183 protein-coding genes and 1 tRNA gene (1 of these 184 only partly in view) are annotated in these 194,868 nt (G+C 46.4%); 88 read left to right on the top strand and 96 right to left on the bottom strand.

The window, feature by feature from the left end:
• Positions 1-284 precede the first annotated feature (284 nt).
• From IRJ16_RS13430 to IRJ16_RS13385, 10 genes are all read right to left on the bottom strand, one after another.
• Positions 285-2,807, bottom strand: coding sequence for a zinc-dependent metalloprotease (locus IRJ16_RS13430; RefSeq protein ID WP_228080108.1), 2,523 nt, complete (start codon positions 2,805-2,807; stop codon positions 285-287).
• Positions 2,808-2,952: 145 nt separating this feature from the next.
• Positions 2,953-3,513: a DUF1345 domain-containing protein gene (locus tag IRJ16_RS13425; RefSeq protein WP_262893664.1), complete on the bottom strand. Its 561-nt coding sequence runs from the start codon at positions 3,511-3,513 to the stop codon at positions 2,953-2,955.
• Positions 3,514-3,737: 224 nt separating this feature from the next.
• On the bottom strand, positions 3,738-3,944 hold the full coding sequence (locus IRJ16_RS13420; RefSeq protein ID WP_194112108.1) for a YwbE family protein: 207 nt from the start codon (positions 3,942-3,944) through the stop codon (positions 3,738-3,740).
• Between the two features lie 13 nt (positions 3,945-3,957).
• Positions 3,958-4,509: a TlpA family protein disulfide reductase gene (locus IRJ16_RS13415; RefSeq protein ID WP_194112107.1), complete on the bottom strand. Its 552-nt coding sequence runs from the start codon at positions 4,507-4,509 to the stop codon at positions 3,958-3,960.
• Complete coding sequence (locus IRJ16_RS13410) at positions 4,509-5,636, bottom strand: TlpA disulfide reductase family protein (RefSeq protein ID WP_194112106.1); 1,128 nt, start codon at positions 5,634-5,636, stop codon at positions 4,509-4,511. The genes IRJ16_RS13415 and IRJ16_RS13410 overlap by 1 nt, the downstream gene beginning before the upstream one ends.
• A 38-nt stretch (positions 5,637-5,674) precedes the next feature.
• The gene (locus IRJ16_RS13405) at positions 5,675-6,799 is read right to left on the bottom strand and encodes a TlpA disulfide reductase family protein (protein ID WP_194112105.1); all 1,125 of its coding nucleotides are present in this window, start codon (positions 6,797-6,799) and stop codon (positions 5,675-5,677) included.
• Between the two features lie 59 nt (positions 6,800-6,858).
• A complete protein-coding gene (argH, locus tag IRJ16_RS13400; RefSeq protein ID WP_194112104.1) occupies positions 6,859-8,193 on the bottom strand; it encodes an argininosuccinate lyase in 1,335 nt (444 codons plus the stop codon).
• Between the two features lie 55 nt (positions 8,194-8,248).
• Positions 8,249-8,677 carry a hypothetical protein gene (locus tag IRJ16_RS13395; RefSeq protein WP_194112103.1) on the bottom strand — a complete coding sequence of 143 codons (429 nt, stop codon included), beginning with the start codon at positions 8,675-8,677 and terminating at the stop codon, positions 8,249-8,251.
• Between the two features lie 116 nt (positions 8,678-8,793).
• The gene (locus tag IRJ16_RS13390) at positions 8,794-10,713 is read right to left on the bottom strand and encodes an ABC-F family ATP-binding cassette domain-containing protein (RefSeq protein WP_194112102.1); all 1,920 of its coding nucleotides are present in this window, start codon (positions 10,711-10,713) and stop codon (positions 8,794-8,796) included.
• Between the two features lie 180 nt (positions 10,714-10,893).
• The gene (locus IRJ16_RS13385) at positions 10,894-11,307 is read right to left on the bottom strand and encodes a hypothetical protein (RefSeq protein WP_194112101.1); all 414 of its coding nucleotides are present in this window, start codon (positions 11,305-11,307) and stop codon (positions 10,894-10,896) included.
• A gap of 223 nt (positions 11,308-11,530) precedes the next feature.
• Between IRJ16_RS13385 and IRJ16_RS13380 the strand changes: the two genes are divergently transcribed.
• The 4 genes from IRJ16_RS13380 to IRJ16_RS13365 all read left to right on the top strand — a co-directional run bounded on the left by IRJ16_RS13380 (position 11,531) and on the right by IRJ16_RS13365 (position 14,769).
• On the top strand, positions 11,531-12,571 hold the full coding sequence (locus IRJ16_RS13380) for a quinone-dependent dihydroorotate dehydrogenase (RefSeq protein ID WP_194112100.1): 1,041 nt from the start codon (positions 11,531-11,533) through the stop codon (positions 12,569-12,571).
• A gap of 320 nt (positions 12,572-12,891) precedes the next feature.
• On the top strand, positions 12,892-13,050 hold the full coding sequence (locus tag IRJ16_RS13375) for a hypothetical protein (protein ID WP_194112099.1): 159 nt from the start codon (positions 12,892-12,894) through the stop codon (positions 13,048-13,050).
• An 87-nt stretch (positions 13,051-13,137) separates the two neighbouring features.
• The gene (locus IRJ16_RS13370) at positions 13,138-13,296 is read left to right on the top strand and encodes a hypothetical protein (protein ID WP_194112098.1); all 159 of its coding nucleotides are present in this window, start codon (positions 13,138-13,140) and stop codon (positions 13,294-13,296) included.
• A 141-nt stretch (positions 13,297-13,437) separates the two neighbouring features.
• Positions 13,438-14,769, top strand: coding sequence for a sigma-54-dependent transcriptional regulator (locus tag IRJ16_RS13365; RefSeq protein ID WP_194112097.1), 1,332 nt, complete (start codon positions 13,438-13,440; stop codon positions 14,767-14,769).
• Here IRJ16_RS13365 and IRJ16_RS13360 read toward each other — a convergent pair.
• A complete protein-coding gene (locus IRJ16_RS13360) occupies positions 14,766-17,270 on the bottom strand; it encodes a hybrid sensor histidine kinase/response regulator (RefSeq protein ID WP_194112096.1) in 2,505 nt (834 codons plus the stop codon). The two genes, IRJ16_RS13365 and IRJ16_RS13360, sit on opposite strands and share 4 nt — an antisense overlap.
• 591 nt (positions 17,271-17,861) lie before the next feature.
• Between IRJ16_RS13360 and IRJ16_RS13355 the strand changes: the two genes are divergently transcribed.
• Positions 17,862-21,470: an ABC transporter permease gene (locus IRJ16_RS13355; RefSeq protein WP_194112095.1), complete on the top strand. Its 3,609-nt coding sequence runs from the start codon at positions 17,862-17,864 to the stop codon at positions 21,468-21,470.
• A gap of 272 nt (positions 21,471-21,742) precedes the next feature.
• Here the strand turns inward: IRJ16_RS13355 and IRJ16_RS13350 are convergent, their stop codons facing one another.
• From IRJ16_RS13350 to IRJ16_RS13335, 4 genes are all read right to left on the bottom strand, one after another.
• On the bottom strand, positions 21,743-22,387 hold the full coding sequence (locus tag IRJ16_RS13350) for a hypothetical protein (RefSeq protein ID WP_194112094.1): 645 nt from the start codon (positions 22,385-22,387) through the stop codon (positions 21,743-21,745).
• A gap of 220 nt (positions 22,388-22,607) precedes the next feature.
• Entirely contained in the window at positions 22,608-22,781 is a 174-nt protein-coding gene (locus IRJ16_RS13345; RefSeq protein ID WP_194112093.1) for a spore protein, read from the bottom strand.
• A gap of 29 nt (positions 22,782-22,810) precedes the next feature.
• Positions 22,811-22,881 (bottom strand) — tRNA-Cys (locus IRJ16_RS13340).
• Positions 22,882-22,932: 51 nt separating this feature from the next.
• Positions 22,933-23,679 (bottom strand): TrmH family RNA methyltransferase, encoded by a 747-nt coding sequence (locus IRJ16_RS13335; protein ID WP_194112092.1) that lies wholly within the window; start codon positions 23,677-23,679, stop codon positions 22,933-22,935.
• On the opposite strand from IRJ16_RS13335, the gene tamL reads away from it, so the two are divergent.
• The 3 genes from tamL to IRJ16_RS13320 all read left to right on the top strand — a co-directional run bounded on the left by tamL (position 23,670) and on the right by IRJ16_RS13320 (position 28,156).
• Positions 23,670-26,009, top strand: coding sequence for a translocation and assembly module lipoprotein TamL (gene tamL / locus IRJ16_RS13330; RefSeq protein WP_194112091.1), 2,340 nt, complete (start codon positions 23,670-23,672; stop codon positions 26,007-26,009). The two genes, IRJ16_RS13335 and tamL, sit on opposite strands and share 10 nt — an antisense overlap.
• A gap of 71 nt (positions 26,010-26,080) precedes the next feature.
• Positions 26,081-27,052 carry a peptidoglycan DD-metalloendopeptidase family protein gene (locus IRJ16_RS13325; protein WP_194112090.1) on the top strand — a complete coding sequence of 324 codons (972 nt, stop codon included), beginning with the start codon at positions 26,081-26,083 and terminating at the stop codon, positions 27,050-27,052.
• Positions 27,053-27,184: 132 nt separating this feature from the next.
• Positions 27,185-28,156 carry a peptidoglycan DD-metalloendopeptidase family protein gene (locus IRJ16_RS13320; RefSeq protein ID WP_194112089.1) on the top strand — a complete coding sequence of 324 codons (972 nt, stop codon included), beginning with the start codon at positions 27,185-27,187 and terminating at the stop codon, positions 28,154-28,156.
• A gap of 116 nt (positions 28,157-28,272) precedes the next feature.
• Here the strand turns inward: IRJ16_RS13320 and IRJ16_RS13315 are convergent, their stop codons facing one another.
• The gene (locus IRJ16_RS13315) at positions 28,273-28,689 is read right to left on the bottom strand and encodes a response regulator (RefSeq protein WP_194112088.1); all 417 of its coding nucleotides are present in this window, start codon (positions 28,687-28,689) and stop codon (positions 28,273-28,275) included.
• A 369-nt stretch (positions 28,690-29,058) separates the two neighbouring features.
• On the opposite strand from IRJ16_RS13315, the gene IRJ16_RS13310 reads away from it, so the two are divergent.
• From IRJ16_RS13310 to IRJ16_RS13220, 19 genes are all read left to right on the top strand, one after another.
• Positions 29,059-30,093 (top strand): AAA family ATPase, encoded by a 1,035-nt coding sequence (locus IRJ16_RS13310; RefSeq protein WP_194112087.1) that lies wholly within the window; start codon positions 29,059-29,061, stop codon positions 30,091-30,093.
• Positions 30,094-30,243: 150 nt separating this feature from the next.
• Positions 30,244-31,125, top strand: coding sequence for a DUF58 domain-containing protein (locus tag IRJ16_RS13305; RefSeq protein WP_194112086.1), 882 nt, complete (start codon positions 30,244-30,246; stop codon positions 31,123-31,125).
• Positions 31,125-32,105, top strand: a complete 981-nt coding sequence (locus tag IRJ16_RS13300) for a BatD family protein (RefSeq protein ID WP_194112085.1) — start codon at positions 31,125-31,127, stop codon at positions 32,103-32,105. Before IRJ16_RS13305 ends, IRJ16_RS13300 begins: the two co-directional genes overlap by 1 nt.
• Entirely contained in the window at positions 32,098-33,096 is a 999-nt protein-coding gene (locus IRJ16_RS13295) for a vWA domain-containing protein (RefSeq protein ID WP_228080106.1), read from the top strand. Before IRJ16_RS13300 ends, IRJ16_RS13295 begins: the two co-directional genes overlap by 8 nt.
• A 9-nt stretch (positions 33,097-33,105) precedes the next feature.
• Positions 33,106-34,143: a VWA domain-containing protein gene (locus tag IRJ16_RS13290; RefSeq protein WP_194112084.1), complete on the top strand. Its 1,038-nt coding sequence runs from the start codon at positions 33,106-33,108 to the stop codon at positions 34,141-34,143.
• Positions 34,140-34,910, top strand: a complete 771-nt coding sequence (locus IRJ16_RS13285) for a tetratricopeptide repeat protein (protein WP_194112083.1) — start codon at positions 34,140-34,142, stop codon at positions 34,908-34,910. Before IRJ16_RS13290 ends, IRJ16_RS13285 begins: the two co-directional genes overlap by 4 nt.
• A gap of 71 nt (positions 34,911-34,981) precedes the next feature.
• On the top strand, positions 34,982-36,793 hold the full coding sequence (locus IRJ16_RS13280; protein ID WP_194112082.1) for a BatD family protein: 1,812 nt from the start codon (positions 34,982-34,984) through the stop codon (positions 36,791-36,793).
• Positions 36,783-37,532, top strand: coding sequence for a tetratricopeptide repeat protein (locus tag IRJ16_RS13275; RefSeq protein WP_194112081.1), 750 nt, complete (start codon positions 36,783-36,785; stop codon positions 37,530-37,532). Before IRJ16_RS13280 ends, IRJ16_RS13275 begins: the two co-directional genes overlap by 11 nt.
• Positions 37,533-37,702: 170 nt before the next feature.
• Positions 37,703-37,864 (top strand): hypothetical protein, encoded by a 162-nt coding sequence (locus IRJ16_RS13270; protein ID WP_194112080.1) that lies wholly within the window; start codon positions 37,703-37,705, stop codon positions 37,862-37,864.
• 163 nt (positions 37,865-38,027) lie between these two features.
• Positions 38,028-38,681 carry a DNA alkylation repair protein gene (locus tag IRJ16_RS13265; RefSeq protein WP_194112079.1) on the top strand — a complete coding sequence of 218 codons (654 nt, stop codon included), beginning with the start codon at positions 38,028-38,030 and terminating at the stop codon, positions 38,679-38,681.
• A gap of 232 nt (positions 38,682-38,913) precedes the next feature.
• The gene (locus IRJ16_RS13260; protein WP_194112078.1) at positions 38,914-39,387 is read left to right on the top strand and encodes a YciI family protein; all 474 of its coding nucleotides are present in this window, start codon (positions 38,914-38,916) and stop codon (positions 39,385-39,387) included.
• An 11-nt stretch (positions 39,388-39,398) separates the two neighbouring features.
• Positions 39,399-40,010, top strand: coding sequence for a YdeI/OmpD-associated family protein (locus tag IRJ16_RS13255; RefSeq protein WP_228080104.1), 612 nt, complete (start codon positions 39,399-39,401; stop codon positions 40,008-40,010).
• Between the two features lie 254 nt (positions 40,011-40,264).
• Positions 40,265-41,155 (top strand): hydroxypyruvate isomerase family protein, encoded by an 891-nt coding sequence (locus tag IRJ16_RS13250; protein WP_194112077.1) that lies wholly within the window; start codon positions 40,265-40,267, stop codon positions 41,153-41,155.
• 26 nt (positions 41,156-41,181) lie between these two features.
• The gene (locus IRJ16_RS13245) at positions 41,182-42,063 is read left to right on the top strand and encodes a sugar phosphate isomerase/epimerase family protein (protein ID WP_194112076.1); all 882 of its coding nucleotides are present in this window, start codon (positions 41,182-41,184) and stop codon (positions 42,061-42,063) included.
• Between the two features lie 17 nt (positions 42,064-42,080).
• Positions 42,081-42,878: a 3-keto-disaccharide hydrolase gene (locus IRJ16_RS13240; RefSeq protein WP_194112075.1), complete on the top strand. Its 798-nt coding sequence runs from the start codon at positions 42,081-42,083 to the stop codon at positions 42,876-42,878.
• A 150-nt stretch (positions 42,879-43,028) separates the two neighbouring features.
• Entirely contained in the window at positions 43,029-44,186 is a 1,158-nt protein-coding gene (locus tag IRJ16_RS13235; protein ID WP_228080102.1) for a Gfo/Idh/MocA family protein, read from the top strand.
• Between the two features lie 13 nt (positions 44,187-44,199).
• A complete protein-coding gene (locus IRJ16_RS13230) occupies positions 44,200-45,252 on the top strand; it encodes a sugar phosphate isomerase/epimerase family protein (RefSeq protein ID WP_194112074.1) in 1,053 nt (350 codons plus the stop codon).
• A 39-nt stretch (positions 45,253-45,291) separates the two neighbouring features.
• Positions 45,292-46,521: a nucleoside permease gene (locus tag IRJ16_RS13225; RefSeq protein WP_194112073.1), complete on the top strand. Its 1,230-nt coding sequence runs from the start codon at positions 45,292-45,294 to the stop codon at positions 46,519-46,521.
• Positions 46,522-46,822: 301 nt separating this feature from the next.
• Entirely contained in the window at positions 46,823-48,031 is a 1,209-nt protein-coding gene (locus IRJ16_RS13220; RefSeq protein ID WP_194112072.1) for an MFS transporter, read from the top strand.
• A gap of 79 nt (positions 48,032-48,110) precedes the next feature.
• On the opposite strand, the gene IRJ16_RS13215 is transcribed toward IRJ16_RS13220, so the two are convergent.
• The 6 genes from IRJ16_RS13215 to IRJ16_RS13190 form a co-directional block, all read right to left on the bottom strand.
• Positions 48,111-48,569: a hypothetical protein gene (locus tag IRJ16_RS13215; protein WP_194112071.1), complete on the bottom strand. Its 459-nt coding sequence runs from the start codon at positions 48,567-48,569 to the stop codon at positions 48,111-48,113.
• 39 nt (positions 48,570-48,608) lie between these two features.
• The gene (locus tag IRJ16_RS13210) at positions 48,609-50,135 is read right to left on the bottom strand and encodes a SusD/RagB family nutrient-binding outer membrane lipoprotein (RefSeq protein WP_194112070.1); all 1,527 of its coding nucleotides are present in this window, start codon (positions 50,133-50,135) and stop codon (positions 48,609-48,611) included.
• An 11-nt stretch (positions 50,136-50,146) separates the two neighbouring features.
• Positions 50,147-53,221 carry a SusC/RagA family TonB-linked outer membrane protein gene (locus IRJ16_RS13205; RefSeq protein ID WP_194112069.1) on the bottom strand — a complete coding sequence of 1,025 codons (3,075 nt, stop codon included), beginning with the start codon at positions 53,219-53,221 and terminating at the stop codon, positions 50,147-50,149.
• Positions 53,222-53,556: 335 nt separating this feature from the next.
• Complete coding sequence (locus IRJ16_RS13200) at positions 53,557-53,889, bottom strand: hypothetical protein (RefSeq protein ID WP_194112068.1); 333 nt, start codon at positions 53,887-53,889, stop codon at positions 53,557-53,559.
• A gap of 55 nt (positions 53,890-53,944) precedes the next feature.
• Positions 53,945-54,259: a hypothetical protein gene (locus tag IRJ16_RS13195; RefSeq protein ID WP_194112067.1), complete on the bottom strand. Its 315-nt coding sequence runs from the start codon at positions 54,257-54,259 to the stop codon at positions 53,945-53,947.
• Positions 54,260-54,281: 22 nt separating this feature from the next.
• Positions 54,282-55,067, bottom strand: a complete 786-nt coding sequence (locus IRJ16_RS13190; RefSeq protein ID WP_194112066.1) for a prolipoprotein diacylglyceryl transferase — start codon at positions 55,065-55,067, stop codon at positions 54,282-54,284.
• Between the two features lie 137 nt (positions 55,068-55,204).
• Between IRJ16_RS13190 and IRJ16_RS13185 the strand changes: the two genes are divergently transcribed.
• From IRJ16_RS13185 to IRJ16_RS13155, 7 genes are all read left to right on the top strand, one after another.
• Positions 55,205-56,053, top strand: coding sequence for an SDR family oxidoreductase (locus IRJ16_RS13185; protein ID WP_194112065.1), 849 nt, complete (start codon positions 55,205-55,207; stop codon positions 56,051-56,053).
• A 2-nt stretch (positions 56,054-56,055) separates the two neighbouring features.
• Positions 56,056-56,775 carry a DUF481 domain-containing protein gene (locus IRJ16_RS13180; RefSeq protein WP_194112064.1) on the top strand — a complete coding sequence of 240 codons (720 nt, stop codon included), beginning with the start codon at positions 56,056-56,058 and terminating at the stop codon, positions 56,773-56,775.
• Positions 56,776-56,816: 41 nt separating this feature from the next.
• The gene (locus IRJ16_RS13175; protein WP_194112063.1) at positions 56,817-57,605 is read left to right on the top strand and encodes a M90 family metallopeptidase; all 789 of its coding nucleotides are present in this window, start codon (positions 56,817-56,819) and stop codon (positions 57,603-57,605) included.
• A gap of 174 nt (positions 57,606-57,779) precedes the next feature.
• On the top strand, positions 57,780-58,163 hold the full coding sequence (locus tag IRJ16_RS13170; RefSeq protein ID WP_194112062.1) for a BlaI/MecI/CopY family transcriptional regulator: 384 nt from the start codon (positions 57,780-57,782) through the stop codon (positions 58,161-58,163).
• Between the two features lie 75 nt (positions 58,164-58,238).
• Positions 58,239-58,937 carry a hypothetical protein gene (locus IRJ16_RS13165; RefSeq protein WP_194112061.1) on the top strand — a complete coding sequence of 233 codons (699 nt, stop codon included), beginning with the start codon at positions 58,239-58,241 and terminating at the stop codon, positions 58,935-58,937.
• 62 nt (positions 58,938-58,999) lie between these two features.
• Positions 59,000-61,093, top strand: a complete 2,094-nt coding sequence (locus IRJ16_RS13160) for a M56 family metallopeptidase (RefSeq protein WP_194112060.1) — start codon at positions 59,000-59,002, stop codon at positions 61,091-61,093.
• Positions 61,094-61,138: 45 nt separating this feature from the next.
• Positions 61,139-61,825 (top strand): hypothetical protein, encoded by a 687-nt coding sequence (locus tag IRJ16_RS13155; protein WP_194112059.1) that lies wholly within the window; start codon positions 61,139-61,141, stop codon positions 61,823-61,825.
• Positions 61,826-61,925: 100 nt separating this feature from the next.
• On the opposite strand, the gene IRJ16_RS13150 is transcribed toward IRJ16_RS13155, so the two are convergent.
• Positions 61,926-62,795: a pirin family protein gene (locus IRJ16_RS13150; RefSeq protein ID WP_194112058.1), complete on the bottom strand. Its 870-nt coding sequence runs from the start codon at positions 62,793-62,795 to the stop codon at positions 61,926-61,928.
• Between the two features lie 303 nt (positions 62,796-63,098).
• Between IRJ16_RS13150 and IRJ16_RS13145 the strand changes: the two genes are divergently transcribed.
• The 3 genes from IRJ16_RS13145 to IRJ16_RS13135 all read left to right on the top strand — a co-directional run bounded on the left by IRJ16_RS13145 (position 63,099) and on the right by IRJ16_RS13135 (position 66,063).
• The gene (locus tag IRJ16_RS13145; protein ID WP_194112057.1) at positions 63,099-63,836 is read left to right on the top strand and encodes a (Fe-S)-binding protein; all 738 of its coding nucleotides are present in this window, start codon (positions 63,099-63,101) and stop codon (positions 63,834-63,836) included.
• A gap of 72 nt (positions 63,837-63,908) precedes the next feature.
• Positions 63,909-65,279: a lactate utilization protein B gene (locus IRJ16_RS13140; RefSeq protein WP_194112056.1), complete on the top strand. Its 1,371-nt coding sequence runs from the start codon at positions 63,909-63,911 to the stop codon at positions 65,277-65,279.
• A 199-nt stretch (positions 65,280-65,478) separates the two neighbouring features.
• Positions 65,479-66,063, top strand: coding sequence for a LutC/YkgG family protein (locus IRJ16_RS13135; RefSeq protein WP_194112055.1), 585 nt, complete (start codon positions 65,479-65,481; stop codon positions 66,061-66,063).
• A gap of 235 nt (positions 66,064-66,298) precedes the next feature.
• Here the strand turns inward: IRJ16_RS13135 and IRJ16_RS13130 are convergent, their stop codons facing one another.
• Positions 66,299-68,422, bottom strand: a complete 2,124-nt coding sequence (locus IRJ16_RS13130) for a xanthine dehydrogenase family protein molybdopterin-binding subunit (protein ID WP_194112054.1) — start codon at positions 68,420-68,422, stop codon at positions 66,299-66,301.
• 18 nt (positions 68,423-68,440) lie between these two features.
• Positions 68,441-68,887: a (2Fe-2S)-binding protein gene (locus tag IRJ16_RS13125; protein WP_194112053.1), complete on the bottom strand. Its 447-nt coding sequence runs from the start codon at positions 68,885-68,887 to the stop codon at positions 68,441-68,443.
• Positions 68,888-69,072: 185 nt separating this feature from the next.
• Between IRJ16_RS13125 and IRJ16_RS13120 the strand changes: the two genes are divergently transcribed.
• From IRJ16_RS13120 to IRJ16_RS13105, 4 genes are read left to right on the top strand one after another with little or no spacing between them, the layout of a single operon-like run.
• Complete coding sequence (locus IRJ16_RS13120) at positions 69,073-69,447, top strand: BlaI/MecI/CopY family transcriptional regulator (RefSeq protein ID WP_194112052.1); 375 nt, start codon at positions 69,073-69,075, stop codon at positions 69,445-69,447.
• Positions 69,444-70,883 (top strand): M56 family metallopeptidase, encoded by a 1,440-nt coding sequence (locus IRJ16_RS13115; RefSeq protein ID WP_194112051.1) that lies wholly within the window; start codon positions 69,444-69,446, stop codon positions 70,881-70,883. Before IRJ16_RS13120 ends, IRJ16_RS13115 begins: the two co-directional genes overlap by 4 nt.
• A gap of 20 nt (positions 70,884-70,903) precedes the next feature.
• Positions 70,904-72,400: a M56 family metallopeptidase gene (locus IRJ16_RS13110; protein WP_194112050.1), complete on the top strand. Its 1,497-nt coding sequence runs from the start codon at positions 70,904-70,906 to the stop codon at positions 72,398-72,400.
• Positions 72,401-72,422: 22 nt separating this feature from the next.
• Positions 72,423-73,937: a M56 family metallopeptidase gene (locus IRJ16_RS13105; protein WP_194112049.1), complete on the top strand. Its 1,515-nt coding sequence runs from the start codon at positions 72,423-72,425 to the stop codon at positions 73,935-73,937.
• 58 nt (positions 73,938-73,995) lie between these two features.
• Here IRJ16_RS13105 and IRJ16_RS13100 read toward each other — a convergent pair whose 3' ends face one another.
• Positions 73,996-74,232 carry a hypothetical protein gene (locus IRJ16_RS13100; RefSeq protein ID WP_194112048.1) on the bottom strand — a complete coding sequence of 79 codons (237 nt, stop codon included), beginning with the start codon at positions 74,230-74,232 and terminating at the stop codon, positions 73,996-73,998.
• Between the two features lie 200 nt (positions 74,233-74,432).
• Between IRJ16_RS13100 and IRJ16_RS13095 the strand changes: the two genes are divergently transcribed.
• The 3 genes from IRJ16_RS13095 to IRJ16_RS13085 all read left to right on the top strand — a co-directional run bounded on the left by IRJ16_RS13095 (position 74,433) and on the right by IRJ16_RS13085 (position 76,578).
• Positions 74,433-75,170, top strand: coding sequence for a dioxygenase family protein (locus IRJ16_RS13095; protein WP_194112047.1), 738 nt, complete (start codon positions 74,433-74,435; stop codon positions 75,168-75,170).
• Between the two features lie 80 nt (positions 75,171-75,250).
• Positions 75,251-75,757, top strand: a complete 507-nt coding sequence (locus IRJ16_RS13090) for a hypothetical protein (protein WP_194112046.1) — start codon at positions 75,251-75,253, stop codon at positions 75,755-75,757.
• Positions 75,758-75,897: 140 nt separating this feature from the next.
• Positions 75,898-76,578 carry a pirin family protein gene (locus IRJ16_RS13085; protein ID WP_194112045.1) on the top strand — a complete coding sequence of 227 codons (681 nt, stop codon included), beginning with the start codon at positions 75,898-75,900 and terminating at the stop codon, positions 76,576-76,578.
• Here IRJ16_RS13085 and IRJ16_RS13080 read toward each other — a convergent pair whose 3' ends face one another.
• A complete protein-coding gene (locus IRJ16_RS13080) occupies positions 76,579-77,049 on the bottom strand; it encodes a DUF6265 family protein (protein ID WP_194112044.1) in 471 nt (156 codons plus the stop codon).
• A 111-nt stretch (positions 77,050-77,160) separates the two neighbouring features.
• Between IRJ16_RS13080 and IRJ16_RS13075 the strand changes: the two genes are divergently transcribed.
• The 3 genes from IRJ16_RS13075 to IRJ16_RS13065 all read left to right on the top strand — a co-directional run bounded on the left by IRJ16_RS13075 (position 77,161) and on the right by IRJ16_RS13065 (position 81,837).
• On the top strand, positions 77,161-80,151 hold the full coding sequence (locus IRJ16_RS13075; protein ID WP_194112043.1) for a sensor histidine kinase: 2,991 nt from the start codon (positions 77,161-77,163) through the stop codon (positions 80,149-80,151).
• A gap of 6 nt (positions 80,152-80,157) precedes the next feature.
• On the top strand, positions 80,158-80,784 hold the full coding sequence (locus IRJ16_RS13070; RefSeq protein ID WP_194112042.1) for a response regulator transcription factor: 627 nt from the start codon (positions 80,158-80,160) through the stop codon (positions 80,782-80,784).
• Between the two features lie 219 nt (positions 80,785-81,003).
• Positions 81,004-81,837 carry a helix-turn-helix domain-containing protein gene (locus IRJ16_RS13065; RefSeq protein WP_194112041.1) on the top strand — a complete coding sequence of 278 codons (834 nt, stop codon included), beginning with the start codon at positions 81,004-81,006 and terminating at the stop codon, positions 81,835-81,837.
• Here the strand turns inward: IRJ16_RS13065 and IRJ16_RS13060 are convergent.
• The gene (locus IRJ16_RS13060; RefSeq protein WP_194112040.1) at positions 81,834-82,250 is read right to left on the bottom strand and encodes a VOC family protein; all 417 of its coding nucleotides are present in this window, start codon (positions 82,248-82,250) and stop codon (positions 81,834-81,836) included. The genes IRJ16_RS13065 and IRJ16_RS13060 overlap by 4 nt on opposite strands.
• A gap of 210 nt (positions 82,251-82,460) precedes the next feature.
• Here IRJ16_RS13060 and IRJ16_RS13055 point away from each other — a divergent pair, with 210 nt between their 5' ends.
• Complete coding sequence (locus IRJ16_RS13055; protein WP_194112039.1) at positions 82,461-84,353, top strand: gliding motility-associated C-terminal domain-containing protein; 1,893 nt, start codon at positions 82,461-82,463, stop codon at positions 84,351-84,353.
• Here IRJ16_RS13055 and IRJ16_RS13050 read toward each other — a convergent pair.
• The 10 genes from IRJ16_RS13050 to IRJ16_RS13005 form a co-directional block, all read right to left on the bottom strand.
• Positions 84,346-84,987, bottom strand: a complete 642-nt coding sequence (locus IRJ16_RS13050; RefSeq protein WP_194112038.1) for an HAD family hydrolase — start codon at positions 84,985-84,987, stop codon at positions 84,346-84,348. The genes IRJ16_RS13055 and IRJ16_RS13050 overlap by 8 nt on opposite strands.
• Before the next feature lie 60 nt (positions 84,988-85,047).
• Entirely contained in the window at positions 85,048-85,299 is a 252-nt protein-coding gene (locus tag IRJ16_RS13045; RefSeq protein WP_194112037.1) for a hypothetical protein, read from the bottom strand.
• Positions 85,300-85,570: 271 nt separating this feature from the next.
• Entirely contained in the window at positions 85,571-86,320 is a 750-nt protein-coding gene (locus tag IRJ16_RS13040) for an ABC transporter ATP-binding protein (RefSeq protein ID WP_194112036.1), read from the bottom strand.
• On the bottom strand, positions 86,317-87,183 hold the full coding sequence (locus IRJ16_RS13035) for an ABC transporter permease (RefSeq protein ID WP_194112035.1): 867 nt from the start codon (positions 87,181-87,183) through the stop codon (positions 86,317-86,319). Before IRJ16_RS13035 ends, IRJ16_RS13040 begins: the two co-directional genes overlap by 4 nt.
• On the bottom strand, positions 87,184-88,152 hold the full coding sequence (locus IRJ16_RS13030; protein WP_194112034.1) for an ABC transporter substrate-binding protein: 969 nt from the start codon (positions 88,150-88,152) through the stop codon (positions 87,184-87,186).
• Positions 88,153-88,224: 72 nt separating this feature from the next.
• Positions 88,225-88,635 (bottom strand): hypothetical protein, encoded by a 411-nt coding sequence (locus IRJ16_RS13025; protein ID WP_194112033.1) that lies wholly within the window; start codon positions 88,633-88,635, stop codon positions 88,225-88,227.
• A gap of 31 nt (positions 88,636-88,666) precedes the next feature.
• On the bottom strand, positions 88,667-89,251 hold the full coding sequence (locus IRJ16_RS13020) for a biliverdin-producing heme oxygenase (protein ID WP_194112032.1): 585 nt from the start codon (positions 89,249-89,251) through the stop codon (positions 88,667-88,669).
• 20 nt (positions 89,252-89,271) lie between these two features.
• Positions 89,272-89,628, bottom strand: coding sequence for a response regulator (locus tag IRJ16_RS13015; RefSeq protein WP_194112031.1), 357 nt, complete (start codon positions 89,626-89,628; stop codon positions 89,272-89,274).
• Between the two features lie 7 nt (positions 89,629-89,635).
• Positions 89,636-90,055, bottom strand: coding sequence for a response regulator (locus tag IRJ16_RS13010; protein WP_194112030.1), 420 nt, complete (start codon positions 90,053-90,055; stop codon positions 89,636-89,638).
• Positions 90,056-90,059: 4 nt separating this feature from the next.
• Positions 90,060-92,297 carry an ATP-binding protein gene (locus IRJ16_RS13005; protein ID WP_194112029.1) on the bottom strand — a complete coding sequence of 746 codons (2,238 nt, stop codon included), beginning with the start codon at positions 92,295-92,297 and terminating at the stop codon, positions 90,060-90,062.
• Between the two features lie 216 nt (positions 92,298-92,513).
• Here IRJ16_RS13005 and IRJ16_RS13000 point away from each other — a divergent pair, with 216 nt between their 5' ends.
• The 4 genes from IRJ16_RS13000 to IRJ16_RS12985 all read left to right on the top strand — a co-directional run bounded on the left by IRJ16_RS13000 (position 92,514) and on the right by IRJ16_RS12985 (position 98,146).
• Complete coding sequence (locus tag IRJ16_RS13000; RefSeq protein ID WP_194112028.1) at positions 92,514-93,344, top strand: hypothetical protein; 831 nt, start codon at positions 92,514-92,516, stop codon at positions 93,342-93,344.
• A gap of 51 nt (positions 93,345-93,395) precedes the next feature.
• The gene (locus tag IRJ16_RS12995) at positions 93,396-94,541 is read left to right on the top strand and encodes a methionine aminotransferase (RefSeq protein WP_194112027.1); all 1,146 of its coding nucleotides are present in this window, start codon (positions 93,396-93,398) and stop codon (positions 94,539-94,541) included.
• Between the two features lie 56 nt (positions 94,542-94,597).
• Positions 94,598-95,377: an amidohydrolase gene (locus IRJ16_RS12990; RefSeq protein WP_194112026.1), complete on the top strand. Its 780-nt coding sequence runs from the start codon at positions 94,598-94,600 to the stop codon at positions 95,375-95,377.
• 582 nt (positions 95,378-95,959) lie between these two features.
• Positions 95,960-98,146: a penicillin acylase family protein gene (locus tag IRJ16_RS12985; protein WP_194112025.1), complete on the top strand. Its 2,187-nt coding sequence runs from the start codon at positions 95,960-95,962 to the stop codon at positions 98,144-98,146.
• A 7-nt stretch (positions 98,147-98,153) separates the two neighbouring features.
• Here IRJ16_RS12985 and IRJ16_RS12980 read toward each other — a convergent pair whose 3' ends face one another.
• The 3 genes from IRJ16_RS12980 to IRJ16_RS12970 all read right to left on the bottom strand — a co-directional run bounded on the left by IRJ16_RS12980 (position 98,154) and on the right by IRJ16_RS12970 (position 101,059).
• The gene (locus IRJ16_RS12980; RefSeq protein WP_194112024.1) at positions 98,154-99,605 is read right to left on the bottom strand and encodes a DUF4419 domain-containing protein; all 1,452 of its coding nucleotides are present in this window, start codon (positions 99,603-99,605) and stop codon (positions 98,154-98,156) included.
• 105 nt (positions 99,606-99,710) lie between these two features.
• Positions 99,711-100,217, bottom strand: a complete 507-nt coding sequence (locus IRJ16_RS12975; protein WP_194112023.1) for a hypothetical protein — start codon at positions 100,215-100,217, stop codon at positions 99,711-99,713.
• A gap of 62 nt (positions 100,218-100,279) precedes the next feature.
• Entirely contained in the window at positions 100,280-101,059 is a 780-nt protein-coding gene (locus IRJ16_RS12970; RefSeq protein ID WP_194112022.1) for a helix-turn-helix domain-containing protein, read from the bottom strand.
• 90 nt (positions 101,060-101,149) lie between these two features.
• Between IRJ16_RS12970 and IRJ16_RS12965 the strand changes: the two genes are divergently transcribed.
• Positions 101,150-101,647: a hypothetical protein gene (locus tag IRJ16_RS12965; RefSeq protein WP_194112021.1), complete on the top strand. Its 498-nt coding sequence runs from the start codon at positions 101,150-101,152 to the stop codon at positions 101,645-101,647.
• Positions 101,648-101,660: 13 nt separating this feature from the next.
• Here IRJ16_RS12965 and IRJ16_RS12960 read toward each other — a convergent pair whose 3' ends face one another.
• The 9 genes from IRJ16_RS12960 to IRJ16_RS12920 all read right to left on the bottom strand — a co-directional run bounded on the left by IRJ16_RS12960 (position 101,661) and on the right by IRJ16_RS12920 (position 111,263).
• Positions 101,661-103,724 (bottom strand): TonB-dependent receptor, encoded by a 2,064-nt coding sequence (locus IRJ16_RS12960; RefSeq protein ID WP_194112020.1) that lies wholly within the window; start codon positions 103,722-103,724, stop codon positions 101,661-101,663.
• Positions 103,725-103,793: 69 nt separating this feature from the next.
• Positions 103,794-105,113: a PQQ-dependent sugar dehydrogenase gene (locus IRJ16_RS12955; protein WP_194112019.1), complete on the bottom strand. Its 1,320-nt coding sequence runs from the start codon at positions 105,111-105,113 to the stop codon at positions 103,794-103,796.
• Between the two features lie 360 nt (positions 105,114-105,473).
• The gene (gene bshC / locus IRJ16_RS12950; protein ID WP_194112018.1) at positions 105,474-107,084 is read right to left on the bottom strand and encodes a bacillithiol biosynthesis cysteine-adding enzyme BshC; all 1,611 of its coding nucleotides are present in this window, start codon (positions 107,082-107,084) and stop codon (positions 105,474-105,476) included.
• 241 nt (positions 107,085-107,325) lie between these two features.
• A complete protein-coding gene (gene rimO / locus IRJ16_RS12945; protein ID WP_194112017.1) occupies positions 107,326-108,663 on the bottom strand; it encodes a 30S ribosomal protein S12 methylthiotransferase RimO in 1,338 nt (445 codons plus the stop codon).
• Between the two features lie 133 nt (positions 108,664-108,796).
• Complete coding sequence (ftsY, locus tag IRJ16_RS12940) at positions 108,797-109,759, bottom strand: signal recognition particle-docking protein FtsY (RefSeq protein ID WP_194112016.1); 963 nt, start codon at positions 109,757-109,759, stop codon at positions 108,797-108,799.
• 167 nt (positions 109,760-109,926) lie between these two features.
• A complete protein-coding gene (locus IRJ16_RS12935; RefSeq protein ID WP_194112015.1) occupies positions 109,927-110,082 on the bottom strand; it encodes a DUF4295 family protein in 156 nt (51 codons plus the stop codon).
• Positions 110,083-110,165: 83 nt separating this feature from the next.
• Positions 110,166-110,348 carry a 50S ribosomal protein L33 gene (gene rpmG / locus IRJ16_RS12930; RefSeq protein WP_194112014.1) on the bottom strand — a complete coding sequence of 61 codons (183 nt, stop codon included), beginning with the start codon at positions 110,346-110,348 and terminating at the stop codon, positions 110,166-110,168.
• An 89-nt stretch (positions 110,349-110,437) separates the two neighbouring features.
• Positions 110,438-110,671: a 50S ribosomal protein L28 gene (gene rpmB, locus IRJ16_RS12925; RefSeq protein ID WP_194112013.1), complete on the bottom strand. Its 234-nt coding sequence runs from the start codon at positions 110,669-110,671 to the stop codon at positions 110,438-110,440.
• Between the two features lie 175 nt (positions 110,672-110,846).
• Entirely contained in the window at positions 110,847-111,263 is a 417-nt protein-coding gene (locus IRJ16_RS12920) for a hypothetical protein (protein WP_194112012.1), read from the bottom strand.
• A 139-nt stretch (positions 111,264-111,402) separates the two neighbouring features.
• Here IRJ16_RS12920 and acs point away from each other — a divergent pair, with 139 nt between their 5' ends.
• The 4 genes from acs to surE all read left to right on the top strand — a co-directional run bounded on the left by acs (position 111,403) and on the right by surE (position 114,931).
• Positions 111,403-113,304, top strand: a complete 1,902-nt coding sequence (acs, locus tag IRJ16_RS12915; protein WP_194112011.1) for an acetate--CoA ligase — start codon at positions 111,403-111,405, stop codon at positions 113,302-113,304.
• 3 nt (positions 113,305-113,307) lie between these two features.
• Complete coding sequence (locus IRJ16_RS12910) at positions 113,308-113,850, top strand: hypothetical protein (protein ID WP_194112010.1); 543 nt, start codon at positions 113,308-113,310, stop codon at positions 113,848-113,850.
• Between the two features lie 64 nt (positions 113,851-113,914).
• Positions 113,915-114,100 carry a CsbD family protein gene (locus IRJ16_RS12905; RefSeq protein ID WP_194112009.1) on the top strand — a complete coding sequence of 62 codons (186 nt, stop codon included), beginning with the start codon at positions 113,915-113,917 and terminating at the stop codon, positions 114,098-114,100.
• Positions 114,101-114,154: 54 nt separating this feature from the next.
• Positions 114,155-114,931 (top strand): 5'/3'-nucleotidase SurE, encoded by a 777-nt coding sequence (surE, locus tag IRJ16_RS12900; RefSeq protein ID WP_194112008.1) that lies wholly within the window; start codon positions 114,155-114,157, stop codon positions 114,929-114,931.
• A gap of 20 nt (positions 114,932-114,951) precedes the next feature.
• Here the strand turns inward: surE and IRJ16_RS12895 are convergent, their stop codons facing one another.
• Positions 114,952-115,506 (bottom strand): hypothetical protein, encoded by a 555-nt coding sequence (locus IRJ16_RS12895; RefSeq protein WP_194112007.1) that lies wholly within the window; start codon positions 115,504-115,506, stop codon positions 114,952-114,954.
• A 150-nt stretch (positions 115,507-115,656) separates the two neighbouring features.
• Between IRJ16_RS12895 and IRJ16_RS12890 the strand changes: the two genes are divergently transcribed.
• From IRJ16_RS12890 to IRJ16_RS12880, 3 genes are read left to right on the top strand one after another with little or no spacing between them, the layout of a single operon-like run.
• Entirely contained in the window at positions 115,657-116,070 is a 414-nt protein-coding gene (locus IRJ16_RS12890; RefSeq protein ID WP_194112006.1) for a hypothetical protein, read from the top strand.
• Positions 116,071-116,121: 51 nt separating this feature from the next.
• On the top strand, positions 116,122-117,171 hold the full coding sequence (locus IRJ16_RS12885; RefSeq protein WP_194112005.1) for a carboxypeptidase-like regulatory domain-containing protein: 1,050 nt from the start codon (positions 116,122-116,124) through the stop codon (positions 117,169-117,171).
• Positions 117,172-117,222: 51 nt separating this feature from the next.
• A complete protein-coding gene (locus IRJ16_RS12880; RefSeq protein ID WP_194112004.1) occupies positions 117,223-117,435 on the top strand; it encodes a hypervirulence associated TUDOR domain-containing protein in 213 nt (70 codons plus the stop codon).
• Positions 117,436-117,438: 3 nt separating this feature from the next.
• On the opposite strand, the gene IRJ16_RS12875 is transcribed toward IRJ16_RS12880, so the two are convergent.
• Complete coding sequence (locus IRJ16_RS12875) at positions 117,439-117,912, bottom strand: GyrI-like domain-containing protein (protein WP_194112003.1); 474 nt, start codon at positions 117,910-117,912, stop codon at positions 117,439-117,441.
• Positions 117,913-117,972: 60 nt separating this feature from the next.
• On the bottom strand, positions 117,973-119,619 hold the full coding sequence (gene pgi / locus IRJ16_RS12870; RefSeq protein ID WP_194112002.1) for a glucose-6-phosphate isomerase: 1,647 nt from the start codon (positions 119,617-119,619) through the stop codon (positions 117,973-117,975).
• Positions 119,620-119,943: 324 nt separating this feature from the next.
• Between pgi and IRJ16_RS12865 the strand changes: the two genes are divergently transcribed.
• Positions 119,944-120,375, top strand: a complete 432-nt coding sequence (locus tag IRJ16_RS12865; RefSeq protein ID WP_194112001.1) for a hypothetical protein — start codon at positions 119,944-119,946, stop codon at positions 120,373-120,375.
• Between the two features lie 256 nt (positions 120,376-120,631).
• Here the strand turns inward: IRJ16_RS12865 and IRJ16_RS12860 are convergent, their stop codons facing one another.
• Positions 120,632-120,778, bottom strand: coding sequence for a hypothetical protein (locus tag IRJ16_RS12860; RefSeq protein ID WP_194112000.1), 147 nt, complete (start codon positions 120,776-120,778; stop codon positions 120,632-120,634).
• Positions 120,779-120,841: 63 nt separating this feature from the next.
• Between IRJ16_RS12860 and prfB the strand changes: the two genes are divergently transcribed.
• The 5 genes from prfB (at position 120,842) to IRJ16_RS12835 (ending at position 126,324) form a co-directional block, all read left to right on the top strand.
• Positions 120,842-121,931 (top strand): peptide chain release factor 2 gene (gene prfB / locus IRJ16_RS12855; protein ID WP_228080099.1). Its coding sequence is split into 2 segments (ribosomal slippage): positions 120,842-120,901 and positions 120,903-121,931, totalling 1,089 coding nucleotides; the frame shifts between segments, so codons are not numbered across the junction.
• A 606-nt stretch (positions 121,932-122,537) separates the two neighbouring features.
• Entirely contained in the window at positions 122,538-123,200 is a 663-nt protein-coding gene (locus IRJ16_RS12850) for a sensor histidine kinase (RefSeq protein WP_194111999.1), read from the top strand.
• The gene (locus tag IRJ16_RS12845; RefSeq protein WP_194111998.1) at positions 123,197-123,880 is read left to right on the top strand and encodes a LytR/AlgR family response regulator transcription factor; all 684 of its coding nucleotides are present in this window, start codon (positions 123,197-123,199) and stop codon (positions 123,878-123,880) included. Before IRJ16_RS12850 ends, IRJ16_RS12845 begins: the two co-directional genes overlap by 4 nt.
• Before the next feature lie 410 nt (positions 123,881-124,290).
• Positions 124,291-125,187, top strand: a complete 897-nt coding sequence (locus IRJ16_RS12840) for an alpha/beta hydrolase (RefSeq protein ID WP_194111997.1) — start codon at positions 124,291-124,293, stop codon at positions 125,185-125,187.
• Between the two features lie 42 nt (positions 125,188-125,229).
• Complete coding sequence (locus IRJ16_RS12835) at positions 125,230-126,324, top strand: YbjQ family protein (RefSeq protein ID WP_194111996.1); 1,095 nt, start codon at positions 125,230-125,232, stop codon at positions 126,322-126,324.
• A 40-nt stretch (positions 126,325-126,364) separates the two neighbouring features.
• On the opposite strand, the gene IRJ16_RS12830 is transcribed toward IRJ16_RS12835, so the two are convergent.
• The gene (locus IRJ16_RS12830) at positions 126,365-126,751 is read right to left on the bottom strand and encodes a hypothetical protein (protein WP_194111995.1); all 387 of its coding nucleotides are present in this window, start codon (positions 126,749-126,751) and stop codon (positions 126,365-126,367) included.
• A gap of 112 nt (positions 126,752-126,863) precedes the next feature.
• On the opposite strand from IRJ16_RS12830, the gene IRJ16_RS12825 reads away from it, so the two are divergent.
• Positions 126,864-127,649 carry an NIPSNAP family protein gene (locus IRJ16_RS12825; RefSeq protein WP_194111994.1) on the top strand — a complete coding sequence of 262 codons (786 nt, stop codon included), beginning with the start codon at positions 126,864-126,866 and terminating at the stop codon, positions 127,647-127,649.
• A gap of 72 nt (positions 127,650-127,721) precedes the next feature.
• Here IRJ16_RS12825 and IRJ16_RS12820 read toward each other — a convergent pair whose 3' ends face one another.
• Positions 127,722-128,600: a hypothetical protein gene (locus IRJ16_RS12820; RefSeq protein ID WP_194111993.1), complete on the bottom strand. Its 879-nt coding sequence runs from the start codon at positions 128,598-128,600 to the stop codon at positions 127,722-127,724.
• A gap of 111 nt (positions 128,601-128,711) precedes the next feature.
• Positions 128,712-129,497 (bottom strand): O-methyltransferase, encoded by a 786-nt coding sequence (locus tag IRJ16_RS12815; RefSeq protein WP_194111992.1) that lies wholly within the window; start codon positions 129,495-129,497, stop codon positions 128,712-128,714.
• A gap of 47 nt (positions 129,498-129,544) precedes the next feature.
• On the opposite strand from IRJ16_RS12815, the gene IRJ16_RS12810 reads away from it, so the two are divergent.
• Positions 129,545-130,408, top strand: coding sequence for a transglutaminase-like domain-containing protein (locus IRJ16_RS12810; RefSeq protein WP_194111991.1), 864 nt, complete (start codon positions 129,545-129,547; stop codon positions 130,406-130,408).
• A gap of 97 nt (positions 130,409-130,505) precedes the next feature.
• On the opposite strand, the gene IRJ16_RS12805 is transcribed toward IRJ16_RS12810, so the two are convergent.
• The 6 genes from IRJ16_RS12805 to IRJ16_RS12780 all read right to left on the bottom strand — a co-directional run bounded on the left by IRJ16_RS12805 (position 130,506) and on the right by IRJ16_RS12780 (position 136,921).
• On the bottom strand, positions 130,506-131,366 hold the full coding sequence (locus IRJ16_RS12805) for a YitT family protein (RefSeq protein ID WP_194111990.1): 861 nt from the start codon (positions 131,364-131,366) through the stop codon (positions 130,506-130,508).
• Between the two features lie 94 nt (positions 131,367-131,460).
• Positions 131,461-133,374, bottom strand: coding sequence for an AMP-dependent synthetase/ligase (locus IRJ16_RS12800; RefSeq protein ID WP_194111989.1), 1,914 nt, complete (start codon positions 133,372-133,374; stop codon positions 131,461-131,463).
• Between the two features lie 211 nt (positions 133,375-133,585).
• A complete protein-coding gene (locus IRJ16_RS12795) occupies positions 133,586-134,839 on the bottom strand; it encodes an aspartate kinase (RefSeq protein ID WP_194111988.1) in 1,254 nt (417 codons plus the stop codon).
• Complete coding sequence (locus IRJ16_RS12790; protein ID WP_194111987.1) at positions 134,840-135,640, bottom strand: DUF3298 and DUF4163 domain-containing protein; 801 nt, start codon at positions 135,638-135,640, stop codon at positions 134,840-134,842. It abuts the gene before it with no gap.
• A gap of 51 nt (positions 135,641-135,691) precedes the next feature.
• Positions 135,692-136,162: a GNAT family N-acetyltransferase gene (locus tag IRJ16_RS12785; protein ID WP_194111986.1), complete on the bottom strand. Its 471-nt coding sequence runs from the start codon at positions 136,160-136,162 to the stop codon at positions 135,692-135,694.
• A gap of 66 nt (positions 136,163-136,228) precedes the next feature.
• Positions 136,229-136,921 (bottom strand): YggS family pyridoxal phosphate-dependent enzyme, encoded by a 693-nt coding sequence (locus IRJ16_RS12780; protein WP_194111985.1) that lies wholly within the window; start codon positions 136,919-136,921, stop codon positions 136,229-136,231.
• Positions 136,922-136,963: 42 nt separating this feature from the next.
• On the opposite strand from IRJ16_RS12780, the gene IRJ16_RS12775 reads away from it, so the two are divergent.
• From IRJ16_RS12775 to IRJ16_RS12760, 4 genes are all read left to right on the top strand, one after another.
• The gene (locus tag IRJ16_RS12775) at positions 136,964-137,374 is read left to right on the top strand and encodes a DUF4296 domain-containing protein (protein ID WP_194111984.1); all 411 of its coding nucleotides are present in this window, start codon (positions 136,964-136,966) and stop codon (positions 137,372-137,374) included.
• A complete protein-coding gene (locus tag IRJ16_RS12770; RefSeq protein ID WP_194111983.1) occupies positions 137,355-139,715 on the top strand; it encodes an endonuclease MutS2 in 2,361 nt (786 codons plus the stop codon). Before IRJ16_RS12775 ends, IRJ16_RS12770 begins: the two co-directional genes overlap by 20 nt.
• A gap of 150 nt (positions 139,716-139,865) precedes the next feature.
• Positions 139,866-140,180 (top strand): ArsR/SmtB family transcription factor, encoded by a 315-nt coding sequence (locus IRJ16_RS12765; protein WP_194111982.1) that lies wholly within the window; start codon positions 139,866-139,868, stop codon positions 140,178-140,180.
• A gap of 14 nt (positions 140,181-140,194) precedes the next feature.
• Entirely contained in the window at positions 140,195-140,689 is a 495-nt protein-coding gene (locus tag IRJ16_RS12760; RefSeq protein WP_194111981.1) for an SRPBCC family protein, read from the top strand.
• An 89-nt stretch (positions 140,690-140,778) separates the two neighbouring features.
• Here the strand turns inward: IRJ16_RS12760 and IRJ16_RS12755 are convergent, their stop codons facing one another.
• Complete coding sequence (locus IRJ16_RS12755; RefSeq protein ID WP_228080097.1) at positions 140,779-141,156, bottom strand: winged helix-turn-helix transcriptional regulator; 378 nt, start codon at positions 141,154-141,156, stop codon at positions 140,779-140,781.
• Between the two features lie 114 nt (positions 141,157-141,270).
• Here IRJ16_RS12755 and IRJ16_RS12750 point away from each other — a divergent pair, with 114 nt between their 5' ends.
• Together IRJ16_RS12750 and IRJ16_RS12745 are read left to right on the top strand one after the other, a co-directional pair.
• Positions 141,271-141,873 (top strand): FMN-dependent NADH-azoreductase, encoded by a 603-nt coding sequence (locus IRJ16_RS12750; RefSeq protein WP_194111980.1) that lies wholly within the window; start codon positions 141,271-141,273, stop codon positions 141,871-141,873.
• 590 nt (positions 141,874-142,463) lie between these two features.
• Entirely contained in the window at positions 142,464-143,531 is a 1,068-nt protein-coding gene (locus tag IRJ16_RS12745; RefSeq protein ID WP_194111979.1) for an SGNH/GDSL hydrolase family protein, read from the top strand.
• Between the two features lie 340 nt (positions 143,532-143,871).
• Here IRJ16_RS12745 and IRJ16_RS12740 read toward each other — a convergent pair whose 3' ends face one another.
• The 9 genes from IRJ16_RS12740 to IRJ16_RS12700 all read right to left on the bottom strand — a co-directional run bounded on the left by IRJ16_RS12740 (position 143,872) and on the right by IRJ16_RS12700 (position 153,909).
• On the bottom strand, positions 143,872-144,480 hold the full coding sequence (locus IRJ16_RS12740) for a PAS domain-containing protein (RefSeq protein ID WP_194111978.1): 609 nt from the start codon (positions 144,478-144,480) through the stop codon (positions 143,872-143,874).
• A 107-nt stretch (positions 144,481-144,587) separates the two neighbouring features.
• Complete coding sequence (locus IRJ16_RS12735) at positions 144,588-145,109, bottom strand: hypothetical protein (protein ID WP_194111977.1); 522 nt, start codon at positions 145,107-145,109, stop codon at positions 144,588-144,590.
• Between the two features lie 498 nt (positions 145,110-145,607).
• A complete protein-coding gene (gene ligA / locus IRJ16_RS12730; protein ID WP_194111976.1) occupies positions 145,608-147,620 on the bottom strand; it encodes an NAD-dependent DNA ligase LigA in 2,013 nt (670 codons plus the stop codon).
• 263 nt (positions 147,621-147,883) lie between these two features.
• A complete protein-coding gene (locus tag IRJ16_RS12725) occupies positions 147,884-149,398 on the bottom strand; it encodes a TlpA family protein disulfide reductase (RefSeq protein WP_194111975.1) in 1,515 nt (504 codons plus the stop codon).
• Between the two features lie 312 nt (positions 149,399-149,710).
• Positions 149,711-150,877, bottom strand: a complete 1,167-nt coding sequence (gene dnaJ, locus IRJ16_RS12720) for a molecular chaperone DnaJ (protein WP_194111974.1) — start codon at positions 150,875-150,877, stop codon at positions 149,711-149,713.
• A gap of 119 nt (positions 150,878-150,996) precedes the next feature.
• Positions 150,997-151,599: a nucleotide exchange factor GrpE gene (locus tag IRJ16_RS12715; RefSeq protein WP_228080095.1), complete on the bottom strand. Its 603-nt coding sequence runs from the start codon at positions 151,597-151,599 to the stop codon at positions 150,997-150,999.
• A gap of 237 nt (positions 151,600-151,836) precedes the next feature.
• On the bottom strand, positions 151,837-152,520 hold the full coding sequence (locus tag IRJ16_RS12710) for a cell division ATP-binding protein FtsE (protein ID WP_194111973.1): 684 nt from the start codon (positions 152,518-152,520) through the stop codon (positions 151,837-151,839).
• A 4-nt stretch (positions 152,521-152,524) separates the two neighbouring features.
• Positions 152,525-152,728 carry a fructose-6-phosphate aldolase gene (locus tag IRJ16_RS12705; protein WP_194111972.1) on the bottom strand — a complete coding sequence of 68 codons (204 nt, stop codon included), beginning with the start codon at positions 152,726-152,728 and terminating at the stop codon, positions 152,525-152,527.
• A gap of 155 nt (positions 152,729-152,883) precedes the next feature.
• Entirely contained in the window at positions 152,884-153,909 is a 1,026-nt protein-coding gene (locus IRJ16_RS12700; RefSeq protein ID WP_194111971.1) for an acyl-CoA reductase, read from the bottom strand.
• 125 nt (positions 153,910-154,034) lie between these two features.
• On the opposite strand from IRJ16_RS12700, the gene IRJ16_RS12695 reads away from it, so the two are divergent.
• A complete protein-coding gene (locus IRJ16_RS12695) occupies positions 154,035-154,385 on the top strand; it encodes a 4Fe-4S dicluster domain-containing protein (RefSeq protein ID WP_194111970.1) in 351 nt (116 codons plus the stop codon).
• 115 nt (positions 154,386-154,500) lie between these two features.
• Positions 154,501-155,262 (top strand): C40 family peptidase, encoded by a 762-nt coding sequence (locus IRJ16_RS12690; RefSeq protein WP_194111969.1) that lies wholly within the window; start codon positions 154,501-154,503, stop codon positions 155,260-155,262.
• A gap of 152 nt (positions 155,263-155,414) precedes the next feature.
• On the opposite strand, the gene IRJ16_RS12685 is transcribed toward IRJ16_RS12690, so the two are convergent.
• A complete protein-coding gene (locus IRJ16_RS12685) occupies positions 155,415-155,888 on the bottom strand; it encodes a DinB family protein (protein WP_194111968.1) in 474 nt (157 codons plus the stop codon).
• A gap of 26 nt (positions 155,889-155,914) precedes the next feature.
• Here IRJ16_RS12685 and IRJ16_RS12680 point away from each other — a divergent pair, with 26 nt between their 5' ends.
• The gene (locus tag IRJ16_RS12680) at positions 155,915-157,732 is read left to right on the top strand and encodes a DUF885 domain-containing protein (RefSeq protein WP_194111967.1); all 1,818 of its coding nucleotides are present in this window, start codon (positions 155,915-155,917) and stop codon (positions 157,730-157,732) included.
• A gap of 94 nt (positions 157,733-157,826) precedes the next feature.
• The gene (locus IRJ16_RS12675; protein ID WP_194111966.1) at positions 157,827-158,675 is read left to right on the top strand and encodes an endonuclease/exonuclease/phosphatase family protein; all 849 of its coding nucleotides are present in this window, start codon (positions 157,827-157,829) and stop codon (positions 158,673-158,675) included.
• Between the two features lie 138 nt (positions 158,676-158,813).
• Here IRJ16_RS12675 and IRJ16_RS12670 read toward each other — a convergent pair whose 3' ends face one another.
• From IRJ16_RS12670 to IRJ16_RS12600, 15 genes are all read right to left on the bottom strand, one after another.
• Entirely contained in the window at positions 158,814-159,665 is an 852-nt protein-coding gene (locus tag IRJ16_RS12670) for a phosphatase PAP2 family protein (protein WP_194111965.1), read from the bottom strand.
• Between the two features lie 163 nt (positions 159,666-159,828).
• Positions 159,829-160,734 (bottom strand): WD40 repeat domain-containing protein, encoded by a 906-nt coding sequence (locus tag IRJ16_RS12665; protein ID WP_194111964.1) that lies wholly within the window; start codon positions 160,732-160,734, stop codon positions 159,829-159,831.
• 78 nt (positions 160,735-160,812) lie between these two features.
• Positions 160,813-161,400 (bottom strand): bifunctional phosphoribosyl-AMP cyclohydrolase/phosphoribosyl-ATP diphosphatase HisIE, encoded by a 588-nt coding sequence (hisIE, locus tag IRJ16_RS12660; RefSeq protein WP_194111963.1) that lies wholly within the window; start codon positions 161,398-161,400, stop codon positions 160,813-160,815.
• A 161-nt stretch (positions 161,401-161,561) separates the two neighbouring features.
• The gene (gene hisF / locus IRJ16_RS12655) at positions 161,562-162,317 is read right to left on the bottom strand and encodes an imidazole glycerol phosphate synthase subunit HisF (protein WP_194111962.1); all 756 of its coding nucleotides are present in this window, start codon (positions 162,315-162,317) and stop codon (positions 161,562-161,564) included.
• A 133-nt stretch (positions 162,318-162,450) separates the two neighbouring features.
• Positions 162,451-163,200, bottom strand: coding sequence for a 1-(5-phosphoribosyl)-5-[(5-phosphoribosylamino)methylideneamino]imidazole-4-carboxamide isomerase (locus IRJ16_RS12650; RefSeq protein WP_194111960.1), 750 nt, complete (start codon positions 163,198-163,200; stop codon positions 162,451-162,453).
• 7 nt (positions 163,201-163,207) lie between these two features.
• Positions 163,208-163,798: an imidazole glycerol phosphate synthase subunit HisH gene (gene hisH, locus IRJ16_RS12645; RefSeq protein ID WP_194111958.1), complete on the bottom strand. Its 591-nt coding sequence runs from the start codon at positions 163,796-163,798 to the stop codon at positions 163,208-163,210.
• A 220-nt stretch (positions 163,799-164,018) separates the two neighbouring features.
• Positions 164,019-165,173, bottom strand: a complete 1,155-nt coding sequence (gene hisB, locus IRJ16_RS12640; RefSeq protein WP_194111957.1) for a bifunctional histidinol-phosphatase/imidazoleglycerol-phosphate dehydratase HisB — start codon at positions 165,171-165,173, stop codon at positions 164,019-164,021.
• A complete protein-coding gene (locus IRJ16_RS12635; protein ID WP_194111956.1) occupies positions 165,166-166,461 on the bottom strand; it encodes a hypothetical protein in 1,296 nt (431 codons plus the stop codon). Before IRJ16_RS12635 ends, hisB begins: the two co-directional genes overlap by 8 nt.
• Positions 166,461-167,510 carry a histidinol-phosphate transaminase gene (hisC, locus tag IRJ16_RS12630; protein WP_194111954.1) on the bottom strand — a complete coding sequence of 350 codons (1,050 nt, stop codon included), beginning with the start codon at positions 167,508-167,510 and terminating at the stop codon, positions 166,461-166,463. The genes IRJ16_RS12635 and hisC overlap by 1 nt, the downstream gene beginning before the upstream one ends.
• A 2-nt stretch (positions 167,511-167,512) precedes the next feature.
• Positions 167,513-168,259: a hypothetical protein gene (locus IRJ16_RS12625; protein ID WP_194111952.1), complete on the bottom strand. Its 747-nt coding sequence runs from the start codon at positions 168,257-168,259 to the stop codon at positions 167,513-167,515.
• Positions 168,260-168,391: 132 nt separating this feature from the next.
• The gene (gene hisD, locus IRJ16_RS12620) at positions 168,392-169,681 is read right to left on the bottom strand and encodes a histidinol dehydrogenase (RefSeq protein ID WP_194111951.1); all 1,290 of its coding nucleotides are present in this window, start codon (positions 169,679-169,681) and stop codon (positions 168,392-168,394) included.
• 86 nt (positions 169,682-169,767) lie between these two features.
• Positions 169,768-170,619, bottom strand: coding sequence for an ATP phosphoribosyltransferase (gene hisG / locus IRJ16_RS12615; protein WP_194111949.1), 852 nt, complete (start codon positions 170,617-170,619; stop codon positions 169,768-169,770).
• 523 nt (positions 170,620-171,142) lie between these two features.
• Entirely contained in the window at positions 171,143-172,843 is a 1,701-nt protein-coding gene (locus tag IRJ16_RS12610; RefSeq protein ID WP_194111948.1) for a hypothetical protein, read from the bottom strand.
• Between the two features lie 70 nt (positions 172,844-172,913).
• Positions 172,914-174,389 (bottom strand): hypothetical protein, encoded by a 1,476-nt coding sequence (locus IRJ16_RS12605; RefSeq protein WP_194111947.1) that lies wholly within the window; start codon positions 174,387-174,389, stop codon positions 172,914-172,916.
• 111 nt (positions 174,390-174,500) lie between these two features.
• Complete coding sequence (locus IRJ16_RS12600; protein ID WP_194111945.1) at positions 174,501-174,992, bottom strand: D-glycero-alpha-D-manno-heptose-1,7-bisphosphate 7-phosphatase; 492 nt, start codon at positions 174,990-174,992, stop codon at positions 174,501-174,503.
• A gap of 374 nt (positions 174,993-175,366) precedes the next feature.
• Here IRJ16_RS12600 and gltB point away from each other — a divergent pair, with 374 nt between their 5' ends.
• From gltB to IRJ16_RS12580, 4 genes are all read left to right on the top strand, one after another.
• On the top strand, positions 175,367-179,890 hold the full coding sequence (gene gltB / locus IRJ16_RS12595) for a glutamate synthase large subunit (protein WP_194111943.1): 4,524 nt from the start codon (positions 175,367-175,369) through the stop codon (positions 179,888-179,890).
• A gap of 3 nt (positions 179,891-179,893) precedes the next feature.
• Positions 179,894-181,375: a glutamate synthase subunit beta gene (locus IRJ16_RS12590; protein WP_194111942.1), complete on the top strand. Its 1,482-nt coding sequence runs from the start codon at positions 179,894-179,896 to the stop codon at positions 181,373-181,375.
• Between the two features lie 206 nt (positions 181,376-181,581).
• Complete coding sequence (locus IRJ16_RS12585) at positions 181,582-182,778, top strand: AAA family ATPase (RefSeq protein ID WP_194111941.1); 1,197 nt, start codon at positions 181,582-181,584, stop codon at positions 182,776-182,778.
• Positions 182,775-183,338, top strand: a complete 564-nt coding sequence (locus tag IRJ16_RS12580) for a DUF4276 family protein (RefSeq protein WP_194111939.1) — start codon at positions 182,775-182,777, stop codon at positions 183,336-183,338. The genes IRJ16_RS12585 and IRJ16_RS12580 overlap by 4 nt, the downstream gene beginning before the upstream one ends.
• An 84-nt stretch (positions 183,339-183,422) precedes the next feature.
• On the opposite strand, the gene IRJ16_RS12575 is transcribed toward IRJ16_RS12580, so the two are convergent.
• The 4 genes from IRJ16_RS12575 to IRJ16_RS12560 all read right to left on the bottom strand — a co-directional run bounded on the left by IRJ16_RS12575 (position 183,423) and on the right by IRJ16_RS12560 (position 186,320).
• On the bottom strand, positions 183,423-183,833 hold the full coding sequence (locus IRJ16_RS12575) for a hypothetical protein (protein ID WP_194111938.1): 411 nt from the start codon (positions 183,831-183,833) through the stop codon (positions 183,423-183,425).
• A gap of 115 nt (positions 183,834-183,948) precedes the next feature.
• Positions 183,949-184,614, bottom strand: coding sequence for a YdeI/OmpD-associated family protein (locus tag IRJ16_RS12570; RefSeq protein ID WP_194111936.1), 666 nt, complete (start codon positions 184,612-184,614; stop codon positions 183,949-183,951).
• 10 nt (positions 184,615-184,624) lie between these two features.
• Positions 184,625-185,155: an RNA methyltransferase gene (locus tag IRJ16_RS12565; protein ID WP_194111934.1), complete on the bottom strand. Its 531-nt coding sequence runs from the start codon at positions 185,153-185,155 to the stop codon at positions 184,625-184,627.
• Positions 185,148-186,320, bottom strand: a complete 1,173-nt coding sequence (locus IRJ16_RS12560) for a galactokinase (protein WP_194111933.1) — start codon at positions 186,318-186,320, stop codon at positions 185,148-185,150. The genes IRJ16_RS12565 and IRJ16_RS12560 overlap by 8 nt, the downstream gene beginning before the upstream one ends.
• Before the next feature lie 127 nt (positions 186,321-186,447).
• On the opposite strand from IRJ16_RS12560, the gene IRJ16_RS12555 reads away from it, so the two are divergent.
• Positions 186,448-186,738 (top strand): YciI family protein, encoded by a 291-nt coding sequence (locus IRJ16_RS12555; protein ID WP_194111931.1) that lies wholly within the window; start codon positions 186,448-186,450, stop codon positions 186,736-186,738.
• 133 nt (positions 186,739-186,871) lie between these two features.
• Here IRJ16_RS12555 and IRJ16_RS12550 read toward each other — a convergent pair whose 3' ends face one another.
• The 3 genes from IRJ16_RS12550 to IRJ16_RS12540 all read right to left on the bottom strand — a co-directional run bounded on the left by IRJ16_RS12550 (position 186,872) and on the right by IRJ16_RS12540 (position 189,480).
• Positions 186,872-187,609, bottom strand: coding sequence for a hypothetical protein (locus IRJ16_RS12550; RefSeq protein WP_194111930.1), 738 nt, complete (start codon positions 187,607-187,609; stop codon positions 186,872-186,874).
• Between the two features lie 69 nt (positions 187,610-187,678).
• Entirely contained in the window at positions 187,679-188,434 is a 756-nt protein-coding gene (locus IRJ16_RS12545; RefSeq protein WP_194111929.1) for a hypothetical protein, read from the bottom strand.
• A gap of 185 nt (positions 188,435-188,619) precedes the next feature.
• Complete coding sequence (locus IRJ16_RS12540; protein ID WP_194111927.1) at positions 188,620-189,480, bottom strand: aldo/keto reductase; 861 nt, start codon at positions 189,478-189,480, stop codon at positions 188,620-188,622.
• 238 nt (positions 189,481-189,718) lie between these two features.
• Between IRJ16_RS12540 and IRJ16_RS12535 the strand changes: the two genes are divergently transcribed.
• The 5 genes from IRJ16_RS12535 to clpX form a co-directional block, all read left to right on the top strand.
• Entirely contained in the window at positions 189,719-190,696 is a 978-nt protein-coding gene (locus IRJ16_RS12535; RefSeq protein ID WP_194111926.1) for a c-type cytochrome, read from the top strand.
• A 72-nt stretch (positions 190,697-190,768) separates the two neighbouring features.
• Positions 190,769-191,470 (top strand): hypothetical protein, encoded by a 702-nt coding sequence (locus IRJ16_RS12530; RefSeq protein ID WP_194111923.1) that lies wholly within the window; start codon positions 190,769-190,771, stop codon positions 191,468-191,470.
• A gap of 158 nt (positions 191,471-191,628) precedes the next feature.
• Positions 191,629-192,975: a trigger factor gene (gene tig / locus IRJ16_RS12525; RefSeq protein ID WP_194111921.1), complete on the top strand. Its 1,347-nt coding sequence runs from the start codon at positions 191,629-191,631 to the stop codon at positions 192,973-192,975.
• Between the two features lie 215 nt (positions 192,976-193,190).
• Positions 193,191-193,916 carry an ATP-dependent Clp endopeptidase proteolytic subunit ClpP gene (gene clpP, locus IRJ16_RS12520; protein WP_194111920.1) on the top strand — a complete coding sequence of 242 codons (726 nt, stop codon included), beginning with the start codon at positions 193,191-193,193 and terminating at the stop codon, positions 193,914-193,916.
• A 111-nt stretch (positions 193,917-194,027) separates the two neighbouring features.
• Positions 194,028-194,868, top strand: partial view of an ATP-dependent Clp protease ATP-binding subunit ClpX gene (gene clpX, locus IRJ16_RS12515; protein WP_194111918.1) — the 5' portion only. Its footprint extends 398 nt past the window's final position; the window shows 841 of its 1,239 coding nt (coding positions 1-841); it begins with the start codon at positions 194,028-194,030; the stop codon falls past the right edge of the window.

Here is a 194,868-nt window from a genome sequence, read left to right as displayed (position 1 = left end):
ATATCTCGTTTACTATAATTGGGAGAGGCCACATCAAGGTATCAATGGTAAAAAACCTATCGACATGGCAGCCCTAAACAACAAATAAACACACCTGATTCTATTGCTGAATTACCTAACCCTTACAATTGCGAGGAACGAAGCGATCGCACACCCTAAGAGCGGCTTTGCTTATTTGCGATCGCTTCGTACCTCGCAATGGCAAATTGGAGACCTTATCCGCCACAAAAAAGCCCCGTCGGCTTTCACCAACGGGGCTAAAATTTTCACAATTTATTGTTCAATTAACCTTTAGGATCCAGAGCGGCAGTTATCCTGTCGTTAAGATCTTGCAGGTGGTATTTGCTCATTGCGTCGGTGGTACCGGCTTCTGCAGAGGTCACTAATGCTTTGATGGCTTTTAATTGTGCTTTGGTAACCGACACTACGTCGCTTGAACCACCTGCACGGCGGCCACCAACAGCGGCGATAGCTGCTGCTGCGGCAGGATCAGGTGATGGGGCAACAATGTCGATCAGTTTACCTACGTATGATTTTTGCAGGTTACGACGGTAAATATCTATCGGCGCGTTGGTTCTCAACTCGCGGAAGATGATACCTTGCAGGTCGCCGTAAAAATCGGTGATCTTGTAGTTAGCTGCGCTTTTAGCTTCAGCTGTTAAAAGTTTACCTAATATACGGTCGTTAACCAAACGGGTCAATACAGCGTCTTGCGAGCGGCCGATCACCGTGATACCGTTGCTGCCGATCTGATCAAGGATGTTATCCTGAACTAACCAAGTAGGGGTGGTGAACAACTGACGGTCTAAGAACTCCATGGCCTCTTTTTGAGTAGCGGCCGGGGTGATCTCGTAAACAACACCTGCTTCTTCAACAGTTTTAGGGTTTTCGTAAATACCGCCAATGTTTTTAGACACGTGACCCATGTAACGGTTGAACTGGGTAGTTAGCTGACCGTACATGTTTGCCAGGTTACCAAAATCCTCGTTAGGTACTTTGGTCCACTCAGGTAACTGAACGATGATGCGTTTCAGGTTTTTGATACCGTAATCGCTGGCTTTCATGGCGTTGTCGCCCAGATCCTCATTCTGTGAGTGCGGGTCATCAGGATTGATCTCGGTACCGAACCAGTTGCGGCGGTTCTTTAGCGCCTCAATGGTCATTTTGTTTAAAGTAGTCTCTTCGGCTGCCGCTGTTTTAGCATCCGGCAAGTAAGAATAACCCCATTTAATAGCCCAGTTATCGTACTCGCCAATGCGTGGGTATAAGCCGGCTTTGGTGATCTTATCCTCGGGCTGAGCTACGTAGTTAAAGCGGGCATAGTCCATGATAGATGGCGTGTGGCCGTTATCTTCAACCCAGGCTTTATCGCGTAATTTTTCTACCGGGGTAGTTGAGCTTGAACCGTAGTTGTGACGCAGACCTAAAGTATGGCCAACCTCGTGCGATGATACAAAGCGGATCAGGTCGCCCATCAGTTCATCACTGAATTGCATTTTACGGGCACGTGGATCAACTGCCGCGGTTTGGATAAAGTACCAATCGTGCACCAGTTTCATTACGTTGTGGAACCAGTTGATGTGGGTCTCCAGGATCTCGCCACTGCGTGGGTCGGATACGTGCGGGCCGCTGGCATTCTCAGTTTCGGATGGTTTGTAAACGATCACCGAGTGGCTGGCATCATCCAGGCTCCAGGTAGAGTCTTGCTTAGCAGTAGGGGCGATCTTAGCTACGATGGCATTTTTGAAACCGGCCGACTCGAAAGCTTTAGCCCAGTCGTTAACACCGGCGATCAGGTATGGCTGCCATTTTTTAGGCGTAGCAGGGTCGATGTAATAAACGATCTGTTTTTTAGGCTCAACCAATTCGCCGCGTTTGTATTTGGCCATGTCCTCAGCTTTAGGCTCTAACCTCCAGCGGGCGATCATTTGTACGCTTTTTACACCTTGTGGGTTGGCATCAAAGTCGGTATAACCACTGGTGAAGTAACCAACACGCTGATCATAATAACGGGCTTGCATTGGCACTTTAGGCAGGATCAGTAAAGAGGTATTTAGTTCTACTGTGACCGAACCGCTTGCGCCACCCGGTGCAGCCGGAGCGGCAGGTACGCCTGCACGACCGAAAGCCGGAGCCGCACCTAACGAGTAGGTTTTAACGGTAGTGATCTCGATATTAGTTTTGAACGGACGGATAGCCTCGATATAGCTGCGATCCGAAATTTGGCTACCCAAACGCAAACGGGTCTTCATGGCAGGCGAGCTGAAGTAGAAGATCTCGTTATCGCTATTGATATAATCGGTCAGGTCTACAACGCTGCCTTTTGAATCTTCAGAGAAAGCCGCGATGTTGAAAGCCGCCGCTATAGCCTGTACGTTAGAGCGCTGAACAGCCTGGTACATAGCCTTAGTGCTATCAGCACTGTAAGCGCGGAACGATATTTTACGCATGAATATGCGGTTGTTAGGGCCTTTTTCAAAGCGGATCACATTCTCGCCGATCTGGTCGCCTGCGTAACCGTCAACTGCGCGTGTCTCGGCACCTGCTTTAGAGATACGGTTAACCACCAAAATGTCGCGGTTAAGGATACTATCACCGATCTCGAAAAAGAATTTATCATCAACCTTGTGCACGTTGAACAGACCTTTACGGCTGATAGCCTTGTCTGTGATCACTTGTTTAAAAGGTTTTGGGGCTGGTTTTGCGTTAGCAGCGCCACCGGCAGCCGGCGGGCCGCCAGGCAAACCACCTGCGCGACGGGGAGCAGCTACGGTATCTCTTTGCTGGGCAAAAGAAACGGTAGCCATAGCCGTTAATAAAATTGGAAGGACAATTTTTTTCATATATAAGTTAAAAACAATTTGAGAACTTAAATGTAGCAAGTCTCCGTCCCATAACACGGGTTGTAACTTACATGTTACGATTGCGTTAAAAAGATATGAGCTGGGCGGGCTATTTAGCGATAAGTCCCGACACTACATTGATGCTCAGCGCCAGAATAGCGGTATTAAAGGCAAAGGCGATCAACCCGTGGACCAATGCGATGCGACGGATACGGCGAGATGATATCTCCACGTCCGACACCTGAAAGGTAGTGCCTAACACGAAGGAGAAATAAACAAAATCCAGATAGTCCGGCTCTTTTTCATCAGCGGGGAACTCCAGGCCACACAATGGTTTTTTGCCTGCGCCATCCGGATCGGTGCTATAATATAAGTGAGCGTACCTGAGCGTGAACAAAGTATGCACCAACCACCAGGAAAGGATCACCGACCCCATAGCTAAAATCACATGCCCGGTAACTTCGGTATCCGAAAGGTTTTTGGATGCCTTAAGCAGGAATAATATCGCCACTAAGCTGGCTAACGAAGCACCGACAACGATTATGAAGAGCAGTGTACGACTGGAATCTTCCAGACTGGCTACCTTGCGTATCTCGCGTGGATGGGCCGTAAGGATGATGATCCAATCCCAAATGATCACCGTTAGTGCGAAGGCAGACCACGTAGCCAATGACGCTGCGGGTATAGAGAAACCTCTAAAGCAGGTAAAAAAAGCCGCTATCCCGACCGCTAGCGATACATATAACCGATAGTGGGAATCGATCCGTAGGAATGAACTATGTGGAATGGGTTTGATCTTAACTTGCGACATCAGCAACTAAAGTACAAGAAAATCGCCAATGACATCGCAGCGAATGACCCAATGATGCCGTAGGCATAATAATAGGGAAGCGATCAGAAATCTTCCTCGTCAATAATATGCGCCACACGCCCTACCTGCCCATCCTCTAACTGAACTTTGATGCCGCGCGAATGGTAGGCCGCACTGGTCAGTAAGCGTTTTACAAAGCCGCGGGTAAGTTCGCCGCTGCGCTGATCTTTTTTAAGGATGATATCGACCTCAAGGCCGGGGTAAATGTCTTTGCGGTTCTGTCCGTTCATCGGCGCAAATATATTATTTCTCTACCATGCTTTTTACCAGGGCGGTCAGGCCAACTTTATTGTCGTAATGGAAACCGGTGTAACTTTCTAAGATATTCCCTTTCTTATCCAGAAAATAGATCTGCGGGATACCCCTAAAGCCGAACTGTTTTTTGATGCTGACCAAATTATCACCTTCGGCCAGTACCTGCCCCCAAGGCATGTTCTCTTCCTTCATGGCTTTGATCCATGCGGCCTTGTCCTTATCCACACTGATGCTAATAAGACGGAGTTTGGTTGTGTCGGCCTTGCCATAGATCTCTTTCAGGTTGGGTATCTCCATACGGCAGGGGCTGCACCAGCTTGCCCAAAACACCACCATGTTCACTTTTTTAGTTGTGTCTATCAGTTGATGTGGTTTGCCACCTTCGTCGGTAAATGACAGGTTGGTGATAGCGGCTTTTTTGGCTACAGAATCGGTATGTAAGATGCCGGGGGTGTTAGATGTATAGCCCGCTAATTCTTTTGTGAATGATGATAGGAGCGACACGGCGACAACGCCAATAGGAATGATAAGGTGTTTCATTAGTTTTTGTTTAAATATTCGGTGATCATTTTGGTCAAATTAGTTTCGCCTTCGGGGTCATTCCCAATGATATGGTTTATCAGATGACGTTTATTATCTATCAGATAGATCTGTGGTACGGCACTCAGATTATATTGTGCGGTCAATTTATCCCTAACGTTATCGGTAAGGCAAAGTTGTTGCCATGGCATCTTTTCTGCACCGACCGCTTTTAACCAGGCGGCTTTGTCTTTGTCAATAGATACGCTGACCATCCTAAAGCGCTTGTCAGTAATTTTGGCAGCGACTTTCTTTAGTGCCGGGATCTCCTCGCGGCAAGGGCCGCACCAACTGGCCCAAAATATCAGCATGTTCAGCTGTTTGGTAGTATCTATCATCGTAGCCGACTTATTGCCGTCGTCAATAAGCACACTGTTCGCTTTCATCCCCCTGGCCTCTAAACGGTAATTTAAAAACTCTGTTAGTTTCCGACCGCTGTATGTTTGCTGCCTTTCTTTGTCGAAAGTATTTATTAAGCGTTCAATTTCCAGGTCGGTCAAGTTATATTTAAGGTTGTGCATAGCGAACATCGCCCAATAAGCGTTGGGCATAGTGCGGATCGTGTTCACCAATTTATTTACTTGTTCAGCACGTTTGGTAGTGTCATCGCTCATTCGCATGTAAGGCATATCTTTATGCTGAAAGTAGAAATCGTTTTGCGGCCCTGCTTTTATTTTCAGCACTTTCTCTTGCGTTAGATCGCCGGTAAGTTCTATTGATCCAGGCTCCATTAGTAACTCGCGATACATCATTGGCTTTTTTTGCGGATCGGCATGCGGGTCTTTAACTAACAAATATTCGGTCTTTCCGGCTTTATCAATGTATCTGATATTGACCAGACGTGGTTCAAAGACGGTGTCGGGATTAAACTTGAATTGAAATATCCCGTTAGTGACCCTTGCCGAATCTAAAGGCGGTTTCTTGCCGATAGGATAAAGATCGTACAGATAGACCCATTTAGCATTAAGGCCCTTGATGTTGCCCCGGATATCAATGATGTCGCCTTGTTTATAACCAAAAGCCGCGATAATCGCAAACAGGCCTGCGGTCAGCAGCAATTTTACCCCTTTATATGGATGAATATTCATAACTACTTTCGTTGATATTGGTCGAGTTATTTTAATGTTCAGCTTTTGCTTAAATACTCATTGATCTGCTTTACCAGTTTCGGTTCGTTCTCTTGTTCAAAACCGTCAAACTTGGTGATCAGTTTGCGATTGCTGCCATCGATCAAAAATATCTGGGGGATGAAGTTCAAGTTGTATTGGGTGAGCATGCGGGTCATCATGGGTTTGTCTACACACAATTGCTGCCAGGTCATTTTTTCCTGCGCCATGGCTTTTTTCCACCATTCGTCCACATCATCTAAACTTACGCTCACCATCCTGAAACGATCGTCTTTGATCTGGGCAGCAACGCGTTTAAGCGTGGGTATCTCGGCACGGCATGGACCGCACCAACTGGCCCAAAAGATCACCATGTTCAGTTTTTTGGTGGTGTCGATCATGGCTATGTGCGTACCCTCGGGAGTGACGAGTAAGTTATTCGGGCGAGGGTCATTTTCGCCGGGGCGAAGGGCTAAAAACTCCTGTATCTTTTTGCCGCTATAGCTTTGGCGTGTCGGCTCGTCGAAGGTGTTCAATACCGTCTTTAATTCATCGTTATTGATCTGGAACTTGAGGTTGCTTAGCGCGTTTAGTGCCCACCAGGCATCAGGCGTTTCTTTTACTTTAGAGACCAACCGATCGACCTGTTTTTTATGTTTTGCAAGATCGCTGCTCATGCGGCTAAAAGGCAGATCCCTGTTCTTCCAATAAAAATCGGTTTGGTGGCCGGCCTTGATCGTAATGCCTTGGGCTTGGCTTAAGTTACCTGTAAGTTCGGTAACACCCGGTTCCATTAAGAAGTCGCCAAAAAGGTCGGGCTTAGCTTTGTCTTTACTAAGCGGGTTAATAATGCTTAGGCCTGCCGGCCGCCTGTTCTTATTGAGTTTATCTTTGTACGATATGTTGACCAAACGCGGTTCAAAAACAGTATCGGGATGGAATTTGAAAACAAAGGTGCCATTGGTGACCTCGACGGAATCGAGCGGTGGCTTTTTACCGATAGGGTAGGTGTTATTTAGATAAACCCACTCAGCATCCAGTCCCTGGATGTTGCCTTTGATCTCGATATCGTTGTTTTTACTGCACGATGTTAACGCGGCTAATAGCACAGCCAGCGATAACTTTAAAAATTTAGGTTGATACATATTAGTATGATATATAAAAGCAAGTTAGCGTTTATATATCATACCTAAAAAATTAGTTTTTATTTTACTAATTTTTCTATTGCTACTTCCACATGCTCGAATTTGAACTGCTCCAACACCGCGTCCATCGCCTCTGCGATCTGTGTATTATGCAGATTACCGATGCTACCTTCGTGGGTGTGGTTCACTGTTTTCTCAGGGTTAAAGTTGCCTTGTTCTATATCCAACCCAACTTGCTTGTAAGCATCGCGGAATGGCGTGCCGGCCAGCACCATGTTGTTCACCACCTCTACGCTGAACAGGTAAGCGTATTTGGGGTCGGTCAGGATATCGGTCTTAACGGTGATATGCTGCAACATAAAGTTGGCCATGTGCAGGCATTGTTTCAGATCGGCAAACGCCGGGAATAGCAGCTCTTTCAGCAATTGCATCTCGCGGTGATAACCCGATGGCAGATTGGTGGTCATCATAGCCACATCGTTAGGCAGGGCTTGCAAGCGATTACATTTACCACGCATGATCTCCCAAACATCGGGGTTCTTTTTGTGCGGCATAATGCTGCTGCCGGTGGTCAGGTTCTCGGGGTAGCTTACAAAGGCAAAATTCTGACTCAGGTATAAGCACTGGTCCATCGCCATGCGGCCTAACGTTGCGGCAACTGACGATAATGCCTGCGCGATAATGCGCTCGGTTTTACCGCGACCCATTTGCGCGTAAACTACGTTGTGGTTTAAAGCACCAAAGCCTAATAACTCGGTGGTCATGGTACGGTTCAATGGGAAAGATGAACCGTAACCCGCTGCGGAACCTAATGGGTTTTTGTTGGTGATCTTGTATGCGGCCAAGATCAATTCCAGGTCATCAGCCAAACTCTCTGCATAAGCGCCGAACCATAGACCGAATGATGACGGCATGGCCACCTGCAAGTGCGTATAGCCCGGAAGCAATACGTCTTTATGTTGCTCGCTCAGGCTTAGCAACAGGTCGAACAAGCTTTTAATCTCGGCAACTACCAATTGCAACTCATTACGGAAGAACAATTTCAGGTCCACCAAAACCTGATCGTTACGTGAACGACCGCTATGTATCTTTTTACCCGCCTCGCCAATGCGGCGTGTCAACAATAATTCTATTTGAGAGTGTACATCCTCTACGCCGTCTTCAATAATAAAGCCGTTCTGCTGTATATCGGCATAGATGCTTTTCAACTCAGCTTGAACAACGGTCAGGTCATCGGCGCTCATCAAACCGATGCTCTCCAACATACGGGTATGCGCCAGCGAGCCAAGCACATCAAAGGCAGCCATTTGCTGGTCAAATTCGCGGTCGCGGCCAACGGTAAAATTCTCTACCAGTGCGTTAACGTCAGTTGTTTTTTGCCAGATCTTGCTCATGGGTATGGATGTTTTTATCTGGCGCAAAAGTAAGGTATTGCAGTTAGCTGTGCAATTATTCGGCAGATGGTTCTTTGTAGCTCAATATCGTTTTGACGAACAGTATCATAGAGCAGACCAGGAATGGTGTGCCTGTCCAAAAGCTAAATGCAGCGATGTTATCCCCTCTAAAAAAAGAATGCACTATATAGATAAATCCGACCCAAAGTGAAACTATACCGGTCACTCTGTACAACTTCGGTACATTAAATAATGAAATAAATAAGGTTACAGTACCGATGAAAGAAAAAAGGCAAGCAGCTGTAATGGTGCTATTATAACTACCCGTCATCGAAAATTTTAATTCATTCAAGCTGCCATATCCCCCAGTCAAAAATATAATTTCCAATACGAGCAAAGGCCCAACGCCATGCCCGGCCCCGATCAGAATCAGTCCGTTTGCGGCGATGGTGCCGATGGTGAGTTTGTTGCCGGTGTTAGCCAAGGTTTGGGTTGTTTATTTTTGTTTTGTCATTGCGAGGAACGAAGCAATCGCGAACTTTGCAAGACCGCTCTGTTATCCGCGGTTGCTTCGTTCCTCACAATGACAAGTAGGAGAATTTATCCCTCCATCTCCATGATCTGCTCTGCCAATGTCTCCCATTTAGCTTGCAACGACTTTAGTTCACCTTGCTTGGCCTGATAGGCCGCTTTGGTTTCCTTCATCTTGTTGGCATCGCTGTAAACGGCACTGTCAGCCATTTTTTCTTCTAAAACTTTCACGTCTTTTTCCAATACCGATATCTGGTCTTCCATTTTGCCCAGATCCTGGTTCAGCTTTTTTAGTTGCTGCTTGGTGTCGTTAGTTTGAGGCTGTTTAACCGGCTCGGGCTTTTTCTCTTCCTTTTTAGGTTGAGGGGCGGTGGCGGCTTTAGGCTCTAACTTACGTTTGGCTTGCCATTCGTCGTACTCGGCATAATTGCCCGGGTAAGCTTTTATTTTTTTGTCTTCGATGAACCAGATCTTGTTGGCCACATTATCAAGGAAGTACCTATCGTGCGATACTACGATGACCGTACCCTCGTACTGCTGGATAGCCTGGATCAGGATGTTTACCGATGCCATGTCCAGGTGGTTGGTAGGCTCATCCAGTACCAAAAAGTTGGCATCAGCAGTAAGTGCTTTGGCTAAAGCCACGCGCGATTTCTCGCCACCCGACAGTACCTTGATCTTTTTGAAAACATCATCGCCGGTGAACAGGAACGATCCTAAGATCGACCGCAATTCAGTTTCGGTATGTTTGGGCGCAAAAGCCTGGAGCTCTTGTAATATTTGACTCTCTAAATGCAGCGACTCTAATTGGTGCTGCGCAAAAAAGGTTTGGCTTACGTTATGGCCTTCGATCTTGGTACCGGTGAAATCTTTGTCGGCACCGGCCACGATACGTAACACGGTAGATTTACCTTTACCGTTAGCACCGATCAGCGCGATCTTGTCACCTTTTTCGATCACCGCTTCGGCATCCTCCAATATATCTATAGTCGGATATTTTTTTGTGATATGCTCTAACTGAACCAAATGACGGCCGGATGGCTTGCTGAATCTAAAGCTGAAGTTAACCTCAGGGTTATCATCATCCACGTCATCTATACGTTCCATTTTATCCAGCATCTTGATGCGGGATTGCGCCATTTTGGCTTTAGATGCCTTGGCACGGAAACGCTCGATCAGTTTCTCTTCCTGCTTGATCTTAGATTGCTGGTTCTTGAACTCGCCACGTTGTATCTCGGCACGCAGGGCTTTTTCTTCCAAATAGAAAGAATAATTGCCCGCGTAAACGTTCAGCTTACCTTTGCGCGACTCGACCGTGCGGTTGATCACCTTATCCAAAAACCACCTATCGTGCGATACGATGATGATCGCGCCGGTAAAGGCTTTCAAATAATCCTCTAACCATTGGATAGAAGGTAAGTCCAGGTGGTTGGTAGGCTCATCCAGTAACAGGATGTCGGGTGCTTGTAGCAGGATCTTAGCAAGCATCACGCGCATACGCCATCCACCCGAAAAGGTGCTTAGCTTACGGTGACGGTCGGCCTCGCTAAAACCAAGACCGGCCAATATCTCTAACGCTTTGTACTCGATGTTATAACCATCAAGCGCCTCAAATTCGTGTTGTTTATCGCTGAGTTTGTTCAGCAGTTCCTCGCTATAATCTGTTTCCAGTTTATGCAGCAATACTTCTATCTCGTCGTGCAGTTGATTTTGGCGCTCAAAGGCCTCCATCGCCACGTGAACGATGCTTTTATCTGACGAGTACGACAGCAGATCCTGGTTAAGGTAACCCATGGTCAGATCCTTAGCCATAGATATGGTGCCCGATGTTGGCTTGTAATCGCCTACAATTATTTTCAGGAGGGTAGTCTTACCGGTACCGTTGGCCCCGATCAAACCGATCTTTTCACCGGGTTTAATATGCCAGTTAGCCTCATCATACAAAGCGCGTGCACCTATCTCGAACGTCAGATTATTTATAGCGATCATTTGGCCGCAAAGGTACGCTTTTTAAGGTGAAAGGATAAAGGTCAAAGGCGAAAGGTCATCTCTTGGTTTTAAAGCTCAAAAATGAAGGATCTTTGCAGTGATCAGCGCTAACTATTCACCTTTCACCTTTCACCTTTCACCTTTCACCTTTCACCTTTCACCTTTCACCTTTCACCTTCCTCACTTCTTCCTCACCATGGTCAATACCATCGGCGTTTTAGCGATCTGGAAAAAGATCTGGCCCGATCTTTCGGTAGCGGTGATCAGCAGTATTTGTGGTTTGCCTTCTTTATTCGGTGCGCCGGTCACGGTGATCAATCCTTTGCTGGCATCATATTCCCATTTGCCGCCTTTAGGTACATTGGGCATATCAGCAGTGATGTTTACCGAATGATCGGCTTTGAACTCCAACGTCGCGGTAGCGAACATTGCCATGGCCATCATCAGCATCATATCTTTTTGTTGCTGGGGCATGTTTTTGGCAGCGTCGCCAAGCTGTACATCTTCAGCACCCCATTTGCCCACAATGCTTTTAGGGTATTTATCAGCCCAAAAGCCTGTCCAAAGTGTAAATATTAAAAGTAGTTTATGCATAGCTTGATTTCACTGATCTTTATCGATCACACCGATAAGACGAACGGACAACTGATTTATTACACTGGTTCAATTTTGATGTGTGATAAAAATAGTTAAAATATCCGGTTGACGAATTTGCTCAGCGATGTTTTTAGTAAGCATGTAGTAACGTTGTACGATTTTCTTTGTCTTATAGCCTGTCAGGTGGTTATTAAAAACAAATAAAATTAACTTTGCAGGCATGTACTCCCTTCTTAAGCCCATACTATTTAAATTCGACCCTGAAAAAGTACACCACGCTGTGACCGATGGTTTGCGCCTGTTGAACAATATCCCCGGTGGAGCAGGTATCAGCAAGGCCGTTTGGCTGATCGAAGATGTCCGTTTAGAGCGCGAGGTTTTTGGACTGAAATTCAAGAACCCCGTAGGACTTGCCGCCGGTTTTGACAAGAACGGTTTGATGGTCAAAGAGATGGCTAACCTTGGCTTCGGCTTTGTGGAGACAGGTACCGTTACGCCATTACCACAGGGCGGAAACCCCACACCAAGGATGTTCCGCCTGCCTAAGGACGAAGCGCTGATCAACCGCATGGGTTTTAATAACGATGGGGTAGATGTAGTAGCCGAGCGTATCAAAGCCTATCGTGCAAGTGCGGATCATGCCAAACAACGCGTGATCATTGGAGGCAACATCGGCAAAAATAAGGTAACCCCTAATGAGGATGCCGTAAGTGATTACGTAAAATGCTTCGACAAACTATTTGATGTGGTAGATTACTTTGTGGTGAACGTAAGCTCGCCCAACACACCGGGTCTGCGTGCTTTGCAAGAGAAAGAACCCTTGCTAAATATCCTTAATACCTTACAGCAACGTAATATTAAGAACGGCGTATCGCGCCCTATCCTATTAAAGATAGCTCCTGATCTTACCGATGAGCAATTGGATGATATTGTAGAGATCGTGCAGGAGAGCCATATCGCCGGTGTGATCGCTACTAATACTACCATTAGTCGTACAGGTCTGCAAACTCTTGGTGATGCTAAAGAGGAAGTTGGCGGGCTAAGCGGTAAACCATTAACGCAACGTTCTACCGAGGTGATCGCTTATTTACACCAAAAGTCTAAAGGTTCGTTCCCGATCATCGGGGTAGGGGGAATCCATTCTGAGCAGGACGCCTTGGATAAGATCACTGCAGGGGCGTCTTTGGTGCAGCTTTACACCGGTTTTATTTATGAAGGTCCGGGATTGATCGGTAGGATCAATAAGGCGTTGTTGAAGTAATTTAGGCATCATTTTCCAATTTCCTCCTTGGGAAGGGGTGAGACGGGAATGCGCGCAAATGCAGGGAGAGGTTAGCCGATATGCTAAGTGGTGAACCTGTCCCTGCCACCACACACCGACCAATCATACCCTTCCCTGAATGAGGGATAAAACCGTTTTATCTCCTCATCCTGCCCAGCCTCCCCACAACCTGTGGACATCATCCCCAATGCCAAAATCGGCTATAAATTATAACCTCCTGATAATCATGTGTTTTATCAATAGTGTGCCAATTGGCATCGTTATTCGATATATCCAATCATACTTAACAGAAAAACAATATGAAAAAGTTAATAGCAATGTTCGCTTTAGCAGCGATCTCTTTCGGAAGTGTTTATGCGCAAACTCAGGACACAACTAAGAAAAAGCAAGATACCACTAAGAAAGAAAAACAAGACACCAGCAAGAAAACCCCTCCAACTTTTAAATTCAAAAAATAAGGGCTTGGAGCCGACGGCCGGATCTAAATGTAGAGCCGGCCAATATTTCAACTGAATACATTTATCAAAAATAAACAGAATAGCAATATGAAAAAGTTAATGGCAATGATCGCTTTAGCAGCGATATCTTTCGGCAGTGTTTACGCTCAAACTCAGGACACCACTAAGAAACAAAAGCAAGACACTACCAAGAAAACTAAGACCGATACCACTAAGAAAACCCCACCTACCCTAAGGAACAAATAATTGGTGAGCTTGGGCAACAGTGACCAACTTTAAGTTAAAATGATGGTCGCTGTGTCAAAAAAATTAAATTAAGCGATACAAAAGCCGGGACTATCATCCCGGCTTTTGTATTTTTGCTATATCTGCTCCTTGAAGAACACTATGGCGAGAATACTGCTTGTTGAAGACGATACCACCTTTGCCCAATTGCTGGAGGGCTTCCTGACCAAAAAAGGCCACGCCGCAACGGCGGTAAATAACGTTAAGAATGGCATCAGGATGCTCGAGACCGAGCAATTCGACCTGTTGCTGCTGGACCACCGCTTACCCGACGGTGTAGGCCTGGATGTGTTAAGCAAAGCCCGCGAGAATGGCTCTAAGATCCCTGCGATAGTTATGACCAGCTTTACCGATGTGCGCACCGCTGTACGGAGTATGCGTGCGGGAGCATTTGATCATATCACCAAGCCTGTTAACCCCGATGAGTTGATGATGATCATTGGCAGCGCGTTAGAGCAAACTGACGATACGGCAGCGGATAAGCCGGCAGGCATCCCCGCGTTTATCAAAGGCGAAAGTGAGCTGGCAACCAAACTTTATAACTTTATAGATATTGTTGCGCCGACCGATATGTCGGTCATTATCCAGGGCGAGACCGGTACGGGTAAAGAGAATACTGCCCGCACGATCCATCAATTAAGCAAGCGCGAGGGCAAGACCTTTATTGCCGTAGATTGCGGGGCGCTATCTAAAGAATTGGCCGCAAGCGAACTGTTCGGTCACATCAAAGGATCATTCACAGGAGCGATCACGGATAAGAAGGGTGTTTTTGAAGTAGCCGATGGTGGTACGCTGTTTTTAGATGAGGTTGGCAACCTGAGTTACGAAGTGCAGGTGAAGTTATTACGCGCTTTACAGGAGAAGACCGTTCAGCCCGTAGGCAGCACCAAAACCATCCCGGTGAACGTGCGCATCATATCGGCTACTAATGATGACCTGGCCGAAAGCGTAGCCAATGGCGATTTTCGTCAAGATCTTTATCACCGTTTGAACGAATTTAAGATACAAATACCAGCCCTACGCGAGCGCGAGGATGACCTGGACCTGTTTATTGACCACTTCATCGCCCTGTCCAACAAAGAACTTGGCCGTAACGTGAAGAACATCCTGCCATCGGCCAAAAAGATATTAAAGCAATACGATTGGCCCGGTAACTTGCGCGAATTGAAAAATGTCATCAAGCGGATGGTGTTATTGACCACATCTACCATTGCCGACGAAACCTCGCTGCCCGAAGAAATGACCGCGACGGTATCCGCCACATTCAGCGATCCCGGCACCGATCTTAAAATGGTGAACGAGGTGAACGAGAAGGAACTGATCCAAAAAACGTTGGTCAAGGTAAAATTCAATAAATCTAAAGCGGCAAAATTGCTTAATATCGACCGTAAGACGCTTTACGCCAAGATAGAGCGGTATGGGATAGATAGTTAGGCTTCCGTCTTATCAAGGTATTCCGTGCGTATCTGTTTTACCAAGTTATTAGAGCGGATGATAAGCTTATCCAGCCTGCCGTTCACCCGTTTATAGCTTTGCCTCTTATCGGTCAGGTCTTTTTCCAACATCCTTAACTCTGCCGCTAACTCGTTGGCGCCAATTTGCGCGGTGCGGCCTGCCAGGCGGTGTACGATCAGGGAGCCGGTATCCGTGTCGTCCTGCTTTACGCATTGTTGTAGCTCGGCAGTGTCGGCTGTACAATCCTGGGCAAATCTCTCTAAGATCATCTTTAGTTGGTCAGCGTCGCCAAAGGTCATCTTTTCTACTTTGCTTAGGTCTATCTTTTCGGCGGGCATGGCTTTCACGGGGTGCTTGCTAAATATCTCTAATAACTCTTGCTGCCTAAATGGTTTCATGATCAGGCCATCAAAACCTTCGTTCAGGATGCTCTCTCGTTCGTCGGGCAATACCTGGGCGGTCAGTGCATAGATGGTCACATCGGGCGCCACGCGTTTGCGCAGGCGTTTACACAACTCCGGACCGGTAAGGCCGGGCATGCGCATATCCAGCAGGATGTATTTTACGTCAGGGTCTATGCGCGTATCCAACACCTCCATCGGGAAATTGAAACAGCGGTGTTTGATACCATTGTTTTTCAGGATGGCGCTGCACAGGTCAAGGATCACTCGGTCGTCATCCACTACCCAAACTTTAAAGTCGGCTGTGTTGTTGGCTTTGGCGGATGGTTTTACAGAGGCGATCTGCGCTTGCTCTTCTGCTGTTTTAAAGCCAAGTTTAAAGGTGAACGTACTGCCCACGCCCAATACACTCTTTAGGCCGATATTCCCGCCTTGCTCTTCTATCAGGGCCTTACTAATGGTCAGCCCTAAACCTGTGCCTTTTAAATGGGCCGCATCCTGACCGTCGGCTTGCTCAAACTCGTTAAAGATCTTAGCGGCATCATCATCGGACAGGCCCACGCCGGTATCGCTGATGGTAAAAATATAGTTCAGCTTTTGGACGGCGTTATGCGTGACCTGTAGTTTCACCTCACCATCATCGGTAAATTTGATGGCATTGCCGATGATGTTATACAGCACCTGTTTCAGGCGGAAGGTGTCGCCTTCCACATAGTCATCAGGCAGGTCGTCATAATTGGTCAATAGTTCGATGCCTTTTGCCGTTGCCTGTGGTTGCAGTACAGCTATCACCTCGTCCAGCAATTCCTTCATATCAAAGGGCTGGTTATTGAATGTCAGCTTACCCGATACGATGCGGTTATGGTCCAGTACCTCGTTAACGATATGCAGCAAATGTTCAGACGAGCGGTGGATCACCTCTATGTCCTTTTTATTAGGTTTAGCCTGATGCATCACCTGCTCGGTATAGCCAATGATAGACTGCAGAGGCGTACGCAACTCATGGCTCATATTGCTTAGGAAACGGTGCTTGGCCAATCCAAAGTTCTCGGCCTGGTCGCGGGCTTCTTCTATTTCTTCGCGGTGTTGGTTGCTTCGCGATATATCCCTTAGGATAAAGTAGAGCAGGATCACCGTCAGCAGAATGAACGCCACTACAATGTACCGCACCTTATCCACGCTCGAACTTACAATAGCCTTGGCTGCATTGTTGTTGATGGCTGCTTGAGCTACAGCCTCATTCTCCACTTGGGTCAGGATGCTGATGATCCGTTTCACCAACCTATCATTAGCACGGTTAAGGGTAGCCTCCTTGGTCACGAACTGGCGACTGCGGCGTTGCTGGTTCTCTTCTAACCGGCGCATGGTCTCGCCCATGCCTTTCAGTATCTCCAGTTGTTTGGCCGTGGTGACGGTGTCCAGGTCGATATGCAACTCTTCATCCACTACCTTGTAAGCCGCCTTTTTAGCCTGTTGCTGCTTTTTGCCGAACAGTCGCGCAAAGAAGCCGCGGTTATCCTCTACGGTATCGGTCACCTCGGTGGGGGTGATGGTGGTAGATGTCTTTTTTTGGGTGGTGGTGAAAGTACTGTCGGTCTCGCGGGCGCTGCTATCTACCAGCTTATTAAGCAGTTTTACCTGATCTGAGAAGGTCTGGTTCATCACAAGTCCTTCGCGTACTTTCAGGTAATCGATATACAGGTTATCACGATCTTTCAGGAACTTCTTGAGCGACTTTACCCGGGCGGTCTGTACCGTGTCGCCGGCGTAGGCGGTTTGCAGGGTGTCTATCAGGGCTATGAGTTTCTTGGTCTCCGTAAAAAACGAGTAGTATTCGTTCGGGTCGCTCAGCATCTCCGAACTTTTGAACTGGTCCAGCCGGGCTATGCGGCGGCTCAATTCATTCACCAGTCGTAGTTTGGTATTAGGGGCCGAGATATTGTCGACAGCCACCAGCGTCTCGCGGAAAGCGCCGCGCAAAGTCACCCACGCTAAGAACAGCGCCACGCACGCTGCCAATGTAGTAAAAATGATCTTCCCTTTAACCGAGTATCTGAAAACTGTATCCTTAGCGGCCATTCCTTCCACTTAAAAGGCAAAATAGGGGTAAATGTTTGCGCCGAGTGTCGGTTCAGTATCATAAAAAAGCCCTCTGAGCGCTCGCCGCCAGAGGGTCTTCAACCTAAACCTTATCACAAAATCGGATGGTAAGGGTACCATCCTCTGTTATGATGTAAATGTAGGTAAGTGAATTATTGGGTGGAATTTGTATCGATGAATGGGGTGGATGTGTCGATGAGTCGAGACCACCACACCCTTATCGTTCACGCGTGAACAAGTGCTATGTGAAGTGCGTAACCATTTGATAATCAGTATGGATTTTTTATGCCGTGAACAAGGCTTTGTGAACGATGTTGGTAACTTGTTGATAATCAAAGATAATTTTTGTTTTTCGAAAATTTTGGCCGTGAACGATCATGAACGGTATAATTACGATTGCTTGGGGTGTTTTGCGACTAGGTTTTCGAAGCGTGCAAGTCGTGATCACCAAGTGTTTCACTTTAGAAAGGGGACTCAACTTAACCGTTTGCAGAATATGCAGCGTAAAGATGATTTTCGGTGGACGAATGCCTATCTTGTTGATCCGTTCATCCAGACCCTTGTAATAGTTTGACCGCATACACTTTACATATCACCTTTTACCATGCGCTTTGCATTGGGATGTGTTTTGTCGGGCTGACCTTCGTGTTTTTACTATGGTTAAGGAAAGGGCAAAACCGTATCGCGGAAAGGTTTTTGGCTGCTTTAGTAGCGGTTTCGGTACTGCTAATGGCTGATGTTTTATTAAAAGATATTGGCTTAGACTGCCGGCTACCGTTATCGATCTCTTTGGCTATCGGTCCTTTGCTGTTTTTTTACGTTCTGCATGTTACCGGGCCGGGCTATAGATCGCAGCTAAGGGATCTGTTTCATTTGGTTACTGTTGTTCTTCAATTACCATTACAGATAATAGCGCTTGACCGTTCAACCTATACCAACGATGTTTTCAACTTATTAACGCTTATTTCTGTCAGCGCTTATCTTTTTAAATGCCACTTGCTGATCGCCGGTTTCTATCGTCGCCAAAAATTTAATGACGGCGACCGGTACCGACATGGCATGCGCTGGTTGCAAGGTTTATTAACGGCGCTGACCGTGTTGTGGTCATTACTGATCGTTGTCGTAGTAGCTGATCATATTTATTACCACGGTCAGTTAGTTGCGCGGGTTTACCTTACTGTTTACTTGTTACTAATGTCGGTAATGATCTGGCTGGCGGCGCGTACTTGCTTAAGCTCGTCAACATTATTAGCGGATATCCCGCAGGTGCCTACAAAACTATTATCGAGCGATCTTAGGCAAAAAGCATCTTGGTTAAAGAACGAGATAAAGCTTCATGGTTATTACCAAGACCCCGACCTTGATCTTGGTTCCCTTGCCCAAAAGCTGGACATGCATACGCATGAACTATCCCGCATCATTAATACCGTGCTGAAGAAAAGTTTTACCGATCTGATCAGCGGATACCGTGTGCGGGCAGCCATCAACAAAATGCGCGACCCGGCTTATGATCACCTCACCCTGCTGGGGATAGCATACGAGTGCGGTTTCAACTCGCAAAGCAGCTTTAACCGTATTTTTAAACAGGTGACAGGTAAAAGTCCGCAGGAATATAAAAATGAACACAAAAAAGAGCAGTCATCTTATAATTTGGGCAAGTTGACCGACCATGAGCAGTTAAGTTTGGACCGATCGACCGCACCTAAATGGTCGTCGCCAAAACTTAAACGCAATTTTATGTTCAAGAATTATTTTAAGATCGCGCGCCGCAACCTGTCGCGTAATAAAGGTTACGCGGCTATCAACATTGCCGGGCTGGCAGTAGGCATTGCCGTTTGTATGCTGATATTTATAGTGATACAGCACCACACCAGTTTTGATGATTTCCATACTAAAAAAGACCGTGTTTATCGCCTGCTGACCGAACACCACATGGAGACGGGCGCTGCCTATACCGGCCACGATCTGCCCTTTGCCCTGCCCGAAAGACTTAAGGCCGCCTTCCCCGATATAGAGGAGATAGCCCCCATTTTTAGCAGTCATAACGATCAGCTATTTGTGCTGGATGATAAGGGCGATACCAAGAAGGCTTTCAACGAGCAACAAGGCCTGTTCTATACCACGCCATCGTTCTTTAAAATGTTCGATCTGCCTTTACTGGCAGGATCATACAATACGTTAAAAGATCCCGACCATGTGCTGTTGACCAAGGCTATTGCCGAAAAGTATTTTGGCGATTGGAAGAGCGCGATGGGCAAGACCATTAAACTGCAAATGGGCGGCTATATGTTTGAGCATGGTAACGATATACTGAAGGTATCGGGCATTCTGGAGAACCCGCCTGCCAATACCGATCTTCAGGTAAAGATCGTAGTATCTTACGGTACCGGGTTTACAGGAGAATTTTTATCCCGATCTACCGACCTTAACGAGACCGTGATCGGTTATGGTTGCTATATGCTGTTATCGGCCGGTACACCTGCCGATCGTTTTCAGCAGCAGTTAAAGGCCTACTCGCACAAGGTAAAAAGGGCTGATAACAAAGATATCCATATCGCGCAGCCCCTGGGTTCGGTCCATTTTGACGCGGCTACGGGCAACTACAGTAACAAGGCGATAGGCCATAGTCTGATCAACGTGTTATGGCTGATAGGTGCTTTTATCCTGCTGATCGCTTGTGTTAATTTTGTGAACCTGTCTACAGCGCAAGCTGTTAACCGGGCTAAGGAGGTTGGCGTGCGTAAAGTGTTGGGCAGCAACAGATCACAGTTGCGCTGGCAATTTATGGTCGAAACATTCCTGATCGTGGCCTTGGCCATGCTGGTTGCCGTAGGCGTTGCGGGCATTGCTTTGCCATCCCTTGGCCAATTGCTGCAACTATCCCTTTCCCCTAATTTGCTTATCGGTGGCCGGGTGCTGTCGTTCCTGTTGGTGGTATCCATGGTAGTGACGCTACTTGCCGGACTTTATCCCTCGGCAGTATTATCTGGCGCCAACCCGGTGAATGCGTTGAAAAGTAAAGCCCTTGCCCGGGCGCCGGGGGGCGTATCGTTAAGGCGGGGCTTGGTGGTATTTCAATTTGTGATAGCACAGGCCCTCATCATTGCCACACTGGTCATTATAAAGCAGATGGACCATTTTATGGGGCAGCCCCTTGGCTTTGATAAGGACGCGATCGTAAACGTGCCATTCCGTATCGATAGTCTCACGGCGAGCAGGCTAAGCTATCTGCGTAACGGTGTTTTAGCCGTGAATGGGGTGCAAGCGGTAAGCTACAGTTCTAACACGCCCATAGAGAACGCCAATGATAAGTGGAGCAACGTAAAGCTAAGCGGGAACAGTAACATGGGCGATATTAAAGCGATCACTAAATTTGCCGACGAAAAATATATCAGCACCTATAAACTGCAATTAGTAGCCGGGCGAAATTTGAAGGCATCCGGTCTTACCAAGGAGTTTTTGGTGAACGAGTCGCTGGTGAAAAGTTTAGGTTTTAAGCGGCCCGAGGATATCCTGGGTAAGGAGATAAGCATTTGGGATGGCGTGATCAAATGCCCCGTAATTGGTGTAGTAAAAGATTTTAACGACCGCTCTTTAAAGCATGGCCTAGCGCCGTTGCTGATGGCCACCAACATCACCATGTACACCCAGGCGAGTATCAAGCTTAAAACAAGCAACATAGCATCAACCCTTAATAGCGTTAAACAAGTATTTGAGCAAGCCCTGCCCGATCTGGTGTACGAGTACCGTTTTTTGGATGATAAGATAGCTGGGTTTTATCAGCAGGAAGATCAGCTGGCCGGTCTGTACAAGATCTTTGCCGGCATCGCTATATTTTTAAGCTGCCTGGGCCTGTATGGTCTGGCATCTTTTATGGCCGTGCAGCGGGTAAAAGAGGTCGGTATCCGCAAGGTGCTTGGCGCGGGTACCGGTAGCATCGTTATTCTTTTCTCCAAAGAGTTTGTGATACTGGTAGGCATCGCCTTCGTGATAGCCGCGCCCATAGCCTGGTATTACATGCATCAATGGTTACAAGCCTACGCTTACCGCATTAGTATAAGTTGGTGGCTATTTGCCGCGGGCGGATTGGCCTCGGTGCTGATCGCCTTGCTTACCATTAGTTCCAGGGCACTAATGGCCGCCATGGTAAACCCGGTAAAAAGTTTGAAGAACGAGTAGGGGGGAGAGAATAGGGGACGCTTTTGGCTTTACTACATAATCGGGTAGTTGGGGGGATCCTTTTGCTGTAAAGGAACTTGTCATTGCGAGGAACGAAGCAATCGCACACCCAAAGAGCGGCTCTGCTTATTCGCGATTGCTTCGTTCCTCGCAATGACAAGTTCTTATAACTTTTTTTTAGCCTTTGCTCTCGGTCAGGTCACGGGTACCCCCAACGCTTTTGTCTTTTACGGCATGATCATGCCAGTTAGAGGGCTTGTTTTATTATCGGATCAATCAGAAGCTCCTAAATGTAAATATAACAGATGGTTCGATCCGATCTGAAAAGCAAAATTGCTTTCGCCATGAGCAAAATATGGTCCATCACTATATCTTTCAGGCCCCCAATCAATTTCAATTTTGTAAGCTGATCTCAATTTGAAGGATGAAAGTAGATCTTCAATTATTTTTATAAAGTATTTTAATTGAGCAGCAGGATCATATTTTTCGATAGGGTGATAATTTTTCTCCATGTCTAAATAATGCTTCGAAGAGCCATGTGTTTCACTCAATATATTTGAAAAAAAGAAAATGCATTCATCTTCGATCACTTTCTGCCAGTCCGAAATTTCAACAGATCGAAATGTCCAAGTCGGAGCATTTATGCCTTTTTTTATTGTATGAACGATGTTGTCTTCGATCAAGCCAAGATCAACTATCCAATGCTCCATCCCGTTATTGGCAGTGGTGTTAATATTAGCAATACTATTTAGATAGCCGTTGATGAAAGCCAGCTTCTCGTTTAAAGATGAAAAACTATTGATCTCTTTTTCCATTCCTAAAAATGCAAAACGGTTTATCATTTTGCAATCCAAAACATCTGCACCGTTAGGCGCAAAAGCTTTGTAGAAAAATAACGGCCGATCAACGTGCGCCATAGGTGCACAACTTAAGTTCAGTACCTACGGCACTGTTTCCCGGCTATATTAAGATGCTACAAAGCTTGAGCCTGCCTGAGGTTCGTGTAACTTCATGACCGAGGGCGCGACACGCGCAAGAAATATCTGTCACACGCCACAGGCGTGCGTCGGCTTGTGATGGGATACAAAAAAAGCCCCGCCGGGTAACCGGCAGGGCTTAAACTCTTGGTAATAACAATTACTTGCCAGCTGCGATAGCTAAAGCTGCATTGTTTTTTACGATCTGGCTGTGTTTCGACTCAGCAGAACGGCTACCGATCTCGATGTTGGTAGCTAATTTTAAGAACTGTACCTCTAAGCGTGAGGTAGTTTTGTTCCTTCTGTCTTTTCTTTTTAAACGTGTAACGCCCATGATAATTTCTTATATAAATATTAACCTCGAGGTCGAGAGCGGATTCGAACCGCTGTACAAGGTTTTGCAGACCTCTGCCTAGCCACTCGGCCACCCGACCATTTTTCAGGAATGCAAAGGTAATAATAAATTGCAACCTGTCAATCTTTATTTAAGATCTGTCCCTAAATATTTCTGAGCAGAAGATCGCCGTAGCTATTGCCACGTTCAAAGATTCGGTGTTACCCGCCCCGGGGATGGTTACCGGTGTTTTGATAAGCCGCTCGATATTAGGGCGTATGCCATTTCCCTCGTTGCCCATCACCACCAGTCCTTCGGTCTTGAAAGGTGTCTGATAAATATCTTGTCCGTTAAATAAAGCGCCGTAAACAGGGACACTCAATTGCGGGATAATGGCTTCCAGATCAGTATAGTACACATTCATCCGCGCCAGCGAACCCATGGTGGCCTGCACCACCTTGGGGTTATACACGTCGACAGAATCTTCTGAACAGATGATATGTTTGATACCGAACCAATCTGCCGTACGGATGATCGTACCCATATTGCCGGGGTCCTGTATGCCATCAAGCGCCAAGGCGAATTTATTTTTAAGCAGCCCGGCATTCAGCGTAGGCCATTGCGGCGTTTTTATCAGCGCGATAACCTCTTGCGGAGTAGTTAAATTGCTTATCTTGGCAATGTCGTCCAAAGAAACTTCCTGAAAATTTATTTTTGCGGATAATTTCAGCAATTTTGGGGCGACATTGGCCGTATGATAGATGGTTTGGACGGTGTATCCCGAAGTGATAAATTCGGCTACCGATTTTAGTCCCTCGGCAATGAACAGGCCATGAACATTGCGAAACTTTTTATGTTGTAAGGATTTAATTAAACTGATCTGAGACTTTGAAGGCATATACCGATCTAAAACATAAAAGCTTTACAATATTAACTATTCTGCTGGTCTTCCTAATCGCAGGCTGCAGCGTTACCCGCCGCCTGAAACCTAACGAAGCCATTGTGCGCAAAGTTACTATAAATGGCGTAGATAAAGAGTTTGCCGACGCCGTCCCCGCTTATGTTGATAAACAACAGCAGCCCAACAACTGGCTTAACCTGCAATTGTACTACACTTTTAGCAAGAACGGTAAGAACGACGTGGGCGAACCACCTGCCATACTGGATAGCTCGCTGGTAGAATATTCGCGCCTGCAGATAGAGAAGTTTTTAAAGAACAAGGGGTATCTTAAAGCCAAGGTGACCGATTCCATCAGCGTTAAGAATAAAAAAGCCCACCTTACATTTACCGCTACCGAGGGGCCGATGTTCCGCATACGTAAGTTTCAGGATAGCATCGTGAGCAATAACATGCGCAATATCTACCGCGACAGGCGCAAGGAGTTCTCGCACATCCAGCCCGGCGCCCGTTTCGATTCGGATAGTTTGACCTATGATCGTGATGTGATCTACATGCTGATGAAAGAGCACGGTTATTATGATTTTTACCGCCAGTACATCAATTATAATGTGGATACTACTTTCAGTAATTCGGTGGTAGATATTAAGATGATCATTGGTGCACCGTCAAACGGTAAGCACAACCTGTACCGCATCAATAACACGCTGATCACAATTGCCAATAGCAACCCGCGCGATACCATCAAGGCCGATACCTTGCAGGTAGACTCGCAGTTCCGTTTTGTGGATCACTCGCGCAAATTCGACCCAAGAGCGGTAACGAACTATATCTTTCAAAAGAAGGGCGATATATACGATATTAAACAACAGTCGCTTACTACTACGCGCCTGTCCGAGTTGAACGTGTTCCGTAACGTGCCTAACCCCGTTTACGAGAAACTGGCTGACAGTAGCTTACGGTTGAATACCCGCATCGATATTGTCCCGCTAAAGAAAATGAGCGACCGTGTTGAGGGCGAGTTCATTTTTGCGGGTGGCAAGTACGGCTATAACCTGGGTAACACCTTTACAGATCGTAACCTTTTCCGCCGGGCCGAGATCTTGCAGATCAAGTTTAACTGGAGCGTGTTATTTGATAACGGGGGGCAGGGTAAGGCCATCCTTAACCAGGATTTTAAGATCGGTGTCAACCTGGCCATTCCGAGGCTGGTGGTGCCATTTAAGATCCCTGTTTTGGGCAAGTACGGGGTACCTCATACCATATTCTCTACCAACTATTCGCACTTCTATCAAAAAGACCTGGTCACCCGGCAAAGTTTTGTCAACTCGTTAAGTTACCAGTTCTTCGAGACATCGCATAAGGTACACACGGTAACGCCGATCAATGTTGAGTTTTCGTCCGGCTCTATCGACCCTACGGCAAGAGAGGCTTTGTTATCGCGCAACCTGTACTCGTACGTGTACCTTATCGGGCGTACCATATTTACCACGGGTAGCCAATACACTTATCAGGTAAATGCCGATATCCTTAACTCGGTGGGCAGTTTCCATTACTTTAGAGGGGCTGTGGATGTAGGCGGTAACAGCATGAGCCTGGCTACCAAAGTATTAAACACCCAGCGTGATACTTTGGGGCAGCGTAAGGCATTCGGCCATACCTTTGCCCAGTACACCAAAGCCGAGGTTGACTATCGCCTGTACCGTAATGTGGGTGGCGAGCGCCAGTTTGTGTTCCGTGCTAACGTGGGGATGGGTGTGCCTTACGGCAACAGCGATCTGCTTATCTTCGAGAAGAACTTTTATGCTGGCGGCGCTAACGACATCCGCGGATGGTTGCCGCGTACGCTTGGTCCGGGTAATTTTAACCGTGCCTACTATGCCGATACCAATACCCGTGCCCGTTTAAAATATCTGGACCAATTTGGCGAGGTGAAATTTACAGGCAACGTGGAGTACCGATCTAAACTGGCCGACAACTTTTTTGGCACCAAACTAAAAGGCGCGCTCTTTGCCGACTTTGGTAACGTATGGCGCTTAAAGGATCAGGTCGAAAGTCCGGGTGGCACATTCAGTTTTGCTAACTTCTTTAACTCTACCGCGTTAAGCGCCGGTGCGGGTCTGCGTTTCGACCTGACCTTCTTCGTGTTCCGTTTGGATGCGGCCTTTAAGGTGAAAGATCCGCAGTTCAGCGGATCCGAGCAGTGGGTACTATTCCGCCACGGTAACGAGTTGTTCAGGAACGGTGATTTTAAAAAGCGCTACCAAGTTACCAACGGAGACTCGTACAACTTTATGCAGTTGAACTTCGGTATCGGCCTGCCGTTCTAAGCAGATGGTCTTCTATTCCTTTTGGTTGTGATGCGCTAAATGCTTTACTTAGCGCAAATATCCAAACGCTTATGAAAAACATCCTGTGTCTCGTTCTGTTCCTGACCGGTTTTACTACCGCCTACGCGCAGACCGAAAAGCCCGCTAACAAGACGGTCGGCGATAACTTTGAGAAATTTTTTAATGCCGACGATGTGCAGGGCATCTTTGATATGTATTCGCCGGCCACGGCTGTAGCCTTACCCCTGCCAAAAACTACCGAATTTATAAAAGGGTTACGCGCCCAGATGGGTAAGATCAGCAAGCGCGAATTTGTGGGATATACCAATAGCTACGCTACGTACAAAACCACGTTCGAGAAAGGCATACTGGCCTTGCGCCTTTCTGTGGATAACGAGGGCAAAGTGAACGGTATGTTCGCCGGGCCGTATGTAGATAACTCCGGCCCTAAACTGGAGCGCAACACTACCAAGCTGAGCCTGCCCTTTAAAGGCGAATGGTTCGTGGTGTGGGGTGGCGACACCAAAGAGCAGAACTACCACGTAGAAAGCCGCGCCCAAAAGAACGCCTTCGACCTGCTGATCAAAGGGCAAACAGGCAAGTCATTTAAAACCGATGGTAAAACTAACGAGGATTTTTACGCTTTCGGTCAGCCAATATTGGCGCCATCCGCCGGAGAAGTTGTTTTGGTTGTTGACGGCGTGAAGGATAACAAGCCCGGCAAAATGAACCCGATCTATGTTCCTGGTAACACCGTGGTCATCAAGACCGCCGCTAACGAGTACCTGTTCTTTGCTCACTTTAAACAGAACACCATCAAGGTAAAACAAGGCGACGTGGTAAAGACAGGCACCACCCTTGGCCTGTGTGGTAACAGCGGTAACTCATCCGAACCGCACCTGCATTTCCACATCCAGAATTTGGAGGATATGACCGAGGCCACGGGCGTGAAAAGCTATTTCGACAACATCGTAGTGAGCGGGCAGCCTAAAACCGACTACTCGCCGGTGCAGAATGAGTTGATCAGGAATAAGGAAAAGTAAAACTAAATTTGTTAGTAAGGTTTTTATTTTGTATATTTGATATCATCAGCGACCGCTGAAACAAACCGATCTCAAAAACACAATTCATCGATACTGCTTGCTTTCTGCGTCAGGCCGTCGATACCTTATCCAATGAAAAAACTGATCATCCTGATAGCTTTTGCCGGCATCGCCTTCAGTGCGCGGGCGCAATATTATGAGACCTCGGCTTTGAAAAAGGTGACCGAAGCTTTTACCAACTACTACAACGGCGGGGCTTATCGGGCGGTCTACAACCTTTTTACCCCGGCCATGAAAGATGGTTTCCCGTTCGATAAGGCTACCGATTACTTTACCGACTTTAACAAACGGGCGGGTAAGATCAACTCGCGCGAGTTCGTCCGTTTAGAAGGGTTGTATGCCATTTACAAAGCCCAATGCGAGCGCGGTACCTGGACCATCAGGCTGGCGGTGGATGAAGAGCGCGAGCAGATATTTGGGCTATATGTTTTCCCGTATAAGGATAGTGATCTGCCCGTCATCAAACGCAACGCCACCAAACTGATGCTCCCTTTTAAAGGCGAATGGGATGTGTTTTGGGGCGGCGATACCAAAGAGCAGAACTACCACATCATCTATCCTGATCTAAAGAACGCCTTCGATGTGTTCATTAAAGGCTCATCCGGCAAAACCTTCAAAAATGGCGGCCGGACCAATCCCGACTATTATGCCTTCGGCAAAGAACTGTTAGCGCCCTGCGATGGCGAAATAGTGTTAGCTGTAGACGGCATTAAAGACAATAAACCCGGTATGTTGAACCTGGCTTACGGTCCGGGTAATTCGGTAGTGATCAGAACCGTGAATAACGAGTATCTGGTGCTGATGCATTTTAAGCAGTTCAGTATAGCGGTGAAACAAGGGCAGCAAGTAAAGCAAGGCGACCTGCTGGGCCTCTGCGGCAACAGCGGCAACTCATCCGAACCGCACCTGCATTTCCACATACAGAATGTAGAGGAGCAGACCATCGCCACGGGCGTTAAATGTTATTTCGACGGGATCTACGTGGATGGTGCTTTGAAGAAAGATCATTCGATATTGAAAGGAGAGAAGGTGAGGAACAAATAAGGGTAAAAAAAACTCCACCGATCCCAGCAGGATTACGTGTTAATAGCTCCGCTGCCATAAAACACAAAAGGCTCCATCGGAGCCACGTAGATCGTAAAACTATATCAGGACAAATATCAGCTCGCGATCTTTCCACCCGAGCACTCATACAATTGATGCAAAGCTAATAAAGCATGGCGGCTTACCGGTTTTAAGAACTGATCTTTGATAAAAGCCATTTTGCTAATGCGTAGCTGGTCGGCACCGCTGATGGAAGATGATACGATGTAAACGTCGACCTTTTTGTGGATGGTAGCCATCAAGCGCTCGAACTCATCCAAAAAATTCCATCCGCACGATTCGGTCATGTCCAGGTCCAGCAGCATTACGTCGGGCCAGCTCACTGGGTTTTGTTGGCATTGTTTCAAAAAATTCAGGCTGTCGCAACTGCCAAGGCTTTGATGGTTGCCGGTAAACAGCTGATAACAGTCGATCACGTGTTGATACATCAAACGTTCTTTAGGGCTGTCTTCAACTATCAGGAGTTTATGCATGGGGTTATATGGTTATCTGATCATACTTAGTCAAACTTGGTACCAACTTGCCTAAAACGCAATTACAACGCTTGGTTGTGGGCTGTTTTGAATTATTAGGAAAATTTGCGGGGATGCAATTCCTCAACCTGTGGTTGTAAGACTGGTGTATTTGCAACACTTTTCCCCGTTTTGTATACACAAGACGCAGCCCGGCGACCGAAGGTTGCTTAACGGCGGTAGCGTTGCGCTATTGCTTTGTAACAGGATATTTATTTACCAAAAACACCTTAAGTTTTAACAATTTTTAACATTTTAGCGGGGCAATTGAATTGGCAGATGACCACCCTGTGTTTACTTTTGCCTAACCTTAAAAATTAAGTTTATTTAATGGAAGAGTCAGTTAACAAAGCCGAGACCGGCAGTACCTCATATTCTACAGACATCAGGGCGCTTAACGAGCGTATTGAGAAAGAAAGCGCATTTATAGACCTGCTCCGTATGGAGATGGATAAGGTGATCGTTGGCCAAAAATACATGGTCGATCGATTGCTTATTGGTTTACTGGCCGACGGGCACATCCTGTTAGAAGGTGTTCCGGGTCTGGCCAAGACCTTGGCGATCAACACCCTGTCAAAATGTGTTCAGGCCGATTTTAGCCGTATCCAGTTCACGCCCGATCTGTTACCTGCCGACTTGTTAGGTACCATGATCTACAACCAGCAAAAAGCTGAGTTTGTAGTGCGTAAAGGTCCCTTATTCAGCAACTTTATCCTTGCGGATGAGATCAACCGTGCACCTGCCAAGGTGCAGAGCGCGCTGTTAGAGGCCATGCAGGAGAAACAGGTGACCATTGGCGATACCACGTACCCGTTGCCGACCCCATTCCTGGTATTAGCTACCCAAAACCCGCTGGAGCAGGAAGGTACTTATCCATTACCAGAAGCACAGCTTGACCGCTTTATGCTGAAGGTAGTTATTGGTTACCCGAACAAAGAGGATGAGAAACGCATCGTTCGTTCTAACATATCGCCGAGCGGTATGCTAAAACCAAGCCCTATCATTAAGCCCGAAGATATCCTGAAAGCACGCAAAGTAGTGCGCGAGGTGTACATGGACGAGAAGATAGAGCAATACATCATCGATATCGTATTCGCTACCCGTTACCCTGATCAATACAAACTGGCCGAGTATAAGCACCTGATCACTTACGGTGGTTCGCCGCGTGCAAGTATCAACCTGGCGCTGGCCGCTAAAGCTTACGCGTTCATCAAACGCCGCGGCTATGTGATCCCTGAGGATGTTCGCGCTGTAGCACATGATGTAATGCGTCACCGTATCGGCATCAGCTACGAAGCCGAAGCCGAGAACATGACCACCGAAGAGATCATTACAGGGATTTTGAACGTGGTTGAGGTACCGTAGGGAGAGAATCAAGAGTAAAGAATCAAGAACCAAGATTTAGGATTATAGAGTAGAATCAAGAATAAAGAATCAAGAACCAAGATAGAAAGAGTGGGAGCGTAATAGTTCCTGTCTTGCATCTTGACTCTTGATTCTTGAATCTAATTCCCCATGGCGCGAGATACCAAAGACCTGCTAAAAAAAGTACGGAAGATAGAGATAAAGACCCGCGGGTTGAGCAACCACTTGTTCAGCGGCGAGTACCACTCTGCCTTTAAGGGTAGGGGTATGGCCTTTAACGAGGTGCGCGAATACCAGTTGGGCGACGAGATACGCACCATTGACTGGAACGTGACCGCCCGTTTTGATCACCCTTACGTAAAGGTGTTTGACGAGGAGCGCGAGCTGACCGTGATGATCTTGATGGATGTGAGCGGATCTAAGAACTTTGGTACGCTGGGCCAGCAAAAGCAAGAGCAGGCTACCGAGATCTGCGCAGTACTGGCATTTTCGGCCATACAAAATAACGATAAGGTAGGCGTGATCTTTTTTAGCGATAAGATAGAGAAATTCATCCCGCCTAAAAAAGGCCGCAGCCATATCCTGATGATCATTCGCGAACTGATCGATTTTACGCCCGAGAGTAAAGGCACTAACGTAGGCGCGGCTTTAAAATATTTTACCAGCGTGATCAAAAAAAGGTGTACAGCCTTCCTGATATCGGATTTTATCACCCCGGCTTTTGAGCACGAACTGAAGATCGCCAATAAGAAGCACGACATCATTGCGTTAAGATTATTTGATAAGCACGATGAGGAATTCCCCGATCTGGGCCTGATCCCGATCAAGGACGAAGAGACCGGTCAGATCGCATGGGTAAACACGGGCGACAAACAAGTGCGTGCATCATACAAAGCCGAGGCTTTGAAACGTAACGCGCAAACGCTGGACACCTTTAAACGTTCGGGCGTGGAGTCGACGGCCATCGGTACGCACGAATCGTACGTGAAACCATTAATGACCTTATTTAAAAAACGGGAAAGCCGCAAGTGATGAAGAGACCGTATTATTTCCTTGTTTTATTATTGATACTGGCGGGCTTTACCCGCACGGCCAGCGCGCAGGTGCAGGCCACGGCTAAGCTGGATTCTACCGTGATCAGGATCGGCTCGCAAACGCAGCTGCATTTGATGGTGCGCCAGCCAAAAGATCAAAAAGTGAATTTCCCGCAACTGGCCGATACCATCAGCTCAAAAATACTGATCGTTAACGCCGGCAAGCTGGATACTGCTGCCGATAGCAAAGATCCCGGTAATATCACCGTTCACCGTGCTTACACGATTACCGCTTTTGATGAAGGTAAGTATGAGATACCTGCTTACGAATTTGGCGCGGCAAGTGGTAAGGTGGCTACATCGCCATTATCGTTAGATGTGCGCACAATTAAGGTAGATACCACCAAAGCTATTTTCGACATTAAACAACCCATGGCGGTCGATTACAGCCTTTGGGATTGGATCCGCGATAATTTGCTATTGGTGTGCAGCATCCTTACCGCGTTGATCATCATTGGTGGTGTGATCTGGTATCTGAGAACCCGTCCGAAGAAAGAAGTTGTAGTGGTAGAACCGCCAAAACCGATCATTCCGTTACATGTGACCATTCTTGGTCAGTTAGCGGAATTGCGTGAGAAGAAACTATGGCAGCAAGGTAACGAGAAGTTGTACCATGTAGAATTAAGTAACATCGTCCGCGATTACCTGGAAAGGCGCTACGTGATCAAGACACATGAAAAGACCACAGCCGAGATCTTTGCCAGTTTAAAATATCTGGATATTGAGGATGCCGACCGTAATATGCTGCGCCTGATCTTATTACTGGCCGATATGGTAAAATTCGCGAAAGAAAAACCATTGCCTGCCGAAAATGAGCAAAGCATGGATAACGCCATAGCTTTTGTGAACAATACCAAGCAAGAGGCCGCGCCTGCTGCCCCAAGCCAACCTGCAGAAGGAGGAGCAACTGATGTTTAAGGGAATGCAATTTGCCCAACCGGGTTTCTTTTGGCTTTTTCTGCTCATCCCGGTAATGGTGGCCTGGTACATTTGGCGCCAACGCCGTTTGTATGGCGATATGGGCGTATCTACCGTAAAAGGCTTCGCGCTGCCGGCAAAAACTTTCCTGCCAATGTTCCGCCATACGGATATCGTGTTGCGCTCGTTAGGTCTGGCCGCACTGATCGTGGCTATGGCCCGTCCGCAATCGTCGATGAGCTGGCAGAACAGCACTACTGAGGGTATCGATATTATCATCGCCTCGGATATATCGGGCAGTATGCTGGCCGAAGATTTTAAACCTAACCGTTTAGAGGCCGGTAAAGCGATCGCTATAGATTTTATTAAAAACCGCCCCGATGACCGCATCGGTCTGGTGATCTTTAGCGGCGAGAGCTTTACACAATGTCCGCTCACGATAGATCATGATGTATTGATCAACCTTTATAGCGACATTAAGAACGGTATGATCGATGATGGTACTGCCATTGGTATGGGTCTGGCTACCGCAGTTAATCGCCTAAAAGAAAGTACATCAAAAAGTAAGGTGGTGATCTTGCTGACCGACGGATCAAACAACATGGGATCCATCCCGCCGTTGACAGCTGCCGAAATAGCCAAGCAATTTGGTGTGCGGGTGTACACCGTAGGTATCGGTACTAAGGGCATGGCCCCTTATCCGTTCACTACGCCAAATGGTATCGTTTATCAGAACGTGCCGGTAGATATTGACGAGGGCACGCTGACCAAAATAGCCGAGACCACGGGCGGTAAATACTTCCGTGCTACCAATAACGCGGCGCTGAAGAACATCTACGATAAGATAGATAAACTGGAAAAGGCCAAAATAGACGTGACCGAATACCGCAAAAAGAACGAGCTGTTCTTGCCATTCGCGTTGATCGCTTTGGCATTGCTGGCGCTCGAATTTGTTTTACGAAACACCCTGTTTAAAGGGGCCACTACATAACAGAAATTAATGCTTCGATTTGCACATATCAATTTTTTGTGGGGACTACTGGCCATCCCGGTGTTCGTGCTGTTCTTTATGCAGGTAAGCATCTGGAAAAAGAAAGCCATCAAACGCCTGGGCGATAGGGCAGTGGTACTGCGCATGATGCCCGACGTATCATTCTCGCGCCCATGGTTAAAATTTATCTTGTTCGCCGTGGCCTATGCTATGGTGATCATCGGTGCGGCCGACCCACAGTTAGGTTCTAAAATAGAAGAAGTGAAACGCAAAGGCGCGGATCTGATGATCCTGTTAGATGTTTCTAACTCGATGCTGGCGCAAGATCTGGCCCCTAACCGTTTGGATAACGCCAAACGTGCCATATCGCAACTGATAGATAATTTAGAGGGCGACCGCATCGGACTGATCGTATTTGCGGGGCAGGCTTATGTGCAGTTGCCGATCACTACCGATTATTCGGCTGCCAAATTGTTCCTGAATACAGTGAACACCAACATGGTGCCTACGCAAGGTACGGCCATTGGTGCTGCTATAGAGATGGGTATGAAATCGTTCGACTTTAAGAACGGAACGGGTAAAGCCATGATCGTGATCACCGATGGCGAAAACCACGAGGACGATGCCGTAGCAGCCGCCAAAAGCGCTGCCGGGCAGGATGTATCTATACATGTGATCGGTGTAGGTTCGGTTGACGGCGCGCCGATCCCGCAATATCAGGATGGCAAACAGGTGGGCTTTATAATGGACGAAAGCAACAAGCAAGTACTCACCAAACTGAACGAGGAAATGTGTAAGGAGATAGCCGCCGCAGGCGAGGGCTCATACGTGCGGGCTACCAATGCCAACAGTGGGATGAATATTGTGATGGATCAGATAGGCAAGATCCAGCGCAAAGAGGTTGACAGCAAAAGCTTTAGAGATTACGAGGATAGATTCCAGATTTTCATCGGCATTGCCTTGGTGTTGTTGCTGGTAGAGTTCTTTATATCCAACCGTAAAAGTCAGCGTTTAAGTAATTTGAAATTATTTGAGGTAAAGAAATGAGGCAGGCAGCAATAATTTTCATCTTATTTTTAATGACCGGCATGGGCGCATACGCCCAGCAGGAGAAAAGCCTGATCCATAAAGGTAATAAGCTTTATCAGGAGAAAAAGTATAAAGAGGCCGAGGCTTTGTATAAGCAGTCGCTTGATAAAAAAGCGCAGAACCTGGAGGGCAGCTTCAACATGAGCGATGCCATGTTCCGCCAAAAGAAGTTTGCCGAGGCCGGCGAGCAATTCGGCAAAATAGCTGAGGGGACTACTAATAAAGTTGCTGCCGCTGCCGCTTACCACAACATGGGTAACTCGTTAATGGAGACCAAGAAATTAGAGGAAGCGGTAGAGGCTTACAAAAAGTCGTTGATCCAAAACCCGAAGGACGAGCAGACCCGCTACAACCTGGCTTACGCGCAAGAAAAACTGAAGCAACAACAGCAGCAGGATAAAAAGGATAAGAATAAGGACAAAAACAAGGATAAGAACAAAGACAAGGACAAGAAGGATCAGGATAAAGATAAGAAGGACGACAAGGGAGATAAGGATAAGGACAAAAAAGATCAGGATAAGAAAGATCAGGACAACCAGGATAAAAAGGACCAGGACAAGAAAGATCAGGATAAAAAAGATCAGCAAGGGCAAAAACCCCAGGTATCCAAAGAGGATGCTCAGCGTATGCTGGACGCCCTGAATAATAACGAGAAACAAACTCAGGATAAACTGAAGAACAAGAAACTGAAAGGCGCGAGGGTGCCGATCAGTAAGAATTGGTAGGTCGGTGAACAGTGATCGTTCGATCAGTGTTCAGTATCCTGTTTTAAGATGATCGCCCCAAGAATTTAAACGTGACAAAGAGATATTACATATTAACGATACTATTTACGCTGTGGACGGCGGCCCTGTTTGCACAGGGGACCACCTTTATGGCATCGGTAGATAAGAACCAGGTTGCCGTTGGCGAGCAGTTCGAGGTGGCTTTTACCTTGAACGGTAACGGCGACCGCTTTCAACCGCCTACACTTTCGGGTTTGCAGGTGCTGGCAGGGCCTAATGTGTCTACCAGTATGAGTTCTATTAATGGTGCTACTTCTATGAGCATCGGCTACAGCTATATTTTGGCCGCCACTAAAGAGGGAACAGCCACCATCGGTTCGGCCAGTATTGCCGTCAATGGAAAAGTGCTGAGCACTAAACCCATTAGGGTCACGGTGACCAAAGGTCAGTTGGGTAATAGCAACGCACGTCAACAGCAGCAGCAACAGCAAAATGTTATTGTCGACGATAACCGCCCGATGGGGGATGTATCCAAGTCGATATTTTTAAGGGCGGCGGTTGATAAGACCCGGGCTTATCCCGGCCAGCAATTGACCGTGAGCTACGAGCTTTATACCCGTGTAGGTATCTTGGAAAGTCAGCTGGATAAATTACCTGATCTGAACGGTTTTTGGAGCCAGGACATGAATGATCCCAAGCAACCACAGAATGTGGTTTGGCGTACCAAGATCGTTAATGGCTTAAAATATAACGTGGCCGACGTGAAGCAGACCATCCTGTTCCCGCAAAAGACAGGTAACCTGACGATAGATCCATTGGGGATGACCTTCATCATCCGCCAGCAAGCGCCGCCTCGCGATGCGATGGAACAGTTTTTTGGTGGGGCATTTAAGGATGTTAAGGTAAAGCTGAAAAGTCAGCCGGTTACCATCGCCGTTAAGCCTTTACCTGAAGCCGGTAAACCGATCGACTTTACGGGAGCAGTAGGCGTGTTTGATATGAAAGCGACCGTAGATCGCACCGCATTAAAGACCAGCGAACCGCTGAATTACAACGTCCGCATATCTGGCACGGGCAACATCATGCTGATCAATAATCTGGCGCCAAATTTCCCGTCGGATTTTGAAAAGTACGATCCCAAGACCACCGATACCATCAGCAAGGCAGGCGGCCGTATATCTGGCAGCCGTTTCTATAACTTTTTGCTGATCCCGCGTCATGAGGGGAAATACACCTTACAGCCATTAAAGTTCAGTTATTTTAACCCGGCTACCGAGAAATATGTAACCCTGACTTCAAAAGCATTCGACCTGGATATTGCCAAAGGCAAAGCTGAAAGTAATGTGAGTACACTGGCCTCATCGGACAGGGTGGTGGAGAAAGACATTCGCGGTATCAAGAAAACAGAGAGCGTTAGCAAAGACGAAGGGCAGTTCTTCGGCTCCACGGCTTATAACCTGTTGCTGTTATTAGGTCCGCTTGCATTTATCGGCGCGTTAGTTTTCCGCAAAGTAAATACTAAGCGTAACAGTGATGTGGTGAAAGTACGCAGCCGCAAGGCCAGTAAAATAGCAGCCAAGCATTTAAAAACAGCTAAAAAGGCACTGGCAGCAAAGGACTCTAAAGTGTTTTACGAGGCTGTGTTCAAAGGTATCTACGGTTATTTGGCCGATAAGTTAAATATCCCATACGCCAATTTGGACAAAGACGTGATATCCGAAGAGCTAAAAAAACGCTCTGTAAAAGTCGAAACGATAGCCTATTTAGAAGAGACCCTCGACCTGTGCGACATGGCCCGCTTTGCCCCGGTGACCGGCACAACAGAAGAAGACATGTTCGAGCGGGCAAAGAATATTATAGATGACATTGAAGATGAAGTTTAAGCGCATTTTATACTTGTTTTTATGCCTTGCCTTGCCATTGTTATCTTTTGGCAGCAGCACCGCTGATGGAGACGCTCTGTACGCTAAGGCAAAATATACCGAAGCTAAGACAGCCTATCAAAAGCTGATCAATGACGGATACGCATCCGCATCATTATATTACAATATGGGCAACGCCAGCTTTAAGACCGGCGATATCCCGACCGCTATCTGGTACTATGAGAAAGCCCATAAACTTTCCCCGGCCGATGAGGACATCGCATTCAACATCCGCTTTGCTAACCAGCGCACTGCCGATAGGATAGAGGCCCGACCGGAGTTATTCCTGTACCGTTGGTGGCGAGGGTTTGTCCTGTCGATATCTTTAAGTGCACTCTCGATACTGAGCGTAGCCAGCATTTTATTGGCCAGCGCATCATTGATATATTACCTGTTCACCAATTCGGTGACGTTAAAAAAAACCTCGTTTTACAGCGCTATCGGTCTGTTCGTTATTGGCTTGGTATTCATTTTTATGGGTAACCGCCAATCGGCTTATTTCGACGCGCACAAGCAAGCCATCATTTTCAGTGCGACCTCCACAGTAAAAAGTACACCGTCCGAGTTAAGCAAAACACTCTTCCTATTGCACGCCGGCACCAAAGTGAACCTGCTCGATGCAAAAGGCAAAAAGATCAAGGTGGGTTTGGCTAACGGTACTACCGGGTGGATAGCAGCGGGGGATGTGAAGGAGATATAGGAGAAAGGAATGCGAAAGGCGGAATGCCAAATGCGAAGTGACGCTCGATATTTTAAAGTTCGTATATTTACATTAACCAGAATGTATTTGTCATTAGGATCAGGGAAGACTTTCACCAGCTAATAGACAGTATCGAAGACGAGACAGTTTTAAAGCAATATTACGACCTTTTGCAGAATTTGAATGATGAGCAGAATGGTGAAGCATGGCATAAACTGACCGATGAGCAGAAACAAGATCTGATCATATCGTACGAAGAAAGTTTTGATCCGGCCAATATGGTCTCACATGCGCAAGTTAAAGCAAGCCACAAGGAATGGCTCGAGATGTAATTTGGAGCAAGCGAGCTGAGCATAAATAGTTTATCATATCATAGACCTTATAGAATTGAACCCCGATATCGGTAAACCGGCATTTCGCGGGCATAAGGTTCGATCATTTGTGATTTCTAAACATAATACCCTGTTCTACCGGTAGTAAGTTTTGATATAGCCCATGCCCACCTCCGAAGACATCATCGACACGCTAAAAGACCTCTCCTCCCTGCAGTACCTTGCCGGGATGGCCCGGTTTGGTATCGATAACACTAAAGCCCTTGGCGTAAAGATCCCCGAAGTGCGCAAGCTGGCCAAGATCATCAAGAAAGACCATCAACTGGCGCTGGAACTTTGGGATACCGATATCCATGAGGCCCGCATTTTGGCGACGCTGATCGCCGATCATGTTCAACTTACACCCACCCAAATGGATCATTGGACGCACCAGTTCGTATCGTGGGACGTTTGTGATCAGGCTTGTGGTAACTTGTTCTGGAAAACACCGTTCGCGATGGATAAGGTATTGGAGTACACCAAGTCCGAACATGAATTTGTTAAACGCGCCGGTTTTGTGCTGATGGCAGAGTTTGCCGTGCATCAAAAGAAAGCGGCTGATGAGACGTTCTATCCGTTCTTCCCCATCATCAAACGAGAAGCCTGGGATGGGCGCAACTTTGTGAAGAAGGCGGTCAACTGGGCGTTACGGCAGATCGGTAAGCGGAATGAGGTTTTGCGGGAAGCGGCTATCGAGTGTGCGGAGCGGGTGTTGAAGCAGGGGAGTAAGTCGGCTAAATGGATAGCGAAGGATGCGTTGAAAGAATTGAGCAGATAATTCATAAATAAGTTTTGTCATTGCGAGGAGCGAAGGGGAGGGAAGTGCGTTGGGGCGACGTGGCAGTCTCAGAGGACAAACAACGAGGACCTGCCTATGGGATTGCCGCGTCGCTCTCTATCCCTCTGCCCCACCTCTTCGCTCCTCGCAATGACAAATATTTAAAGCACCTGCACATTTGCATATCCCCACATCCACGCATTATATTTGACTCAAACCAATCTCCCCGATCATGAAAAAACTACTGACCCTTGCTTTGCTTGCCGTGGCTTTTAACAGCTACGCGCAAAAGACCGAACCAAAATCCAACCCGCAATACGATGCCGCCCTTGCCAAAAAATTAGGGGCCGACGAATATGGCATGCGCAAATATGTAATTGCTTTCCTGAAGACCGGTCCGACCAAGATCGATGATAAAGCCAAAATGGCCGAGATACAAAAAGCGCATTTAAAGAATATCACAAAACTGGCCGACGAAGGTAAACTGGTGGTCGCAGGTCCGTTCATGGATCCGGGCGAGGTGGAAGGTATCTTTATTTTCGATGTGCCGACCATTGCTGAAGCCAAGACGCTGACCGAGACCGACCCTGCCATTAAAGCCGGTGTGCTGATCATGGAGTTGCGCCCGTTCTATTGTTCAGCAGCTTTGATGGAGGTAGCCAAGACCCACAAAAAGTTGGAAAAAAAGAGCGTTGTAGATATGTAAGTTTGGTTGTGATGAGCATAGATAAATTTGAACCCCGTGTAGACGAATACATTGCCAAGTCGGCAGAGTTTGCGCAGCCTATTTTGGAGCATGTCCGCGAATTGATACATCAGGCCGACCCCGGCATTGTAGAAGTGATCAAATGGGGCTGCCCGCATTTTGATGCTTACGGTGGTCCGGTGGCGGGTATGGCTGCGTTCAAACAACACATCGGTCTTAACTTTTGGAAGACCAAACTAATGGACGACCCCAACGGGTTGTTTAGAGAAGAAGAAGGCTATGGTGGTTTGGGCAAGATCACCAGTTTGGAAGATCTACCTGCTGACGACATACTGATCAGGTATTTCCGCAATGCTATCGAACTGAATAAAGCAGGCAAAAGGGTATCGACCAAAAAGACTTGGCCCACTGAGGAACTTGCCGTTCCGGATGATCTGATCGAAGCTTTTAAGGATAATGTGGAGGCGATGCAGAACTTCCAAAAGTTCAGTCCGTCGGCCAAAAAAGATTACCTGGTATGGCTGGCCGAGGCCAAGACCGAGTCAACCCGTCTTAAGCGGTTAGAGACGATGCTGGAATGGGTATCCGAAGGGAAAAAACGCCACTGGAAGTACGAGAAATAGCCTTGTTAAGCCCTCAATAATTTTTTGTATCCATTTTGTTACCGAGCGCCCTCAACGGAAAAAAGCAATATATTTACAAACCCCAATTATATAAAGCCTGCTTGGTAAACCTTACAAAAGCGGGGCAGTCATAAGGTAAACAAGCGTAAACCGCATGGGTACTTAGTGATGGTCCGCCCAAGGTCGCGATAAGCGTTTGATGTACAGTAGGCAAGCTTATGTGCGCCGGTATAAAGGCAATATTTAATAACAATATGGAGCGTAAACAGAACCGCCGGTCGGCTATTAAGAACATCATTACAGGTACAGTCGCGGCCGGCGCGGCTGGTGCGTTGTCATCCTTCACAACGGCCGGTCAACCCTCACAATCATCTATGGCGCTTAAGGGCAACATCAATCACTCGGTAGCACGCTGGTGCTTTAACGACTTTACTTTAGACGAACTTTGCGGCGCTGCCAAAGATATGGGCATGACCGGTATCGACCTGATCGGCCCCGGCGAATGGCATATCCTGAAAAAGCACGGGCTGACATCGGCCATGTGTAATGGTGCCGAGATAAACCTGGACGACGGATTTGGCGAGAAGAAATTCCACGCCCAATTGCATAAGAACTATACTGAGATGATCCCTAAAGTGGCTGATGCAGGTTACAAGAACCTGATCTGCTTTAGCGGCCGCCGCCGTGGTATGGATAACGAGACCGTCTGGAGCAATTGCGTTGAAGGTCTGAAGCCGATGGTGGAGCTGGCTGCCAGGCACAACGTTACCCTGGTAATGGAGTTGCTGAACAGCAAGATAAACCATAAAGATTACTTTGCCGACCGTACCGCCAATGGTGTAGAGATCTGTAAACGTTTGGGATCCGAAAATTTTAAACTGCTGTATGACATTTACCACATGCAGGTAGATGAAGGTGATGTGATCCATAACATCCGCGAGAATCATCAGTACATTGCCCATTACCACACCGCCGGTGTGCCGGGCCGTAACGAGATAGATGATACTCAGGAATTGTACTACCCGGCTATTATGAAAGCTATTGTAGCCACCGGCTTTAAAGGGTTTGTGGCCCAGGAGTTTTTACCAAAACAAAAAGATAAACTGGCATCGCTAAAAAAATCGGTGCAGATATGTGATGTATAAATTTTGATCAACATAACATTTTTAATATGACCAACAGGAGAGACTTCCTTAAACAGACAGGCTTATTGTCTGCAGGCTTAATGACATTGTCGCCAAGCGCTTTATTCGCCGCCAAATCAAACCTGAAAGTAGGTTTGCAATTATACACCCTACGCGATTACATTGGTAAAGACGTGAAAGGCGTTATCGAAAAGATAGCCAAAGCGGGTTACACCGAGCTGGAGACCTACGGTTACGATTGGAGCAAGAAAACATATTTCGGCATGCCATCTAAAGATTTTGGCGCATTGCTGAAAGACAATGGTATCAAGTCGCCAAGCGGCCACTACGGTCAGGATCGTTTTATGTACGATGGTAAGGATGACGAATTGTCTTCTTGCATCGAGGCTGCTAACGCTTTAGGTCAGGATACTATCGTGATCCCGGCCACCGGCGATAAATTCCGCAAAAAACCAGAGGATTATAAATACCTGGCTGAGGCTTTGAACAAGACCGCTAAATTCACCAAACCATCCGGCGTGAAGATCGGTTACCACAACCACGATTTTGAATTTAAGCAGATCGATGGTTCGGCCGTTTACGATACCATGCTGAAAGAGACCGACCCTAAATTGGTGACCTTCGAGATGGATATCTACTGGGTAGTTCGTGCTGGCCGCGATCCTATCAAAATGATCGAGGAGAACCCGGGCCGTTTTAGCATGTGGCATGTAAAAGACATGGACAAAAACAAACGCGAGTTGAACACTGAGGTTGGTACCGGTAGCATCGACTTTAAAAAAATCTTCGAATTTCAAAAGAAATCGGGCGTTAAGCACATCTTTATGGAACAAGAGAACTTCTCTATGGACGGTTTCGAGAGCATCACTCAGAGCGCTAACTACATCAAAGACACTTTACTTAAATAATTACAGACCTAATTAAGATGAAGAAGCAATTATTATTAGCTGTAGCAGGTTCGCTTTGCGTATTGTCTGCTGTTGCACAGAACAGGCCGAAGCCTGCTGATACCGAGTTTTACACCCCTGTTCCTCCGGTTATTACGCCGGGCCCGGGTTTGGGCACAGCCCCTTCGGACGCTTTGGTTTTGTTCGATGGTAAGAACCTGGACGAGTGGGTAACTACAGATAATCATTCGCCTGTTACCTGGACTGTAGAGAACGGTACCATGAAGGTGAACAAAACAGGTGGTAACATCGAGACCAAAAAGTCTTTCGGTAACTATCAACTGCACTTGGAATTTAAGATCCCTGAAAGCATCACCGGCGAAGGCCAGGCACGTGGTAACAGTGGTCTGTTCCTGGCATCTATTGGTAAAGGCGATGCCGGTTACGAAGTGCAGATCATGGATGCTTACAACAACAAAACTTACACTAACGGTCAGGCTGGTGCGGTTTACAAACAATCGCCGCCAATGGTTAACCCTAACCGCAAACCGGGCGAGTGGCAAACTTATGATGTGATCTGGACAGCGCCTGTTTTTAACGCCGACGGTACCGTTAAAAGCCCTGCTTACGTGACCTTATTGTTCAATGGCGTATTGGTTCAGAACCATTTTGAACTGACCGGCCCAACGCAGTACATCGGTAAAGCTACTTACAACAAGCCACATGGCCCTGCACCTATCAAATTGCAAGCCCATGGCGATGCGAGCGAGCCGATCAGCTTCCGCAATATCTGGATCAGAGAGTACACTACTTTGGTGCAGCCGGCGGCTAAGTAAGTTTGAAGTCTTGAGTCGAAGGTCTTAAGTCAAAGATCAAAACTCAAAAAAGGGGTGTCACCCTGAGCCTGTCGAAGGGTGGAGCGCAGAAGCCCTGCCCGCCATGCTTCGACAAGCTCAGCATGACACCCTCTATAAATTATATCTACTATGAAACTACGATTAGGAATGATCGGCGGGGGCAGTGGCGCTTTTATTGGCGCGGTGCACCGCATTGCTGCCCGGATCGATGATAAATACGAACTGGTCTGCGGCGCTTTTAGCAGTAATGCCGAAAGGTCGAAAGCCAGCGGAGTATTATTGAACGTGGACGAAAGCCGTGCTTATGGTTCTTATCAGGAACTGATCGAGAAAGAATTACAACTACCCGAGGATGTGCGCGTGCAGGTGATCAGCATTGTAACGCCTAACCATGTACACTTTGCGCCGACGAAATTGGCCTTGGAGAGCGGCTTCCACGTGGTGTTGGATAAACCGATGACCTTCTCTTTAGCCGAGGCTTTGGATTTGGAAAAAGTAGTAGCATCAAGTGGAAAACTGTTTTGCCTGACGCATACTTATACCGGTTACCCGATGGTGAAGCAGGCTAAACAGTTCATCGCCGAAGGTAAATTAGGTAAGATCCGCAAGGCTTATGTGGAGTATCCGCAAGGCTGGTTGAGCGAGTTTAGCGAATCGACAGGAAATAAACAGGCGGCCTGGCGTACCGACCCAACGCAAAGCGGCATTGCCGGTGCTATGGGCGATATCGGCACACACGCTTTCAATTTGTTAGAGTATGTTACCGGCCAAAAAGTGACGAAATTATGCGCCGACATTAACGTGGTTATTGATGGTCGCTTATTGGACGACGACGGCGCGATACTCTTAAAATTAGAGAACGGCGCAAGCGGTACGCTGATGGCTACCCAAATAGCTGCCGGAGAAGAGAATAACCTTAGGATACGTATCTACGGCGAAGAAGGAGGCATGGAATGGCAGCAAGCCGATAACAACACCTTACAGATCAAATGGCTGCACCAGCCGACCGAGATCTATCGCACCGGTGCAGAGTACAACGGTACATTCGCGCAACACAATTTTCGTGTACCGCCAGGCCACCCTGAAGGGTATCTGGAGGCTTTTGCCAATCTATATCGCAACTTTGCGGAGTGCGTAGAAGCAAGTATCGAAGGTAAAGAAGCATCGGTTGAGTCGAAAGATTATCCGGGCATTGAAGAAGGTGTACGCGGTATGGCGTTTATTGAGACGGTGATCGCGTCGGGCAAGTCAGATCAAAAATGGATAGAACTTAAAACCACTGTATAAACCATCACCAATTATGACAACAGTAAAAGGACCTGCTATATTTTTAGCGCAATTTATTGGCGATACAGCGCCTTATAATAGTTTAGAAAGCATTTGCCAATGGGCCGCTGGCCTTGGCTTTAAAGGCGTACAGTTGCCTACCGGCGATCCTCGCTTTATCGATCTGCAAAAGGCTGCCGAAAGTAAGACCTATGCAGACGAGATCAAAGGCATCGTTAACGCTGCTGGTTTAGAGATTACCGAATTATCAACTCATTTGCAAGGTCAGCTGGTAGCGGTAAACCCGGTTTATGACGACCTGTTCGACGGTTTTGCACCTGAGCAGTTCCGCAAGAATCCAAAAGCTCGTCAGGAGTGGGCCGTTCAGCAATTGAAGTATGCTGCTAAGGCCTCGCAGAATTTAGGCCTGAACGCAAGCGTCACTTTTAGTGGCGCTTTACTTTGGCCAATGTTATACCCATGGCCGCAACGCCCTGCCGGTATCGTGGAGACCGCTTTTACCGAATTAGGCAAACGCTGGACCCCGATCCTGGATGTATACGAGGAGCATGGCATCGACCTTTGCTACGAGATACACGCCGGTGAGGACCTGCATGATGGTATCACCTTTGAGATGTTCCTTGATAAAGTTAACGGCCACAAACGTGCTAACCTGCTTTATGATCCATCGCACTTTGTATTGCAATGCCTGGATTATATCGAATATATCGACCTGTACCACGAGCGTATCAAGATGTTCCACGTTAAAGATGCTGAGTTTAACCCGACCGGTCGCCAGGGCGTGTATGGTGGTTACCAGAACTGGATAGACCGCGCCGGACGTTTCCGTTCTTTAGGTGACGGACAAGTGGATTTTAAAACTATCTTTAGCAAACTTGCACAGTATGACTTTAAAGGTTGGGCCGTGTTAGAATGGGAGTGCGCTTTGAAACACCCCGAGGACGGCGCAAGAGAAGGTGCACAATTTATCAAAGATCATATTATCCGTGTAACAGAGCGTGCATTTGACGATTTTGCTGCTTCGGGTGCTGACGATGTACTGAACAGGAAGACGTTGGGAATTTAATTGTGAGACGAAAAACCAAGTATAAACTTTAAACACAAAATGAATAGTTCTATTAGAATCAAATTATCGGTAATGATGTTCCTGGAGTTCTTTATCTGGGGCGGATGGTTCGTTACCTTAGGCCCATTCCTGGGTTCAACCTTAAAGGCTTCCGGCGCAGAGACCGGCGCGGTATTTTCAACTCAATCATGGGGTGCGATCATTGCGCCTTTTATTGTGGGTCTCATCGCCGATAAATACTTTAATGCCGAGCGCATCCTGGGTGTACTGCACATCGTTGGCGCTATCCTGATGTACCAAATGTACCAGGCGGCAGACATTTCGGTATTTTACCCTTATGCCTTAGGTTATATGATCGTTTACATGCCAACTTTGGCTTTGGTGAACTCGGTATCCTTTAACCAAATGAGCGACCCTGAAAAGCAATTCTCGGGCATCCGTATCTGGGGTACTATCGGTTGGATCGTTGCTGGTCTGATCATCAGCTTCTTATTCCATTGGGACTCTGAAGCAGGTATCGGTGCAGGTCTGTTAAGGAACACTTTCCTGATGTCGGGCATCGCGTCATTGGTATTAGGCTTATACAGCTTTATTTTACCTGCTACGCCGCCAAAGATCGCCAAAGGCGAAAAGGTAAGTATCGGTCAGGTATTGGGTCTGGACGCTTTGAAACTGTTAAAAGACAAAAACTTTTTAGTGTTCTTTTTGGCGTCTATCCTGATCTGTATCCCATTGGCGTTCTACTACCAAAATGCGAACAGCTTTTTAGCTGACATCAAAGTTGATAACCCTACCGGTAAAATGACCATCGGTCAGATATCTGAGGTATTGTTTCTGTTAGCCTTACCTCTCTTCTTTAAACGCTTTGGCGTTAAATACACCATTTTAGTAGGTATGCTGGCCTGGGCTTTACGTTACGCCATGTTCGCTTACGGTAACGCGGGCGAGTTAAGCTTTTTGCTGATCATCGGTATCGCCTTACACGGCGTATGCTACGACTTTTTCTTTGTAACAGGTCAGATCTACACCGACTCTAAAGCCGGACCGCAAGCAAAAAGCGCTGCACAAGGTATGATCGCTTTAGCTACTTATGGTATAGGTATGCTGATCGGCTTCTACATCGCAGGTAAAATATCCGACGCTTACACCGTAGCCGGTGCACACGATTGGAAAATGATCTGGCTGATCCCGGCCGGTATCGCCGCGGCAGTTATGGTGCTGTTCCTATTGTTCTTTAAGGACGACAAGAGAGTGAAGATCGAAGCATAGTTTTGATCTTAATAATATTGATGAAAGGCCTCGCGTTAGCGAGGCCTTTTGTGTTTATTCTAAATCCCTCCTCGGGGAGGGGCGGGCAAGTATGAGCGGTAGAAGGAAGGGGTTTGGCACAATGCATTACCGCCGCACCCCTCCCTGAGGAGGGAATTGGAAATGACAGAGGAAGTATCGCATTTTGGCAATCGATTGTATTATTATAACAACTTACTCATTAAGCTATTGCAATTTTAATTATAATCAGTATTTTGGCTGTCAATACCAATTAAACCCATTAAAAAACCTTCTTGTAATTATGAGTACAATTCAACGCGATCAGTTGTTCAGAGCAAGCTGTTTGTCATTATTAGTAACGTCGCTGTCATTCGGTATCCGTGCGGGTATGCTGGATAAATTAGGTGTGGATTTTCAATTAGATAAGGCGCAGCTGGCATCTATTGCTTCTGTGGCCTTTTTGGGCTTTCCGATCGCGGTCGTGATAGGAGGTTTTATTGTGGATATCATTGGCATGAAAAAACTGTTGGTATTGGCATTTTTGCTTCACCTGGCAGGCATCATATTAACCATTTTTGCAGGCGGTTATTGGACATTAATGATATCGACCTTATGTATCGGGTTGGCTAACGGTACTGTCGAGGCCGCTTGTAACCCATTGGTGGCATCGTTATACACCACCGAAAAGACCACTAAACTCACTCACTTCCACCTGTGGTTCCCGGGTGGTATTGTGATCGGTTCGCTGATCGTATTATTATTCGATAAGTTGGGTTTAAGCTGGCAGATACAAGTGGGTGTGATGTTGTTACCTACGGTGATCTACGGCTACCTGTTCTCTAAATTGGATTTCCCGGTTACCGAGCGTGTAGCGGCGGGCGTAAGTACAGCAGGTATGTATAAAGCTTTGGCGAATCCGCTGTTCATCTTTATGTTCATTTTGATGTTCGGTACAGCTATTACCGAGCTATTTACCGGCCAATGGATAGGCGTGTTGCTAAAGAATGTGACCGAGAATGCGATCTTATTGCTGGCATTGACCAATGGTGTTATCGTTTTGGGACGCGCGTTTGCAAAACCTATCCTTAGGGCTATTACGCCACAAGCATTGCTGTTTGTTTCGGCTGTACTATCGGCAATGGGCTTATACATGTTAGGTCACTTTGAAGGCACTGCTGTTTTTGCAGGGGCTGTTATTTTTGGAGCGGGCGTTTGCTTTTTCTGGCCAACGATGCTGGGCTTTGTCAATACTAATATCCCGGCTACCGGTGCTTTAGGGTTAAACCTGATGGGTGGTGCTGGCATGTTCGCGGTATCTGTTTACACCATTTTTATGGGCGATTTTTACAAAAGCCTGGAGGCCAGCGCAAGCAGCCCGATCGAAGCGGGACGTGCTATTTTGAATGCAACTTTAGTTATCCCAGTAGTATTAATCGTAGCTTTTGGCGCTTTAGTATTATTTATGAAGTCGCGTAACAAAGCTGAACCATTGGCCGAGGTTACCGTGTAAGTTTTTGATGTTTTATAAATGAACGCCCCGGTAGATGAATATCTATCGGGGCGTTCATTTTGATGGGTTTGATCAAGCCCTACAACTTAGTTTTAAAGGTGAATACCCTATCCTTGAACAGGCCATTTTGATTGATCACCCGTGCGCGCACTGCTACTGAGGTGCCGACCGGTTGCCCTGCAGGGACAAAATAGTCGTACAATAAGGTATCGCAATTTTTTATCCTCGAGAACGAGGGCTTGTAAGGAATGGTGGATAACAAGGTCGAATCAGCCGTACCGATTTTTTGCAAAAATTGTATCTCTTTGATCGGGTCGGTTTGTACGTAGTTGAACTCTACCGCTATCTTGGCACCATTAGATACTGTGGTTGTCCCCGCTGCTAAAAGCGTAGGGTTGGTAAAGGTGGTGTTGGCTATGATCACCGGTGCCCGGTTCTCGGACATTTTAGTGAACAGATCGATGCCATTCTCATTCTTTTTACAGGCAACTATACCTATTGCTGCCAGTATCGCCATGTGTATATATGATCTTTTCATTTTTAATTTATTTAATGTATCACAATAAAACTTCATCTATCACGGCTGATCCCACCATAATGGTTTAAGGAAATAGTTTTGCGCGTTCTGCCCTTGTTTGGTTACCTCGTTCGGGTTCAGGGTAACCTCGGTAGTTGGGTAATAGGTGCGGCGCGGATAAGCGTTACCGGCCGCAACGGCCACAGGGTTAGGATTGGTTGGATAATAAAATCCGGTATAAATGGATTGACTATAATCCAACCGGCGCATATCGGCCCAGGTTTCGGGGTTCATGTAAAGCGCGATGTATTTTTGCTCCATGATCTTTTTTAACGAGAGCCCGGCTGGGTTTTGCGCGATCCCTGTTGATGCCAGGTAAGTGGTGCGGTTAGCTACCGAAACGCCTAACCTATCCATGTGTGCCGTTATGCCCAAGCGGTAAGCATCATAAGCACGTTGCGGCAGGTTGGCTCTAAAGGCAGCTTCGGCTTCTATAAAACGCATTTCAGAATTGGTGATCACAGGGAAGACACCAGCCCCAGTAGTGCCGTTATAAGCATCTACGGCGTACCAGCTGCCATAAAAGTCAGACAGTGAGGGCGCTGGTGTCACCAAAGCCGTTTGTGCATTATTCGCTCCGGGCATAGTACCTGTTGCTGCGGCCGAAACAGCCATGATCGGCAGCCTCGGGTCGTCGGGAAGGGCTGCATCGCCACCAACATTCTTACCATTTAGCATCTCTATAAAATATCTGCCAAAAGTGATCGCAGCAAAGTTTCCCCGGGTCGGCCCAAATACGTTATTAGAACTTAGCACCGTGCTGGTAGGGTTTTGCCAGTATAATTGTGCATCATCGGTATTGGCCACCATGGCTTTATCTATATAAGTGAGGATCTTGGTAGGGTCGTATATGGCTTTTTTTACCAGGTGATTAGCTTGCCTTGCTTTTAACGAGTAGGCTAATTTTATCCATTTATTTACATCGCCTTTATACAATATATCGCCACTCTCGCTCGGCGAACTTGCATAGAAAGGCCTGAAGTTGGCCGACGCCGGTTTTTGCATTTCTATGATGCCTTCATCAAGCAACTTATCAACTACGGCATATATAGACTCCTGCGTATCATATTTAGGTGCAATAGTAAGCGCGGCATTAAATGCCTCGGTATAAGGGATATCACCCACCAGATCAGTGGCATGCGCCAATATCAGCGCGAACATGATCTTACCGGCACCTACGTAGTAAACAGAACCTTCCGCCTCGGCGGTCTTTATCATAGGCGGGATATTTGAACCAACGATCTGATAGGTCTCCTGAAACGGACGTATATTCGGCGCAAAGTAGTATTGTTCAAAAGCACCGTTAGGTGCGCCACGACGCCCTATATTTTGCGTGAGCAGACCAACAAATTGGTACGACTCGAATGCCTGGATCTGAAACCCGTTAGATATAATGCTTGGCAATAAAAAATTAGGCGTGGTGGACGTAGGGTTATTAGGATCGGTATTCACGTCCAAAAACTTCCTGCAAGATGTTACACTGAATGCCAGGATAACACAGGTTATGATCGATATAAATTTCTTCATCGTTGTAAAAATTAAAATCCAACTTTTAAACCAAGGTCAAAGCCTTTGCGGGCGGGTACACCGCCGTAATCTAAACCAATAGATCCGCCGCCACGTACGCCGGCCCCGGATACACCAACTTCGGGATCTACGCCCGAATATTTGGTCAATAATACCAGATTACGCCCGGTAGCAAATATGCTTAGCTGCCTGAAAGGCTTAGGCGTTATTTTAGGGTTAAGGTTGTAGTTAACCGTTACGGTGCGCAGGCGTATCCAAGATCCATCCTCGATGAATGGTGTGCCTACCAGGGCCAGATTGTTCCTGTAATAACCTTCGGACAGTTCGGCCGGTTTAGTGTTGGGCGAGTAAGTACCGTCGGCGTTACGCACCACACCTTTAAATACCACCATTTTGTAACGGTCGGCGGTTTGGGCGCTTAATCCGCTCCGTACCAGTTCCCACTCGTTACCATTGATCACCGCGCCACCTTTCCTGATGTCCACCAGGAAACTCAGCTCCACATCTTTATAACGGAAAGTGTTATTTAGGCCGGCAGTAAAATCGGGCGAGCGGTCGCCTCCGTAACTAAATACCGTAGAATTGAATGTTGGGTAACCGTTAGCATCAATGATAATGTTGCCATCGGGATCGCGGATGTAATCGAGCGCGCTGATGGAAGTTAATGATTGACCGGGATAGGAAGCGCCTTCGGCCGTATTAATGATGGATGCATCAGAGTTACGCAATACGGTTAGCGGATATGGCAACTCTAACACCTTGCTTTTATTGCGGGCAAAGTTAAGGTTGATATCCCAATTGAAATCTTTTGAACGGATAGCAGTACCCTGCACCATGATCTCGACACCTTGATTCTGGATACGGCCACCGTTAACATATTGCAGGATATAGCCGGTAGCCTGGCTTATCCGCGGAGCAATGATCTGGTCGACCGTGCGGTCCAGATAGTAAGTGAAGTCGAGCCGTAATCGGTTGCTCAGGAATTGCATATCCAGACCGGTCTCGAAAGAGTTACGGCGTTCGGCCATTAACTCGGGGTTATTGCCGAAGAACCCGTACCTAAAGCCACCGCCAATGAAGGTATTATTAGCTAATGGCGATTCTAAACGATACGGCGCGGTATCCTTACCCACGCTGGCGAATGAGACCTTCAGTTTACCATAGTTCATGATCTTGCTGTTCTGCATCCCCAAGGTTTTGGTGAACTCATAGCCCAAACTGGCTGATGGATAGAAATAGGATTGATTTTTGACGGGCAGCGTAGAACTGTAATCGTTACGGCCGGTGATGTTGAAGAATACGGTCTGTTGAAAATCGACATTCAAGCTGCCAAAAAAGCCCACCGAACGGTACACCGAATTGCGTTGTACCAAACTCCTGTTCACCGTATTATTAATACTGATGAACGTAGGGTTTTGGAAGATCAGACCAAGGTAATCCACCGTATTGAATTTGCGTTGTTCAATAGCATTACCAACCAATAGCGAGGTATTAAAGTCGCCGAATTTTTTGGTAGCGGTCACTAAAAAGTTAGAGGTGATATTTTGAAAAGTGTTCACCGTTTCGCCAAGTCCACCGTTAAGGTTGTTGGGTAACGAGGTGCCAGTAGCGCGTACACTGCGGTTCTTTTCGGTGTAATAATCGGTACCGATAGTGTAGTTTGCCCGTAACCAGGTAAGTGGTTTGTATTCGAAACTGGCATTGCCGATAAAGCGATCGTTATTGTCGGTCTGCGGGTTGTTTTCGATGGTCCAGTAAGGGTTATCGGTATCAGCCGTTGCAGATGCTAATAACCGGCGGCGGGTACCATCGGGCGATAGGTAATCGGCCATATTATCGTTTTTAGGCCAATTAAAGATACTCACCAAAAAACCGCCGCTGCCACCGAATAGGCCCGGACCTTGTAGCGGCCGCCTGCCTGTGGTGCGGATGTAATTGGCAGAGCCGTTCATAGTAAATTTATCGCTGGCGATGATACTCCCGGCCAGTTTTGCCGATGTTTTGCCATAATTGGTTTTAGGCACCACACCATCCTGCTGGGCATTTGCTGCCGAAAAGCGGTAAGTGGTTTTTTCGTTACCGCCGGATACACTTATATTATGTTGAGCCGACCTGCCTGTTTGGAAGAACGTACCGAGGTTATCATAAATGGTCTCGCCGGGTAAAAATTGCGAACCGTATGAAAGTCGCGAAGTAGGATCATACCGCCCGCTGACACCCTGTTTGTATAGTGATTGTGTTTCGGGCAGGCGACGTACATTATCGAAAGAGAACAGGTTATTGTAAGTTACCTGAGCCGCGCCGGCTTTGCCTTTTTTAGTGGTGATGATCACCGCACCGTTACCCCCACGCGATCCGTATAGTGCCGAGGCCGCAGGTCCTTTAAGTACGGTGACATTCTCGATGTCATCCGGATTGATATCGCTAACACGGTTGGGCGTACCCACGCTGCGACCAAGCACACCATTGAAACCGCTGCCGGCACCGGGTGAAAGGGATTCGACGAATGAACTGTTATCCAGAGGGACGCCATCGATAACAAATAACGGCGAGTTATCGTTATCCAGCGATGTACCACCACGTAACACGATGTTGGCACCCTCGCCCGGGCCACCGCCCGAACTGGTGATCACCGCACCTGCAACTTTGCCTTGCAAGGCGTTCACCAGGTTTTGCTGGCGCGATTCTTCGATATCCTTACCCGTTACATTTTGTGCGGCGTAATTGATCGCCTTGCGATCTTGTTTGATATTGAAGGCGGTCACCATAACCTCGTCAAGCGATTTACTGTCCGTACGCAATTGCACGTTTAGTGGAGTTGTTGCGGACGTAACAACAGCTTCCTGCGGGATGTTGCCAATAAAACTGAAGACAAGTGTTTGGCCTATATCAGCTTTAATGGTGTAATCGCCGGTTGCACTTGTTTGTGTAGCGGTGGTAGTACCTTTGATCTTCACTGTCACCCCCGGCAGCGGACTCCTGTCCTCGGCCGAAGTTACCTTGCCTGTTACAGTGCGGGATTGCGCGGAAACTTCCACCGACCAGCAACACAACAGCAGGAAAAAAAAGAGTAAACTTTTCTTCATAAAGCGCGAATTGTTTGGTTAAGTATATATTGTTTGTACTGTGCTCTGCCGCAAATGCGTAATAAAACCATTAGATCTGCCCTATTGGGCAAATGGAAGTAAGGTTTTCAAATACGCTATAAAGATCTTTAGTGTTATATCGCCGCCGGGTGGTATCGGTAATTTTATTTTGTGGGCGTAGATATTATAAGGATAACATTTGGTTGTTAATATTGTTTTAACATAAATGCGCAGTCGTGTGGGAGAAATAGATATCGATATCAGAAATCGATGAGGCAAGTAGGGACTCGCCATAAACAAGAAAAGCGCCCTTTTTGAGGGCGCTCTGTAAATTTTTAAGCCGACTTTAAGGCGGGCTTTATATCAGCCGGCGTTTGTTGAAGTGCCGAAAGTTGTTCCTGCTGTTTGATCGCAGTGATCAGCTCCAGCATCATCTTTTGTTCGTTATCGGTACCCATCACTAGTTTCCATTCGTCGGCGTTCTTGGATATCCAGCATTGCTGCACCGAAGATATGGACGACGGCAGGGCTATTTTATACAAAACCTCGCGCCGGTAAGCATATTTTAATGCTTTGGTTGCTATGGTGATCCCGTTATGACTGAACTTAACAGGGATAATGGTGTGTTGTTGGTGCGTCATATACCTTAACAACAGCAATACAAGCATTTGGTTTTGATAATTTCCTTTGAATTAATTTTAGGAATTATCAGATAACCTATAATTATTTAGCCACAGGAGCCGCAACAGTATCGGCAACCACTACCGGAGGTGGCGGCGGAAGATCCTCTACCGAAGTAGCGTCAGTGGTCATAGATCCCTGTGGTTTAGCCAAACCCGCGCCGCCATCGCCGCTGTTATCGGTTGTAGAAGCGTTACCGTAAGTATTTGTAGTTGGGAACGTATCTCGGTATGGGTTGGTAGCCGAGTAATGACCGGTGCTGTCTGCACCAGGTTTGCTGGCACTACCTGTGTTGCAAGCCGAAAATGTCATTGCCGAAACTGCTGCTAAAGCCAAAAGGACTATCTTGTTTTTCATTTATTCCAGTTTTTTGCCAAATCTACAAATTTTCTCCTTTTGGGCCTGCGTCTTTATTAGAACTTTCGTCGGTATCGTCATCATTTTCTTCACCATCAAATGTCTTGCGCTCGACGTCGTTCTTTTCAGCTTCGGCAGCGTCGTGGAAAGGGTGTTCGCCTGACGTGTTATTGTCAGCCGCTTCTTCCATACCGGGATCAGGGCTGTCTCCGGGCGTTACAGTTGGGATGTCGGTCATATCAGCAGGTTCCTCTTTTTCGGCGCTGTCGTCTTTAGTTTTATTTTCGGTTTGCTCTTTTTCCGTCGGTTCTTCACCGCTATCATCGGTTTCAGCCTCGGGGTCTTCGGCCGGAGCCTCTTCTCCATCATCGGGGGTTACCGTCTCTACATGAACATCATCTGGTTTTTTATCACCCGTTTTATCCTGATCGGTTGAGGGTTTCTCGTCTTCCGGTTCGTCGGCATCCGCTTTACTATCGGAACTATCATCGTCATCACCTTCTTCCGGAACGTCCTCACCGCCATCATCAGGGGTAACGGTCTCTACCTGCACGTCGTCCGGTTTGTCCGATACGGCACTATCTTCATCCGTATTATCTTTAGGTTCGGCTTTCTCCTGCTCGCTTTCAGCGGTATCCTCTTTATTCTCTGATACAGCATCGGTTTCGGCGGTATGGCTTCCGGGTGTTACGGTCTCTACGCGCACATCATCAGGTTTATCCTGAACATTGGCATGTTGATCCTGCGACGAATCGGTTTTATTTTCTTCGGTATTGGCATCGGGTTTGTTCTCTTCTTCGGTATTCATGGTAGTATGGTTGTTGTTCAGGAATAAGGTTTAGGTCGTTAAAAAAGTTTTGCAAACTTTCCCTTTAAGAGAAAATTGGAATAAAAGTTAAAACCGCATCGGGCCGATCAGGTTATAAAAAGACATACATCTGCAATATGGCAAAGTCGACCCCGAAGAAACAGAACAAGCAACCCGGAATAGAATCCAAAATGGATCCGCGTCCCGAGTTCATCAAACCGGATTACAAACCTGCAGAGAAACTTGCGGACAAAGTTGCTTTAGTGACCGGCGGCGACAGCGGCATTGGTCGCGCTGCATCCGTGCATTTTGCTAAAGAAGGGGCTGATGTTGCCATTGTTTATTTTGACGAAGATGGTGATGCCGAAGAAACACAGCAGCTCATCGAAGCCGAAGGCCGCAAATGCCTACTGATCAAAGGGGATATTAAAAGCAGCAAGTTCTGCCAAAAAGCGGTTCAGCAAACCATCAAAAAATTAGGCAGACTGAATATTCTGGTCAATAACGCGGCTATACAAGTGCCACAAAAAGATCCCAATAAAATAGACGAAAAGCAGTTGGACGATACCTTCCGCACAAACATATACGCATACTTCCATTTTGCCATGGCGGCATTAGAGCACATGGTAGCGGGCGACAGCATTATTAACACCACGTCCGTAACCGCTTACCGCTCATCGCCGCATTTGATAGATTATTCGTCTACCAAAGGCGCTATCACTTCTTTTACACGCTCGTTAGCTACTAATGTGGTAGAGCGGGGTATACGCGTGAATGCCGTGGCTCCCGGTCCGGTATGGACACCGTTGATCGTGTCGACATTTGATGAGAAGAAGATCAAAGAGTTCGGCTCGGAAACTGCCATGAAACGTGCGGGTCAACCGTCAGAACTTGGCCCGGCTTATGTGTTTTTAGCAAGTGACGATGCATCCTTCATTACAGGCCAAGTGATCCACGTAAACGGTGGAGAGGTAGTTAACGGATAAGCATGCGGAGATATTTAACGATCATACTTTTAACGATGAGTTCGGGAATGGCACGTGCTCAATTTAACGATAGTACCTATCATCGGTTCTTGCTCGGCGTATCAGGATCCATCAACAAGGCTAACGCATCCACAGCGTATCTGCTAAATAATTCCTTAGGGTTCTCTGTCAAAAAGAAGGACTTTGTGCTTAACTCCAGCAACACCTGGATCTACGGACGACAAAATGATCAGCTGACCAATAATGACTATTCATCGACGCTAAACTTTAACCTGTACAAAACTTTGCCGCATTTTTATTATTGGGGATTGACCAATTATAATACCAGCGTGTCGCTAAAGATCAATAACCAATTATTGGCGGGCGTAGGTATCGCCTACAGTATTTTGGACCGACCGAATGCTTACTTCAATATCAGCAATGGTGTACTTTATGATAGAAGTAACCTGCTTGCTAACCTTAATTACAACACCTGGCGAAACTCGTTGCGGGTACAATTCCACTTTGCCATTAAAGAATTGGTCACGCTGGATGGCGGCAACTTTTTGCAAAGCGCCTATAATAACGGCGACGATTATATCATCCGCTCTAACACTACCCTTGGTATCAAACTGCGTAAGTGGATCAGCCTTACCTCGTCACTGACCTACAATAAGATGAACATTACCGGCAGCGATAACCTGATATTTACTTACGGGGTTAGTTTGGATAAGTATTTTTAGACGGAAGCAACACACAATATGTTTGTGTACGTTTGCTGCTTATGGAAACTACGGTCTTTTTTGTCATACTGGGCATCGCCATTGTAATTGGCTTTATTATTTTTCGTAAAAGCACGGGGATAGTTGTGGATGATCAATTGGCTGTCACCTACAAACAGCTCCTTCAAACGCATATCGAATACTACCAAAACTTAAGCGACGAACATAAGATCCGCTTTGAGCAACAGGTAGAAAAGTTTGTAGAGAACATCCGCATCGAAGGGATCGGTACCGAAATAACCGATACCGACCGCGTGCTGGTCGCATCAAGCGCCGTCATTCCCATCTTTGGTTTCCCGGACTGGGAGTATCAAAACCTGACCAACGTTATCGTTTATCCGGATACTTTCAATAACGATTTTCAATTTGAAGGCGGCAGCCGCAACATCATGGGTATGGTGGGCACAGGTTATATGAACGGACAAATGCTGCTATCGCGACAAGCGCTGGTAAAAGGTTTCTCTAAGAATAACGGCAAAGAAAACACAGCGATCCATGAATTTGTCCACTTGTTAGATAAGACCGACGGTGCTACAGATGGTGTGCCCGAGAACCTGATGGCGCAGCAATACGTGCTCCCCTGGTTGCAAATGATGCACCGCGAAATGCATCGCATTAAAGAGAATCGATCGGACATTAACCCATACGCGCTCACTAACGAGGCCGAATTTTTGGCTGTAGTGTCCGAGTACTTTTTTGAGAAACCGGAACAGTTCCAGTCTAAACATCCCGAACTTTATGAGCAATTGAGTATGATCTTTAAACAAGATCCGGCAGGGGAGACCAATTAAGTACTGGCACCCTTGTGTCACCATACTATCGGACGTTAATAGCTGATCAACTCTAAGACAATTGGCTCCGGAGGTGTCTCCATCAAAAACTACAGCAACTTAAACATTAAAAAAAATATCTTCTTCTTTTATTGTTGCGTACGAAAATATTCCTACCTTGGTATTGTTATTACTATGGAAGATCAAAATAAAAGAACCGAACCCACCAAGTCCGAACTGGAGATATTGCGTGTGTTATGGGATAAAGGTCCATTAACCGTACGCGCGGTGAACGATGAACTGCTGAAAGTGAAGGATGTCAACTACACCACTACGCTCAAACTCATGCAGATCATGGCCGATAAAGGTATCCTAAGCCGCGACGAAAGTCAGATGAAACATATCTACCACGTGGTTGAAGCCGAAGAGAAAACCAAAGACCACCTACTTGGTAAATTTGTAGATACGCTTTACCACGGGTCGGCAAGTAAGTTGGTGATGCAATTGCTGGGTAACAAAAAAACATCGAAAGAAGAGTTAGAAAGCATCCGCAAAATGCTGGATGATCTGGACGAATAATATCGAACCTAAACTTTATCAGATCAACCTAAACCTTATCGCAAATTTGATGTCGAACAGCGAAACCTAACGATCATGAGAACAGCCAATTTTAGAACTTCAATGCTATTTGCTCATCTGGTCTTCTTGTTGGCAGTAAAGAGCAGCTTCGCTCAGCAAGGCACTGCTTTTCAACGGCCTTATTGGTTTGGCAAAACCTTTCGGGATGGTAAATATGTTGTTTGGGAAGGGCACGTTCGTTACCGGGATAGTATTTACACTGCAAGAGGATATAATGATGCGCGGCACATGAATGTTAATCCTATAAGGAATACAGCTAAATATTTGCCCGACACGGCCTTTTGGCAGTCTTTCAATAACGAATTGCGGCGCGATGGGTTAACGGCAGGTATTCCAACAACAGGGCATTCGGTAACTCATCATATAGATCCGGAAAAAGGTTTGTTCTATATCAACAACGTACCGCAGTCGGCGGAGGTGTCTAAGAAATATGTCAAAATGTTTATGGATCACGATGCTCATCGTAAGCGCGATAAAGATCCCAACGACACTATAGCAGATGAACGACGTGATTATTTGTCAAATTTGATCATTGTTCAAATGTTGAAAGACAAATTAGTAACAGAAGGAGAAACCTTAACCTACCGCTTGGATAGAGAAGAGTTTGTTGTAAATGGTAAGCCGCAAAGGGGGGACATCTATAAAAAGTACTATGACAAATTTATAGGGTCCCTGCCCGAAAGTTGGCCCTGGCCCGGATGGTTCTTGAAATGATCGGGCATTAAGTAGTTATTGAGGATCAAATAATACTCCAATTTATCAACCAAACCAAACCAATGAAAGACCTTTTATCAAACCTATTCAGTCAACAATTAATAGCTGCCCTGGCCGATACGCTTATTTATTCGCTCTTGGCGGGAGTGATACTTGCGGTGGTAGCTGGTTGCGTCGTCATATTCACCCGTAAGGCAAGCGCGGCCATACGATATAATTGTTTGACAGGTGCGTTGGCTTTATTTGCAGCTGTAATGGTCGTCATATTTATTGGGCAATACCAGGCCGCTGATAAGTTTTACAGCACTGTGAATTTGTTACCGAACGATACCGCTTTTACAGGACCGATCACCTATCCGCAATATGCCGGCCATTCGGTTGCCACGAATAGCGACTACTTAACGGTCATCAAAAGTTATCTGGATCAAAATCATAATACCATTGTGCTGATCTGGCTGCTGGTCATTTCTATCAGATCAATACAATTAATGGTGGGTTTGCAGGGCGTATACCGTTTGCGCAACAAAGGCACAGGCGCGGTGAACGATGTTTGGGCTGATGCATTTGACCAAACTATCGAAAGGCTAAAAATAAAACAAGGCGTACGGATCTTGACATCAACCCTTACCCGCGTGCCGATGGCCGTAGGCCATTTACGTCCGTTAGTATTGATACCTATCGGACTGATGACGGCACTCAGCACTGCTGAGATAGAGGCCATTCTGCTGCACGAGTTAGCCCACATCCGTCGTCGTGATTATTTGGTTAACCTATTGCAGAACGTGTTAGAGATAATCTTCTTTTTTAACCCCGCCGTATTGTGGGTATCCCGTTTAATGCGCGACGAGCGCGAGAATTGTTGCGATGACCTGGCCTTGGCCCATAATAGCAGTCGGGCGCAATACATAAGGGCCTTGGTGAATTGCGAAGAGCTGAGCGCCGATAGCGGGGCTTACGCTATGGCTTTATCGGGCCATAAAAATGGTTTGGTTGGCCGGGTAAAACGCCTGATGAGCAAACAGAACTATAGTTTAGATCCATTTGAAAAAACACTGATCACTATTTGTTTGATCGTAGCAGGGGTAGGTTTTTCGGCCTATGCAGGTAAAGAGACCATTGCACGCGCGGCGAAAGCGGTAGTAAAAGCCATGACCACTGAAGAAGCCCCGATAGTGTTAGAACCGATAAAAGGTGAAAAACGATTGCGGCCCATTATTATGCCGGCCGTTATTGACACTATTGTAGAGGTTGATCCCCGGGACCCGCTGACGTTTAAGGATACTGTGATCGGTAAAAACTTTAAGGTGAAGGTAAAAATGGAGGATACATTGAAAGTTGTGGAGATTAGCCAGCAAAACTATGTAGCCTATGGTCCCCGTAAAAATGACAAGGACAGCTCGCTCAACCAGCGTTATCAAACTTATTTGGCCCGGCTTAAAAAGCAACGCGCACCGTTGCCGGCGGATGTTATCGATACGGATGCCGATAGCTGGTACGACAACAAAATACAACAAGCGCGTAACGCTCAAGCTCCTACTAAAGACTTGATAAGGCGTGGTATCAGTGGCGACCGTACCACCACCATCGCGGCCTCCAGTCTAAAAGGAGAAGCCAACAAATATAACGCTTTGCAATTTTTAGTGGCATCGGGTCAGGAATATTATGACTACAGGCTGGACAGGGGCAAAAAGATAACCGATACACTTACCCATATCCCACTTACACAACGCGACTATATCGCTTTTGAACTGGCGAAAGATGGCTTAATAGAAACTGATGAGACATCGATGGCAGACTACCGATGGACCTATGTAGGCGACGGCTTGGCCATCAATGGTACTCCATTATCGGCAGATATGAGCAAGAAGTACCGCGGCCTGATATCACGGCGTACCAACAATCCCAAATTCCTTGCAGACGCACATAACGAAGGTTACCATGTATCTAACCGCATTATATTAGAGTTAGTGAATGATGGCCTTGTGGCGAAAGACGATGAAGCGATAGGTAAATTGGTATTTAGTTTGGATGAAAAAGCGTTGACCGTGAACGGTAAACAGCAATCGGCCAAAATATTCAAAAAATATTATACAACATTTGTTAAGCCCGCCGCGAATGGCCGCATAGCCTGGAGTTATGGCGAAGCGACTAAGTAACATAAATGGTTTAATGATCAGCAGATCTTAATGTAAGGTATGGCGATGAAATACTACAGTATCCTCAAAATGTATTCCCTTGTACCGATAATGTTATGTTTGGCCTTATCGGCACGTGGGCAATCCGGAAGTGTTGATACTAAATTACGCCTGGATGTAGGCAACGCGGCGACAAAGCCCGTTGAGGATAGACAAACCAAATTTTTGAAAAAAATAATGCTGCAGCGTGTGTTGCGCGACGACAGCACGTACCTTGCCAACGGTATAAACATGCAGAACGCTTTCGACCGGCCGCGCACTACACCCATGTCGTCGCCCGAAGGCTCTAAGATCATTAAACAAATGCTGATCAAAGATGGGTTAGCTACTGCCGATAGGCCGGTCAAATTTGATATTATCCCTTACATATTGTATGTGGATGGTAAGATGATACAATCGGCCACGTTGGGTAGAAAATATGGCGAGTTTTGGCAGAATTTTTTGCGTACCGACCCGGATAACCAGGCCTTAGAGCGACGGAACAAAGAAAAAACTGATTTCGTATTTAACCATATCGTTGTACAGATGCTCACAGATGGGATCGTTCGGGATGTTTACCCGCTTTCGTTTGTGTTAAATAACGAAACCTTTAAGGTGAACGGCAAGGAGCAACCTGCGGTAGTTTATCAACGTTATTTTGACATGTTTATCAAACCAAGCAACGGTCCAATGAGTTATGGGATGGTAAGGTAGCGCCCCGTCTACGCGTTAGCACATACTATTCCATCCCATATCTACAAAGTTTCACCCGTTCTTCACCTCCCTCATAATATTCGGGACGATCTTTTGATCATTATTCCAGCGTGCCAAACTTTCCGGCCTGGAATTCCTCAAAAGCTTCCTGCAATTCGCGGTTGGTATTCATTACAAATGGGCCATATTGCGCGATCGGCTCGTGGATAGGCTCGCCGCTTAGTAAAAGCAATACGCTTTTCTCATTAGCTTTAATGTCTACCTCCTGCCCATCATTTTTGAACAATATAAAGCTGTGCAGGTCGGCATGTTCACCATTCACTTCAACATCACCCTCAACAACCAGCAATACCGCATTGTGCGATGCCGGGATGTTGGTTTGCAAATTACCGCCCTCGTTCAACTTAATATCAAAGGCGTTAACCTCAGTAAAGGTACTTGCAGGGCCTTTGGTGCCATTGAAGTTACCGGCAATAACGTTAACCAAGCCGCCATTATCAGGCAATATAGCTTTACCCATTTGGTCGGCGGTAATGCCTTGGTAGCCCGGTTTGGTCAGCTTGTCTTTAGCTGGCAGATTCACCCAAAGCTGCACCATCTCGAATGGTCCGCCGCGTTTGCTGTATTCCTCTTCGTGATATTCTTTATGTAACACACCCGCACCTGCGGTCATCCATTGCACATCGCCCGGATCAATAATACCGCTATTACCACTGCTATCATGATGGGCCACGCTGCCTTTGTAGGCGATGGTCACCGTTTCGAATCCTTTGTGAGGATGCACATCCACACCACGTGCCTTGTTGGTTGGCGTAAAATTATGCTCGGCCGCAAAATCCATCATCAGGAACGGGCTCACCCTTTGCTGACTGATGCCCCCGCCTGGAAAGTAGTTGTAAACTTTAAAACCATCGCCCACCATCCCGGCTTGTGCAGGGCGTTTGTAGATCTTTTCGATCGTCCTTTTCATTTTATAGTTCTCCTTTGTAATTGATATATCAAAGGTACGGCGCGTACGGTGTGAAATTTATTGATGTAGGTCAAGAAGGACCGCTTAATTGTATGTGTGTTGATGATCTCGCTGATTCCGCTGAACTTTTAATAACGAAGTTTTTTATCGATGTCGACGAGTTCAGCGGAATCAGCGAAATCAAAATAATCAGCGGTTCAGACGGATAATGACAGTTAAGCCAACATCATAGCATAAATTGCAAAGATCGTTTATGATCCCTCTGATCAATAAACCTACTTTAGCTATTTGTAGACTGTAATTATGCGTGTTGGGCTTTTTATTCCTTGTTATGTAGATCAGTTTTATCCCGGTGCGGCCATCGCCACGCTTCAATTGTTAGAGAAGCTGGGGGTAGATGTGGCGTATCCTGCCGGGCAGACCTGCTGCGGACAGCCAATGGCTAACTCGGGTTTTGAGCACCTGACGCATGGCTGTAACGAGCTGTTCATTAAAAATTTTGATGGTTTCGATTACATCGTAGCGCCCTCAGGTAGTTGCGTGCTGCATGTGCGCGACCACTTGCACGATGAGCATCAGGAAGATAAAGCCAAAGACATCCGTGACAAAGTTTACGAACTGACCACTTTCCTGACCGACATCTTAAAAGTGAAAAGCCTACCCGCGAAGTTCCCGTATAAAGTGGGTATGCATCAAAGCTGCCATGGTCAGCGCGGCTTACACATCAGCAGCATGAGCGAATTGGTAGCGCCCTCGTTCTCCAAACCCGGCAGCTTACTGGCGATGGTGGAGGGTATCGACATCGTCCCGCTTAATCGTATCGACGAATGCTGCGGTTTCGGCGGTACGTTCTGCGTAGCCGAAGAAGCCGTATCGGCCAAGATGGGCAAAGACCGCATAGACGACCACCTGGAGCACGGCGCCGAATACATTACAGGTGTAGATATGAGCTGCCTGATGCACATGGAAGGCCTCCTTAAACGCAGAGGTAGCAAAGTAAAGGTGTTGCATATAGCGGAGATATTGAACGGGATCAATTAGTGAGTTTTGAATGAGTGAATGAATGAATACGGATCCACTCATTCACTCATCCGCTCATTCAAAATTAATTAAATGACAAGCGAAGCAAAAGACCACGCCCAACTGGCGGATATATTCAACAAGGACGAGGCCCGGGTAGATTGGCACGACGAGACCCTTTGGTGGGTACGTGCCAAGCGGGATAAGGCCGTGCATCAACTGCCGGAATGGGAGGAACTGCGCGAGGCTGCATCGCAGATCAAGCATAATGTGTTATCTAATTTGAATAGCTACCTGATCCAGTTCGAGGCACAAGCTCAAGCCAATGGCATCACCGTACATTGGGCTGCTGATGGCGCTGAGCATAACCGCATCGTTCATGAGCTGATCAAAGCCGAAGGTGTTACCCGCATGGTAAAAAGTAAATCCATGCTGACTGAGGAATGCCACCTGAACGAATACCTGGCCGATAACGGCATTGAGGTGATCGACTCGGATCTGGGCGAACGCATCGTTCAATTAGCTAAGGAACCGCCGAGCCATATCGTATTGCCTTGTATCCACAAAAAGAAAGAAGAGATAGGCGACCTGTTCCACGAGCATTTGGGTACACCGGCCAACCTATCCGATCCTCAGATCCTGACCGAGGCGGCTCGTGTGCACCTGCGCGATACTTTCCTGACCCGTAAAGTGGCTTTGACCGGTGTAAACTTCGCGATAGCGGAGACCGGTGAGTTTGTGGTGTGCACTAATGAAGGTAATGCCGATATGGGCGCGCATTTGGCCAATGTCCATATCGCAAGTATGGGTATCGAGAAACTGATACCGCAACGTAAACATCTGGGTATATTTTTAAGATTGCTGACCCGTAGCGCTACCGGTCAGCCGATCACTACTTACAGCAGCCATTTTAAAAAGCCACGCCCGGGGCAACAGATGCATCTGGTATTGGTTGATAATGGTCGCACGGTTCAATTAGGGCGCGAGGATTTTCGTAACTCCCTAAAGTGTATTCGTTGTGGTGCATGTATGAATACCTGCCCGGTTTATCGCCGTAGTGGCGGGCATAGTTATCACACCGCCGTAGCTGGTCCTATCGGTTCTATCTTAGCGCCGAACCTGGATATGAAGAAGTATGCCGATCTGCCTTTTGCATCGACCTTGTGCGGATCGTGCACCAATGTTTGCCCGGTAAAGATCAATATCCACGAGCAATTATATAAATGGCGACAAGTGATCGTACAGGAAGGCCATGCCCCCGCCCTAAAAAAGGTCAGCATGCAAGCCATGACCTGGACACTTGGCTCGCCGAGTGTATACCGCGCCGCAGGTAAAATGGGCCGATGGGTGATGAAATACGCCCCATTTGCCATTAACAATGGCTTTAACCCCTGGTACAAACAACGCGACATGCCCGAGCCGCCGAAAGAATCATTCGGGGAGTGGTATAGGAAGAACAGGTAGCTCGTAGAATCAAGAGTAGAGAATCAAGAACCAAGAATATAGAGTCAAGAAACAAGACTTAAAGGGGTGTCACCCTGAGCCTGTCGAAAGGTGGTGCGGGTGGACTTTGCCACTATGCATTGGGGCTGATCCTTGCAAACTGTGGTTCGGCAAGCTCCATGACAGGCCATCGAAAACAAAATAATGACAGCGAAGCTAAATGACCGATAGAGAAAAGATACTTGCCGCTGTGGCGCAAAATCAGCCCGAAAGTTCGCCTTTGCCAAATATTTCCTTTTTTAAGGGTGATGAAGCAGGCATAGTAGAAAAATACATCAACGTACTGACGACCATTGGTGGGCAGGTTATTCAGGTAAGTGGTTACGACGATATTGCCGCTTGGATCACGGAACATTACTCAGCCGATCAACGCCTGATCACCGCGCTGCCTGATTTAAAAACGGCTGCCAAATTATTTGAACCAGTTACTACAGGTCACGAGTTAGCCGATGTTGATCTGGCTGTCATCCGCGGCCATTTTGGCGTGGCGGAAAACGGCGCCATCTGGATCACTGAAGAGTTGATGGGGCACCGTTCACTGCCATTTATCGCGCAGCATGTGGCGGTGGTATTTAATAAATCTGATATCGTCCCGACCATGCACGAGGCTTATTTGCGGATAGGAGAGACTGAGTACGGTTTCGGTACATTCATTTCCGGTCCCTCTAAAACGGCAGATATCGAACAGTCGCTGGTGTTAGGTGCGCATGGGGCGCGGAGTATGACCGTGTTTTTGTTGGGGTAATTATTTAACCACAAAGGACACAAGGCGCAAAGGGCACAAAGCTTATGTTTCTCAAAGCTTTGTGTCCTTCATAAAAGTCTAAATGCTATTTATGATAAAGCATCACTAAACGAATATATCACATGCCACTTCCAATAAAAAAACTAACCAAGACATTATTTGCTTGAATTTCTCATATCTTTTGGGAGGGCCGGCCGGATATTTCTTTTTGAATTGCATGGTTTACTTATCTTTCTTAAGCGTTATCCTTACTCTTCGTCGTCAAGTCAAAAGGCATTTTCCTGACGCGCTTCCCGGTAGCTGCAAATATGGCATTAGCAACCGCGGGGGCGATCGGTGGCAAGCCCGGTTCTCCCAATCCTGTTGGTGGTTCGTCGGTCTTTACAAATTGCACTACTACATCCAGCGGCGCATCAGCCATTTTCAGGAATTTGTAGGTGTGGAAGTTAGTTTGTACGGCCGCACCCTTATCAAAAGTGATCTTGCTGAACAAAGCATGGCTCAAGCCATCCACAATAGCACCCTGCACCTGGTTCTCTGCACCGCTCAGGTTCACTACACGGCCGCAATTTACGGCGCAGTAAACTTTGCTCACGCGTGGTACATTGCCCACCATGGTCACCTCTGCAACCTGGGCCACATAGGTACTGAAAGAATAATAGGCAGCAAATCCCTGGTAAACGTTCTTTTGCGGGTTCTTGCCCCATTTGCTCATCTCTACTACCAGGTCTATTGCGCTCTTAAATTTATCTATATCGTAACCTGCCTGTCCAACAGGTTGGTTTTTGGCCAGATCCAATAATTCCAAGCGTAGTGCTACCGGGTCTTTCTTCATCTCCACGGCTATCTCATCCAAGAAGCTTTCATCCCCGAAGGCGGCGGCGTTGGCGGTTGGCCCACGCCATGGTCCGGTAGGGATGTTCGATTTTAAGTTTTGTGCATCCAGCCTAAAATTTGGTATCGCCGCTGCCGGGAAACCACGCGGCATCAATGCACCGCCCGATGTCAACACTACCGAATTAGCATGCCAGCCTATCAGTTTGTTATCTGAGCTGATCACCGCTTTATACTTGGTCATGCTGGCCGGGCGGTAGTAGTCGCCTTGTATGTCGTCCTCGCGGGTCCACATCAATTGTACCGGGGCTTTGGCGGCTTGGGATATCAATGCGGCTTCTACACCGTTGTCCGGCCTTAACTTCCTGCCGAAACCACCGCCCTGCCTTGGCATGCCGATGGTCACATTCTCCGGCGCGATATTCAGCGCGCGGGCTACCGACGACCGCATAGCCGATGGTACTTGCGTCGGTCCGTACAACTCTGCTTTGCCATCTTTCACATCGGCAAAAAAGTTGATCGGCTCCATATTAGCATGCGATAGGTTGGGTACCGAATAGGTGGCCTCTAAAATTTTACCACCTGATGCTAATGCTTTATCTATATCGCCATCGTTACGGGACGGATTGGCTGTTCTCTCGTTCACCATTTTGGTGAAGGCGGTTTCATGATCTAAGGAGTTCTCCAGCGGGCTGGCATCATCCCAGGTCACTTTTAATACATCGCGTCCTTTCTTTGCCGCCCACGTTGACGTTGCCAAAACAGCCACTACACCGCCTGCCGCTACGACGTTCTTAACGCCCGTCACCTTTAACGTTTCCGTAGCATCGAATGACTTATAAACCTTACCAAAAGCCGGCGGGCGCGACACCAGCGCGAAAAGCATCCCCTCGCGGCGGGTATCGATACCATATAATGGCTGACCGGTAATTATCTTTTGGTTATCTACATTATGTATCCGTGTACCAATGATCTTAAAATCCTTAGGATCTTTCAACGTTACATTGGTGGGTACAGGTAACGCCGCTGCTTTGGCTACTAACTCGCCATAGCTTGCTTTTTTGCCTGATGGCTTGTGTATGATATAGCCGTCCTCGGCATGGCATTCCTCTTCTTTTACGTTCCATTGTTGCGCCGCCGCTGTGGTGAGCATTACACGCGCTGTAGCACCAGCCTCGCGGATGGGTTTAAAGCGTGAGCGTATAGCCCCGCTGCCACCTGCCGTTTGCGAACCGTATTTGGGATCAAGCGGTGCCATTTCTACATAAACGCTGTCCCATTTTACGTTCAGCTCTTCGGCCAGGATCATTGGTAAGGCGGTCTTGATACCCTGACCTATCTCCGGGTTCGGGGCCATCAGGGTGATCAGTCCTTTACTGTCGATGGTAACGTAAGCGTTAGGGGCAAAGACCGCGTCCAGACCTGCCGCCTCGGCGGTGTTGAACATATCGAAACCCAACATTAGACTGCTGCCGGCAGCTATGGAGGTGATCTTTAAAAAACTACGGCGAGATACTGCTTCCATTATTTCTTAACTCCTTTCTTAGCTGCTAAAATGTATGGCCTGGCGTATGCGGGTCTGTGTGCCGCAACGGCATATATTGGTGATGTTGTTGTCGATGTCGGCATCGGTAGGGTTAGGCATGCGCTTAAGCAAAGCCGCCGCCGCCATGATCTGGCCCGACTGGCAATAACCGCATTGCGCCACATCCATATCCGACCATGCCTTTTGCACCGGGTGATCGCCCTTGGCGCTTAAACCTTCAATAGTGGTCACCTTGGCGGTGGCCACGCTGCTCACCGGTACCGAACACGAGCGGACGGCATTACCATCTAAGTGCACGGTACACGCGCCGCAAGCGGCCACGCCACACCCAAATTTGGTACCTACCAGGTTTAAATGATCACGTAGTACCCACAGCAGCGGGGTATCCGCGTCGGCAGTAACGGTCATTGGCTTGTTGTTGACAGATAATTTATAAGTCGCCATAACAGAAAGGGAATTGGTTCACCCAAATTTAGCATTATGGTTTAAAATTCCTAATGCTTTGTGATGTAACATGATGGCGATGAAAGACGGGCAACATATCTAATGGAAAAAAAACTAAAAAAATAGTTTGTAAATTAAATTCTTATCTCTACATTCGTAGAGATAACTCTAATATTGTAGAAAATATGCAGCTTACTAAGGCCGAAGAACAACTGATGGAAATAATATGGAAGCACGAAAAGGTTTTTATGAAAGACCTGATCGATGCCTACCCCGACCCTAAACCGGCCGGCACTACCATCGCTACTTTATTAAAACGGATGCAGGATAAAGGCTTTGTAGGGTACGAGACCATGGGTAACTCGCGCCAATATTATCCGCTGGTAAAAAAGTCGGCCTATTTTACTAAAGAGGTTGGCGGCATCATCAAAAACTACTTTAACGATTCGGCCTTGCAATTCGCGTCGTTCTTTACATCGAGCAGCAACATTAGCCCGACCGAGTTGGAGGACCTGAAAGCGATCATAGACAAAGAGATAGAAAGGAGAAAGGAAAAATGATGTACCTGATCAACTTTGTGTTATGCTCGGGCCTGCTGCTGGCGGTTTACAAGCTGTTTTTGCAGAACGAGCGCATGTATCGCTTTAACCGGTTTTACCTACTGTTCAGTCTGGTGTTTTCGGCGGTGGTGCCTTTTGTGGTGATAACTACCGAGAGCGAGGCTATCCCGGTGGTTTATCAGCAAGCGGTCAGAGAGACGTTGACGCCTGTGTTCGATACAGCGCCGCAAGCGGCGGTGGCGACTAAAACTCAAGCAGTGCAAATTGATCAGATAAATTATTGGCCAATGCTGTTGATAGGCATTTACCTACTAATAGCCGGGGTATTGATAATACGCTTCATCCTAAACCTTATTAAAATTAGCCGCGAGGTGGTCGCTAACCAACACACCATCCACCAAGGTATCTCATTGGTGCTAACGGATGCAGAGGTAACGCCGCATAGCTTTTTAAATTACATATTCGTCAACCGCAAAGATCATCAGCAAGGTACGATCGAACCACAGGTGATCTGCCATGAGCGGGCGCATGTAAAGCAGTTACATTCGTTAGATGTATTGTTTATTGAGTTGATGCAGGCGTTGTGCTGGTTCAACTCATTCATCCCGTTCTATCGTAAGGCCATACAATTGAATCATGAATTTTTAGCCGACGAGGCTGTCACTTCGTGGTTTGACGATACACCGGCTTACCAATACCTGTTACTGGCCCGCGCAAGTCAGGCAGGCAGTTTGCAACTGACCAGTCCATTCAATTATCAAACCACCAAAAAAAGATTGATCATGATGACCAAGACCACCTCTGCCGCTATGGCGACCGTTAAGCAACTGGCTGTATTGCCGGTAATGATCGCTGCTGTTTTTATCTTCTGTCAGCGGGTTGCTGCTCAAACTACGCCATCGGCGCAGCAACCGGCCAAGTTACCTGCCGCTACTAAAGATCTGCCGCAAAGTTCGATAGATGAATACAACGCTACGCTGGAAAAATATGCCGGCCAGCCTAATGGTAAGGGCACAAAATTTATAATGACGGAAAAATTCACTGCAAAAGATAAGGCACGTTTGATAGGCTTGTATAAGCAAATGAGTCCCGCTCAGCAGGAGCAGCAGGTGTATAAATTTGACGCGAGATCTGGCCCGATGGCTAAGAAGCAACCTACCAAAGCAGAGTTGCTGACCTGGAAAAAAGCCGGTGCCTACCGTATATGGATAGGCGGCAAGCGTATCGAGAATTCAGACATTGTAAAATACGCACCCGAAGATTTTGATCATTACATGGTGCATTATGTTGGGCCCGGCACAAAAATGCAGGTCAACTTAATGACCAAGGCCCAATATGCCCGCTATTATAAAGCGTACACAGCCGATACCACCACTTATCAGTTTATGCAACAGCGTTTCCCGCCGCCGGTGGTAAAACCTGATGTGAAGTCGTAAACGATAAACACATAGAGACCATGATGTACATGATCAACTTTGTGCTATGCTCGGGGCTGCTGTTGGCGGTCTACAAGCTGTTCTTGCAGAACGAGCGCATGTATCGCTTTAATCGCTTTTACCTGCTGTTCAGTCTGGTGTTCTCGGCTATGGTGCCTTTTGTGGTGATCACTACCGAAACGGAGAGTATCCCGGTGGTTTACCAGGAGGCGATGAGAGAAACGCTGACGCCTGTATTTACCGCTATTCCGCAAACCGTTATCGCTACACAAACGGCGCAGGTCGACACCATAAATTATGGGCCGATGTTGATCATCGGTGCTTACCTGTTGATCGCGGTTGTATTGATATTGCGGTTTGCTATCAACCTTTATAAGATCGGTCGGCAAGTTATCGATAACGAGAACGTAAACCATCAGCAAAGTCAAGTGGTGCTGACGGACGCCGAGGTTACCCCGCACAGTTTCCTGAAATACATTTTCATCAACCGTATAGACCATGAGACCGGCTCGGTAGAACCCGAAGTGATCTGCCATGAACAGGCGCATGTGAGGCAATGGCATTCGCTGGATGTACTGCTGGTAGAGGTCTTTCAGGCGCTGTGCTGGTTCAATCCGTTCATTCCGCTTTATCGCAAAGCCATACAACTTAATCACGAATTTTTAGCCGATGAGGCGGTGACAAATGTTTACGATGATACACCTGCCTATCAATATCTTTTACTGGTCCGCGCGAGCCAACCCGGGAGTTTGCAGCTGAGCAGCCAATTCAATTATCAAACCACAAAAAAACGCTTAATGATGATGACCAAAACCACCTCCGCCAAAATGGCCTGGGGCAAAAAGCTGATGCTGTTACCCGTGGCCGCCCTTGCTGTAATATTGTTCAGCGAGAAAGTGCAGGCCAAAGTGCTGCCCGCAATTATAGCCGCAGTACCTGAGACCTTTAAAGCTGTAAATATTGAAACCGGGAAAGACACGGTAAAAAAAGTACGTTTCCCTTCGCCGCAGATCAGTGAAGCATTTAGGGTTAAGTCTGCCGCTACTAATGCCCCTCAAAGCTTGATGGACGAGTATGCCGCCATACAGGGCAAGTATTTAGGCAAGGGTGCAAAAGCATTCGCGTTCCGTAACGTAAGCGCGGCCGATAAGGCCCAGATGGATAAGCTATATCAGCAAATGAGCCGTGTACAGCAGGATAAACAACGCATCCAATTTGGCAAAGCACAGCAGCCGCATAAAAGAAAGTCGGTCACTGCTGATCAGTTGGAGAAATGGCAGGATAAAATTTACGATGTGCAGATCAATTGGAAATTGGTGAGCAAAGAAGAATTGGCTAAGTACACCGCCGACGATTTTGACTGGATGAACGTGACCGGAGCCGGCCAGTGGGCTTTCAAAGATCATGGCGCTAAAAAAGTGGCCGTGTTGATGACCAAAGCTTTCTTTGCAAGCGAGAATAAAAAGATCATGGCCGATAGGAGCAATATCATGTGGGTGCGTAGTTCGGTAGACTAAAAATAACAGGAGGAATAATACGATGATGTACCTGGTTAATTTTGTATTGTGCTCGAGCCTGCTGCTCGGGATCTACAAGCTGTTTTTGCAGAACGAGCGGATGTATCGTTTCAATCGGTTTTACCTGTTGTTCAGTTTAGTGTTTTCGGCAGTGGTACCATTTGTAGTGATCGCTATCGAAGCTGAAACTTTTCCGGTGATCTATGAACAAATGAATGAGGTTCTTGCGCCCGCCGCTACGGTATCGCCTGATAAAGTTGTAAAGCAGTCGGTTGTGGAGGTTTCGCCTGTTGACTATTCGGGTTTTGTATTGCCGGGACTTTATACGCTGATCACAGTGGCGCTGTTGGTCCGTTTCGGTATCAACCTTTACAAGATCGCAAGTTCGGCTAAAAGGGGAGAGGTTGTTGCCGACCATGATCCAAAACTGATCTTAACCGATGAGCAGGTAACGCCGCACAGTTTTTTGCGTTATATTTTCCTAAACAAAAAAGACCATACTGAAGGCAAGATCGCGCCCCAGATCATCTGCCACGAGCAAACCCACGTTAGGCAATTACACACGCTTGATGTATTGCTGGTAGAGGTGATGCAGGTGATCTGCTGGTTCAACCCGTTCATCCCGTTCTACCGCAAGGCTATACAACTTAACCATGAGTTTTTGGCCGATGAAGGTGTCATCCAAAATTACGAGGACACACCATCTTACCAATATTTACTGCTGGCCCACGCTACGCAAACGCATAGCCTGCAGCTGACCAGCCAATTTAATTATCAAACCACTAAAAAAAGATTGATCATGATGACCAAAACCACATCCAAAGTAGTAGCCCTTGGCAAAAAGCTTATGCTGATCCCGGTTGCCGCCATGGCAGTAACCCTGTTCAGCGAGAAAACACAGGCTGAAGTATTGCCGGAAGTAGTTGCCGCAGTAGAGAAGAAAGTTGCCGATATTGTCGCCAAGCCCAATATCGACACGCCTAAAAAAGTGATAGCTTTCGCGATGCCTAACGGCATGCGTATAGAACATGCTAAAACGGATGCGCCACAAAGTGTGGTGGACGAGTATGCCGCTTATCTTAAAAAATATGATCTGCCGGGAGAGAATGGCACATCGGGTGTGATCAGCGCAGAGGATAAAAAGAAAATGAGGGCCTTGTTTGTACAGATGAGTGTGAAACAACAGGATGACCAATTGGTAAGGTTCAGAAAAGCAATGAGACCTATGGCCAAAAACAAAGTGACCGATGCCCAACTGGCTAAGTGGCAAAGTAAGGACTACGGCGTTTGGATAGACGATAAGCGTGTAAAGAACAATGCCGATCTGGCCAACTACAAGGCTGAAGACTTTGACCACATGTTCTTCAGCAACCTTACACCCTTAGCCCGCAAGAATGATGGTTTTAAATATCAGGTAGGCCTGATGACCAAAAAAGGTTATGCTGACTATTACAAAAAGACAATGGCCGACCAAGGGGATAAGATAGATGTTTGGCACGTACGCGGAAAGCAGGTGCACATCATGTCGGGCAAATAGATTAAACCAATTAAAGATCAGTTAATATGAACGGATGTCCCCAACAGGCATCCGTTCTTCATTTCTTAGTTCCGAAGGATTGATTGAAGGCCACCAGCACCTTCAAAAAAACCTCACGGTCCACACCCACAACGGCAGGGTGATCCGGCTTGATCGGGCGGCCGTTCTTAAACCTTACCGGGAACAAAGCGATAAAATCGCGTATGCTCATCTCGTACCGCAACCAGGGATCAGCCCGGTGGATGTCTTCCAGCCGCATTTCAAAAAGGGATACGCTTAACGGGTCCATGCTCATCGGGTCCAAAAGTAGATAAACAGGTCGACTTGGCAAAAATGAGAGCGTGATCAGTGATCGGTTAACCAGTGATCAGTTAGCTGGTCGGCTATTCATCGTCACATAGTTGTCGTTCGCCGATACATTTTTTCGCAGCACGATATGTAGGGTTACGTTTGAACCAACAAACAACAACCCTAATTAATAAGGAGAGCCAGCAAATGGAACGGAAGAATTTTTTAAAAAGCCTGATGATCGGCGCGGTGTCGTCATCGGCATTAGTGGCTGCTTGTCGTAAGGATACAGCGGCCGCTGCCAGCAACTCAACCACCGGGACAACCACCACAACAACAGGCGGCGCCAGCACCGAGAACGGCTGTACCGTGGCTCCTACCGAGACCGAAGGCCCGTTCCCAACCAAAGCGCCGGCATCATACGTGCGCAGCGATATTACCGACGGTCGCAGCGGTCACAAACTTACCGCCAAGATCACCGTGCTGAACAATAGTAATAACTGTAACCCGCTATCGGGCTTGCTGGTCGATATCTGGCATTGCGATGCCGAAGGTAACTATTCTGAATATGGTGGCACAGGCATGCAAAGTACTAATTATCAAAGTGTTCACTTTTTGCGCGGCCGCCAAACCACCGATGCTAATGGCTTGGTGACTTTCACTACCATTTTCCCGGGTTGGTATAATGGCAGGGCTACACATATCCACGTGCATATTTACTCGGCTTCGGGCACGTCGTTAAAGGTGACCCAGATCGCATTCCCCGAAGGTTCGGGCACGGCTGTCGCGGCAGTGAATGGCTATGGCAAAGGCATGAGCGGCTACACCTACAACAAAAGCGATAACGTTTTTAGCGACGATACCGCAGGCATCGAGATAGCCACCGTTTCCGGCAGCACCTCGGCAGGGTTTAACCTGACTATTAACCTGAGCATCAAAGCATAATATCAATATCCCTGAAATTCAACAGTTCAAAAAATGTTAAGGTTTGTAAACTTTCAACGTTTTTTGGGTTTTAAACTATCATGGATAAAAGGATCATTACGCTTTGCTACCGCAAGATCATCAGGGCCGATGCCACATCGGCCTGGGATAAAATGGTACACGAGGATAGCTTTATGGAGTTCAGGATCCAGGCGCAGAATTTTAGCGCAGGCACTAATTATACCTCCTACGCCGAGCTGCTACGCCATGCCCCCGACGCGCAACAACTACCCGCAAGGGTAGCCCCGGCGGTTACGGGCTACGTCCAACAATTAGGCGGCGTGATCCCGGATATCCTGAATACGCTTGGCCGTCGTTTTTTAAAGATCAGCAGTTTTCAGTTCGAGATCATTAACTCGGATATTGACGACGCCGCTAAACACGTGGTCGCCATCAACTTTTTTTCGGAGCTATTGGTTTGGCACGATACGGTGAACAATTATTTGCTGGTATCGGCGCTGAATGCAGTTGCGGAGGATGGTGTTGTCAATACGGAGTTGTTTCAGTTGCAGCCTTATTTGGCGATACAGACGTTGAAAGAGATTTAGAAAGGACCTCCGGCGAGTACCCCTTTTTAATGGATCTGCAACTTGCACTGGCTCTGCTTTCCCCTAATTTAGGGGAACACCACGGGTACTGCTATATCACTAACCTTCATAAGTGGTAAATAAACGATAACCCACCCATCATGGAAAAACTATCACCCGGACAGATACACTTAGCCGATCAGCGGGGCGTCACCGAGCAAGGCGGACTTACCCGCTGGAGTACGCTCAACTATGGCGACTATCAGGAGGCCGAGCGCAAGCCATTCGGTAAGTTACTAACTTTGAACGATGAATTGTTTGCACCATCGCACAGTCAGACATATCAACCGAAGCAAAATAGTTTTGTGGTGATCGTGCCGATAACAGGTGAGGTTGGTATCAATGGCGATGCCATAGACGTTGGTCAGGTTTACCAACGATACATCGAAGCGCGAGGGGATATCAAGTTATCCAACCCTTACACCGACGAACAGATCAATTTCCTGTATCTGGAATTTCAAGCAGATGGATCTGTTGACCGATCTGCTCAAATATTAGAGTTTGATCTGGATGGCAAGCAAAACCAATTGGTGCCGATCACCATTGATGATGACTTGCCATTCAGCATGCATATCGGTATGTTCGATGGCCGGGCCGATGCTATTTATCAGCTTAAAAACACCGGCGGGTTATTTTACGCATTCGTTATAGCTGGTGCGTTTGAATTGCAGGGCCGCCTGATGCATCAGCGCGATGGCCTGGCACTATGGGACCTTACCGAAGCCGACATGGAAGCCCTAAGCAATAATGCCGTGGTGCTGGTCATCGGGATGGTGGCCTAATTACTTTTCGCGCTTGTAGTGGAAATCGATGCGGCGTTTTTGTCCGTTCATGTCGCCTTCTATCCAGGCGTTTATCGAGTCTTTGCTCACCAACTCGTAAGCGATCACTTGCGGGTAGTCATGCCCCGGGTTGCTGAACTGATAAACATTATTGGCCGATGAGGTCAGTTTAAATTCTACCGGCTTGCCACCGTTTTGCCCCTTAACGATAGGGATGTAGCAGATAGTGCCATTGTTGATCTTGATCTTTACAGATTCGGTAGGCACCGTATCTGTGCCACGTATATTAAAGCCTTTGCTGCTTAGTTCGGTGTCGGTTACCTTTGTCCGTTGCTCGCAGGTGTAACCGCGGGCTGTCTTCATTTTCCAGGTGCCACCGGCTAACTGGTGCAGGGGTTTGAATGCGTCTTGCTGTACTTGCGTAGTGAATGACAGGCATTTAGCGGCAGCGGCTAATAATAGTCTTTTCATTTCGTTTCGGGTTTTGTTCAATAGTCTACCCAAATATAAACAAAGATCGGTCTATGCTATAATCACCCTAAACGGGGGATTTTTTTTAAGATAATAAACTTTATTTTCATCTTGGTAAAAATCACCACTCTGTCCATTGTGTACCGCTCCATTAAGTTAAATATTATCAGCATTAAAGCGACTTTGTTGCTGGCTTTGATGTGCTGTGTTTTGTCGACCCGGGCACAGCGGTACATGTTTACGCATTACGATATCGCCGACGGGTTGATACAATCTCAGGTCAACAAAATATCACAGGATAATACCCACCGTCTGTGGATAGCCACCCTGGGTGGCGTAAGCCGTTTTGATGGTGTCGAGCACTTTGCCCTCACCAAAGCCAACGGCCTGAAGAACAATTTTGCTTACGCCGTTTTTTGCGATAGCAAAGGCCGCACATGGATAGGCGCTAACAAAGGTTTGGCTTGTTACGAAAACGGCAAACTGATCAACCTTAATTACCCTGCAGGACCCGGTCGTGGCTGGATCAACCGTATTACCGAAGATAAGGACGGCAACATCTGGGGCATTACCGACGGTCACCTGTTCAAGGTATCAGGCGGTAAGATGCAGTTGGCGAACATTACGGGAGGTATGGATACGGTTACCACGGTGGCTGTGGATCCCAAAGGGCGCGTGTTCGCCGCGGTGAATAACAAGGCGCTTTACTATTTAGAAGGGAAGGCCTGGAAGCATTATTTCACATTTCCCAGCGAGTTTGGGAAGCTTTACATGATGAAGCTGCTGTTTGATAAACGCCGGCCCAGGCAGCTATGGATACAAGGTTTCAGTGGTATTTATATTACGGACGGGAAAACTATGCAACCCTACGCTTACGATGCGCTTAAGGTTATCAAAACGTCGTTTGTGAGCATGACAAAAGATGCCGCAGATAACCTTTGGATAGGCACCGGGAGCGGCGCTTACCGTTTGTCGCCACAAAATAAACTGACGGCTTTTAACGCGCAGAACGGTTTCAGCGATGCCGAGGTATCAGATATTTATGAAGACCGGGACGGCAATATTTGGCTGGGTACGCAGGGCGACGGATTGTATCGTTACAATGGCGACCATTACGTGCTTTATAACCGGTATGGCAATACCGAGATGAGTCCGATCGTGATGGGTATAGCCCGCGACCGCAATAACCAGTTGCTACTGGCGATCGATGGTGACGGCGTTGGTAAATTTGACGGACGTACTATTAGCCCTATTTGGGATGAACGTAAGCCGGGTCATTCGCCCCGTACGTTGAGCCTGCTGAAAGATGATGCCGGCCTGATGTGGGTAGGCACTAATCGCGACGGGATATTTCGATATGATGGTAAAAAGTTCGATCAGGTTAAGGGAACGTATGGGATGTCGGGCTTGACCTTCGCGCGGGGTGCCGACGGCACTGTTTGGGCGGGTACGTCGGCCGGGGTTTATTATTTTGATAAAGGGGATGCGATGCAATTTTCGGGTGTCCGGGCATTCACGTCTTCATTGTTGGCTTTAGGCGGCGACTCGGTATTGGCAGGCAGCCACGATGGCTTGAAGCTGATCGTAAATAAGAAAGAGGTACCGGGCTTTAAATTGAATGCGCTCGATAGTACATCGATCTACAGCATGATCCGCTATAAAGGCCTGGTGCTGATCGGCTCGGACGATTCGGGTGTATTTGCTTGGAATATGCGGACGGGAAGGGTAAAGAACTATACCACCAAAGACGGCCTGCCTGCCAACAGCATTTACAGCCTGGCTGAAGACGAGCATGGTACACTTTGGGCAGGAACGGGTAGAGGCGTAAGCCGGTTCAGTATAGATCCGCGATCTTTCGCTTTCGCGATATTGCCGGGCGGGGAGTTGAAAGGGCGAATTATCGAATCGAATCAGAATGGGATCCTTTATCACAACCATCAAATGTTAGTGGGGACAACTAAGGGTCTAACGGTTTTCAGCACCGATCGGCCTAAACAAGATATTTCAGCTCCGTATGTGATGATCGGTGATATTAAAGTGTTCGATGGGGATAAAGACGAGCCGGTTACCTTCATCGCTGACGATAAGGTGTTAAAATTATCGCCAAGTCAGGACCGGATGACCATCTCCTTTTTGGGTGTCTATTTAAAAAGTCCTGCCGAGGTAACTTACCAATATCGGCTGGTGGGTTTGAATAAGGACTTTGGCGCGCCGGTAAAGAGCAACGCGGTCGACTATCCGTCGTTGCCGCCCGGTAAATACACCTTCGAGGTGAAGGCGATGGTAGGTAAGCAAGTGTCTAAAAACATCGCCCGCTTTAGTTTTGAGATAGCGCCGCCGTTCTATCAAACCACCTGGTTCAGGTTAGGGTCGGTACTGGCATTGATCTTAATTGGTGTAAGTTTGCAATCCTTTATCCAGCGCGGTAAACGGAAACGCGAGCAGGCCATAGAGCTGATGCGTGAGGAAGAAAAAGCCAAGATACGCCAGCAAACTGCCGAGGATTTTCATGATGATCTGGGTAATAAGCTGACACGGATCACTGTGCTTTCCGATATACTTGATGCGCAATTAGGTGCTGACAAAACAGAGCCACGGAAGTTGGTCTGGCAGATCAAGCAGAACGCGGCATCGTTGTATAATGGCACGCGCGATATCCTTTGGGCTATGGATCCTAAAAGTGATAACCTGTACGAGGTGCTGAACCATATCCGCGAGACCGGTATAGAGATATTTGCCGATACACCGATCGATCTTAGTTTTGATGGTATCATCATGGAGATGGCGACCGTAAAACTGCCCATGGAGTACAGCCGTAACATCACCATGATATTTAAAGAATTGCTGAACAACGCCCTCAAACACGCTCATCCTAAGCATGTCGTGATCGAACTGATACGTTACGAACCAAACTTGGTCACCCTGCAGATCAGTGACGATGGTGTAGGTTTCGATACAAATAAACCAAGCAAGGGACACGGCTGTGTGAACATCCGCACCCGGGCCAAACGTATAGGGGGCGACATCACGGTAGCATCGGCACCGGGTGAGGGTACGGCTATCGCTTTAACATTTAATATCAACCCAAAGATCAAAGCCTGATAAATTATGGAACGCGATATAAGGATAGTAATTATTGAGGACGATGAGACCATCCGTTACGGCTACGCCTACCTGGTTGGAGCCGCCGAAGGCTATTACGTGGTAAATACCTATGCCAGCTACGACGAGGCCGCTAACAGCCTCGCTGCCGACCGCCCCGAGGTGATTCTGCTGGATATCCAGCTACCCGGCACCAGCGGTATCGAGGCCCTGCCTAAGATCAAAAAGGTATTGCCCGATTGCCATGTGCTGATCCTGACCGTGTACGAATCGCAAAAGCAGATATTTGATGCTTTAGCCAACGGGGCCAGTGGTTACCTGACCAAAGCCACACCGGCCACCCGTATCATCGAATCGATCAAAGAAGTAAAAGAAGGCGGCGGCCCCATGAGCATCAATATTGCCCGCATGGTGATATCATCCTTTATGAAGAACCAGGACTCGCCACTATCCAAACGCGAGACCCAGATCTTGGAATTGGTTGCCGAGGGCAAAAGCCGCAGTCAGGTGGCCAAGCAACTTTTTATCGACCCTGAAACTGTCCGCACGCACATCAAAAATATCTACCTGAAACTTAACGTCAATTCGCGGGCCGACGCGATACGGACGGCGAAGGATAATAGATTGATATAGTTTTTTACAAAGACATTTTACCACAAAGCGCACAAAGGGAGAACCACGAAGATCACAAAGCTATGTTTGCCGATCACAGAATCTTTGTGCCCTTCGTGCTTTTTGTGGTTAAAATTCTCCGCTTAGTAAACATCACCCTAAAAATCCCCCTATCAGGGTGATACTATCACCCTATTGCATTAAGTAAATTTGAGGTATAGCGATCAACCTCATTGTTTTATGCGATACGATACCATCACCAGCGACCAAAATACCATCAGTTATAATACCGACAGCCCGGCGCAGCCTAATAAACTGAACGATGGCCTGACCCTGCATTTTGTGTTCGGCGGCGATGCCCGTTACAGCATCGGTAAACGCGAGCTGACGCTTCATCCCGATCAGTTCCTGATCTTGAATAACGGCACCAAGTATACTACTAAGATGGATCCCGGTGCACCGGTAGATAGTTTCGCGATCGCCTTTGATCAGTCGTTCCTTCACAATTTTCGTAAAAGTGGGCAGCCTTATGATCAGCCGCTTAACGAAACCTTGTATCCGCTTAAGAACGATCTGCGCCGGCATGTTCAGCAATTAAAAAGCTATATGGACGAGGGCCAGCAGAACGAAGCGCTGATCAACGAGTCGTTAAAGCAATGCCTGGAAAATTATGATCTGATCTACACCGAAGAGATATCTGGCAAGTTGGATCAGTTGCAATTTGCCAACCGTGATACTAAAGTGGAGATATTGCGCCGCTTAAACCTGGCTAAGGAATACGTGGTGAGCAATTACAGCCAAAACATCAGCCTTAATGATGTGGCCGCGCATGCTTGTCTGTCGGTCAATCATTTGTTGCGTACTTTTAAACAAGCCTTTGGGCAATCGCCACACCAATATTTAGTGCAGGTGAGGTTACAACGGGCAAAGCAATTACTAAGATCGACGGCTTTGCCGGTAAACCAGATCGTAAATATGGTAGGCTTTGAGTGTGCCAGCTCGTTCATCCGCTTGTTCCGCAGCCGTTATGGTGTTACACCTTTCCGGTACCGTAGTTTTTGGGAGCTATCTTAGGCTTTAATTTTACTCATATCCATATAAAGCGCGTTCCAGCGGTGCCCGTCAAGGTCGGCGAACGCGCAACCATACATCCACCCCTGAAATTCGGCCGGAGGAGCGAACAGGTTGCCGCCAGCATTGGTGATCTTGGCAGCTAACTCGTCAACCTCGGCTTGCGACGCCAGGTTGAACGAAAATAGTACCTCTGTCCCTGTTGCTGTATCTGAGATTTCGTTACGACAGGTCGCTTTAAAAGCCTCTTCCTGAAATAGCATTACCGTTATGGCCTTGCTGCCCACCTGTATGGGCGCTGTCAACGGGCTAACGCCGGGGCTATTTTTGTTGAATGCAAATCCTATCGTCGTGAAAAAGTCGATAGCCTCGTTCAGGCCTTTTACGGGTAGATTTATCCAAAGCTCTTTTGTCATAGCAAAATTAGATCAGCGTTAAAATGATGGCTTAGCGATATCATCAAGTATATAACAAATGCACCGATGCCTATATATTATCGATAGATGCGATATTCTAAGCTAAATTTCAGTCGTTTATCGCTTAAATAGATATATTTGGTCTACCAATTATGCCGGCGACCCTTACTATGATCAGGTTGCTATTTCTTGTAGATCCTTTTTAATTTTATGAAAGCCGCTCTCGCCTGTTTGTTATTTGTGTTTTGCTGCATCGGCAGTTATGCGCAGGTGTGTACAGGTAGTTTAGGCGATCCAATAGTGAAGGTTGATTTTGGTGCAGGCCCGTCTAAACGGAGCCCGGATCGGTTTTCGGATATTACTAATTACACCTACACTAACAACGAGGGTACCGAGGATGGAGAGTACAGTATTAAGAATACTACAGAGGGTGACCATAACGCAGGCTGGTGGCTGACTACTGACCATACCGGTGATCCGGGTGGTTATATGATGGTGGTGAATGCATCTAACCAACCGGGGGAGTTTTATCGGCAAAAGATAAATGGATTGTGTCCTGGTACCGTTTATGAGTTTGCTGCATGGGTCAAAAACCTATTACGTGGAAGGAACGGTAATCAGCCGGATATCGAATTTATCATCAGGACAACTCAGGGAGATATACTTTACCGGACGTACGGCATACCTAATGGAGAAGATAAATGGGTACAATACGGGCTTAATTTTAAAACTCCGGATGTATCCAGTGATGTTACGCTCATTATGGTCAACCGGGCGCCGGGTGGTGGCGGGAATGATCTGGTTTTAGATGATATCACATTTCGCGCCTGCGGGCCAACTATAGCCACCTCATTTGCTTCTTTTACCTCACCGGTGCAAAATATTTGTGAAGGTGATAATGCGGAGTACAAAGTGTTTGCTACAGCGGGAGAAGGTTACGGCGACCCTGTATATCAATGGCAGGAGAACAGGGGAATGTCCTGGACAGATATCCCCGGCGCTACTACTTTAAATTACACGATCAATATCACAGCCGCAGTGCCCGGTACTTACAAATACAGATTGGTAACATCTGAACGTAGAAATATGGGATCACCTAATTGCAGGGTTAATTCTAACGAATTAACAGTTATCGTCAACAGACTGCCATCTGCCACTATAACCGGGGGAAATATATTTTGTGAAGGAGAAAGAATGGTTTTTGAGTGCGCCTACGGCGATACCTATGAATGGACCTTCCCTGATGGTACTAAATATCCCTTGCAGGTGGTGATGGTAGATAAATCTACTTTAGCGCACGAAGGTACCTATTCGGTAAAGATCACCAGGAACGGCTGCGTCACCGTAACCTCGCACACGGTCAGTATCGTGCCTAAGATAAAAGCCAATGCCGGCTCCGACCTAACGGTATGCGTGGGTGCGCCGGCACAATTGAATGCGACCGGAGGTATCAGCTATAAATGGATCCCGGAAGCCAACCTGTCGGATCCCAACATCGCTAACCCTATTGCTACTGTGGCCCGGACAACAAACTTTATTGTAAAGGTTACCGGGCAGAATGATTGCTTTACTTATGATACCGTTACGGTACACATTGATACACCTGTGACAGCAGATGCCGGGCCCAACAAGATCATACATGTAGGTCAATCGGTGGTTTTGGAGGGGAAGACCGATGCAAGATCGTTTTATTGGTCGCCCGCTATAGGTTTGAACAGCGCTGATTCTTTACGACCGATAGCTACCCCGATACAGGATATTACTTATACGCTTTTTACCTCATCCGGTAACCCGTGTAATTATACGGCCACGGATCAGGTCTTTGTTCGGGTGTATCAAAATGTTGTCATCCCTAATACATTTACACCTAACGGCGACGGGGTGAATGAAAGCTGGAATGTTGGAGGGCTACACACTTATGCTACCGCCATTACTCAAATATTTAACCGCCAAGGCGAACTTGTATTTGAAACAAAAGGCTATACTAAACCATGGGATGGCACTTTTCGCGGTAAGCCCTTACCTGCCGGGGTTTATTATTACAAGATCGATCTGAATATCGGTAGCCCACTACAAGCAGGATGGGTAAGCATTATTAGATAGCCGTCTCTAACCATTCCCTAAATTCTTCGACCGTGTAAAATAAATGCTCGGGTTGTAAGGGTATAAGTTCATCGGCATTGGTTGTACCGGCCCAGGCTACCGAAGCGATAGGTAAGCTAACCTGTTTACAGTATTTTATGTCGCTTGGTGCATCGCCAACATATAACGCGTCTGCGGCTTCGATGTTAAGGCGTTCTAACACATTACGGATACCGTTCACTTTGTTCGGTCCTTCAGGAGAGCCGGTCTCTAACACATCGAAATATTTTTCTATACCGAACTGCTTTAAAGACAGGCGGGTGCTATGGATACCTTTACCGGTCACGATGGCCAGTTGCACTCCTTTGGCATCAAGCATCGCTAACAACCCGGTTATCCCCGGGAATACCGCCGGGCATGTACTGTGCATTTCCTCGTAATAACGCAGGTAATCCTGAACACCTTGAGCCTCCTGATCCGGGACTAATGCACGGATCGTTCCTTCTTCTGACGGGCCAAAGGTGGCGATGATCTCATCGTCGCTCAGCGTTTTGCCAAGCAATGGTTCTATACTTTTTTTGAAAGCCGCTATGCAAAGCGGCAGGGTATCGGCAATGGTACCGTCAAGATCAAAGATGATGGCTTTTAGTTTCATAGGTTCGGAAAACCCAAAACTAACATTTGCACCGATACTCCCGACGGTCAAGGCAAAATATTAAGCCGCTTTTTGGAATGGACTGCTCTTCACCGGCTCGATCATATAATTCATCATCATTTCCTTTTCGGCCATGATCATGCTGAAATCGGTGTACAGTATTCCATCCTCGAAAGGGAAAACCACGTAACCGCGTTTGTTGGCATCGTACTCGCCAAGTTCGTATATCTCGTCGTCGGCCTTGCTTTTAAGTTTAGCGCCTTGCACTAACTGGTAAGCATCTCTTATATCTTCAAAATTGATGTTTTTCATGGTACGGATGCTAATGCAATTACTTTGCCAGTTTAGGTTAAAGGCAAAAGGTTAGCGGATAAAGGAGTGTGAGCGATACGGAGTTGGGCCGTTTAAGTTCTATAAAGTCGATCAAACCCCGGCTGCTCTGTCAAGAGCAATAGCTTTGTAGTTAAATACATACAAAGTATAGTGTGCCGTTAGGTACACCACTTAAGGGGCGTTGCATACCTGCGGCATGCTTAAATGCAGAGGATGATGTGGCTAAAAAGCTTTATACTCTACGGGCTTTTTAAGAGAACCAGCCGAACAGGTCATTTTGCATTAACCCGGCTTTTTGTTCTGCACTAAGATCGTGCAGGACCTTGCCCTCGCTCATTTGGATGATGCGGTTGCCGTAAGTATAAGCGTCCTTTAAATTATGGGTGACCAGCATGGCCGTCAGGTTAAATTGTTTAATGAGCGAATCTGCTGTGCGCATAACTATGTCGGCAGAACGTGGGTCAAGAGCGGCCGATGGTTCGTCTAATAACAGGATATTGCAATCATCCATTACGCTCATGAGCAAAGTAAGCGCCTGGCGTTGTCCGCCGGATAACGAACCCATCAATTGTCCGGTCTTGATTTCAAGGCCCATATTCAGGGTAGCTATTTTTTCTCTTACCCGGGCTTTAAAAACATCGTTAACACCGATGCGTAAGCCCTTATGGCCGGTACGCAATGCAGCCAGGCGGAAATTGTCAATGATGCTCAGATCGGGCGCCGTACCACTTAGCGGGTTCTGGAAAACGCGGGCTATCCATTTACTGCGGCGATGGTCGGGTAGGCGGGTAACGTCTTCGCCGTCAAAATTGATCGTTCCGGATGTTGGTAGGATGCTGCCGGCCACTAAATTCAATAACGTTGATTTCCCCGATCCATTAGAACCTACAATAACCAAATACTCGCCGGCAGCGATGGTCAGATCAAGTGCGTCAATAGCCATCACCTCATTCGGTTGCCCCTTGTTAAAAGTTTTGCTTATGTCGGTCAACCTGATCATGCGGCCCTCCGTGTTAAACGCGGCAAGCCCACGATCAGTAATACAAATATCGCGGTAGCGGCTTTCAGATAGTTAGCGTCTACACCAAGGCTTAGCGTTAAAGCAAGCACCAGTTGGAAGATCACCGCGCCACCAAGCACCAAAGCTAAACTTGCCCAAACAAATGTAATGTGCAACCAATTGATCACCGTTTCGGCAATAATGACCGAACCCAACCCTGTGATCACTACACCTATGCCCATGCTGATATCAGCAAAGCCCTGGTATTGGGTGATCTGGTAACCACTCAATGCAGTAAGCGCGTTGGCAATGGCCAGGCCCAAGATCTTCATCCGGTCGGTATCAACGCCAAGGGCGCGTACCATGCTTTCGCTATTGCCTGTGGCGCGCATGGCTAAGCCGAGGTCGGTTTTTAGCAGATAGCCTATGATGGCGATAATGATGACCACAAAGGCCGATAATATCCAAAAGGCATTAATGTCGGTATTGGAGCTGAACGAGATTAGCGAGAACAAAGTCGGCAAGTTGATCAACGGCAAATTAGACCTACCCATCACGGCCAGGTTGACGGAATATAAGGCTGTCATTACCAATATCCCCGCTAAAAGCGCGTTGATCTTTAATTTAGTATGGATGATACCTGTTAACGCTCCGGCAACGGCACCAGCCGCAATTACGGACGGCAGAATGATGTATGTAGGCTGATCATGGATCAGCATTACGCCCGTTACTGCCCCGCCCAGCGTATAGCTGCCATCTGTAGTGATATCAGGGATGTTAAATATCTTCATAGAGATATAGATCCCGAACGCCAGGCAACCAAAACTTAGCCCTAATAGTAAAGCGGTGAGGTAAAAGTACATTTACTTAACGGCAGTGAAACTTGTTGGTACGGTGATGTGGTATTTAGCAGCAGCGGTTGGGTTATAGACACGCTTACGGATCTTCACCATCTCGGGCTTCAGTCCGTCGGTCTTGCCGGTCTTAAGATATTGTGCGGCTTGTTCTCCTGCTTGATAACCCCATTGGTACATGTCGGCACCGAAGGCAGCCACCGCGCCGCGTTGAACAAGGCCGGCCTCGCTGCTGAATATCGGTACAAATTTCTCGTCGCAACTTTTTACAATGGTCTCAAAGGATGCGAAGACCGTATTGTCAGGCAAGGCAAAAAAAGCGTCGATGGTTTTATCTAACAATGCCTTGGTCACTAACTGTGCATCGGCCGATGTATTTACGGGCATGGCTATTACATCCACGTTCAGACCGGCGGCACGTGCTTTGATCAGGTCGAGCGCATCGGTAGATTGCGGCTCGGACTGGTTGTAGATCACGCCGACCTTCAATCGGCCCATTTGCGGTTTCAGTAATTGCGGGATCAGCGCAAATGAGGTGTCGATGTATTGCAGATCCTCCACGGCACCGAACAGATTGGCAGGCGCTTTACCCTGACCGTTCAAAACCTTCATCCGCTCCGGCGTTGGCGATACCATGGCAAAAATAGGGATAGTACTGGTTTTTTGCGACGCGGTCAAAGTGGATAGGGTTGTGCTGGTAGCCAGCAAATTCACCGGCTGGTTTACATAATAATTAGCGATCTGCACCAGGTTAGGGATATTGCCCTGGGCATTACGGTATTCTATTTTGATGGTCTTGCTGTCCTCACTATAGCCGCCTTTTTTCAGCGCATCGGTAAAGCCCGTGCGGGCCTGGCCAACAGTAGCATCCTCAAAAGCTTCGATAAAACCAACCACAGGTACTTTCTTTTCGGGCGATGAGCAGGCAGTTGTTAATGCGATGGCTGATAGGAGGGCGATGTTGCGGAGGCTTTTCATAATGGCTAAGTTAAATAATTTTGATGGAAGATGTTGCGGAGGCAAGGCTGTACTAAGTTTCTTGCACTGTAACTACAATTCCTTGTTCGGTGCAACCCTGATCCCATACAACCACACCCCGCAAACCGCCACCGTTGCATAAGTGACGAACAATTTATAGTAAATGGTATCGAACTCGTGCCAGCCGTAAAATATGACCATGCTGAGGGCGCAGAGGACAGTGGCAATAATGGAGAGCAGTAACTTTACCTGCGTAGCGCTGAGTGATTGACGATACAAAAAGATCACCGCCTGACCGAACAGCATAGCTACCGTGAGGGCGCAAGCGCTGCCGATACCCATGGTGGCCAGCATCCATATGATGGCAAAGCCGGCTTCGCTTGCCGCGTGTGACCCTGCCAGTGCCAAATACAGCATAGGTGACACCAGCGATGTAGTAAACGCTATTTTGAAACTGTATTGCAGGGTTGGGCTGACCGTCATGGCCGTACAATATAGCAGATCGGTACTGTAATTATACCGTTATCGCTTCGGCCAAAACTTTCATGTTTTTGAACATGATGCCGGCGCTTTTAACTGCTTTGGGATAGTCCTTTTCTTCCACCCGGGTATTCAGTACCTGTACAAAACTCTTCCATTTGTAAACCAGGTCAGCACCATATGCTTGGTAGTAGTGGTAACCAAGGTTAAGCGGTTTTAATTGTTCGTTCTGCAACAGGCGTTTAACGATCACATGGCCGCCAAGGGTAGCGCCTTCTAACACGTACATGGCGCCTAATAAGGACGCATCGCCCATCTCGATAGATTCTACAGGAGTGCCTTGGGGGACGAAAGGCACATTGATGTCCAATTCTTCCAGATCTTTTTGCAGGTGCTCGATCTTGATGCGGCTGTCTATATCCAATTCCTCTTGCAAAGCCGGAGAAAGGTGACTAACAATAGCGCCTTCAAAATGAGCGTGAGCCAAATAGTTCACCGATAATACTTTCTGATATTGTTGCTTGGTAAGCGTACCATCCATGATCTGGTTAACAAACATGGCCTGCTCCAGCTGATCGTGGTAGGGGCGGGTAGCTTCTTTCAGTAATTCTTGTAGCATAGGTAGGGTAGACGGGCGGGTTATTCCCCGATGTGTTTTTCGAGGACGTTATGCAGGTCATCAAGGCTGAATGGCTTTGCTAAAAAATCATCTGCCTGCACCTTAGATGCCACCTTTTCAATATCATAGTGTGCAGAAAATAGCACGATAGGTATAGCTTTCAGTTCAGTGATCTCTTTCAGTTCGGATATAAAATCCCCCGAACTACGTTCGCCAAGACTATTGTCCAACAGGATAAGGTGAGGGTCAAAACTTTTAAGCTTATCAACCAAACCTTCATATTCCGACTTGCATTCCACCTCATAATCATCGGCAAGAATAACTTGCACCATTTCTGAGATGTCCTTGTCGTCATCAACTACTAATATCCTTTTCAAAACAAATTTAATTTAAGTTGACATGTTTAGTGAACCAGAAATCGTGCAGCGAGTGCAGGCACGATACCAGATTCAAATAGCCCGACGGCTTGGTTAAATAGGCATTAGCGCCAAATTCAAGCGATGCACGGATATCCTTGGGATTATCCGAGGTGGTAAAGAACACTACCGGCACATACTTTAAAAATGGCATCTCCTTGATCTTCTTCAACAGATCATGACCGGACATGCCGGGCAAATTCAGGTCGAGCATGATCAGTCGCGGCTTTATTCTGTTGTCGCACAGTTGTTGCAAAGTATCAAGGGCATCCTTGCCGTTGTCTACTATTTTCACTGATAGTCCATTGTTCACTTCCTCAATAGCATGCTTTGTGAGGAAGGCAAAATCGGTATCGTCTTCTACGTAAAAAATGTCGGGGGCGCTCACGTTCTTAATAATTTCTAAAAGATATATAAAATACCGTGCCAGATCCCAGTTTGCTTTCAAACCAGATGCGGGCGTGGTGTTTCTCTACAATACGTTTCACAATGGCTAAACCAACGCCTGTGCCTTCATAATCCTTCGCGTTGTCCATTCGTTTAAATAATTCAAATACACGGCTAAAGTAATTCACGTCGATACCAACTCCGTTATCGGATATCGAATAGATGGTCTCCTGATCCTCAACGCGGCCTTTAACCTCTACAATAGATGGGTTTGACCTTGACGAGTATTTCACCGCATTATTAATCAGGTTGGTGAACACCTGCATGATCATTGTCTGGTCGCCGTAGATATTCGGTGTATCGCCAATCGTCAATTGTAAATTGTCAGACTTTACCGCGTTGGTCACCTCTTTGGCTACCTCGCCGATCAGGGCGGTCATATCTATTTTATTGAACTCGATCTCGGCACGGCCAACGCGAGAGTAGTTCAATATCTCTTTGATCAGCATGTTCATCTTATCGGCACCCGCTACGATCTTGTTGAGGATCTCTTTGGCCTTATCATCCAGACTTTTATTGGTCGCCAATAAAAATTCCGAATAGCTTTTTACTGATGATAGCGGTGTACGCAGATCATGTGAGATGGTATAGCTAAAGGTATCTAATTCCTCGTAAGCCAACTGCAAACGCTCGTTAAGTAAGCGTATCTCGTTAGCACGGCGGTTGATGGCGTAGATCACCTCTTCGCGGATCTTTAATACGGTGCTCACCTCCTCGTTGGTCCAGCGGGCCGATGTGTTCTTTACGATCTGCTCCCAGGTCTCAAAAGAGTTACGGGGAGATAATTGCATAATACCATTCTCGCCAGGTTCGGCCGGTTTCTCAGGGTTGCCTGCCCAGCTTATCGTCGTGATCGTCTCGGGTTTAAACCAGATGATCATCTCGCTCAGGTCCTTAGACAGCGCGCAAGCTAAAATACCGCTCGCTGTGGCGCTGTAGGCTTTAGCCGGGCTGAAGACCTCGGGGAAACGATGGGTGTAATAGATAGAATCGGCCATGTTGGCTTTTAACCAACCGGCTATTTCGATAATTTGCTCTCCTGTTGGAGTGTGCCCTAAAACGCTAAGTACCCCATCAATGATGACCGCTGCCCCACTACCGTTAGTGATATCTGCAACATTAACATCTCCTTTTGTTAAAGCGGCAACAATAGTAGAGCCCGAAGTAGACTTGTCACTTTTAAGCCTTGCTGATATCTCGTTGGCCGCAGAATTTAAAGCGACAAGCTGTTCTGTATCCTCCTCATCCTGACGGTATTCTAAAGCCGACGATAAGATCTGCCCTACCAACTTTGCAGCTTCACGAGCCTTAAAGTTGATAAAGCGTGGAGTATAATTATGACAAGCCACCAGTCCCCACAATTCGCCATGGGCGATCAGCGAAATGCTGAAGCTGGACGCAACGCCCATGTTTTTAAGATATTGGATGTGGATAGGCGATACAGCCCTTAACACCGAATGGGTCAGATCTAATGGTTGTCCTTGCTCAAAAGTAACGATCGGCGATGCGTCAGTATTCACGTCCGCAATGATGCGGGTCAAGTTCAGTTTATAAAGCTGGCGCGCTTGTTTTGGGATATCCGATGCCGGGTAGTGCAAGCCCATAAATGGTTCCAGATCATCGTTCTTAACCTCGGCAACTACCTCACCATGCTCGTCCTCGTTGAAGCGATAGATCATTACGCGATCGTACTGAATGATCTTTTTGATCTCGCGCGCGGCATTGGTCAGGATAGCGTTAAGGTTTTTGCCTGTCAATATTTCGGATACCGAACGACCAATAGATCTTTGCACATCCACATCCAGATCCGAATCGGTCGGTTCAAATTCAAGGATGATGTTCCCGTCGGACTGGGTCAGTATCAGAAAATATGGGTCGCCATTCAATTCCAGGTTATATGGATTGATGCTCTCGAAATTTTTACTGCCGATACCCAGGTTTATCAACTGATTTAATTGCTGTGCTGATAGGCCAGGCAGTAATATTTTTTGCAGGTCGTTGATATTTTTGCCCAGCCAGTTTTGAGCATTGTCTTTTATAAAGTCGGCTATATTTTGGCTGATGTATGTGATATTGAGCGTTGTGGCTTCAACAGCTACCAAAAAACCATGCGACTGCACTTTTCCGGGTATGTGTATAGGTTCGCGGTCGCAATTGGTAAGATCTACCTGGTAGTTAGTCATAGGTGGTAATTATAGTTCTAATTAAGAAATTATTTTCCGCAATTAAAAGCGGTACTACGTTTAGTTGTCGGGATGTTTTGTACGGATAGCACAACAGGCAACGGCATTTTTTGTTCTATAACGGTTGAAAACCTATAGATCTGTACTAATAGATTTGGTATTGTCGGATATTGTTCGTAAATTTATATCACCAGTTATAAACCATTTACCCGCCTTATGAAAAAACAATTTACACTTGCAATGGCTTGTGTAGCCATGCTGTTTGTGTTCAGCTGCAAAAATACATCAACGCCCGAACCTACTAATGACGATAACACACCTAAGAAAGTTAAGGTCCCGATCAAAATAACCTACAGCCGAAAATTACAACCCGGAGAGCCTGGTTTTGGCAACACCGTAGACGGTTATCAAACCACGTTTACTACATTCGCTTACGACGACAAAAAACGCTTGTCTATCCGCTTGCAGCAAGGTGTCGAGACCCGGTTCACTTACGACGCAAACGGACGGGTTGGGGGCTTCACTACCACTAATGGGACCACGTTAACAGAGGCTACGATCAGTTATGAAGGAGACCTTGTTAAAACCGTAAGGTCTAAAACTTACGTGAATGGTGCGTTAGCTTTGGATTACGTTTATACCTATAACTACACCGGCAATAAACTAATGGAGATCATCCACAAATGGGATGGGCAACTTGCTGCAACATATCAATTTACTTATACCGGAGCGAACCCTACCAAAATGACCGTAAGGGATATCTCTAACCCAATGGATCAGGAGTTTACTTATGATGATAAGAAAACCCCTTACGATAACCTGAGCGCTAAAGTTGCCTTGTCTTTGCCTGTTACGCCATTTTCTTTAAATAACGTACTTACAAGGGCTAACAAGCTTATAAATATAGCCAATAATACCAGTTCGGCTACCAATGTTTATACTTACGATGCCGATGGTTTCCCTAAAACTCAGGTGTCGACATCGTTAGTCAGCCAGTCGCCTACGCCAAGCGAAACCCGATCAACGATAGAGTACACAGAGTTGTAAAAACGCGAACAGATCATCCGCCTAAAATAAAAATACCTATTTTAGGCGGTAATGATACCAGTTAATTCTAAGCTGCCCCAAACAGGCACTACCATATTTACTGTCATGTCGGCTTTGTCTGCCGAGACCGGAGCCATTAATCTATCACAAGGTTTCCCCGATTACGACTGCTCGCCGGAACTGGTCGGTATGGTGAACAAAGCCATGCAGAACGGCCATAACCAATACGCCCCAATGGCCGGGCTGATGAGTTTGCGGGAACAGATAGCAGCCAAGACCGAGCGACTTTACGGAGCGAATTACAACCCGGATACCGAGATCACCATCACAGCCGGCGGTACACAAGCCATCTTCACTGCCATCAGCGCGGTGATCAACCCGACCGACGAAGTGATCATTTTTGAACCGGCTTATGATTGCTACGCACCTGCCATTAAACTGATGGGCGGTTTGGTTAAATCATTGGCTTTAGATCCGCCCGACTATCGCATCCCCTGGGATATGGTGAAACGCCTGATCAGCGCCCGTACCAAAATGATCATCTTAAACACGCCGCAAAACCCAACAGGCACCATCCTGACCAAGGCCGATATAGATGAACTGACCGCTATCGTCAGGAATCAGGACATCTTTATCCTGAGCGATGAGGTGTACGAGCATTTGGTGTACGACGGCGAGACCCACCACAGCATGGCCCGTTACCCCGAGTTGCGCGAGCGAAGCTTTATCGCGGTATCATTCGGTAAGTTGTTCCACAATACGGGGTGGAAGATGGGCTACTGCCTGGCCCCGGCTTATCTGATGCAGGAATTTAGGAAGATACATCAGTACCTGGTGTTCAGTGTGAACACACCTATGCAGGTAGCCATTGCCGAATACCTGAAAGACGAGAGTGTTTACCTGAGCCTGTCATCTTTTTTTCAACAGAAAAGGGATCACTTTCGGGAGGGGCTTTCGGGCACCCGGTTTAAGCTGCTGCCCTGCCAGGGTTCATACTTTCAATGTGTAAGTTATCAGGGCCTTACCGATGAGAAAGATACCGATCTGGCGGTGCGCATCACTAAGGAATTTGGGGTGGCCAGCATACCTGTTTCGGCCTTCTACACCAAGGCTACCGACCACCAGATCCTGCGCTTTTGTTTTGCCAAAAGGCAAGAAACGCTGGATAAAGCCGTTGATAGATTGTTAAAGTTTTAAACTTATGGCGGGCGACCGCCGTATAAAGACACGCACTGCCTATTGAACATCAGCCTATGGATAATTTAAAGATCACCGTGTTTCAGGGATACCTTTTCTGGGAAAATATCGATAAGAATTTACAGAACATCGCGTTGCGGTTGAGCAATATACGCGAGAAAACGGATCTAATCATCCTCCCCGAAATGTTCAATACCAGCTTTAGCATGGAGGCCGAACGCCTGGCCGAGACCATGCAGGGCAAGACCATGCAGTGGATGCGCGACATCTCCCTTAAATACAAATGCGCCGTGACCGGCAGCTTGATCATTAAAGAGGATGACAAATACTACAACCGACTGATCTGGATGGGTGCCGACGGCAACTATCACCATTATGATAAGCATCATCTTTTTGCCATGGGCAAAGAGCACGAGACCTATAGCCCCGGCAAAGAACGCCTGATCGTTGAGCTGAACGGTTGGAAGATATGCCCGGTAGTATGCTATGACCTTCGTTTCCCGGTATGGCTGCGCAACGTTGGCGAGGTTTACGATCTGCTCATCATTGTAGCCAACTGGCCTGAAAAACGTGCTCTTCACTGGCGCACCCTAATCCCCGCCCGCGCGGTAGAGAACCAAGCCTACGTGATCGGCGTGAACCGTGTCGGCCACGATGGTAACGAGGTTTACCATTCAGGCGATTCTACTTGTATCACCCCTAACGGTGATGTGGTTTACTACAAACGCGACGAGGAAGATGTGTACACCTTCACCATCACCCCCGACGAACTGAAACGCGTACGGCGGGCCATGCCGTTTTTGAGGGATGCGGATGAATTTGAGATAAAGGGGTAGAGCGATGGATGAACGAAACGGTGTTTATACTTTCGGAATGCATTTGAAATCTGTTTATGCAACTATCAAAGATCCAGTTCTTTCATTAACGGCAGTCTGCTCATAGCCGCAGGGGCCTATTACTTTTTCCCTTGATGGAAAAAGTAACAAAAAGATCAAGCGAGAAAAAAGCTCCAGCCCGCCCAGCTTTGGCAACTTTTCCGCGGAGCGGGTTGCAAAGACTTTCCCGCCAACGCTGGCCCGCTTTTCTCGCAACCCCACGCTCGTTTTAGGAGCATAGTTTAAAGATAGCTGTCGTGATGAACCGAAAATGCGCTTCTTTTCCTCCAGCGTTTGGAATTTTCGGGAGCTACTGTCCCTGCCAAACCACGGACCGTTCGTTGGAAATACCCACAGCCGGGAGTTTTCTTTTTGCTTCTTTTTCTTTTGCGGAAAACGGCGCAGCCCTCTTGAGTGCTTTTAGAAAATTAAGTACACAAAAACGAAAAAGAACATTCACTGACGTTGATAAAACACAAAGCCAGCCCTAATGAAATGCTGAAAGAACATATCAGCAGAAAATCCTAAATTCAACCATCGCATATGAAAAAACTACTACTCACCATCGCCATACTACTCCCCCTAATCGGCACCGCTCAAAAGGCCACCAAGCCCGAGATAGCGCGCTACCAACAATTGGCCAAGGCAGTCACTATTATTAGGGATAATTACGGCGTGCCACACATCTATGCCCAAACCGATGCGCAGGTTGTTTTTGGTTTGATGTACACCCAATGCGAGGATAATTTTAAAGGTATCGAGAAGAATTACCTGTACCAACTTGGCCGCCAAAGTGAAGTGGAGGGCGAGGGTACGCTGTACACCGATGTGCAATTGCAAATGATAGCCGATAGTGCCGATGCGATAAAGGATTACAAAGCCAGTCCGCTATGGTTCCGCAAGTTGATGGATGCATTTGCGGACGGGATCAACTACTACCTGTACAAACACCCCGAAGTGAGGCCGACTGTGTTTAAGCATTACGAGCCCTGGTATGCGCTAATGTTCACCGATGGCAGTGTTGCCGCCACTATTACTGGTGGATTGAGTCTGCAGGAGAACGCTAAGTTTTATGGTGCTAACGGCCCGGATATGGGCAAGATCAAAATGCCTAAAGCTAAGACCTTGCAAGAGGAGATGGATGAACGCGAGTGGGGGTCTAATGGTTTCGCCATTGCACCCAAGTTGAGCAAGTCGGGGCATGCCATGTTGTATATTAACCCGCATGTGCCGTTCTATTTCCGTAGCGAGGTGCAATTGGTGAGTAACGAGGGGTTGAACGTTTACGGCGCAGTCACCTGGGGTCAGTTCTTTGTATATCAGGGCTTCAACCAGCATTGCGGCTGGATGCATACGAGCAGCAACGCCGACGTAGCCGATCTATATGCCGAAAAGGTGACCAAAAAGGATGGCAAATGGTTTTACGAATACGATGGTCAACTAAAACCGGTGACCGAACGTAAGTTAAGCATCAAAGTAAAGCAAGGCGGCCAAATAGTCGCCAAGACATTTACCGGATATTCAACCCACCACGGCCCGGTATTAGGGGCGCGAAATGGCAAATGGCTGGCTTTGCGGAATGATAACCGATCTTACCCGGCCTTGCTGGAATCGTGGCTGATCACTAAGGCCAATACTTTTGCTGAGTATAAGAAGGCAATGGAGATAGGGCACAACGCCACCAATAACACCGTTTACGCTGATGATCAGGGTAACATCGCTTTTTGGTACGGCAACTTTATGCCCAAGCGCGACCCTAAATTGGATTGGACACAACCTGTAGATGGCAGCACATCGGCTACCGAATGGCAAGGCTTGCATAAACAGAGCGAGATAGTAACGGTTTTTAATCCTGCTACTGGCTGGATACAGAATTGCAACGCAACGCCGTATGCATCGTCGGGGGCGTCAAGTCCGGGCAAAACAAAGTACCCGGCCTACATGGCACCCGACGGGCAGAATTACCGTGGGGTAAGGGCAGTAGATCTGTTTACCAATGCGCCCAAAATGTCTATGGACGAGATGATCGGGAAGGGGTACGATAAATATCTGGCCTTGTTCGATGTGCTATTGCCTAAACTGTTTGCCGCCTATGATGCCGCGCCTGAGGAAGCAAAGACCGCTTTACAGGAGCCGGTAAGGATCTTGCGCGATTGGGATAAACGCTCGGCTATCAACTCTGTGGCTACCACGCTTGGCTTTGAGTGGGGTACACGGATGATGCAGTTGCTACCACGCGCTAAGTCGTCCGAAGAGGGCACTTACCAGACAGAGCGCATCGAAAGCATGTTAAAGACCGTCACCCAAAAACAATTGTTGGATGAATTGACCGCCGCAATAGCTTCCCTGCAAACCCGTTACGGTGGCTGGCGCCAGCCCTGGGGCGATATTAACCGCTACCAACGCCCGGCCAATGGTGTGTTTGATGATAGTGCGCCAAGCATAGCGGTGGGGCAGGTATCGTCGCTGTTTGGGCAGTTACCGTCATTCGTCAGTCGCCCGGTGAATACTAAAAAGCGTTATGGCTACTCTGGCAATAGTTTTATAGCGGCGATCGAGTTCGGTCCGAAGGTAAAAGCCAAAAGCATCATGACGGGCGGGCAATCTTTCGATGCTACGTCCAGGCACTTTACCGATCAGGCAGAAGGCTACCTGACCGGTCAGTTCAAGGATGTACTATTTTACAAAGCCGACGTGTTGAAACATGCGGAGCGGACCTATCATCCGTAAGCAAAGATCAATAGCTATCTATTCTGTTCCCGTTCTTTTTGGTGAATTCTTTGTCGTCTATCCACTCACCGTTCTTTTTTATAGCGACTTCGGTTTTGGGGAATAGCTTGCGTATCCTGTCTATGCCGGGTTGATCGATGTCTCCGTCCAGTATCAAACGGGCTATTTGCACCTTGGCAAGCTCGTCGGGTATTTCTATCTTTTTGGTGAAACGCAGGTTCAACGTGCCTACGCTGCCTATCTTACATAATTCAGGCGGGACGCTGTTCAGCTTCAGACTGATCTGGCCATGCTCACTTTCGTTCTTAAATTTGGCTATCAGGGCAGCGTCCTCGTCCTTTTTGCGTATCATCCAACCGATGGTAGGTCTCAAACCAAAATTTTGGTCGTTCTGCTCCAGGCCAACAAAGCCGGCCCAAAGTTCGAGGGGTGTGGTGATTTTGGGGTTGCCCAAGGCATCAAGCTCAACGTGTTTTAGGTCTACTTTTACGATCTCGTTAGGCAGGTTTTGCGGACCGGAGAGCGTTTTAAGATCCAAGCGTTTACCATCTTTATCATAAGGGAAGAACTTTACGATCCAACCGTCTATCACCGTCACCGAGCCATACTTTTTTGCCGTATGATATTTGAACATCGCCTTCCAAAAATCCTGATCGACTTTCTTTTTTGAGGCGTTGACAAATTGTTTCAGGATAGGTTTTAGTTCCTCTATCCACCAATCCAGTTTGTATTTACGTAAGGTTTCGGTTTTGGCCAGCACCCGTTCCCAGTCGGCAGGTGTCCCTTCTAAGGTGATCTCGGGGATACCGCAGCCTGCTATCATCACCACAAAATCAAAATACGACTTTAGCGCGTCCATCAGCGTTATTTGCGATGCTATCCGTGTGATGGCTGTAGTGGTGGTAAAGTCGGCCGTCATGCCCTTAGTTAAGTCGCTGCCGGTGTGCTCGGCTATCTGCTTGCTGAACTCGGGGAATACATCTGCCCACGGGCTGTTTGGGTCATCCAGCCTGATGCTATCGTTCACCACCACCAAAGTGGCCTTACCATAAAATTTGACGAACATTTTGCGCAGATCCTCGGAGTTGGCATTCACGTGCGCCGAAAAACCCTGAGCGATTAGCAACCACACCATATCAGGTGACAAGGTGAACGGCCGATGGTCGGAATAGGCCGCATACATCCCCTGGAAAAAGCTATGATACCCCCAATTGACGATCGGGTGCTTGATATCACTTTTAGCCACGATGTTAAAGTCGGGGATCTTGTTAGCCTTGCCGTAGCTCCGTAGCTTATCGTGATCAACGTTGATCAGGCCTTCCAGGATACTTTGATATGGTCTGGTCAATAGTGTTCGCTCGGGCTTGCTAAGTTCTTCAACTTTAAAGGTGTAAGGTGATTGGGCCGACGCGTTCAGCGCACAGGCAAAGCATAAAATGATCAGTAAAATTCTTTTCATGACAGGTTGAATTGGTGACAGTGTCGCGTGTGTTTATTTCGGTTTCGAAATAAAGATGCAGGCCACCTGCCTTTTCCATAAACCTGTCAAAAATATTTTTGAAAATTATTTCACCTTGTCCAGCGTCATCTCAAAAAACTTGGTCCATTGGTCACCGCGTTTCATTTCGCCAACCTCGTACCATTGTTTTTTGTCGTTCAGTTCAATAATGTAACGGATGGTCTCGTTAGGGTACCAGTAAAATTTATTGCCGATCAATTCCCCTTTAAATGCGCCCTCTTGCCCGGTAGCCAGGAAGGAGCGGAAGTTATAACCACCTGCTTTGTTCAGATTGACAACGGCCAATGCGTTGTGGATCACCTTGCCGCTGGTCTTGCCCAAACCTTCGATCAGCAGGGCGGTACTGTCCAATTTAAATCGCACCTTCTCGGTCTGCTCAAAGGTCGACTTGCCGGCTTGGGTCATCATCCAGCCTTGTCCTGCCCAGTTGCCGGTAATAAAACTGAGTTTACTAACCTCGGCCTTGGCGGCTTTGTCGGCCTCTTTGGGTTGTGCTATAGCAATGCCTGTGATCAGACAAAACGTTAATAAGGTTGTGATGAGCTTTTTCATGGTGTTTTTATTTCAAAGTTAAGGGGGTTTACAACGCTTGTATTGTAATTACGCGACATCTTTCAGGCCAGTTGGTGTTCGATATTATTGATGTGTTCAAAAAATTTGCGGATATCATACCCGGCCACTTTTTTAAAGGAGTTGTAGTAATGCGCCTGATCACTAAAGCCGCGACTGTTCACCATCTCGGCATAAGTCTGTCGGCCTATGTGTATATCGATCACCGCCTTGCGCAAGCGCCGAATTTGGCAAAATTGTTTAATAGTGATACCAGTTGCGCTATTGAACAATCTCTGCAGTTGCCTTGGACTTATACAAGCATGGTCAGCAATTTCGGTCAGGGTAAAGTTGCCATCGTGGTTGATGATCAGGTCAACGGCTTTTAGTACTCGGTCGTCGGGTTTGAATTTGCTTTTGGTGAGGATGGTCACTAAAGCGGTGTCCAATTGGGTCGTGTCATCAAGATCCAGATCTAAATTTTGCAGGAACTGCTGTTGCCAGTCGGCCAGTTGGTGCGGCGGTATTGTTACTGAATCATTGGCGATAGTGGCTACATCGTTATCATACAACAGCCCTGAGCAGCCCGGCTTTAGCCTGATGCCGAAGTTAATAGAATTGGGATGTACGAGTATCTCATTAATAGTGGTGGTTGGGCCAATAAAGGTGACTCCCTTGTAATGGAAGTTATTTAAACTGACGAATACCAAAGAGCAACTGCCATCGGGCGGGAAAACGTGGGTGATGGGTTGGCCGCTGTTTTCGCCGGGGGCGACGACGAATTTCCAGTAGCGGTCTACATACTTCCTAAGTTCGGGGCAGGGCAGGTACTCTTTAAATAGCATGCTGACGGATGTTTAAACATAGGGGCAACTAAATATAACCATTAGCTTTTAGTGGAGGTACAAAAATTATCCTATTTTTGGTTACCACAGATGAAGAAGTACTTAGTGATCTTAGGTTTGATGTTTTGCGCGGTCACGTCGCGCGCGCAAACTTTGGCCTTTGGCGATATGGTGGATCTGGTGAACCTCAGCGTCCCGCAGATCGAATTGGTGTTGATACAGACCGGCAAATTCAAGATCAACGATAAGCAGGAGATTTACGGTCAGATCCTGAACTATTACCAAACCATCGACAAAAATAAAACCCCGATCAAAGGCGAGACCATGATCGTTGGTGCTTACCGTACCACGGCCGACGGAATGAAGCTAAAGACCATCACTTACAATACTATCTACGAGGCTTTTGTAGAAAACCTGATGAAACAGATCGTTCGGTTTGGATACAAGCAAACCTTTAAAGGGCACGACAGGGTTAAACGCATGTTCATTTTTGATAATCAGCTTAACCACATCACGGTGCTGTTCAAAAATGACCATAGCCTTAATTCCATCATCATCCGCCAAAAAGAATTAGGTATCGAACCCTGATCGGTGTTGTTGATCAGAAGGTCACATTTAGTCCCGCATAATAATTACGCAATGGCGATGGGTTGTAATATCGGTTACCTACGGCATTCAGGTCATTCCCCAAACTATAGCGTTGGTTGAGGAGGTTATCTGCACCTGCGTATAACTCCAGTTTAGTTTTTGCTGATAACGCATGCGACCAGCCCGCCTTTGCCTGCAACAAATGATATTGCGGCGCAAAAACGGTATTAGCATCATTTAAAGGGATGCCTGCTGTATAATTATGTTGCACGAAAGCATAAACCGACTGCGGCAACTTAACTTGTACGCTACTCACGATAACATGGCGAGGCACACCTGTTAATGGGTTGCCAGAGTAATTGGTAGCACCAACACTATAATTCCTAAAGAAATAGCGGCTGAGTGTGTAGGCGGTATTCAGTTGCAAACCGCGCACAAAACCATAGTTTTTTGGGCGGATCAGCCAGTCGCTGGCTGCAACTTCTACACCTGTTTGGTCGGTTCCACCGGCATTGATGTAGAATTCGGTATCGTCGGGATGCAGCCTGCGCACAATGGCATTGCTGATACGGTAGTTGAACACGGAAGCATCTACGGTCAGGCTGTTATCGGCGTTGTGCATTCGGATACCGGCCTCATAGTTCCATCCGGTTTGGGCTTGTAGGTCGGTGTTGATGATGTTGTCGGTCGGGCGTACTTCGGCAGTAGTTGGTGTACTGTATCCGCGGCTGAGAGAAGCGCGTGCTGCCCATCCTTTCAGGAATTCATAAGATAGTGCCACCCTCGGCATTAATTGCGGTGTGAACTTGCGTGGTGTAAAGCCCGACTGTGCCAGCGGGAAAATGTTCTTAAAATAATAACCGTAGTAGTTTAAGCTCAGTGCCGCTTCCACATGCAGTTTGGTGAAGATATCGGCACTATATCGGCTGAAGAAGAAGTGCTGACCCGAATTGATCTTGTCCAGCTTTTGTTCGTTACCACGTACACCTTGGTTGTTTGCGTAATTGTTGATGGATGAGTTGGTGCGCTGCCATTCTAAACCTGCATCAAGTTTCCAAAGGTATTTTTCCTGCCCGCCGTCCAGCTCAAGATAACTACGTAGCGAATAGGTGTCCTCCATACGCTGCTCGTAATTGGTGATGAATGGGTTGGCAAAATCGACATGCATTACAGATAGCGAGGTCACGTTCTTGAGATGGTCGGTCAATTTGGCCTCGTTAATTATGCCACCTAAAAGGACTTTAGTACTGATCTGGATATCCTGGGTAATAGCGCTTGGCAGCGTAGGCGTCGCTTGTCGCGATAACCTTGGGTTAGTATTCATTTGCGCCAGTGTAATGCCGCCGGGTGTTTGATATTTAAGATCGGCGTGTAATGCGATCACTTTAAGTTGATCCTTTTCGGATAATGATATCTTATTTACCGCCTGAAAATAATGACGGCGCATGTAGCTATGGTCCCGATAACCGCCATAGCTTTGGTAGGATTGGTCAAAGTTGAATTGGTTTTTTGCGTTGACGTTCTGTACGGCGGCATTTTGATGTAACAAATTATAAGAGCCGCCGTTGAAACCGACTCTGCCATAATTATCCGTATTGGTTGATGTTGGCCGCAAGATCACCACGCCGCCGCTATTAGCGCCAAATAAACTTCCATCAGGACCTTTCAGCACCTCGATACTTTTCAGGCTGTTAATATCCAAGGCGTTCAGATAGGTATTACCGCCGGCATCGGTGAGGGGGATGTCGTCAAAGTAAACCTTTACATCGCGCACACCGAATGGTGATCGTAATAGACTGCCACGTAAAGATAATCGGTAACTGCCGGGTGAGCGCTCTTCCATTTTCACCCCGGGGATGGTATTCATGGATGATACCATAGAATTATCCGTTTGCATTTTTAATTGGGCAGGGCTTAATATGCTTACTGCTGCCGGGATCTTAAAAACAGGCTGACTGAAAAGATACGATCTTACGCTGATGGTCTTGAGTGTGTCGGTATCGTTTTGAGGAGTAGTTTGTGCCTGAAGTGTACAAAAGGGTAAGGCAAAAAATAGCGTAGCGTAAAGTTTGTTCATAATGGCGGTCAAAAACCAAAAGTAGGTTTTTGACCGCCGCTTTATGGTTGGGTGCTTGTAATATTATTGCTATTTAGCGCTCACACGCCATATCTTGTTGCCGGCATCGTCGGCTACCAATAGCGAACCATCTTTAGCCACAGCAATGCCTACCGGCCGGCCGAAGACCTCTTTTTTATCGATGTTGCTGATAAAACCTGTCAGGAAATCTTCAGGTTTGCCTGGTTTATCATTCTCAAATGGTACGAATACCACTTTGTAGCCCGCCAGTTTAGATCTGTTCCACGATCCATGCTGACCAATAAAGGTGCCTTGCTGATACCTTGCCGGGAACTGGTTACCCGTGTAAAATGCCAAACCTAATGATGCTGTGTGCGAACCTAAAGCCACATCCGGTTCGATGGTGCTTTTTACCAGTTCCGGTTTTTTAGGTCCTTTAAAACTCGGGTCTTCGTGCGGGCCAAAATAGGCGTAAGGCCAGCCGTAAAAGCCGCCGTCTTTAACATGGGTAAGGTAGTCAGGTACAAGATCATCACCCAAGTTATCGCGCTCGTTCACCACAGTATAAAGGCGATTGGTAAGCGGCTGGAAATCCATCCCTACGGGATTGCGAAGGCCTGATGCGAAAATGCGTTCGGCCGAGCCGTCAGGGGTCACCTCCAAAATGTTAGCCCGACGGATCTCGTTCTCCGAACCATGTTCGGCTATGTTTGTGCCCGAGCCAACGGCTACGTAAAGTTTGCCGTTATGTGTTTTTAGGTTGCGGGTCCAGTGGTTATTGTATCCACCTGCAGGTAAACTAAGCAAAGGTACGCCGGGTTCGGTGATCTTGGTTTGCCCCGGTTTGTAGGTGAAACGTAATATACCATCGGTATTAGCTACGTAGAAAAAGTTGTTTAGGATTACCATACCATAAGGCTGGTTCAAACCATCTAAAAATACTGTGCGCAGGTCGGGGATGCCGTCGCCATTGGTATCACGGATCAAAATGATGCTGTTAGCGCTTTTGCCTAATTTTTGGGATGCGGCCGCGCCGATGATCTTAGCGCCGACACGTTTTACAGCCCCCATTTCGGTATTGGCTTGTGATACAAAAATATCGCCATTGGGAGCTACATAAATATTGCGGGGGTTATCCAGGCTATCGGCAAACAGATCAACAGTGAAACCAGCCGGAGCTACAGGCGTTTTACCTTTAGGCCAGCCGATAACTTTGCTATAATTCCTCACCCCTTTGGTTTGATAGGGAGGAGGTAATTTTACCGTCTGCCCGGCATCATTCTCTATAACATCGGCCTTGTTAGGGTCGGGTTTCTTTTGGCCGCAACCTGTTGATGAACTAATAATGGCAGACGCTAACAGCGGGTAAAATAGGTGGTTGGTCTTCATAAGATATTTCCTTACGAGTTAACTTTGTTAACTATTATTTGTTTGTAGGTAATTGGTGTAAGGCGAAAATAATAAGTGTCAGGGAATTTTCTTTAGCTTAGGTTTTATATTTTAAAATATGAAGGCAATATTTGTAAATGTCGCCAATAAAAAGGTGGAGAAGGCCATCGTTGCCTTATTCGATGCAATGGAGTTGACTATTAAATAGAAGACAAACCGAGTTTGCGCCCTTTAAATAAGAGGGAACAAGCCTTGTACAACGGACTAAAAAGGTCGTTCGAAGAAATTCGACTTCATCAAGAAGGTAAGATCGTACTTCAGGATATTGATGAACTAATTAAGGAATTATGATCAGTACATCTACGCCGTCAATAAACTAAACTCAAAGTCCAGCGGTTGAAAATGGCGGATCAATTCATCAATAAATGTCTGCCCGAATTTTACGTAGAATAAGCCAAAATTCTCGTTACGTTCTTGCAAGCTGCCGTTAGGGAATAGCGCGGCTTTGATCTGGTCTATTTGTTCCAATCGAGTGGCGTAATTCCGTTTCTCAGCACGGGTCAGTTTTTTCTCTAAGTTATCAAACGCATGTTTTAATCTCACCTCTACCGCTGTTGTAGACGGCGCAAGGGTAGGGTCTATCTTTGATGCTTTTTGTTTCACTTGTTCAAAGATCATGGCAAATTGCTCCCACTCTGTACCAAGACTCAATTCATGTTCTGAATGCTGTTTGATCCAGGTCTTCTTAATGTCGTCGATCGGTTTAAAAAGATCCTGTAACGACAGGTCCATCTTGGTGATCTTAGGCGCAACTTCTTTTGGGATGACCAGGGCAGAGTTTCGCAGGATCAATATCGGGAAGTCGATACCGTAGTGGTCGAAATTAGCTTTTAGCTCCAGCCAATAAACAACCTCGGCACCGCCGCCGATGTATGCGATGTTCGGTAGGATAACCTCTTGATATAAAGGGCGCATCACCACGTTAGGACTAAAACGTTGCGGGTAGGCTTTGATCTCAGTTTTTAATTCGTCTTCGGTAAAGCTGATATCGGTATTCAATACTTTGTACAAGCCGTCCTCAAAAGTCAGGCGTTCGCGCAGGGCATCTTTGAGGTAAAAGAAATTGATCTCGCGCGGGTTTACCTGAATTTGAACACCAGTAGAGGCCAATAGTTTATTAGTGTCAGTAATGTGTTTAAAGCTGTTCTGCTGGATGATATCCTGCTCGATGTAAGGGGCGAAATGCTTTTTCAATTCGATGTTATCGGCATCAATGATCACCAAGCCGTATTGGCCGAACAAGGCGTTCACCAAATAGCGGGTCGCATCAGCCAATCTATCAAATTTGGTGTAAGCGGTATTGACGATCTCGCCTAATTCTTCTGCATAACCTTCTAAACCTAAAACGCCTTTGTATTGATTAAGGGCTTGACGGATAGACACCGGGTCGATACGACCGGTAGCGCCGCTAGCCTCGTACCACCAGTGTACCTTTTTACCACCGATACTTGTGTAGTTGATCTCGGCAAAGTCGTGGTCCTCAGATGCCATCCAGTATACGGGCACAAAGTTTTTATCAGGGAATTTATCTTTAAGCTGACGAGCTAATTTGATAGCGGTAACTATCTTATAGATAAAATACAACGGACCTGCAAATATATTAAGCTGGTGACCGGTGGTGATGGTAAAAGTATTGTCTTGCTTAAGCAGTTCGATATTATCCAAAACAGCTTTTAAGGTATGCTCGTCCTTTGAAGAATATGCGGTCAATATCTGGTATTGCTCGGTCAATACTTTCGCTATCAGCGGGCGGTCTGCAGCCACTTTTTTGTGGTTGAAGAATTCGGCAAAGCCCTCCATGGTAGGGCGATGGCTATAAAATGACCTCAGGTCAGGAGCGTCCTCCAAATAGTTGATCACGGTTTGGGAGAAAGCTCCGGTGTCTTTATAGCTGATACAGTTGGCGTCCATGTTTTAACGGTGCGAAATGCGGAATACATCCCGATACCTATCGGGAGCGAAATGGCTTTGCGCCAACGCCTTGTTATCCACAATTGTTTAACGGGTCGAATTTAGATGTTTAGATCCTAATTCAAACATCGCGCCAACGGGAAATGTATATTTTACAATGTGGAGATATAGGAGGGAGGGGAAGGGTATAAGACTTACGAAGTTTTTAAACTTCGTAAGTCTGTTTAACATCGAAGATGTTTTACTTCACGATCTTACCATAAAGGTCAAAATCTTCAGCATTGTCAACTTTAACATTCACAAAGCTTCCGACGGTCGCGTAGTTGATCTTAGCATCGATCAATACTTCGTTATCAACCTCGGGCGAGTCATATTGCGTACGGCCAACAAAGAAATCGCCGTCTTTTTTATCTATCAGTACTTTGAAAGTTTGGCCGATCTTTTCCTGGTTCTTATCAAATGAAATACCTTGTTGTATCTCCATGATCGCGTCGGCGCGTTCCTGTTTAACTTCTTCAGGTACGTCGTCCACTAAAGAGTGCGCATGTGTTTTTTCCTCGTGCGAGTAGGTGAAACAGCCTAAGCGGTCAAATTTGGTATCCTCAACCCATTGGGCCATTTCTTCGAAATCGCGTTGGGTCTCGCCCGGGTAACCGGTGATCAGCGTGGTACGCATTGCAATGCCTGGCACTTTATCGCGGATCTGGTTCACCACGTCGATGGTCTTTTGTTTGGTGATACCACGGCGCATCGACTTAAGCATTTTATCTGTGATATGCTGTAAAGGCATATCCAGGTACTTGCAGATGTTCTCGCGCTCGTTCATCACATCCAATATCTCCATTGGGAAACCCGAAGGGTAGGCGTATTGCAAACGGATCCATTCGATGCCGTTCACGTCGCTCAAGCGGCGTAACAGTTCGTCAAGGTTACGTTTGCCGTACAGATCTAATCCATAATAGGTCAGGTCCTGGGCAATTAGGATCAGCTCTTTAGTGCCTTGTTTGGCTAAGTTTTGCGCATTGCGCACCAACTCATCCATCGGCGTGCTCAGGTGCTTGCCACGCATTAATGGGATAGCGCAAAACGAGCACGGACGGTTGCAGCCCTCGGCAATCTTAAAATAAGCAAAGTGAGAAGGGGTGGTCAACAAACGCTCACCGATCAATTCGTGACGATAGTTTGCGCCTATAGAGACTAACAGATCTTGCAGATCGTTAGTACCATGCCATGAGTCGACGTTGGTGATTTCGGCTTGTAACTCAGGCTTGTAACGCTCAGATAAGCAACCGGTCACGATCACTTTACCTACCTTGCCCTGGTCTTTCAGCTCGCTGTATTGCAGGATGGTATCGATAGATTCCTGCTTGGCATTATCAATAAAGCCACAAGTGTTAATGACAATAATATCATTTTTACCCACTTTATCCGCCTCGTGCACCACATCAAATTGGTTACCTTTCAGCTGACCCATTAATACTTCGCTATCGTAAATATTTTTGGAGCAACCGAGGGTTACAACGTTAACACGTGGTTTAGCCACCGGCTTAATCAACTTACTGATCTCTTTCGTCCTCATCCTATCTTTCAACGTTTTGTCATTGCGAGGAACGAAGCGACCGCGAACTTTGCACGACCGCTCTTGGGGTGTGCGGTTGATTCGTTCCTCGTAATGACAAGTTTTATTAGCCCTCCCCGGGCAGTATTATATCTTATTTAAATAAACTTTCTACGAACGCTTTGCGATCGAAGAGTTGCAGATCTTCCATCGATTCACCAACACCAATATACTTTACCGGTATCTTAAACTGATCTGATATACCGATCACAACACCACCTTTGGCCGTGCCATCCAATTTGGTCAATGCTAAAGCGTTAACGGCGGTGGCCTCGGTAAATTGCTTACATTGTTCTATGGCGTTCTGCCCGGTTGATGCATCCAGTACCAACAGTATCTCGTGCGGGGCGCCGGGAACTACCTTTTGCATCACGTTCTTGATCTTGGTCAGCTCGTTCATCAGGCCTACCTTGTTGTGCAAACGGCCGGCAGTGTCGATAATAGCTACATCATCGCCATTAGCAACAGCTGACTTTAAGGTATCGAACGCAACCGAAGCAGGATCAGAACCCATCGCTTGCGATACCACGCGTACTTTAACACGTTCGCCCCAAAGGATGATCTGATCTACCGCTGCAGCACGGAAAGTGTCAGCAGCGCCTAACACTACCTGGTTACCCGTCTGTTTAAGTTGATGAGCTAACTTGCCAATAGTTGTGGTTTTGCCCACACCGTTAACACCCACCACCATGATCACGTATGGTTTATGACTGCCGTATTCAAAACTTTGAAAATCGTTACTGTTGTTTTCGGCTAACAGTGTTTGAATCTCTTCGCGCAGGATGCCGTTAAGTTCGGATGTTCCGATATATTTATCACGCGCCACGCGGGCCTGTATCCGCTCAATGATCTTGAGGGTGGTTTTTACGCCAACGTCGGATGTGACCAGGATCTCTTCCAGCTCATCCAGCACGTCATCATCAACAGTAGATTTACCGGCAACGGCCTTGGTCAGTTTGCTGAACAGGTTATCCTTGGTCTTTTCCAGACCGGTGTCTAATGCCTGTTGTTGCTGCGGTGTAGCTTCTTTCTTCTTAAAAAAATCAAATAATCCCATGATCAGAATCTTTATCAGGATTTACAGAATTTTTGAATTTACAGGATGTTTCATTTTAGCTATTCTGTGAATCCTTACATCCTGTAAATTCTGATTCCAGACGTATCAACAAAAAAAGCCCTCTCGTAAAATACAAGACGGCTCTTATTATTTCTTTATATCAGCAATTAGCTTTTTGCGATCAGGTCTTTTACAGCATCGTTAGGAACGATAGACTCTTTAAAAGAGTAAGCGCCTTTAGCTGTTTTAACCGGGGTGATCACTTTTGAGTACTCTTTGCCTTTACCTGCTACTTTTAGGGTTGCAACTACTTTCTTTGCCATGTTGTTATAGTTTTAAAAGTTCAGAGGTTTGAGTTTTGAGTTCAAAAGAACCGCAGCACCCGCCACTCCTCACTAAGTACTTATTACTTAATTTCTTTGTGTTCAGTTACTTTACGTAATACCGGGTTGAACTTTTTAAGTACTAACCTTTCAGTGGTATTTTTTTTGTTTTTGGTGGTAATGTAACGAGACATACCCGGCATGCCGCTTTCTTTATGCTCGGTGCACTCTAATATTACCTGTACCCTATTGCCTTTTTTTGCCATCTTATTTTATTGTTGTACGTATTACGTTATACGTACTACGCGAGGTTATTGTAAATCACTTAAGCAGAACGCAGAACGCTCGACTCAAATTATATTTTGCCGGTTTTAACAAATTTGTTGATGCAGGCAGTGATGCCGTTCTTGCTGATGGTTTTAACAGCTGAAGTAGAAACTTTCAGGGTTATCCATTTATCTTCCTCAGGGATGTAAAACTTTTTAAGCTTCAAGTTAGGTAAAAACGTGCGCTTGGTTTTACGGTTCGAGTTAGAAACGTTGTTACCGGTAATAACGCCTTTTCCGGTTAGATCACATATTCTTGACATGACAAATTCTTTTTAATTGTATTCTTTTCTCAAAAGAGTGTGCAAATATCAGGATTATCTATCAAATATTCAAGAGTGTTTTAAAAATATTTTCGAAAGATATCAATCTTAAAGTCAGAGCGTAATGTTACCAACTTATAAGCCCACTTGGTTTAGGCCAAATGGGGGAGCGATTTTAACTGTCCTGTTCTTCAACTGCCTTCCAATTCCAATATTTCTCGTATAAACTATCGTGCAGCATGTCTTCAAAAGCCTCTCTATCGTTATCATGATCAATATCCGAAAATTGTACGCCGGTCCAATCTTCGGCCATTACTTCCGGATCTGTGGTCCCATCTATAAGATTCATCAAGCCGAACATTACACCAGCAGAGTTATCCGTCAAGATCTTCTTTAGCGCGTTTTTTAAATGTGCATAATTATTTAGCTCTTTTAATTCCGCTTTTTCCAAATCATTCAATTCGGTATTTGGTGGAAACGTTAGGTCTAAGTCGTTGTTAAAGATCTGTTCAATCGTCGCATTTGCGTAATTACTGATCAGCTTATTAATATTTACAAGCAGTATGTGAGCATTGGTTTGTGACAGACCCATAAAAATTAAGGTGTTCGCTAACTAAAAGTTAACCGTTTTAGCATTATCATATCAAGGTTTAGCACTATCGTGTCTTTATAAAAAGATGTTTTAAAAGTAGGCAATTATCGTTAATTTGCTCCCACCATTATAAATACTTATGAAAATTACCTCTTTTGAAGAATATCACCAGATATATAAACATAGCTTAGACCAGCCCGAAGAATTTTGGGCCGGCGTAGCCGATACTTTCCAATGGCGCAAAAAGTGGGACAAGGTTCTGGACTGGAATTTTACCGAACCAAAAGTACGCTGGTTCGACGGTGCTAAGCTGAACATTACGGAGAACTGTCTCGACCGTCATCTGGATGCCATTGGCGATAAACCCGCCATCATTTGGGAACCGAACGACCCGACCGAAGATCATCGCGTGCTGACCTATAAACAACTGCACGTTAAGGTTTGCGAGTTTGCCAACGTGCTTAAAAATAACGGTGCGCAGAAAGGTGACCGTATCTGCATCTACATGCCGATGGTTCCCGAGTTGGCGATAGCTTTGTTGGCTTGTGCGCGTATCGGTGCTATCCACTCGGTAGTGTTCGGTGGTTTTTCGGCGCAGTCTATCGCTGATAGGATACAGGATGCAAGCTGCAATATCGTGATCACTGCCGATGGTGGTTTCCGTGGCGCTAAAGATATCCCGTTGAAGAATGTGATCGATGATGCTTTGGTACAATGCCCATCGGTCAAGAAAGTGATCGTTCTTACCCGTACCCACACACCTGTATCGATGATCAAAGGCCGCGATGTATGGTGGGAAGACGAGATCAAGAAAGTAGAGACCCAAGGCAACACCGCTTGCGAAGCCGAAGAAATGGATGCAGAGGATATGCTGTTCATCCTTTACACGTCGGGCAGTACCGGTAAACCTAAAGGCGTAGTGCATACCTGTGGTGGTTATATGGTTTATGCTGGTTACACGTTCGACACCACATTCCAATATCAGCCCGAGGAGATATTCTTTTGCACCGCAGATATCGGCTGGATCACCGGGCACTCTTACATCGTTTATGGCCCGTTATCACAGGGGGCAACTTCACTGATGTTCGAGGGGATACCAACTTGGCCTGATGCCGGCCGTTTTTGGGATGTGGTAGATAAGCATAAGGTCAATATTTTATACACCGCACCGACCGCTATTCGCTCTTTAATGAGCTTTGGTGAAGAGCCATTGAAAGGCAAAGACCTAAGCAGCCTGACCAAATTAGGATCAGTAGGCGAGCCTATTAATGAGGAGGCCTGGCACTGGTTCGACGAGAAGATCGGTCACGGTAATTGCCCGATAGCCGACACCTGGTGGCAGACCGAGAACGGTGGCCACATGATCACTCCGATAGTTGGCGTTACGCCATTAAAACCGGGTTATGCGAGTTTCCCGCTGCCGGGCATACAGCCGGTTTTGGTTGACGAAAAAGGTGAAGAGATACATGGTAACGGCGTGAGCGGTAACTTGTGTATCAAATATCCTTGGCCGGGTATTTTGCGTACCACCTACGGCGACCATGAGCGTTGCCGCCAAACCTACTTTGCTACTTATCCCAATATGTATTTCACCGGCGACGGTTGCCTGCGCGACGAGGACGGTTATTATCGCATTACAGGTCGTGTTGATGATGTACTGAATGTGTCCGGTCACCGTATCGGTACCGCCGAGGTAGAGAACGCGATCAACATGCACGCTACTGTAGTAGAATCTGCCGTAGTTGGTTACCCGCACGATATTAAGGGACAAGGTGTTTACGCCTTTGTGGTAAGCCCCGATAAGCATGAAAATGAAGACCTAACCCGCAAGGATATCATCATGACGGTATCGCGCATTATTGGTCCGATCGCTAAGCCGGATAAGATCCAGTTTGTGAGCGGATTACCTAAGACCCGTTCGGGAAAGATCATGCGCCGTATTTTGCGTAAGATAGCGGAGGGCGATACCAGTAATTTGGGTGATACATCGACCTTGTTGGACCCAGGTGTTGTGGAGGAGATTAAAGGCGGAGCTTTGTAAGAAATGACTTGGCTGAAATTAGTTTTGATCACATTTGTCATTTCGGTAAGTCATATACCTGACCCAAACCGAACTGCTCCCAACGCTTACAAATTGAGCTTTAATACAGCATATAGTCAATTCTATATCGGTGATAAAGGTTGTAAAGGGAATACAGGTGGCTCTGATTTCTGGAATGATAAAGCGCATCACGAACGATTGGCCTCAGATATAGATATTTTAGGAGTCGGTATCGAGTCTTATGGTCGGGTAAATGCGGAGTTTAAGATTCTTGATAAATCTGCTAATATCAAAGATATTGAGCGATATGACCACGTTGTTGAAGGTAGTTTAACAATTAGGTCTGGGGTGTTAGAGGTGACCGATTGTCCAAATAATCGAGTCCAACTTCAGGTCAAGTTAAACCCCGGAGATTATCGGGTAAGAGTTTACTCGATAGACTTGTCGAAAGCTGACCGTGATCTTTACACAGGAAAAGATAGTTACAAAGTCGAGATATGGCCCGCTAAAATTGCCGATCGAAAGGTGTTAAAACAATATCACTGATAAGTATTCAAGTATTATCGAAACCACTCTTCATTTGTCTTGTTGTCTTAAAAAACACCACACCATGGACAAATTAGAGATCAAAGGTAAATGGAACGAAATAAAAGGCAAGGTTAAACAAGCCTACGCCGACCTGACAGATGACGACCTGAAACATGAGGACGGTCAGGACGAAGAACTGTTAGGTAAGCTTCAGCAAAAGACGGGTAAAGCACGGGAAGATCTGGTGAAGTGGATAAATAGTTTGTAAGAATTTGGAAGGCTCCGTTAGCGGAGCCTTTTTGTTTTTAACTTTGCCATCACTATGAAAACTACCAAACCAACCATACTTGTTGTAAATGATGACGGTGTTACAGCCCCCGGTATCAAAGCTTTAATAGAGGTAATGAAAGAGATCGGCGGCAGAATAGTAGTGGTGGCGCCGGATAGCCCGCAATCGGGTATGGGGCATGCGATCACTATTGGTAAACCACTCCGTTTAGATAAGGTTGACCTTTATGAAGGTGCAGAAATGTACAGTTGTTCGGGCACACCTGTCGACTGTGTGAAATTGGCTGTTACCCGTATTTTTAAAGGCCTTAAGCCCGATCTGTGCGTTTCAGGCATCAATCACGGATTGAATAATGGCATCAACGTATTATATTCAGGTACGATGTCAGCGGCAGTTGAAGGCGCTATCGAAAGTATCCCATCCATTGGTTTCTCTTTAGACGATTATACCATGCAGGCCGATTTTTCGCCTTGCGCTAAATTCATCAAAGAGATAGCTTTACAGGTATTGCAAAACGGCTTGCCGCCAAATACCTTACTCAACGTGAACTTCCCTAAAACCAAAGACATTAAAGGTATCAAGATATGCCGTCAAGCCAATGCCAAATGGGCCGAGGATTATGACGAACGTTTAGACCCATACAAACGCCCATACTATTGGATAAGTGGAGTTTATCAGGTGAACGATAATGGTCAGGATAACGATTCGTGGGCACTCGACAACAGTTATGCGTCAGTTGTGCCAACTCAATTTGATATGACAGCTTATAACGCCATTGCGGTGCTGAACAGCTGGAAATTTAATGTATAAAGCAACCGAGGTTGTATCGCTTATTTAAGCGATACAACTCTATAATTTACCCCCGCAGGGTTACCTTTCATCTCCAGCGTCATTGGATATTCGGGGCTGTTCAATATCCATAGCGAGGTTTTGCCATCGGCAGTGACGGCGTATAAGGCATCGATAACCTTATCACCGATCTTAAAACCGTCAGGCATATCTTTAGCAAAAAAAGTGAGCGGACCATAGGTGAATTTCTTGTCTTTCACCAGAGCTTGATAGGCGTTCTTAGAAATGCACATGAACGTCTCGCTATCCGTTAGTTCGTTCACGCCGTTAACTTCGGGTTTGCCGCTGCTGAATTGGGTTCCGCTTTCCAAACCCTTTGCTTTCATGGCGTAGGTGCCACCTGCGCCCGATGCATCCCAATCAATATTGATCACTTCGCCAACAGTACGTAAGGTTAGGCCAAGGTCTATAGGATTACCATTGTAGTCGACCGTAAGTGTAGCGGTGCTGCCGGCCTTAAGTTCGGGCAAAAGTTTTTGAGCATGGGCCACTAAGGCCACAAAGGTTATAAAAAGCAGGGAGGTTAGTTTTTTCATGCTCTAATTTAAAATTTCGTTATCGATGTAGCAAAATATTTCCGTCCAACGTCATTATTTATTAAAATATTAGGTATTGAAAAATTATCAGGCTAAATTTACGCTCAAAGCTTAAACCAGTTGGGCTGTTTGCCATCTGAACTACTATAAATGAACAAAAATATAAAGTACTGCTTGTTGATGCTCACCCTGCTTTTTACAGCGCAAAGCTGTAAGAAGGATGACGTGCAGATAAAGCCGCAAAGTAATTTTGTTCAGGTGGCTATTACCACCGTTAACGGACCAACTACCGGTTCGGTCGGTCAGGAGTTAGCTTTTAATCTCGGCTGGGACAACTTAAATATCAATACCCGTTTTGATGGCATTGTCGATTCGGTTGTGAATAATACGCATCATATCAGGCTTTATGCACTTACTAATGTGCCCGATTCGGTGGCTGTTAAACCGGTACTGCCCATGGTATATAAGTTTAAAGCTGATACTGCCGGAGTACACTACCTTAAATTTTATAATTCGGCAGCTTCTGCTAAGAGGGCTATTGTAGATACGGTCGTTATCAAATAATTTTCGGTCTGCTTATTCTTAACTGTCCCTATTAACCTGAACTATCATTAAATGTCGTTTTTAAAACACGCTATCTTTTTGGTTTTGCTCATCGCATCTTCAACATTTGCCATGGCTCAGGATGCAAACGATATGCCCCTGATCATTAAAGGCAAGGTCTATAAAGAAGGTACCGACACTGCTTTGGTGAATGCGTCGGTATATTATGGCGGCACGATGTCCGGTACCTCTACCGGTAAGGATGGTAGTTTTGAACTACGTGCAAAAGCCCAACAGATCCCCTTTATTGTAAGCTGCGTTGGCTATTACTCGGCCACGGTGAAATACAAGCCGGGTACACCGTTGGTGGTCTATCTTAAGCCTAAGGTAGAAGAATTGAATACGGTGACCATTAAGATAGGCAACAAGCGTAAAAGCGGCATGTCCCGCAATGATGAAGTACAGATGTTCATTGATGAATTTATTGGCGGGTCGGACTTTGCCGCAAATTGTACTATCCTGAACATAAACGATGTACAGCTATTTTACGACCGCAAGACGGAGACACTGACCGCTAGCAGTTATGAGCCGATCATTGTAGAGAACCGTTCGTTAGGTTATCGGATCAGTTACTTTTTAGATAAGTTCGAGAAAGGCCCAAAGCAATTGGCCTTTTCCGGGAATTACATCTTTAGGCCTTATCTGGAATATACGCCCGACAGTGTGAAAGAGAACCGTGAGCGGGCATACCTTGGTTCGCGTATGCAATTTATCCGTAACGTTTGGCGGCGTACGCTGGACAAAGTGGGCTATCGTGTTTTTACCAATGATTACGCCCAACTGTCCGAGAATAATATCTCTACATCCGACTCGACGGACCAAAAATATATGCTATTGATCCGCGGTATGCATATCGTGAACAGCAAGTTAAAATTCTTGATCAATACGCTAACGGTAAGCGAGAACCTGGTGTTTATAGATAAAGACGGCTATTATGGACCAGGCCTGCGCTGGGCGGGCGGTATGGGTCTGCAACGCATAGGCGACCTGCTACCTTATGAATACGTGTCAGCCGACGAACAAAAACAATTAGCCCAACCAGATCCGGTAGATAAAAAGTAATTCGCCTTAAAACTTTTCCCTCTGCCTTTGTTCTTTTATAAAAAGACCAACATGAAAAAGGGAGATACCGTACACTGGAAATGGGGCACATCTGAAGCTGAAGGAAAGATCACTGCAAAACATACCGAGCCTATCGAGAAAACGATCAAAGGCAGCAAAGTAAAACGGAATGCGTCAAAAGATAACCCCGCTTTTGATATTAAGCAGGAGAATGGAAGCAAGGTCCTAAAATCAGAAAGCGAATTAAAGAAGGGCGGCAAATAAAGTTTATTTGATCGGTATCCAGATCTCTTCTTCAGACGCCGGATCATCATTCTTATATTTCTCACCCATCACCGCAAAATGAGGACGGTTATCTAATTGGTATCCAGACTTTGGTAACCACTCGCCAAAGATGTATCCATAAGTTTTGGGTCCATCGCTTGCTGGGCCTTTATGCAAAAATACGGCGTACTGTCCGGCCGGAGTTATTAGAATAGTCATACCCTCTGGTGCCGCTGTTCCATTTGACACTTCTACGGCTGCCCATTTCTCAAACTCACGGGTAGCGTCAAAAGCTGCGTGGAAGTCTTTAGGATAGACTTCCATCGAATATAATTCTGTCCCAATGATGTCCGGAATGATCTTTCGCTCCGGCATAAAGCTTCGCCAAAGTTCAGAAGTGCGATTTTGAGCAAATGACATGGTCAGGCTTTTGCCGATGAAGGTTTTTGATGGGATGGTTTGGGTGCCGAGGAACATGGCACTAATATAAAACAAAATGGCCGGATCACCCCAGCCATTCTATCTTGATTCTCTTCCTTACCTCCAAGCCTTATATTGATTGATCAACCCATTGGTAGAACCATCGTGGCTGCTGATCTCTTCGTCGCCTTTAAGCTCGGGTAGGATCTTGCCGGCTAATTGCTTGCCCAGTTCAACGCCCCACTGGTCAAAGCTATAGATGTTCCAGATGATGCCTTGCACAAATATCTTATGCTCGTACATGGCGATCAACGAACCTAAACTATGCGGTGTGATCTTTTTAACCAGGATAGAGTTGGTAGGGCGGTTACCTTCAAATACTTTGAATGGTGCTAACTCTGCAATCTCGGCTTCGCTTTTGCCGCTTGCTTTTAACTCGGCTACTACCTCGTAGTAGGTTTTGCCATTCATCAAAGCTTCGGTCTGTGCAAAGAAGTTTGATAGCAACATATTATGGTGCTCGCCAAGTGGGTTATGGCTTTGTGCGGGAGCGATGAAATCGCAAGGGATCAGTTTAGTGCCCTGGTGGATCAGTTGGTAAAAAGCATGCTGACCGTTAGTGCCCGGCTCACCCCAAATGATCGGCCCTGTTTGGTAGTCGATCGGTTTGCCGTTTCGGTCGGTAGATTTACCGTTGCTCTCCATATCGCCTTGTTGAAAATAGGCAGCGAAGCGGTGCAGGTATTGATCGTATGGTAGGATGGCTTGTGTTTCAGCCTCGAAGAAGTTGTTATACCAGATACCGTTCAGCGCCAATATCGTCGGGATATTTTCCTCTAATTCAGCCGTGCGGAAGTGGTTATCCATGGCATGGGCGCCGGCTAATAGTTGCTCAAAGTTATCGTAACCAATACTTAAAGCGATCGATAGACCGATAGCGCTCCATAAAGAGTAACGGCCACCAACCCAATCCCAAAATACGAACATGTTTGCCGTATCTATTCCGAAGCCCTCAACAGCTTTGGAGTTAGTAGACAGCGCAGCGAAGTGTTTAGCCACATCAGTATCCTTCGCGCCCGATTTTAAGAACCAATCACGTGCAGAGTGGGCGTTAGCCATAGTCTCTTGTGTAGTAAAGGTCTTGCTCGCGATCAGGAACATGGTCGTTTCCGGATCCAAACCTTTTAAGGTCTCGGCAATATGAGTGCCATCCACGTTAGATACAAAGTGCAGGTTTAAACGGGTCTTGTATGACTTCAAAGCCTCGGTAACCATCACCGGACCAAGGTCCGATCCGCCGATACCGATATTCACCACGTCGGTTATCTCTTTGCCGGTGTAACCTTTCCACTCGCCGCTGATCACGGCATCGCTAAAGGTTTTCATTTGGGCAAGCACGGCATTCACATCCGGCATCACATCTTTACCGTCAACCAAAACCGGCGTATTGCTACGGTTACGCAGTGCTGTATGTAAAACCTGACGGCCTTCGGTCACGTTGATCGCCTCGGCGTTGAACATCGCATCGATCGCCTCTTTTAAACTACATTCTCTTGCAAGTTGTATCAACAAGGCAACAGTCTCGTCGGTAATGCGGTTCTTGGAATAGTCCACCAGGATATCCTCAAATTGGATCGAGAATTTTGCAAATCGTTCATTGTCAGTTTTAAATAGCTCTTTCAGGTCTATCTTGGCAATGTCAATAAAGTGGTCTGTTAAATATTTATACGCGTTGGTTGTAGTAAGATCAATATTTGGCAGCATGTTTGAAATGTTTTATATCAAAGTAACAAATTAATGCCCGAACGGGCGTTATTGTTTTTCAAAAAGATCATCAGGATACTGTAATAACATCGGCCTAAAATACGTTCGATATGTAAAGCCGACCGGGATACTAAGCTCTTAAATTTTTTAGGGACGCTTATTGTCACTATATTATCAAAAATGGCCAATGCCATTAAGATAATGTTACATTTTTAGTCTCTTGATTTTTGAAATGAAAATAAATTATCAATATATTTGAATTATTGATAATGAAAATAAAATTTAGGTATCGATTTTGTAATTTACATCTTTAAAATTAACGCCATGTTCGAAAAACTGTTTATGCTGGTTAAAGACAACGCCGGGAGGGCGGTACTTAACAACCCAATTATTGCCGAAAAATACCGCGACGCGGTAATGATCGAAGCTTCGAGTTCTATCATCGACGGTTTAAAAAAGCAGATGGAGACGGGTAAATTAAATGATGTGGTGCAGTTCTTTAAACATTCGGGTCAGTACAGCGCCGCGTTGATCACTAACATCGCCAACCGCTTTGCCGATAAATTGAACGACTTTTACGGCGTAACCCCCGAAGAAGCCCGCGATGTATCTAACATGCTGATCCCCGAAGTGATGAACAACATCTTAGCACGTTCAAAAAATGTTCAGGATACCGACTTTGCCCCAGGCTATATGCTTAGCAGCATTAACGGTAACGATGTTAGTCCGCTGGTGAATAGGATGATGGTAGCTTAATAAGCACCGGCACCAAATATTTGAAGTCCCGCTTGTGAAGAACATAGCGGGACTTTGTTTTTATACGGCTTCGTTTCATTATGGCTTCGGCGTCATTGGGTCATTCGCTTCGCCGTCATTTGTGTTGACGGACCGTTCATAGCAAACCTGATCGCAGGGGAAACCCCGCAGCGTGTGGAGGATGGTGCGGTGGCAGGCGAGGAGTTGGAACGAAGAGCAGGGTTATAGATGCCGATGAAAAACAACCGTACATTTTCTAAATGTTCTGAAAAGCAAGGATACTGCTGCTATTAAAGTTTGTTCCTGCTATCCACTCCAACTCCTCGCCACCCAACGCGCTCCCCCAACCGCACGCTCCGGGGTTTCCATTCCTATCAGGTTTAGGCCGAAAGTTTCTGCTCATCCAAACCATGAACTATGTCCATCAACTATGAACTATCACCACTTTTAACCTATATTTGCTACCATGACTAAAGAACAAGTTCAGGATCTAAGGGATAGAGCAGCGTCCCTGAGGAGGCATCTTTGACATCGATAAAAAGCTTGCGCTGCTTACCGAGGAAACAGAAATAACCTTAGGCCCGCATTTTTGGGATCACCCCAAAGAGGCCGAAAAGGTGTTGGCATCCATGAAGACCAAAAAGGTTTGGACCGACCAATTTCAAAAACTATTATCAATTATTGACGATACCGTAGTAATGCACGAGTTCTTTCAGGGAGGCGACGCGACCGAAGCCGAGATGAAAGAGCAGTTCGATATTGCCGTTACCGCTACCGAGGAGCTGGAATTTAAGAACATGCTATCGGGCGACGAAGATCAGCTGAATGCTGTAGTACAGATCACAGCTGGTGCCGGTGGTACCGAAAGCTGCGATTGGGCCGGTATGCTGATGCGGATGTACATGATGTGGGGCGAAAAACACGGATGCAAGATCACCGAGCAAGATTACCAGGAAGGTGATGTGGCCGGCATCAAGACCGTTACCCTGCAGTTTGAAGGCGACTTTGCTTATGGTTATCTGAAAGGCGAGAACGGTGTACACCGCTTGGTGCGTGTGTCGCCATTTGATAGTAACGCTAAACGCCATACCTCGTTCGCGTCGGTGTATGTTTATCCGCTGGTAGATGACACCATCGAGATAGAGATCAACCCGGCCGATGTGGAATTTGAGACCTTCCGCGCGGGTGGTGCCGGCGGGCAGAATGTGAATAAGGTGGAGACCGCCGTACGTTTGTACCATAAACCGTCGGGTATCATCATCAAGAACCAAGAGTCGCGTTCGCAATTGCAGAATAAGGATAACGCCATGCGCTTACTGAAATCGCAATTGTACGAGATAGAGATGCGCAAACGCCAGGAAGCATCAAACGCTATCGAAGGCAACAAAAAGAAGATAGAGTGGGGCAGCCAGATCCGCAACTACGTGTTGCACCCATATAAACTGGTAAAAGACCTACGCACCGACCACGAAACATCCAACGCCCAAGCCGTGCTTGACGGCGAGCTGGATGACTTCCTGAAATCCTACCTGATGGAATTTGGCGGGTCGAAGTAGAACTGCCGAATTAACCACTAAGGTCACAAAGCTTTTCACAAAGGTCACAAAGAATAAAGGCTTTGTGGCCTTTGTGCTTTCTAACGGAGCTGCAAATTCTTTGTGCCCTTTGTGGTTACCTTAATATAGGCTATTTTGCAGACACAAACCCCCGCTTTGCAGAACTTATTACATCAACCTATCGCCAAAAAGCATCTTTGAGACATGTTAAACTTAGATCATATCAACATGAACAAAAAGACCTTATTTTGGATATCGGCTGTCATGCAAAGCCTATATGTTTTGCCTAATCTATTGATGGTCGTAACTATTATAAACCGAAGGGTTCTATCCGTTAATAATGCTTCTACTCCAATCTTTCTTGGCAATATCGCTATTTCTTTACTTCACATCATTGTATTCTACATCTGCTATTTGGTCCTTTTCCCCCAATTTTTGTATAAAAGGGAAAGAGGAAAATTTATATTTTATTCTGTATTAACGATATTGATAGGTGCTGGTGCCCATTTTTTATTTGTTTTGGCTTTCACACGAAACATAGAGTGGTTCAGTTTTAAAATATATTACCCCTACTATCTATTTCTTTGGTCCGCCTTGCAATTGATCATGCCGATAATGATCGCCTGTGTGATGCGAGGTTTTTTGGGTTGGCTCACCGAGCGTAGGCAACGACAAATACTCGAACGGCAAAACCTCCAAGCAAACCTCGCCCTCCTCAAAGCTCAGATCAATCCACACTTCCTGTTCAATACCCTTAACAATATCGATGTATTGATAGAGAAGGACCAAGCCACCGCATCGACCTATCTTAAAAAATTATCGGATATCTTAAGATTCACGCTTTACGAAACACCGTCCGAAACTATCCCATTATCCCGCGAAGTAGAATACATTAACCAATACATCGACTTGCAAAAGATACGTACCAGCAATTCCGATTTCGTAACCTTTGATGTGAAGATAAATAACCTCGATCTGCAGATCGCTCCTATGCTTTTTATCCCTTTTGTAGAGAACGCATTTAAGCACAGTACTAATAAAAAGATAAGTAATGCTATTCAGATATGCATCACTACCAATAGAAATTCAGTAAACTTCAATTGCAGTAACGCTTACGATGCCGATGCTATAAAAACGCAGGAACAAAGCGGTTTGGGTTTAGAGCTGATAAAGAACCGGCTTAAATTGCTTTATAAGGATAACTATCAATTTGATATTAATAAAACAAGCGATAGGTTTACCGTTGATCTGTCCATTAACTTGCCATGACCCTAAACTGCATCATAATTGAGGATGAGCCGCTCGCTATGGAGCGGCTTTCCGATTTTGTACATAAAGTGCCTTTCCTTAATCTGCTGCGATCTTTCGATAATGGTTTAGAGGCCATTGGCTTTGTTAAGACAAATGAGGTTGATCTGCTGTTACTGGATATCCAGATGGACGGTTTTACAGGCATTCAACTATTGGAGTCGCTGCCAAAGCGCCCCGAGGTGATCATTACCACGGCCTTTGATCAGTATGCTTTAAAAGGTTTCGACCTGAATGTGACCGATTATTTGCTAAAGCCCTTCACCTTCGAACGGTTTATGCAGGCCGTTACCAAAGTGTATGATAAGTTGAGTTTGATCGGCGAACGAGAGTACAAACCCAGGATCTTTGTCAAGACCGAATATCGCCTGGAAAAAGTAGACTTGAACGACCTCCTCTACATAGAAGGCATGCGCGATTACCGGTGCTTGCAATTGCCCGACCGCCGTATCCTTACCCTGCAAACCTTTACCGAGTTAGAAAAGGAACTATCACCTGCACTATTCTGCCGGGTGCATAAGTCGTTCATTGTATCCCTTAATAAAATAGAAAGTGTAGAGCGTGATAGAATAAAGATCAAAGATGCACTAATACCGATATCGGAAACCTTCAGAGAGAATTTTTACAAGCGGATAAGGTAGTAATACAACTAAAAGTCGCGCTTCCCCGCTTGAGCGCGATGTCGTTAAGTTAAGGAAGGTCGGGAGTAACCTCGCATAAGCTAACTCTATTCCTTATCCGCATAGGTACCATAAGCGGAACTTTTTGGGTAGCGCGTGGCGGTATCCGCTCCTGTTACTAACACCTCCATCGTGGGATCCAGTCATAACGAAAGTTTACAAAGGTTAACATTTTTCAAGATGCTATTTTTTGTAAATATTTAATTATCAAATACTTGCAAAAGTACTACATGTACACCCACGGAGTTTTTAGTTCCGGATCATTTTGCTCGTAGAATAATTAAATGTATGTAAACCAAAGCGAAAATTTCTTTCCGCCCGTCAATACTAAATCCCTATTTTAGTCACGCTAACCACCATAAACATTTATAATGAAAAAAATACTGATCCCGGCAATGATGCTTTTTGCTACCACGCTGTTCGCGCAAGAAAAACCGATCCCACTTTACCCAAAAGGTGTCCCTAACTCGAAACCGGCCCCGGCCGATTACGTGGAACAGAACGACGGCAGCCACGCCAACAAAGTGACCGTACCTACGCTGACCGCTTTTTTACCCGAAAAAAGCAAAGCGACCGGCGCAGCTGTAGTGGTTTGCCCGGGTGGTGGTTACTCAGGCTTAGCCATCGGTCACGAGGGTTATGCTATCGCCAAAAAGTTTAACGAAATGGGCATTGCCGCCTTTGTGTTGAAGTATCGTTTACCGAGTGATAAGATCATGGTAGATAAAACCATCGGTCCGCTGCAGGATGCCCAACGCGCGGTACAGATGGTGCGCGAGTCGGCAGCTGAATACGGCATTAACCCCGCTAAAGTTGGTATCATCGGTTTCTCGGCCGGTGGCCACCTGGCCTCGACAGCGGCTACGCACTTTGATAAAGTAGTTATCGACAACCCGAAGAATACCAGCGTACGCCCCGATTTTGCCTTGCTGATCTACCCTGTCATCACCTTTGGCGACCAGACCCACCGTGGATCGCAAGAGAACCTTACAGGTAAAGGTGCCTCACAAGAACTGATAGATCTGTACAGCAATCAAAAACAAGTGACCGCCAATACCCCACCATCATTCCTGATCCATTCAGAAGATGACTTGGTAGTGCCTGTACAAAACAGTTTATGGTTTTACGAGGCCTTATTAAAAAATAAAGTAAAAGCCGAGATGCACCTGTACCAAGCCGGCGGCCACGGCTTCGGGCTGAACAATAAGACCACACCCGACCAATGGATGGAGCGTTGTGCTAATTTTTTAGAGCAGAACGGATTTTAAGAACCTTCTCGCAAACAGACACTTATAAACCTTATAAAAACAATGATATCACCTAAAGGAGTTTTAGTAGTAACAACATCGGGGTTAGACGGATTAAGGATCCAAAAGTATTTAAAACCAGTGTCGTCGCACGTAGTGGCGGGCACCAATGTTTTTAGTGACTTTGCCGCATCCTTTACCGATTTTTTTGGCGGGCGCTCGGGCACCTATCAGCGGCAGTTATCGTCACTATATAACGAAGCGATAGAACGTATTAAGACCGCCGCTTTTGATATTGGCGCCAATTGCGTAGTTGGTCTGAAAGTGGATCTGGACGAAATATCAGGTAAAAGTAAATCGATGTTCATGATAACCGTTGTTGGTACCGCGGTCATTGTCGATGGTTTAGAACAATATCAAAAAAGCAAAACTGCTGAGCACAACAATGGGAGTGTAAGCTTAGACAAAATAAATACACATCTTAAAAAGCTTGAGATCGTCAAAAATTCAGGTTTCAGTCATTGGGATGTTACCGACGATGTTTGGGATTTTATCACAGATAACCAGGTTGAAGAAGTATTTGCCCAGTTGGTGTTAAAATACAGTCGAATAAATACAGGTTTCGACGTGGAGGTCACTAAAGCGTTTTATAAAAAGGTATTGACCTACGTAAATGGCTTTCCTCAGGAAAAGAAAAGTGATATGTTATATCTTAATCTATTGACAGCCGCCGAACCGCAAAATATTATAACCCTAAGCCAAATGATCAGCGATCTGCAAATGCTGGATCTTAAATTTGTTTATAACGTTTTGGCCAATGACGACATAGAGAATAAAAAGAAGATCTTACAGATCCTCGCTTTTCAAAAGCCATATTACGATAAAGAAGATGTAGCTGATCTGCAAAGGATAAGGCAAGCGATCATAAATATATTTAAAGAGCAAGGTACAAGGTCGATAAAAAAAGGTACTCTATTAGCAAAAGAGAAAGCCATTTGGACCTGTGCCTGCGGCGAGGTTAACGACGATGACGAGCAAAGTATCCACTGCCGCAAATGTGCAAAAGATATCTACGGTTTTGCTGCGCATCAGTTAAGCCCGCCAAGAGCTATCGACCACGTAGACCGTAAAATAGGGTTGATAAGCCACTTCTTATAAACGAAGTGGCTTATCAACCCAGAAATCCAATTGTCGCAGTTTATTGTTTCAACGGTGGCGTGCCGGTAGTATCATTCAACGCAGCCCTTGCTTTATTCTTAGCTTTTTTTGCGGCCTTAAAATCGGCGTAAACTTGCTTTTGGTTAGCGTTGAGAACTTTTGCTATTTGAAGTTCGGCATCGGTATTGATCTGTTTTTTGCCTTTCTTAACGGCTTTGGTATCGCTTTTAGCGGCGGTGGTCAGGCTGTCCAGTTTTTTGCCTTTGCTAAGCAGGATGGCGTCTATTTTGGTCTGTTGGTCGGAGGTCAGGTTTAACTTAGCGGTCAATGTTTTTGACAGTTTGCCCGCACCTTTTTTATGATTTTGCGCTTGGGCGCCCAAAATGGTCCCCGCTATCAGGAACGTTATCAATATCAACTTTTTCATTTTTATCGATTTGTTTAGGAGTAGATGTATGTAGGCCATTAAGGTTTAGATCATCAGCAATTTAGTTACAATTAAAAGACAGATCGATTTGCTAACTTCGGTGCATAAACCAATGGATATGATCAAAAGTTTTACCCTCAACATTTTAAAAGCCTTTGTGCTGATATTGCTTTTGCAGACGGGCACCGCTTACGCTAAAGGCGGTCAATACATTTACCAGCTAAAGATATATCATTTTAAGACCAAAGCCCAAGCCGATGTGATAGATGAATATTTAGAGAAAGCCTACATTCCGGCTATGCACCGCGCGGGTATAGTGTCGGTAGGCGTGTTCAAGCCCATCACGGTAGATACGCTGGACCAGCTGATATACGTTTTTACGCCATTTAAAAAGATGGACGACCTGATGAATTTAGAAACTAAATTAGTTAAGGATAAGCAGTATCAGCAAGACGGCAAAACATATCTGGAAGCAAGCTACAAAACCCCGCCGTACACCCGGATAGAAGCCATATTGTTGAAAGCCTTTTCAAAGTCGCCCGAGTATAAATTGCCCAAACTTAGCGGACCAAAAAGCGAACGCTTTTACGAGTTACGCAGTTACGAGGGACACACTGAAAACATATCGGCCAACAAAATAGGCATGTTCAACGATGCCGAGATCAAGATCTTTGATGACCTTAATTTCAATGCCGTGTTTTACGGAGAGGTAATTGCAGGTCGCGTGATGCCCAACCTGATGTACCTGACGACGTACGAGAACAAAGCTGACCGTGATAAACATTGGTCGGCCTTCGGCGCGCCGTACGGCAAGGTCAGTGGTTTGCCGCAGTATCAAAATAACGTATCCAAGAACGTGCAGGTTTATTTAAAGCCGACGGATTATTCGGATATATAGACCGATAGCATCTTTAAACAAGAACGCCCGCAAGATCTGATCTTGCGGGCGTTCTTGTTATGTTAGGGGACCTTATTTGCTGGTGTTGGTGTACTTGCCCCAAAAATCGGTAGGGCTTACCATATTGGCCATATCGCCCATATTACGCGGGATGCCGCCTCCGCCGCCGAAACCACCGAAACCACCGCCGCCGCCACCGGATGGGGGAGGAGGGGCTTGAACTGTAGTTGTCCTTGCGCTTTCCATAGCACCGGCCGACATAGCAGCCTGCATCATGGCCTGGATATTAATGCCCGGCAGTTTGATGTTATAATTGAAGGATGACTTTGCATCCATCTTCATTTCTTTTAACGGAATGGCTACTTCCATCACAAGTGCGCCTTTATTATCAAAATCAACAAATGCTTTGATGCCGTATTCGTTATAGATAGACAGCGTACTATCAGGGATGCCTTTAAAGTTCACCAGATTAATATCACGGAATGCCGACACTGCTTTCTTACGCATACCCGCCAAAGCGGCCGAATCCGGCTGACCATTAGCGCCTATAGACGAGCGCATGCTCATCATCATACTGCCCAACTTTTTAAGGTCTACGGGCAGGATCACTTGGTAAGCATCTTTATCGCTCTTTTTATTTTGGGTGTTAATAGTAATGTTAACGCCACCGCCAATGATCTTGTTGTTATTCATCTGATCGGTAGACTTTAGCACAAAGTAAAGGTTAGCATCATCGTTAGCAACCGAATACTGCAAACTGGTGCTGCTGTTTTGCGCCTGTAAAGCATCGTTCCACTCGTTAAGCTTGCCGTCTATTTTCACAACAGAGGGGGCGCGTAAACTTGCTTCTTGCGAGCCGGGAAGTTTTTGGGCTGTTGCCGAAAAGCCGATCGCCGAAAATACCAGGGCTGCTACCGCCGTCCGGGTCATTGTTTTAGGGGTAATTCTCAAATCGTTATTAATTTTAATTGGGTATGCAAAGATACAGAATATTTTGAAGGCTAAGATCTTAACATCGTTCGGCGTTTAGAACGATGGGTATGCCCATTTGTTACACCGTCCTTAAAACTTTATCTTAAAATCTTCTTTCACCTGTCCTTTTTTAAAATACACCAATCCTATCCAGAATAGGTCTACCGTAACAGTAACATCCGGGTGAGCTTTGATCTGCGCCCAGGCTTCTTTCATACCCTGGCTCCAATAAATATCGTCGAAGATGAGCAGGCTGCCTTCGTGCACGCGCGGCAGGCACCATTCAAAGTAGCGTAAAGTGGCTTCTTTTTGGTGGTTGCCGTCAACGTATATAAAGTCCAGTTTGGGTGTGGACTCTAATAACGGGTATAGGGTATCGTCAAAGTTGCCTACGATCTGCTCGATGTTATCAGCGCCATTCTGTTTAAAAACTTCGCCGGCCACGGCTGCGGTTTGCGGGCAACCCTCAAGAGTATAAACCTTGGCTTCAGGCGCGGCTTGTTGCAGGTAAAGGCTGGTGATGCCTAAACAAGTACCTAATTCGACGATGTTCTTTGGTTGCTGATCGGCCACTAACCGATATATCAGCTGGGCCAAGCGTGGCGATTTTAGGGCGTTCTTGGCTATTACGCTTACCTGTTTGGTCTTGTTGTTGTTCAGGTGCGATCCGGCACCCAAGTCGGTTACGGTGATGGAGCGATCGTCAGCCAGAAGTTTTTTTCGGGCAGCCTCTATGGGTTGATATACTTTTTGGTCAGAAAAGTCGTAAATTACTTTATCAACCAGCCGGTAAACAAAGGGCGAGTGCACGCCATGCCTGGTATTGGCGCTTAACCGATGTAACAGAAAGTCGGTAGCGAACCTGATGTTTAACATGCTGTAAAATTAACCAAACAATTAATATTTTTGGCCGGGGACGGAAAATGATAGAGAATACCAAGGAAATAGAGTCATTGATACGCTTGCTGGATGATCCGGACCGCGAGATATTTGAACACGTACATGATAAACTGCTGTCCTACGGCAGCGAGGTGGTCGAATATCTGGAGTCAGCCTTTGGCGAAGCATTTGACCCAATACAACAGGACCGCATAGCTAACCTGGTGCACGAGATACAGTTCCGCACGTTAAAAGAAGATCTAAGCCTTTGGTACCACGGCGGCGCGTTCGACCTGCTGCAAGGTGCGTTGATCTTGAATAAATATCAATATCCCGACCTCGACGAGCAAAAGGTGATCAATCAGATCGAGGCCATTAAACGCGACATTTGGCTGCAGATGATCTATGATGCCAGCCCAAGCGATCACATTAAGCTGATCAATCATGTGTTATATGCTATTCACGGCTTCAGTGGTAATACGGCCAATCACCAAGATCCGCAAAATAGCTACCTGAGCCAGGTATTAGAGACCAAAAAGGGTAACCAGATATCTTTAGCCATTATTTACGCTATCATAGCCCAAAAGCTGGACGTGCCTGTTTATGGAGTTAATTTGCCGCAACATTTTATCCTGGCCTATATGGACGAAAGCCGCAGCCAGGAATTTGAAGGCGGCGTACTTTTCTACATCAATGCCTTCAATAAAGGTTTTGTATTTGGCAGAAGGGATGTGGACATGTTCCTAAAACAGTTAAACTTGAAACCCGACCGCCATTTTTACGAACCATGCAGCAATACCGATATCGTTAAACGTATCCTGCGCAATCTTATCAGTGCTTACGAGGCTTTAGGGTCTACCGACAAGGTACGTGAATTGAACGAGTTGCTGGCGATATTGGATGAGTGAGGGGTAAGTCGGGAAGACGGAAAGTCCGAAAGATATGTCTCCAAATCACAGTGAAGCAAATGGCCCAATGACGCTAAGCATAATGACAGCATAGCGTTTAATGGAACCCTTTCCGTTTCAGCAATCCTCCTGTCGTATCCTCTATACTTTGTTGTACAATAAAAGCTTTGGGATCTATAGCCAATATCTCGCGCTTTACAGATGGTATCTCTAAACGGGTAGCCACGGTGAAGATAATATCCCGCGGATCATTGATCATGCCATCCTTGCCAAAGCCGTGTTTGCCCTGGTAAATGGTTACACCTCGACCAAGATGCTCGGTAATAGCCAAACGGATCTGCTCGCTTTTAGTAGATACGATGGTGATTCCCGTGTACTGCTCGATACCGTTCAAAATGAACTCGATCATTTGCGATGCTGAGATGTAGGTAAGGATAGAATACAGTGCCGATTCGATATTAAGTAAGAAAGCCGCCGCGCCGAATATCAATACATTTAGGATCAGGATAACGTCGCTTACTTTCACTACCTGGGCTTTTTTGCTTAATAGCAAAGCGGCTATTTCGGTGCCATCCAACACAGCACCGCTACGGATAGCTAAACCAACCCCTACACCGATAAATAAGCCACCAAAGATCGCAGTGAGTAATTTATCGTGCGTAACATCCGGGAAGTGAACAAACGCCAAACATAAGGACAGGCCTGCGATAGCCAGCATACTTTTAACTGCAAAACCCCAGCCCAACTTACGGAAGCCCAACCATAAGAACGGCAGGTTGATCACAAAGATCAATATAGCGATAGGGATGTTGGTCAGGTTGGCGATCAGCATGGAGATACCGGTAACCCCGCCATCGATAAAATGGCTGGATAACAGGAAACCCTTGATGCCCATGGCGGCCGAGAAGATGGCCGCTATGATCAGAATGAAGTCTTTAATGTATTCTCTTTTTAGCATGTCCCCCAAATATAGCAGAAAAAAGCAGTTTCGGAAGCCAAAACTGCTGTCTTTGCCGTCAGGATGAGGTCACGAAACGGTCTAAGCCGGTACTTTAGTCCGCCTCGACGGCCTGTTGGTACAGTTCGTCTATAGCGTCGGCGTATTTCTTCTCGATCACCTTACGTTTCGGTTTCATGGTAGGGGTGATCTCGCCCTCGTCCATACTGAACGGATTGCGTTTTACCTTGAAGTTTTTGATACGCTCAAACTTGGCCAACTCATTACCATACTTGCGCAGATCCTGACTGATCCAGTCGATGATATTCTGATCCTCGATGAACAGATCCGGCTGCTCAAAAAAGGCGTTATCCAGCCCGAAGGTCTCCTGCAAGGTCTCCCGGCCCGGGGTGATGATGGCAGTGACATATTCGCGTTTATCACCAATCAGGAATACAGCTTCTATTTTAGGGCTCTTCAGGTAGGTATTCTCTACCGGGGTAGGGTAGATGTTCTTACCGTAGGCGTTCACCAGCATGTTCTTCAAGCGGTCTGTGATCTGCAGGTTGCCTTTGTAAAAACGACCGATATCGCCGGTGTGGAACCAACCTTCCGGGTCGATAGCTACTTTGGTTTCCTCGGGCTTATTATAATATCCCTTCATAACGCAGTGACCTCGAACTATGATCTCGCCTTCTTCGGATGTGTAGTCCTCTTTAAAATTATCATAGGTCTGTACGGTGTAGATCTGCTTGGTATCTACGTTTTGGATGCCTACCTCGATACCCGGAATGATGCGACCTACCGTGCCGTAAACCTGGCGGTGGTATTCCGTCACGCTCATAACCGGCGATGTTTCGGTCAAGCCAAAACCTTCTAATATCTTAATACCAAGGTCACCAAAAAATTCGCCCACATTTTTAGGCAACGCGCCACCGCCCGATATCATGAACTTTAACCGGCCGCCGGTCTTTTCTTTGATCTTGCTGAATACCAACTTATCAGCCAGTTTGTGTTCTTGCGATAAAATGAAACCCGGTTTTTTACCCGACTCTAACACCTCTCGATATTTTTTGCCGATACCTAAGGACCATAAAAATATCTTAGATTTTACACCGCCGGCCGATGTGCCGTTCTTCATCGCCTTATCCTGTATCCGTTCTAACAAACGCGGAACGCAATTCATCACGGTCGGCCTAACTTCGCCCATGTTCTTGGCCAACAATTCCAGACTTTGCGCAAAGGCGATCTGACAGCCCATGGCCAAACAAATATGGTAGGTAGCCGTACGCTCAAAAACGTGCGACAGCGGCAGGAAGGAAAGGAATAGGTCCGTGTATTCGATCACCGGGATCTGGTGAAGGCTTACGCGCACATTCTCAGTAAGGTTATGGTGCGTAAGCATCACACCTTTGGGCGTGCCGGTAGTGCCGGATGTATAGATCAGGCAAGACAGATCCGACGGTAAGATAGCTTCACGTGCGCTGTTAATAGCGTTGCGATGTTTCTCTACCAATGCCGTCCCCTCGGCTATTAATTGCTGAAAGCCGATCACGCCGGCGTTCAAGCTCACTTTATCGGTATATTTTTCAAAATCGTCAAAAGCAGGGATGATGCGGATCAATGCCGGACAATTGTTGGCGATCTTTAATACTTTACGCAACAAGAATGGGTTTCCTACTAAAATGGTCTTCGCGCCCGAATCGTTCAGGATGTATTCTATCTCCGCTTCCGAAAGGGTAGGGTAAATAGAAGTATTTACCGCACCGATCTGTTGCAAAGCCTGATCATAGAATACATAATCGGGACCGTTCTCAATGATCAGTCCCAGGCGGTCGCCTTTGGCTACGCCAATATCCAGCATCCATGCCGATACGGCATCTATCTTAGCCAAAGCCTCACCGTAGGTGATCACCTTCCAATCGTTACCTACCTTGTGTTGTAAGAACGGGTGGGTAAGCGGGTGGATGTGCGCTACAGTATTCCGTATAAATTGCGGGACGGTGGTTGCGTCTACAGGCGGCTTCATTCAGTAAGTTTATATTGGTTTATATTTCAAGCAAAACAAAGCTAACCTTAATTTGGAAAAAAAGAAACCGGGGTGGAGGGATCGTCTGAACCGCTGATTCTCGCTGATCAAAATGATTTCGCTGATCATCGAGATTGCATCATACTCAAATATCAAAATTTGCTATGATCAGCGAAATCAACTAAATCATTCTGATCAGCGTTTCAGACAGCTACCTCACCACTACCTGCACTGTATTCCTACTGGTTTGCTCTAACAATACTCTTTTATCACCAACAACTTCCAGCAAAGCGTCGCGGTCGTAATGGCGTAGGGTGTAAAGGGTAAGTTCGTTATTGTATTTTACTTTAAAGTCCTCTTTCAAATCGCAAAGCAAAGCATCAAATTTCTCTTCCTCCAAGCCGAAGCAAACGCTGAAGCTTAAGGCCGATGTTTGCATGATGTTGATATGCACATGGTGCTTGGCGAACAAACGGAAGATATCGCCCAAATGATCCTCGGATATAAACGAGTGATCTTTAGCTGATACCGATAGTAAGGTTTGGTCTTGCTTAACAATGATCACCGGCTTTATATACTTCACGTGCGCGTGTTCTTTGATCACCGTGCCCGGCTCTTCGGGGTGCTTGAACGACTTTACATAAAGCGGGATACCCGCGTTCTGTAATGGCTTGATGGTTTTCGGGTGGATCACTGTTGCGCCATAGTAAGTCATCTCGATAGCTTCGTTATAGGTCAGTTCATCAAATTTGACGGTGTCGTTAAACAGCTTCGGGTCGGCGTTCAGTATCCCCGGGACATCTTTCCAAGTTGTTACCGACTTAGCGCCTAAACAAGCCGCGAACACGGCCGCGGTATAATCCGACCCTTCACGGCCTAATGTGGTGGTGAAATTCTCCGACGTACCGCCGATGAATCCCTGCGTGATCACCACTTGCTTTTGAAGCAAAGCGGGGATATCCTTTTGGATGCATTCACGGCTTTTCTCCATGTCTATAACGCCTTCGCGATAAGTATTGTCGGTCAGGATGTAACCACGGGCATCTAACCAGGTACTGTTGATGCCATAATGTGTTAAATAAGCATTAACGATGCGGGTTGCCGCCAACTCTCCTATGGAGACGATCTGGTCGTAGATGAAATCGTAACTATCCTGCGGTTCATCTTCCAGCATCCATTCTATCTCCACAAAGGTGTTGTTCAGTTGCACATGAACGTCGTCCTCACCATTGAAGAGTTTGGTGGCGATATCATAATGAAAATGCTTGATCTCGTCAAAGATGCTGTGCATATCGTGGTCGCCGTTCACGTAGGCGCGGGTCAGTTTTTCTAAGGCATTGGTGGTTTTGCCCATGGCCGATACCACCACCAGCAAAGGCTGATCACATTGTTGAACGATATTTGCGAGGTTGATCACCCCTTTGGCATCCTTTACCGATGCCCCTCCGAATTTGTAGACCAGCATTTAATGTATGTATTGTGACACGACCGTGTTGGGCTTCAACAGCGGTTTTATTTGATCGTAAGGTATAAAAAGTTCTGTCTGCCCGGCAGCGTAGGGCTTAATTTCGTATTCGTTATACAGGAAACGCAGGCCCGTAGGCGTGATCATGAAATTATCGGGCAAAGCAAATACGTCGTTAGTGAAAAAGTAATTGTCCTTAAGCGATTGGGTTGGTGTCAGTTTCTCTTGCTTGCGGAAAATGCTCTGCGCAACCGAGTCGAGGCCCTTGTTTGCACCGTCAGTTAAAAGGTCAGTTAAGGCAATGTAACGTTTAGCCTCTGTATCCCAATTAATAAACATGGTTAAACTACTGCCGTGCGCCCCTCCCTGAAAGCTGTAGCCGGACAAGGTAGTAGTTAGCAGCGCCGAATCCTGGCGTGTTACTATTAGCTTCGTTTCCAGCGTATAGCTGATCTTGCTGTTACGGTTCACCATATCTGTTTGGTAAGCCTTGATGAATTTTTCGGCAAAAGCATTTAAATTAGTATCAGGCGTATTATTCACCGTGAATAAGGTAGCTGCGCGGTGCCTAATGGTGTCATTCAACGTAGGTTGACCCTCAAAAACCGGATATTCGATACTGATGACCGTGCAATTGCTATCGGCTTTATCGCCGCAGTCGGGTGCTCGGTGTTTAAAGGTGGTATATTGATAGTGCAAAGTATCGCTTGTGATATCAGGTTCCGACTTTTTTTGGGCTTCCCAAAGGCAACCGGTGCTCAGCATCAAACAAGCAGCAAATAAAAAGAATAGGTATCTCATAGCTTCAGTATTTATCTACTGTAATACACTCACAGGCTCTTTTTGTTGCCGTTAGGCTTTATATGCCGCTAATTGCTCTTTCGATAAAGATGCGTTCAACCAACCCGGCTCGATAGCCGCCTCGTACATGTTGTAGAATTTAATGGCCGGCTCGTTCCAGTCCAGTACCTGCCAGGTCATGCCGTTAAAGCCCAATTCGTAAGCCTCCTGCACCATGCGGTTGAACAATAGTTTACCCGCTCCCTTGCCACGATAAGCCTCGGTCACGATCAGGTCTTCCAAATATAACCGCTGACCTTTCCAGGTAGAGTAGCGCACATAATAAAGCGCCATACCAATGATAATGCCGTCATCCTCGGCCACATAGGTCTTCCAAACCGGTTTAGGGCCAAAGCCGGCCTCCTCAAACTCGGTCAGGGTAACGGTGACCTGCTCTGGCGCGCGCTCAAATAAGGCTAACTCATGGATCAGTTCCATTAATCGCGGGCAATCTTCTTTTTTGGCTACTCGTAAATTTATCATGGATCAGAATTTTCAGAATTGTTAAATTTTCAGGATGTGGTTCAAATAGGTTATTCTGTTAATTCTCTAATTCAGTAAATTCTGATCCGGATATTGTCTTGCTCCAAATATAGTGCTGCCTATGCGTACCATAGTGCTGTTCTGCTCTATAGCGATATGGTAATCGCTGGACATGCCCATCGACAGTTCATCAAAACTATCCTCCTTACGGAAATAGCTTTGCTTGATGCCGTCGAAGAAGGTATCTAACTCGTAAAACTCTTCTTTGATCTGTTTTTCGTTATCGGTATTGGTGGCTATGCCCATCAATCCGCGTATGCGGATGTTCTTTAGTTCGGCAAATTCATCGCTCCGTAACAGTTCGATCGCCTCATCAAAGCTGAGGCCGTATTTGGTCTCTTCATCGGCAATGTAGATCTGTAGCAGGCAGTCGATAACGCGGTCAGCTTTGATAGCTTGCTTATTGATCTCCTGCAATAATTTGATACTATCTACCGAATGGATCATGCTGATGAACGGCGCAATGTATTTTACTTTATTAGTTTGCAGGTGACCGATCAGGTGCCACTCAATGTCCTTAGGCAGTGCCTCGTGTTTTTCAACCAATTCCTGTACCTGGTTCTCACCAAAAATACGCTGACCTGCATCGTAGGCTTCCATAATGTCCTGGTTAGGTTTGGTTTTTGATACAACCACCAACGTTACATTATTTTGGTCGGTTTCCTTTTTAATAGCTATAAGATTATCTGCAATACTCATTTATCCGTAATTTTGCCCGGTTTAACGCCGCTAAATTACAAAATGCGCATACAGTATAAGTTGTTTTTTTTAGCGATGCTTGTTTTAGCATCGTGCACCGAAGGTGAAAAAGTGCCTGCCGATCTTATCGATGAGGAGCGCATGACCGTTCTGCTGGCCAATGTGCATGTCATAGACGGCGACCTGGTGACCACGCCGCAACAGGGCGATAGTCTGTTCAGGTATGGTATGGGCTATTATGTGGAGATGTTCAGGAAACATAATACCGACACCGCCAAATTTCGTAAAAGCTTTGAATGGTATATAAAACATCCGATACAGCTGAACAAAATGTACGACAACGTGATCAAGATACTCGAGAAGAAAACCGACTCGTTAAATAAGATACCATCTTCGTCGGCTGATCCGGCGCGAGATACTGCTAAATTAAATAATGCTGTACCCGTTAAATAGTGCCGATAAATTAGGTTTTACCGATGTCAAGTCGCTGATCAGTGCCCATTGCTTAAGCGAAATGGGCCGCGAGATGGTGGCCAAGATACAGGTGATGAACAATGGGGAGCTGATCCGCAAGTTCCTGAGTCAGGCCGCCGAATTTAAGACCATCCTGCAGCATGACTCGGCTTTGCCGATCAATCAATTGTTCGATATTAAGGTATTGGCTAATAAAGCACGTATAGAAGGCACTTTCCTTACTGAGGACGAGTTCTACCGCGTGCAGGCATCGCTGACCACGGTGTACGCAGTGATCGCCTATTTTAACGAGCGCGAAGGCCAATACCCTAATCTGGAAGCCCTTTTTGAGCATCTGCCGATAGAGAAAGCTATCCTGAAAAAGATAGATTTGGTGATCGATGCCAAAGGCAAGATCAGGCCGAACGCGTCGCGGGAGTTGCAGGAGATAACATCCGGTATTGCCAAAGCCGAACAGGAAGCCCGCCGTAAAATAGACCAGATCTTCAAAGCCGCCGGCAGCAGTGGCTGGACGGCAGATGGTTCGCTGACCATCCGTGATGGCCGCCTGTGTATCCCATTATTGGCTGAAAATAAGCGTAAACTGAAAGGCTTTATCCATGACGAATCAGCCTCGGGGCAGACCGTTTATATGGAACCTGAAGAGGTATTTGCCCTGAACAATAAAGTGCGCGACCTTGAATTTGAGCGCCGTCGCGAGATAGTGAAGATACTGACCACGCTGACAGATGAATTGCGCCCTTATGTGCCGCTTTTATTGTCATACCATGGCTTACTTACTAAGCTGGACTTTGTGCGTGCTAAGGCTTTATTTGCCATTGATATTGAAGGTGAGTTGCCGCAGTTGAGCAACGATGCTACCATCAAACTGATCAATGCCCGCCACCCGTTACTGTATTTGAGTTTTAAAAAGGAACACAAAACGGTAGTGCCGTTGAACGTGCAGATAGATGAAGGCACACGTGTAGTGGTAGTGTCCGGACCTAACGCCGGTGGCAAGTCTGTATGTATGAAGACGGTAGGTTTGCTGCAAATGATGGTGCAGGCCGGTCTGCTGATCCCTGCTGATGAAAGCAGTACGGTAGGGGTGTTCCGCCAGTTGTTTGTTGATATTGGCGATGACCAAAGCATTGAAAGTGACCTAAGTACTTACAGTGCTCACCTGAGCAAGATGAAGCATTTTGTAGAGAACGCCAACGGCAAAACGCTGATCCTGATAGATGAGTTCGGTACCGGTACCGACCCCCAATTTGGCGGGCCGATAGCCGAAGCCGTACTTGAATCCCTCAATCACAAAAAGGTAAAGGGCATGGTGACCACGCACTACAGCAACCTGAAGATATTTGCCAGTAACACAGACGGTTTAGAAAATGCATCGATGCTGTTCGATAATCAGCAAATGAAACCGATGTACATGCTGGAGGTTGGTAAGCCGGGCAGCAGCTACGCTTTTGAGATAGCCCAAAAGATAGGTCTGCCGCAAAATGTGCTTAACCTGGCTAAAAATAAGATCAGCATCGGTCAAAAAAAGGTTGATACCCTGTTAGTTGATTTGGAGCGCGAGAAGAAAGAGATATTTGATACCAAACTGCAACTGGATAAGCAGCAACGTCGTGTCAATACCCTGCTTACCGAGAACGAGCAACTGAAAAAATATCTGGAAGAGAACCAGAACGCCCTGATCCGCGATGCTAAGCAGCAGGCTAAGAGTATTATTTTAGATGCGAACAGGCTGGTAGAGAATACCATATCCGAGATCAAGAGCAATCAGGCCGATAAAGAAAAGACCAAGGAACTACGCGAGAACCTGAATAAGGCCGCGCAAAAAAATACCGTCAAAACTGCCGAGGCCGCTAAGCCGGTTGTAGACGAAGAAATTAAGATCGGCGATTGGGTAAAACTCACCGATTCGGACACGACAGGGCAAGTGATGGAGATCGTAAAAGATAACGTGATCCTGGCTATTGGTGAGCTGCGTACCGTAGTGAAGAAGAAGCGGGTGCAAAAGGTGTCCAAGAAAGAAGTGCCTAAAGAAATGCGCCGCAGCAACCTGTCCAATACGTCAGATGTGGCCAACTTTAGTCCCGAGATAGATGTGCGCGGTATGCGTGGCGAGGAAGCCCTGTACGCCATAGAAAAAGTGTTAGACCGTGCCATTATGATGGGTTTCGGCAACCTGAAAGTGCTGCACGGTAAAGGCGACGGTATCCTCCGCAAGCTGATCCGTGGCTACCTGAAAAAGTATGAGCAAGTCAGCCATATGGAAGACGAACACCTGGACAGGGGCGGTGACGGCATCACTTATGTGTATCTGAAATAGCTTGGCGCTTGGCAAAAAGCGTTTGAAAAGCGTGTGAATTTTGACGTTTGAAGTTGAAATTCACGCGCTTTTTTCGCATTTGTAATTAAAATAAAATTTGCGCAACCAAATGGTTGCGTTTATATTTGCAACTGAATGGTTGCAAATAATATGAACACCGCAAAACGCGATATCTTCCAGGCCGTAGCCGATCCTACCCGCCGGGCCATCCTTACCCTGCTGGCTTTACAAGTAATGACACCCAATGCCCTGGCCGAGCATTTCAACATGTCGCGGCAGGCGGTATCCAAACACATTGGGGTGCTGGCCCAAGCCCATGCCGTGAAGTTAGAATATCGAGGGCGCGAGATCCATTATCACATCAACGCCAAAAAGATGCAGGAGATAGACCAATGGATGGCCACCTTCCGCAACCTGTGGGACGACAAGTTCGGTCAGTTAGATGAGGTATTAAAAGACATATAAACCAATTATAGCTTATGATAACACAAACAGAGGTCACCAAAGATCTGCCCAACAAAAAACTGACCGTGGTACGCGGCTTCGCTGCCCCGATTGAAAAGGTATGGCGTGCCTGGACCGAGGCCGACATCCTGGATAAATGGTGGGCACCACGCCCGTACCGTGCCGAGACAAGGGAACTGAACTTTACCGAGGGTGGACTATGGCGATATGCCATGGTGGGGCCGGAGGGTGTGGGCAACTATTGCGAGGGGACATTCGGCTCTATCAAACAAGGGCGCAGTTTTAGCTACAGCGTTAAATTTACCGATGCGGACTGGAACGAGGATACCAGTTTCCCGGTGATGAATTTTCTGATAGAGTTCGAATCAGCCGAGGGAGGCACCAACGTTACCACCACGCTAACTTTCGACGAGGAAGCCGATCTGCAAAGGATATTAGAATTAGGCTTTGCCGAAGGTTTCACCATGGCACACGGCAATCTGGACGAGTTGCTTGCGGAAGTGGTCTGAGGATATACGAACGGGAGACGCAAGGTATTGCGTCTCTACAATGAAATTTACGTAGAGCCACGATACCTCGTGCTTTCGTAGTTTAAATTTCACGCCCCTCTCCGCATGCTTTCTTTGATCTTTTCGCGGTGGTGTTCGCCCCAGGCGCTTAGTTCGCCTAATACGCTTTTTAGAGAGTGGGCATAGTCGGTGGCCTCGTAAATGATGCTGACCGGCGTGGTGGAGTACACCGTGCGGGTAATGAAGCCGTTCAACTCCAGGTCCTTTAACTCTTTGGCTAATATCTTGGCCGATATGCCGGTCACATCGGCTTGTATCTCGTTGAAGCGCTTGGGCGATCGCATCAGGTACAGGATCAGGGCCAGCTTCCATTTGCCATTGAGTACATATAGCGCGTCCAACACGTTCTTAAGCGAGTTGCTGCATTCGGCATGACTGGGCAGGCTGTTGTTCACGATCATCTTCATGATGCAAATATACTTACTTACCTAAAGGTTAGCGCTTTCCTTTAGGTAAGTAGGGGTGCAGGCACCTCCAGCCGCCATAGCTTTGCTTGCATTAATTGATCAAAGCAAATTGTTATGAAAAAGATCCTTCATTTAAAGTCGAGCATAATGGGAACAGAGTCGTACAGTGTTAAGCTGGGCGATGCCATTGTAGCACAGATAGAAGCTAAATACCCGGGCAGTACAGTAGAAGAGGTAGACCTGAACACCATCGACATTCCGCACCTGACACCCGAGACCCTGCAAACTTTTTTCACCCCCGGCGATCAGCTGACCGACGAGCAAAAGTCGGCCATTCGTTTTTCTAACCAGGCGGTGGACCAGCTGCTGTCTGCCGATATTATTGTGATCGGCGCGCCGCTGTATAATTTTACCATCCCGTCTACCCTGAAAGCTTGGATAGACCATATCACCCGTGCCGGCGTGACCTTTGGATACGGTGAGACAGGGCCGGTGGGTAAAGTTTTGGGCAAGAAGGTTTATGTGGCCATGTCGTCGGGCGGTATCTATTCAGAAGGGCCGGGTAAGGAGAATGATTTTGTGGCACCATACCTGCAGCGTTTCCTTGGTCTGCTGGGTATGACGGATGTGACCGTCTTCCGTGCCGAAGGGCTGAAAGTACCGGATGTTAAAGAGCAGGCCATGGAGCGGGCGTTGGATAGTATCGCGATAGATTAAATTAGGTTAAACCTTTACAGAGCCACGATGCGTCGTGGCTTTTTTGTTTCTCTGAACCGTTGATATTCGCTGATGCTAATAATCCCACTGATGGACGAGATCTGTAAACACTCCAATGGACAAAATTAAGGAGTATCGACTTTTTTAGGACATGACTCTTGTCGATCAGCGAAATCAAAGAAATCATTCAGATCAGCGGTTCAGACAACACAGACCGCTTCAACCTAAACCCGAGCGTCGGGAAAGCTTTTGCGAAGGGCGGGCTACGTGCGATGGGGCAAAACTTGGACATAGAACGGGGCTGCCGGTAAAGATGGAACGCCGGAGCGTTGGTTTTCTGATGGTTTTTCGATTACCTCCTTGTGGACCACTACCCACATCTTGGAGCTGATATTCTATGCGCCGTTAGGTGCAATATATCGGTAGGAAATATCAGTTAAGAAGATAAGCATGCCGTAGGTATGCAACATTCAGTTTGGCACCTACGGAGCCGTTTCGACTATTTTGGTTTTTTTTGCTACCGATATTAAACCCCTAACGGGGTTACTGAGAGAATATCCTCTATATTTAACCATACCACATCGTCGCCCATGAAAAAACTGTTACTCCTCTTCACGTTCCTCACCCTTGCCCAATTCACCTTTGCCCAGCAGATCAAATTTAACGATAGTCGGGTACGCTACATGGGGCGTATCGGTATGACAGATTCTGCGGCGGTGCTGCCATGGTCGGGGTCGTCGGTGAAGGTGAATTTTGAGGGGACTGGGATCAGTTTCGCTACGCTCGACGAGAAGGCTGATAATTATGTGCTTCAGATATTAGATGGCAAGATGCATGGGATCATTCATGATGCTAAACCAAACAAAATCACCACAACCATCAGTGGATTGACCAAAGGCAAACACACGCTCCAATTATTCAAACGTACCGAGTGGACCATGGGTAAGGTTTTCTTTTACGGGTTTGATGTGGAAGGCGGCAAGATGCTGGCGGCACCTAAGCCGGCCAAACGCAGGATGGAATTTTACGGCAACTCTATCACCTGTGGTTATGCTGTGTTGGACACTACGGGTAAAGACCGCGGCACCAGCCCGTATGAAGATCATTACCAAAGCTATGCGGCCATTACGGCCCGGCACTTTAATGCCGACTATAACTGTATAGCCCGCAGCGGGATAGGTATCCTGATCAGCTGGTTTCCGCAGACAATGCCCGAGATGTATGACCTGCTTGACCCTACCGACCCCAAAAGTAAATGGGACTTTAAACGCTATACACCTGATCTGGTGGTGGTGAACTTGTTCCAGAACGACTCGTGGTTGGTGAATATGAAAGATCACGAGCAGTTTAAGGCCAAGTTTGGCACAACGCCGCCGCCGGCTGCCATAATAATATCCTATTATCAGGACTTTATACGGTCGGTGCGTGGCAAATACCCTAAGGCGCAGATCATTTGCGCATTGGGCAATATGGATGCTACTAAGGCCGGGTCGCCATGGCCGAAATATATCGCACAAGCGGTGGAAGGTTTAAAAGACCAGCGTATTTACACCCACATGTTCGCTTATAAAAATACCAGCGGGCACCCGAATGCAAAGGAGCAGCAGGCCATGGCCGAAAGCCTGATCGCGTTTATTGATAAAAAGGTAAAATGGTAAGGGTAGAGGTGTAAGATGTTAAGCCTGTATTATCTTTATTTTTTAGGACACAAAATTTGGTTTTTATACACCAATTAGCTATATTTACATCAGCCAATTATACCTTTGTCATGAGAAGCGCTAAACTACCTTGACAATGGAAAATGCTTCTCCCTTATTTGTCGTCGAAGAAAAGTTTTGCTCGTGCGGAGGAAAACGATCGGATATGCAGCGCATACACCGTAACTTTTTGATGAAAACATTTTTATTCTTTCTGCCTATCAAACGCTATAAGTGTATGCGTTGCAGGCGTAACAAATGGGTGTTGGAATAACGCGCTATTTACTGCCGGCAAAGCGGCTTAATTAGTTTTTTGTACAATGCCATATATGGCGTCGTCCAGTTCGGCGGCGCTTTGCAATAGCATTTTACAGATATTGGTCATGTTTTGGTCCAGATCCATCTTACTGAGGATACCTACCAGCCCTATAATATTTGCCAAGGGCTTGCGTATAATGTGGGATTGCTCCCAGCCGATCTGCTCCAGCATATCATTTTTGTGTTTGATCTGAGATATAGCAACCTCTAATTGCTCGTTAGCGGCTACATATTTTGTAATATCGTAGCCAAGGCAAAATAAACCGGCAGGCGCTCCGTGCTCATCAAACATAGCCCGGTACTCCCATTGGGTATTGATGTAACCACCTTTGCCATTGTGTTTGCGTATAGTGGCGGGGAAAGAGCGATCTGGCGATGCGAAACATTTAGCTGCGGTCTGTTCGCAAACCTTCATATCGTCGGGGTGCATGGTAATGTAGTAAGGCTTACCCACCATATCGGCATCAATATGGCTAAATGCGCGGGCATAATTGCCGTTCACATAACTGTAATTACCATCCATTGCTGTGGTAATGATATAGTAGAACTGCGAGTTATCGAGTAGTTTTTTTATTTGTTCAAATTGTTCCATAAGGTAGGGTTGTGGCGCTTATTGGGTGTAAGTAGACAGCGTCGTTGGTAACTGGTACCTATAGTCGGGGCATTTAGCATGTCCCGGCTATTGGTATCAGCGTATAGCTATTTTAAAAATTCGTCCGGGTTCTCTCCCGACTCTGTTGCGTCGCTGCCATGGTCGGGTTGCGGATCGCCAAGGCCGGGTTCCTCGTAAGCGGTATCGGGAGCGCCTGCGGGCGGGTTATCGTTAGGCTCTTCTACGGGAGCAGGCGCGTCGGTTTGTTCGGCCGGCTCTTCTACATTGGTATCCTCACCCACTTTTTGCTGCTCGGGGTCTTCTTGCGGGCCGGGGACTTTTGGGTCGCCATGGGCGCTGTCATAGTCAGCTTCGCCTTGCTGGCTTTCGGCTTTAAAATTATTATTGGCGGTATCCTCGTCGGATGGTGCGGTACGGGCAAAATACGGGTTGGCGTAACCCGCGTTCTGCGATGGATTGGCCTTGTCGTCGCCCATGGGTGTGGCTTTGCCGTCCTCGCCAAACTGATGGCCGCCCATTCCTTCGCCCTCCATGGCTTTATGCTTAACATTTGCCGACGGCTGATCGTTCTGCTCGTTCTGCAGGTTGCTTTCTTCGGTATATGACATGATGTTTTGCTTTAGTTTATAATAGATAAAGCAAGGGGAGGAGGAATTGTTTGTGACCCCTGAAGGTTTGTTATGGGTTATGATGCCGTCGGCGCCGTTTATAGCTGTGAAGCTATAAGAGACCACTCTTTGAAATTACTGAAATATCTAATTTGTCATTGCTGCGAGGAGCGGAGTGCGAGGTTGTGCGGAAGGGCGACGCGGCAGTCCCCGAGGATATTTCGACTACGCGAACTATCTATGCATTGTCGTTACTTGTCTTCTGAGATCGCTGCGCTACGCTGCCCATGACACGTTGTTCGAAAAATGCTTTAAAGTCTCGCTTCCCCTCTTGAGAGGGGTCGGGGGTGTGTTCAGTTTGCAAGGTCTGCGATAACACACCCCAATGAAAGTTTGTGCTTTATAATAATTTAGTGCGTCCCCTCTCGAGAGGGGAGACTTAGGGTTGTCATTGTACTTTCAAAGTCCCTTCGGGAATCTATAAACTTGCAATGACAATTATTTTATCATTGCCATCAACTCCGCATCACTAATGATCGGGATGTTCAACTTATTAGCCTTTTCTAACTTGGCCGGGCCCATATTATCGCCCGCTACCAGGTAATTTAACTTGGCTGATATACTGCTCAGGATCTTGCCGCCATTGGCTTCGATAATGTCCTTCAGCTCATCGCGCGACATTTCGAACGTGCCGGAAATGATGAACGTTTTGCCGGACAGTTTATCGCTGGCTAACTCGATCGTCTTTTCTTCGGCAACCAATTGCAGACCTGCGGCACGGAGTTTCTCGATCTGTTCGCGGTGCTGCGTGTCGCTAAAGTATTCGGTAAGGCTTTGAGCTATGCGTTCGCCGATCTCGTCGGTCGCGGTCAGTTCTTCTAAACTTGCTGCCATCAACGCGTCGATATTTTTAAAGTGCATGGCCAGTTTTTTGGCGACGGTAGCGCCAACGTAGCGGATACCCAAGCCGAACAGTACACGCTCAAAAGGCATCTGTTTAGACTTTTCGATACCGTCGAGCATGTTGTTGATGGATTGCTCGCCAAAGCGGTCCATCTGTTTAAGATCAGCAATGTGGGTATGCAGATCGTAAATATCACTGATATGGCGGATGAATTTGCGGTTGTACAGGGTGTTGATAGTCTCGTCGCCAAGGCCGTCGATATCCATTGCTTTGCGACCAATAAAGTGCTGCATCTTGCCCGTGATCTGCGGGGCGCAACCTTCGTCGTTAGGGCAATACCAGGCTGCTTCGCCTTCTTTGCGTTCTAACAAAGTATCGCAAACGGGGCAATGGGTAAGGTATTTAATAGCCTTGGCATCCGGTTTACGTTTATCTAAATTAACGCTGATGATCTTGGGGATGATCTCGCCTCCTTTTTCTACATACACGGTATCATGCTCGTGCAGTTTAAGGCGTTCGGTAATCTCGTCGGCATTGTGCAGGGTGGCGCGTTTTACGGTAGTGCCTGCCAGCAGCACCGGCTTAAGGTTAGCCACAGGCGTAACCGCGCCGGTACGACCGACTTGATAAGTTACCTCCAACAGTTCGGTCTCTACACGCTCGGCTTTGTATTTGTAAGAGATAGCCCAACGTGGTGATTTAGCCGTGAAACCCAGTTCTTGCTGTTGCGCGTAACTGTTCACCTTTATAACAATGCCGTCTATATCGTAACTTAAATTATACCGTTCGGTATCCCAGTGGTTAATAAACTCTAAAACCTCATCAATGGTCTTGCAAAGTTTGCTATCGTCATTAATATGAAAGCCCCAGCTTTTTACAGCTTGCAGGCTTTCCCAATGGGTCTTAAATAATTGTTTTTCGGTATACAGGCCATAAAGGAAACAATCCAGCGGGCGCTTGGCCACCTCGGTGCTGTCCTGTAGTTTCACTGTGCCCGAGGCAAAGTTGCGCGGGTTGGCGTAAGGCACTTCGCCGTTCTCTATGCGCTCGTTGTTCAACCGCTCAAAAGCTTTGCGGTGCATAAATACCTCGCCGCGTATCTCAAATTCATCGGGATAACCGGCGTGTTTTAATTTCTTGGGAACATTGTGTATGGTGCGGATATTACTGGTCACATCGTCGCCCTGTACGCCGTCGCCACGGGTAACGGCGCGTAAAAGCTGGCCCGTTTTGTAGGTCAGGCTCATGCTCAAACCGTCGAACTTTAGCTCTACCACATATTCAAAATTATCACCAATAGACTTGCGCACCCGCTGATCGAACTCCACCAATTCCTGCGGACTATAAGTGTTCCCCAACGATAGCATAGGCCACCTGTGCCGCACGTTCTGGAATTCCTTGGTCACCTCGCCGCCAACTTTTTGGGTAGGCGAGTCGGGCGACAAATACTCAGGGAATTGCTGCTCTAAGCCGGCCAGTTCGGCCAGTTTATGGTCAAAGTCAATATCGGCTATGGTAGGCATAGCCAGCACATAATAATTGTAGTTATGCTGCCTTAATTCGGCCGAAAGTTCCTCGATACGTTGTTGCGCTTTTTCTGGTGACATGGTGACGAAGATAGGGAGTTAAGTAGGAAGTCAAAAGTAAGAAGTCAAAAGTCAAAAATAAAGGCCATGTGATAGGCAGTTCCTCGGTAAAAACGGAACGGCCGCAGATCTTCTCTAAAAAGCGGAATAAATACGCAGAGAAGGAAATATGTTTTACGCCTTGGATATTCCTAAAAAACTCCACGGGGGCTCTACGCTTACCTTCTTAGGATAACGAAACCGTTGGGGCCGCTTTTGTGGCGGAGTTGTGAAAGGCTATTCAATTACAACTGTTCGAATATTTTATGGTCGGACATGATCATGTGGCCCGACTCGACAATCACACCTTTTTTATTGATCAGGATACTATAAGGGATGCCACCTCGAACCAGCCCTTTCCAAACGCTGTTGGTCAACTTAACGTCGGTAAAATAGTTATCGGCCGCTTCAATATGAAATTGGCGTATCATCTCTTGCCACTTTTGCCCGGTCTCTCCCATGCAGATAAAAACAAAGTCGACATTTTTTCCCTTAAAGCGTTCCATCATGGCGCTTTTTTTAGGTAGTTCTTTAACACAAGGCGGGCACCAGGTGCCCCAAAGGTAAAGGTAGATGACTTTGCCTTGGTGCTTTTGCAATATCGGCTGGATAAAAGCTTTCGCTGCCGTATCCAATCCGCCTAAAGTCTTGGCCGACGCTATTTCCGGCTGCTCTTTGTTCTCTTTTACTGCGGCGTAATTCTTTAACAATGGCTCCCTGATAAATGGTATGTTGATGGTAGAATCGAATAGCGGCCTGTTTTCCTCAAATTCCTTCAACAAATTATTATTTATGAGATACTCAAAGAATTTGCCGGCACGTACTTGCCTGATACGATCATCGCCACTCGACGCGATCATTACTTCTATTGCCCTGTGGACAGACTTGCTATCGAACCTACTGCCAGAGAGTGCTTGTTCCGCTTTTTGTGGGATACCAGTTATAGTGAGATCAGTCATTTTGCTGTTGTCTGTCGCCGACTTTTTTGCAACAGGTAGTTGCGTATGTATAGCCATATCATAACTCTCGGAGTAAAAGACATTTGAATTAACGATCTTTTGGATCTCGTCGTCGGCAGGAAGGTAGGCTTGTAGACTGTCGGCATTGTATTGAGCGATTTTCTTTGCACGCTTATACCGAAAGTGCCGCCAGGTAAATTCGCTAACAGTATTTATATAGTTGACTCTTAAATAATTGGCGGTCCAATCTTTAAACTCGTCATTCGGGTCGTGTTCGTTGATGAATTCTTGACGTTTGCGCATCAGGTCGGCATATAGGGCATCATTGGCTATTTTGTATTCCTTTAACAACATGATGTTAAAATTTTTCAGATCGTCGTTATCATTGACAACGTAGTTGCCATTGATGTACTGATAAAGATCGGTATTGGTCTTTTCGGCATCGCCAGAAAATTTCACGTTCCCGATATCGGCAAAGTCGATATCGATATGGATACTATCTCCGGGATGGGCGATCAGCACGCCAACCATCGGTTCTAACGTTACATCCTGGGCTATGTATTGCGTAAAACGGATCTTGAACGAGCCATCCTTCTTAATATCGGCGGTGTAGTTTGATGTGCCGCCGCCATAATCCTTAACAGATAGCGTCATGGAGCGGTAGCGTGGGTAAACCTGCAAGTTTGTAACCCGGCCTTCGATCAGCGTTTGCTTACCTTGTCCATCATTTTGTCGACGCTGACAAGCGTTCATTAGTAAAGCAAGGAATAACAGCAACAGGTTACGGATCTTTGGCGACATGGTGATAAGCTTATTAATGAGGCAAGATAAGAAAAGACCCGATCAAACTAATAAAATAGTTTTAAATTAAGCATTGTTATTTACTGTCGATCGTTGCCAAAGATAGAACTCGCAAGCCTAACGTCGCCCGGCGCACATCGCCGGCCTCCGCTCGCTTTGTACAGCAGCAGTGGTATGGTGTTAGTGGCTACTTTATCGCATAGAGAAGGTTCTTCGTTCCTTAGAATGACAAAAGTCTATAAGCAGAACGGCCCAAAGTTTTCACTTCGGGCCGTCAATTATTTTCTACCTCCCCTTTAGGGGCCAGGGGCTCTATTCAAAATATTCCTTCATCCGCTCAAAGAAACTTTTTTCGTTCTTGCCCGGGTTGGGTTTAAAGTTGGGTGAGTCTTGTAGTTTTTCTAATATTTCGCGCTCTTCGCGGTTAAGGGCTTTTGGGGTCCAGATATTCACGTGCACTAATTGGTCGCCGCGGTTGTAAGAGTTTACCTCGGGTACGCCTTTGCCTTTTAAGCGCAGGATACGGCCACCTTGTGTGCCTGGTTCTATCTTGATCTTGGCTTTACCATCAATGGTAGGTACCTCTACACTGGTACCTAAGGCCGCGTCAATAAAGCTAATATGCATATCGTAGATCACATTATGGCCATCGCGCTTTAAGGTCTCGTGCAGGGTTTCCTCGATCAGGATGATCAGATCTCCCGGTACACCACCGCGTGGGGCAGCATTACCTTTGCCGCTCATGCTCAGTTGCATGCCTTCGCTTACACCGGCAGGGATATTAATGGTGATCGTTTCTTCACCTCTAACAATACCGTCGCCGTGGCACGATGTACATTTATTGGTGATCTGCGTGCCTTCGCCGTTACAGGTAGGGCAAGTGCTGGTGGTTTGCATTTGGCCCAATATGGTATTGGTCACCCTGCGTACCGAACCCTGTCCGCCACAAGTTTTACAGGTTTGGAAAGATGCTTTATCCTTCGCGCCGCTGCCATCGCAGGTTTTACAGACGATCTGTTTGTTTACCTTGATCTTCTTTTCGGTACCGTTAGCTATCTCCTCTAAAGTCAGTTTTACTTTGATACGCAGGTTGGTGCCACGGGCAACCCTGCGGCCACCACCCTGACGGCCACCGCCGCCGCCGAAGAAACCTTCGAACGGGCTGCCGCCGCCACCGCCAAATATATCGCCGAACTGACTGAATATGTCGTTCATATCCATGCCGCCGCCGCCGTAACCACCGGCCGCCGAACCGGCATTGGCCGAATGACCGAACTGATCGTAACGCTGACGTTTCTCAGGGCTGCTCAATACCTCGTAAGCCTCGGCCGCTTCTTTAAAGCTTTCTTCGGCTTCCTTATCGCCCGGGTTCTTATCCGGGTGATACTTAATGGCCATCTTACGGTAAGCCTTCTTCACCTCCTCGGCCGAAGCGCCCCGGGCAACGCCCAATACGTCGTAATAATCTCTTTTTGACATCTTCTTTATCTGTGATCGGTGGTCGGTTAACCAGTGACCAGTGAGCAGTTAACCAGTCTTAACAACTGGATACAGTCACCGGTCCCGATCAACTGATCACCGATTAACTTATCACTGAATTACGCTCCTACTATCACCTTAGCAAAGCGTACTACCTTATCGTTCAGGTAATAGCCTTTTTCCATCTGGTCTATCACCTTGCCTTTCATATCATCTGTTGGGGCAGGGATGCTGGTAATGGCTTCGTGAATATCCGCATCAAATGGCTGACCAACGGCTTCCATTTCAGTTAAACCTTTTTGGCCTAAAATATTTTTGATCTTATGCTGAACCAGCGCCACACCTTCTTTCACGGCATTAACATCGGTAGAGTTCTCCATGGCTTTGGCGGCACGCTCAAAATCGTCCAGCACGGGCAGCATAGCTACCACCATTTCTTTACCGGCGGTCTTTAACAACTCGGTACGCTCTTCGCGGGTGCGGCGACGGAAGTTGTCGAACTCGGCATATAAGCGTAAATATTTATCATTAGCCTGGGCCAATTCGTCTTTCAACTTATCTTCGGCACTCGGACCAGCCGCAACCTCAGGAGTTTCGGTCTCTGTCTCAGTTTCGGGCGTATCATCACCTGTCAAAGTATCTTCTGCTGACACTTCTTCAGGAAGATCGTGAAGTTCCTGATCTTCCGTCTTCTTTTTTTTAAGCATATCTTTAAAATTCATTAGCGGGTAGTGCAAAACAAGTATCCTGCCAAGTGGCGGTTTGCGCCATCATGTCAGTGCAGTGAAATATTTTTGCAGATGATGGCAGTTGGGTACTGTCGTTTTAGCCAAAAGTCTTAAGTCAGAAGTCCCAAGTCTTGAGTCCAAAGTCTTGAGTAAGAAGTTCTAAGTTAGAAGGGGATGCCATGATCAAATAATTTTGACTTCTGACTTAAGACTTCCAACTCCAGACTTAAACTACGCTATCTGCACATCCTCCAAAACCTTACCGGTCTCGCATTTAATAATGCGCGACGGGAACGTGCGGATGATATGATAATCGTGCGTGGCAATGAGTACCGCCGTGCCTGATTGACTAATCTGTTTCAGCAGCATCACGATTTCTTCAGACGTATCCGGATCAAGGTTACCGGTAGGTTCGTCGGCCAGGATGATCTCGGGGTCATTGATCAGCGCACGGGCAATAACCACACGTTGCTGCTCGCCGCCGGATAGCTCGTGCGGCATCTTTTTAACTTTAGAGCGCAGTCCAACTTTCTCTAACACGTCAAGCGTACGCTCGGTGATCAGGTTCTTGTCGGTCCAGCCGGTGGCCTGCATCACAAAACGCAGGTTATCTTCGATAGAGCGATCTGTCAATAACTGAAAATCCTGAAAAACGATCCCCAGTTTACGGCGCAGAAATGGCACGTCCTTTTGGGTCAGCTTTTTAAGATCGTACCCGCCGGCATGGCCTTCGCCATTGGTGATATTGATGTCGCCATAAATTACCTTCAGCAAACTGCTTTTGCCAGATCCGGTCGCACCGATCAGCCAAACAAAATCGCCTTTATCAATATGCAGGTTAACGTTACTCAGTACCAGGTGCTTCTCCTGAAAAATATCCGCTCCCTGCAATTTTATAATGGTATTCCCTATCATGGTATTATAGCTCCAATTTTAATATCTGCCCAAAAGGCAATTCGTTCACCAGACCCATTATCTGGTCTTTTTTATCACCCAGGCCTACTTTATCCAAATGTTTCTCGGGCCTGTCTACCCTAAAATAAGCCAGCAGCGTAAACTTATCGTCGCGCAGCTGCACATAGTCGGGTATCTTGGCAACGCCTTTAACTTTTATTATATACATTTCTTTGAGGCTGAAGGTTAAGGCGAAAGGTTAAAGGTTAAAGGCGAAAGGTCTTTATCAACCAATATGCCTAATATATGTTTATCGCAAGCAATAAACCTTTAACCTTTCGCCTTTTACCTTTCACCTCCCAGAAAACCAAAGGTATCGTTATTTTAAAGATCTGCCAAAAAATCCATGGTATCAATTCCGTCGGCGTAGTCCCATAGCGCGGGGTGTTGGCTTTGGCCGAAAGTGACCACTTGGTTGGGTACTTGCAATGGTACATTGGTTACGATGCATTGGATATTGTCGCTATCGCGCAGCAATAATTCGGTAATGGCCTGCTCGTCTTTGTAGTATTCAAAATAAACTACCGCTAAAGGCGATGCCATACGTTCATCCTCTTTCACCAGCAAAAAGCCGTTATCGAGGTGTTTGTCACCATTCACTAGGTAGATGGATTTATTGTAGTCGTAATTGTTATTGTACTTATGGTGATGGATGATGGCTTTCTGATCTTCTATCGACTCGAAAAAATGATTAAAGTTATATCCTTCCGGCACCAACAATTTAGATACATTACGACAGCCCAATCCGTAAAAGTCAAAGATATCGTGGCCTAATCGACTTAATTCTTCCGACGATTCATTACCGGTCAGCACGGCTACGCTATTACGGTTTTTGCGGATAATGTTAGGCACCTTACCAAAGTAATAGTCAAAGTAGCGCGATGAGTTATTACTGCCGGTGGCGATAACGGCGTCGAAATCGGTCAGGCGTTCGATGAAAGAAAATTGATCCGCAAAGGCAGGTTCAATATCCACCAATAATTTTAACACTTGTTTTATCAACCGCGCGTCTTGTGTAGATGCTTTGATGAGTGCATGATGCCCGCTCGCTAAAACCGACAAAACATCGTGCAGACCTACCAATGGAATATTACCAGCCAAAATAAGTCCTACCTTTTTGGGTTCGCGGCCTGATAGTTGCAGGTATTTGCTTAACCAGGTGTCGATATCCGTTTCGTTAAGGGCTTCGCCCCACGCGGTGATGGCCGAGGTGACACTATCCGGGGTGAACCATGCGTTATAGTGTTGTTCGGTCTGGATGATGTGTTGCACATCGCCTTGTGGTTCACTTAGTTGTTGTCCAAGTTTAGCTAAGGCGCTCGCGATATGGTCTTTTTGTAATTTTGACATATTGATGGTGAGGTTTTTGAAGCCTCTAACTCATTTTTTTGTTATATTTGCGATCTTAAAATGAAAGAGGCAAACTTATTTTAAGGGACAAAGTTAAGGTAGTATATTAAGATATTCGATATAAAATGGCGATAAAGATCACCGATGAATGTATAAACTGTGGGGCTTGCGAACCGGAATGCCCTAACAACGCTATATATGATGCCGGCGCCGCATGGCGTTTTAGCGATGGCACATCGTTAAAAGGTGTTATTGATTTTGGCGATGGTAACACCATTAATGCCGAGGAGACTCAGGCGGCCCTGTCTGACGATATTTATTACATCGTACCGGATAAGTGCACCGAGTGCGTAGGCTTCCATGATGAGCCGCAGTGCGCGGCGGTATGTCCTGTGGACTGCTGTGTGGATGATGAAGACATCCGCGAGACAGAAGAGGAATTACATGCTAAAAAAGATTGGCTGCACGTTGGTTAACAACTTGCGGCTTTAGCTAAAATTTGAGCAAGGGAATGTATTTTTTATACATTCCCTTTTTTATTGAAACAATTATAGACAAAGCGACGTACAACTTGTAGTTTTAAAAATATCTATGGAATACGGAATTTGTAACCTTGCGATCGTACCCCTCCGCGCCGAACCAACATCGCGAAGCGAGCAGGTATCGCAATTGTTATTCGGCGAAACTTTTGAAATCATGGAGTGGCAGGGCGAGTGGGCCCGCATCATTACCACTATGGACGGTTACGAAGGCTGGGCCAGCGGCCTGCAATTTGTTGCACTATCGCAAAAGGAATATCAGGCGTTGCAAAATACTGTTATTCCGCTTACCACTTTGCCGGTAACCCAAGCCTGGAGGATAGCCGACAATAGCATTTTTTACCTCCCTATCGGCAGTTCATTATCATTTTTAAAAGGCACTACCTGTCACATTAATAACGAGTTATTCGAGATCGTAGGTGAAACTGTGGCCGACAAACCAATGGAGGATATAGCCCGTTCTTTTTTAAATGTGCCCTACCATTGGGGGGGACGCACACATTGTGGTGTGGATTGTTCGGGATTTGTACAAGCCATCTATCGCCTGCAAGGTATCAGCCTAAAACGCGACGCCTACCTGCAAGCCGAACAAGGCACCGTAGTCAACTTTATACAGGAAGCCCAGTTAGGCGACCTGGCCTTCTTTGACAACGCCGAAGGCAGGATCAATCACGTTGGCCTGATGCTGAACAACGAGCAAGTGATCCATGCATCGGGCAAAGTACGTATAGATAAGATAGACAACCACGGCATCTACTCGGCCGAAGCTAAGAAATACACGCATAATTTGAGGATAATAAAGAGGATCGTGTAACATCTTTCCAAATCCCTCCTTGGGGAGGGGCGGGCTGATCTGAGCGGTAGCAGGGAGGGGTTATTCTTTATGCATATCGGCTAACCCCTCCCTGCCATTTCAGCACGAACATTCGCACCCCTCCCCGAGGAGGGATTGGATAAATTCTTAATTTAACTTCTCCAATCCCCCAACAACCTCCGTATCACAATGATCTCCGCCACATGATACCCGCAATGATCGGCTATCTGCAAAGCCTCCCTTAAAATATTTTGGCCATCACCATGTGGTATCCGGGCGTAAATATCTGCCAACTTTAGCAACCCGATGAATTCTTCCATGTCCTTGTTGATCTGCTTGATGCTGTCATCCCAGGCGGCATCATTGGTCGGGGCAAGTTCCTTTACCCAATATTCATCGGGCCATTTTGGCGACTTGTGCGCTCCATCTTTACTAAACTCCAGCATATCCCATTGGGCAATGCGGATGTGCTCTACCAGTTGCCAAATGGTGTAGGGCAGGTTGTCTATCTTTTTGCCGCGATGCTCGGGTTTCAGTCCGGCAAGGGCGTCGTCAAGGCCGGCGTGTGCACTGCCACCGCGTAGCAGTTTCTCTAATTCGGCTATCAGTATGTTTTGCGTATCCATACAAACCGTAACAACTTAATGTTAACATGGTTGGTTTTTGTGGCAAAAGCCTTAGTTTTATCTCGCTAAATATTAACCCGGTGATCAAAAAAGCGCTACCCTTATTCTTTTTAGTGTTGCTGGTGTACTCCTGTAAAAAGGATGGCGCCATGACCGATAATTCGCCAAAGGACAATGATGCCTTTGCCCGTTACGAAAATAACTTCCTGGAAGCCAAGTGGAAACTGGAACCCGACGCCGCTACTATGGCCGGCTACCACAAATACGATAGCTTGCTGCTAATGCCCAACTCATCGAACCGTTCGGCATTGATCACCTTCACTAAAGTGCAGATGGATTCGCTGGCTAAGTTCAATCCGTCCACGTTATCAGACGCTTACCGGATAGATTACCAAATGATACAGACCCATTTGGATGGTATGCAGTGGTCGTTACAGCAAGAGAAAGCCTACGAATGGGATCCGAGCGTTTACAACAAGATCGGTGTGTTCGCCCATATCCTGAACGAGCGTTACGCCCCGCTGCCTAAACGACTGCGCAGTTTCTACCAAAAAATGGAGGACCTGCCCAACTATTATAAAGAGGCTCAAAAACAGATAAAAAACCCCGTGCCTGAATTGCGGGAAATGGCGATTGAGCGCCTGAATGGTGGCTCGACCGTGTTCTCTAAAGATTTTGGCGACTCGCTGAAAAAGTCGGGCATACCGGCTGCCGAGCAAAAACAAATGCTGGACCGTGCTCAGATCGCCGCCAACGCCACTAAAGATTTTGCAACCTTCCTGAAGAATATGAAGGTGGACAAGCCCCGTAGTTTCCGCATCGGGCGCGACCTTTACGAGGGTAAATTTAAATACCAGATACAGTCTGCCGGGAATGCGCAGCAATTATACAACGCCGCCGTGGAACGTAAAAAATGGCTGCACGCCCGCATGGCTAAAACCAGTCGCGAACTTTGGCCTAAGTATTTTGACAATGCCGCGATGCCTAAGGATTCTTTAGAGATGATCGCCAGGGTGATCGATACCCTGTCATCCAAACACGTTAAGGCTGACAACTTCCAAGCCGAGATAGAGCGGCAGATAAAACCGTTAGAGAGCTTTGTAAGATCTAAAGACCTGTTAACGCTTGACCCAAGCAAACCTTTGGTAGTACGTAAAGAGCCTGCTTATATGGCGGGTGTTGCCGGCGCGTCTATCAGTTCGCCGGGGCCGTATGATAAGAACGGGAATACCTATTACAACGTAGGCAGCCTGTCGGGCTGGTCGGCTGAAAAGGCTGAGAGTTACCTGCGCGAGTATAACGACTATACCATCCAGATACTTTGCCTGCACGAGGCTATCCCAGGCCATTATACCCAATTGGTTTACGCTAATAAAACACCAAGCCTGATCAAATCAGTTTTACGAAACGGTGCTATGATAGAAGGTTGGGCCGTTTTCAGCGAGGAAATGATGATGGAAGCCGGCTTTGGCAATAAAGAACCGGAGATGTTACTGATGTGGTATAAATGGCATTTACGCACTGTCGCAAATACCATCCTGGATTACGCCGTCCACACGCAAAATATGCAGCAGGATGCGGCCATTAAATTGCTGACATACGAGGCCTTCCAACAAAAGACCGAAGCCGAAGGCAAGTGGCACCGCGTGCAGGTGAGCAGCGTACAACTTACCAGCTACTTTAGCGGCTACAACGAGATAGCCGCCCTGCGCGAACTGTACAAAAAACAAATGGTCGACAAATACCGCATCAAGGACTTTAACGAGAAATTTTTGAGTTATGGCAGCGCGCCTGTTAAAATGATCAAAGAACTGATGCTGGCAAAACCGGCTGAGAAGAAATAACCTAAAGGTTAACGATCCGGATACAATTTGTCCGCATTCAGCTAACACAAAAACCAGATCTTGGCCGCAAATACATCAAACCAATAAAATCAAAATGAAAAAACTTTTACTTGCGATCCTTTTGCTGGCAAGCACGCAGATCTTTGCCCAGCAGAACATGAATGTGGCTACTTACAACCTCCGCTACGCCAACAAAGGCGACTCGACCGCCGGTAACGGCTGGGGTTCGCGTTACCCTGTTATTGCCCAACTTATCCGCTTTAATGACCTGGATGTATTCGGTACACAAGAAGTACTGCACCACCAATTACTTAACCTGACCGATAGCCTGCCGGGCTACAAGTGGATAGGTATTGGCCGCGATGACGGCAAGACCAAAGGCGAATATTCGGCCATCTTTTATCAGTCGGATAAATATACAGTTGTAAAGAGTGGCACCTTCTGGATGTCGGGAACGGATACCGAACACCCCAACAAAGGCTGGGATGCTCAGCTGCCCCGCATTTGCACCTGGGCGCAACTAAAAGATAAAAAGACAGGCTTCACCTTCAACTTTTTTAACCTGCATATGGATCACGTAGGCATCGAGGCCCGCCGGGAAAGTTCTAAACTGGTCGTGTCAAAGATCAAAGAGATGGTAGGCACCATCCCGACCATCCTGACGGGTGACTTCAACATCGATCAGCATAACGAAAGCTATGCCGTAGTTAACGATTCGGGGCTGTTAAAAGACTGCTTTGTACTATCACCTGTAAAACTGGCCAACAGCCCAACCTTCAACAGCTTTAAGGTAGAGGGCGCCAAAGGCGATGCCCGTATAGATCACATTTTTGTGAGCAAACAATTTAAAGTGAACCGTTACGGTATCCTAACCCACTCGTTCGGTGGCCGTGTACCGTCAGATCACTATCCGGTAGTAGTGAACCTGTCGGTCGGGAAATAGTTTTTTCGAGTCGAAAGTCTTGAGTCGGAAGTCTTAAGTTAGGAGGTGTGCCTTCGGCTTAAGACTTCTTTGTTTCGGATTGATAACTCACCTTGAATGTTGCGTGATCTGAAAATTTAAGGTTAAGATAAGTTTTATCTACAACTCCGCTACAAAGGCGAACCCCACAGTCCCGTTACCATAAGTTGGTAAGAACGTAGCACTTTTGCGTTGCTTCTTAGGAATATCGGGCGGGTAGAATTTCTTTTCTTCACGGCGCTCTTTATACTCCTTTTTCGGGACCACCAACTTACGTAAGTAAGGATAGATCAAATAAGCGCCTTTAGTAGAAAGGATACCAACCCCGGCACCGGCAATGACGTCGCTGAACCAATGGTCTTTATGTGAGACACGGCTCATGGCAGTAAAAGTGGCGCAACTGTAACCTAATACGGTGTACCATGGTGATACATCGCCCATTTCCTGCGCCATAAATTCGGCAGCTACAAAGGCCTTACTGGTATGCCCGGACGGGAAGGAAAAATCATCTGTTCCGTTGGGGCGCATCCTGTTAGTGCCTTGTTTGGTAATTGATGTTGCTACTTTATTCAGCCCCATTGCCATGGCCAACACCAACGTACGATCCACAAAGGTGTGCTTACCACGTACACCTGCCAAATTTAAGCCGTAAGTAAAGGCCAAAGGCGCATATTGAACAATATTTTCGAAACGGCTGTTAGGTACTATCTGATAATCATCCGCTTGGTCGCGTACCCAAAAATCAATATTTCGTATAGGTTTCACGTAGAACGAAGTTACACCATACCCGATCAACAAGGTAGGGGGCACCAGCGACAAGAGCTTGCTACGCAAATGCGGCACCGTATCCGGCGCGGTCAATAGATCTTTTTTGATGGTGTCAATGATGTTTACCTTAGGGGTGTCGGTAACTTGTGCTTTTGCACCGAACGCAAAAATGCACAGTAAGAGGGCGGGGGCGATCTTTCTCAACAGTCTTGAATTTTAATTAGATAACAATAACGGCAAGGTTTTGTAAAAATTATTGGTTATTTTAATTAACTTAAAAGAAAGTTGAAATAGGGGTAATTAAAGGTCGTAAATATCTTTACGATGTACAAGGGTTATTATTTTTATAACGGTATCACGGTATCGGTCAGATCCCGTTCATTCTCCAGATCTTCACCATCTTATCGTCTCCCGCACTTATAAGATGGTCACCATCCCAAGCCAGCTTATTTACAGATAGCACGTGCCCGGGCAGGCCTTTTTCGCGGCTGATATTCTTAATCAGTTTAAAGCTACCTGCATCCCATATCTTGATACTTTTATCCATACTTGCCGTAGCGACGAGCGGCAGGGTAGGGTGGCAGGCGATATGATTAATGGCGAATAAATGCGCAGGGATATTCTGCACCAGTTCGTAGCTCAGCGCGTCCCAAACTTTTAGCTGCGCGTCTCGTGATCCGGATAAAATGTATTTGCCATCAGGGGTGTAAGCAGTTGAGAAGACCGCCATGGTGTGGTCTTTCAGAGTAGACATCAACGAGTAATCCTCTAAGCTATAAACTGCTACCGAATTATCTCTACAACCAAAAGCCACCTGTTTCTCATCAGGCGATATGGCGATACTACGGATGGTATCATGCGATACTTTAACCGTATGCAATAACTCCAGTGTATCCAAATGCCAAACGGTCACGGTGCCATCCTCTGAAGCTACCAGCAATTCTTTCTTGCTCGCTACCGACTTGATGTCGAACACCGGCTTTAAATGATGGTTAATCCCTTTGATAACCTTTTGCTGAATAAAGTCGAACACTAATACCTGACCACTCCGCAATCCCGCGAACATCAGCGGATAGCCCACCGGGCAATGGATAGCATAGATAGACGTAGGCACCGGGAACATCACTTTGATAAAAGCATTGTCCTTTAGGCTCCACTCTACCAGGCCTTTATCATTGCCGCCGGTAAACAGGATGCCCGGCTTCTGCGATAGTTCTACCGAGTAGATGGGGTTACTGTGGCCGGGAAGTTCGGTGATGAGGGTTGCGTTCATTTTGTAAGTCTAAAGCCATAAGTCTTAAGTCTAAAGTCTCACATCAAAAATGACTTAAGACTCAGGACTTAAGACTTTTTACTTATGTCTCGATTCTAAATTCTTAGCTATCGTTGCCAGATCTAAATTCTTCTCCCTTAACAATACCAACAAGTGGAACACCAGATCTGATGCCTCGTTGATCAGGTCGGTCTCGGTTTCTGCTAAGGCGGCTATTACGGTCTCTACACCTTCTTCGCCTACTTTTTGGGCGATCTTGTTAAGGCCCTTGGCGCGTAGCTTGTTCACGTATGAACCTTCTACCGGGTTCTCATATCTATCGGCAATGATCTGCTCCAATTGAAAAATGAAATTCTGATCATACTCCGTATTAAAGCAACTGCGTGAGCCTGTATGACAAGTCGGGCCGTCGGCTTTTACCTTGATCAGGATCGTATCGTTATCACAATCGATAAAGGTTTCCTTTACGTGCAAAAAATTATTGCTGGTCTCGCCCTTGGTCCAAAGGCGGTTCTTGCTGCGCGAGAAAAAGGTCACCACCTTTTCGGCCTGTGTTTTGTCCCAGGCTTCCTGGTTCATATAACCCACCATCAATACTTCTAAAGTATGTTCGTCCTGTATCACAACGGGGACAAGTCCACCGGTTTTGTCGAAGTCTATTTGCATCGTATTGTGATTAAAGACTTACGAGGTTTTTAAAACTTCGTAAGTCTGCTCCACTTGTCATTGCGAGGAACGAAGCAATCGCGAATACGCGGAGCCGCTCTGTAAAGTCCGCGATTGCTTCGTTCCTCGCAATGACAAAATGTTTATTTATAAGTATAATTCTATAACCTTATCGCCACACCCTTATCCGCCAACGCCTGTTTCAGATCGGGTATCAATATCTCGCCGTAATGAAACACCGATGCAGCCAAAGCAGCATCTACATTGGTCTGTTCAAAAACATCCACAAAATGCGCTACTGATCCTGCACCACCAGAGGCGATCACAGGTATATGTACAGCTTCGTTAACTATCTTAAGTAAGTTATTATCGAAACCTGCTTTAGTACCGTCATGATCCATCGATGTTAGTAGGATCTCGCCCGCGCCGCGCTGCTCTGCTTCAAGGATCCAATCCAAGGTTTGTTTCTCAGTGGCGATACGCCCACCATTTAAGTGAACGATATTGTTAACCCCATCAAAGCGAGTATCAACGGCCAAAACTACAAATTGCACCCCAAAGGCCTTTGCCAGCTGATCGATCAGTGCCGGGTTACGCACCGCGGCCGAGTTAATGGATACCTTATCGGCACCCGCATTTAGCAAAGCCTCAGCGTCGGCAATCTCGCTGATACCGCCACCAATAGTGAACGGGATATTGATCTGCCTTGCAACGGCTTTCACCATTTCCAGGGTGGTCTTACGGCGCTCGTGCGTGGCGGTGATGTCCAGGAACACCAACTCATCCGCGCCTTGTTGCGAATAATTCCAGGCCAGTTCTACGGGGTCGCCGGCGTCGCGCAGGTCAACAAAGTTGACACCTTTTACAGTGCGCCCGTCTTTAACGTCGAGGCAGGGGACAATTCTTTTTGCTAACATTCTTTAATATCTATTCTCAATTTGTCATTGCGAGGAACGAAGCAATCGCGGACTTTACAGAGCGGCTCTGCTTATTTGCGGTTGCTTCGTACCTCGCAATGACAATGGGGGTGTATTGCGCCTTCGGCGTTTTTTACATCGAGGCCAGGGCCTGCAAATTCCAGTCTTGCACTTCTTCAACAGAGATGCGGCCCTCATATATCGCTTTGCCTACCACAACCGACTCGACCTTGATCTTGCTCACCTCTTCGATATCCTGAATGGACGATACACCGCCCGAAGCAATCAGTTTGATGAACGGTGAGTGATCCAGTAGTTTGGTGTACAGATCGATACCTGTGCCGCCTAACTTGCCGTCTTTATTGATGTCGGTACATAGGAAACGGTAAAAACCTAATGACAGGCACTTATCTACGTAATCCATTAGTTTAATGGGTGAACTTTCCATCCAGCCGGAGTATTTGATCACTTCATCTAATACATCAATAGCGACCACAATGCGGTCGGCATAACCCTCGGTGTGCGAGAACGCTTTGCTCAAATCAGGCAGAAAAGACGGATTGCTTATCGCTTGCGTGCCAACGATCACCCTGTGAATGCCGGCATCTAAAAGCTCTTTCACTTTTTCGATACTGCGGATGCCGCCACCATACTGTACTTTCATATCTGTTTTACGGATCACGCCGAACAGGTACTCCTGATTGCTAAAGTCGCCTTTGGCTCCGTTAAGATCAATGATGTGGATGAAGTTGGTACCGTTGCTTTTGTACTTCTCGATCATCTCTTCCAGCGAGACATCGTAATTGGTCACTTGCTGATAATCACCTTCTCTCAGGCGGACAACTTTCTTGTCTAAAATGTCGATAGCAGGTATAATGTACATGATTTTATCAGATCTGTGAAAAATTCTTTAAAAGGGTCTCCCCGTAAATGCCCGACTTCTCGGGGTGAAATTGAACGCCATAAAAATTATCCCGCCAGATCGATGCCGAAAATTTAAGGCTATGATCTGTCGAGGCTAAAGTATAAGCGTTATTATATTCGATATAGTACGAATGTACGTAGTAAAAGTGCGCCCCATTGGGTATATCCTTAAATAAAGGGCTCTCCTTTTCGGCGTAGACACGGTTCCAACCCGTATGCGGCACTTTATGATCAGGACTATCGGCAAACTTCAAGGTCTTAACAGGGATGATATCTAACAAGTCTGCGTCGCCCTCTTCGGAATATGCTGTCTGTAATTGCATGCCCACACAAATACCCAAAGTAGGTTTCTTCAATTCACGGATATAAGGCACCAGCCCGGTACTTTCCAGTTTATCCATCGCCGCGCCAGCATGGCCTACGCCCGGTATGATATACCGATCGTAAAGCTCAAAGTCCTCGGGCTTGCTGATCATGCCATAACCTATCCCCAACCGGTCTAAAGCCGATGTGAGCGAGAAAATATTACCTGCTCCGTATTGAACTATACCTATCATTTTTTTAATTAGAACCAAGAGTCAAGAATCAAGATGCAAGATTCTTTTTCGCTTTGGTTGTATTATTTAAGTACTCAGGTCAAGCCAAATTTCCTGTCTTGAATCTTGACTCTATATTCTTGAATCTTCTTTTAACTTCTGTCTTGATTCTTGGCTCTTGATTCTTGAATCTTCTTTTAACTTCTGTCTTGAATCTTGACTCTATATTCTTGACTCTCTTCTATAACAGTCCCTTCGTGCTCGGTAAAACCATATTGTTCACGTCGCGTCTTACCGCCATTTTAATGGCTTTGGCAAAGGCCTTAAAGATAGCTTCTATTTTATGATGTTCGTTCTGTCCTTCGGCTTTAATGTTCAGGTTGCATTTGGCGGCATCACTGAACGACTTAAAGAAATGGTAGAACATCTCAGTAGGCATTTCGCCCACTTTTTCGCGTTTAAATTCGGCGTCCCAAACTATCCAGTTACGGCCACCGAAGTCGATTGCTACCTGTGCCAGGCAATCGTCCATCGGCAAGCAAAAACCGTAACGCTCTATGCCGCGCTTGTCGCCAAGGGTGGTTGCGAATATTTCGCCAAGGGCAATGCCGGTATCTTCGATGGTGTGATGCTCGTCTATATGCAGGTCGCCTTTAGCGGTGATATCCAGGTCGATGCTGCCATGACGTGCGATCTGATCCAACATGTGGTCAAAAAAATGCAGACCTGTGCTGATCTTCGCGTCACCTTTACCATCCAGGTTGATCTTGATATCTATATCGGTCTCCTTAGTAGCGCGACGATGTGATGCCGTACGCTCACCTACTTTCAAGAACTCGTAAATGTCCTTCCAGTCGGTAGTTTGCAGGGCGATTGTATCTTTCAGTTCGGTCGCAAAGTCAGCAGCATCAGCAAATTCGTGACCACCTAAATTACTGTTGTTATTCAACCAAATGGCTTTAGTGCCCAGGTTACGACCCAATAAAACGTCGTTCTTACGGTCACCAATGGTGAAAGAGTTCTTCAAATCGTATTTCTCGGTATCGAAGTATTCGGTCAGTAACGCCGTCCCCGGTTTGCGGGTAGGGGCATTGTCGGCAGGCCAAGTGCGGTCTACAACCACTTTACTGAACTTTACACCCTCGTTCTCAAAGGTCTTCAACACAAAATTCTGCACCGGGAAAAAGGTATCCTCCGGATATTTATCTGTACCCAAACCATCCTGATTGGTCACCATTACCAGTTCAAAATCCAATTCTGCAGCTATCTTAGGTAAGTACTGCAGCGCTTTTGGATAAAACTCCAGTTTGGCAAAAGAATCGATCTGCTCATCGGCAGGTTCGGTGATCAGGGTGCCATCCCGGTCGATGAACAGCACGCGTTTTAGTTTATTCATTTATAAATTCTTTTATGTCGAACTCCATGTTGCGAGGCAGGTCTTTTAAAGATACATCAGCAGCAATGGAATTACCTGACTTAACCTTGATATGCGTTTTAGTTAATGTGACTTTTTGCAGCCAAAAATACAGTTGATCATTGTTTACCCGGCCTATCTCTTTCCGTTTTAATTTACCCGTTGCCTTTTCCAATAAATTAAAATACACCGGACATTTTTCTTCCATATCTCTGGAAAAATAAGTGATGGTAAGTTTGTGAGTTTTGCTTTCGATTATTGAAAGTACTAATTCAGTATCGAGCCCCTTGATCTTTATCTCATCTATTACCTTCTCGATAGCTTCTTTATCGAGATGATCTATTGCAGCGAGGTCTCTCAAACCTTCAACGATCACATCGAACACGATCTTCTCTTTTCCTTTTTCGGTTTCGCTTTGATAGTTAGAGTAGTCTATCACTGAAAGACCGTATTGTTGCCAATGGTCATAGGTCTTAAAATGTTCAAGGCACTCATCTATAGATCCAGCTACACCGATGTATATGTGATGATAGACTGGGAATTTGACGTTATGCTTTCTCAGTAAGTTTAAAAATATCTCACAGTATTGATAGTCGTACGGATAAAGTCTTTTTTGTTCTACACCTCGTAGATAGACCCTAAAGTCCCTTATTACCTTATCTTTTATTTTATTAGAATGCTGTCTTTCTTTTCTTAACGCGATGGCTTTATCGATCGCCTCTTTTTTAACTTCAGCAGCTAATCTATCGGTTGTCTCTTTTAGAAATCCTTCATCGATTTTTTCCCTAATTGCTAAAAGCGTTCTATTGTATGTTTCCAGATCAAATTGATCTTCGGCTTTAAGCTTCGACGTAATGAGCGCTCCCGCTTCTAAATATTTGTCGATGACAGTCTTTGCCAGATCAACTTGGGAAAGGTCTTTATATCTGTCGTCGATATCGAACTGATGTTCGTATTTGGCTTGATCTGCTTTTTGTTCATTTTCTGAAAATTCAGGAGCCTTTAAAATTACCTCGATCTGCTTGTAGCGACGATCAAGCCGCGATGACGGAAGTGTCTCATGAAACTTATCATTGTCGGCCTTCATCGATACAACACCGGGAGATATGTACATCGGTGGATAGGATAAAAACAGATACATCGTATCAAACGAAGAATTAAAGCCAGCTTTGTTAAGTTCACTTTGGATCAGCAAATAGAAATTACTAAGACAGCCTCTTAAGCCTCCTCCGTATTCTGCTGCTGTTCTCGTTTGTAGATGAATGATCATTACCCTTTATAGCTGTGTAAAGTCTCTATCAATTTAACATTTTCCTCAGGCGTGCCAATGGTGATACGTATCGAACCCTCGCAAAGCTCAACCTTGGTACGGTTGCGGACGATGATGCCATGCTGAACCAGGTAATTGTAAATGCCATTGGCATCGGTAGTTTTTACGAGGATAAAGTTAGCGTCGGACGGGTAGATATCCAGCACAAAGTCCAGATCTTTAATGCCTAACACCATTTTATCACGTTCGCTTAACGTTTCCTTTATCCAACCGTTCACCTTGTCTACGTTGGCCAAAGCTTCCAGCGCCAGTTGCTGCGATGCCTCGTTCACGTTGTAAGGTGGCTTCACCTTGTTCATCACTTCAATGATCTCCTCACTCGCGAAGGCCATGCCTACACGCAAAGCTGCCAATCCCCAGGCTTTAGATAAGGTTTGCAGCACTACCAGATTAGCGTACTCGGTCAGTTCCTGTATAAAAGTTTTTTGGCGACTAAAGTTGATATAAGCCTCGTCAACCACCACCAATCCGCTAAAGTTGGCCAGCAAGGTCTCCACATCAGCGCGGTTGATCGAGTTACCCGTAGGGTTATTAGGCGAACAGACCCAGATCAGTTTAGTATTCTTATCGATACGCTCCGCAATGGCGTCAACGTCCAGTTGGTAATCCTCGGTAAGTGGCACGCGGCGCAATTCAACATCATTTATGTTGGCCGACACCTCGTACATGCCATACGTAGGCGGAACGATGATCACATTGTCCACACCTGGGTTACAGAACGCACGATAGAGGATATCGATAGCCTCGTCGCTGCCATTGCCCACAAAAATATTGCGCGGAGGCACACCCTTTATCTCACTCAGGCGCTTTTTAACCTGATACTGCATTGGATCAGGATAACGGTTATAATCCTTATCCAGCGGAGAACCGTAAGCATTCTCGTTAGCATCCAGGTACACACTTGCCTCTCCCTTAAACTCGTCCCGAGCGGAAGAGTAAGGGGTAAGGTTTTTTATATTAGGACGTAATATTTTATTAATGTCGAACATGTTTAAAAGTAGGGTTTGAAGTCTTTGGAGAACTTTTTGATCTTGTTGTCCTGGACAAAAAATATAGTGTCATTTTTTGCATATGGTGCGCAAAAATAACCTGCATCATCTGTTTCCAAAATGTCGTCAAATAAATAATGATTAGTCGTTTTACGATCGGTAAGATCCAATTGCCCGGCAGATAACTTTAGACCACCTACGGTATCGACCTTGGCTAATTGCCAGTAATAGATCTTATTGCCGATCACATTCGGCGATGAAAAATAATTGTCAAGATTCGGGGCCAATTTTTCAAGTAAGGTTTTACGGCCGTTTTCTATAATACAGTACTCAGCTGTAGAACCCCAGATCGAATTTTTGTCTTGATCTATTTCAGGGTCAGGTGGCCAAGACTTAACTGTTTGATATAGGTAAGCACCGTCCTTGATTTTTTTCATCCCAAAAGACAGATCAATAGTGTCTACCAATATTTTATTTTTTGTAATAATGGCATAAGTGCCACCTGCCATCGGTCCGTCGTCGCCATAAGCACCGGTATCAATGACGGTATAATCTTCGTTCAGTTTATAAGGCACTAACGCCGCACCGGCTTGAGCTGGAGTTTTTGTTGACGAGTCCTGCGATACAATATTTGTACTATCTGCCACAGAACTTTTTCTTTCTCCGGAGCATCCCCAAAGAAGTACTATAGAAGTTAGGCAATATAGTATTTTATTGAATTTGAACATCGTAATTAAAAGTTTCGTCATCGCGAGGAGCTTCTATCAGCGGCGTGGCGATCCCCGATAAGCAGAGCCGCTCTGCCTGCCGAGGATTGCTTCGTTCCTCGCAATGACGTGCATTGTGTTATTTTTACTGATCACTAATTAACCGGTCACCGATCACTGGATTCCCAACCTCACACTCACCGCATTCTTATGCGCATGCAACCCCTCCATCTCCGCCAGTACCTCTACCGTTGGGCCTATATTTTGTATCCCTTCAGGCGATATATGTTGAAAGGTGATCTTCTTGACAAATGAATCTACCGATACACCCGAATACGCCCTTGCGTAAGCGCTGGTAGGCAGGGTATGGTTAGTGCCCGATGCGTAGTCGCCTACGCTCTCCGGTGTCAGGTTACCTAAAAATACCGAGCCTGCATTAATGATCTTGCCCGTGATCTGCTGCCAGTTCTCGGTCGCCAGGATCAGGTGTTCAGGTGCATAAACGTTGCTGAACTGCATCGCCTCGTCCAGCTCTTTCACCAATACGGCGTAGGAATGCGCGATTGCTTGCGCGGCTATCTCGGCACGTGGTAGTACGCTTACTTGCTTTTCAACTTCGGCAATAGCTTGTGCTATGATATCTGCCGATGTAGCGACAAGTATAGATTGCGAATCGATACCATGTTCGGCCTGGGCCAGCAGGTCGGCAGCTATAAAGGATGGATTAGCTGTTTCGTCAGCGATCACCAACACCTCCGATGGTCCGGCAGGCATATCGATAGCCGTAGTCGTGGTCGATTGTATAATGGTCTTGGCTTTGGTGACGAACTGGTTACCCGGGCCAAAGATCTTATCTACCTTAGTAATACTTTCGGTACCGTAAGCCATCGCGGCTATCGCTTGCGCGCCACCCGCCAAATAAATACGGTCGATGTCCAACAGCTCGGCAACGTAGGCTATAAAAGCATTCACCTTACCACTCTTTTGCGGCGGCGAACATACTACGATCTCGTGGCAGCCGGCAATGCGGGCAGGTATCCCAAGCATCAAAAAAGTACTCGGCAACACAGCGGATCCACCGGGAATATACAGCCCGACCTTCTCTACCGGTCTTGCTTCGCGCCAGCAGGTAACACCGGGCATGGTCTCCACTTTATCTTCGGTTTTCACCTGAGTCGAGTGGAACTTGTAGATATTATCGTAAGCCGTTCTTAAAGCAGCTTTCTGGTCATTAGCCAAGGTTGATGCCAGTTCGGCCAGTTCTTCTTTACCTAAATAAAGTTTATCCAGCTCTACCTTGTCAAAGCGTTTGGCGTAATCTATCAGCGCCTTATCGCCATGCTGCTGCACATTGTTAATGATCTCCTCAACCACCGAGCGTATCTCGTTAGCCGGATCAACATTACGCTGCACCAGATCGGCAATAGCTGCCTTGCTTAAGTTGGAATAATTGTATGTCTTCATAAAGCCCCCTAACCCCCTAAAGGGGGAACAGTAATTTATAAGCCGCCCTCCTAACTCCCCCTTTAGGGGGCCGGGGGGCTTGGCTCTTAAAGTATGATCTTCTCTATCGGCATCACAACAATGCCTTGCGCGCCGGCTTGTTTAAGCTGACTGATGCGGTCCCAGAAATCGCGCTCAGGGATCACCGTGTGCACGGCTACCCAACCTTCTTCGGCCAATGGCACTACCGATGGGCTTTTTACACCCGGCAACAAAGCCAATACCTCGGCCAGGTTAGCGCTTGGCGCGTTCAACACTACGTATTTGGTTTCCTTAGCGCGTAATACCGACTGGATGCGTTGGATCAGTTCCTGGATCAGGATATCGTTCTCGCTGCCTTTACGGCCGATCAATACGGCTTCGCTGCTCATCACATCGGCAAACGCTTTTAAGCCGTTGCTTTTCAATGTACCACCGGTAGATACCAGATCGCAGATCGCGTCGGCCAAACCAAGACCCGGAGATATCTCTACCGAACCGGAAATGGTGCGGATATCAGCGTCTATCGAGTTCTTCTGTAAGAATTTACCCAGGATAACCGGGTAAGTGGTAGCGATCGACTTACCGTTCAGGTCGCTCAGTTGTTCAATGTCCGAGTTGTTGGTGATCGCCACTTTAAGTGAGCATTTACCAAAGCCCAGTTTTTGCAGGTAGCTCACTTTTACTTCGGTCTCCTGGATCACGTTCTCGCCAACGATACCCAGATCGGCAATACCATCCTGAACATATTCAGGGATATCATCATCGCGCAAAAACAGGATCTCTAAAGGGAAATTTGATACCGGCGATATCAGCGAACTTTTGTAGTTCTCGAAACTAAGACCGCAATTCTTTAAAAGTTCAACAGACTTTTCGTTGAGCCGACCCGATTTTTGGATCGCTATTTTTAATGTTTTCAAAAGGGAAGTATTTTAAGTATCTATAATATGAACGCAACTCAATTGTTTCGCGTAGAAACATAACATTATCTGATCACCACATGGTGGTGATGGTTAAGATGCAGATGATGTAGTTGTAAAACGTTCATTATAACATACCTTCTCAGAGGAGGTGCGGCAAATATAGACAGATATTTATAAAAACAAAAAACGTTTGAAAATTATATACCTAATAGGTAGACATTGCTGCGCAGTCATTAAGCCTTCGGCGTCATTGGGTCATTACGCTGCGCTGTCATTGGTATATTTAAAAACAGGTCATGCCGAATTTATTTCGGCACCCCATCAAGTAGGTCAGTAACAATGGCAACAATGCAAGTGGGGTGTTGAAACAAGTTCAACATGACTTGTGAGAATTTTTGAAAATTAACGGTCAGTATTCCATAGCGGCCGTTAGCCCCGCTATCCACTGCAAGCCCTCCTTGGGTCGGGGCTTTCCGTTCCTATCGGAGTTTAGATTGAATGGTCAAATAACCGCAATCGGTTACTTCGAAATAATTCTTCTCGCAAAATCAATTAACTTTTCTTCATTAGGATGGTTTTGCGCTTTGGCTTGTTTTATATTACCATCAAAATTCCAACCAAGACTACGTATACCTTTACTCAAGAGATCTTCTAATTGGGCTTCGGCCTGTGTTAAATAGTTTTCAAAATAATGCGCATATCTATAAAACCATTGTTCAACTAATACAGCATTTTCAGTGGCAAATTTTATTGCTGTGTTAACATAAGTCTGCGCTTTTTCTAAATCGCCTCTTTCCAAAAGTAGTTGGGCGTAATTGCCATTATTATTTGGATCGTAAGGGTCAAATTGAAAAGATTTTAGAAAGTATCTTTCTGACTCCACAGCGTTATTTTTATTATGTTTTAAGAAAGTCGCATAATTGCCCAAATAATTGGCATTTTTTTCATCTAATGCGATTGCTTTTAAATAAAATTCTTCAGCCTTGACATCGTCATTTTTAATATTGTCTAAATACACCGCATAATTCTCAAATAAATCTGCCTCATCTGTGTTATGCTGCAATGCTTGTTGATAGTAAAAATCGAGATTGTCTGTTTCTCTTTTCTCTACTTCTAAAAAGTGAATAAATTTTCCCCACAACCAACTTGTCGTTGGGTATTTTGCCAATGCAGTTAGATAAATTTCTTTTTTCTTTTCCAGATTGGACTCCTTTTGAGCTAAGGAATCGTATTCCAAAGTTGAAAGTTCACGAGTTGTTTCTAATAATCTATTTTCAGTTTTGGTGCTTACTTTATCTGTGCCGATTATTGAATTTATTTCTTCAAACTGCTTGTTTGCGATAACAATGCGCTCATTTGTAATATCTTGAAGTTCCTCTTTTATAGGTTTAATCTCATCGAATACCAATAGTAATTTGTGCATTAGTTCATCGAAGCCGTCAACTTTAACAAAGCGGCCATCATGCTTATCAATAAGCTTTTTGATTCTTTCAGAAAGATTAGACTCGTCTAATCCACACCAAAAGAAGTTGCTTGGTTTATTCATTTTTTCGAAGTAGCTCATTAGGCTACCATCGTTTCCTCCGTACCCAATAACAATGGGAATGTGGGTGCTGAAAATGAGATCCAATGGTTCCTTCCATCCTGGGTCTAATTCACTGATCTCGTCAGGGTCACTTTTAGGTGCAAGTAGAAGATCTCGATGTATTTTAACAATTAGCGGGTGAGTTTTGGAAGGACGAGCATAACCACTTAGTGATTCGTGTCCACATACTAACGGGGTTTTGTTTGTGAATTGGTAAACGGATGATTCAACTAAACTGTCAAAGTTTGTAGTTAATACGCAATGTCCGGATGTTCGACTTAATATTTGAGCTAGTATAATGTGCCCAAAACTTGGCTTGGCAGTTTTCATTTCCTGCACTAAAAATTCATAACCAGAAGTTTTATCGTTTTCAAAACGTTTGCGATAAATACTACCATAAGATGCTGCTAAATCACTTTTATTAATCTTTTGATCTTTTAGCCAAGAACTAAACTCAGTTGTATCTATTCGTTCTTTGATTTCCGAAAACCATCTTTTTGATAACTCTCCGCCAGTAGGTATACCACTCTTTCGGCTTGCACCAGCCCCTAGCACAAAACAGAACTTTCGATTGTCGGTATTTTTGTGAATGTCTTTTAATGTATGTTGAAAAGTTAACGTAGAAATCGATTTCATATTTATTGACAGGGCTGGTTGAACCAATAAAATAAAAATATGAAAAAAATATCAATAAGCATTTTAAGTTTTATTTACCCTCATAAAGATACACCGCCCCATCAATCCCATCATAAACCTTCACCATTTTCTTCCGCTTCAAAACATCCTCCACAGGCAATAACTCCTTAGTAGTGACTCTCTTAAAATCGATCAGATAAAACTTTTGCTCCTGATAGAACATCGCCACATCCTTACCAAAAAACACATGCGGCAACAACTTAGACTGTCGCCCGGCGAACATATACACCGCCTCATCAGCGTCTGTATAAATAGGATACCCCGGTTTAAAGCTATTGCGATGAGTTTTCAGATACTGCACAAAGTCCGACTTGTTCCAATCGTCATCCGTGTAGCCCGGGATGCCATATTCGCGATAGGCCTCGTAAAGCTCAAGATCGGTGCGGGTGTAGCTATAGTTTAAGGCAAGTATCAAGCAGACGAAAGGCGTCGCCAATAACCGTTTCTTAAAAGATCTAAAACATGTTAACATATCAGGCGCCCAGCAGGTAAACGCTAATAATAAAGGTATCAGCATGGGTGATAACAGCCTGCTGTTCATTTGCTCAAAGCGGGAGATACTTGCAATGGTCAAAATAAATAAGCCATAAACCAATGCAAAAGAGGTGGTGATAAACTCTAAGGTCCCAAGCCTGCGCCGACTGATACCTATTAATAATAGCACGATCAGCGCAATGATCACTACGGCTGCCACAATAACACCGGCCGCCTCGAACTTGCCCGGCAGACCGAACCAATCCAACATCACCATGCCAAAAAAGTGCATATTCTCCACAAAAGGCGTATTAGCAGGCAGGCGTGTGCCCGTGCTGTACCCTGTAGATAATCGGTTCAGTAAAAGATTGGCGGCTAATAGCGAGATACCCACGCCTCCAAAAAGCACCAAGCGGCTTAAGCGCTGCTTAATGCTCAGCGCGTTATCTAATATCAATAACAAACCACCTGTAGCGATAACCGTTATCCCAGCATAGCGTGTTAGGCAACATATCGCGGCAATTATACCCGCAATGACCAATCCCTTCACGCTTCTCGACCGCTGGTATCTATACCAGGCGATCAGGAAAAGTAATATCTCTAATATAAATAAGGTCTCCGACCATAGATACATATAGATCTGCTGCAAAGCCGGGCTTAACACCACAGCCGCCAAGATCAAACATGTATATATATAAGACGGCGCGCGGAATTTGTTAGCGATATAACCCGTCGTGAACACGGTAGCCATGTAAAGCAAACCATTGATCACCGGTCCGGTGGCAACCGGCGTTGCACCTCCCGATAGGAAGATGCAGATATTTAAAAAGAAAGGATAAAAGACCGGGAAGAAAGTGATCGGCTTACCATTATAAGTAAGCAGCGAAAAATGATCATGGATATTCTGCGCCGTACTCGCATACATGATCGAGTCAGGCGAAATGCCGATGCCGCTGTATTTGGAGAACAGGTGGATGATGTAGAAGGCAAGAGCACCAAAAAGCAAAAACATCAAGCCCCCTAACCCCCTAAAGGGGGAACTTTTTGATGGGCTTTGTTCTTTCCTTTTCCTGATCATTCGTTTCCGTTGATATTTCTACTCCCCTTTAGAGGGCCGGGGGGCTTACGCTATCTGATCCAAAACCGTCGCTATCGGCTGATCACTATCTATCAATATACCTTTAACCCCGGCAGCTTCACCTGCAATAACATCGCGCTCACGATCGCCAATGAAATAAGATAACGATGGTTCGATGCCGTATTTGGCTATGCCTTGTAATAGCAGGCCCGGTTTTGGTTTGCGGCAATCACAGTCGCCGGTAAAGTTGGGGTGGTGCGGGCAGTAGAAAAAATCGGTGATGGTTACGCCGTGGTCGGCGTAGGTCTCTTTTAATAGTTGGTGCATTTTGCCCAGCTCGGTCTCGTTGTACCAGCCTTTGGCTAGGCCGCCCTGGTTGGTGGCCACTAACAGCATGTAGCCCCGGTCTTGCAGTTGTTTTAGGGCGTCGAAGTTATCCAGGATATGGAAATCTTCGACCTTGCAAACGTAGTCACCCATTTCGCGATTCAATACGCCGTCCCTGTCTAAAAATACCGCTTTGTGTTTACCAGCCATGCTATCTTTTTTTGCAGCAAAGATAGTAAAGATCGGTTTGTTGTCGATGCCATGTTTTGCATACCTATATATAAGGACGCGGAACACGGTTTTCGCGGTATTTTGTTTGGTTAAAATTTAATTTTCTAACAACTTCTTAATTTTTCAGGTATTCTATACCGAAATGGTAGTATTTCAATGGTGTATTATCTACAATAACCCGAGGTTTAAATTTGTAAAATGTTAAATAAATTAATAAAATAATACCATAATGTTAATTTTTAGACGAGTTTTTATATTGTTTTTTTAGAAATGCTCAAAAATTTATGATGTTTTCATTATGTCCGTCAGGTTTTGTATTTTCGTAATTACACCACTTGTAAACGAGGATACCGATGGAACGAGCTGAATATGAACAGACGGGTCTTTACAGGCCCGAATTTGAACACGACTCCTGTGGAACAGGATTTATTGCACACATCAACGGACATAAGTCTAACCAAATAGTAAACGATGCACTCACCATTCTGGAGAATATGGAGCACCGCGGCGCTTGCGGCTGTGATCCCCTCTCGGGCGATGGCGCGGGTATTTTGCTGCAACTCCCTCACGAATTTTTGCTGGAAGAATGTGCTGATCTGGAGATAGTCCTCCCTGAGCCGGGCGAGTACGGGGTGGGTATGGTCTTTTTCCCTAAGGATAGTACGATCAAGAAAGCCTGCCGTTCGGTGATCGCGTCTGCGGCCGAGCGTTTGGGCATGCCTATTTTAGGTTACCGTAAAATGGAAGTGAACAGCTCTGTGATCGGCGAAACCGCCCGCGAAGCTGAACCGGATGCTGAGCAGGTTTATATCCTGCGCCCGCATGCTATTACTAATATTGATGATTTTGAGCGTAAACTGTACGTGTTGCGTCGTTTCATCACCAAAACCGTTAACGAGACGATAGTTGGCGCCGAGGATCTTTACTTCACCTCGCTGTCTTGCAAAACTATTATTTATAAAGGTCAGCTGACCACTTACCAGCTGCGTCAATACTTTACCGATCTTGCTGATCCGCGTGTAGCATCGGGCTTTGCGCTCATCCACTCACGTTTCTCTACCAATACTTTCCCATCGTGGAAATTGGCCCAGCCATTCCGTTTTATCGCCCACAATGGCGAGATCAACACGCTGACCGGTAACCTGAACTGGTTCTACTCGGGCTTAAAGTCTTATGCATCTACCTACTTCACAAACGAAGAGATGGAGATGTTGCTGCCGGTGATCGACAGCGCGCAGTCGGATTCGGCTTGTTTGGATAATATCATCGAGATATTGCTACACTCGGGCCGTTCGTTACCGCACGTAATGATGATGCTGGTGCCTGAGGCTTGGGATGGCAACGAGCAGATGGACCCGATCAAAAAGGCGTTCTACGAGTATCATGCTACCCTGATGGAGCCATGGGATGGCCCTGCTGCGATCTGCTTTACCGATGGTAAATTGGTAGGCGCGGTGTTAGATCGTAACGGCTTACGTCCATTACGTTACGCGGTGACCAATGATAACCGTGTGATCGCGGCATCAGAGGCGGGTGTATTGGCTATCGACGAGTCGACCATTATTCAAAAAGGCCGTTTACAGCCGGGCAAAATGCTATTGGTTGATACTACCGAAGGCCGCATTATTGCCGACGAAGAGATCAAGCAGAAGATCACCGGCCAACAGCCTTATGGCCGTTGGTTAGAGAATTATAAAATTATTTTAGGCAACCTTGCCGAGCCACGTTTGGCTTTCGCAAGCCTGAGCGAAGATGCTGTATTTAAGTACCAGCAGGTATTTGGTTACAGCCGCGAAGACATCGATACCATCATCAAACCGATGGCTACCGACGGTAAAGAGCCGATCGGATCTATGGGTACCGACGTGCCTTTGGCTATCCTTTCGGATAAACCTCAGCATTTGTCGAGCTACTTTAAGCAGTTCTTTGCGCAGGTGACCAACCCGCCGATCGATCCGATCCGCGAGCGTTTGGTGATGAGCCTGAATGCCTTTATCGGCAACAACGGCAACCTGCTGGACGAGGATAAAATGCATTGCCACTGCGTAATGCTAAAACACCCGATCCTTAAAAATCATCAGCTGGAAAAACTGCGTAGTATCGATACCGGTTCTTTCCACGCTAAAACATTACAAACTTATTTCACTGCCGATGGTCAGCCCGGCCGCATGGAAAAAGCCTTAAGCCGCCTTTGTCGCTACGCTGAGGATGCTGTTGAAGATGGTTTTGAGGTATTGATCCTGTCGGATCGTGCGATCGACTCGGAGCATGCGCCTATCCCGTCGCTATTGGCGGTATCTGCTGTGCATCACCACCTGATCAAAAAAGGCTGCCGTGGTTCGGTAGGTTTAGTTGTTGAGGCCGGTGACATTTGGGAAGTGCATCACTTTGCTACTTTGTTGGCCTTTGGTGCAAGTGCGATCAACCCTTATTTGGCGCAATCTACCATCGAGACCGTTAAAAACAACGGCAGCTTAGATACCGATCTGGAAATCAAATATCTGTTGAAGAACTATGTAAAAGCGGTAAACGATGGCTTGCTGAAGATATTCTCTAAAATGGGTATCTCTACGCTGCAATCGTACCACGGTTCGCAAATGTTCGAGATATTAGGTCTGAATAAGGCTGTTGTCGACAAATATTTTGTGGGCGGGGTTACCCGTATCGGCGGCTTAGGTTTAGATGAGATAGCCCGCGAGGCGATCAGCAAACATAACGTTGGCTTTGCATCAAGCTCTAAAGAAGAAACTAAATTACTGCCTGAGGGTGGTATTTACCAGTGGAAACGCCGTGGCGAGGCTCACTTATTCAACCCGCAAACGGTGCACTTGCTGCAGCACGCTACCCGTACTAACGATTACAACGTTTACAAACAATACGCCAAGGCGATTAATGAGCAGACCGAGAAGCATTACACCCTGCGTGGCTTGCTGGATTTTGCTCATCACCGCGAGGCTATCTCTATTGACGAGGTAGAACCGGCGACCGAGATCATGAGGCGTTTCGCTACCGGCGCGATGTCCTTCGGTTCGATATCGCACGAGGCGCACAGTACTTTAGCCATTGCCATGAACCGCGTTGGCGGCAAAAGTAATACCGGCGAGGGCGGCGAGGACGAAATGCGTTACAAGACGATGCCTAACGGCGATTCGATGCGTTCGGCCATCAAGCAGGTAGCGTCGGCCCGTTTTGGGGTGACCTCTAACTACCTGACCAACGCCGATGAGTTGCAGATAAAAATGGCGCAGGGCGCAAAACCGGGCGAAGGTGGCCAATTACCGGGCCACAAGGTTGATGATTGGATCGCTAAGACCCGTCACTCTACACCGGGTGTTGGTTTGATATCGCCGCCGCCGCACCATGATATTTATTCGATCGAGGACTTGGCCCAGCTGATCTTCGACTTAAAGAACGCTAACCGTGCTGCCCGTATCAACGTTAAGTTGGTATCAAAAGCGGGTGTAGGTACTATCGCAGCCGGTGTGGCAAAAGCCCATGCCGACGTGATCCTGGTTGCGGGTTACGATGGCGGTACTGGTGCATCGCCGATCAGCTCGATCAAACACGCGGGCTTACCTTGGGAGCTTGGTTTGGCCGAAGCGCATCAAACATTGGTTCGCGCTAAATTGCGCAGCCGTGTGGTGCTGCAAACGGATGGTCAGTTAAAGACCGGTCGCGATATCGCTATCGCCGCCCTGATGGGTGCCGAAGAATGGGGTGTGGCTACTGCTGCCCTGGTTGCCGGCGGCTGTATCATGATGCGTAAATGTCACCTGAATACCTGCCCTGTGGGTGTGGCTACTCAGGATCCTGAATTGCGTAAACTATTCTCTGGTCAACCGGATCATATCGTGAACTTGTTCCAGTTCATCGCTGAAGAACTGCGCGAGATCATGGCCGACCTTGGTTTCCGTACCATTAACGATATGGTGGGCCGCGTACAGTTCCTGAAAGTTAGGGATAACCTGAAGAGCTGGAAAGCTAAGAAGATCGACCTGTCGGGCATGTTGCACCCGGTGAGCAATCAACGCGGCGTAACGTTATACAACAGCGAGTCGCAAGATCACGGCATGGCCGATATCATCGATTGGAAACTGTTCGAGACGGCTGGTCCGGCTATTGAAGATCAAACGCCTGTATTCGCGTCATTTGAGGTGAAAAATACTGATCGTACCATCGGCACGCTTTTATCTAACGAGATATCTAAAAAATATGGTTCAGCCGGATTACCGGACAATACCATCAACTATAAATTCCAGGGTTCGGCCGGTCAAAGTTTTGGCGCGTTCACTGCCAAAGGCTTGTCTTTTGAATTAGAGGGCGAAGCGAATGACTACGTTGGTAAAGGCTTATCTGGAGCTCAGTTGGCGGTCTATCCGTCGGCTAAAGCGACCTTTACACCTGAGGATAACATGATCATCGGTAACGTGGCGCTTTACGGTGCAACGTCGGGTAACTTGTTTATCCGTGGTATGGCCGGCGAGCGTTTCGCAGTGCGTAACTCGGGCGCTACCGCAGTTGTTGAGGGCATTGGCGATCACGGTTGCGAGTACATGACCGGTGGACGCGCGTTGATCTTAGGAAAAACAGGCCGAAACTTTGGCGCAGGTATGAGCGGCGGTATAGCCTGGATCTACGATGCAGCAGGCACTTTTGCTGATAACTGCAACCGCGAGATGGTGGATCTTGACCAATTGACACCACAGGACGAAGAAGAGATTATGACCCTATTGCGCAAACACGTACAGCTGACCGGCAGTACCGTGGCACAGGATATCTTGAACACATGGACCGTGGCCATGACCAAATTTGTAAAAGTATTCCCGCAGGAATACAAAAAGGTTTTATTACAGAAACAATACCAGGCAACCAATTAAGAGATGGGAAAACCAACAGGATTTCAGGAATTTGACCGCGAGTTGCCGTCAAAAAGACCTGTAGCGGACAGGGTTAAAAATTATAACGAGTTTGTAGGCCAATACAGCGCGGAGAAGTTGAATGAGCAATCGGCCCGCTGTATGAATTGCGGTATCCCATTTTGCCATAACGGTTGCCCACTTGGGAATGTGATACCCGAGTTTAATGATGCCGTTTACCGCAAAAAATGGGACGAGGCTTACCAGATATTATCATCTACCAATAACTTCCCCGAGTTTACCGGCAGGATATGCCCTGCACCATGCGAATCGGCATGTGTGTTAGGCATTAATAAGCCACCGGTAGCTATCGAGGAGATAGAAAAACACATCATTGAGATAGCCTGGGAAAAAGGTATGGTACGCCCAACAGCGCCTATCCTAAAGACCGGCAAAAAGGTAGCCGTAGTAGGGTCTGGTCCTGCGGGCTTAGCTGCTGCCGCTCAGTTGAACAAAGCAGGCCACAGCGTTACCGTTTACGAGCGCGACGACCATGCAGGCGGCTTATTACGCTACGGTATCCCAGATTTTAAGTTAGAGAAATGGGTAGTGGAACGCCGTGTGAAACTGATGGAAGAGGACGGCATCACCTTTAAATACAATACCGAAGTGGGTAAAGATATCGCCGCTGATGAGCTGGTTCGCAGCCACGATGCGGTTGTTATGGCTGGAGGATCAACCATCCCGCGTAACCTGCCTATCCCGGGCCGCGAGTTTAAAGGCATCCATTTTGCGATGGACTTTTTAAAGCAGCAGAACAAGCGTGTGGCTAACATCGCTTTCGAAATGGAAGAGATCATCGCGACCGGTAAAGATGTAGTAGTGATCGGCGGTGGCGACACCGGTTCTGATTGTGTAGGTACATCAAACCGTCAGGGTGCGGCGTCTATTCGTCAATTTGAGGTGATGGTGCAACCGCCTGCTTCGCGTACGGCTGCTATGCCTTGGCCAACTTACCCGATGGTGCTTAAAGTAACCTCATCACACGAGGAAGGTTGCGAACGTCACTTCGGCGTTAACACCAAAGAGTTTTTGGGCGACGAGCAAGGCAACTTGCGCGCCCTTAAAGTTACCGACGTAAGCTGGGAGACCGACGTATTAGGTCGCCCAATCAAGTTTAGCGAGGTTGAAGGTTCGGAGCGTGAGATACCTTGTCAGCGCGTGTTCCTTGCCATGGGGTTCGTAAACCCGCAATACACCGGCATGCTGGAAAGCTTGGGCGTTGAGCTTGACGAACGCAAGAACGTTAAAGCTACCGAAAAGGCATATCGCACTAACGTAAGCAAAGTATTCGCCGCAGGCGATATGCGCCGCGGACAATCATTGGTAGTTTGGGCTATCTCCGAAGGCCGCGAATGTGCCCGCAAGGTAGACGAATTTCTGATGGGCCACACCAACCTGGAAAGTAAGGATGCGGTGAACGTGTTCGAGCAGGTTTACGCGTAAACTTCGCTTGTCATTAGGTTGCGCTGTCATTAGGTCATTCGCTACGCTGTCGTTAGTGTAGCTTGATATAAAGATCGTTTTGTTTAGTTTTTTCCTCTTCTGCTTCGGCGGGAGGGGATTTTTTGTTTTTGGAGGGAATGTTCGCTCAGTTGGATGTTTTGTATATTTAAACGATACATTTGCAATGTAGCAGAACTATTTGAATTATGTCAACTAAATCAAAGCGACTTAGAATATACCTTGACAAGGCCCATTTAAAAGGATTCAAATCTATTGACGATTTGACAATAGTTTTCCAAAAAGGCTTAAATGTCCTGATTGGCAAAAATGGTTCGGGTAAGTCGAATCTTATCGAGTTGTTGCATAAAGCTATATCTTATAAAAAAGATAATCGATTAAATTACACGTCAGCAGATTTAAAATTTGTTTCCGAAGACAATCATTTGTTTGAACTGGAAATTAAAAAACAAACTCATTCAAGTTTAGAGTTAGACGGCGAAAATATTGATGCTACGCGGGGCTACATTGAGCGGTTTAAAATTGACGGGGCTATATTTTCCGACACAAACGCGCCCAGAAATAGTGGAAGATTTAAGTTTGGAAATCAAGAGGTTACATTTTGGTATAATTACCGATTAACTTTAAGCCAACTCGGTTATGAGACGATATATTCAACTTGCATTCAATTCGATCTTCCGACCAATTTGGAGATCGTTAATACCGCTTCTACTATTAAAGTTGATTTGAAAGAAGGAATAATGGAAGATGGCGATCCATACTCCTTTATTTTTGTAAATCAGTCAATGTTTGATTTGCAGATTTTTTTTGCCCAACTAAAAGGGGGTTATGAAAATGTCAGTAGTCAAGATATTCTTAGTTGGTTAACGATAGATTCTGGGGTTATTGACAACTTAAAACGTCATTCGCCAATCACAAATCTAAGGTTTAATCCCAATATCAACATTTACAACGATGGTAATACGTTGATTTTAGAGAATATTAAGATAGACTTTCAAATTAATGATACATGGCTTCCTTGGTCTTATTTATCTGATGGTACGCGACGTTTGTTTTATATCATATCACAAGTTACAAGTTCGAACGGATTAGTTCTTCTTGAAGAACCCGAGTTAGGCATCCACCCCCATCAATTTAACCTATTGATGGATTTCTTAAAAGAACAATCCGAAGAAAAGCAGATCATTATATCTACCCACTCTCCGAAAGCTTTAGATCATTTAAGTTCTGACGAATTAAATAATATTCTGATCACTTATTACGATCGTCAGTTAGGAACACAGATCAGGCACCTTTCGGATGCTGAGATATCGAAAGCTAAACGTTACATGAAAGAGGTTGGTTTCTTCAGTGATTATTGGTTAATGTCAGATCTGGAAGAATGATTAGGGTCGGGCTTGTCGGCGAAGATCCTAATGATACTTCGGCCATCAAAAATCTATTAGATAAAAAGTATGGTGGGATAGTTCGATTCTATCCTTTGGTGAAAGGCATCAGAGGTCATCAACTGGATAGCCCTAAGATAAGACGTGCATTACCTGTCGAGTTCGAGGATAGTGGATGCAAATTTGTTGTTTATATACGTGATCTGGATGGCTTCAAGTCCCAAGATGATAAACTCGCAGCAAAGCAAAATTGGTTTAAGGAATTGGATGCAACGGTAAATAAGCAAGGGTTACTGCTTTTGAATATTTGGGAATTAGAAGCTTTGATATTTGCTGATATTGATACGTTCAACAGATTGTATAAAACCAATCATACGTTTAAAAAAGATCCGATGCTTATTATAGATCCTAAAGAAGCTCTAAAAGCTTTGACTTCAAATAAGAAATATGAAGAATCGCATTGCCCTGAAATTTTTAAACACCTTAATATCGATGAGGTCATCAAAAACTGCAGCTGCTTCAGCGAATTTATCACTGAGTTTGATAAGAAGGTTAGTTGACCCCATTTTTGGAAAGCTCTTAAACAAGCCGAGGCGGAGATAGTCATCCCCGCCTCGGCTTTAGCAATTGTTGCTTAATAGATCCTAAGTGTTGTTTGCCGGGTTTTCTGCGGAATCATCGTCAAGGTCGTCCTCATCAAGTTCTTCCTCGTCCAGATCGTCATCATCATCGTCGGCAAGCAGGTCAGTGTCTTCTTCCGTTTCATCGTCTTCGTCCAGCTCATCGTCTTCTAATGCGTCATCTTCAGAAACTTCGCCGTCCAGATCGGCGTCGGTAGCATCTAAGTCCTCATCATCAGGATCAGGTTCGTTCAGATCGTCGGATGTTCTGATCTCGTTCAGGTCGTCCTCGTCTTCGGAGAAACTAGCAGTGCCACCTTCTGCTTTCAATTGATCCAACGATAAGTTGGTGGTACCGCCCAGGTCTTCTGCCTGTTCGGTCGCGTCGCCCTGAGTGGTCAGGGTGTCTGTGTAGTTGTCGTTCTGTAATTCCATGGTAGCTTTGTTTTGTTAATTCAACATGCGCCATAAAGTATATGTTTTAATTTCTAATTAAATATATTAATTAGAAATATCTTGAACATAATGATCACGAAAGGTCTAAGAAAGACTATTTCTCCGCCGGATTTTTCTTGCCCAACAGCAACTTTTCCACCATTTTGGTCAATCTATCCAATCGGGTCTTCTCCTGCTTGGCGGTCAGTATCCAAAGCACATACTCTTTACGGTTAGAGTAGGAGAGGGACTGATACGCAGCCATGGCTGCTGGGAATTTCTCCAGTGCTTCAGCTATCTCTTCAGGTAGTTTGATCTGTTTATTTACAACGTCGATATATTCTGAATACTCGTTCTTTTGGATCTCTTCGTTGCGGGTATCGGCTATTTTGGATAGCTCGATGGGGCGGAAGCGGAGTGCGGTCCAGGTCGCGTCTACACCGGCTGCTGCAACGCCTGTTAGGCCGTAAGTGCCTAACTCGCCCCAACTGCTCATCATTTCCAGGTCGCTGGGGATGTTAGATGACTTTTTAGGATAGATCACCCAAAAGATGGTCTCTTTTTTCAGTTTCAGTACCGGGACGATCACCTTAAGATTCTCGCTTAGTTCGGTGCTGTTCTTCACAAAAAGCTGAACGCCGTCAAATTCACCTTCGATGGCAAATGACGTTGACGCGCCCTCGGGTAACGGATCTAACATATCGCTATAATTGGCCGGGGCGTTATACAAAAGCCAGCGACTGCCGGCTTTCATTTGCAATTTTTTTGCGAGGGCATTCATTACGATCTGTTTATTGACCCAATTTTACGTAAAAGTCCCATAAAACAATGCCTGCCGATACCACAATGTTAAAAGAATGCTTGGTGCCAAATTGCGGTATCTCGATACAGGTATCGGCTACGGCCATTACGTCGTCGCTTACACCATTCACCTCATTGCCAAATACTAAGGCGTATTTCTGCGTCGGATTTGGTGTGAATGTATTCAGCATGGTGCTGTTCTCGGCCTGCTCAATCGCAATGATCTGATAGCCATTTGCACTCAGTTCTTCTACGGCTTGTAAGGTGGTTTCGTGGTAGGTCCAATCCATGGATTGGGTTGCACCAAGGGCGGTTTTCTCTATCTCGCGGTGCGGCGGCTGACCGGTGATCCCGCACAGGCAAATATGCGCTACAGCAAAACCATCGCTGGTACGGAAGATGGAACCTACGTTATGCATGCTGCGTACGTTATCCATCACCACAGCCACGGGCAGCTTTTGAGCCTCCTTAAACTCAGTGACGGATAGTCGGTTAAGTTCGTCTAAAATTAGTTTACGCATGCGCGGGTATATCATTCAAAACACCAACACCATTGCCGATCAGCGAGCTGTAAACATCAGGCGCATAACCGATCTTATCAGTATAGCAAGCAGCGCATTCCTTAGCAAAATCTTCAAAAGCATCACCTTTAACCAAAGCGATAGCGCAACCACCAAAGCCGGCACCGGTCATACGGGCACCTGCAACATTAGGGTTAGTGCGGGCATATTCCACAACTGAATCTAACTCCACACCGCTTACTTCGTAAAGGTCACGTAGTGAGTCATGCGATGCATACATTAAACGGCCAAATTCATCTAGGTTGTTCTCAGAAAGTGCTTTTGCTGCTAATTTCACACGGTCGTTCTCTTCAACTACGTGGGTGGCACGTTTTAACACGATCGGGTCGGTGATCAGGTGTTTATGTTTATTAAAGGTCTCTGCATCGATCTCGCAAAGATTGGTGATCTGCAGGTCGGTTTGTAAAGCGGCTAAAGCGGTAGCACACTCGCTTACGCGTTCGTTGTATTTAGATTCGGCCAGTTTGCGTGGTTTATTGGTGTTGATGATCGCCAATACGTATTCGCCCAGGTTGCTGTCTACTGCTTCGTAATTCAAGGTTTCGCAATCCAGCATTAACGCTTTATTAGCTTCGCCAAAAGCTACCGCGAACTGATCCATGATGCCACTCGCTAAACCGATAAAGTTATTCTCTACCGATTTGGACATCTTTACTAATTCCAACTTAGTGTACCCGGCATTATATAAAGTGTTCAACGCGAAAGCGGTCACCACCTCTATAGAAGCTGATGACGACAAGCCTGATCCGATAGGGATATTACCAAAGTAAAGCATATCCAGACCACCCAATTGATGACCGTCCTTTACAAAATGATGCACCACGCCAATAGGGTAGTTGAACCAGCCGGTACCATCTTTTACGTAGCTATCTTTTAGCGGGATAGTATACTCATCCTCAAAATTGAGGCTTTTAAAGCGAAAAACATTATCCTCGTTAGGCGATATCAACAGGTAGGTACCAAAGGTGACCGCGCATGGCATTACCAGGCCACCATTGTAGTCGATATGCTCGCCGATAAGGTTAACACGGCCGGGTGAAAAATAGCCGTAGTCGGCCGGTTTGCTGTAGTGTTTCTCAAATGCTTGCAGCAGCTCCTGGGTCATTGGTTATAATGCTTGGTGTAAAAAACAAATATTGTAAAAAATACACTAACGACCATATTTTTTTCGCGAAAGATCCAAACGAAATAATACTTAACATTGTTCCGCATTCAATACGCTAACATACTATATGAACCAATACCTGATAACCGCCTACGATCATACCGATCCCGATGCGCTGCAACGCCGCCTCGATGTTCGCCCTCATCATTTAGAAGGCGCTAAGAAATTGAAAGAAAGTGGCAACTTCATTTTGGGCGGAGCCATGCTCGATGATGAAGGCCGGATGGTTGGCTCAACCATGATCCTGCAATTTGAGACCGAAGAAGAACTGGAAGCTTGGAAACAAGGCGACCCTTACGTAACACAAGGCGTTTGGGAACGCATAGATGTAAAGCCTTTTAAAGTGGCGGCGGTTTAGAATTAGGCGAAAGGATAAGGGCGAAAGGTCCAAGGTTTTTCATCGAGAACAAAAAACAAAGGGCACTGTGGTCTGTCATCACAACGCCCTTCGTATAAAAGACCTTTTGCCTTTATCCTTTTACCTTAAAGAATTACTTCTTAGTCACAGTTCCTGTTGTCAAGTTAACAATATAGGTAGCGCTGCCGTTGATCGTTACGGTCGCATTACCATCATTAGTGAACGTTATGGCCGCATTAAATGTGAATGTAGCGCCGGCATCTGTAGTCCCGGTGATCTTTAATGTCCCGGTGCCTGATGTAATGGCTTTGGTGACTTTGTTAACGCTGTAGTTTGATACGGCCAGGTCGACGGCAGTTGTGCCGCTGGCACGATTACCTGTTTTTGAGGTGAATTTGCCTGAACGGGTATAGTTTGCATCAAGAATGTAGATCAACGATGTTGGGGCTAAACCAGTCACCCTGAAGGTAGCGTTGCCGGTATGCGTGGCTGATAATTTGGGGCCATCAAACGAGCCGGTGGCCGTGGCCGATCCTGATACGTTGTCGATAAGATTGTTAGTGTTGCAATTTACGGTGTAATTGTAGCCGTAGGTGAAATTGTAAGTCACCGCGGCATTAGCATTGTTTTTGTGCGTGGCCGAAAATGTTTTGGTGGCTCCGCAAGCCAACTTAAGATCGTAAACCAACTGGGCATTCAGGCTAAGGTCGGTAGCTACCGACGCGAAACCATCGTTACTTGATGCCAGAGCCGATGATGCGATCTCTATCGCTTCTTCGTTAGATAATTCGGCAGTGATAACTGCTTTGTCTTTTTTACAGGCGCTGATAAACAGGATTAGCGCAAAACTGATGAGGCTGAGCTTTTTCATACGCAATTGAGTTCGAATTAATTAGAACGCCAATATACGTAAATAATTATTATTCAGCGAGAAGTGGAGCTATAATGCAACAGCGTCGCCGGTGGTTAGGTCCAAAGTGTATTTTGATCCGCCCAGGTCCAAAACAGCTGTATTGCCTTCAAAAACAATGGTGCCACTGTATTCGAACGTGTTTTTGTTCGACTTTACCGTTCCCGAAAGCGTTACGCTGGCAGTGCCGCTCACAATGGCCCTGTCAGATCTTTTAACAAGCAGGTTATTTACGCTGATGTTGATATTGCTGCTGCCGGCCAGTTGTGTAGCATCAATAGTTTGGAAAGTGCCGCTGGTTTGATAAACGCCCGAAAGATCGTAGTTGGTGGTGTTAGCGTCGTTAAGGTGCGTTAAACTAATGGTCGAATTGGCCGAATGGATGGAAGATAATGTCGCCATATCAAAACTACCATTGTTGATCACAACGCTGCTCAAACCGTCAGGCAGGTTATCATGACAAGTTACAGTATTCTTATATCCAACGGCATAATTGTATTTATTGGCCGCCATTGATGGTTCTTGCCGGGCAAACGCAAAGGCATCCTCTATGCCACAACCTTTTCCGCTGGTGGTGCCCAAGGTCTTGGCGTAAAATGTAATATCGTTCTTTATGCTGGCAAGACCGTAGGAGCTGGTGGCTAAGGATGCCGCGATCATGGTAGCCGCCTGTCCGTTAGATACGTTGGTAGCCTTTTTAATGGCGATGACCTCATCTTCTTTAGTACAACTAATTGTACAGCAGGTGACTATAATTAATGCAAATAGTAAACTTGTTCTCATCATGATCAGGTATTTGGTTTTTATTTATAGGATACAATGTTAATCAAAACAGATAGCTGTTAAGGTAATTCTAATACGATATAGAGTAACAATTAGTTTACTGAATAGTTTTTGACCTGGTTTCGAGTTCAAAAAAATAGCGGCAACATTGCTGCGCCGCTATAATTGTTACAAAAAGTAATTACCCTTTATTGAGAGATGGGCTGCAAGTCATTCATGACGGCCAGGTCATCTGCTGATAGTTGAATGTCCAGGGCCTTATAATTTTCTTCTAAGTGTTTCACGCTTGAGGTGCCTGGGATCAACAGGATATTATCCGAATGTTGAAGTAACCAAGCTAATGCTACCTGATGTACAGTATAACTTTGCTTGCGGGCTATCAATTGTAATTTCTCTTGCGCCGCAATATTGCCCGCATTTAACGGATACCATGGGATGAAAGCGATATCCTGTTCTTGCGTGTATTTCAATACCGACTCCCATTTACGGTTATCGATACTGTACATATTTTGTACCGATACCACATCAAAAAACTGTTGCGCATGTTTGATCTGCTCTACCGATACTTCGGACAGGCCGATGTGTTTGATCTTGCCATCTTGCTGGGCCTTTTGCAAAAACTTAAAGGTTTTATCAGCCGGCACATTTGGGTCGATGCGGTGGAGTTGGTACAGGTCTATTTGTTCCACTTTCAATCTTTGCAAGCTGCCATCTAAGGCTTCTTTTAAATGCTCCGGGCTTGCGTCGACAGGCCATTGATCCGGACCGGTGCGGAGCAGGCCACCTTTAGTGCCTATCACCAGGTCGGCAGCGTAGGGGTGTAATGCTTCGGCTATCAATTCTTCAGACACATTAGGGCCGTAGCTGTCGGCCGTATCAATAAAATTAATGCCCAGTTCTATGGTCCGTTTTAACACACGGATAGCTTCGTCCTTATCTTTCGGCGGCCCCCAAACGCCTTTGCCGGTAATGCGCATTGCGCCATATCCCATGCGGTTTACAGTAAGATCTTTACCGATAGTGAAGGTTTTTTTAAACGGGATGCTCATGATAGTATGTTATTTAAAGTAGAACAGCAAGGTCGGGATAATGTTCGGCGCGGGGCATCGTCCAAATGTCATTATTTGGTTACTAAAACATTAAGATCTAATTAGATACCTATTTTATTTTCTTGTATATTTAAATGCCTATCAGAAAAAACGCCGGAAATATCTGATCCTCTGTCACATCTGTCTTCAAATCACCATCTATCAACCATAGTCACATTTAAAACATCACCTTATTAACATGAAAAAAGTTAGAAAATGGCTGGCCATTATCGTGATCGCCTTGGTCGTGGTCATTACTGCGGCGGTATCTTATCTCACATTAGCGTTGCCAAACGTTGGCAAACCCGAAAACATCAAGATAAGTTATACACCGGAACGCATTAAACGAGGCAAATACCTGGCCACACACGTAACCGTTTGTATGGATTGTCATTCCGGCCGCGATATGTCTAAATTCGGCGGACCTATTTCTGCCGACAAGTTAGGTATGGGGGGCGATAAATTTGATCCGGCAATGGGCTTCCCCGGTACGGTTTACATCCCTAATATCACCCCATTCAATTTAAAGAACTGGACCGATGGCGAACTTTTTCGGGCCATCACTACTGGGGTAAAAAAGGATGGTTCGGCTATATTTCCGATCATGCCCTGGGCATCGTACGCTAAAATGGATCGCGAAGATATTTATGATATCATTGCTTACATCCGCACGTTAGAGCCAAAGAGAGCCGAGTATCCCGAACGGCAATTGGATTTTCCTTTAAATATACTGATACACACCATGCCGCAAAAAGCCAACCTGGGCAAGCGTCCTGCCGAAAGTGATACGCTGAAATATGGCGAATATTTGGTAGCTGCGGCCGCTTGTATGGATTGCCATACCAAAGCCGATAAAGGCGCGCATATACCTGGGATGGAATTTGCCGGTGGCTACGAGTTTGGGCTGCCCGGCGGGGCTACCGTCCGGAGTGCTAACATTACGCCCGATAAAGACACAGGGATAGGCCGTTGGACCAAGGATCAATTTGTTGCCCGTTTTAGGATGTATGCCGATAGTACTTACAAGCCTGCCGATGTAAAGCCTGGCGAGTTCCAGACCGTAATGCCATGGCTGATGTATGCCGGAATGAGGCCTGCCGATCTGGAAGCCATTTACGCTTATTTAAAGACCATAAAGCCCGTGAAAAATCAAGTGGTTAAGTTTAGTGGTAAATAAATTTGATAGTTGACAGTTTGCTTTTTTGAGGATATTCTATAAATTTAAGCGAACTATTAACGAACTATCAAAATGAAGAGATTTTTACTCCTGATCTTAACTACGATCGCTTTTGGCGCTTACGCGCAGGATACGGTCAAAAAAAGTAACAGCATAGGCAAATTCAACGAGCAATTTATGGTGCTGAAGTCTGATAAGAAGGTAAAGCACGGATTTTACCAACTGATTATTGATAAAAAGGTGGTGGCCAGCGGCAAGTACGTGCAGGGCCAGCGTGCCGGTATCTGGAACTTTTATAATGATGACCAGTTAGAGCAGCAGTACGATTACACCGCAAAAAAAGTAGTGTCGAACGCGCCGCCGGCAGCTATACAAACCGTGATAGATGCCGCAGCCCCCGGCGATTCTATAGTCCCGGCTATTAAACTTGGCGGCTACAATGGTTTTAAAATGTTGGTAGCAAGCACCGATTTTGAAACCGCTGTATCAGACGCCGGGAGTAATAAAGTGACCCACGCGTTGGTGATAGACGAGAATGGCGAGATCAAGTCGTGGGTGGCTACCATCAAAAGTTCAGACGGGATAAAGATCGTGACACAAAAGATCGTTGACGTTCCGGCCGATATCCTGGCCTTTATTCCGGCCAAACTAAACGGTAAAACTGTATCATCTACCGTGACCTTTAACAGCGAGATGAAAGGTTTTGGCCCGGGCGCCGGTGGCGATGCCCCAAACACAAGGGCTAACCAGCGTGGTGGGCGCCGCAGGGGATAAGCCGTTAATAATAAGTTAAGCAAGGGTTACCCGCACCTTAATTTAGCATCCGGTTTTTAAAAATAATTTATACCTTTGCGCCCTGAATTTATGTGGCGCAAAGGTATTTTTTTGCTTTAAAGCGCCCCTCCGTCCATTAAAATTATAAGTATCAAAAGATGAATATCTCACAGGAAAAAAAGGATAACCTGAATGCAGTGATAACCATCAACCTGGATGCCGTTGATTACGCGCCACGTGTTGAGAAAGCGATAAAAGACCAGGCTAAAAAAGCTAACATCCCGGGCTTCCGCAAGGGCATGGTGCCTACCGGCCACATCAAACGTATGTACGGTAAAAGCATTTTGGTCGAAGAGATCAACAGCATGCTGTCAGATACCCTGAACAATTACCTGAACGAGCAACAATTAGAAGTATTAGGTCAACCACTACCGGTAGAGGATGGCGCTAAAGATTATAACTGGGACTTTACAGATAACTTCGTATTCAACTACGAGGTTGGATTGGCCCCTAACTTTGCTTTGGATATCACATCAAAAGATAAAGTGACCAAATACGATATCAAGGTTGATGACGAAACTTTGAACGCGCGCATCAAAAACTTGCGTCGTAGCTATGGCAAAATGTCAAACCCTGACGTATCGGCAGAAGATGACGTGCTTTATGGCGTTTTAAAACAACTTTCTCCGGATGGTTCTGTTTTTGAAGGTGGTATTGAGCATACAGGTTCTGTGCGTTTAGATCAGGTACAAGATGCCGCTATCCAAAAGTCGCTGGTCGGTCTTAAAAAAGACGACGTAGTTAATTTGGACGTGCAAAAAGCATACAATAATGATGCTGCACGTATCGCCGCAATCTTAGGTATAGACGAAGAGACCGCTGCAGAGTTAAAGTCGAACTTTAGCTTAACGGTAAAAAATGTTAACCGTTTAGGCGAGGCCGATCTTGACCAGGAGTTCTTTGATAAATTATTTGGTGAAGGTGTAGTAACTACCGAAGAGGAGTTCCGCAACAAAGTGAAAGAAGAAGTTGAAGCCATGATGACCCAGGATTCTGAGCGCAAGGTACAGACCGATATCTTTAATTATGTAGTAGGTAAAGTGAACTTCGAGTTACCTGACGAGTTCTTGAAACGTTGGTTAAAAGTTACTAACGGAAAACTGACCGAAGAAGAGTTGCAAGGTGGTTACGACGATTTTGCAAAGAACTTGCGTTGGACCCTGGTAGGCAATAAGATCATGAAAGATAACGACATCAAGGTGGAGTATTCTGAAGTGTTCGAAGCTGCTAAAGCACGTTTAGATGCACAGTTCCGCATGTACAGCCCGCAACCTTTGGCCGATGATCAGTTAGCACAATACACCGTTCAGTTCTTACAGAACAAAGAGAACGCTAACCGCATTTTCGACGAGGTTAAAGGCGCTAAGGTTATCGAGAACCTTAAAGGTTTGATGACCGTTGATAACAAAGAGATCAGCGCTACTGAGTTCGCGAAAGTAAGTTAAGTCTTAAGTTCAAAGTCTTAAGTAAGAAGTAAGAAAAGACTTTAGACTTACGACTATCGGCTTCGGACTTAGATAATATCACCAAAAAGCAATTCCCTACGGAGTTGCTTTTTTTTGTCCAAATAATTTTACTTTGCGCAAACCTTATGCATTAATAAGTATTCAACTAACAATTATATTTACCCGGGACGAAACCCAACAAAACACCAATACCAATGGATCAAATTAATAAAGACGAGTTCAGAAAATACGCGGTAAAGCATCACCGCATTAATAGCATCGCTGTAGATCAGTTCATCTCTGGTGTCGACAGAAGCGCTATGCCATCGGCCATCAGCAGGAACCATCCTGTGGCGATGACGCCCTATATCTTAGAGGAGCGCCAACTAAATGTACAGGCGATGGACGTATTCTCACGTTTAATGATGGACCGTATCATCTTTTTAGGTGACGCTATCTACGATCAAAATGCAAATATCATTCAAGCCCAGCTATTATTCTTACAATCTGCCGATGCTAAACGTGATATCCAGATCTACATTAACTCGCCGGGTGGTTCGGTTTATGCAGGTTTAGGTATTTATGATACTATGCAATTCATCAGTAATGATGTGGCTACCATCTGTACAGGTATGGCAGCATCAATGGCAGCGGTATTGCTTTGTGCCGGTACCGATGGCAAACGCGCCGCGTTACCACACTCACGCGTAATGATCCACCAACCGATGGGCGGTGCGCAAGGTCAGGCGTCTGACATTGAGATCACCGCGCGCGAGATCGCTAAATTGAAACAAGAATTGTACGAGATCATCTCTAAACACTCAGGTACACCATACCAACAAGTTTGGGATGCATCAGACCGTGACCACTGGATGATAGCCGAAGAGGCAAAAGCCTTTGGTATGGTTGACGAGATCTTACGCTCCGGCAGCGAGAAATAAGACGGAGGTTTATGATATAATTATTAAGGGTGGTGGTGGCAAAACCATTAACCCTTAATAATTGTATATTTATATGTAATTATTTAACTTTGTTATAAAACCCCTTCAACTATGACTAAAAACAGCAAGGAGATCAGATGCTCATTTTGCGGAGCAGGCAAACAGGATTCCCTGATGCTGATCGCCGGGCTTGATGCGCACATTTGTGATAAATGTGTTAACCAGGCTAACGAGATCTTGGCTGAAGAGTTGAAGGTTCGCAAAGTAAAATCTTCTCCGGCAGCGCCGTCTATACTGAAACCGGCGGAGATAAAATCGCACCTTGATCAATACATCATCGGTCAGGACGATGCCAAAAAAGTACTTTCTGTCGCGGTGTATAATCATTACAAACGCCTTAACCAACGTGTGGAGAAGGACGATGTAGAGATTGAAAAATCGAACATCGTAATGGTTGGGGAGACCGGTACAGGCAAAACCTTACTGGCCAAAACCATTGCTAAGATCCTTAACGTTCCTTTTTGTATTTGCGACGCTACCGTACTCACCGAGGCCGGTTACGTAGGCGAGGACGTTGAAAGCATCCTTACCCGTCTGTTACAAAATGCAGATTACGATGTGACCGCTGCTGAAAAAGGTATCGTTTACATTGACGAGGTGGATAAGATAGCCCGTAAAAGCGATAATGCTTCTATCACCCGCGACGTATCTGGCGAGGGTGTTCAGCAGGCTTTATTGAAAATATTAGAAGGAACGATGGTTAACGTACCGCCTCAGGGTGGCCGTAAGCATCCCGATCAGAAGATGATCACCGTCAACACCAGCAATATCTTGTTCATTTGCGGTGGCGCATTTGATGGTATAGATAAAAAGATAGCCGGCAGGTTACGTACCCAAACCGTGGGTTACAAAATGAGGAATGACGAAGGTGATGTGGATCTGAAGAACCTGT

Origin of the sequence: Mucilaginibacter myungsuensis (assembly GCF_015222005.1) — a bacterium.
GTDB lineage: Bacteria > Bacteroidota > Bacteroidia > Sphingobacteriales > Sphingobacteriaceae > Mucilaginibacter > Mucilaginibacter myungsuensis.
This window is presented reverse-complemented; position numbering and strand designations above follow the sequence as displayed.

Excerpts from the sequence above, each read along its gene's own strand:
- IRJ16_RS12835 (WP_194111996.1), top strand. The coding sequence starts at position 125,230 with ATGATATCACCTAAAGGAGTTTTAGTAGTAACAACATCGGGGTTAGAC.
- IRJ16_RS13390 (WP_194112102.1), bottom strand. The coding sequence starts at position 10,713 with ATGATCGCTATAAATAATCTGACGTTCGAGATAGGTGCACGCGCTTTG.
- IRJ16_RS12885 (WP_194112005.1), top strand. The coding sequence starts at position 116,122 with ATGTCGTTTTTAAAACACGCTATCTTTTTGGTTTTGCTCATCGCATCT.
- IRJ16_RS12530 (WP_194111923.1), top strand. The coding sequence starts at position 190,769 with ATGAAGAGATTTTTACTCCTGATCTTAACTACGATCGCTTTTGGCGCT.
- IRJ16_RS13315 (WP_194112088.1), bottom strand. The coding sequence starts at position 28,689 with ATGCATAAACTCCTGATAGTTGAAGACAGCCCTAAAGAACGTTTGATG.
- IRJ16_RS13325 (WP_194112090.1), top strand. The coding sequence starts at position 26,081 with ATGAAAAACATCCTGTGTCTCGTTCTGTTCCTGACCGGTTTTACTACC.
- IRJ16_RS13220 (WP_194112072.1), top strand. The coding sequence starts at position 46,823 with ATGAGTACAATTCAACGCGATCAGTTGTTCAGAGCAAGCTGTTTGTCA.
- IRJ16_RS12810 (WP_194111991.1), top strand. The coding sequence starts at position 129,545 with ATGATAGAGAATACCAAGGAAATAGAGTCATTGATACGCTTGCTGGAT.
- IRJ16_RS12560 (WP_194111933.1), bottom strand. The coding sequence starts at position 186,320 with ATGACCCAGGAGCTGCTGCAAGCATTTGAGAAACACTACAGCAAACCG.
- IRJ16_RS12600 (WP_194111945.1), bottom strand. The coding sequence starts at position 174,992 with ATGGCTGGTAAACACAAAGCGGTATTTTTAGACAGGGACGGCGTATTG.
- IRJ16_RS13135 (WP_194112055.1), top strand. The coding sequence starts at position 65,479 with ATGACCGATAGAGAAAAGATACTTGCCGCTGTGGCGCAAAATCAGCCC.
- IRJ16_RS13185 (WP_194112065.1), top strand. The coding sequence starts at position 55,205 with ATGGCAAAGTCGACCCCGAAGAAACAGAACAAGCAACCCGGAATAGAA.
- IRJ16_RS12665 (WP_194111964.1), bottom strand. The coding sequence starts at position 160,734 with ATGAACGCAACCCTCATCACCGAACTTCCCGGCCACAGTAACCCCATC.
- IRJ16_RS13285 (WP_194112083.1), top strand. The coding sequence starts at position 34,140 with ATGAGGCAGGCAGCAATAATTTTCATCTTATTTTTAATGACCGGCATG.
- hisIE (WP_194111963.1), bottom strand. The coding sequence starts at position 161,400 with ATGCAAATAGACTTCGACAAAACCGGTGGACTTGTCCCCGTTGTGATA.
- IRJ16_RS12680 (WP_194111967.1), top strand. The coding sequence starts at position 155,915 with ATGGTTGGTTTTTGTGGCAAAAGCCTTAGTTTTATCTCGCTAAATATT.
- IRJ16_RS12795 (WP_194111988.1), bottom strand. The coding sequence starts at position 134,839 with ATGCTGGTCTACAAATTCGGAGGGGCATCGGTAAAGGATGCCAAAGGG.
- IRJ16_RS13230 (WP_194112074.1), top strand. The coding sequence starts at position 44,200 with ATGACAACAGTAAAAGGACCTGCTATATTTTTAGCGCAATTTATTGGC.
- IRJ16_RS13305 (WP_194112086.1), top strand. The coding sequence starts at position 30,244 with ATGGCGCGAGATACCAAAGACCTGCTAAAAAAAGTACGGAAGATAGAG.
- IRJ16_RS12960 (WP_194112020.1), bottom strand. The coding sequence starts at position 103,724 with ATGAACAAACTTTACGCTACGCTATTTTTTGCCTTACCCTTTTGTACA.
- IRJ16_RS12605 (WP_194111947.1), bottom strand. The coding sequence starts at position 174,389 with ATGTTTTTGCTTTTTGGTGCTCTTGCCTTCTACATCATCCACCTGTTC.
- IRJ16_RS12650 (WP_194111960.1), bottom strand. The coding sequence starts at position 163,200 with ATGTACATTATACCTGCTATCGACATTTTAGACAAGAAAGTTGTCCGC.
- IRJ16_RS12635 (WP_194111956.1), bottom strand. The coding sequence starts at position 166,461 with ATGATCATTCATCTACAAACGAGAACAGCAGCAGAATACGGAGGAGGC.
- surE (WP_194112008.1), top strand. The coding sequence starts at position 114,155 with ATGAAAACTACCAAACCAACCATACTTGTTGTAAATGATGACGGTGTT.
- IRJ16_RS13090 (WP_194112046.1), top strand. The coding sequence starts at position 75,251 with ATGGATAAAAGGATCATTACGCTTTGCTACCGCAAGATCATCAGGGCC.
- hisC (WP_194111954.1), bottom strand. The coding sequence starts at position 167,510 with ATGTTCGACATTAATAAAATATTACGTCCTAATATAAAAAACCTTACC.
- hisD (WP_194111951.1), bottom strand. The coding sequence starts at position 169,681 with ATGAAGACATACAATTATTCCAACTTAAGCAAGGCAGCTATTGCCGAT.
- IRJ16_RS12555 (WP_194111931.1), top strand. The coding sequence starts at position 186,448 with ATGAACCAATACCTGATAACCGCCTACGATCATACCGATCCCGATGCG.
- IRJ16_RS12715 (WP_228080095.1), bottom strand. The coding sequence starts at position 151,599 with ATGAATTTTAAAGATATGCTTAAAAAAAAGAAGACGGAAGATCAGGAA.
- IRJ16_RS13110 (WP_194112050.1), top strand. The coding sequence starts at position 70,904 with ATGATGTACATGATCAACTTTGTGCTATGCTCGGGGCTGCTGTTGGCG.
- IRJ16_RS12570 (WP_194111936.1), bottom strand. The coding sequence starts at position 184,614 with ATGAATGCCCTCGCAAAAAAATTGCAAATGAAAGCCGGCAGTCGCTGG.
- clpP (WP_194111920.1), top strand. The coding sequence starts at position 193,191 with ATGGATCAAATTAATAAAGACGAGTTCAGAAAATACGCGGTAAAGCAT.
- rpmG (WP_194112014.1), bottom strand. The coding sequence starts at position 110,348 with ATGGCAAAAAAAGGCAATAGGGTACAGGTAATATTAGAGTGCACCGAG.
- tig (WP_194111921.1), top strand. The coding sequence starts at position 191,629 with ATGAATATCTCACAGGAAAAAAAGGATAACCTGAATGCAGTGATAACC.
- IRJ16_RS13200 (WP_194112068.1), bottom strand. The coding sequence starts at position 53,889 with ATGCTTGTATTGCTGTTGTTAAGGTATATGACGCACCAACAACACACC.
- IRJ16_RS13180 (WP_194112064.1), top strand. The coding sequence starts at position 56,056 with ATGCGGAGATATTTAACGATCATACTTTTAACGATGAGTTCGGGAATG.
- IRJ16_RS13025 (WP_194112033.1), bottom strand. The coding sequence starts at position 88,635 with ATGACGGTCAGCCCAACCCTGCAATACAGTTTCAAAATAGCGTTTACT.
- IRJ16_RS12955 (WP_194112019.1), bottom strand. The coding sequence starts at position 105,113 with ATGAAGACCAACCACCTATTTTACCCGCTGTTAGCGTCTGCCATTATT.
- bshC (WP_194112018.1), bottom strand. The coding sequence starts at position 107,084 with ATGGACGCCAACTGTATCAGCTATAAAGACACCGGAGCTTTCTCCCAA.
- IRJ16_RS12785 (WP_194111986.1), bottom strand. The coding sequence starts at position 136,162 with ATGATAAATTTACGAGTAGCCAAAAAAGAAGATTGCCCGCGATTAATG.
- IRJ16_RS12695 (WP_194111970.1), top strand. The coding sequence starts at position 154,035 with ATGGCGATAAAGATCACCGATGAATGTATAAACTGTGGGGCTTGCGAA.
- IRJ16_RS13370 (WP_194112098.1), top strand. The coding sequence starts at position 13,138 with ATGAAAAAGTTAATGGCAATGATCGCTTTAGCAGCGATATCTTTCGGC.
- IRJ16_RS13365 (WP_194112097.1), top strand. The coding sequence starts at position 13,438 with ATGGCGAGAATACTGCTTGTTGAAGACGATACCACCTTTGCCCAATTG.
- IRJ16_RS12905 (WP_194112009.1), top strand. The coding sequence starts at position 113,915 with ATGGACAAATTAGAGATCAAAGGTAAATGGAACGAAATAAAAGGCAAG.
- IRJ16_RS13060 (WP_194112040.1), bottom strand. The coding sequence starts at position 82,250 with ATGACAAAAGAGCTTTGGATAAATCTACCCGTAAAAGGCCTGAACGAG.
- hisF (WP_194111962.1), bottom strand. The coding sequence starts at position 162,317 with ATGTTAGCAAAAAGAATTGTCCCCTGCCTCGACGTTAAAGACGGGCGC.
- IRJ16_RS13265 (WP_194112079.1), top strand. The coding sequence starts at position 38,028 with ATGCCCACCTCCGAAGACATCATCGACACGCTAAAAGACCTCTCCTCC.
- IRJ16_RS12745 (WP_194111979.1), top strand. The coding sequence starts at position 142,464 with ATGAAAAAACTGTTACTCCTCTTCACGTTCCTCACCCTTGCCCAATTC.
- IRJ16_RS13430 (WP_228080108.1), bottom strand. The coding sequence starts at position 2,807 with ATGGCTACCGTTTCTTTTGCCCAGCAAAGAGATACCGTAGCTGCTCCC.
- IRJ16_RS13290 (WP_194112084.1), top strand. The coding sequence starts at position 33,106 with ATGCTTCGATTTGCACATATCAATTTTTTGTGGGGACTACTGGCCATC.
- IRJ16_RS12815 (WP_194111992.1), bottom strand. The coding sequence starts at position 129,497 with ATGTTAAACATCAGGTTCGCTACCGACTTTCTGTTACATCGGTTAAGC.
- IRJ16_RS13000 (WP_194112028.1), top strand. The coding sequence starts at position 92,514 with ATGAAAAAACAATTTACACTTGCAATGGCTTGTGTAGCCATGCTGTTT.
- IRJ16_RS12910 (WP_194112010.1), top strand. The coding sequence starts at position 113,308 with ATGACTTGGCTGAAATTAGTTTTGATCACATTTGTCATTTCGGTAAGT.
- rpmB (WP_194112013.1), bottom strand. The coding sequence starts at position 110,671 with ATGTCAAGAATATGTGATCTAACCGGAAAAGGCGTTATTACCGGTAAC.
- IRJ16_RS12690 (WP_194111969.1), top strand. The coding sequence starts at position 154,501 with ATGGAATACGGAATTTGTAACCTTGCGATCGTACCCCTCCGCGCCGAA.
- IRJ16_RS13380 (WP_194112100.1), top strand. The coding sequence starts at position 11,531 with ATGTACTCCCTTCTTAAGCCCATACTATTTAAATTCGACCCTGAAAAA.
- IRJ16_RS13005 (WP_194112029.1), bottom strand. The coding sequence starts at position 92,297 with ATGACTAACTACCAGGTAGATCTTACCAATTGCGACCGCGAACCTATA.
- IRJ16_RS13140 (WP_194112056.1), top strand. The coding sequence starts at position 63,909 with ATGACAAGCGAAGCAAAAGACCACGCCCAACTGGCGGATATATTCAAC.
- IRJ16_RS12735 (WP_194111977.1), bottom strand. The coding sequence starts at position 145,109 with ATGTCATATACCGAAGAAAGCAACCTGCAGAACGAGCAGAACGATCAG.
- IRJ16_RS13175 (WP_194112063.1), top strand. The coding sequence starts at position 56,817 with ATGGAAACTACGGTCTTTTTTGTCATACTGGGCATCGCCATTGTAATT.
- IRJ16_RS13345 (WP_194112093.1), bottom strand. The coding sequence starts at position 22,781 with ATGGGCGTTACACGTTTAAAAAGAAAAGACAGAAGGAACAAAACTACC.
- IRJ16_RS13125 (WP_194112053.1), bottom strand. The coding sequence starts at position 68,887 with ATGGCGACTTATAAATTATCTGTCAACAACAAGCCAATGACCGTTACT.
- ftsY (WP_194112016.1), bottom strand. The coding sequence starts at position 109,759 with ATGGGATTATTTGATTTTTTTAAGAAGAAAGAAGCTACACCGCAGCAA.
- IRJ16_RS12770 (WP_194111983.1), top strand. The coding sequence starts at position 137,355 with ATGCTGTACCCGTTAAATAGTGCCGATAAATTAGGTTTTACCGATGTC.
- IRJ16_RS12540 (WP_194111927.1), bottom strand. The coding sequence starts at position 189,480 with ATGAGCATCCCGTTTAAAAAAACCTTCACTATCGGTAAAGATCTTACT.
- IRJ16_RS12975 (WP_194112023.1), bottom strand. The coding sequence starts at position 100,217 with ATGAAAAAGCTCATCACAACCTTATTAACGTTTTGTCTGATCACAGGC.
- IRJ16_RS13245 (WP_194112076.1), top strand. The coding sequence starts at position 41,182 with ATGACCAACAGGAGAGACTTCCTTAAACAGACAGGCTTATTGTCTGCA.
- IRJ16_RS13195 (WP_194112067.1), bottom strand. The coding sequence starts at position 54,259 with ATGAAAAACAAGATAGTCCTTTTGGCTTTAGCAGCAGTTTCGGCAATG.
- IRJ16_RS12990 (WP_194112026.1), top strand. The coding sequence starts at position 94,598 with ATGGATAATTTAAAGATCACCGTGTTTCAGGGATACCTTTTCTGGGAA.
- IRJ16_RS13160 (WP_194112060.1), top strand. The coding sequence starts at position 59,000 with ATGAAAGACCTTTTATCAAACCTATTCAGTCAACAATTAATAGCTGCC.
- IRJ16_RS12700 (WP_194111971.1), bottom strand. The coding sequence starts at position 153,909 with ATGTCAAAATTACAAAAAGACCATATCGCGAGCGCCTTAGCTAAACTT.
- IRJ16_RS12845 (WP_194111998.1), top strand. The coding sequence starts at position 123,197 with ATGACCCTAAACTGCATCATAATTGAGGATGAGCCGCTCGCTATGGAG.
- IRJ16_RS12920 (WP_194112012.1), bottom strand. The coding sequence starts at position 111,263 with ATGGGTCTGTCACAAACCAATGCTCACATACTGCTTGTAAATATTAAT.
- IRJ16_RS13095 (WP_194112047.1), top strand. The coding sequence starts at position 74,433 with ATGGAACGGAAGAATTTTTTAAAAAGCCTGATGATCGGCGCGGTGTCG.
- IRJ16_RS13020 (WP_194112032.1), bottom strand. The coding sequence starts at position 89,251 with ATGCTACAAGAATTACTGAAAGAAGCTACCCGCCCCTACCACGATCAG.
- IRJ16_RS13385 (WP_194112101.1), bottom strand. The coding sequence starts at position 11,307 with ATGCATAAACTACTTTTAATATTTACACTTTGGACAGGCTTTTGGGCT.
- IRJ16_RS13360 (WP_194112096.1), bottom strand. The coding sequence starts at position 17,270 with ATGGCCGCTAAGGATACAGTTTTCAGATACTCGGTTAAAGGGAAGATC.
- IRJ16_RS12980 (WP_194112024.1), bottom strand. The coding sequence starts at position 99,605 with ATGAAAAGAATTTTACTGATCATTTTATGCTTTGCCTGTGCGCTGAAC.
- IRJ16_RS12545 (WP_194111929.1), bottom strand. The coding sequence starts at position 188,434 with ATGATGAGAACAAGTTTACTATTTGCATTAATTATAGTCACCTGCTGT.
- IRJ16_RS13035 (WP_194112035.1), bottom strand. The coding sequence starts at position 87,183 with ATGTACTTTTACCTCACCGCTTTACTATTAGGGCTAAGTTTTGGTTGC.
- IRJ16_RS13205 (WP_194112069.1), bottom strand. The coding sequence starts at position 53,221 with ATGAAGAAAAGTTTACTCTTTTTTTTCCTGCTGTTGTGTTGCTGGTCG.
- IRJ16_RS13055 (WP_194112039.1), top strand. The coding sequence starts at position 82,461 with ATGAAAGCCGCTCTCGCCTGTTTGTTATTTGTGTTTTGCTGCATCGGC.
- IRJ16_RS12590 (WP_194111942.1), top strand. The coding sequence starts at position 179,894 with ATGGGAAAACCAACAGGATTTCAGGAATTTGACCGCGAGTTGCCGTCA.
- IRJ16_RS12890 (WP_194112006.1), top strand. The coding sequence starts at position 115,657 with ATGAACAAAAATATAAAGTACTGCTTGTTGATGCTCACCCTGCTTTTT.
- IRJ16_RS13310 (WP_194112087.1), top strand. The coding sequence starts at position 29,059 with ATGGAAGAGTCAGTTAACAAAGCCGAGACCGGCAGTACCTCATATTCT.
- IRJ16_RS13190 (WP_194112066.1), bottom strand. The coding sequence starts at position 55,067 with ATGAATACCGAAGAAGAGAACAAACCCGATGCCAATACCGAAGAAAAT.
- IRJ16_RS13040 (WP_194112036.1), bottom strand. The coding sequence starts at position 86,320 with ATGATCAGGTTGACCGACATAAGCAAAACTTTTAACAAGGGGCAACCG.
- IRJ16_RS13050 (WP_194112038.1), bottom strand. The coding sequence starts at position 84,987 with ATGAAACTAAAAGCCATCATCTTTGATCTTGACGGTACCATTGCCGAT.
- IRJ16_RS12575 (WP_194111938.1), bottom strand. The coding sequence starts at position 183,833 with ATGGAATTACAGAACGACAACTACACAGACACCCTGACCACTCAGGGC.
- hisB (WP_194111957.1), bottom strand. The coding sequence starts at position 165,173 with ATGAATAAACTAAAACGCGTGCTGTTCATCGACCGGGATGGCACCCTG.
- IRJ16_RS12780 (WP_194111985.1), bottom strand. The coding sequence starts at position 136,921 with ATGAGTATTGCAGATAATCTTATAGCTATTAAAAAGGAAACCGACCAA.
- dnaJ (WP_194111974.1), bottom strand. The coding sequence starts at position 150,877 with ATGTCAAAAAGAGATTATTACGACGTATTGGGCGTTGCCCGGGGCGCT.
- IRJ16_RS13255 (WP_228080104.1), top strand. The coding sequence starts at position 39,399 with ATGAGCATAGATAAATTTGAACCCCGTGTAGACGAATACATTGCCAAG.
- IRJ16_RS12875 (WP_194112003.1), bottom strand. The coding sequence starts at position 117,912 with ATGTTCCTCGGCACCCAAACCATCCCATCAAAAACCTTCATCGGCAAA.
- IRJ16_RS13080 (WP_194112044.1), bottom strand. The coding sequence starts at position 77,049 with ATGAAAAGACTATTATTAGCCGCTGCCGCTAAATGCCTGTCATTCACT.
- IRJ16_RS13275 (WP_194112081.1), top strand. The coding sequence starts at position 36,783 with ATGAAGTTTAAGCGCATTTTATACTTGTTTTTATGCCTTGCCTTGCCA.
- IRJ16_RS13170 (WP_194112062.1), top strand. The coding sequence starts at position 57,780 with ATGGAAGATCAAAATAAAAGAACCGAACCCACCAAGTCCGAACTGGAG.
- IRJ16_RS12580 (WP_194111939.1), top strand. The coding sequence starts at position 182,775 with ATGATTAGGGTCGGGCTTGTCGGCGAAGATCCTAATGATACTTCGGCC.
- IRJ16_RS12860 (WP_194112000.1), bottom strand. The coding sequence starts at position 120,778 with ATGAGCAGAAACTTTCGGCCTAAACCTGATAGGAATGGAAACCCCGGA.
- IRJ16_RS13085 (WP_194112045.1), top strand. The coding sequence starts at position 75,898 with ATGGAAAAACTATCACCCGGACAGATACACTTAGCCGATCAGCGGGGC.
- IRJ16_RS12995 (WP_194112027.1), top strand. The coding sequence starts at position 93,396 with ATGATACCAGTTAATTCTAAGCTGCCCCAAACAGGCACTACCATATTT.
- IRJ16_RS13155 (WP_194112059.1), top strand. The coding sequence starts at position 61,139 with ATGAAATACTACAGTATCCTCAAAATGTATTCCCTTGTACCGATAATG.
- acs (WP_194112011.1), top strand. The coding sequence starts at position 111,403 with ATGAAAATTACCTCTTTTGAAGAATATCACCAGATATATAAACATAGC.
- pgi (WP_194112002.1), bottom strand. The coding sequence starts at position 119,619 with ATGCTGCCAAATATTGATCTTACTACAACCAACGCGTATAAATATTTA.
- rimO (WP_194112017.1), bottom strand. The coding sequence starts at position 108,663 with ATGAGGACGAAAGAGATCAGTAAGTTGATTAAGCCGGTGGCTAAACCA.
- IRJ16_RS13145 (WP_194112057.1), top strand. The coding sequence starts at position 63,099 with ATGCGTGTTGGGCTTTTTATTCCTTGTTATGTAGATCAGTTTTATCCC.
- IRJ16_RS12705 (WP_194111972.1), bottom strand. The coding sequence starts at position 152,728 with ATGTATATAATAAAAGTTAAAGGCGTTGCCAAGATACCCGACTATGTG.
- ligA (WP_194111976.1), bottom strand. The coding sequence starts at position 147,620 with ATGTCACCAGAAAAAGCGCAACAACGTATCGAGGAACTTTCGGCCGAA.
- IRJ16_RS12970 (WP_194112022.1), bottom strand. The coding sequence starts at position 101,059 with ATGCTATTTAAAGAGTACCTGCCCTGCCCCGAACTTAGGAAGTATGTA.
- IRJ16_RS12535 (WP_194111926.1), top strand. The coding sequence starts at position 189,719 with ATGAAAAAAGTTAGAAAATGGCTGGCCATTATCGTGATCGCCTTGGTC.
- IRJ16_RS13215 (WP_194112071.1), bottom strand. The coding sequence starts at position 48,569 with ATGAAAAGATCATATATACACATGGCGATACTGGCAGCAATAGGTATA.
- IRJ16_RS13335 (WP_194112092.1), bottom strand. The coding sequence starts at position 23,679 with ATGCCTTCAAAGTCTCAGATCAGTTTAATTAAATCCTTACAACATAAA.
- IRJ16_RS13115 (WP_194112051.1), top strand. The coding sequence starts at position 69,444 with ATGATGTACCTGATCAACTTTGTGTTATGCTCGGGCCTGCTGCTGGCG.
- IRJ16_RS13070 (WP_194112042.1), top strand. The coding sequence starts at position 80,158 with ATGGAACGCGATATAAGGATAGTAATTATTGAGGACGATGAGACCATC.
- IRJ16_RS13295 (WP_228080106.1), top strand. The coding sequence starts at position 32,098 with ATGTTTAAGGGAATGCAATTTGCCCAACCGGGTTTCTTTTGGCTTTTT.
- gltB (WP_194111943.1), top strand. The coding sequence starts at position 175,367 with ATGGAACGAGCTGAATATGAACAGACGGGTCTTTACAGGCCCGAATTT.
- IRJ16_RS12685 (WP_194111968.1), bottom strand. The coding sequence starts at position 155,888 with ATGGATACGCAAAACATACTGATAGCCGAATTAGAGAAACTGCTACGC.
- IRJ16_RS12675 (WP_194111966.1), top strand. The coding sequence starts at position 157,827 with ATGAAAAAACTTTTACTTGCGATCCTTTTGCTGGCAAGCACGCAGATC.
- IRJ16_RS13375 (WP_194112099.1), top strand. The coding sequence starts at position 12,892 with ATGAAAAAGTTAATAGCAATGTTCGCTTTAGCAGCGATCTCTTTCGGA.
- IRJ16_RS12805 (WP_194111990.1), bottom strand. The coding sequence starts at position 131,366 with ATGCTAAAAAGAGAATACATTAAAGACTTCATTCTGATCATAGCGGCC.
- IRJ16_RS13235 (WP_228080102.1), top strand. The coding sequence starts at position 43,029 with ATGAAACTACGATTAGGAATGATCGGCGGGGGCAGTGGCGCTTTTATT.
- IRJ16_RS13150 (WP_194112058.1), bottom strand. The coding sequence starts at position 62,795 with ATGAAAAGGACGATCGAAAAGATCTACAAACGCCCTGCACAAGCCGGG.
- IRJ16_RS12895 (WP_194112007.1), bottom strand. The coding sequence starts at position 115,506 with ATGAAAAAACTAACCTCCCTGCTTTTTATAACCTTTGTGGCCTTAGTG.
- IRJ16_RS12985 (WP_194112025.1), top strand. The coding sequence starts at position 95,960 with ATGAAAAAACTACTACTCACCATCGCCATACTACTCCCCCTAATCGGC.
- IRJ16_RS12800 (WP_194111989.1), bottom strand. The coding sequence starts at position 133,374 with ATGAAGCCGCCTGTAGACGCAACCACCGTCCCGCAATTTATACGGAAT.
- IRJ16_RS12935 (WP_194112015.1), bottom strand. The coding sequence starts at position 110,082 with ATGGCAAAGAAAGTAGTTGCAACCCTAAAAGTAGCAGGTAAAGGCAAA.
- IRJ16_RS13300 (WP_194112085.1), top strand. The coding sequence starts at position 31,125 with ATGAAGAGACCGTATTATTTCCTTGTTTTATTATTGATACTGGCGGGC.
- IRJ16_RS13415 (WP_194112107.1), bottom strand. The coding sequence starts at position 4,509 with ATGAAACACCTTATCATTCCTATTGGCGTTGTCGCCGTGTCGCTCCTA.
- IRJ16_RS12850 (WP_194111999.1), top strand. The coding sequence starts at position 122,538 with ATGCCGATAATGATCGCCTGTGTGATGCGAGGTTTTTTGGGTTGGCTC.
- IRJ16_RS12565 (WP_194111934.1), bottom strand. The coding sequence starts at position 185,155 with ATGCGTAAACTAATTTTAGACGAACTTAACCGACTATCCGTCACTGAG.
- IRJ16_RS13105 (WP_194112049.1), top strand. The coding sequence starts at position 72,423 with ATGATGTACCTGGTTAATTTTGTATTGTGCTCGAGCCTGCTGCTCGGG.
- IRJ16_RS13240 (WP_194112075.1), top strand. The coding sequence starts at position 42,081 with ATGAAGAAGCAATTATTATTAGCTGTAGCAGGTTCGCTTTGCGTATTG.
- IRJ16_RS13130 (WP_194112054.1), bottom strand. The coding sequence starts at position 68,422 with ATGGAAGCAGTATCTCGCCGTAGTTTTTTAAAGATCACCTCCATAGCT.
- IRJ16_RS12790 (WP_194111987.1), bottom strand. The coding sequence starts at position 135,640 with ATGAGATACCTATTCTTTTTATTTGCTGCTTGTTTGATGCTGAGCACC.
- IRJ16_RS12710 (WP_194111973.1), bottom strand. The coding sequence starts at position 152,520 with ATGATAGGGAATACCATTATAAAATTGCAGGGAGCGGATATTTTTCAG.
- argH (WP_194112104.1), bottom strand. The coding sequence starts at position 8,193 with ATGAGCAAGATCTGGCAAAAAACAACTGACGTTAACGCACTGGTAGAG.
- IRJ16_RS12725 (WP_194111975.1), bottom strand. The coding sequence starts at position 149,398 with ATGTCGCCAAAGATCCGTAACCTGTTGCTGTTATTCCTTGCTTTACTA.
- IRJ16_RS13165 (WP_194112061.1), top strand. The coding sequence starts at position 58,239 with ATGAGAACAGCCAATTTTAGAACTTCAATGCTATTTGCTCATCTGGTC.
- hisH (WP_194111958.1), bottom strand. The coding sequence starts at position 163,798 with ATGATAGGTATAGTTCAATACGGAGCAGGTAATATTTTCTCGCTCACA.
- IRJ16_RS12880 (WP_194112004.1), top strand. The coding sequence starts at position 117,223 with ATGAAAAAGGGAGATACCGTACACTGGAAATGGGGCACATCTGAAGCT.
- IRJ16_RS12765 (WP_194111982.1), top strand. The coding sequence starts at position 139,866 with ATGAACACCGCAAAACGCGATATCTTCCAGGCCGTAGCCGATCCTACC.
- IRJ16_RS12830 (WP_194111995.1), bottom strand. The coding sequence starts at position 126,751 with ATGAAAAAGTTGATATTGATAACGTTCCTGATAGCGGGGACCATTTTG.
- IRJ16_RS13045 (WP_194112037.1), bottom strand. The coding sequence starts at position 85,299 with ATGAAAAACATCAATTTTGAAGATATAAGAGATGCTTACCAGTTAGTG.
- IRJ16_RS12750 (WP_194111980.1), top strand. The coding sequence starts at position 141,271 with ATGAAAAAGATCCTTCATTTAAAGTCGAGCATAATGGGAACAGAGTCG.
- IRJ16_RS13320 (WP_194112089.1), top strand. The coding sequence starts at position 27,185 with ATGAAAAAACTGATCATCCTGATAGCTTTTGCCGGCATCGCCTTCAGT.
- IRJ16_RS13030 (WP_194112034.1), bottom strand. The coding sequence starts at position 88,152 with ATGAAAAGCCTCCGCAACATCGCCCTCCTATCAGCCATCGCATTAACA.
- IRJ16_RS12775 (WP_194111984.1), top strand. The coding sequence starts at position 136,964 with ATGCGCATACAGTATAAGTTGTTTTTTTTAGCGATGCTTGTTTTAGCA.
- IRJ16_RS12755 (WP_228080097.1), bottom strand. The coding sequence starts at position 141,156 with ATGAAGATGATCGTGAACAACAGCCTGCCCAGTCATGCCGAATGCAGC.
- IRJ16_RS13350 (WP_194112094.1), bottom strand. The coding sequence starts at position 22,387 with ATGGCGCACGTTGATCGGCCGTTATTTTTCTACAAAGCTTTTGCGCCT.
- IRJ16_RS13210 (WP_194112070.1), bottom strand. The coding sequence starts at position 50,135 with ATGAAGAAATTTATATCGATCATAACCTGTGTTATCCTGGCATTCAGT.
- IRJ16_RS13065 (WP_194112041.1), top strand. The coding sequence starts at position 81,004 with ATGCGATACGATACCATCACCAGCGACCAAAATACCATCAGTTATAAT.
- IRJ16_RS13420 (WP_194112108.1), bottom strand. The coding sequence starts at position 3,944 with ATGAACGGACAGAACCGCAAAGACATTTACCCCGGCCTTGAGGTCGAT.
- IRJ16_RS12625 (WP_194111952.1), bottom strand. The coding sequence starts at position 168,259 with ATGACGAAACTTTTAATTACGATGTTCAAATTCAATAAAATACTATAT.
- IRJ16_RS12865 (WP_194112001.1), top strand. The coding sequence starts at position 119,944 with ATGTTCGAAAAACTGTTTATGCTGGTTAAAGACAACGCCGGGAGGGCG.
- IRJ16_RS12760 (WP_194111981.1), top strand. The coding sequence starts at position 140,195 with ATGATAACACAAACAGAGGTCACCAAAGATCTGCCCAACAAAAAACTG.
- IRJ16_RS12610 (WP_194111948.1), bottom strand. The coding sequence starts at position 172,843 with ATGAAATCGATTTCTACGTTAACTTTTCAACATACATTAAAAGACATT.
- IRJ16_RS12585 (WP_194111941.1), top strand. The coding sequence starts at position 181,582 with ATGTCAACTAAATCAAAGCGACTTAGAATATACCTTGACAAGGCCCAT.
- IRJ16_RS12965 (WP_194112021.1), top strand. The coding sequence starts at position 101,150 with ATGAAGAAGTACTTAGTGATCTTAGGTTTGATGTTTTGCGCGGTCACG.
- IRJ16_RS13100 (WP_194112048.1), bottom strand. The coding sequence starts at position 74,232 with ATGAGCATGGACCCGTTAAGCGTATCCCTTTTTGAAATGCGGCTGGAA.
- IRJ16_RS13250 (WP_194112077.1), top strand. The coding sequence starts at position 40,265 with ATGGAGCGTAAACAGAACCGCCGGTCGGCTATTAAGAACATCATTACA.
- IRJ16_RS13225 (WP_194112073.1), top strand. The coding sequence starts at position 45,292 with ATGAATAGTTCTATTAGAATCAAATTATCGGTAATGATGTTCCTGGAG.
- IRJ16_RS13410 (WP_194112106.1), bottom strand. The coding sequence starts at position 5,636 with ATGAATATTCATCCATATAAAGGGGTAAAATTGCTGCTGACCGCAGGC.
- IRJ16_RS12550 (WP_194111930.1), bottom strand. The coding sequence starts at position 187,609 with ATGAAAAAGCTCAGCCTCATCAGTTTTGCGCTAATCCTGTTTATCAGC.
- IRJ16_RS13405 (WP_194112105.1), bottom strand. The coding sequence starts at position 6,799 with ATGTATCAACCTAAATTTTTAAAGTTATCGCTGGCTGTGCTATTAGCC.
- IRJ16_RS12740 (WP_194111978.1), bottom strand. The coding sequence starts at position 144,480 with ATGGAACAATTTGAACAAATAAAAAAACTACTCGATAACTCGCAGTTC.
- IRJ16_RS12825 (WP_194111994.1), top strand. The coding sequence starts at position 126,864 with ATGGATATGATCAAAAGTTTTACCCTCAACATTTTAAAAGCCTTTGTG.
- IRJ16_RS13260 (WP_194112078.1), top strand. The coding sequence starts at position 38,914 with ATGAAAAAACTACTGACCCTTGCTTTGCTTGCCGTGGCTTTTAACAGC.
- IRJ16_RS13120 (WP_194112052.1), top strand. The coding sequence starts at position 69,073 with ATGCAGCTTACTAAGGCCGAAGAACAACTGATGGAAATAATATGGAAG.
- IRJ16_RS12840 (WP_194111997.1), top strand. The coding sequence starts at position 124,291 with ATGAAAAAAATACTGATCCCGGCAATGATGCTTTTTGCTACCACGCTG.